Origin of the sequence: Stenotrophomonas sp. (genome assembly GCF_032099025.1) — a bacterium.
Classification (GTDB): Bacteria; Pseudomonadota; Gammaproteobacteria; order Xanthomonadales; family Xanthomonadaceae; genus Stenotrophomonas.
This window is the reverse complement of the sequence record NZ_DAMCID010000001.1, coordinates 184056-357454: the sequence shown is the minus strand read 5'-3', so window position 1 is coordinate 357454 and position 173399 is coordinate 184056. Positions and strand designations below refer to the sequence as shown.

Annotated in this window: 129 protein-coding genes and 4 pseudogenes (1 of these 133 only partly in view); 54 read left to right on the top strand and 79 right to left on the bottom strand. The window is 67.5% G+C overall.

All coding sequences use genetic code 11. The features are described 5' to 3' along the window. The 14 genes from RT456_RS01490 to RT456_RS01425 all read left to right on the top strand — a co-directional run. The coding region (locus RT456_RS01490; protein WP_313341540.1) for a hypothetical protein at window positions 1-210 on the top strand (210 nt) is incomplete at its 5' end. Continuing rightward, window positions 207-455, top strand: coding sequence for a hypothetical protein (locus RT456_RS01485; protein ID WP_313341537.1), 249 nt, complete (start codon window positions 207-209; stop codon window positions 453-455). The genes RT456_RS01490 and RT456_RS01485, both read left to right, overlap by 4 nt. Then, the gene (locus RT456_RS01480; protein WP_313341534.1) at window positions 452-4870 is read left to right on the top strand and encodes a DUF4157 domain-containing protein; all 4419 of its coding nucleotides are present in this window, start codon (window positions 452-454) and stop codon (window positions 4868-4870) included. The genes RT456_RS01485 and RT456_RS01480 overlap by 4 nt, the downstream gene beginning before the upstream one ends. 29 nt (window positions 4871-4899) lie before the next feature. Next, entirely contained in the window at window positions 4900-5328 is a 429-nt protein-coding gene (locus RT456_RS01475) for a hypothetical protein (protein WP_313341532.1), read from the top strand. Window positions 5329-5334: 6 nt separating this feature from the next. Then, window positions 5335-5988 carry a hypothetical protein gene (locus RT456_RS01470; RefSeq protein WP_313341529.1) on the top strand — a complete coding sequence of 218 codons (654 nt, stop codon included), beginning with the start codon at window positions 5335-5337 and terminating at the stop codon, window positions 5986-5988. 10 nt (window positions 5989-5998) lie between these two features. Next, on the top strand, window positions 5999-6322 hold the full coding sequence (locus tag RT456_RS01465) for a LysM domain-containing protein (RefSeq protein ID WP_313341526.1): 324 nt from the start codon (window positions 5999-6001) through the stop codon (window positions 6320-6322). Between the two features lie 3 nt (window positions 6323-6325). Then, complete coding sequence (locus RT456_RS01460) at window positions 6326-7453, top strand: hypothetical protein (protein ID WP_313341524.1); 1128 nt, start codon at window positions 6326-6328, stop codon at window positions 7451-7453. Then, window positions 7450-7989: a phage baseplate assembly protein V gene (locus RT456_RS01455; protein WP_313341522.1), complete on the top strand. Its 540-nt coding sequence runs from the start codon at window positions 7450-7452 to the stop codon at window positions 7987-7989. The genes RT456_RS01460 and RT456_RS01455 overlap by 4 nt, the downstream gene beginning before the upstream one ends. Before the next feature lie 11 nt (window positions 7990-8000). After that, window positions 8001-8363 carry a hypothetical protein gene (locus RT456_RS01450; protein ID WP_313341521.1) on the top strand — a complete coding sequence of 121 codons (363 nt, stop codon included), beginning with the start codon at window positions 8001-8003 and terminating at the stop codon, window positions 8361-8363. Window positions 8364-8380: 17 nt separating this feature from the next. After that, on the top strand, window positions 8381-8743 hold the full coding sequence (locus RT456_RS01445; RefSeq protein WP_313341519.1) for a GPW/gp25 family protein: 363 nt from the start codon (window positions 8381-8383) through the stop codon (window positions 8741-8743). A gap of 22 nt (window positions 8744-8765) precedes the next feature. Continuing rightward, window positions 8766-11267, top strand: a complete 2502-nt coding sequence (locus RT456_RS01440; RefSeq protein ID WP_313341517.1) for a putative baseplate assembly protein — start codon at window positions 8766-8768, stop codon at window positions 11265-11267. Next, window positions 11264-14428 carry a putative baseplate assembly protein gene (locus RT456_RS01435; protein ID WP_313341514.1) on the top strand — a complete coding sequence of 1055 codons (3165 nt, stop codon included), beginning with the start codon at window positions 11264-11266 and terminating at the stop codon, window positions 14426-14428. The genes RT456_RS01440 and RT456_RS01435 overlap by 4 nt, the downstream gene beginning before the upstream one ends. An 8-nt stretch (window positions 14429-14436) precedes the next feature. Then, window positions 14437-16650, top strand: a complete 2214-nt coding sequence (locus tag RT456_RS01430) for a hypothetical protein (protein ID WP_313341511.1) — start codon at window positions 14437-14439, stop codon at window positions 16648-16650. Window positions 16651-16669: 19 nt separating this feature from the next. Beyond that, window positions 16670-18205: a DUF6519 domain-containing protein gene (locus tag RT456_RS01425; protein ID WP_313341508.1), complete on the top strand. Its 1536-nt coding sequence runs from the start codon at window positions 16670-16672 to the stop codon at window positions 18203-18205. Between the two features lie 60 nt (window positions 18206-18265). Here RT456_RS01425 and RT456_RS01420 read toward each other — a convergent pair whose 3' ends face one another. The 4 genes from RT456_RS01420 to RT456_RS01405 form a co-directional block, all read right to left on the bottom strand. Then, complete coding sequence (locus tag RT456_RS01420; protein WP_313341505.1) at window positions 18266-19651, bottom strand: aldehyde dehydrogenase family protein; 1386 nt, start codon at window positions 19649-19651, stop codon at window positions 18266-18268. A gap of 413 nt (window positions 19652-20064) precedes the next feature. Then, entirely contained in the window at window positions 20065-20670 is a 606-nt protein-coding gene (locus RT456_RS01415) for a hypothetical protein (protein ID WP_313341502.1), read from the bottom strand. A 77-nt stretch (window positions 20671-20747) separates the two neighbouring features. Further along, window positions 20748-24572, bottom strand: a complete 3825-nt coding sequence (locus tag RT456_RS01410; RefSeq protein WP_313341499.1) for a M48 family metallopeptidase — start codon at window positions 24570-24572, stop codon at window positions 20748-20750. Window positions 24573-24828: 256 nt separating this feature from the next. Continuing rightward, window positions 24829-26766: a hypothetical protein gene (locus tag RT456_RS01405; protein WP_313341496.1), complete on the bottom strand. Its 1938-nt coding sequence runs from the start codon at window positions 26764-26766 to the stop codon at window positions 24829-24831. A 162-nt stretch (window positions 26767-26928) separates the two neighbouring features. Here RT456_RS01405 and RT456_RS01400 point away from each other — a divergent pair, with 162 nt between their 5' ends. Beyond that, window positions 26929-27456 carry a DUF6622 family protein gene (locus RT456_RS01400; protein WP_313341493.1) on the top strand — a complete coding sequence of 176 codons (528 nt, stop codon included), beginning with the start codon at window positions 26929-26931 and terminating at the stop codon, window positions 27454-27456. A 910-nt stretch (window positions 27457-28366) separates the two neighbouring features. Here the strand turns inward: RT456_RS01400 and RT456_RS01395 are convergent. From RT456_RS01395 to RT456_RS01365, 7 genes and pseudogenes are all read right to left on the bottom strand, one after another. Beyond that, the gene (locus RT456_RS01395) at window positions 28367-29179 is read right to left on the bottom strand and encodes an aldose epimerase (RefSeq protein ID WP_313341491.1); all 813 of its coding nucleotides are present in this window, start codon (window positions 29177-29179) and stop codon (window positions 28367-28369) included. 7 nt (window positions 29180-29186) lie between these two features. After that, entirely contained in the window at window positions 29187-30152 is a 966-nt protein-coding gene (locus tag RT456_RS01390; protein ID WP_313341910.1) for a glycoside hydrolase family 43 protein, read from the bottom strand. A gap of 33 nt (window positions 30153-30185) precedes the next feature. Then, window positions 30186-31649 (bottom strand): annotated as a pseudogene (locus RT456_RS01385) (MFS transporter); the annotation flags it as partial. Between the two features lie 10 nt (window positions 31650-31659). Further along, window positions 31660-34314, bottom strand: coding sequence for a glycoside hydrolase family 3 C-terminal domain-containing protein (locus RT456_RS01380; RefSeq protein WP_313341907.1), 2655 nt, complete (start codon window positions 34312-34314; stop codon window positions 31660-31662). Between the two features lie 29 nt (window positions 34315-34343). Then, window positions 34344-36032 carry a glycoside hydrolase family 43 protein gene (locus tag RT456_RS01375; RefSeq protein WP_313341488.1) on the bottom strand — a complete coding sequence of 563 codons (1689 nt, stop codon included), beginning with the start codon at window positions 36030-36032 and terminating at the stop codon, window positions 34344-34346. Further along, window positions 36032-38053, bottom strand: coding sequence for a sialate O-acetylesterase (locus tag RT456_RS01370; RefSeq protein WP_313341485.1), 2022 nt, complete (start codon window positions 38051-38053; stop codon window positions 36032-36034). The genes RT456_RS01375 and RT456_RS01370 overlap by 1 nt, the downstream gene beginning before the upstream one ends. Beyond that, complete coding sequence (locus tag RT456_RS01365; RefSeq protein ID WP_313341482.1) at window positions 38050-40233, bottom strand: alpha-glucuronidase family glycosyl hydrolase; 2184 nt, start codon at window positions 40231-40233, stop codon at window positions 38050-38052. The genes RT456_RS01370 and RT456_RS01365 overlap by 4 nt, the downstream gene beginning before the upstream one ends. Window positions 40234-40344: 111 nt before the next feature. On the opposite strand from RT456_RS01365, the gene RT456_RS01360 reads away from it, so the two are divergent. Beyond that, complete coding sequence (locus tag RT456_RS01360; protein ID WP_313341905.1) at window positions 40345-41400, top strand: LacI family DNA-binding transcriptional regulator; 1056 nt, start codon at window positions 40345-40347, stop codon at window positions 41398-41400. 17 nt (window positions 41401-41417) lie between these two features. Here the strand turns inward: RT456_RS01360 and RT456_RS01355 are convergent, their stop codons facing one another. From RT456_RS01355 to RT456_RS01325, 7 genes are all read right to left on the bottom strand, one after another. Continuing rightward, entirely contained in the window at window positions 41418-43982 is a 2565-nt protein-coding gene (locus tag RT456_RS01355) for an exo 1,3/1,4-beta-D-glucan glucohydrolase (RefSeq protein ID WP_313341480.1), read from the bottom strand. Window positions 43983-44005: 23 nt separating this feature from the next. Then, window positions 44006-45340, bottom strand: a complete 1335-nt coding sequence (gene xylA, locus RT456_RS01350; RefSeq protein WP_313341478.1) for a xylose isomerase — start codon at window positions 45338-45340, stop codon at window positions 44006-44008. A 44-nt stretch (window positions 45341-45384) separates the two neighbouring features. Next, window positions 45385-46878 carry a xylulokinase gene (gene xylB / locus RT456_RS01345; protein ID WP_313341476.1) on the bottom strand — a complete coding sequence of 498 codons (1494 nt, stop codon included), beginning with the start codon at window positions 46876-46878 and terminating at the stop codon, window positions 45385-45387. 64 nt (window positions 46879-46942) lie between these two features. After that, entirely contained in the window at window positions 46943-48472 is a 1530-nt protein-coding gene (locus RT456_RS01340) for a tryptophan halogenase family protein (RefSeq protein ID WP_313341473.1), read from the bottom strand. 13 nt (window positions 48473-48485) lie between these two features. Then, window positions 48486-49505, bottom strand: coding sequence for a cupin-like domain-containing protein (locus tag RT456_RS01335; RefSeq protein WP_313341470.1), 1020 nt, complete (start codon window positions 49503-49505; stop codon window positions 48486-48488). A gap of 3 nt (window positions 49506-49508) precedes the next feature. Then, window positions 49509-50267, bottom strand: coding sequence for a SapC family protein (locus tag RT456_RS01330; protein WP_313341468.1), 759 nt, complete (start codon window positions 50265-50267; stop codon window positions 49509-49511). Between the two features lie 67 nt (window positions 50268-50334). Beyond that, window positions 50335-53466 (bottom strand): TonB-dependent receptor, encoded by a 3132-nt coding sequence (locus RT456_RS01325; protein ID WP_313341465.1) that lies wholly within the window; start codon window positions 53464-53466, stop codon window positions 50335-50337. Between the two features lie 408 nt (window positions 53467-53874). On the opposite strand from RT456_RS01325, the gene RT456_RS01320 reads away from it, so the two are divergent. Continuing rightward, window positions 53875-54852, top strand: a complete 978-nt coding sequence (locus RT456_RS01320) for a LacI family DNA-binding transcriptional regulator (RefSeq protein WP_313341903.1) — start codon at window positions 53875-53877, stop codon at window positions 54850-54852. Window positions 54853-54924: 72 nt separating this feature from the next. Here RT456_RS01320 and RT456_RS01315 read toward each other — a convergent pair whose 3' ends face one another. From RT456_RS01315 to RT456_RS01300, 4 genes are all read right to left on the bottom strand, one after another. Continuing rightward, on the bottom strand, window positions 54925-55959 hold the full coding sequence (locus tag RT456_RS01315; RefSeq protein ID WP_313341463.1) for an aldo/keto reductase: 1035 nt from the start codon (window positions 55957-55959) through the stop codon (window positions 54925-54927). Window positions 55960-56169: 210 nt separating this feature from the next. Continuing rightward, the gene (locus RT456_RS01310) at window positions 56170-56856 is read right to left on the bottom strand and encodes a hypothetical protein (protein ID WP_313341901.1); all 687 of its coding nucleotides are present in this window, start codon (window positions 56854-56856) and stop codon (window positions 56170-56172) included. Between the two features lie 159 nt (window positions 56857-57015). Beyond that, window positions 57016-57288, bottom strand: a complete 273-nt coding sequence (locus tag RT456_RS01305) for a hypothetical protein (protein ID WP_313341460.1) — start codon at window positions 57286-57288, stop codon at window positions 57016-57018. Window positions 57289-57398: 110 nt separating this feature from the next. Further along, window positions 57399-57986 carry an ABATE domain-containing protein gene (locus RT456_RS01300; RefSeq protein ID WP_313341458.1) on the bottom strand — a complete coding sequence of 196 codons (588 nt, stop codon included), beginning with the start codon at window positions 57984-57986 and terminating at the stop codon, window positions 57399-57401. An 86-nt stretch (window positions 57987-58072) separates the two neighbouring features. Between RT456_RS01300 and RT456_RS01295 the strand changes: the two genes are divergently transcribed. Next, entirely contained in the window at window positions 58073-59041 is a 969-nt protein-coding gene (locus RT456_RS01295; RefSeq protein ID WP_313341455.1) for an alpha/beta hydrolase, read from the top strand. 253 nt (window positions 59042-59294) lie between these two features. Here the strand turns inward: RT456_RS01295 and RT456_RS01290 are convergent, their stop codons facing one another. The 5 genes from RT456_RS01290 to RT456_RS01270 form a co-directional block, all read right to left on the bottom strand. Then, entirely contained in the window at window positions 59295-59585 is a 291-nt protein-coding gene (locus tag RT456_RS01290) for a hypothetical protein (RefSeq protein ID WP_313341453.1), read from the bottom strand. Window positions 59586-59754: 169 nt separating this feature from the next. Then, entirely contained in the window at window positions 59755-61137 is a 1383-nt protein-coding gene (locus RT456_RS01285; protein ID WP_313341452.1) for an aldehyde dehydrogenase family protein, read from the bottom strand. Between the two features lie 107 nt (window positions 61138-61244). Beyond that, on the bottom strand, window positions 61245-62900 hold the full coding sequence (locus tag RT456_RS01280; RefSeq protein ID WP_313341449.1) for an acetolactate synthase large subunit: 1656 nt from the start codon (window positions 62898-62900) through the stop codon (window positions 61245-61247). Between the two features lie 137 nt (window positions 62901-63037). Continuing rightward, window positions 63038-63637: a hypothetical protein gene (locus RT456_RS01275; RefSeq protein ID WP_313341446.1), complete on the bottom strand. Its 600-nt coding sequence runs from the start codon at window positions 63635-63637 to the stop codon at window positions 63038-63040. 161 nt (window positions 63638-63798) lie between these two features. After that, window positions 63799-64749 carry an alpha/beta hydrolase-fold protein gene (locus RT456_RS01270; protein ID WP_313341444.1) on the bottom strand — a complete coding sequence of 317 codons (951 nt, stop codon included), beginning with the start codon at window positions 64747-64749 and terminating at the stop codon, window positions 63799-63801. Window positions 64750-65070: 321 nt separating this feature from the next. Here RT456_RS01270 and RT456_RS01265 point away from each other — a divergent pair, with 321 nt between their 5' ends. After that, window positions 65071-66456, top strand: a complete 1386-nt coding sequence (locus RT456_RS01265; protein ID WP_313341441.1) for an FAD-containing oxidoreductase — start codon at window positions 65071-65073, stop codon at window positions 66454-66456. Window positions 66457-66466: 10 nt separating this feature from the next. Continuing rightward, a complete protein-coding gene (locus tag RT456_RS01260) occupies window positions 66467-67576 on the top strand; it encodes an alpha/beta hydrolase (RefSeq protein ID WP_313341438.1) in 1110 nt (369 codons plus the stop codon). A gap of 10 nt (window positions 67577-67586) precedes the next feature. Here the strand turns inward: RT456_RS01260 and RT456_RS01255 are convergent. The 4 genes and pseudogenes from RT456_RS01255 to RT456_RS01240 form a co-directional block, all read right to left on the bottom strand. Then, window positions 67587-67865: pseudogene (locus tag RT456_RS01255) on the bottom strand (hypothetical protein); the annotation flags it as partial. A gap of 101 nt (window positions 67866-67966) precedes the next feature. Continuing rightward, window positions 67967-68884: a nucleotidyl transferase AbiEii/AbiGii toxin family protein gene (locus tag RT456_RS01250; protein ID WP_313341435.1), complete on the bottom strand. Its 918-nt coding sequence runs from the start codon at window positions 68882-68884 to the stop codon at window positions 67967-67969. Beyond that, a complete protein-coding gene (locus RT456_RS01245) occupies window positions 68874-69290 on the bottom strand; it encodes a DUF6088 family protein (RefSeq protein ID WP_313341432.1) in 417 nt (138 codons plus the stop codon). The genes RT456_RS01250 and RT456_RS01245 overlap by 11 nt, the downstream gene beginning before the upstream one ends. 113 nt (window positions 69291-69403) lie before the next feature. Next, entirely contained in the window at window positions 69404-69580 is a 177-nt protein-coding gene (locus RT456_RS01240; protein ID WP_313341430.1) for a hypothetical protein, read from the bottom strand. A 130-nt stretch (window positions 69581-69710) separates the two neighbouring features. Between RT456_RS01240 and RT456_RS01235 the strand changes: the two genes are divergently transcribed. Next, a complete protein-coding gene (locus tag RT456_RS01235; protein ID WP_313341428.1) occupies window positions 69711-70841 on the top strand; it encodes a DUF3667 domain-containing protein in 1131 nt (376 codons plus the stop codon). Window positions 70842-70880: 39 nt separating this feature from the next. On the opposite strand, the gene RT456_RS01230 is transcribed toward RT456_RS01235, so the two are convergent. The 16 genes from RT456_RS01230 to RT456_RS01155 all read right to left on the bottom strand — a co-directional run bounded on the left by RT456_RS01230 (window position 70881) and on the right by RT456_RS01155 (window position 97059). Next, on the bottom strand, window positions 70881-72299 hold the full coding sequence (locus tag RT456_RS01230; protein ID WP_313341426.1) for a S41 family peptidase: 1419 nt from the start codon (window positions 72297-72299) through the stop codon (window positions 70881-70883). 89 nt (window positions 72300-72388) lie between these two features. After that, window positions 72389-75217 (bottom strand): TonB-dependent receptor, encoded by a 2829-nt coding sequence (locus RT456_RS01225; RefSeq protein ID WP_313341898.1) that lies wholly within the window; start codon window positions 75215-75217, stop codon window positions 72389-72391. A 359-nt stretch (window positions 75218-75576) separates the two neighbouring features. Further along, on the bottom strand, window positions 75577-77946 hold the full coding sequence (locus tag RT456_RS01220; protein WP_313341423.1) for a glycoside hydrolase family 127 protein: 2370 nt from the start codon (window positions 77944-77946) through the stop codon (window positions 75577-75579). A 19-nt stretch (window positions 77947-77965) separates the two neighbouring features. Then, complete coding sequence (locus RT456_RS01215) at window positions 77966-80329, bottom strand: Tat pathway signal protein (RefSeq protein ID WP_313341420.1); 2364 nt, start codon at window positions 80327-80329, stop codon at window positions 77966-77968. A gap of 114 nt (window positions 80330-80443) precedes the next feature. Further along, window positions 80444-82069: a DUF5597 domain-containing protein gene (locus RT456_RS01210; RefSeq protein WP_313341417.1), complete on the bottom strand. Its 1626-nt coding sequence runs from the start codon at window positions 82067-82069 to the stop codon at window positions 80444-80446. After that, window positions 82066-84381 (bottom strand): DPP IV N-terminal domain-containing protein, encoded by a 2316-nt coding sequence (locus RT456_RS01205; protein ID WP_313341415.1) that lies wholly within the window; start codon window positions 84379-84381, stop codon window positions 82066-82068. Before RT456_RS01205 ends, RT456_RS01210 begins: the two co-directional genes overlap by 4 nt. Further along, window positions 84371-85942 carry an APC family permease gene (locus RT456_RS01200; RefSeq protein WP_313341412.1) on the bottom strand — a complete coding sequence of 524 codons (1572 nt, stop codon included), beginning with the start codon at window positions 85940-85942 and terminating at the stop codon, window positions 84371-84373. Before RT456_RS01200 ends, RT456_RS01205 begins: the two co-directional genes overlap by 11 nt. A gap of 83 nt (window positions 85943-86025) precedes the next feature. After that, window positions 86026-87831 carry a DUF885 family protein gene (locus RT456_RS01195; protein ID WP_313341409.1) on the bottom strand — a complete coding sequence of 602 codons (1806 nt, stop codon included), beginning with the start codon at window positions 87829-87831 and terminating at the stop codon, window positions 86026-86028. Then, complete coding sequence (locus RT456_RS01190; protein WP_313341406.1) at window positions 87828-89666, bottom strand: DUF885 family protein; 1839 nt, start codon at window positions 89664-89666, stop codon at window positions 87828-87830. The genes RT456_RS01195 and RT456_RS01190 overlap by 4 nt, the downstream gene beginning before the upstream one ends. Window positions 89667-89741: 75 nt before the next feature. Beyond that, window positions 89742-90944 (bottom strand): Xaa-Pro peptidase family protein, encoded by a 1203-nt coding sequence (locus RT456_RS01185; RefSeq protein WP_313341403.1) that lies wholly within the window; start codon window positions 90942-90944, stop codon window positions 89742-89744. Beyond that, complete coding sequence (locus RT456_RS01180) at window positions 90941-92533, bottom strand: aldehyde dehydrogenase family protein (protein ID WP_313341399.1); 1593 nt, start codon at window positions 92531-92533, stop codon at window positions 90941-90943. The genes RT456_RS01185 and RT456_RS01180 overlap by 4 nt, the downstream gene beginning before the upstream one ends. 1 nt (window position 92534) lies before the next feature. Continuing rightward, window positions 92535-93437 carry a dihydrodipicolinate synthase family protein gene (locus tag RT456_RS01175; protein ID WP_313341396.1) on the bottom strand — a complete coding sequence of 301 codons (903 nt, stop codon included), beginning with the start codon at window positions 93435-93437 and terminating at the stop codon, window positions 92535-92537. After that, the gene (locus RT456_RS01170; protein WP_313341392.1) at window positions 93434-94759 is read right to left on the bottom strand and encodes an FAD/NAD(P)-binding oxidoreductase; all 1326 of its coding nucleotides are present in this window, start codon (window positions 94757-94759) and stop codon (window positions 93434-93436) included. The genes RT456_RS01175 and RT456_RS01170 overlap by 4 nt, the downstream gene beginning before the upstream one ends. Next, window positions 94752-94997 (bottom strand): 2Fe-2S iron-sulfur cluster-binding protein, encoded by a 246-nt coding sequence (locus tag RT456_RS01165; RefSeq protein WP_313341389.1) that lies wholly within the window; start codon window positions 94995-94997, stop codon window positions 94752-94754. The genes RT456_RS01170 and RT456_RS01165 overlap by 8 nt, the downstream gene beginning before the upstream one ends. Beyond that, window positions 94994-96106, bottom strand: a complete 1113-nt coding sequence (locus RT456_RS01160; protein ID WP_313341386.1) for an FAD-dependent oxidoreductase — start codon at window positions 96104-96106, stop codon at window positions 94994-94996. The genes RT456_RS01165 and RT456_RS01160 overlap by 4 nt, the downstream gene beginning before the upstream one ends. Beyond that, a complete protein-coding gene (locus tag RT456_RS01155; protein ID WP_313341383.1) occupies window positions 96103-97059 on the bottom strand; it encodes a proline racemase family protein in 957 nt (318 codons plus the stop codon). Before RT456_RS01155 ends, RT456_RS01160 begins: the two co-directional genes overlap by 4 nt. Before the next feature lie 141 nt (window positions 97060-97200). Here RT456_RS01155 and RT456_RS01150 point away from each other — a divergent pair, with 141 nt between their 5' ends. The 5 genes from RT456_RS01150 (at window position 97201) to RT456_RS01130 (ending at window position 108914) form a co-directional block, all read left to right on the top strand. Beyond that, entirely contained in the window at window positions 97201-97917 is a 717-nt protein-coding gene (locus tag RT456_RS01150) for an AraC family transcriptional regulator (RefSeq protein WP_313341380.1), read from the top strand. A 287-nt stretch (window positions 97918-98204) separates the two neighbouring features. Beyond that, on the top strand, window positions 98205-99881 hold the full coding sequence (locus RT456_RS01145; protein WP_313341895.1) for a ShlB/FhaC/HecB family hemolysin secretion/activation protein: 1677 nt from the start codon (window positions 98205-98207) through the stop codon (window positions 99879-99881). 10 nt (window positions 99882-99891) lie between these two features. Beyond that, window positions 99892-104805, top strand: coding sequence for a filamentous hemagglutinin N-terminal domain-containing protein (locus RT456_RS01140; RefSeq protein WP_313341377.1), 4914 nt, complete (start codon window positions 99892-99894; stop codon window positions 104803-104805). A 252-nt stretch (window positions 104806-105057) separates the two neighbouring features. Continuing rightward, window positions 105058-106623 (top strand): SDR family oxidoreductase, encoded by a 1566-nt coding sequence (locus RT456_RS01135; protein WP_313341893.1) that lies wholly within the window; start codon window positions 105058-105060, stop codon window positions 106621-106623. Window positions 106624-106865: 242 nt separating this feature from the next. Then, window positions 106866-108914 (top strand): TonB-dependent receptor, encoded by a 2049-nt coding sequence (locus RT456_RS01130; protein WP_313341374.1) that lies wholly within the window; start codon window positions 106866-106868, stop codon window positions 108912-108914. On the opposite strand, the gene RT456_RS01125 is transcribed toward RT456_RS01130, so the two are convergent. Together RT456_RS01125 and RT456_RS01120 are read right to left on the bottom strand one after the other, a co-directional pair. Continuing rightward, on the bottom strand, window positions 108898-109134 hold the full coding sequence (locus tag RT456_RS01125; protein ID WP_313341371.1) for a hypothetical protein: 237 nt from the start codon (window positions 109132-109134) through the stop codon (window positions 108898-108900). The two genes, RT456_RS01130 and RT456_RS01125, sit on opposite strands and share 17 nt — an antisense overlap. A gap of 14 nt (window positions 109135-109148) precedes the next feature. Next, window positions 109149-111194 carry a TonB-dependent receptor gene (locus RT456_RS01120; RefSeq protein WP_313341368.1) on the bottom strand — a complete coding sequence of 682 codons (2046 nt, stop codon included), beginning with the start codon at window positions 111192-111194 and terminating at the stop codon, window positions 109149-109151. A 181-nt stretch (window positions 111195-111375) separates the two neighbouring features. On the opposite strand from RT456_RS01120, the gene RT456_RS01115 reads away from it, so the two are divergent. Both RT456_RS01115 and RT456_RS01110 read left to right on the top strand, forming a co-directional pair. Next, on the top strand, window positions 111376-113085 hold the full coding sequence (locus tag RT456_RS01115) for a diguanylate cyclase (protein WP_313341365.1): 1710 nt from the start codon (window positions 111376-111378) through the stop codon (window positions 113083-113085). Between the two features lie 70 nt (window positions 113086-113155). Beyond that, the gene (locus RT456_RS01110) at window positions 113156-113431 is read left to right on the top strand and encodes a hypothetical protein (RefSeq protein WP_313341362.1); all 276 of its coding nucleotides are present in this window, start codon (window positions 113156-113158) and stop codon (window positions 113429-113431) included. Window positions 113432-113683: 252 nt separating this feature from the next. On the opposite strand, the gene RT456_RS01105 is transcribed toward RT456_RS01110, so the two are convergent. The 9 genes and pseudogenes from RT456_RS01105 to RT456_RS01065 all read right to left on the bottom strand — a co-directional run bounded on the left by RT456_RS01105 (window position 113684) and on the right by RT456_RS01065 (window position 118329). Continuing rightward, window positions 113684-114088, bottom strand: coding sequence for an SMI1/KNR4 family protein (locus RT456_RS01105; protein WP_313341359.1), 405 nt, complete (start codon window positions 114086-114088; stop codon window positions 113684-113686). Between the two features lie 765 nt (window positions 114089-114853). Then, complete coding sequence (locus tag RT456_RS01100) at window positions 114854-115192, bottom strand: hypothetical protein (protein ID WP_313341356.1); 339 nt, start codon at window positions 115190-115192, stop codon at window positions 114854-114856. A gap of 22 nt (window positions 115193-115214) precedes the next feature. After that, window positions 115215-115556: a hypothetical protein gene (locus RT456_RS01095; protein ID WP_313341353.1), complete on the bottom strand. Its 342-nt coding sequence runs from the start codon at window positions 115554-115556 to the stop codon at window positions 115215-115217. Window positions 115557-116061: 505 nt separating this feature from the next. After that, window positions 116062-116373 (bottom strand): hypothetical protein, encoded by a 312-nt coding sequence (locus tag RT456_RS01090; protein WP_313341350.1) that lies wholly within the window; start codon window positions 116371-116373, stop codon window positions 116062-116064. Between the two features lie 71 nt (window positions 116374-116444). After that, entirely contained in the window at window positions 116445-116699 is a 255-nt protein-coding gene (locus tag RT456_RS01085) for a hypothetical protein (RefSeq protein ID WP_313341347.1), read from the bottom strand. A gap of 104 nt (window positions 116700-116803) precedes the next feature. After that, the gene (locus RT456_RS01080; protein ID WP_313341344.1) at window positions 116804-117142 is read right to left on the bottom strand and encodes a hypothetical protein; all 339 of its coding nucleotides are present in this window, start codon (window positions 117140-117142) and stop codon (window positions 116804-116806) included. Between the two features lie 232 nt (window positions 117143-117374). Then, window positions 117375-117590: pseudogene (locus tag RT456_RS01075) on the bottom strand (IS3 family transposase); the annotation flags it as partial. After that, window positions 117539-117796, bottom strand: a complete 258-nt coding sequence (locus tag RT456_RS01070; protein ID WP_313341341.1) for a transposase — start codon at window positions 117794-117796, stop codon at window positions 117539-117541. The gene RT456_RS01070 and the pseudogene RT456_RS01075, both read right to left, overlap by 52 nt. Window positions 117797-117864: 68 nt before the next feature. Continuing rightward, complete coding sequence (locus RT456_RS01065) at window positions 117865-118329, bottom strand: hypothetical protein (protein WP_313341338.1); 465 nt, start codon at window positions 118327-118329, stop codon at window positions 117865-117867. Between the two features lie 288 nt (window positions 118330-118617). Between RT456_RS01065 and RT456_RS01060 the strand changes: the two genes are divergently transcribed. From RT456_RS01060 to RT456_RS01045, 4 genes are all read left to right on the top strand, one after another. Next, window positions 118618-119766 carry an SPFH domain-containing protein gene (locus RT456_RS01060; protein WP_313341335.1) on the top strand — a complete coding sequence of 383 codons (1149 nt, stop codon included), beginning with the start codon at window positions 118618-118620 and terminating at the stop codon, window positions 119764-119766. Window positions 119767-119784: 18 nt separating this feature from the next. After that, the gene (locus RT456_RS01055) at window positions 119785-121119 is read left to right on the top strand and encodes a TFIIB-type zinc ribbon-containing protein (protein WP_313341332.1); all 1335 of its coding nucleotides are present in this window, start codon (window positions 119785-119787) and stop codon (window positions 121117-121119) included. Then, complete coding sequence (locus RT456_RS01050; protein ID WP_313341329.1) at window positions 121116-121367, top strand: hypothetical protein; 252 nt, start codon at window positions 121116-121118, stop codon at window positions 121365-121367. The genes RT456_RS01055 and RT456_RS01050 overlap by 4 nt, the downstream gene beginning before the upstream one ends. Window positions 121368-121440: 73 nt before the next feature. Beyond that, entirely contained in the window at window positions 121441-121851 is a 411-nt protein-coding gene (locus RT456_RS01045) for a hypothetical protein (RefSeq protein ID WP_313341326.1), read from the top strand. A 22-nt stretch (window positions 121852-121873) separates the two neighbouring features. On the opposite strand, the gene RT456_RS01040 is transcribed toward RT456_RS01045, so the two are convergent. Next, a complete protein-coding gene (locus RT456_RS01040; protein WP_313341323.1) occupies window positions 121874-122260 on the bottom strand; it encodes a DUF1622 domain-containing protein in 387 nt (128 codons plus the stop codon). A gap of 248 nt (window positions 122261-122508) precedes the next feature. On the opposite strand from RT456_RS01040, the pseudogene RT456_RS01035 reads away from it, so the two are divergent. From RT456_RS01035 to RT456_RS00970, 14 genes and pseudogenes are all read left to right on the top strand, one after another. Beyond that, window positions 122509-123024: pseudogene (locus RT456_RS01035) on the top strand ((2Fe-2S)-binding protein); the annotation flags it as partial. Further along, window positions 122997-124067, top strand: coding sequence for a xanthine dehydrogenase family protein subunit M (locus tag RT456_RS01030; protein WP_313341320.1), 1071 nt, complete (start codon window positions 122997-122999; stop codon window positions 124065-124067). The pseudogene RT456_RS01035 and the gene RT456_RS01030, both read left to right, overlap by 28 nt. Further along, on the top strand, window positions 124064-126349 hold the full coding sequence (locus RT456_RS01025) for a xanthine dehydrogenase family protein molybdopterin-binding subunit (protein WP_313341317.1): 2286 nt from the start codon (window positions 124064-124066) through the stop codon (window positions 126347-126349). Before RT456_RS01030 ends, RT456_RS01025 begins: the two co-directional genes overlap by 4 nt. 191 nt (window positions 126350-126540) lie before the next feature. Next, window positions 126541-127737, top strand: a complete 1197-nt coding sequence (locus RT456_RS01020; protein ID WP_313341314.1) for a molybdopterin molybdotransferase MoeA — start codon at window positions 126541-126543, stop codon at window positions 127735-127737. Window position 127738: 1 nt separating this feature from the next. Then, the gene (gene moaA / locus RT456_RS01015; protein ID WP_313341311.1) at window positions 127739-128764 is read left to right on the top strand and encodes a GTP 3',8-cyclase MoaA; all 1026 of its coding nucleotides are present in this window, start codon (window positions 127739-127741) and stop codon (window positions 128762-128764) included. Then, window positions 128764-129252 carry a cyclic pyranopterin monophosphate synthase MoaC gene (gene moaC / locus RT456_RS01010; protein WP_313341308.1) on the top strand — a complete coding sequence of 163 codons (489 nt, stop codon included), beginning with the start codon at window positions 128764-128766 and terminating at the stop codon, window positions 129250-129252. Before moaA ends, moaC begins: the two co-directional genes overlap by 1 nt. Beyond that, window positions 129249-129839: an NTP transferase domain-containing protein gene (locus RT456_RS01005; RefSeq protein WP_313341305.1), complete on the top strand. Its 591-nt coding sequence runs from the start codon at window positions 129249-129251 to the stop codon at window positions 129837-129839. Before moaC ends, RT456_RS01005 begins: the two co-directional genes overlap by 4 nt. After that, window positions 129839-130081 carry a MoaD/ThiS family protein gene (locus RT456_RS01000; protein WP_313341302.1) on the top strand — a complete coding sequence of 81 codons (243 nt, stop codon included), beginning with the start codon at window positions 129839-129841 and terminating at the stop codon, window positions 130079-130081. Before RT456_RS01005 ends, RT456_RS01000 begins: the two co-directional genes overlap by 1 nt. Continuing rightward, window positions 130078-130536 carry a molybdenum cofactor biosynthesis protein MoaE gene (locus RT456_RS00995; protein ID WP_313341299.1) on the top strand — a complete coding sequence of 153 codons (459 nt, stop codon included), beginning with the start codon at window positions 130078-130080 and terminating at the stop codon, window positions 130534-130536. Before RT456_RS01000 ends, RT456_RS00995 begins: the two co-directional genes overlap by 4 nt. 146 nt (window positions 130537-130682) lie before the next feature. Next, entirely contained in the window at window positions 130683-131327 is a 645-nt protein-coding gene (gene paoA / locus RT456_RS00990; protein ID WP_313341296.1) for an aldehyde dehydrogenase iron-sulfur subunit PaoA, read from the top strand. Continuing rightward, a complete protein-coding gene (locus RT456_RS00985; protein WP_313341293.1) occupies window positions 131324-132274 on the top strand; it encodes a xanthine dehydrogenase family protein subunit M in 951 nt (316 codons plus the stop codon). The genes paoA and RT456_RS00985 overlap by 4 nt, the downstream gene beginning before the upstream one ends. A 3-nt stretch (window positions 132275-132277) precedes the next feature. Further along, complete coding sequence (gene paoC, locus RT456_RS00980; RefSeq protein ID WP_313341290.1) at window positions 132278-134476, top strand: aldehyde oxidoreductase molybdenum-binding subunit PaoC; 2199 nt, start codon at window positions 132278-132280, stop codon at window positions 134474-134476. After that, a complete protein-coding gene (locus tag RT456_RS00975) occupies window positions 134473-135492 on the top strand; it encodes an XdhC family protein (RefSeq protein WP_313341287.1) in 1020 nt (339 codons plus the stop codon). Before paoC ends, RT456_RS00975 begins: the two co-directional genes overlap by 4 nt. After that, a complete protein-coding gene (locus RT456_RS00970; protein ID WP_313341284.1) occupies window positions 135489-136097 on the top strand; it encodes a nucleotidyltransferase family protein in 609 nt (202 codons plus the stop codon). The genes RT456_RS00975 and RT456_RS00970 overlap by 4 nt, the downstream gene beginning before the upstream one ends. A gap of 10 nt (window positions 136098-136107) precedes the next feature. On the opposite strand, the gene RT456_RS00965 is transcribed toward RT456_RS00970, so the two are convergent. The 5 genes from RT456_RS00965 to RT456_RS00945 all read right to left on the bottom strand — a co-directional run bounded on the left by RT456_RS00965 (window position 136108) and on the right by RT456_RS00945 (window position 144790). Further along, window positions 136108-136788: an ATP-binding cassette domain-containing protein gene (locus RT456_RS00965; RefSeq protein WP_313341281.1), complete on the bottom strand. Its 681-nt coding sequence runs from the start codon at window positions 136786-136788 to the stop codon at window positions 136108-136110. Continuing rightward, window positions 136785-137465 carry a molybdate ABC transporter permease subunit gene (gene modB, locus RT456_RS00960; RefSeq protein ID WP_313341278.1) on the bottom strand — a complete coding sequence of 227 codons (681 nt, stop codon included), beginning with the start codon at window positions 137463-137465 and terminating at the stop codon, window positions 136785-136787. Before modB ends, RT456_RS00965 begins: the two co-directional genes overlap by 4 nt. Next, entirely contained in the window at window positions 137466-138224 is a 759-nt protein-coding gene (gene modA, locus RT456_RS00955) for a molybdate ABC transporter substrate-binding protein (protein WP_313341275.1), read from the bottom strand. Between the two features lie 101 nt (window positions 138225-138325). Then, window positions 138326-143119: an ATP-dependent helicase gene (locus RT456_RS00950; protein ID WP_313341272.1), complete on the bottom strand. Its 4794-nt coding sequence runs from the start codon at window positions 143117-143119 to the stop codon at window positions 138326-138328. A 63-nt stretch (window positions 143120-143182) separates the two neighbouring features. Then, on the bottom strand, window positions 143183-144790 hold the full coding sequence (locus RT456_RS00945; protein WP_313341269.1) for an arylsulfatase: 1608 nt from the start codon (window positions 144788-144790) through the stop codon (window positions 143183-143185). 511 nt (window positions 144791-145301) lie between these two features. Between RT456_RS00945 and RT456_RS00940 the strand changes: the two genes are divergently transcribed. Both RT456_RS00940 and pip read left to right on the top strand, forming a co-directional pair. Next, window positions 145302-145718: a hypothetical protein gene (locus tag RT456_RS00940; protein WP_313341266.1), complete on the top strand. Its 417-nt coding sequence runs from the start codon at window positions 145302-145304 to the stop codon at window positions 145716-145718. 48 nt (window positions 145719-145766) lie between these two features. Further along, window positions 145767-146720 (top strand): prolyl aminopeptidase, encoded by a 954-nt coding sequence (gene pip, locus RT456_RS00935; RefSeq protein WP_313341263.1) that lies wholly within the window; start codon window positions 145767-145769, stop codon window positions 146718-146720. On the opposite strand, the gene RT456_RS00930 is transcribed toward pip, so the two are convergent. Next, on the bottom strand, window positions 146705-147838 hold the full coding sequence (locus RT456_RS00930; protein WP_313341260.1) for an alkene reductase: 1134 nt from the start codon (window positions 147836-147838) through the stop codon (window positions 146705-146707). The genes pip and RT456_RS00930 overlap by 16 nt on opposite strands. A gap of 126 nt (window positions 147839-147964) precedes the next feature. Here RT456_RS00930 and RT456_RS00925 point away from each other — a divergent pair, with 126 nt between their 5' ends. Further along, on the top strand, window positions 147965-148891 hold the full coding sequence (locus RT456_RS00925) for a LysR family transcriptional regulator (protein WP_313341257.1): 927 nt from the start codon (window positions 147965-147967) through the stop codon (window positions 148889-148891). A gap of 442 nt (window positions 148892-149333) precedes the next feature. Here RT456_RS00925 and RT456_RS00920 read toward each other — a convergent pair whose 3' ends face one another. After that, entirely contained in the window at window positions 149334-149543 is a 210-nt protein-coding gene (locus tag RT456_RS00920; RefSeq protein ID WP_313341254.1) for a hypothetical protein, read from the bottom strand. A 300-nt stretch (window positions 149544-149843) separates the two neighbouring features. Between RT456_RS00920 and RT456_RS00915 the strand changes: the two genes are divergently transcribed. Then, window positions 149844-151094: a patatin-like phospholipase family protein gene (locus RT456_RS00915; RefSeq protein WP_313341251.1), complete on the top strand. Its 1251-nt coding sequence runs from the start codon at window positions 149844-149846 to the stop codon at window positions 151092-151094. A gap of 6 nt (window positions 151095-151100) precedes the next feature. Here RT456_RS00915 and glgX read toward each other — a convergent pair whose 3' ends face one another. The 8 genes from glgX to xth all read right to left on the bottom strand — a co-directional run bounded on the left by glgX (window position 151101) and on the right by xth (window position 164493). After that, on the bottom strand, window positions 151101-153221 hold the full coding sequence (gene glgX, locus RT456_RS00910; RefSeq protein WP_313341248.1) for a glycogen debranching protein GlgX: 2121 nt from the start codon (window positions 153219-153221) through the stop codon (window positions 151101-151103). Next, the gene (locus RT456_RS00905; RefSeq protein WP_313341891.1) at window positions 153218-153382 is read right to left on the bottom strand and encodes a DUF2934 domain-containing protein; all 165 of its coding nucleotides are present in this window, start codon (window positions 153380-153382) and stop codon (window positions 153218-153220) included. The genes glgX and RT456_RS00905 overlap by 4 nt, the downstream gene beginning before the upstream one ends. A 10-nt stretch (window positions 153383-153392) precedes the next feature. Continuing rightward, the gene (treY, locus tag RT456_RS00900) at window positions 153393-155906 is read right to left on the bottom strand and encodes a malto-oligosyltrehalose synthase (protein WP_313341245.1); all 2514 of its coding nucleotides are present in this window, start codon (window positions 155904-155906) and stop codon (window positions 153393-153395) included. Beyond that, the gene (locus tag RT456_RS00895) at window positions 155903-157819 is read right to left on the bottom strand and encodes a 4-alpha-glucanotransferase (protein ID WP_313341242.1); all 1917 of its coding nucleotides are present in this window, start codon (window positions 157817-157819) and stop codon (window positions 155903-155905) included. The genes treY and RT456_RS00895 overlap by 4 nt, the downstream gene beginning before the upstream one ends. After that, window positions 157816-159558, bottom strand: coding sequence for a malto-oligosyltrehalose trehalohydrolase (gene treZ / locus RT456_RS00890; RefSeq protein WP_313341239.1), 1743 nt, complete (start codon window positions 159556-159558; stop codon window positions 157816-157818). Before treZ ends, RT456_RS00895 begins: the two co-directional genes overlap by 4 nt. Further along, window positions 159555-161786 carry a 1,4-alpha-glucan branching protein GlgB gene (gene glgB, locus RT456_RS00885; RefSeq protein ID WP_313341236.1) on the bottom strand — a complete coding sequence of 744 codons (2232 nt, stop codon included), beginning with the start codon at window positions 161784-161786 and terminating at the stop codon, window positions 159555-159557. Before glgB ends, treZ begins: the two co-directional genes overlap by 4 nt. Next, complete coding sequence (glgA, locus tag RT456_RS00880) at window positions 161783-163345, bottom strand: glycogen synthase GlgA (RefSeq protein ID WP_313341233.1); 1563 nt, start codon at window positions 163343-163345, stop codon at window positions 161783-161785. The genes glgB and glgA overlap by 4 nt, the downstream gene beginning before the upstream one ends. A gap of 278 nt (window positions 163346-163623) precedes the next feature. Then, the gene (gene xth, locus RT456_RS00875) at window positions 163624-164493 is read right to left on the bottom strand and encodes an exodeoxyribonuclease III (RefSeq protein ID WP_313341230.1); all 870 of its coding nucleotides are present in this window, start codon (window positions 164491-164493) and stop codon (window positions 163624-163626) included. A 140-nt stretch (window positions 164494-164633) separates the two neighbouring features. Between xth and RT456_RS00870 the strand changes: the two genes are divergently transcribed. Both RT456_RS00870 and RT456_RS00865 read left to right on the top strand, forming a co-directional pair. Beyond that, on the top strand, window positions 164634-165131 hold the full coding sequence (locus RT456_RS00870; RefSeq protein ID WP_313341227.1) for a ferritin-like domain-containing protein: 498 nt from the start codon (window positions 164634-164636) through the stop codon (window positions 165129-165131). Window positions 165132-165152: 21 nt separating this feature from the next. After that, complete coding sequence (locus RT456_RS00865) at window positions 165153-165827, top strand: hypothetical protein (RefSeq protein WP_313341224.1); 675 nt, start codon at window positions 165153-165155, stop codon at window positions 165825-165827. A 57-nt stretch (window positions 165828-165884) separates the two neighbouring features. Here RT456_RS00865 and RT456_RS00860 read toward each other — a convergent pair whose 3' ends face one another. The 3 genes from RT456_RS00860 to RT456_RS00850 all read right to left on the bottom strand — a co-directional run bounded on the left by RT456_RS00860 (window position 165885) and on the right by RT456_RS00850 (window position 169084). After that, a complete protein-coding gene (locus tag RT456_RS00860) occupies window positions 165885-167234 on the bottom strand; it encodes a sorbosone dehydrogenase family protein (RefSeq protein WP_313341221.1) in 1350 nt (449 codons plus the stop codon). Then, on the bottom strand, window positions 167231-167653 hold the full coding sequence (locus RT456_RS00855) for a hypothetical protein (protein ID WP_313341218.1): 423 nt from the start codon (window positions 167651-167653) through the stop codon (window positions 167231-167233). Before RT456_RS00855 ends, RT456_RS00860 begins: the two co-directional genes overlap by 4 nt. A 66-nt stretch (window positions 167654-167719) precedes the next feature. After that, window positions 167720-169084, bottom strand: coding sequence for a hypothetical protein (locus tag RT456_RS00850; RefSeq protein ID WP_313341215.1), 1365 nt, complete (start codon window positions 169082-169084; stop codon window positions 167720-167722). Window positions 169085-169262: 178 nt separating this feature from the next. Between RT456_RS00850 and RT456_RS00845 the strand changes: the two genes are divergently transcribed. Beyond that, the gene (locus RT456_RS00845) at window positions 169263-170501 is read left to right on the top strand and encodes an MFS transporter (RefSeq protein ID WP_313341212.1); all 1239 of its coding nucleotides are present in this window, start codon (window positions 169263-169265) and stop codon (window positions 170499-170501) included. Window positions 170502-170633: 132 nt separating this feature from the next. Here RT456_RS00845 and RT456_RS00840 read toward each other — a convergent pair whose 3' ends face one another. Next, window positions 170634-171431, bottom strand: coding sequence for a helix-turn-helix transcriptional regulator (locus RT456_RS00840; protein WP_313341209.1), 798 nt, complete (start codon window positions 171429-171431; stop codon window positions 170634-170636). Window positions 171432-171525: 94 nt separating this feature from the next. On the opposite strand from RT456_RS00840, the gene RT456_RS00835 reads away from it, so the two are divergent. Continuing rightward, on the top strand, window positions 171526-172254 hold the full coding sequence (locus RT456_RS00835; protein WP_313341206.1) for an SOS response-associated peptidase family protein: 729 nt from the start codon (window positions 171526-171528) through the stop codon (window positions 172252-172254). A gap of 6 nt (window positions 172255-172260) precedes the next feature. Here RT456_RS00835 and RT456_RS00830 read toward each other — a convergent pair whose 3' ends face one another. Continuing rightward, a protein-coding gene (locus tag RT456_RS00830) for a GH92 family glycosyl hydrolase (RefSeq protein WP_313341203.1) crosses the window boundary here: on the bottom strand, window positions 172261-173399 show its final stretch. It continues 1204 nt past the right edge of the window; only the last 1139 of its 2343 coding nucleotides appear in the window; its start codon lies off the right edge, out of view; the stop codon is at window positions 172261-172263.

The following is a 173399-nucleotide window of genomic DNA, read 5'->3' as shown; positions in this document are numbered from 1 at the left end:
GAGCGACTGGCGCGCTTCAACCTCAGCGGCGGCAACATCCATTCCATCGCGCTCAATGCGGCCTTCGCCGCGGCGGCCGACGACGATGCAGTGGACATGCCGCGGATGCTGGCGGCGGTGCGCGCGGAACTGCGCAAACTGGGCCGGCCGGTGGACGAGGCGGATTTCCGTGCCGGCGCCCCGCCGTCGGCGGCAAGGGCCACGGCATGAGCGCGCGCCTGCACATCGACCGCGTCGTCCTGCACGGCATCGCGCTCGGTGCCGGGCAGCGCCAGCAGTTCCAGGCGGCACTGGAGGCGCAGCTTGGCGCCCTGCTCGCGCAGCAGCCGCTGTCGCCGCGGCCGGTCACGCAGGAACGCCTCGCGGCCGCACCGGTCGCGCTCGGCCGCGCCACGATGGCCGATGATGGCGCGCGCGCCGTCGCCACATCGCTGCTCGGCTGCCTGCGGCCATGAGCGAAACGCTGCGCCAGCGTGACAGCTGCCTGGCGCCGGCGCCCAGCTCGGGCGTGGCATCGCGCTGCGCCTGCGGCACCCACACGATGGGCGAAGCCAGCTGTGCCGCCTGCACGTCCGCCGCCCATGACGCCGGGTCCATCGCCCTCGGCGATCACGACGACCCACGCGAGCGCGAGGCCGACCGCTTCGCCGATGCCTATGCGGCCGGCCGCGCCGCGCCGTCACTGCCGGGCGCGGCCGCACCGGCGTCAAGGGCCTCGCGCGTCGCCCCGCCGGTCTCGTTGGCGCGCACGCTGGACAGCCCTGGCCAGCCCTTGGACCCCGCACTGCGCGACGACATGGAGGCGCAGACCGGCGCCTCGCTCGGGCACGTCCGCGTGCATCACGATACGGTCGCGGCGCAGTCGGCGCGCGAGCTGGGCGCGCAGGCTTTCAGCGTGGGCGGGCACGTCGCCTTCGGTCCTGGCCGCTACGCGCCGCGCGAGCCGCAAGGCCGACGCCTGATCGCGCACGAACTGGCCCATGTGGCGCAGGACCGTGGCGCTGCCCCCGTGTTGCGGCGCAAGCCGGAGGCCGGCAAGTCCACGCCACCGAAGGCCCCGGATGCCGACAAGAAGAAGGACGACCCGGACTGGACCCGGCTGCAGATCCACAACACCGGCATGGACGCCGCAGCCGCCTACATGGGCGCCAACAAGCTGAATTTCCGCGGCGAAGCGCTGCGCAAGATGGTGTTCGTCGGCCTGCACCCGAAATTCCTGAAGGTGTACGACGACAGCGGCAAGCCGGTAGGCGGCAAGCTGCCGTTCAAGGCCATCAAGGGCCTGAAGTTCACGCCCGGCATCTACGTGCACTACGGCAACGCGATGCGCGCGGTGACGGTGGACCGCGCGGGCAAGAGCATCGACATCGAGTCCAGTGCCAGCCCCGTGGTCTCGCGCGACCTCACCGCCGACGAAAAGAAGCAGGCCGACGAGGAGGCAAAGAACGCGCCCGCCGGCACGCCCGCGCCCAAGACGTTGCCGATCATGGACCTCACCGCGATCCTGCAGGACGCGGGGTCGTTCCGGCAGCGGGTCAATGCCACGCCGAACCCGCTGGTGATCTATTTCGTCCCCACCTACGCGAACAGTGGCGGCGGCAGCAAGGAAGGCACGGGCGGTGCCGGGCTCTACGCCAGCCCGGTCGAAGGCCGTGGCGACGGCCAGCCACCGAACGCGCCGCCATGGCCGGTGAGCATGACCGGGCCGAAACTGGTGCCGGTCGATGCCAACCCCACCTACTCGGCGACGATCGACTGGGGCGCCAACGGCAACTGGAACATGGCCTCGCAGGCGATCTCGCAGATCGGCGAAACCATCCATTACCGCTGGGAATGCTTCGACGTCACCCAGTACGCCGAACAGCAGGGCAAGAAGGACATTGCGCGGATCAAGGGCGAAAAGGTCGACGAAAGCGGCCCCAGCTACGAGGAGAAGCTCGAGGCGCTCACCCATGCCACCAAGGGTGCGGGCAAGGATGTCACCGGCATGGGCGGGGCCAGCCACGAATTCAACCGCGCGTTCAACGACTGGTGGAAAGACAACCGGCGTGCCGCGCGCGGCACGGTCATGCCGCAGGGCGACACCGTGGGCGAACGCCTGTCCAATGCCGCCGCCAACCGGCTGGCGCTGGAGCTGGCCCCCGTTTCGCTGCTGACCACGGCCATCGGCGCGGCATTGAGCTGGGTGGCCGAGCTGTTCGCCGGCCCGCGTACGCAGCAGGAGATCCCCCTCACCAAAAAGGGGATCTACCTGGTGCGCACCATCACCACCCCGGCGATCAACGAAGACAGCGAGGGCAAGCAGATCATCCGCCCGCCCTCGGTCGCGGCCAGGATCACCGAAGTGACGCCGATGAAGAGAGCCGTCGACGAGGCGCTGGATGAGCCGGGCGAACAGCTGGACAAGCTGCGGGGGGAGATCAATGAGGCCGATGCCGCCGGTGAAGTGGCCAAGGCCAGGTACCTGCGCGCGCTCCTGGAGCAGGCAGCGCTGCGCTACGAAGGCTCGGCACTGGCTGTGCTGCGCAAGAGCGAGGCCGAAAAGAAGAAGGCGCTGGACGACTTCCGCAAGGAAGCGCCAAGCCTGTCCGATTACGGCCGCGAGCGCGACCTGGAACTGGTGCAGGGACAGATCAAGCGTCACGAGCGTCACGAAGCCGAGCGCACAGAAGGTGCCACCGACCTCCAGCCGATGCGCCGGCTCAATGCGACGTTGATGTCCGAAGTCACCGGCGAGCAGTACCCCTTGCTCCTGTCGGCCGGGCCGATGGCCAAGAGCGGCGACCGCTTCCGCTGGCTGGTCAGCGACGTGACCAACCGCGATGGCGATGCATATGTGGGCATGGGCGGCACGCCGGCCGAAGCGTTGCGCTCGGCCCTGACCAGGTTCGGCGGCCATGCCGCGTATGGCCGAGGCAGGATCGGCGTGCGCACCGGCAACCTCGGGCTGGAGGTCGGGGCGCCGGAGACCATGTACATCGAAAGTGCCCCGGCCAACTGGGCACTGGCGGAAAAGCGCCTGGACGACCTGGTGATGACGCTGGCTGCGGTGGGCCTGTTCGTCGCCTCGGCGGGCACCGCAGGCGCGGTGATCGGTGCCGGCGTGGCAGCGGCGCGGCTCATCCAGCGCTGGAAGGCTGGTCGCCTGAACCTCGATGCGCAGACGGTCAGTGATGTGCTGGGTGTGCTCGGGGGTGTCGGCGCGCTGGGGCAGACCGTGGCCACCCTGCGCGTACAGCGCTTCGAGAAGGTGTTCGCGATCGTCCAGGACGGAAAGTTCACCCAGGCCCAGGTCACCGCCGCCACCGATGCACTCAAGGCCGCCGAGCGCCTGGCCAAGGGCGTGGAAATCGCCAACGAAGCCCTGAACTACGGCGGCCTGGTCTGGGGCAACCTCAGCTTCCTGGACCAGATGGTGGACATTGCCGCGCAGGAGAACAGCGGCGCGATGACCCATGCCGCCGCACGCCGCGCGCGTGCCCAGGCCATCGGCTCGGCAGTACAGAACAACGGCTTGTTCATTGCCGGCAACGTGATGGAGGCGAAGGCGGCCAGCGATGCGCAAGGCCCGGCGAAGCCCGCCACCAAGGGCGCAGGCGCAAAGGAAACGCTGCCGGCAGAGCACGCCACCACGCCGGCTGAGCCGACGTCCAAGAGCCCGCTCGAGCGGATGCCGGGCGAACCGCAGCTGGGCGAGGCGGCGCCGATCAAGGAGAAATCGAACGCGGCCGACGATGAAGCGCGCCGCAGGGACGCCGAGAAGGAGCTGACGGCAACACCCGAGTCCGCCGAACCCGGCACCCAACCGGCCGCCGAACGCCGCGCTACGCTCGAGGAGATGGTGCGCGAGCTGCCGCCGGACCTGCGCGAGCTTGCCCGCATCGACGACACGCTCGAAGGCAACGACGTCCGCATCGACTACGACATCAACGAGAAGACCGGGCAGATCACCGACATCCGCATCCGCTGCGGCCCCGACGCGCGTCCTGAAACGGTTGGCATGCACGCCGACACGGTACGCGCGATGCAGAAGTACCAGGGCTTCTCGGGTCGGGTGAGGCTGGCCATCGCCGATATCGTGCGGCTGATCGGCATCGACGCGGTCAAGCCGGAACACCGCGCCTCCTACGAGGCCATGCTCGAAGTCCAGAAGCTGCCCAATGCCATCAGGCAGCAGATGGAGTTCATGCGCACGCTCGGCCCGGAAGCGGCCAGCCGGGCCATGGCCGAGCTGGAGAGCCTGCAGGTGCAGCTCGACCAGCACCTGCGCACGCTCGACCTGGGCACCGACTTCGCCGGCGATGGCGAAGGTTTCGTCGCAGCGAAGGGCCTGTCCAAGGCAAAGCAGGTCCAGTACGCCGCGCTCGAGGTCAAGCTGCGCGCTCAGGACGTGGGCAGTGCCGGGCACAAGAAGATCCGCCACGCGATGTACGAACTGGTCAGCGGTGACCTGCCCTACGAAAGCTGGTCGAGAGTCTACGAGTCCAACGTCCACAAGGCCAACAAGGCCAACAAGATCGTTGCCGCCGAGCACGAGCGCCTCGGCTTTGGCACGAAGGAAGAGCCCGTCGATACCGGCAAGGACGAAACGCGCCGGCTCGACATCGTCGACGTCAAGAACAAGATCGGCATCGAGGTGAAGGCCTACGAGACGGGCATCATCTATGCAACCCAAGAGATCGTCTGGGAAGCCATGCGCGACGCCAAGCTGGTCAAGCGTGGCTGGAAGATCAAGTGGATGTTGATCGACACCGAGCCCAGCGGGCCGCTGCTCAAACTGCTGCTGGACAATGGCATCCTCGTCGAGCGGCGTACGTTCGATGGCAAGGGCAGCAGCACCTTCGTCAGCCGCAACCTGCCCAGGCGATGAACCCTCACCCTCTTCCGGAGCCCACCGACATGACCGACGACTTCCACGCCTTCAGATTCCATTCCCGCGAGGACTTCCAGTTCTGGCTCGCCAGCGAATTCGAAGTGCGCGACGAGCTCTACGCACTGATGCCAAACGACCCTGGCCGCGATATGGCGTCACTCGACCAGATCGAAGCCTTCCTGCTCGCCCGCTTCGCCAACCCGGACGAGGCCCTGTCCCTGGAACACCGCGCGGTGCTCGACGCGGTTGCCCGCCACATCGGGCTGGTGATGGTGCTCGCGCTGGACGACGCCTCATGGGACATAGAGCTGGACGATCCGGACAACCTCTACTACCGGCTGCCCATCGTGCGCATGCAGGACGGCGAGGAGGAATGCCCCCTGAGCATGGCCACCGCCTGTCTGGAACGCCGCCACCCCGGCTACCTGCGCGGCGTGGCCGAGAGCTACGAGTGAGATGACATGAGCGGCTATACGCGCACGCCGAAACTGGTCAAGGGTGGCCTGGCCCTGCTGGATCCGCTGTCCGGCAACGTGCTGCGCATCGTCGCGCTGCAGTACAACCCCGACACCCTCACCCGCACCCTGCAGGTGCGCGGGGTCGGCGCCGACCAGGGCGACCGCAGCGAGGCGCTGCGCCTGAAGGGGCCGGCGGTGGAGACCATCAAGCTGGAAGCCGAGATCGATGCCACCGATGCGCTGGAAACCGGGCGCGGCCCGAACGTGGTGCTGGGCCTGCATCCGCAGCTGGCCGCGCTGGAAGCCCTGGTGCAGCCCACCAGCGCCGCGTTGCGCAGCGCCGATGCCGTGGCCTCCACCGGTTCACTGGAGATCGCGCCGGCGATGGCGCCGCTGGCGGTGTTCGTGTTTGGGCCGCAGCGCATCGTGCCGGTGCGGGTGACCGAGCTGAGCATCACCGAAGAGGCCTTCGACACCCAGCTCAATCCGATCCGCGCCAAGGTCACGCTCGGCCTGCGCGTGCTCAACGTCGACGACCTCGGCTTCGACAGCCGCGGCGGTGGCCTGTTCATGGGCTACCTGCAGGCACGCGAGCGCCTGGCTGCGCAGGCGGTCCAGGGCGACTTCCGCGCGCTCGGCATTTCCGGAATTCATTGAGGACTCCGTCATGGCCAACTACGACTTCCCCCCGACCAGCCGCTACCACACCGTGCCGATCACCACGCTGACCCTGCCCGACGGCACGGTCGTGCCCTACCTGCAGCGGCGCTTCCTGCCGGCACTGGACGGCTTCACCGTGCTGCGCGAGCATGCGGTGGTCGAAGGCGAGCGGCCCGACCACATCGCCGCGCGCGAGCTGGGCGATCCGGAAGCGTTCTGGCGGCTATGCGATGCCAACAACGTGATGCACCCGGATGAACTCACCGACGAGATCGGCGAGCGCGTGCGCATCACCCTGCCCGACGGCGTGCCGCCGCCGGCGCGGGAGTGAGCCATGCTGCAGGGCGTCCACCTCACGCTGATGATCGGACCGGCCGTGCCGGTGCCGGCGCCGCGCGCCGTGGTCGAGGCGTTGCAGAGCGTGGAAGTGACCAGTGGCCGCGACCGCGCTGGCTTCCAGCTGACCTTCGCGGTGGGCAAGCAGTCCAGCCTGCTGACCACGCTGCTGCCGGCCGGCTACTTCGATCCGCTGCTGACGCGGGTCATCGTGATGGTCACGCTGGGCGGCATGCCGCACGTGCTGATGGACGGCATGGTGACGCGCCAGGACCTGGCGCCGAGCAATGACCCCGGCCAGTCCACGCTGACGGTGACCGGCGACGACCTCAGTGCGGCAATGGACCTGATCGAACTGGCACTGCCCTACCCCAACATGTCCGACACGGTGCAGGCCTACGCGGTGCTGGCCAAGTACGCGTTCCTTGGCGTGACGCCGATCGTGATCCCCGGCTTCATTCCAACGCAGCCGATCATGACCGAACGCATCGAGTCGCAGAACGGCACCGACCTGACCCACCTGCGGCGCATTGCCGAAGACAACGGGTTCGTCTTCTACGTTGAACCCGGCCCGCTGCCCGGACAGAGCATCGCCTACCTGGGCCCGGACATCCGCATCCCGGTGCCGCAGCCGGCGCTCAACGGGAACATGGATGCGCACACCAATGTCGAGTCGCTGAGCTTCTCGCTGGACGGCCTGGCCAAGGAGAACATGCTGGTCACCGTCTACGATCCGGCCACCGGCCGTGTTCCGATCCCGTTGCCGATTCCGGCGGTGAGCATCTTCCAGCCGCCGCTCGGTGCGCGTCCGCTTGCGCCGCTGCGCCTGGCGCTGTTCCGTGACGCCGGCGGCGACGACACGATGTCCACCGCCAAGAAAGTACTTGGCCGGCTGCTCAAAGGCTCGACCAACGCCGTTACCGCGACCGGCTCGCTCGACGTGCTTCGCTATGGCCGCGTGCTGCGCTCGCGGATGCTGGTGGGCGTGCGCGGCGCCAGCGTGGCCTACGACGGCCTGTACTACGTGGACAGCGTCACCCACAAACTCAAGCGCGGCGAATACAAGCAGAGCTTCCAGCTCAGCCGCGATGGCCTGATCTCGATGACCCCAAAGGTACCGGTATGAGCCAATCGCATCGCAACGGACAGTTCCCCGGCCTCTACCGCGGCACCGTCACCACCAACGCGGACCCCTACTTCCGCGGCCGCCTGCTGCTGTCCATTGCCGACGTCGCCTCGTTCGTGCCCACCACCTGGGCCGAACCGTGCGCGCCGCTGTCCGGCCCGCCGGGCCCGGGCATGGGCATCTACGCGGTGCCGCCGCCGGGTGCCGGGGTGTGGGTGATGTTCGAACAGGGCAACGCCAACAAGCCGGTGTGGCTGGGCTGCCGCTTCGACCTGCCCAGCGATGCGCCGGCGATGGCCAAGCTCGGCAACCCGGCCGATCCCAATATCGTCATCCAGACGCTGCTGCAGAACATGGTGATGGTCAGCGACATGCCACCGACACCGCTCACCGGCGGCATCGTGCTCAAGAGCACCACCGGCGCGATGCTCGTGGTCAACGACAGCGGCATCTACATCGACAACGGCAAGGGTGCCTCGATCTATCTCGTCGGCCCGGCAATCACCTTCAACAAAGTCGCGATGACCATCACCTGAGGAATGCCGCCATGCCTGGTTTCCTGCTCCACGCCAACGCCGCCATGACCTGCCAGCACGCCGGCGGCCAGGCGACGATCGTGCCCGGCCAGGCCCGCGTCCTGGTCAGCGGGCAACCGGTGGCGGTGATCCCGCCCGGCCCGCCCACCATTGCGGTGTTGCCCGGCTGTCCTTTCACGGTGCCGCCGAGCAAGCCACAGCCGTGCGTGACGGTGCGCTGGTCGATGCCGAGCACGCGGGTCAAGGTGATGGGGCTGCCGGTGATGCTGGTGCCGGCACCAGGCCCCGGACCGGGCATCTGCCAGAGCGCCGAACAGATCCCGCAGGGCGCGCCGATCGTCGGCGCGATGCAGTCGCGCGTCAGCGCGATGTGACCGCCAGGAGCATGCAGATGAGCGCCTATCTCGACTTCCCCTTCCACGTCGATGGCCGTGGCCGCAGCGCCGAGGTCGGCCTCGACGGCTACGTGCGCGACCTGATCGAGCAGCTGGTGTTCACCCAGGCCGGCGAGCGCGTCAACCGTCCGGACTTCGGCAGCGGCCTGCTGCAGCTGGTGTTCGCCGGCAACAGTCCGGAACTGGCGGCGACCGTGCAGTTCACCCTGCAGGCCGCGTTGCAGCGCTGGTTGCAGGAGGTGGTCGAGCTGCGCGCCCTGCAGGTCACGGCCGACGATGCCGCGCTGCGGGTACATGTGGAATATCGCGTGCTGCGCACCGGCGAAGAAGCCGTCGCCGATTTTGAACACGACTTGTAGCGCTGCGACCAGGAGCCATGCCATGAGCCTTTCCTGCCTCACTGATCCGCGCCGCCAGGCCGTCCGTGCCTTCCAGGGACGGGTTGGGCTGGACTTCGTCGAGGTCTCCGACGACCAGCGGTCGCTCCATGTGACCTTCCTCGGCAAGCTGCCGCCGGAACTGCGCGAGGACGGCCCCGACCTGCCGCGCCACCTGCGCCTGGAAGGCGGGCGCGTTGGACGGCCTCTCACCATCCTCGATGTCGATCCGCACATCGGCGACGGTCCCGATCGCGACGACTGGCTGATCGTGCGCCTGGACAAGCGTGGCGACCACGGCACCTATCACCTGTACCTGGAGGATGTGGCCGGGCTCGATCCGATGTATGCCAGCGTGGCGTTCTCGTTCAAGGTCGGCTGCCCCGCCGATCTCGACTGCGCCAGTGCGGCGGCCTGTGTCGAACCGGCACCGGCCGAGCCTTCCCTGCCCTACCTGGTGAAGGACTACGCCAGTTTCAAGCGCCTGATCGAAGACCGCCTGGCGCTGATCTCGCCGGCGTGGCAGCCGCGCGGCGTGCCCGACCTGGGCGTCACCCTGACCGAGCTGCTGGCCTACGTCGGCGACTACCTCAGCTACACCCAGGATGCGGTGGCGACCGAGGCCTACCTGGGCACCGCGCGCCAGCGCATTTCGGTACGCCGGCATGCGCGGCTGGTGGACTATCGCCTGCACGAGGGTTGCAACGCACGTGCCTGGGTGGCGCTGGAAACCGACAGCGACCTGGAGCTGGACGCCGCCGGGCTCGCCTTCCTCAGCGGTATTGCCAGTGACGCGCCGTTGCCGACGGTGCTGGATGACGAGCGGATGGCGGGCCTGGTCGATCCGTCCCTGGCGGTGTTCGAGCCGGTCGCCGATGCAGGTGCACGCCTGCGCCTGCGCGCCGCGCACAGTCGCATCGGCTTCTACGACTGGGGCCGCGACGACTGCTGCCTGCACCGTGGCGCCACCACGGCGATGCTGCGCGACGCGTGGGCCGGTGCCGAGGGCGCGGCGCGCGTGCTCGACCTGCGTGTGGGCGACGTGTTGATCCTGCGCGAAGTGCTCGGCGCGCGCAGCGGGCTGGCGTCCGACGCCGATCCGCACCGGGTGTGGCCGGTGCGCGTGGTGAAGCTCACGCCTGCGGAAGACAGCCTGTTCCCCGCGGGTCCGGACGACCCACGACCGACACCGCTGCTGCAGGTTGAATGGCATGCCGACGACGCGCTGCCGTTCCCGCTGTGCCTGTCCGTGCTGGGGCCCGCGCCGAACTGCGCGCGCCTGCGCGATGTATCGATGGTCTTCGCCAACGTGGTGCTGGTCGATCATGGCCGCAGCACCGGCCCGGAAGCGCTGGGCACCGTACCGGAAAGCGAGGTCACACCCGACTGCCTCTGCGAAGGCCGGCCGGCCGATGTCGAGGTCAGCGCCGCGCGCGTCAGCTGGCGCCTGGCAGCGTCACCGCTGACCCACCGCCATGCCGCGCCTGCGTCAAGCGAGGCCGCCAGCGCGAGCACCGGTGGCGATCCACGCGATGCGTTTCCGGCACTGGACGTCAGCGACAGCGACGACGCCCGCTGGACACCGGTGTTCGACCTCCTCGCCAGCCACGGCGACGACCGCCATGTGGTGGCCGAGATCGACAATGACGGCCGCGCCCGGCTGCGATTCGGTGACGGCCGCCTGGGCCAGCGCCCGCGCGCCGGCCTGCAGATGCAGGCACGCTATCGGGCCGGCAACGGCAGCGCCGGCAACGTGGGCGCCGGCAGCATCAACCGTCTGTACGTGCGCGGCCAGCACTTGAGCGGCATCGACCTGCGCCTGGGCAACCCGCTGCCGGCGCGGGGTGGCAGCGATCCGGAATCGCTGGCGCAGGCCCGCCTGCTGGCGCCGTCGGCGTTCCGCACCGACCTGCAGCGCGCCATCGTCGCCGACGACTACGCGCACATTGCCGAGCGCGACCCGCGCCTGCAGCGTGCCGCCGCCGAACTGGTGTGGACCGGCAGCTGGTACGAGGCAGACGTGGCGCTCGATCCGATCGGCCAGGTGCCGGCATCGGCAACGGTGATGGGCCAGGTGCAGGCCGCGCTGGAACGCGTGCGCCGCATGGGCCACGACCTGCATGTGGAAACGGCGATCTACGTGCCGCTGGACCTGGAACTGCAGGTATGCGCGCTGCCCGGCCACGAGCGCGGCGCCATCAAGGCCGCGCTGCTCGATCACTTCAGCGCCGGCTGCCGCCGCGATGGCCGGCCCGGCTACTTCCATCCCGACCGCCTGCAGTTCGGACAGGGCGTGCGCGTCAGCGCGCTGGTGGCCGAGGCAATGTCGGTGCCCGGGGTCGAATGTGCGCAGGTCACCCGGCTGCAGCGCATGTACGAGCCGCCGAACCGCGAGCTCGACGACGGCCTGCTGGCGTTGCGGCGCAATGAAATCGCACGACTGGACGGCGACGCCGCCCAGCCCGGACACGGACGGCTGTCGATCAGTGTGGGGGGTGGACGATGAGCACGCACGATTGCCACTGCGGTGGCGCGGACTGTGGCTGCTGCAGCGGCGTTGCCACGATGACGCCGATGGAGATCTCGCCACGCCCGGCGCTGCCGGCGCTGCCCTGCCGCGTCGGCACCCATGGCCGTTTCCTGGCCAGCATGAAGGCGCGCCTGCCCGGCATGGAGGTGATCGCGCCGGGCGACGACGGCCAGACGATGGTGAGCCATCGACCCTTGCAGGCGCTGACGACCCGCGATCCTGCCGATCCAGCGCTGGCCTTGCTCGATGCCTGGGCCTGTGTTGGCGACGTGCTGACGTTCTACCAGGAGCGCATCGCCAACGAGGGCTACCTGCGCACGGCGGTGCAGCGCCGCTCGCTGGTGGAGCTTGCCCGCCTGGTGGGCTACCAGCCGCGCGCCGGCGTGTCGGCCAGCGTGCACCTGTCCTACAACGTTGATACGCAGCAGGCGGAGGCGGTGGACGTGCCTCTCGGCACGCGTGCGCAGTCGATTCCCGGCCCGGACGAGCTGCCGCAGATGTTCGAGACCGACGAGCCGCTGCAGGCGCGTCGCGAGTGGAACGACCTGGGCATCCGCCGCCAGCGCCCGCAGTGGATCGACGCCGACGCCCTGCCCGCCTTGAACCTGCTGTACGTGGCCGGCGTGGACAGCCAGGCACAGGCCGGTGACCTGCTGCTGTTTGAGTTCGCCGAGGGCGCGATGCGCTACCAGGCGCGCCGCGTGCTGGCGGTGGTGACCGATTTCGAGGCCCAGCGCACCACGCTGCAGCTGCAGCCGCTGGGCGCGCGGGTGCCGCAGGCCCTGCCGCTGCTCCAGCAGCTGGTGCGGGAATTGCAACGCCTGCAGGACAACGACCAAGGCGACGTGCGCGGCCTGCGCAACGCCACCCGGCTGCGTGATGGCCTGTACCTGGGCGTTGAGGCGTGGCCGCTGGTCGAATGGGCGGAGCAGTTGCTGACCGGCGTGCAAGGCAAAGCGCGCGATGCGATCACCGGTTTTGGTGATGCGTTGAAGGCACTGGACGTGCCGGCCAACGGAGCCGTCGTGTCCACGCCGGATGATGCGGTCGCGGCCTTGCTGATGCCGCCCCAGGTCCAGGCGGCCAACCGCCTGCGCCTGCGCCGCGACCTTGGCGACGCTTTTGCGCCCGGCGCCGACCTGCAGCCGCAGCTGATCACCGGCTTCGCGCCGCGCTTGAAGGACGCCTACTACGACGCCTGGCGCGGCTCCAATGCCGGCGCCAAGCCGTCCGCCCTGCAGGCGGTGTACCTGCTTGGCGCCGGCCAGGCCTTGTTCGGTGCCACCTCGGCGCATCCGGTGCCGGCGTCGGATGACCATGGACTGCCATCCCTGCAGAGCTGGCCCGATTGGCGCTACGCCGCCGACGAAACCGCGAGCAATGCCTTCCTTCCCAGCGCCGATCCGCTGTTGGCGTCCGGTGCGCTGATCCTGGTCTCGCGCGCCGGCGAGGACTTCGACGATCCGCCGCGGCTGGACGTGCTGCGCGTGTCACGCACGCGCAACGGTCCGCGCAGCGCCTACGGTCTGTCTGGCGACACCCTGCGGGTCGACTTCGGCGATGGCGATGGCCCGACCGAGTGGCGGGAGGTCGAGGGCGGCAAGGAGTCGCGCGCGCTCATCACCGAACTGCGCGGCACCTGGCTGTATCCGCAGCGGCGCGTGCTGCAGCTGGCCGACGCGCCGATCCTGGACGAGGTCTTCGGCGACACCCTGGAACTGGCGCTGCTGCACGAGCAGCTGGCGTCCGGTCGCTGGGTGGTGGTGGAGGGCGAGCGCAGCGACCTGGCCGGCGTGCGCGGGGTGAACGCGGCCGAGCTGATGATGGTCGCCGGGCTGCGCCACGGCCAGGACCCGGACCTGCCGGGCGACCGTCCGCACACCACCCTGCAGTTGGCCACGCCGCTGGCCTACCGCTACTACCGCGCCAGCGTGGTCGTCCGTGGCAACGTGGTCGCCGCCAGCCACGGCGAGACCCGGCGCGAAGTGCTGGGCAGCAGCGATGCGCGGCGCCCATTGCAGCGCTTCGAGCTGCGCCAGCCACCGCTGACCTGGCGCCCGGCGCCCACCGCGCTGGGTGCCACCAGCACGCTGAAGGTCTACGTCAACGATGTGGCCTGGCCTGAAGCGCCGAGCCTGGCACTGCTCGGTCCGGACGACCGCGCGTTTGTCACCACCACCGATGGCGACGGCGGCACCGCCGTGGTGTTCGGCGACGGCGAGCACGGCCTGCGTCCGCCCAGCGGCGTCGAGAACCTGCGCGCCGAGTACCGCAACGGCATCGGCAAGGGCGGCAATGTGCGCCCCGGCCAGGTCGCGCTGATGGTCACCCGCCCGCTCGGCCTCAAGGACGTGGTCAATCCCCTGCGCGCCTCCGGCGGCGCCGACCGCGAGACCGACGCGCTGATCCGCGAGAACGCGCCGCGCTCGATCATCGCGCTCGACCGCCTGGTTTCGGTCCCGGACTACGCCGACTTCACCCGCATGTTTGCCGGCATTGCCAAGGCAGAGGCGCGGCGGCTTTCCGATCTGGCGGGCGACGTCGTGCAGGTCAGCTACGCCGGCGTCGAGGACATGCCGATCGATATCGATTCGGACCTGTACCGCAACCTGGCCCAGGCGCTGCGCACGCTGGGTGATCCCGGGCTGCCGGTGCGGCTGGTCTGGCGCGAGCGCATCGCGTTGGTGCTGCAGGCGCGGTTGCGGCTGTTGCCGGGCTACCGCTGGGAACCGGTGACCACGGCGGTTCGTGCGCGGCTGCTGGCACGCTTCGGTTTTGATGCGCGGGCGCTGGCGCAGCCCGCCCTGCTGTGCGAGGTGATCGCGGCGATGCAATCGGTCGCCGGGATCGACTTCGTGGACGTGGAGAGCTTCGGCGGCATCACCGATACCGAGATCGATCCGCAGAGCGGGCAGCCACGGTTGGTGAGCCAGGTGCAGATCACCGCGCAGGTGGAGCGGATCCTGCACGGGGACAGCGCCGGCAAGTCGCTATCCGCCGGCGCCACGCTGCAACGGCCACCGCCGCGCGTGGAGGCACGCCCGGGCCGCATTGAACAAGGCGTGGCCCGGCCCGCGCAGATCGCCTGCTTCATGCCGTCGGTCGCCGACACCCTGATCCTCAACCCCGACTCGTGAGCGCAGACATGGACCTTCCTTCACTGCACACGCTTCCCCGCGAAGACCGCCTGTACCGGCTGCTGCCGGCCGTTCACCGCATCCGCGACGCCGAACAGGGGTATCCGCTGCAGGCCCTGTTGCGGGTGATCGCCGAGCAGGTGAACCTGGTCGAGGACGACATCGCGCGGCTGTACGACAACTGGTTCATCGAGACCGCCGAGGACTGGGCCGTGCCCTACCTCGCCGACCTGCTCGGCTATCAGCCGGTGGAGGCGGCGCTGGGCGAAGGCACCGGCACCCAGGCGCTGGAGCGGGTCCGCGTGCCGCGACGCGAGGTCGCGCATCTGATCGCGCAGCGGCGCCGCAAGGGCACGGTGTCATTGCTGGAAGACCTGGCCTTCGATGTGAGCGGATGGCCGGCGCGCGCGCAGGAGTACTTCCGCCTGCTCGACCGGGCACAGCATCTCAACCATCTGCATGCCGAGCGCCTGGGCACGGCGGACCTGCGCGACATGCTCGCGCTGGACCGCTGCGAGAGTCCGTTCGACACCCTGGCCCACAGCGTCGACCTGCGCCGCATCCAGTCGCGCCACCGCCGCGGCCGGTACAACGTGCCCAGCGTCGGCGTGCATGTCTGGCGCATGCGCAGCTATCCGGTCACCCGCACGCCGGCCTACTGCGTGGAGGACGCCGGCGCACAGTGTTTCACCTTCAGCGTGCTTGGCCAGGATGCGCCGCTGTACCGCATGCCGCGGCCGGAGCCGGACGCGTTCCACCAGGCCGACGAGCAGAACCTGCCGCTGCCGCTGCATCGCCGCGATCTGCGCGAACACCTGCACCAGGACTACGGCGCCGACGCCAGCCTGGCGGTCTGGGCAGAGCAATGGGCCGGCCAGGATGGCAGCGTGCCGGTGCCGGTCGACGCGATCGTGGTGGCCGACCTGAGCGGTTGGCGCTACCGGCCGCCGCGCGGCAAGGTCGCGATCGATCCGCAGCGCGGACGGCTGATGTTTCCGCCGGACCAGGTGCCCAAGAAAGGCGTGCGGGTCAGCTACCACTATGGCTTTGCGGCCGATCTGGGTGGCGGCGAGTATCCGCGTCCCGCGCGGCGGCCACCGGCACCGTTCACGCTGTATCGCGTTGGCCAGGGCGGTGTCTCGTCGTTGCCGCGCCTCGGCGATGCCTTGCGCAAGTGGGAGGAAGATGCGCCCGCCCACGCCGTCATCGAGCTGATGCACAGCGGCGTGTGGGTCGAGCCGGTGCACGTGCGCCTGCGTCCCGGCCAGTCGCTGACGCTGTGCGCCGCCACGGGTACGCGGCCGGTCATCCGCCTGATCGACTGGCAGACCGACCTGCCCGACGCGCTCGGCGTGGAACTGGACGTGGGCAGCCGCTTCGCGCTGGAGGGCATCCTGCTTGCCGGGCGGCCGATGCAGGTCAGTGCGCCGCACGACCCGCAGGCGTATGCCGACGAGGCGGCGAAGACCCCTGCCTGCGGCGCCGAGCTGGCGATCCGGCATTGCACGCTGGTACCGGGTTGGGGCATCGGCTGCGATTGTGGGCCCGAGCGCGCGTCCGAACCGAGCCTGGAGTTGCTGGGCGTGCAGGCCCGCGTCCAGATCGAGCACAGCATCGTCGGCTCGATCCAGGTGCGCCAGGATGAGGTGGGCACCGATCCGATCGCGCTGGTCATCACGGACAGCATCATTGATGCCGCCGGCAGCGGCGATGCGATCGGGGCGATGGATGCGGCGGTCGCCCATGTCCGCTTGACCCTGCGCGACAGCACGGTGTTCGGCCAGGTCCAGGTGCACGCCGTCGAGCTGGCAGAGAACAGCGTGTTCGACGCCTGTCTCAACGTGGCGCGACGCCAGATCGGCTGCGTGCGCTACTGCCACATTCCCTGCCACTGCCGCTCGCCGCGGCGCTACCGCTGCCAGCCGGACGCGGTAGTGGCGGCGGTGCGCGCGCGCCATCTGCCAGACGCCATCGAAACGACCCTGATCGACGCCGAACGCCAGCGCGTGCAGCCGCGCTTCGAGTCACGCCGCTACGGCCTGCCCGGCTACGCGCGGCTGACGCCGGACACCGCGCTGGAGATCCGCCGCGGCGCCGACGACGGCTCGGAAATGGGCGCCTATCACGATCTTTACGAACCCCAGCGCGAGGCCAACCTGCGCGCGCGCCTGGACCAACATACGCCGGCCGGCATGACGGTCGGGCTCCTGTTCGCGGACTGAACCATACAAGGAACACCCCATGAAAGGCGATTTCTCGCGGGTCAGCTTCGATCCCCGCCATCACTTCAGCCAGGTACTGCTGCAGCAGGGTCGCGTGACCCTGGACGCCGACCCGAACGAACAGGGCGCCATCCTCCTGCACCACCTGCGCACGCTGGCGCTGGATCTGTTCGGTCCCTACGCCGCGCCCGCCGGCAGTCCGGGCTTCGGCCTGGTGCTGGAGGACGATGACGGCCTGGGACTGCAGATCGGTGCCGGCCGCTACTACGTCCAGGGGCTGCTATGCGAGAGCGACGGCTGCGACTACCTGGCCCAGCCGCATTACACCCCGGCCGATGGCAAGGACGGTCCGATGGACGCGCTACGCCGCTGGCTGGGCAGCGCCAACCGGGACGATTCGCGGTTCTGGGTCTATCTCAAGGTGTGGGAGCGCCACGTCACCAGCATCGAAATGCCGCACCTGCGCGAAGTAGCGCTCGGCGGCCCGGACACCTGCAGCCGCTCGCAGGTGGTGTGGCAGGTGCGCGCGCTCGATCTTGCCGAGGTGGACAAGCGCCTGCAGGGGCGCATCGAAGGCTGGAAGAAGCGCATCGAGCAGACCGACGACGAGGCCGAACGGGCGCAGCTTCAGGCACGGCTGGACGCACTGGTGGCGCAGCGCGACCTGCTTCGCGAAAGCCCGGAGCAGGCCTGCGCGGTGCCGTTGCATCTGTTCGAACGCGACGCCGGGGCAACGATGGCGCTGCGGCTGCAACCGCCCGAGCGCCTGGACGATCCCTGCGTGACCGATCCCGAGGTTGCCTACCGTGGCACCGAGAACCATCTCTATCGCATTGAGATCCATCGCGGCAGCGAAAGCGGCGCGCCAACGTTCAAATGGTCGCGCGACAACGGCAGCGTGGTGACGCGGTGGATATCCGGCGGCGGTAAACGCCTGCGCGTGGCCAGCACGCGCGGGTTCGTCGATGCGCAGTGGGTGGAGCTCAGCGACGAGGGCGATGACCTGGACGGGCTACCGGGCGCGCTGTGCCGCGTCGCCAGTGTCGACGGCGACGAGCTGGTGCTGGCGACGGACGCACCCCGGCAGGCGACCGCGACCAGCAAGGTGCGCCGCTGGGACCAGCAGGCCCGCGGTGACGTCAGCCTCGACGAGGGCGCGGTGCCGCTGCGGCCGTCGTCTGGACGGGAGGACGACTGGATCGACCTGGAAGACGGTCTGCAGGTGCGTTTCGACCCGGACGGGGAGTATGTGAGCGGCGACTACTGGCAGGCCGCGGTACGTACCACCGGAGATACCGGTTGGCCCCACGATGGAGATGGCAACGCCGTGGCGGAAGCACCGCACGGCATCCGCTATTTCCATGCACCGCTGGGTTTCGTCGGGTTGTCGGATACTGGCGCGCCTGGCGTGCTGGCGCCGTGCACCTGCCTGGTCTACCCGGCCAGTACCTGCGCTGCGCCTCGCGATCCGCTGGACAGCAACCCGTCCACGAAACGCGACCCCCTCATCGTGCCCGTGGTGAAAAAGACCCCGCGCAAGCGGAAGGATGGCTGAGAGGTGCAACACTCAGTGCGGGGCGGCGCTGCCGTCACCCCGCGTTCGAGCGGCCAACCGTCAGGCGGCAGCCGGAATCTTGATCGACTTGACGTTGACGAACTCCTTCAACCCCTCCGGACCGTGCTCACGGCCATAGCCCGATGCCTTTACCCCACCGAACGGAAGCGCGGGCGATGCAACGTCGAAGGTGTTGATGAAGACCATGCCGGTGTCGAAGTACTTGCTCGCCAGTTCCCGGGCGCGCTGCACGTTGCGGCTGAAGATGCCGCCGCCCAGCCCGTAGCGGCTGTCATTGGCGATACGGAGCGCGTCTTCATCGTCCTTGGCACGGATGATGGCCGCAGCGGGGCCGAACAACTCGTCTTCATAGGCCACCTGACCCGGCGCCACATCCGCCAGTACCGTGGCCGGGTAGAACCAGCCGGTGCGGTCGGGCAGTTCACCGCCCACCACCAGACGCGCGCCCTGCGAGACGCTCCTGCTCACCTGTTCGTGCAGCTTGTCGCGCTGCGCCTTGGAGACCATGGGGCCGAGCTGGGTATCCGTGGCGTTTGGGTCGCCCATCCGGATCGCCTCGAACTGCTTCGCATACGCGCTGACGAAGGCGTCGTAATTGCTTTCCGTGACGATGAAGCGCTTGGCGTTGACGCATGTCTGGCCGTTGTTGAACAGCCGGCCTTTGACGCAGGTCGCCACGGCCAGGTCGAGGTCCGCGTCGTCCAGGACCAGATAGGCGTCATTGGAGCCCAGCTCCAGCACCGTTTTCTTCAGCGCCGCGCCGGCCTTGGCGGCCACGGTGCGCCCCGCTGCCTCGCTGCCGGTCAGCGTCACGGCGCGGACCAGATCATTCTCCACGATGTCGTTGGACTGGTCGTGGCTGATCAGCAGCACCCCGAACAGCCCCTTGGGCAACCCGGCACTCTCGTAGATGTCACGCAGCAGCAGGCCGCTGCCGGTGCAGCTCTCGGCATGCTTGAGCAGCACGCCATTGCCGGCCATCAGGCTGGCGATGGAGTAGCGGATCGCCTGGTAGGCCGGGAAGTTCCACGGCTGGATGCCGTACACCACGCCGATGGGCGCATGGGTCACGATGCCGGTGGCACCCTCCACACTGCGTTCCTCATCGGCCAGTGCAACAGGACCCTCCTTGGCGGTGTAGTCACAGATGCCGGCACACAGCTCGATTTCGGTACGGCTGTCTTCAATGAGCTTGCCGACCTCACGGGTCATCAGCTGGGCGAACTCTTCCTTGCGATCGCGAAGTGCTTTGGCGATGGCGGAAACCACCTTTGCGCGCTCTTCCAAGGAGCGCAGGCGCCATTCCAGGTAGGCGTTGTGGCTGGATTGGACTACGGCGGCGGCTTCTTCGTCCGACATGTACGAATAGGTGGCAATCACTTCTTCGGTCAGTGGGTTGATCGTGGTGAGCTGTTTCTGGGTCATGGAGAGGCTGCACTTCATGGGGGAGGAAATGGACGGGTGAGCGTTGCACCGTCACGGTTTCCATGCAGTGAAGTGTTGAGTGGTGTGCGTCACGTGGGATTCACTGCGTTGGCTGCTCGCCCGCACGCCATCTCGCTGCGGGGAACAACGCCGCTGGTAGGGTCGGTTCCCAGACGACTGCCCTGAAACCGTCAACACCCGGTAACGCATGACCCTTGAACAGAGCTTTCGCGGTCCGTCAGGCACGTTGGTCGTGGGTTCTTCCAGATGGGGGGTTGGGCACGCAGCGCTTCGTTTAATGTCATGCGTTACCGGGTGTTGATCGTCTGAGGGCAGTCGTCTGGGGACCGACCCTACCGTTGACTTCCCCTGCCCCGAGCATGTAATTGGCCATTGCGTGATGGGGTGACGCACTAGCAGTTGGTTTTCCAGGTCGTTGAGATCGACTTGTACTTTGCCGAGGCCCGGCGCCAGGCCATTTCTTTGTACTGCTCCCGGACCATGGGCGACATGTGTGTCGGTTGAATGTGGGTCAGCAGATTTGCGCGCCTGCCAATCAAGCCCGGTTGCAGGGGCACGACACGCCACGCTTCCCCGCCGACCGAAATGTATTGCACGTACGGCGATGCCGGGCGGCCCATGTCGTACCACTCGCCGCAGAACAGGTAAGTGGCCACAACCGACCACGTCGATGTGGCCCGGTCGTAGTCCATGACGACCGGAATCAGGCTTGATCGCCACACGGGCGGTTTGACATCCCCGTCCGTGTGCGGGATCCGCACCGTGGTCTCCCCGGGCTCCCAGCCCGTTGGGCGCATCGCCATATCGCGCAACATGGTCCCTTTCGCGGTGCGCTTGACCACGATCAGTCGGCCGTCGGATAGCCGCACTTCCTCTTTCCACGACTGACTCATGCGACTGCAGCTGGCGCTCGCCAGCACCAGCGTACACAGCAGCGTCAGACCCAAAACGCGTACCAAGGCGTTTCGAGTGGTGGTGAACGCAAGGACGTTTGTCATGCCATGCCCCTTATGCCGGTTGGGTGAGACAGCGAAATCTGGTCACGGCGGGATCCGCTCCCGCCATGACCAGTACCTCAGATCAGGTGCGGGCGTTCGCTGCCGAACAGCAACCGGTTGGCCCCCTCGCGCCACACCGCCGGGCAAGACTTGCCGCGCAGCACGGCCGCAACGGTATAGGCATAGCCACGATTGCTCGGGCTGACCCGGCCCAGCACTGCCTCTGCCTGCTGCACGCTGGCATTGGCCCGCACGGCGTCAACGAACGCCACCACGCGCGCCGCTTCGTCGGGATTGGTAGACAGCAGCACCGCCTTGCGCCAGGTTGCCTCCTCGCGGCCGTGCCGCAGCGCCAGCGCCCAGGTGGCCCATACCGAATCCGGATCGATCCCCTGCTCCGCCGTCATCGCCATGGCTTTCTCGACGTATTCGCTCGGCGCGCCGTCGGACGCGGCGATCATGCGAATCATGCGCGGCAGCAGCTCGGCGTCAGGCTGAGCCAGCTGCACCGCCTGCTCGTACTCGCCCTGCCCAAGCTTCAGATAGGCTTCGTAGGGCGAACCCACGGCGTCATCGCTGTCGATGGCCAGCATGTTGGCCAGCAGCGAAGACTGGCCCGCCAGCGACTTGAGCTCCGGATTGCTGGCGCCCAGCATGCGCTTGACGCGCGCCAGCTCCAGCGCCACGTACTCCGACGTTGCCGGCGCCGTCGCCGCCTGCGACCAGGCTTCGTTGGCGCCCGCCCAGTCGCTGCGCGAGGCCAGCACGTAGCCGGCCGCCTGGGCAAACCAGGGCTCCTGCGGCCAGCGGCGCTGTCCGGCCAGGAACGCCTCGTCCTGCGCCGGGCCATCGGCCATGCAGCGCACGGCCAGATAGGCCAGTGAGGACGATTCCGGCTTGCTCGCCGCCATCTGCGTCTGGCGTTCGCACGCCGCGGCGGGTGTCTGGCCGATATGCAGGTCCTGCTCCATTCGCAGCGCCGCGACGTCTTCGGGGTAGCGCTTCAGCCGCTCAGCGATGAGGCCTGGCAGGATGTCCGGGTCCCGCGCCGCCATGGCGAGCCAGGTGGTCAGGTTCCGCGAGCCGGGTGCATCCCAGCGCGCATGCGCCAGGATCATGGCCTTCATCTGCTCGTCGTCGCCCACTAGCTCGATCTGCCGGCGCGGCGCCCGATCGCCCATCGCCGTCACTACCGAGCGCGTGCCGCCATTTTCGTAGCTCTGGGTCTGGATGGTGCTGGGCGGTTCCTGCAGCACGAAGTCGGCATCGGTGGCCGACCAGCGCTGCGTACCCAGCATGCGGTCCGGGTTGCCCTTTGCGCCGCCATATTCCGCCCACCACTGGATCAGGGGCGCTGCACCGGCCACGTTGTAGGTGAAGTGCGAGCGGCCGGTCATGCGTTCACTGTCGAAGGACTCGATCAGCTCCCCGTCCGCAGTGTGGGTGACCACCTTGTGGGCGATGCCGGGCTCCACGTCCAGGGTCGCGCTCTGCAGCGGCTCCAGCGCGACGGTGTTACCGTCGAGGGTGACCTGCACGGGGATGCCCAAACCGTTGTACAGCGACACCGTGGCGGTGCCGGTCAGCATGCCGAACACGAGCACACCCACGACAATCGCCGCCGCTGCGGATGCGCGGGCGGCGCTGGCGGCCCAGCCATCGGCCGTCTGGAACCTGTCCCACCAGCCCAGCTTGGTCTGCAGCTTGCGCTCCTGGCCTGGCAGCAGCAGCGGATAGCCCTTGGGGGGCTGCGACGGGGCCGGCGCAGCGGGCGCCACCGCGGTCGAATCCAGGCGTTCCACCACGGCATCTTCGTTGGCCAGCAGGGCTTCCAGCGTGGCGGCGCGCAGTTGTGACAGCGCGCCGCAGGTGTGGTTGACCCAGTCGCCTGCATTGCGGACCCAGTTGTCCATGTTGCCCTGTACGGGCGCGCTCAGGCCCAGCTTGCCCAGCGCCTCCACCAACGGCTTGCCGCCGTGGGCGATCACGGTCTCATCGATCACGCAGCTGCCGGCGGTGTCGTAGAGGTAGACAAGCGCCTGCTGCACGCGGCTGGCGGCCACGATGAGTCGGCGCAGCTCGTTCTCGGAAACGCGCTTGTCCGCGGTGACTACCTGCAGCACGTTGACGAAGAGCCCGTACCCGTCACGCAGGTCGGCCTCGGTGTGCTCACAGAAGTGCAGCAGGGCCACCTGCCCTTCGAGCAGCGCCTCCCACCCAGCCCCACTGCGGCGCGCGGCCAGCCGGTGCAGCGTGCGGCATTCCTGGTCGTGCTGGGTCACGGCCTGCCGCAGTGGCGCGATCTCCGCATCCAGTGTGGTGATGACCGGGCCGAGTCGCGAGGTGTCCAGCACCTGGTCACGCCAATGCACGCGGTTGCCCGATGCGCGCAGGTGCCCGGCGCGGGCGGCCTCCAGCGTGGCGCGCTCGTCCTCCAGCAGTTGCAGCTGCTGCAGTGCCTTGCCGTGCGCCGGCGCATACAGGGCGGCGATGCGGTCGCGCAGCTGGTCGTTGTTCAGCGGTTCGAGTGGGCCGAGGAACAGCTCGGCCGGCGTGGCGACGCCACGCACGAAGGAGCGCCGCAGGTAGGTGCCCTGGTAGCGCTGCTGCAGGGCACGGATATCGAACTCGGCATCGAGCCGGCGCAGCGATTCCTCGCCATCAGCGAACGCCGGCGGGGTTTCGCGCAGCAGGCCGTTGGAGAGCTGGTGCTTGAGCGCGTCGGCGTCACGGAACAGCAGCATGGCCGGGCGTTCGTCGATGACCGCCTCCACATAGCGCCGCTTCAGGTTGTTTTCGCGGTCGATGTTGGCCGGGTGCGTGGACCACATTTCCGGCGCACGCACCATGGCCTGGCGGAACACGCGGTGCTGCTCACGCTCACGCTCGGGTAGCTGCGGCGGCTCGGCATACAGGGGGTCGGGCGACACCCGGCGCAGGTTGGCCAGCATGCGCGTCTGCACGGCGAACAGGTCGGCCACGGCATGGCTGGCAGCGAATTCGCGCGAGGCGAAACTGAGCGTCCTGCCCCAGGCATCGTCGGCCGCGCCAAGGCGGTGCAAGGCATGCACCAGGGCATCGCTGCCGGCCAGCGAGGCGGCCACCAGGTCGGCCTGGTACTCCATCTCGCGCGACAGGGCGCGCTCGGACAGCGCCACCACGCTGAAGGCGGTGTCCACCAGCGAGCGGATGGCCCAGACGATCAGCGACAAGCTCCAGCCAATCCAGGCGATGCGGAAGTCCAGCCGCGACACGGTCGCCAGAATGGTGTCGAGCGCGTCGCGCCGAGCCACCAGCTGGCTGGCGATCTGGTGGGCAACGTATACCCACCGCCCCACCGCCATGGTGCGCTGGGCGAAGTGGCCGAATTCGTGGGCCAGCACGGCCTTGAATTCGCCCAGGTTCAGGGCGTTCACCAGCGGCAGGCCGATGTCCAGGTTCTTGCGCGAGGGCAGCAGCAGGTTGACCAGCGAGAGGTCGTAGAAGACGCCGGCGTTGACCCGCGGCGACAGGTACACCCGCTTCGGGCGCGGCGCGCCGGCCTCGTCGGCCAGGCGGTGCAGGAAGGCGAACAGCTCAGGCTGGTCGGCCGGCTTGAGTTCCATGTCCTTGGAGGTCTGCCCACGCTTCAGGAAGACCAGCCCCTTGGCCATGAACGCGACCAGGAACACGGAGAACCCGCCGACGAGGACATTGGCAAACGCGTTGCCACCCTCCCCGGCCAGCAGGGTGCGGAACACGCGGTAAGCGGTCCAGCCAAACCAGCCCATCAGGGCGAAGTAGGCAAAGGCGAAACTGAGCAGACCGGCCACCGCCAGCCATGCATGGCGGCGATAGGCGGAGCTGGGTGCGGTGAGTTGCGCAGGCACGGCCGACGGCCCCGCCGGATAGAGCGAATCCATTATGTACATCCCCCTGTTGTCCTGCTCCGTGCTGACCCCCGGACATTACACGGAGTTTACCCGGCGTCATGCCCGGTCCCGGGGCGATTGTGCACGTTGTTGAGGCGCCGCGCATCTGCCCGCAAACCGTCGATGGGCGCCGGAACATTCGATGGTAGGGTTGCATCCAAATCAACTGCCGGGGTGGTTATTACCCGTTTGAGGCATGACCTCGAACGCAGGCAGCGCGTTTTGATGTGAGGTCATGCGTTACCGCTCAATCGTTGGTGGTTGCGGCCATTGCGACTCTGATGTCGTCCGGAATCGTGCAATGGGTGCCGTGGCGTCGAGCGGGCCCTGTGAGCGGTTCAATCACGCCGCCTTTGGCCTCGCTTGTTCCGAGTTTGCATTGCATTGAAAGGAACAGGGTTCGGCCGTTGCGGTCCACCCATTGCTGCCCGAAGTACTCTCCATCCGCCCGCTCGAAGGTCGGGCCGATCAGCTCCGTCAGCGACCCTTGATTGGGGAGGCTGCGCAGCACGGGGCTGTCGCTCATGGAGGCATTCAACCAGCTGGCGATGACCGAGCCGTCCATGCGATGCAGGGTTGCGATCCTGCCCGGCGCGTCATCGGCGAGGTAGCGCGACGTCCACAGGCGATCCTCTCCCCAAGGGGTGATCGCAGTGTAACGAGCCGGCAGCCGTTCGATTCCATCTGCATCCATGAAACCGTAATAGCCATCGCGCAGGAACACGACGCCACCTGGCAGCAATGCTTCTGCATATCTGATGGTCTCGCCCACGAAGCGCTGGCGTTTTACGTGATACAGGCGAAGCCCCTCCGCGTCGCTGCGCACGAGGAGCAATGCGCCATCAGCGCTGACCTGGTCGATCCAAGTATCCTTTGGCAGCAGGTGCTCGCCGAGCTTGGCGTCGAGCCACAGCCGTGGCTGTGATTCGCCGTCCAGCGTGCCGAAGAAGCCTGGGGCCTCTGCGCTTAGGCGGCTCAGTGGCGGCGTTTGAACCAGCAGCTTTCCTCTGCAGTCCACCAAGGTCTCCTGCCCGTCTTCCGCAATCGCCTGCCTCAGCTCGGGACGCCCGTCGACTTCTTTCCACGCGTATGCCGAGAATGGCCCGAGCACTTTGCCATCCGCATCAACCAGCTTGTCACCGGCGTCGCCCATGGTCGTGCGCCAGATACCTGGGCAGATCTCCTCGCCTTTGGTCGCGCCGGCGATCGCCATGAAGCGCCCATCCGGGTACATGAGGCCGCCCACGGCGCCGGCTTCGCTTGCAAAAATGCCCTCTGCATCTTCTCGGATGACGCGGTATTCGGTCGCCCAGCGCGGCCAGCTGCCCAGGTCTTCAGAGGCGAGGTTGCGCGACCGCGGCGATGAGTAGCCCACCACGTAGATACGCGTGCGATCACCGGTCAGCTGGCCGCGTGTATCCAGTCTGCGCCACGCCCTGCCCTGCAGCCCAAGCCAGCCCCCGTTGTTGAGCGGCAGAAGGTTGTCGATGCGCTCGGTCCACAGCGTGTTGCCTGCTTCGTCGCGCAATGCGCACGGTGTGCCCGGTTCGAGATCGCAGACCAGATACTGCGGGCGGTCCGGGAACGGGCCGGCTGCCCGGAGTTCACCCTTGGCGAGCTGCATGCGCAGTTGCCCATGCGCATCGAAGATGCGCTCGCCGGCTTCCCGCGAACGCCAGCTGTAACGCTGGGGATGTGCCGTGATGGCCCACTCGCCGCTCCCGGGTTGCCAGCCCACGAAGCTGCTTCCATCGGCCCGCATCAGCCCGGTCCCCGCCTCGGACCATGCGCTGAACAGTGGAGTTGGATCTGGGTCTTCCGGATGGCGCTCAAACGGTGCGTCGGATCGGAGCTCGACATACGGGCCCCGCAGGGAAACCCGGCCCGTTTCATCGAACCACACGCTGCGACTTGTGTCGAAATCCACGGCCACCCACCGACTGGGCGCGATCTGTTGGGGTCGCCCCGGCCACTCCTGGATCAGGCGACCCTGTTCGTTCGCCACCAGGGCAGTTTCGAACCCGCTGGCCTGCAGGACAAATGCCTGGGGTGCCTCAGCCCATGCCGGCGCGATGCCGAGCGCGAGGACCAGCACCGCCGGCTGGGCCATGCGCCTGGCACATCTGGCGGCGCCGGCGCGCCTGGCGTCGAATCGTTGCAAGGCGTCCGTGTCGTGCTTCGTCATCCGTCGATCTTGAGCGTACTGAAAGGACCCTATGGTAGCCGGCAACCTGTACTTCCCGATGGCTGACAGCTGTCACTTGTTCCAATTCAGCGCAACGGGAGAATTACCTCATTCCCGCACGGCCCTGTACGGCCGGCCCCCACCCCAAGCCAAGGACGTTCCATGAACATGCTGCAGCTCTTCGTTTCGCACACCCCCCTGTGGGTCTGGGCGCTTCTGGTCTTCCTGATCACGCGCGGCATCGCCGCCATGAAGCCGGGTGAAGTCTCGCTGGGTAGGCTGGCCGTCGTGCCTGCCCTGTTCACCGCGTGGGGTCTGTGGTCGATCAGTGCCCGTTACGGTGCATCCTGGCAAGCGTGGGCGATCTGGCTGGTCGGAATCGGCGTGGGCGCGGGCATCGGCTGGATGCTGCTGCGTCATTCGACGCTCACCCCCAACCGTGCAACCGGGAGGCTGTGGCGCGGCGCGGACTACAGCCTGCTGCCGCTGTTGCTGGTGACGTTTGCGGTGAAGTACGGGTTTGAATCCGCGCTTGCGATGTCGCCGACGCTTGCTGGGGATATTGGTTTCCGGGCTGCCTATCTGCTGCTGTCCGGCGGCTTCACCGGCACCTTCATCGGCAAGTACCTTCGCTACCTGGCGGCGTGGCGCCGCGCAACGCCGGGCAATGATCTGAAGGTGGCGGGCTGAGGTGCATGGCCGCACCCGGGCGGTTGTGCCTGCCGCACTGCTGCATGCCGGCCGGGCCGCTGAATGCCGGCCGACGGTAGGGTTGCATCCCAATCAACCGCCGGGGTGGTGATTACCCCTTTGGGGCATGAACTCGAACGCAGCCGGCGCGCTTTCGATATGGGGTCATGCGTCACCGTGCCGATCACCGCTATCGGCAGTGGTGCTCCTCCGCGTCCTGCGGCCGCACCACGTGTGCATCCAAGCACGTCGTCGTTTGGGAACCTACCCTACCGTTTCCGAAATGGATGCGGTTGCGCGGCGCCCCGATAGGCCAATGCTACAAATGCCAGGCCCGTGGCTGCGCATACGGCCAACGGTGTAAAGAGGAGTATCGAGTAGGGCCAGTCTTTGACCAATCTGTACAGTCCAGGGAGAAGGGCGATTGCGAACGCTGTCGCCGGACCGGCAAGGCGAAGTTTCAGGGCCAACCAGAGTGCGGGAAGCCCGTACACCAGAAGCGCCAGCACCATGACTACGTAACCCCATAACGAGAAAAGCAACGCACTGGTGATGACGGTCACTGTCTTCGAAAGTGACACGGACCCTACCAGGGAAATCAGGAGCGCGTTCACGAGGTACCCGGCGGGGACGCCAATGAATGCCGCGAAAAACAGGTTTCGATAAGGCTGATTTGGCGGGCGTGAGAACCAGTTCATTGACCTTCCATGAGTCGATTTGGGCCGAGCCTTCCGTCCGACTATAGCCCCGTGTGCCGAGCTCGGCCACCGGTAGGGTTGCATCCCGATCAACGGCCGGGGTGGTGATTACCCCTTTAGGGCATGACATTGGGCGCAGCCTGCGCGCTTTCGATTCGGGTCATGCGTTACCGTGCCGATCACCGTTATCGGCGGTCGTTTGGGAACCGACCCTACCACCTCAATTCGAAGCGTAGCGCCTGGTGTTGACCTGGTTCGAGCCGGTTGGGTGCGAGGGTGAAGCCGTTGGGTGGGCCGGTCTGGGGTTCGACGCAGGTGGCGTGTGGGGCAGCGTTGTACACCACCCAGTGGTTGATGTTGGCGCGCAGCCGGAGGCGCTGGCCTGCGGATACCAGCGTTATGTCCGCGTGGTTGATGAAGCAGTCGTCCCATGGGCCGGGGGATGCGCTTACCAGTGGCAGCCTGGCGATGCCCTCCTCGTCTCGTGGGTACATGGCCTCGGGGGAGAACAGCAGCTGGTCGGGCTTGCGGAACCAGGGATGCCAGCCGAGTACGGCCGGCATGGGTTGGGCGCCGGCCTGCACGGCGAGGCGCAGCGCCAGGCTGTTGGGCGTCAGGTGGATGGCTTGCGTTGCCGTCCCGCCGAAGGGCCAGTAGCGATCCTCAGGCAGCTTGAGAGACAGTGTGGCGCTGTCCGTCTCCACGCTATCGATCTGCCAGGGCAGTGCGAACCCCACACCGTGGATGGCGTGGTCGCCGAAGTTCGTCGGCAGTGCATAGGCCCTGCCGTCGAAATCGAAACGCCCGTGCCGGATTCTCCCGGCCCACGGCACCATCGGGTAGCAGCCCCAGGCGATGGTGGCTGCCCCACCCTCGCGCGCGTCCACCAGCCAGTCCACGCCGTCGTAGCGGATCTGGGCGATCCGTCCGCCTGCCTCCGGTGCCAGCGCGACCTCCAGCCGACCCGCCCGCAGCCAGTGCAGGCGGCCGGCAGGCAGCGGTGCCTCGGCGTCGTCAATCGGCAACCGGCTTTCAGGCGGCATAGGGATCGATGGTCCGGATGCTGCCGTCGGCCTCCATGTGCAGCGGGGTGCACTTCACCGAGCGCAGGTGGGTTACCCCGCCCGACAACAGAGCGTCGTGATAGAACAGATACCACTGCCCCTCGAACGCGCAGATGGAGTGGTGCGTGGTCCAGCCCACTACCGGTTTGAGGATCACACCTGCATAGGTGAACGGGCCATACGGGCTATCGCCGACGGCGTAGCACAGCAGGTGCGTGTTGCCGGTGGAGTACGACAGGTAATACCGGCCCTGGTACTTGTGCAGCCACGGCCCTTCGAAGAACCGGCGCTCGTGGTCGTCGGCGCGCAGCGGCTGCCCGTGCTCGTCCAGGATGACCACCTCCCGGGTGGGCTCCGCCAACTGCGTCATGCCCGCCTCCAGCCGACCGACGCGCGGCCCCAATGCAGGCGCCGCCCCGGTGGGCTCCTCGTGCGCCGCGTCGTAGCGGTTGTCACGATACTTCTGCAGCTGCCCGCCCCAGATGCCGCCGAAGTAGAGGTATTGCGCACCCTCGTCGTCCTCGAACACGGCCGGGTCGATCGAGTAGGTGCCGGTCATCGGCTCCGGTTCGGCCCTGAACGGTCCCTCGGGGCGATCAGCCACCGCGACGCCGATGCGGAACATCCCCTCCCCGTCCTTGGCCGGGAAATACAGGTAGTAGCGTCCGTCACGGTGCGCCGCGTCCGGTGCCCACATCTGCTTCGCCGCCCAGGGCACGTCGCGCACATGCAGCGCCACCCCGCAGTCGGTGGCCTGGCCCGTGGGGCTGTCCATCCGCAATACGTGATAGTCCTCCATGCCGAAGTGCCCGCCGTCATCGTCGAACGGCGTGCCGGCGTCGATGTCGTGGGAGGGATAGATGTACAACCGCCCCTCGAACACGTGCGCCGACGGATCGGCCGTGTAGATGTGGGTCACCAGCGGCTGGGAGATGGCGTGTGCGGCAAGGTGGCCAAGGTCGTTCCCCTGGCGACGCTGCAGCAGGTCCTGCTCGATGCGGTTCTCCATGCGCTTGTCGATCTTGTAGAGGAAGAGCATCGCCACCGCCACCAGGAACGGCAGGGAGCAGTAGACGCTCACGGTCAGCCGGATGCCGTTGACCACGCCCTCGGGCTGTTGGTCCGCGCCGGCCTGGTAGCCGTAGTACGCCAGGATGCCGGCGACCAGTGCACCGCCGATGCTGAGCCCGATCTTCAGGCCGCACAGCATCGCGGAGAAGATGATGGCGGTGGCGCGACGGTTGTTCTTCCATTCCGAGTAGTCAGCGACGTCGGCGATCATCGCCCACAGCAGCGGGATGGTGATGCCGTAGAAGAACCCGTGCAGCATGAAGGAGACAAATGCCACGGCCACTGCGGTGGGCGGGAAGAAGTAGAACACCAGCAGGAACACGGTGGAGACCAGCAGCGCCCCACCAAACACATCGCGCTTGCCGAAGCGGTCGGCCAGCCGGCGTGAGACCCCTATGCCGATGATCATGCAGAGGATGCCGCAGGCGTTGAACAGGCTGAACGCCGAGGTCGCCGGGTCCTCCGGCCACGCGAAGCCCGACAGCCCCATGCCGTTGAGCGCGGCATTCAATCCGCCGATGAAGCGGTTGAAGCCGGTGTTGTCGAGGAAGCCCGCCAGGGCGGACTCACTCATGTAGTACTGGAAGTAATAGATGTAGGTGCCGCCCTTCAGGGCCAGGTTGATGAAGACCAGCACCGTCAGCGCCAGCATCACCTTCCACGGCCGGTTGTGCAGCAGGTCGGTCAGATCCTGCAGCACGCCGCCGGTCTGTTCCTTGGCGGGTACGATGCGCTCGCGCGTGGTGGCGAAGGTGATCAGGAAGAACACCGTTCCCACCACCGCGAACACCGTCATCACCCGCTCGAAGCCCAGCACGCGATCGCCGTCGCCCAGGATCAGCACCAGCGGCAGCAACAGCACCTGGATGATGAACTGCGCGATCATCACCGCCACGAAGCGGTAGGCCGACAGGCTGTTGCGCTGGGCCATGCTGCCGGTGAGCACGCCGCTGAGCGCCGAGTACGGCAGGTTGTTGGCCGCGTACACGAGCATCAGCAGGCCGTAGGTGGTCAGGGCGTAGATGATCTTGCCGCGCGCGCCCAGCTCCGGCGTGCTGAAGGCCAGCAGTGAAAGCACGCCGAACGGCACCGCCGTCCACAGGATCCACGGCCGGAACTTTCCCCACCGGCTGGCGGTGCGGTCGGCGGCAATGCCGATCAGCGGGGTGAACACGAAGGCACCCAGCAGTCCGACGACGAAGATGATCGTCGCGGCCGTGGCGGGCGGCAGCCGGTACACGTCGGTGTAGAAGAACGCCAGGTAGGTGATGAGCGTCTGGAAGATCAGGTTCGCGGCGAGGTCGCCCAGGCTGTAGCCCAGCTTTTCGCGGATCGACAACGTGTGCTCGGCGGTCGGCAGGCGGCCAGGGTCAGTCACGGTTCGCCTCCACGGTGAAGCGGGACTGCACGCGGGCGTCGGCACTGGAGCCGCCTATGCGCACCTCGTACGCCCCCGGCGGCACGACATAGGCGCCGCGCGCCTCGTCGTACTGGCGCAGCGCCTGCTGCGCGTGCAGATCGAATGCCACGGTCCGGCGCTCGCCCGGAGCGAGGTGGAGGCGCTGGAAGCCGCGCAGCGCCTGTTGTGCATCGCCGGGTCCGGCCCCAACCCGCCGCACATACAGCTGCACCACTTCATCGCCCGCGCGCTTGCCCGCGTTGGCCACCTCCACCTGCACCTTGAGGGAGCCGTCTGCGGCAATGCGTGGGGAATCCAGGCGCGGCGTGCCGTAGTCGAACCGGGTGTAGGACAGCCCGTGTCCGAACGGATACAACGGGGTACCGCGGAAGTAGCGGTAGGTGCGGCCTTCCATGGTGTAGTCGTCAAACGCGGGCATGGCCTGGTCCGCCGTGTAGAAGGTCACTGGCAGCCGGCCGCCGGGGTTGACGTCGCCGAACAGCGCCTGGCCCACGGCGGTACCGCCGCGCTGCCCGGGATACCAGCTCATGAGGATGGCGGACAGGTTTGCCTGCGCCCACTCCACCGCCAGTGCCGACCCACCGGTCAACACCATCACCACCGGCTTGCCGGTGGCGTGCAGTGCCTCCAGCAACGCACGCTGGGGCGCGGGCAGGCGCAGGTCGGTACGGTCACCGCCGGCGAAGCCCGGATAGTTGACCTTCATTTCCTCGCCTTCCACGTCACCGGTCAGGCCGCCCACGAACACCACCACGTCCGCGTTGCGGGCGGCGTCGAGTGCCTCTTCGAACGGCGGCTTCGCACCGGGCATGCGCCAGCCCAGCCGCACGCCTGCGTCGCGCTCGGCGTCGTAGTACTCGAGTTTGATGTCGTACGTACGGCCCGCCTGCAGGTCCAGCTCCACGCCATCGCCGTGCAGCCGGTCGGCGTTGGCCCACTGGTCCAGCACGCGCTTGCCGTCCACGTAGAGGCGGAAGCCATCATCTGCGGCGGCCTCGATGCGGTAGCGGCCCGACACCGGCGGCAACAGCTGGCCACTCCAGCGGATGCTGAACCCATCGGCCGGAATGCCCTGCCCCGGTGCCGCCTCGCCACGGGCCAGCAGGTTGTCGGTGGGGGAGCCCCGGTCCCAGCGGAACCCGATCTGGGCGTCGGTGCGCACCAGCGCCGGCGTGCCGGAAAGATCGGTCGTGCGGAAGTACTCACCGCGCAGGCCGCGTTCCGGGGAATCGGCAGAAGGACGCAGGTAGGTCGGTTCGATCAGCGGGGTCGCGCTGGGATCGTCGCGCCCTTCGACCAGGTCCACGCCGCGCGCATAGCGCACCTCCACGCCCTTGGCCGCGTCGCGGATGCCTTGCAGGATCGTCACCGGTGCGGCTGGTGTGCCGAAGTAATTGCCGAGCAGTGCCATGGTGTCGTCGGCGGTCGGGCCGACCACCGCAATGCGCTTGAGAGTGCGTGGCAGCGGAAGCACGCCATCGTTCTTCAGCAGCACCAGCGACTCCTGTGCGGCCTTCAGCGCCAGCGCGTCGTGCGCCGGGGCCTGGTTCACCGAGGCCGGTATCCGCGCCCACTTCACGCGCTCGGGCGGGTCGAACATGCCCAGCCGCATGCGCGCGGTAAACAGGCGCGTGACCGCATCGTCGATCTCCGCTCCGCTGATCAGCCCTTGCTCTACGGCGGTCGGCAGCGTGGCGTATTCCTGGCCGCACTCCAGCTCGGTGCCGTTCTTGACCGCGAGTGCTGCCGCGGCTTCGCGGGTGGGCACGATCTTGTGATGTTTCCAGATATCGACGATGGCCCAGCAGTCGGACACGACGTAGCCCTTGAAGCCCCAGTCACGGCGCAACACGTCGCGCAGCAGGAACTGGCTGGCGCTGGCGGACTCGCCATAGACCCGGTTGTACGCACCCATCACCGCATCGACCTGGCCCTCCTTCACCAGCGCTTCGAACGCCGGCAGGTAGGTGTCGTACAGATCACGCTTGCTGGGCCGTGCATCGAAGTGGTGGCGGTCGGCCTCCGGGCCGCTGTGCACGGCCAGGTGTTTAGCCGTGGCGTCGAGCTTGCGGTACACCGGGTCGTCGCCCTGCAGGCCGTGCACGAAGGCCACGCCCATGCGCGCGGTGAGGTACGGGTCCTCGCCATAGGTTTCCTGGCCCCGGCCCCAGCGCGGATCACGGAAGATGTTGATGTTCGGCGACCAGAAGGTCAGCCCCTGATAGCGCGCATGCGAGCCCTCGCGCAGGAACTGGTGGTGCTTGGCACGCGCCTCGTCGCTGATGGTGGTGGCCACCTGCCCCATCAACGGCACGTCGAAGGTGGCGGCCAGGCCGATGGCCTGCGGAAACACAGTGGCCTGGCCTGCCCGCGCCACGCCGTGCAGGCCTTCGTTCCACCAGTCGTAGGCGGGAACGCCCAGGCGCTCGATGGCGGGCGCGGCGTTCTGCATCTGCGCCGCCTTCTCTTCCAGGGTCATCTGCGCGACCAGCGCCGCCGCCCGCGTTTCGAAGCTGGCGGAGGTGTCCAGCCACGGCTGCGGTTCGGCGGCGTTGGCGACGGTCGCCAGGGTGATCGCGGCGCAAAGCGCCAGCGTGCGGAACATCGGGCTGGAAAGCCGGGGCCTGCGCGTCATCAGTTGCTCCTCAAGGCACGCTCATCGCGCGCGAATGGTCCCAGCAGGGCGCCGACAAAGCCGCCTGCACGATCCGTACTCAATACGGTTCCGTCCACGTCAGCGGCCAGGGTCTGCCAGCCGTGACCGTCGCCGCCGTCGAACGCGAACGCATACTTGTCCTCGTCGCCCGTGATCTTCAGGCGCAAGGACGCGGATGCATCCAGCTCCTTGGTGGCCAGCACCTTGGTCACCCCGCTGCCGTCGCGCGCTTCGAGGAACACCGCCACGCGGTCCTTCCTGGCGCTGCGTACACCAAGGAAGTACCAGTAGGCCTCGTTCTGGAATGCCGCCAACCCGGCCGCCACGCCCGCCGCGGGGCGCGTCATCTGCGTGCTGGCCTCGAAACGCAGGTGTTGCTGGCGCCGCCCGAGGAAAGCGGGATTGCGCAGCGTGTCCAGGTTCTCTGGCAGCGGATGCACCGCAAGGTAGCCCGGACGCTCGCGCAGATCCGCCCACGCCTGTTTCGGGACGCGCACACGCAGCCATTCGTTGCCGAGCGCCGGTGCATCGAAGTTGTCGCGCGCCACGAAGTTGCCGGTGGACGGTACCTGCGCGGCATCGCCCTGCATCCAGGAAGGCGCCTTGGCCACATATGGAATGGGTTGACCGGCGGGCAGGATCACCGGCCAGCCATCACGCCACTGCACCGGCAGCAGGTAGGTTTCGCGCCCGGTGTTGTAGTGGCGCGTGTCGTAGTTCCGGCTGGCCAGGAACACCGCCCACCAGGAACCGTCCGGGCCTTCCACCAGGTCGGCGTGGCCGGCATTGGTGATCGGCAACTGCCTGTCATTGGGCAGGTCGCGTTGGGTCAGAATCGGGTTGCCCGCATACGGAATGTACGGCCCCCATACATCGCGGCTGCGCAGTACGACCTGGGAATGTTGCGGGCCTGTGCCGCCCTCGGCGTCGGAGAGGTAGTACCAGCCATCGCGCTGGTAGAGGTGCGGCCCCTCGATCCAGATCGGGTTCTTGGCCGGCTCCACGCCACCATCGATCAGCACCTTGCGCGGGCCGACCGGCTTGAACGCGGCCAGGTCGATGTGCTGCATCCAGATCGCGCGGTGTCCCTCGTAACGTGGCGGGCCAGGCGGCACGTCGTTGTTGAGCAGGTACACGCGGCCATCGGTGTCGAAGAACAGCGAGGGGTCGATGCCCTCGATGCCCGGCAGCCAGTGCGGGTCGGACCACGGTCCCGCAGGATCACGCGCGGTGGCGATGAAGTTGCCGCCGCTGTCGACGGCCGTGGTGACCACGTAGAAGGTGCCCTCGTGATACGAAATGGCCGGCGCGAAGATGCCGCGCGAGACGCTCAGGCCGTCGAAGTCCAATTGGGTGGGCCGATCGATCACGTTGCCGATCTGCTTCCAGTGCACCAGGTCCACGCTCTCGAACACCGGGATGCCGGGGAAATAGGTGAAGCTGGAATTGACCAGGTAGAACGTGCCGTTGGCGGCGACGATGCTGGGGTCCGCGTGGAACCCGGCCAGGATCGGGTTGCGGTACTGCCCGGCGGGCAGCGGCGGTTCAAACGCCGCATCATTTCCGGCGTATTCGAACCAGTCGAAGTAGACCGGGGGCGCGGGTGTGGCCGCCCGCACCTGCCATGCGGCGGACAGCAGCAGTAACGTGGCAAGCAGCAGTCGCATCACGGGGCACCTGTATCGGTGAGGGAGAGCTCGAACGGTCCTGCGGGGGCACCGCTGCTGTCGCGCAGCGTGCAGACCGGGCCGTCGGCCCAGCAGTAGCGGACACGCACGTGGTCGCTACTGTAGTGCCGGCCGCTGGCCGGCTCCAGGCAATCCAGGCAATCCAGGCAATCCCGGCACGACAGCACAACATCGCGCCCATCCAGCAGGGCATCCGCATACGTGCAGTGCTTCGCCTCGGCATCGCACAGCTCAAAGCCGATAGGACCGTTCGCACCCGTGGTGACCAGCGCACCAGTGACGCCGTCGAAGGTAATCCGCACCTCAACCGACGTGCGGGATACGCTGCCTGGGGTCGGGCCGGAGGCTGCGAGTGCCTGTTCGCCATACACCACATGCCGGGCCACCCGCGCCAGACGCCGGCCGAGTTCCTGTTTGTTCGGCGGATGGATGTCGTAGGCATCGCCGATGTCGATGGCCAGCGCCAGACCCGTGTGCGGGTCTTCCGCCGCGACGCGCCGCTGCGCCTCGCGCACTTGGGCCCAGCCACTTTCCACCGGCGCCACGGGCGGTTGGCCATAGCCTGCAAGCTGCACGACCAGCAGCGGCGTCTGCGTGCCAAACCGGTTGCGCCAGTCATCGCGCAGGCTGCGCAGCTTTGCCGCGTACGCCGAACCGTCCCCGGTGTTGGATTCGCCCTGGTACCAGAGCATGCCGCGCAGGCCATAGTTTCCGAGCGGCGCGATCATGCCGTTGTACAGCGTCGACAGGCCCGTGGCCGCGTGCCACGGCGCCAGCGGCGGTGCCTGGTTGCCGGGTGCTGCCCGGTACTGCCAGGGAGTGTGCAGGACGATCCGCGTGCCATCGTCGAGCCGCACGGCGTGTGCACTTGCGGGGCCGGCCAGTCCGCCGTCGCTCCAGGTGTCCAGCACGTTGACCACCACGGCGTTGGTGCCTGCTTTCAGCAGTCCGGGCGGCAGCGGATACGACCGCGCATCTCCCGGGGCGTTCTGGCTGCCCACGGCCACGCCGTTGGCCCAGGTCACGTCGGTTTCATCGGCAGGTCCCAGCTCAAGGCGTGCGCCCTGCCCTGCCTGTGCGGCGGTCAGTGTCACCTGTGTGCGGTACCAGACCATGCCATTGTAGGCGGACAGCGCCGGTACGCCCCATCGCTCCCAGGCGCCGAGCTGGGCCGGTGCTGCCTGCCATCCTGCGGGGTCTGCGCCGGGCTGCCAGGGTGCATCGCCGGGTGTTGCCCCCTCGCGCTGCATCCACCACTGTTCCCAGTGCTTTCCCCATTGCGCATTTGCCGCAGCAGGATCGCTGGAATAGAGCGCCAATACGTCCAGCGCCTCGTCCATTCCGCCCTGCGCACGCAGCGCATCGGCGCTGGTCCATGCCTCTATCCGTGAGCCGCCCCACGCCGACTGGATGAGCCCCATCGGTACGTTGACGGTCTTCTGCAGTTCGCGCGCGAAGTAGTAGCAGGCGGCGGAGAAGTCGCGCACGGTGTCCGGTGATGCGGGGTTCCATGACACGGGCCCGGAGAAACCGTTCTGTGGCCCGACGGCTGCGGCCTTGGGTACGGTGAGCAGGCGGATGTCCGGGTGCGTGGCCGATGCGATTTCGCTGTCGGCATCGAGCGTGCGGCGCACCGGCAGTTCCATGTTCGATTGGCCGGCGCACAGCCACGCGTCGCCCACCTGCACGTCACTCACGGTCTGGGTGGCCGGCCCTGCCTGCACGTTCAGAACGTAAGGGCCACCCGCCGCGATGGGCAGCAGCGTCGCGCGCCAGCGTCCGTCTGCATCCGCCTCGGTGGTGACGGCCTGGCGTGCGATAGTTACGGAGACGGTGGCGCCGGGCTCGGCACGGCCCCAGACCGGGATCGGCTGGTCGCGCTGCAGGACGGCGTGGTCCTGGAACAGCGGGTGCAACAGGGGCGTCACGGATTGCTGGGCCAGTGAAGGCGAGACCCAGCCCAGTAGAACCGCGACCACTACCCAGCCTGATCTGCTCATCGCCCGTCTCCCGGTGCGGAAGGGAATTGCAGTGCTGCGTAGTACGACAGGGGGTGCGGGGGTGCGGCTTCGCCCGGCGGTAACGGCCGGCCGCTTATCGATTGGAAGTACGCGACGCTGGCGTCGCGCCACCATTGCGCTTCGCGCAGCTGGATTCGGAGGAAGGCCGCGATCTGTTCGTGGCGTTGGGCGTCCACGGCATGCGGCAACGGGGCAGCGCCCCGCGCTACGGCGGTGGGTGGCACGGGCGCAACGGGCGCAACGGGCGCTGCCGGGGCCAGGGTTGCCCAGGTGGCTTGCATCGCCTGTACTTCACGCACGCCGTGCGAGTAGCGGCCTATCAGTTCGTCCCATAACGGACGCCCTGAGGCCATGCGGTGGTCCCAGGGCACGTGGTGGAACCACAGCAGCAGCGGCTCCGGCACCAGCGACAGGTCGCCATACGTCGCGGCCACTACAGGAGCGTACTGGGCCACGGCGTTGCTGCCCTGCGCGGTGCGGTCGAAGCCGATGCCGTTGCGGTCGGCGCGGTGGTAGTAGACCGAGGTCCAGTCCGCGCGTGGGCCGCCGTCCACCCACGGCCCCGGCCCGTAGTGGTGCCCGCGTGCCATGAGGTGATGCAGGCCCAGCGGGGTCATGTAGTTCACCGCCGCCTCGCGCGAAGCCATCATCATGCCGACGATGGGCTGCACCACGGCGGGCTCTGGCGAGAACGTCATCGCCGCCCAGTCCGCCGCGATGTCGCGGGCAGATTGCGATGGATTCCACGCAATGCGCCCGAACGCGTACCAGTTGGCCTGGTCGAAGTGGGAGCCACTCCAGGTGCGGTCCGTGCCGATGTTGGCGACGCCGGCCATGCCGGTCAGCGACTGCGCCACGGTGGCGCCGTGCGGACGCTGTGTAGTCGCCCGCAGCACCTCCTCGTACAGCGGCCCCAGGTAGACCAGATGCGTGGCGAAGCCGAGATACTCCTTGGTGATCTGCACTTCCATCATCAGCGGCGTGCGCGGCATGGCCCCGAACAGCGGGTGGAACGGCTCGCGCGGCTGGAAGTCGATGGGCCCGTTCTTTACCTGCAGCACCACATTGGGACGGAACGCGCCATCCAGTCCGGCGAACTCGGTGTACGCCTGCGTGGCGCGGTCGGCGGGCACGTCGTGCGCGTAGACGAACGCGCGCCACATCACCACGCCACCGTGCGGTGCCAGCGCGTCGGCCAGCAGGTTGGCGCCGTCGGCATGGGTACGGCCGTAGTCCTGCGGGCCGGGCTGGCCTTCCGAATTGGCCTTGACCAGGAAGCCGCCGAAATCCGGAATGCGCGCGTAGATCTCATCGGCCTTGTCGCGCCACCAGCGCTGCACGTTCGCGTCGAGAGGATCGGCGGTCTTCAGTCCACCCAGTTCGATGGGGGCGCTGAAGCGTGCACTCAGGTACACGCGGATGCCGTACGGCCGGAACATGTCCGCCAGCGTGGCCGCCTTGGCCAGGTAGTCCGGCGCGAGGCTCTGCGCGCTGGCATTCACGTTGTTCAGCACGGTGCCGTTGATGCCCAGCGACGCGTTGGCGCGGGCGTAGTCCGTGTAGCGCGGGTCGCGCCATTCCGGCAGCGTCTGCCAATCCCACAGTGAGCGCCCGGCATAGCCGCGCTCGACATGGCCGTCCAGGTTGTCCCAGTGATCAAGCACGCGCAGCCGCAGCGTTGGCGATTCACGCACGTCAAGGCCGTTCAGTGACGCGCCCGTCTGCAACAGGCGCAGCAGATGGAACACGCCGTACAGCACGCCGATGTCGTCGCGCGCGGCCACCAGCAGCACGTTGCGACCGCCGATCCGCGTCACCTTGAGCAGGTAGCCCTCGTCGCCGAGCGATTCGACCGCCCCGCGGAACGGCGCGATCAACGCCGACGACTGCGGGGTACCCAGCACCACGCCGTGCTCACCGGCTGCCGCAGGCTGGAACCGGGGCGCGCGACCCAGCAGCCCGCTCAGGCCACGCGCAAGCTCCTCGCGTGCAACGCGTTGCGAGGGCGTCTGATCGGGCGCCACCACCTCGCCCAGCTGCGTGCGGTAGTCCGCTGCGAGTGCGGGTTCGAGCGGGACGTAGCGCATCCACAGGGCGTATCCATCCTCGGCGCGCACGTTGGGCGAGCAGGCCATCAAGGCGATTGCGGCGGCCAACATCCAATGACACCGCTCGACACCCGTTCGTAGCCGCAGCCGTGGCCGCAAACCTTGTAAGCTCGGGCGGTGCGCTGGATGCAGCAGCGTCACGAAGAAGAACGGGAGCGCGTATTGGACAAACCGAAGAAATCGGTCCGCCGCAAAGCCAGTGGCGTGACGATCGACGAGGTGGCGGCGCTGGCCGGCGTATCGCCGATGACCGTGTCGCGGGCGATCAACCAGGGCAAGGTGCGCGATGACACCCGCGAACGCGTGATGCGCGCGGTGCAGGCGCTGGGCTACACGCCCAACCTGGCCGCGAGCACGCTGGCCGCGGCGCAGCACACGCGCATTGCGCTGATCTACACCAACCCCAGCGGCGCGTACCTGCGCGAACTGCTGGTAGGCCTGCTGCGTGGCGCGTCCAATGCCGCCATCCAGTTGGTCATCCACTACTGGGACAACCTGGACCCGGCGGCCGAACGCAAGGCCGCACGTGCGTTGAACGGCCGCGTGGACGGCGTCATTCTGCCGCCGCCGCTGTGCGAGTCGCCGGTGGCCGTGACCGAGCTGGTCAAGGCCGGCATCCCCGTGGTTGCCATCGCGTCCGGTCACCTGCGCGACGACATTTCCTGCGTGCGCATCGACGACTTCCATGCCGGCAAGGAGATGACCGAACACCTGATCCAACAGGGTCACACCCGCATCGGCTTCATCCGCGGGCGCGACGACCTCAGTGCGAGCGCGCGCCGCTACGACGGCTTTGTCACCGCCCTGAACGACGCCGGTCTTGAGGTCGAACCCGGCCTGGTCCAGCAGGGCGACTACACCTACCGCTCGGGGCTGGCGGCGGCCGAGCTGCTGCTCGCCCACCACCGGCCACCCACCGCGATCTTCGCCAGCAACGACGACATGGCGGCCGCAGCGATCTCGGTCGCGCACCGACGCGGACTCGACGTTCCCCGCGACCTGTCGGTGGTGGGCTTCGACGACACCTCCGCCGCCACCACCGTCTGGCCTGAACTCACCACACTGCACCAGCCGATCGCCGAGATGGCCGACGCGGCCATCGATATCCTGCTGCGTACCATCCGCCACAGAAGCAACGACGCGCGCGTCCTGACGGACCACGTGCTGCCGCATGGGCTGGTGATGCGCGACTCGGTCGCGCACCCGCCCAGGCGGTGAGGGTGCAGAAGGCATCGTCACTTGCCGGGGCACGCGACGGTGGCTTCTGCTTCGTTCAAGGCACCCAGCGCGACGCGTGACACCGAGAGCGTCATCGCGCCTGCGGTACCCAGCGACCAGGGCCGGTCCAGCTTGCCGACATCGGCGCCTGCCGCTGCCAGGCACTTCAACGGCACGCCCACACGCGTCCACTGGCCGACCGGCAGCTTGGCCAGTGCAGGCCCCACCGGAATGCGGGCGGTACAGCCGGTGCCGCAACCCACGGCCAGCCACGCCTCACCCTGCGGTGCAGCGTCCACGCGCAGCGTGGTCAACACCATCAGGTCACCATTGCTTTCGCGCTGCAGGTCCAGCGGCACGTGCGACTGCACCGCGACGGTGGCCTCGCCCTTGCCCGACCACGCCAGCCGGCGGGCATCTTCCTGCACCAGGTGGTCCACGCCGGTGACCTCCAGCAGGTCGCCATTGAGCGCCTCCGGCACGTTGCTGACGGTCACGCCCTGCCCCGTGGCGGCCTCAAGACGCAGGGCCATGCCCGAACCGGCGTCGCCACGTGCGAAGAACACACCGGCCGCGCCTTCGTTGCCGGTCACGCCAGAGATTTCCGGCAGCGCGGCAAGGTCGCCGTTGTCGGCATAGGTCAGGCCGAAGCCGAAGGCGAACTGCGGGTCGTAGTCCTTCTGCCCCACGTTGTTGGCGTACTGCACCGCCGTGCGCGGCCAGCTGAAGCTCAGCTTCCCCTTGAAGTCGTGCTGGACGCTGCCGTCGGGTTTGCGCAGCAGCACGTCGGCGATGCCACCGCCTTCCGAACCCGGCAGCCATGCAGCCACGAACGCATCGGCGGCATTGATCTCGCGATTCACCCACAGCGGACGCCCGCTCAGGAACACGGCCACGACCGGGATGCCGTCGGCCTTCAGCTTTTTGATCAACTGAAGATCGGCGTCGTCACCCGGCTTGTAGGCAAGTGTCGCCAGATCGCCCTGGAATTCGGCATACGGGTTCTCGCCGAACACCACCACCGCCACATCCGGCTTGGTCGTGTATGTGCCGTCCACGGCCAGCACTGCTTCACCGCCCGCGGCCTTGGCCTGCTGCGCGACGCCTTCGAAGATCGTCTCCGCGTTCGGGAAGTCCTTGCGGGTGGTGCCGGTGCCCTGCCAGTTCAGCGTCCAGCCGCCCGCCTGCTTGCCAACATCGTTCGCCCCATCACCGGCCACCAGGATGCGCTGCTTCGGCGCCAGCGGCAGCACGCCGCCCTGGTTCTTCAGCAGCACCAGCGACTCGCGCACGGCCTGCCGTGCCACGGCACGATGTTCCGGTGCACCGATGAGGGCGAACTGCCCACCCACCGCGCGCGACGACGGCTTGCCCGCCTCGAACAGGTTCAGCCGCATCTTGACCCGCAGGATCCGGCGCACCGCATCGTCCAGGCGTTCCTGGGAGAGGGTGCCGGCCTTCGCTGCGGCCAGCGTGGTTTCGTAGAAACCCTTCCAGCTGTCCGACGCCATGGCCATGTCCAGGCCGGCGTTGATGGTGGCCGGGCAGTCGGTGGTGGTGCAGCCCTTGACCTGGCCGTGGCCGTTCCAGTCACCCACCACGAAGCCGCCGAAGTTCATGCGGCCCTTCAGCGCGTCGGTCAGGTAGGCCTTGTGGCCATGCATCTTCTCGCCGTTGACGCTGTTGAAAGACGCCATGACGGTCTGCGCGCCCGCCGCGATCGCGGTCGGGTAGCCGGCCGCATGGATGCGCACCAGCTCCGCTTCGCTGATCCGGGTATCGCCCTGGTCCTTGCCGTCATGCGTGCCGCCATCGCCCAGGAAGTGCTTTACCGAGGCGATCACATGGCGGCCATCGAGGAACGTGGGCGAGCCCACCTTGCCCTGCAGGCCTTCCACCACCGCGCCGGCGTAGCTGGCCACCACCTCAGGCGATTCGGAATAGCCTTCGTAGGTGCGCCCCCAGCGGTCGTCCTGCGGCACCGCCACGGTCGGCGCGAACGCCCACTCCATGCCGGTGGCGCGGGTTTCCAATGCGGTGATCTCCCCGATCCGCCGCACAAGGTCCGGGTTGCGCGCTGCGCCCAGCCCGATGTTGTGCGGGAACAGCGTGGCGCCGACGATATTGCTTTGCCCGTGCACCGCGTCGATACCGAACAGCACCGGGATCGCCTTGCCGCCCTGCGAGGTGTCCATGGACGCTTCGTAGAACGCATCTGCCAGCGCCAGCCATCTGGCCGGCGCGGCGTCGTAGCGGCCGCCCGGGTCGGAGTTGCCGCCGGCAAGGATGGAGCCCAGTCGATACTTGCGCACGTCGTCCGGCGTGATGCTGGCGATGTCGCCCTGCACCAGTTGGCCGACCTTTTCCTCCACCGTCATGGTGGCCATCAGGTCGGTGATGCGCTTTTCAAGCGCCGGATCGTCGGGCAACGGCCAGGTCACCTGGGGCCAGGGGTTGGCGTCGGCCTTGGCTTGCGCCGGGGCCGGCGCGGCCGTCCTGTCCTCGCCCTTGCAGGCCGCAAGTGCAAGCAGCAGCGCGGCCAGCAGATATCCGGTGCGGCGCGTGGCGGAGTGGTTCGTCATGGTGCTCATCCTTGCCGGTGGGCTCAGCGCAGCAGGTACTGGTTGATCAGGTTTTCGTAACGCTCCTGCTTGCCGCTGATCTGCTTCGGTTCGCCGCCCTTCGCGCCGAGTGCCGCCAGGTCGCCCAGGCTCAGTGCGCCCTGTTCGAAGTCCTTGCCCTTGCCGCTGTCGAAGCTGGCGTAGCGCTCCTTGCGCCACTGTTCCCACGGCGACTCGTTGAGCAGGCCGTGGGCCACTTCCAGGCCGCGGGCGAAGGCGTCCATGCCGCCGATGTGGGCAATGAACAGGTCATCCAGGTCGGTGGATTCGCGGCGCACCTTGGCGTCGAAGTTCAGGCCGCCCTCCAGTCCGCCCTGGCGCAGTACCACCAGCATCGCGCCCACGGTGTCGTACAGGTCGGTCGGGAACTGGTCGGTATCCCAGCCGTTTTCCGCATTGCCGCGGTTGGCGTCGATGCTGCCCAACAGGCCGTGATCCGAGGCGACCTGCAGGTCGTGTTCGAAGGTGTGGCCGGCAAGCGTGGCATGGTTTGCTTCGATGTTGAGCTTGAAGTCCTTGTCCAGGCCGTGCTCTTTCAGGAAGCCGGCCACGGTGGCGCTGTCGAAGTCGTACTGGTGCTTCATCGGCTCCATCGGCTTGGGCTCGATCAGGAAGTTGCCCTTCAAGCCGATGCTGCGGCCGTAGTCGCGCGCCATGGTGAGGAAGCGCGCGAAGTGGTCGATCTCACGCTTCATCTGGGTGTTCACCAGCGAAGCGTAGCCTTCACGGCCGCCCCAGAACACGTAGTGTTCGCCGCCCAGTTCCACCGTGGCGTCCAGCGCCGCCTTCACCTGCACGGCGGCACGCGCCACCACCGCGAAATCGGGGTTGGTGGAAGCACCGTTCATGTAGCGCGGGTGCGAGAACAGGTTGGCCGTGCCCCACAACAGCTTCATGCCGGTGGCGTCCTGGCGTTCCTTGGCCAGGCCCACCATGTGCTTGAGGTTCTTCTCGTACACGCCGACATCGTCGGCATCCGGTGCCAGGTCGATGTCGTGGAAGCACCAGTACGGCACGCCCAGCTTGGTGAAGAACTCGAACGCGGCGTCCACCTTGGCTTCGGCCGTGGCCATTGGCGCGCCGGCTTCCCACGGGAAGTGGCGGGTGCCCGGGCCGAACGGGTCGTGCCCGGCGTTGCAGAAGGTGTGCCAGTAACAGACCGCGAAGCGCATGTGCTCCTGCATGGTCTTGCCGCCGATGACCTTGTTCGCGTCATAGACCTTGAACGCGAGCGGGTTGTCCGAACCCCGGCCTTCGAAGGGGATGCGGCCAATGCCGGGGAAGAATTCCTTGGCGCCGATGAAGGGTTGTGTGCTCATGGTGCGGGGTCCTTTCGTTGTGCGGGGTGTTGCGTAGAGGAAAATCAGCCGCGCTGCAGCGGCGTGATGGCATCGAGATAGCGCAGGTAGCGGGCATAGGCTTCGGCATAGGCCGCTGTGCGCGTTGGATCCGGGCGCGCCGACAGCTGCGGGTCGAGCGCAACGTGGTGGTTGGCGATGTCGGCAATGCTGGCGGCGTCGCCGCGGGCATGGCCCAGCGCCCACAGCGCCTGCAGGGCCGCACCGAATGCTGCGCCTTCGGCCTGCGTGGGCACGTCCACTGGCAGCCCGAACACATCAGCGACCAGCTGCCGCCACGCGCCGCTGTTGCTGCCACCGCCGGTCAGCACGATGCGGTCGAACTGCATGCCGGCACGGACGAAGGCGTCGTAGCCGTACTTCAGGCTGTAGGTGGCCCCTTCCATGGCCGCGCGGTAAAGGTGTGCCGGGGTCATGTTGGTGGTGTCCAGCCCGGCCAGCACGCCCTTGCCATGCGGCAGGTCCGGTGTGCGCTCGCCGTTGAGGAACGGCAGCATCACCAGGCCATCCGCACCGGGCGGCGTGGTGCGCAGGTGACCATCGCCGAAGCGGGTGCTGAAGTCGAAGGCGTCGGCCACCTGTTCGGTCACCACGGTGCAGTTCATGGTGCAGATCAGCGGCAGCCAGCCGCCGGTGGAGGAGCAGAACGCGGCCCACGCCCCGTCCGGGTCGACCACGGGGGTGTCGGAGTAGGCAAACAGCGTGCCCGACGTGCCCAGGCTCATCGCCAGACGACCCGGTGCAACACAGCCGGTGCCGATGGCCGCCATCATGTTGTCGCCGCCGCCCACGGCGACCTTCACGGTGGCGGGCAGCCCGAGTGCCGTGGCGGTAGCGAGGTCGATGTCGAACACCTCATCGGGCGCGGCGATGCGCGGCAGGCACTCGGCAAGGTCGCGTTCCGGATCGGTCGCGCGCAGCAGGTCGGTTGACCAGGTGCGGGTGCGCACATCCAGCCAGCCCGTGCCCGATGCATCGCCGTATTCGCAGAAGCGCTGACCTGTGAGTATGAAGTTGAGGTAATCGTGCGGGAGCAGGATCGTAGCCAGCCGCGCGTAGGCATCGGGCCGGTGCGTCTTCGTCCACGGCAGCTTGGAAGCGGTGTAACCGGCCAGGATCGGATTGCCGGCCAGTGCAATGGTGCGCGCCGCGCCGCCGAGTGCGTCCATGATCTGCACGCATTCGGCCGACGTGCTGGTGTCGCACCACAGCTTGGCCGGTGCGAGTACCTCCCCTGCCGCATCGACCGGTACGAAGCCGTGCTGTTGGCCCGACACCGCCAACGCGCCGATGCGGGATCGCACCGACGGATCGATGGCATGGAAGCAGGCGTGCAATGCCGCCACCCAGTCGGCCGGCTGCTGCTCGCGGCTGCCATCGGCGGCCGAGGTCAGGCCCAGCGGCGTGCTGGTGCTGGCAACGAGGCTGCGCACGGCAGGGTCATAGACCACCACCTTGAGGCTCTGCGTACCGGCATCAATTCCTGCAACCAGATCCATTGCGTTCACCCCGTGCGCGCTTGAAGGTAGCGCTACCATTTCTGTCCAACAGCAGGGGCCCCGGCTACGCCAGGGCCACGCTCCGCGGCCATACGTCCGGTGCCGCCTTGCAGTAGCGTTCAATGAAGGCCTCCTGCGATGGCATCGTCGCGACCGCCTGCTGCACCGGCTGCCGTATGCGCGCCAGCAGCGTGTGCAGGTCGGCGTCGCCGATGGCGGCGGCAAGCGGATGCGCAGGGCCCGGCTGGATGCCCTGCCCCATCAACACGCTGGTCCAGGAGTCCACCCGGAACAGCTCGCCGGGGTCCTGCCAGGCATGTGCGCGTTCGCGCCAGGCGCGCAGCCGGATGGCGAGCGACTCGGGCAGCGCCATCTCGCGGCAGGCGGTCCACATCGGCTCGTCGCGCTGGTTGGCGTGGTAGTGCAGGATGACGAAGTCGCGTACGTGCTCCATCTCCTGGCGGCTGACCTCGTTGTACAGGTCCACCAGCGCCGGGCGGATGCCATCGGACGGGAACATCTGGATCAGCCGCACCACCGCGCTGATGGTCAGGTGGATGCTGGTCGATTCCAGCGGCTCGATGAAGCCGCTGGCCAGGCCGAGCGCCACGACGTTTTTGTTCCATGCTTTCAGGCGGCGGCCGCTGCGGAACGGCACCAGCCACGGATCACGCAGGGGCGGGCCGTCCACGTCGCGCAGCAGTTTGGCCTGCGCCTCGTCATCGGACATGTGGCGGCTGGAGAACACCAGCCCGCACCCGACCCGGTGCTGGAGCGCGATATGCCAGCGCCACCCGGCCTCGTGCGCGATGGCGCGGGTATAGGGCACCGGCGGATGGACCGACTCGGTCTGCACGGCAACCGCGCGGTCACTGGGCAACCATTCGTGCCAGTCCTCGTAGCCGGTGTGCAGGGTCTGCTCGGTCAACAGGCCGCGGAAGCCCGTGCAGTCGATGAACAGATCGCCCTCGATGACCTGCCCGTCTTCCAGCACCAGGGATGCAACGGAGCCGTCATGCGCGTGCTGCCGGACCTCGCGGATCTTGCCTTCCACCCGCCGCAGCCCGTGCCCTTCGGCCTTGCGGCGGAGGAATTTTGCGTAGAGCCCCGCGTCGAAGTGATAGGCGTAGTTGACCTGGGGCTGGGTCTGCAGCGAGAACCGGTCTTCCCGCGAGGCCGCGCTTTCCAGGCAGCAATCGCCCAGGTCGGAGGGCATGCCGCGGCGCAGGCTGTCCAGCCAGAAATGGTGGAACGGCGTAGCCCAGGTACCCTGCCCGATCGTGCCGAACGGATGGATGAAACGATCCCCGGGACGACGCCAGTTCTCGAACGAGATCGACAGCTTGAACGTGCCGGCGACGGCCTGCAGGAACTCCTGCTCATCGATCTGCAGAAAACGGTGGAACGTGCGGATGGGGGGCACGGTCGATTCGCCGACACCCACCGTACCGATCTGCTCGGACTCCACCAGGGTGATGTCCAGCTGGTCGCGGAACTGGTGCGCCAGCGCACAGCCGGCCAGCCAGCCTGCGGTGCCGCCCCCGGCGATGACGACCTTGCGGATACGCCCTTCGGTTGTGTTCGCCACGTTCAATGCGGTGCTCCCATCAGCGGTTGAGTCGAGCCAGCAGCTGGGCGCGCATGCGCCGCGCCTGCGTCTCGTCGAACGGTGCCAGATCGCCCCGGGCAGCGTTGGGCAGGTGTTCTCCTGCACGCTCTCCCGGACCGAACACGTAGTACTCGAAGATCTCTGCCCACGCCTGCTTCTCGCGTGCCGGCAGATCGCGCACGGCCCACATCGCGTGATGGAGTGCCGGCAGCGGCGAGGAAAGGAACGCCGGCGAGCTGCGCCACCAGTAGTTCACCAGGACGTTGAACGGCTCGAGGCTGCGCACGTGGTGCCACCACATGCTGGGAATGAAGATCGCATCGCCCGGTTCCAGCTCGGCGCTCTGCGCGCTTGCCAGTGCATCACGGAACCGCGGATGGCGCGCGAAGTCCGGGCGGTCGAAATCCACCACGCTTACCACCTGCCCGCCCGGGGTGGGTTCCAGCGGTCCCGGATACAGGTTGTCGATCTGCTCCGGCGGAAAGAGCGTGAACCGGCGCCGGCCCACGGCGCAGCACGCCAGGTTGTCCGGGGTGTCGAAATGGCAGGAGGCCGTTACGCGGTTGCCGATCCAGATGCTTGCGGACGCCTCGATGCCCTGCGCGGCCAGACCGGCGTCGTTGGCGTGCGCGAAGCCGGGCAGCGCCCGATCGATCAGCAGCGACGCGACATAATAGGTGGGTGGGCGCGGGGCCTCGAGATGGTCGGCAATGCCGTCCAGCACCTGCGTCAGCAGCCCACGCCGGACCTCCACGTTCAACTGCGTGAAGTCCTCGTTGTAGAACGGGCGCCCCTCGATCTCGGGGGCGCCGAAGGAATACGGCACAGGCACGCCCGCATCGAAACCGCGCAGGTACCCCAGCGCCGCCTGCGTGGAACGCAACCCGGCCTGTACCAGCCCCCAGTCGCGTGCGATGCCGCGCAGCACCACCGGTTCACCGGCGGCTACCAGCGCCTCCAGCGGCAACGCGGCGGGGTCCAGGCCTTCCAGTGTCCGCATGGCAACGCCGTCCAGCACCGGTCAGTTCCTGCCCGCCGCAGTGGCGGCATCCTGCAGGCGCAGGCGTCGCTGCTTCTCGGCGATCAGGCGTCGCATGTTGTGCAGCGAGGCCAGCATCAGGTATGCACCTTCCAGGTAGCCGGCGCGGTTGAGTTCGGCCAGCGCAGCGCCGTCCAGCTGGGCCAGCCGGTCGCGGTCAATGGCATGCAGGCCGTTGACGCCCACCCGGTTCTGGAGATCGATCTGTACGTCGAGCGCGACCGGTTGAATCAAGCCCTTCGCGTCAAGAATCGCAAACATCTCCGCGCCAAAGGCATGGCCATCGTGGATGCCGCGCAGCACGTTTGCGATATGGTCCAGGTAGGCGCTGTTGCCGCCCTGCGGCAGGAACACCGGCTCACCCTGCGCCGTATTCACGCGCGGGTGGTCCAGGTCCACGTGCAGCACCGGCTCCACGGTAAGTTCTCCGTCGATGCGGCTTTCCTGGAAGCCGATCAGGAACGGCCCCTTTGCGGCCGCCCCGGGAAGATAGGAGGCATTCCAGCGCCCGTCCTGCAGGTACAGGTTCTCGTGCTGCTCGAAGCCCAGCAGCGCGACGGACTGCCACTCGCCGGTGGCGGTGTCCTTGCGCAGGAAGATCGGGTATTCGCGCTGTAGCTCGGCGTACTCGCTCGGGTAGGCCGGCACCATGCCTACCGCGTCGCCAAATTCGGGCCCGAACCCGGTCGCTACACGCAGCTCCCGGTGGGCGATGTTGTTGAGCATTTCGTAACGCGGCATGTGTAGTCCAATCCCTGCAGGAGCCTGCACGGGTGCCGCTGCCGAGACAGCGGCACCCGTGGCCTGTTCAGAACCTGTAACGAACGCCAAGCATGTAACGCGGATCCTGGTCAGCCAGTTTCACCATCATCTGCGAGGTGCGCGAACGCCAACGCACGTCCTCACCGGTGAGATTGATCGCTTCCAGGCTGAACGACCAGTTGTCATCGAGCGTGTACCCCACGCTGAGATCCCACTGGTCATACTCTTCCACATAGTACGGGTTTCGGCTGGCACCCTGGTTGGCCAGGATCAGGTACTGGTCGCGCCAGTTCCAGGCCAGTCGCACCGACCAGCCATACTTTTCGTACATCAGCATGGCGTTGGCGGTATCGCTCAGGCCGGTGAGCGAGAACTGGTCGACGTTCGGATCACCCGCGTCGTTGAAGCCCACGTCGCCGTTGACGATGGTGTAGTTGGCCAGCACGCCGAACCCGGTGTCACCGAAGAAGTACTGCCCGCCCAGCTCCCAGCCATGCAGCTTGGACTCGTTCTGGTTGATCGGGCGGTTGACGTTGAACTGGTACAGCGGATCGTCCGCCTCCCCGTACAGGTCGTAAGCCGCTTCGGTGGCCAGGACCTGTGCGTCGGTGCCGTTGTAGGCGCCCAGGCCAGCGGGGTTGTTGCGCAGCAACGCCAACGCGGTGAACAGCGAGGTGTCATTGGCCGAGCAAGCCGCCGCGTTGGCCACGCCCACTTGGGCGATACAGGCCCCACTGGTCAGGAAACCCAACGCCGCCTGTGCGTCCGGTCCGGAACTGGGGTCGCGCAGGCCGTACAGGTTCTCCTGCACGATGGTGTTGCCGACGAAGTTGGCGACCTGCTTGTTCCAGTAGGTCACCGACACGTAGCTGGCGTCGGCGAAATACCATTCCAGCGCCAGGTCCAGGTTGTCCGATTCCAGTGGCTTCAGCGCCGGGTTCTGCGCCGTGCCGCTGGCCCGCGAGGACGGATCGATCAGCACCGAGCCGAACGGCTGCTGCGCGGTCGGGCCGGCATACAGGTTGCCGATCGGCGCACGTGCGATGCTCTTGCCGAACGAGATGCGGCCCTTCAGGTCGTCCAACAGGTCGATGCTGAAGTCCAGGTTGGGCAGGATGTAGCTGTAGCTGGTCTTCTCGGTGAAGGGCTGCTGTTCATCGGACAACAGCACGCGGAAATCGTTGTTCGATTGCCACTGGATGGATTCCGGAATGGCGATGATCGAGGTCGACACCACGTCGGTAGTCTCGTAGCGGACGCCCAGGCGCGTATTGGTGCGATGGCCACCCAGATCGCCGTCCAGCTCGACCTGGATGTAGGCCGAATTGGTCTTCTCTTCCACCCGGTTGTCGGCGGCATTCTGCGGGCTGACGCCGAGGTTGGCGCCATAGTGCTGCCCTGCCCACTGCGCCAGCCGGCCCGCGTCGCCGCGCCAGGCGGTGAAGCTGTTGACGTTGAAGTCGTCGAACATGCCGACGATGTTCACCGGCTGCAGCAGGTCCATCAAGCCGTTGGCAACATCGCCGTTTACATTGGCCACGCCCCAGTCGCCCAGGGTGTTGTAGTTCTCCGCGGCCTGGATGCGGTGGGTGGTCTGCTTGCTGGAGTCCACGCCGAACTGGAAGCGCCCCTGGTCGAAGGCCCACTCACCGTCCACACGCCCCTGCTTGATCTCGGTGATCTGGGTCTGCGAGTTGATGCGCAGCACCTGCGAGCCGATCTCGCCCGGCACGAAGCCCGGGTTGACCACGCCGTTGGTCTTGGCGAGGGCATCGGCCGTGCTCGGGTACCAGACCTGGGTGCCCACGGGCAGGCCGTTGTTGAAGTTCATCTCCTGCACCCACGACCCACCGCAATGCGGCCCGGTGGTGCAGTTGTTGGTGCCGGCGATGCTGCTGAAGATGGAGCCGCCGCCGGTGAGGGGATCGTTCGGCCGGCTCTCGTTCTTCGAGTCGTGGCCGTCGAAGCTCAGCTTGAAGCGGTCGGTGATGTTCCAGGTGGCATTGAAGCCGAGCGAACCCAGCTTGTACTTCTGCATGCTGCGCTGCTGTTCGAGCCCGAAGTCCTTGGTGCCGGCGATCTCGCGGATGTAGATCGGCGTGGCCACCGCACCGCTGGTATCGAACGTCACATCAGTGTAGTTGCTGTTCTGCAGCCACATGCCCTGCTCGCCGCGATTCTCTTCGATCTCGTTGGTCGAGTAGGTGTAGTCCAGGGTCAGCGTCACCGCATCGGTCGGTGCGAACTGCAGCACCGCCTGGCCATTGATGCGCTCGCGTTCGAAGTCGGCGAATGCATAGCGCAGGTCGTTCGGGCGCCCGTACAACGCGCCGATCGCCGGTGCGTTGGTCACCGTCGGGTTGCCGGGCATGGTGCCGGTCCACGGCTGGATGTTCCAGTAGTTGTTGGTGGCCTGGACCGAGCCACCCTTGCGCTTCTGGTAGCTCGCGCTTACGCCAACGCCCCAGGTCTTGTCCGGGTTGGTGTAGCTGAAGATGCCGGAAAGTTCAGGGGTCAGGTCGCTGTCGAAGGGCTGGCTCTGGTCGGAGACGATCTTGGCCCCGGCGCTGGCAACAGTGCCCTCATGGTCGAACGGACGCCCGGTGAGGATGTTGATGGTGGCGCCGATACCACCGCTGGGCACGTTGGCCTGGCTGGTCTTGAAGACCTCGATGCCATTGACCGCTTCGGCCGCCAGCTGGGCGAAGTTGAACGCGCGGGTGCCGCCGTCGACACCGCCGATCGCCACCTGCCCTGCCGCACCGAACGCATCGGCACCCGGCATCTGGCGCCCATTGAGCGTCACCATGTTGAACTGCGGGCCAAAGCCGCGTGCGGTTACCTGCGCACCTTCGCCGTCGCGGCGTTCGATGGAGATACCGGTGATGCGCTGCAGGGACTCGGCCAGGTTGGTATCGGGGAACTTGCCGATGTCCTCCGCACTGATGGCATCCACCACGCCGGCCGAGTCGCGCTTGATGTCCATCGCCTGGCTGAGGCTGTTGCGGATGCCGGTGACCTGCACGGTGTCCAGCTGTGTCGGGCTGGACTGGGCCTGCTGCTGGGTGACGGGCGCCGGCGTAGGTGCGTCTTGCGCAAATGCGGGATTGATGACCAGGACACCGCCGACAAACGTAAACATGGCCCTGGACTTGAACTTCGCCAGCGTGCGGCTCATGAACGAGCCCTCAGGTCTGGGGTACGACGAAAAGTAAACGCGCTCATGACTCTCCCCTCTGACATACGATCGAATGGATGTACCGCCCCTCCTGGGGGCACGTACGGGCGATGCCCGTCTTCCACACCGAACATCGCAATGCGCTTTGCGCGCACTGCGACTCAAACTCGCTTTCAGGCTTGCCAGAACAGCCGCGTGGTAAAGGGGGGGCGTATCCGCAGGGCCTTACTCCGACCAAGTGGTAGCGCTACCATCACGTCACGGCGCAGACTAATCATCTGGGGTCGGGCTTGTCATCATGCAGCGCAGCAAAGGAACCCGACCTTGAAGAACAGCCCTAAAGCGGTTCGTCGCAAAGCGAGCGCCATCACCATCGATGATGTGGCCGCGCATGCAGGCGTCTCCGCCATGACGGTGTCGCGTGTCATCAACGGCCATGCCGGAGTACGCGATGACAACCGCGAGCGGGTCATGCGCAGCGTGCTTGAACTGGATTACCGGCCCAACCTGGCCGCCAGCGCCCTGGCCGCAGCCCAGCACACCTGCATCGCGTTGATCTACACCAACCCCAGCTCCAGCTACCTGCGTGAACTACTGGTCGGCGCATTGCGCGGCTCCACGCGCGCGGCGGCGCAGCTGGTGATCGCCACCTGGGATGAACTGGGTGACGAGGCGCGTCGCGATGCGGCACGGCAGCTCGCCGCAAGCGTGGCCGGCGTGATCCTTCCGCCGCCGCTGTGCGAATCGAAGGCCATCGTCGACGAATTCGTGAATGCGGGTATCCCCGTCGTTTCCATCGCGTCCAGCCATTTCAATGACCGGATCGCCTGCGTACGCATCGATGACCGCCAGGCCAGCCACGACATGGTGTCGCACCTGATCGCCCACGGTCACACCCGCATCGGCTACATCACGGGCGACCCGAACCAGACCGCCAGTGGGCACCGCTGGCAGGGCTACCGGGATGCGCTGGCCAACGCCGGCATCGGCTACGACGACGCGCTGGTCCAGCCTGGCTACTTCACCTACCGCTCCGGACTCGAGGCGGCCGAACGGCTGTTGACCCTGCAACCGCCGCCCAGCGCGATCTTCGCCAGCAACGATGACATGGCGTCCGCCGTGGTGTCAGTCGCGCATCGTCGCGGGCTGGAGGTGCCGGGGGATCTTTCGGTGGTGGGGTTCGACGACACCTCGGCATCGACGATGGTGTGGCCGGAACTGACCACGATCCATCAACCGGTGGCGGAAATGGCGGACACCGCCATCGACATCCTGTTGCGGGAGGTCCGGCGCACCGCTTCGTCGGGGCGCGGCACCGTGAACCACGTGCTGCCGCACCAGCTGATCATGCGGGCGTCCGTGTCGCGCCCGTTGCTGGCGCCCTGACCCGCCGCCAACACGTGCGGCAGGCTTGGCCGGTATCGCCAGCGGTATTCGTTGTGTGTGTCGCGGTTACGACTATCTGACCGCCCCTGCCGGGAAATCAATCAACTCCAGCTTTCCGCCGGCCAGGGATCCGGCGCTGGCCGAGACAACCTCGTGCGGGAAGCCAAGTGGGATAGCGCTCGCGGCGTCCAGCCGGTGGATCTGCTCCGGCGTCAGTGCCACCGCGACGGCCCCCAGGTTGTCCTCCAGCTGTTGCAGCGTGCGTGGGCCGATGATGGCCAGCGTCCCCTTGGCCAGCACCCAGGCAATCGCTATCTGGCCGGGAGGTCGACCGGTTTCTTCCGCAATGGCAAGGACTTCATCGACGACCGCGGATTTGCGTTCGCTGCTCTCGCTGTGAATCACAGCGCCGAGACCTTCGGCGCGGCCGGTCTCGCCCTTTCGATACTTCCCGGTCAACAGCCCGCCGCCCAACGGTGACCAGCCCACCACCCCGAGCTTGAACGCAGAGGCCATGGGCAACAGCTCGCGCTCCGCCGTGCGCTCCACCAGGCTGTATTCCAACTGCACGGCGGATACCGGCGCCCAGCCCCTCAACTCCGCCATCGTCGCGGCGGTCGCGATGCGCCACGCCGGAAAGTCTGACAGCCCCGAATACAGGATCTTTCCCGATCGAACCAGGTCGTCCAGGCCGCGCGCAATCTCGTCGACTGGCGTAACCCCATCGGGCATGTGAACCCACAGCAGATCGATACGGTCCGTTCCGAGCCGCTTGAGGCTTGCCTCGACGCACTGGAGCATGGCCTTTCGGCTGTTGCCCGTGCGTTGCAGGCCGCTGGTTGGACTGGCGCCGAGGGAGAATTTGGTCGTGAGGATCACCTCGTCGCGATCATGCGAAATGAATTCGCTGAGCATTTCTTCCGACTGACCGAACTGGTACTGGTCCGCGGTGTCGATGAAGTTGCCGCCCGCCTCCCGATATGCGGCATAGATATTCCGAGCCTCGTCGCGATCCGACGCATACCCCCAGCCCTTGCCGAAGTTGCCCGTGCCAAGCGCAAGCGAGGACACGCGAAGACCGGTCTGCCCAAAGATTCGATAGCGCATAAGGCACCTCATCCAGTTCCTGGAACAGGAAACACATCGAATGATGTCTTCAGGCACACCGCGCCGCCTGCGGAATCAAGGGGCACATTCCCTCCCCCGTTCAGGGGATGAGCCGCCTCGCCTTGTCCAGCTCGGTCCATCTGCCGGCAACAACGGTCGCTACCGCGTGCCGAGCACGTTGAAGCGCTGCGCCGGACCCCTGTACGGCCCTTAGTGTCGGGCAGGACCCGCGCGACCGTCTTCGCCGCCGCCGCCCTGTGACGCCGCACGACTCTGCGCGAAGTCCGGGAAGGTCTCCGCGAGCGACTGGTTGTCCGGCAGGATGTAGAACACGCCGCCCTTTTCGAAGGTCGGCTGGACGATCCGCGCGTAGAAATCCGGATTGACGTTGATGCAGCCATGCGTCACCCGGTTGTCGTCCGGCGACGGCGTCGCGAGGCGTTCGGCACGCTTTTCCGCGGGAACGCCCGTCGCGGTGGGATGTATGGAAATCGCCGTGTCATAGTCCACCCACAGCACGCGCCCGGCGTCGAGTGACGGGCCATAGCCGCCTATGAAGCGGCCAGCAGGGGTAGTACGATCCCGTCCGGGAATTTCCTTGAGCGCCAGACCCGCCACGCCCGGTGCCGAATGATCGCCGACAGCGGAGCCGAAGAGGCCCGGGGCGGCGCCCAGCAGCTTGCCTTTGCCGTCAAACACGAAGATCTGGGCCGCGGCCTTGTCCATTACTGCGAATGGATAGCCTTCGGTGTCCCTGCTTGCCTTTACCCAGCCCGCAAGTTGAATGACCGTCTCGGACACGGCCTGGTCCGGAGGCAGCTGATCGTTGGATACCGCCGGTTCCTCGGTGGGCGCCTGCGCACGCGCCACGCCGGGCGCAGCGAACGCCAGTGCCAGCACCAGTGCGCCACACGTGGCCCGAATAGCGGGATGCATGTAGGTGTTGATGGGGGAATTCCTTGAAGCGACTACGGGGAAATGCAAAGAAGCCGGTGGCCAATCAAGGCCACCGGGTCCCGGGTTTCAAACGTTCCTTACCGCATACGCAGCGTGCGATCAGCCGCGCGGCTGACGCTTTGCGGGGACCGATTCAAGACGCTGAACACGGCTTTCAATCTGATCCAGGCGCTGGTTGGCCTGCTGTGCGGACTGATTGGCCGATTCGGCACTCTGCGCTGCGCCCTGCACCTTCGTATCAAGCGAATCAAGGCGTGAGTTGATGGTCGCAAACTCGTCCTTGTACGTGGCGCAACCGCCAAGGCCCAAGGTGGCGACGAGCGCCACGCCCAGCGTACGCATCAACACCACATTCTTCTTGGTCATCATCATTCGAGTACTCCTTCTTGGGTTCATGTAAATTGCGCCCCCCATGCAGAGAGATGATGACGCTGCAATGCGTACATGGACTGTGAAGGGATGGCGGTTTGTATGAGCCGCGTTCAGGTGCCCTTCCCCACCTGTTTGCGAGAGCGGAACGCCGCCACTTTCATCCGGTTCCCGCATAGCGCCATGCTGCACCAGCGCCGCTTTCGCGACTTGGTCGTGTCATGGAACAGCAGGGTGCAGTCATGCGCTTCACACTCGCGTACATGTTGCAGGTCGCCACCAGCGAGGAGCCGGCTCAGCGCCACCGCGATGGGCTCCAGCAGGCTCTCTGCGCTGTCATCGCGGCGGCGTTCGACCACGCAAGGGCCTGCACCGTCAGTGGTCGACTGCAGTTGAACGATCGGTCGGCCGGCCTCCAGTACCTTGTTCACCACCGTTGCCTGGAAGGGGCGCCCTGCCCGTGCAGCCGCCAGCAGTTCGCGTGCTTCGTCGCGCAGGGCAACGGCCAGCGCCGCCACGCCGTTCGGGACGGCGACCGCGCCCGCCTCGAGGACGCCCGCCGTAGCCAGCCAGTCGATCACCGCCGGGTCGTCCTCAAGCACGTCCACCGGGGCCGTGCCGGGGCCGTAGGCCGAGTTGATGAAGTCGAGCGCCAGATCATTGGCCACGAACAGCGCGGCGGAGGGAGCTGAGTCGATCATTCGTAACCCCTGTAAGTGTTGTTGACAGGTTACCATTGCCGTGCGTAACCTTCAAATCAAATCCAATGCGGTTACAAAAGACACTCATGACCCCTTCGAATACGCTCACCCGACTCGGCGCAACGGCTGCCCTGCTCACCGCCACCGCCACCGCCACCGCGCACGGCCAGGTCCAATACCGCTACGAACAGGTAGGCGAGGTCAAGGTGTTTTACCGGGAGGCCGGCCCCCGTTCGGGCCCGACCGTGCTCCTGCTGCATGGGTTCGCGGCGTCGTCGTACATGTACCGGGACGTCATCGAGGCGCTGTCGGACAAGTACCACGTCATCGCCCCGGACCTGCCCTCCTTCGGTTACACCGAGGCCCCTGCCCGTGGCGCGTATGACTACACCTTCGACACCCTGGCCGCGACCCTGCAGCGCTTCGCCGAGCAGCTGAAGCTGGAGCGCTACGCGCTGGTGGTGCACGACTACGGCGCCCCGGTGGGATGGCGTCTCGCCAGCGCGCATCCGGAGCGGATCACCGCCCTGATCTCGCAGAATGGCAACGCTTACGAGGACGGCCTGGCGAAGGGGTGGGATCCGATCCGCGCCTACTGGAACGATCCCAGTGCGCAGAACCGCGCTGCCCTGGCTGAGTTCCCCACGGCCGCTGCGATCAAGTGGCAGTATCTGGAAGGCGTGCGCGACCCCAGCCTGGTGGCGCCGGATGGCTACACCCTTGAGGGCCTGCATGTATCCAGGCCCGGCAACGCGGATATCCAGCTGGACCTGCTGCTGGACTACGCCTCCAATGTACGGCTATACCCCAAGTTCCAGGCCTACTTCCGGACGCATCAACCGCCGCTGCTTGCCGTGTGGGGGCGGAATGATCCGTACTTCCTGCCCGCGGGTGCAGAGGCGTGGAAGCGCGACATTCCCGATGCCGAAATCCACTTTTTCGATACCGGGCACTTCGCGCTGGAGACGCATGCGGACGAGATCATTCCGGTGATCCGGGAGTTTCTGGATCGGAAGGTTGGCGCGCACGGAAGCGGTGGGCAGTCAGGGCGCTGATAACGTCGGCGCGGGATTGGCCGCGCCTTATGGAGGGGCGTTGCGTTTCGGGGGGGGGCGTGACGCATTGTGCGTTGGGTGCGCGAATGGGTGTTTGGGGTCTTCGCGAAGGGCAGCGGACTAACAGTCCGCTCTACCCAGTCGCTTGTATCGGCCCAGTCGCGTGTATCGGCCCCGTCGCTTGTATCGGCCCGGTCGCTTGTTCGGCCCTGTGGCTTGTGTCGGCGCACGGGTTTGCCGGTTGCCCGCCTGGCTACGCGCGGACGAGCGTCATCCAGCGGTAGCCGATGTAGACGGCACCTGCGGCCGCCGGCAGCAGGCTGATCAGCAGCGGCAGCTTGAGTACGAACAACAGGATGGCGGTGGCCGCCAGCATCAGGATCGACAGCCCGATCACCCAGGCATCGAATAGTGCGACATCCGTGGCGTCCCTTGCCCAGGCATTCTGCGGCCGGTCCTTCGCGGCGCGTTGCCGGCGCAGTACCCACACATCGGTCACGAATGTAGCAATGCCTTCCAGCAGGTCACCGATGAAGCCCGACATGGTCAATCCTTGAGTCGCTTGGCTGAATGCGCCGATCTTCAGGGGGAAGCGAGAGCGCGTCAAGTATTCACGCAGTACCGTAACGGCCTGTAGGGAACCCGAGCCGACAGGGGCGGCACCGCCCGCCGTCGCAGTGCCCCCGCTCGCTCGTCGTTCGCGGTGGCGGTGCCTAACTCCTCCGCATCAGGATCATCTTCTCCTGCGACATGTCCCGCATGGTGTAGGGAATGCCCCCGGTGCCGTAGCCCGACTCCCGGCGGCCCGCGAAGGGCATCCAGTCGGTGCGGAACGCGGTTGGGTCGTTGATCATGACGGCCGAGGCGTCCAGTCGGTTGGCGGCCCTCATGGCAACGTCGATATCCTGGGCAAAGATACTGGCCTGGAAGGCCGTGGGCAGCGCGTTTGCGGTGGCAATCGCCTGGTCGAGGTCGGTGTAGCGATACACCGCGACCACCGGGCCGAACACCTCCTGCGTGGTCACCTTTGCATCGCTGGCAGGATTGAGCAGCACTGTCGGCTGCAGGGTCGTCTCGGAGAGGCGCTTTCCGCCTGTCGCGAGCTGGGCGCCGCCCTTCACCGCCTCGTCGATCCATTCGGCGACCCGGTCGGCCTCACGCGGCTGGATCAGCGGGCCTACTTCGGTATCTTTCAGGGTGGGGTCACCGGTACGCAGTTTTTCGACGCGGGCGATGAGCGACTGGGTGAAATCGTCGGCGATGTCGGTGTGCACGAAGATCCGTTGGGTGGATACGCAGACCTGGCCGGCATGGTAGTAACCGCCTTTGACGATCGGTTCGATGATCTTGCCGAGGTCCGCGCTGCGATCGACGATGGCCGGCGCAACCCCGCCGTGCTCCAGCGCCGAACGTGCGCCGTGCGCAAGCTTGGCATGCAGCGACCACCCTACCCTCGCCGAGCCGATGAAGCTCAGGAAGCCCACGCGCCTGTCGGTGGCCAGCGCTTCGGCCAGGTCGTTGCCTTCGGGGAGGAAGCTCTGGCACCACGGCTCCGGCAGGCCGGCCTCATGGACCATGGCCACGAACTCCAGGCAGGAGAGCGGCGTTGCGGACGCGGGCTTGATGATGACCGGGCAGCCGACCGCGATGGCCGGGGCCACCTGATGGACGATGAGATTCAGCGGGTGGTTGAACGCCGAGATCGCCGCCACGATGCCGATGGGCTCGCGGGTGGTGAATGCCCAGCGTCCTTCCGACGCCGCCGACAGACCCATCGGGATTTCGCGGCCTGCGAAGTTCCGCAGTTCATCGGCGGCATTGTGCACGCCATCGATGGCGCGGGTGGTCTCGACGATGGCATCCGGCAGCGGCTTGCCACCCTCGCGTGCGATCTGCAGGGCCAGGTGGTCGCGCTTGGTGTCCATCAGGGCGGCCAGCCTGCGCAGGATGGTGATGCGCTGGTGCGGCTTGAGCCAGCCATCGCGATCCTTGAATACGCCTTCGGCGGCGCGGAGTTTGCGTTCCAGCGCGGCGGCATCGTCGAACCCGAGCTCTGCAATGGGTGCGCGGTCGAAGGCCTGTACGACAGTCAACATCTTTTGCTCCTTGTTTTGAGCGCTGGAGGCGGGGTTTCTGGCGTGGGTGATCGCTCGGAGCCCGGTTCGCGTGGAGCCGGCCAGCGGCCGGCACTACTGTCGGGTCGCTACGCACAGCCTACGTCGGGGGTGCGGTTGCGCAGTTCGTCGACCAGCACGCGGGTGTTCTCGGAATAGTCGATCGGCACATCCAGCAGGTGTACGCCGCCACCAGCAAAGGCCGCTTCGATCTTGGGCACCAGCTCCTCCACTGCAGACACCCGGCTGCCCTTCGCACCATACGCTTCGGCATAGCGCACGAAATCGGGATTGCCGAAGCGCATGCCGAAATCCGCGAAACCGTCCACCGCCTGCTTCCAGCGGATCATGCCGTAGGCACTGTCATTGAGAACGATGACCACCAGGTTCAGGCCCAGCCGCACGGCGGTCTCCATCTCCTGCGAGTTCATCATGAAACCGCCGTCGCCGCAGACCGCCAGCACGCGCCGCTGTGGATACAGCATGGCCGCCATCATGGCCGACGGCAGGCCCGCCCCCATCGTGGCAAGCGCGTTGTCGAGCAGCAGCGTATTGGCTACATGCGTGCGGTAGTTGCGGGCGAACCATATCTTGTACATGCCGTTGTCGAGGCAGACGACGCCGTCGTCCGGCATGGCCGCGCGCACGTCATGCACCAGCCGTTGTGGCGTGACCGGGAAGCGGTCCTCCTCGGCGCGGTCGTTGAGGCGCGACAGGATCTTCTGACGCAGCTCGATCATGCCCTCGTCTTCAGACAGGCGGCCTTCCAGGCGCTCGGCCAGGGCACTGACGGTCGCACCGATGTCGCCGATCACTTCGATATCGGGGTGGTAGACCTGTTCGACCGTGGCGGACTGGAAGCCGACATGGATGACCTTGGGTCCGCCACTGCTCTTCATCAGGAACGGAGGCTTCTCGATCGTGTCATGGCCGATGGCGATGATCAGGTCGGCGCGTGCGACGGCTTCGTGCACATAGTCGCCCTCCGAGAGCGCAGCCGTTCCCATGTACAGGTTGGAGCCGCCGGTGACGGCACCCTTGCCCATCTGCGTGTTGAAGAACGGCAGGCGCGTGCGGGACACGAACGCGGAGAGGGCCTCGGTCAGCGACGGCCGGCTGCACGCCGCACCAATCATCACCAGCGGCCGCTTGGCGGCGAGGATCGCGGCTTCCGCCCGTTCGAGCGCGGCCGCCGGGGCGACGGGGCGCTCCAACGCGTGGACCGGAATCACCGGTACCGCGTCCACGTCCTCCCCGGCCACATCCTCGGGAAGTTCCAGATGCACCGGACCCGGGCGCTCTTCCATGGCAACACGGAATGCGTCACGCACCACGGCGGGTATCGCTGCGGGGCTGATGATCTGCCGTGTCATCTTGGTTAGTGGCTTCATCGACGCCACGATGTCCACGATCTGGAAACGCGCCTGCTTGGCGCTCATCACCGCTTTCTGGCCCGTGATGAGAATCATCGGCCATGCACCGAGATGCGCGTATGCCGCGCCGGTGGAGAAATTCAGTGCGCCCGGGCCCAGCGTGGCCAGGCAGACGCCGGGCCTGCCGGTGAGCCGCCCGTGGGTGGCGGCCATGAACGCCGCGGCCTGCTCGTGGCGGGTCAGGACCAGTTCGATACGCGAGTTCCGGAGCGATTCCAGGAAATCGAGGTTTTCCTCGCCCGGCACGCCAAAGATGCGGTCCACGCCTTCGTTTTCCAGCGCGCTGACCAGTAGATCCGAGCCCTTGGGCATAGCGTTTATCCTTGGGGAGGTCGTCTGGTCGACTATACCCCCACCGGATGTCACGCATGCTCACACACGAGGTCCCGGCCGCCTGGGTGCGCAGGCGGCACAGGGATGCCACTCACCGTGCAGCGGGGCGTCGACGCTTACGGGGTGTCGCGACGGATGCTGACGGCTACCGCCTCTGTGTAGGTGATGTTGAGCAGGTCACCCCGCTTCACCTTCGGCAGCTTGGCGCGCAGGTCTTCGCGGACGACGGCCACGATCTGCGTGTTGCCGCGCGGCCCTCTGAGCGCGATGGTGTTTCGCTCCGGATTCACCGCCGCCACTTCGGTGACGATGCTGATGGTGTTCGACTGCGAACCACCCGGCTTGGTGCCCGGAATCTGCACGGTGCTCTGCTGCGTCTTGGTCACGCCCACCGGTGCACTGCCGGCCGGCTTGAGCTCGAGGGCGACGGCGCCCGTGTAGTTGAGCGTCACGGTGTCGCCCACCTTGAGCTGGCTGAAGTTGCGCACCTCAGGGCCGGCAATGACGTCCAGCACCCCGCCGTCCTTGCCGGTGATCGAGACGGCGCGGGTTTTCGCGTCCAGCGCGGTGATCTTGCCCTGCAGGGAGAGTTGCGTGGACGCCGCGGTGACGGGGCCAGGCGTGGCGCGGGGTGCGGGCGCCGGCTGGGCTGCGGGTGCGACCTGCACCGCGCCAAGGATGAGTGCGAGAGAGGAAGATAGGGCAAGGATGCGCATGGGAACCTCCAGGAGGACAGGGAGCAACACGTACACCCTGCCGGAGGGTTTGCCCGAACGGCAGATGTCCCCCTATTCCATCAGGTGCCCCACCCCGGCGCGCCCGTACTACTACTTATGGTTGTGCAGAAAACATACTGACCACGGCGGACACCAGGGCATCAGCGGCCCTGCTCCTTCCCCAGCAGGAACTTCAACCCGTGCGTCAGACCACGCGGGGCCACACTCAGGTGGTCCTCGTCGTTCAGGACGTCCAGCTGCAGCCGCAGCGAGGGGTAGTGGCGCGCGCGCAGGGCCGCGTCCATCTGCTTTGCATCCGCCACCATGTCGGCGTCGTTGCCGTAGGCGGGCGTTTCGTATTGTCCCACGTACATGTACACGGACGCCGGCAGGTCGCTGTGCCCTGCCGCGTAGTCCGTCTCGTACCGCGCCGTGACATTGCGGTCGTACCAGAACGACGGGCTTCCCACGATATAGCCGGAGAACATGCCCGGATCGGTGAACAGAATCCGTGTGCCGAGCAATGCGCCGTACGAGTGCCCCAGCAGCAGGCGCCGGGTTTCGTCGGTGCGGTAGTGCCCTGCCACGAAGGGCAGCACCTGCTGGCGAAGGTAGCCAATGTAGGCGTCGGCACCCCCGTGCACGGCGTCGGCCGGTGCGCTGCGGGGTCCGTTGGGGGTGGGCGTGTAGTCGCGGCGGCGGCTGGGCATCCCTTCATCGCCCACCGCGTACGATAGCCCAACCAGGATGAACTCCTCCAGCTTCGGACCCTCGACATTCAACCGCCGGCCGATCTGTCGCGCGAGCGGGAACGCGTAGTCCGCATCGGTCACATAAAGAACCGGATAGGTGCGCTCTGGCGTGTCTGCGTAGGACGGTGGCAATGCGACGAAAACCTGGTACGTCCGTCCGGAAACCGGATCCGGCACGTCCCAGACCTCGCTGCCCACCACCTCGTACGGCATGCCATCGCCCCGCTGCCCGCCCAGCACAGAGGCCTTGGACTGTGCGGGCTGGGGCGCGGCCGGTGCCTCGTTTCCTTGTGGTGGCACCGAAGCCTCAGGTGTCCTGGCGCAACCCACAAGCAACAGCAGAACAACCACACGCATCATCCGATCTTTCAAACGTCCTTCTCCATGTTGTTCCCGAACATCTTACGTTGACATCACTCTATTCCCGATGTGAAAGCGTTTCCCGCATGAGAATGGACTGCATGCCCGCTACTCCAACCAGCCCCGCTCGCGGCATCGAGCGTCACGAAGTCGCGGTAGTGTGGACCGCCAGATGGTGGCACTCCCAGCTGGGCAGCTGCAATTGCCTCAGGCACCCCTCCCTCGCTGCCTCCCCTTGACCGGCTGCAGGCGTACCCTGTCGGATACTGGCGGCCACATCCACGCACCCTGCCGTGACGGGGACACAAGAGGGATCCTCAGATGCCAAACGACACCCCGTTCGACGCCATCATCATCGGTACCGGCCAAGCGGGCCCATCGCTCGCGGGCCGGCTCGACGCCGCCGGCATGCGCGTGGCGATCATCGAGCGGCATCTGGTCGGGGGCACGTGCGTGAATACCGGCTGCAAGCCAACCAAGACCCTGGTCGCCAGCGCCTACGCCGCGCAGATGGCCCGACGTGGGGCGGAGTACGGCTTCTCTGCCGGCCCGGTGAGCGTGGACATGACGGTGGTGGCGGCACGTGCACGCAAGGTCATTCTGGATTCGCGCACAGGCAATGAGGACTGGCTGGCGGGCATGCCCAACGTGACACTGATCCGCGGCCACGCCCGTTTCGATGGGCCCGGCGCGGTGTTGGTCAATGGCGAGCGGCTGGCGGCCCCCAGGATCTTCATCAATGTGGGCGGTCGCGCTGCGGTGCCGGACATGCCGGGCCTGCAGGAGGTGCCGTACCTGACCAACAGCAGCATGGTCGAGCTGGATACCCTGCCCCACCACCTGATCGTCGTGGGCGGAAGCTACATCGGCCTCGAATTCGCGCAGATGTACCGCCGCTTTGGCGCGCAGGTGACGATCCTCGAGCGCGCGGACCGGGTGATTGCCCGCGAGGATCCGGATATTTCCGATGCGGTGCGCGGCATCCTGGAGGACGAGGGGATCGACGTGCGTACCGGTGCCGACCAGATGTCGTTCAAGCAGACCGACGACGGCATCGGCGTGACCTTCCAGACCCGCGCGGGCGAATCGGTCGTGGCAGGGAGCCATCTGCTGATCGCGATCGGCCGCCGCCCCAATACCGACGATCTGGGCCTGGAATCGGCCGGCATCGCGCTCGACGCGCGCGGCTACATCACGGTGGACGACCGCCTGCAGGCTTCGGTTCCCGGCGTCTGGGCGCTGGGCGACTGCAACGGGCGCGGCGCCTTCACCCATACCGCTTACAACGACTTCGAGATCGTGGCGGCCAACCTGCTTGATGGCGAGGACCGGCGGGTCAGCAGCCGCGTGCCGGGGTACGCGCTCTATATCGACCCGCCGCTGGGCCGTGCGGGCATGTCGGAGCTCGAGGCGGCCAAGACGGGTCGCCCGCTCCTGTTTGCCAGGCGCGAGATGACCCGGGTGGGGCGCGCGGTCGAGAAAGGCGAGTCCAAGGGCTTCATGAAGGTGGTCGCCGACGCCGAAACGCGGCGGATCCTCGGCGCGGCGATCCTGGGCACTGGCGGCGATGAAGCCATCCACGGCATCCTCGACATGATGAGCGCGGATCGCCCGCTGGACGAACTGCGCTGGGCCGTGCCGATCCACCCCACGGTCTCGGAGCTGATTCCCACGCTGCTGGTGGACCTTGCACCCGCTGCCAGATAAGGAGGAGTTGATGCGCAACGCCCGACGCTGTTCGCTGTCCATAGGCCTGTGCATCGTCCTGATCATTGGGCCGGCGTGGAGCAGGACACCCGCTTCTGTGGAGCCGCGCAGCGAGACCGGGCAACTGCAGGGCGCGCCTTGGCGCATCGATTACCCGGCCCACTGGAATGGCGAGCTGGTGATGCTTGCGCACGGCTTCGAACCGGTCGGCACGCCCCGCCCGGATCCGTGGCCGGGCAACAAAGGGAGCGAGGCACTGGTCAAGGCGGGCTATGCGGTCGGCCAGAGCGGGTACCGCAGCCAGGGTTGGGCAGTCGCCGACGCCATCGAGGATACCGAGCGGCTACGCCAGCGCTTCGTTGCCCAACATCCGGATACCCGGCGCACCTGGATCCTCGGCTTCTCGATGGGAGGCGCGGTGGCCATCGCCACGCTTGAGCGCCTTCCCCAGCATTACACGGGGGGCATCTCGCTTTGCGGTGCCAATCTGCCGGGCGATGTCCTGGCGGCCGAGATGCTCACCTCGCTGGTGGCGTTTGAATACTTCTTCCCAGCTGCGAAAGGCGTGCCGGAAGCAGGACTGACCTCGCCCGCCGCGGCCCACCTTCCCCAGGCGCAGACGTATGACGCCATCGAGGCGGCCGTGCAGGCCAACCCGGCCGCGGCTGCCACGCTGGCCAAACGGCTGGAATTGCAACCGGACGAGCTGGCCGACACCATCAGCCTGCACACGCTGGTGTTCCAGCAACTGGTGACGCGCAGCGGCGGCATGCCGGTGGGCAACACGCGCACGGTGTACGCAGGCTTCGGCGACGACAAGGCGTTCAATGCCAAGGTGCGGCGCATCACTGCGGATGCCGGTGCGCAGGCCTGGGTCGAGCGCGAGCTGGGTCTGACGGGTGTGCTGCGCAGACCGTTGCTGCTGCAGTACAACCATGACGACCCCTCAGTGACCCCACGTTTCGAGCCGATCTACCCGGCGCTGGCGGCACGGGCGGGCGCCACGCCCCCGCCGACGACGCTGCCCGCGACAGGAGAGGGGCATTGCGATTTCACGCCGGGACAAGTGGTTGAAGCGGTGTCGACCCAGAGCAGGTGGGCGAAGGAGCCGACGCGGTAGACGCGCCGCTCGGTCGCCATTGGCGCAGTGCCGGCCCCTTGAGGGACTGCTCACCGCATCCTGACGGGCAACGCAGCACGCGTGCGACCGACGTGCTGACAAAGCCCTCGCCTTCCTGCGCCTTGAAGATCACTTCGCAGCTCAGGCAACGCGCCACCATCGAGTACAGATGGACGATGCGGCCGGTACACGGATCCTGCAGGGCGCTCACATCCAGCAGTTCGAAGTGGCAACTGTCCGGCAGGGCGCGCCGGGGAAGCGGATGGGCAATCGAGGTCTGCAGGTTCACACGCGGGCGCCGTTGGTTGGATGGACCCAACTGTAGGGAGCGCGATGTGGAGCGGGTGTGCAGCCGGTATGCAGTGCAGGCGAAGGGGCCGCCAGCACGTTTTACATGAGCTCAGCATATTGATCGAGCACCGGGAGGCAATCCGCCAGTGAAGCCTTCACTCCGTACACCATGTCACGCTGGAACTCCGCGAACGCTGCAGCGTATGCCTCGTCCTCCGCAAGTAGACGCAAGGCGTTCCGTGATACGGCCCTTGGATCTTCCGAATAAGCGGACAGCCGCGCTCCCCGGGTCTTACGATCGCTTTCCATGATCGACTGGAGCACTGGCTGCACCAGCTTCAGATCAATGACGGGCGTGATCCGGTGCAGATCATAAATGTGCCGCAGCAACGAGGCGTCGCGCGAGCCTTCCGCTACTTGTTCTTCCGCAATTCTGCGCGTCAGCGCGACGAACTTGTCCGCGGCTGTCTCCGCAACATCCACACACAGGATTTCCGGCAGCTCCGCAGGCCGTTCCCTGGCCTGTGAAACGAACGTCGATACGGCGCAGGGTGCGGGGGCGCATTGCAGTGGCCAAGACGATATCTCGACCTTGACGATTGGCCGCAAGCTGGCGACCGATGCAGATGCGCGGGGGTATGGAAGATTGTAGACAAACGTTCTACCGCCATCGTGCACGGCAAGGTGGTCTCGATTGTCAGGATCGAAGGTGAATCCTGCGGAAAGCAGCGCTTCGGTGACCGCTTTGCGGAATCGCCTGCGTCCACCGTCGCTCAGCGGCGCAGTGGCTACGATGCGAAGGTCGATATCCTCCGACATCCGTTCGATGAGCCGGTACGCCCGACACAGCGACGTGCCGCCGCCGAACACCAGGCGCGCTCCTTCGGCATCAACGCGCTGCAGCGCAGCCAACGCCCGAACGACGTGGAAGTCCTTCTCAACCAACCCTGGGTGCGGAAGCCTCAGCGCGTCGGCTACATCCGCGCACAGCTGCGCTGACGGCCCCTCAGCGTTCAATGACCAACTCGCTCGCGCCGTAGCTCAACTTCCGGGAGAAGCGCCCCTTGACCTTCAGGACAGGATTGACCGGAATCTGAGTGCTTCGATTCTCCGCGAAGGCACGCTGCGCCTGTGTCGACTCCCATCGCACCCCCAGTCGCGCAAGCGCTTGCTGGGCCACCGAAAGGAATCCATCGGGATTGGCCAGCACGGCTTTCCCGGTCAAGCTCGAGGGACGGGCCTTCGCGTATACCCCTTTTCCAAGTCGAACCAGCTTGCGCTCCCCCACCAGACCACGCAGGGCGCGAATGATCTGATCCTCGCCACTGAGCGTGGCGAAATCCCGGGTAAGAAATACATCGCGCTTGCTCTTGGCGACGCGCAGCGCAATACGTTCCTGGAGTGTTGGTTTCTTGGTTGGCATTGGCGTATTCCTGCGAGGCCCCATGGTATGCAAAAACCCGACACCTGTCCATGCAAAAACCCGACACATGATGTCGGTAAACCCTTGTTTTACGGTAGGGCATTGCTATTTGTTCAGGTTTCGCCAAGCTCCGCAAGCGACTTCCTTCCCGCCGGCGTCAGGTCGATATCCGCGTCCTCGGCCTGCACCGCCAGGCCCTCGGTGACCGCCCAGGTGGCGTCGTCGGCCGATACCGGATCGGTCGCCTCAATGGCACGCAGAATGGCGATCTGGGACGTGGTAAGTCGCATGGTGGTCGCCGCGATGGGGGGGCGTTCGACTCTAGCAAGGTGGGCGTGAGCGCCCCCTGCACCAGGGCACTGGCAGCCCGCCACGGCCGCCCTTATCGTATGCGCCTTCCCCGCCCGGGTCCTGGCACAGATGCGTTCAGCCCTTCCCCACCCTGACGCCTGCGAGAACTGCAGCACCGCGCTGCAGGGCGACTTCTGCCACCAGTGCGGGCAGTCCGCGCACAGCCCGGTACGCAGCTTCGGGCATGCGGTGGAAGAGGTCTTCGAGTCGTTCTGGCACCTGGACGGGCGCATCTTCCGCACCCTGCGCCAGCTGCTGCTGCCCGGTCGCCTGGCCGCCGCCTACCTGGGGGGCCACCGTACCCGCTATATCCCGCCGATCCGGCTGTTCGTGATCCTGAGCGTGCTGACCTTCTTCGTGGCGCGGCTGGTGGTTCACGTCGATGCAGGGTCGTTCATCAGCCAGACTCCGACACCGCCCGAGGTGCCGGGTGCGTTCCGTGATGCGACCACCAACGAAGAGGTCGAACAGGTGCGCCGGGCCCTGCTGGCACCGCTGCAGCGATCACGCGACACCCTGCCGGAGGCCCTGCGCAAGCCGATCGATGTGGCAATCGCCAAGGTGGACAAGCAGGCAGCACGACGGCAGAAGGAGCTGCTGGGCCTTCCTCCCGGGACATCCGCGCCGTCCGCGGCGAAGCCCGCAGCCCCGCCACCCCGGGTGGTTCCCGGAAACGGCAAGGATCCGGTCGATATCGGCTTCCTGCCGGGCTTCGCCAACCGCTGGCTGACCGGGCAGGCGGACATCATCCGGCAGAACCTGCCGCGTATCAGCGAACGGCCGCAGCTGCTGGTCAACGCCTTCTTCGCCTCGGTGCCCTCGGCGCTGTTCGTGCTGGTGCCGTTGTTCGCGGGGCTGCTGAAGGTGTTCTACCTGGGCAGTGGCCGGCTTTATCTGGAGCACCTGGTGGTGGCGCTGTACAGCCATGCCTTCCTGTGCGTTGCGCTGCTGGGCATCCTGCTGCTGTCGATGCTGGGCGGGCAGCTGACCACGGTGCCTGCGGCCGGAACGCTGATCGGCATTGCCATTGCGTTGCTGCTGCTATGGATGCCGGTTTACCTGTTGCTGATGCAGCGCCGCGTGTATGGTCAGTCCTGGCTGGTCACCACCATCAAGTTCACCGTGCTGGGCTGGCTCTATTTCACCCTGGTCACCGCGGCCACCGTGGTGCTGGCCATCGCCAGCCTTGCGCGGATCTGATTGCCTTGGCGATGCGGTCGCTGCCGTCGAGGCAGCGGATCACCGCGCACGTCCTCGCGTCCGTTCGGCGCGCAGCCATGCCACCGCCGCGACTTGGCTGCGGTTGGCCACACCCAGGTCGCTGATTGCTTCATCCGGTGTCAGGGGGCCGCCATCGCCCTTCCCCAGCCGGTCGATGAAGCGGGCGCCGGTGAGTAGCAGCAGAGTGCCATCCTGCAAGGTATACGCGGCATTGGCGGTGGGCACGCCGTATGTCGGCGCGCCAAAACTGCGCGTGGCGGACCGACCGCGAAATGCGATGGCCACTGCCTCGCCAGAACTGGCCGTCCGCCCGGAGGTGAGCACCGCCACCGGCACCTGCGCCATGCTCGGCACGGCCGCCGCAGCGGGCGGCGGGTCATTTCGCCACGCGCGCCTGCTGCCATCGCGGCCCTCAAAGAAACCAAGGCTCTGGCCCCGCAGCAGCGGCTCCAGCCCGGCCAGCATCGGCCACATGTTGCCGCCGCCATTGCCGCGCAGGTCCACGACCCACGCACGCACGCCGCGCCGGCTGCCGGCCTGCAACGCCTCGACGAGAGACGTGGCGTAAGCGTTGCGCAGGTCAGGATCGGTGCCGATGAACCCCGGCACCTCCACATAGCCGATGCCTTCTTCCACCACCTCCCATCGGGCTGGCTTGAATGTCGCCTTCGCTACCTGCGGCAGGTCTGCGCGCCGGCTTGGGTCCATCATGAAGCTGTGGCGGTCCCCCAGCGCGTTGAGCACCTGCTTGACGGCCAGCCGCGCCTCTGCGGGCGTCGCCTGCGGCGCGGGCTGCCATTGCGCCCGGTAATCCGGCGGCAACCGGTCCGCATGCAGCGCATGGGCCGCAATGAGGCGCATGGCTTCCTCGTACAGCACTCCCCCGGAAACACTGCCGGTCGAAGGCGGTGCTGTCTCGCGCAGTTGCACCGTGTGGAGGCTGAAATCCGTCCCGGGTCGCCCGCCCACCATGAACTCCACCAGCCTGGCCCGCGCCGGCACCTGCAGATCGAGTCGCAGCCCTCCCAAATCCGCCGGTCCCTGCAGGTGTCGTCGCACGCGATCGAGCCGCTGCCATCCGTCATAGGCAGTCAGCGTCACCACCATGTCCCCGGAGGTGAGGGTGCCTTCCGCGAAGGTGAGGCTGTAATGGCCGGGCGTGCCGGGGACGCGCTGCAAGGCGTAGCCGAAGCGGCTGGGCCCATTGCCAGACGCACGTGCGCTGATCTGGGCGCCGTCTTCAGTAAGCGGGGAGCCTGAAAAAGAGCCGGTAAAGTCTTCACCGCTCTGCACGCCGCTGCGCCAGGGCTTGTCGATCGTCGCGTACAGTTGGCTGACGAGCACCAGCAGCAGTCCAAAGAGGCCTGCTGCCAACCAGAACGCAGCGCGTTTGACACGCGGGCGGCCGGTGCTTTTCTGCGGGTTGGCGTGGCTCACTGCATCTTCCTTGATCGACCGGCTCCGTTGCCGAGTCTACGACGGAAGGTGCACCGCCGGGACACCCTGCCCCGGCGGCACGCACTACATCAGAACTTGACCGACATGCGCGCCCAGTAGAAACGACCGAGCACGTCGTAGGTCGCCACATCGGTGTTGCCGTTGCCACCGTTGTTGGCGTAGTACAGCGGCGCCTGCTTGTTGGTCAGGTTGTCCACGCCCAGCTCGAAGCTGGTGTGCCACGGGGCCACGGTGTAGCCGACCTGCACGTTGTGATACACGAACGAGCCGATCCGGCGCACCACGCCGGCTTCATCGGTATCAGCCGACAGGCCCTGGTCAAGATCGCTGCTGCCGATCTTCGTCTTGCCGATGTAACGCATCCGCCAGGATGCGCTCCAGTCGTCCATGCTCCAGTTCAGCGTGCCCAGCCCGCGCCAGCGCGGGAAGTTGCCGTAGGCATAGGTGTACATGCCGCCGTTGCGGATGGTGACGGTGCTCGGGTCGGTGGTGTCCGGCAGGACGTCGTAGCGCTCCAGGTAGGTGCCGTTGAGGCCGGCGGTGAACTTGCCCCACGCGGTGGCGGGAATACGGTAGGTGGCGTTGAAGTCGACGCCGCGGGTGGCCAGCGTGCCCAGGTTGACGGTGGGTTCGGCCACGTAGTTGATGGTGCCATTGCCGTTGCGATGGATCAGTGCGCAGAACGCACTGGCCGGATTGGCGTAGCACTGGTTGAGTACGGTCTGGGCCGAGACGCCGGTGATGGTGTCTTCCAGGTCGATCCGCCACCAGTCGGCACTGATCGACAGGCCTTCGATCCAGCGCGGATCGTAGACGAAGCCGACGTCATAGGACTTGCCGGTTTCCGGCTTGAGCTGGTAGCCGGCCACTTCCGCGCCCGAGGCCTTGCCCGAGATCTGGCCGTCGGCCTGGTGGTAGCTGCCGTTGGTGGGCACGTTGGCGCAGGCGACGTCGTTGCCGCCGGTGTAGCCATTGCAGGGATCGTTGACCGTGGGCGCATCGCCTACCACGCCGGAGTACAGCTCGTTGATGTTGGGGGCGCGGAATACTTCGGAGACCGTGCCGCGCAGCAGCAGGTCCTGTACGGGGCGGTACTCGATGGAGACCTTGCTGTTGGTCTTGCTGCCCACCGAGCTGTAGTCGGAGAAGCGCGTGCCGATGCTGAGGTTGAGCGATTGCACGCCGGGCAGCTCCTTCAGCAGCGGGAACAACGCTTCGGCATAGGCTTCCTTGACGTCGAAGCTGCCGCTCAGCTGCGAGGCGCAGAATTCGATGACACCGCACAGGCCGTTCTCATCACCGGTCCAGAGGGCGTCGGCCTTGCTGGTGCTGGTCTCCTTGCGATACGAAATGCCGGCCGCCAGGCCTACGGTGCCTGCCGGCAGCTCGAACAGGTCGCCGTTGGCGTTGGCCTCGAACTGCTTGACGGTGTAGACGCTGGTGGCCACCGGGTTGACGATCATCTTCTCCAGCGTGCCCAGGCTGGACGGGTCGTTGATGTTGAAGATGTTGAGCGGCGTACACCCGGCGATGACGTTGCCGGCGGTACCGCACTTGACCGCACCATCGACGTCCAGGAACGACGGACCCACCGCTTGGTTGAACGCGGCGTAGTCGAGGAAGCCATAGTTGGTCGAGGTCTGCTTGACCCGACCGTAGTTCAGGTTGACGTCCCACTGCCAGGAACTGTCGCCGAAGCCACCGCGCAGGCCGGGACTGATCTGGAGGTTGTCGGTCTTGTACTCGTACCGGCGGTTGCCAAGGACGGTAGCGCGGGTATTGAGGTCGTTGTACGACGTGCCAGTGGTGCGGTCGGTGCCGAAGTTGACCCCGAACGGGTTGTAGTAGCTCTGCGCCGACACCAGGAAGTTGTCGCCGTTGGCGAAGATCGGGATCGGGGCGATCACCGAGGCGGATTCGGTTTTGCTGAACCAGGTGTTGACGTACCCTTCGATGTTGTCGGTGAAGCGGAAGGTGGCAAGCGCGAATGCGTTGGTGCGCTCCTGCGGCGTCTGCAGCAGGTTGTAGGGCTGGTAGTTGTACGAATCGTTGGCCGCGGTGTAGCAGTGGAAATCACCGGGGCCCGTGGCACCGGTGACGCCCCCGTTGAGGGTCACGCGCGAGCAGCCGTTGGCCGCCGCCAGGGCGCTGGAGGCGGCCGATCCGTCGTTGAAGTTGATCGACCCGGTCGGCGTGGCCGACGAGCCCTGCTTCACCGCTTCGCCGCTGCTCAGGTACAGCGCGTCCTTGGAGTAGTCGCGGTCGAGTGCGGAGACGGCGTCGAGGTTGTGGTACGAGACACCGGCGACGACGCTGCCACGGTCCCAGGCCTTGCCGCCCGTCAGCGAGAAGTTGCGGCGGTTGCCATCGCCCTCGCCGCTGGTGCCGAAGTCGGCGGTGAACTGCGCGCCCTCGAAGCGGTCACGCAGGATGAAGTTGACCACGCCGCCGATGGCGTCCGAGCCGTAGATTGCCGAGGCACCATCGCTGAGCACTTCGATGCGCTCGATCATGGTGGCCGGAATGGCGTTGACGTCGTTGTAGGCAAGGCGGACACCGTTGACCAGCACCAGGGTGCGCTTGTCGCCCAGGCCGCGCAGCGAGATGGTCGAGGCGCCGGTGCCGCCGCCGTTGTTGGTGTTCGGATTGGTGGAGTTGCCGGCAATGGACGGCAGCTCCTGCAGCAGGTCGCCGACGGTTGCCTTGCCCGTGGCCGCAATCTGCTGCTGGGTGACGGTCACGACGGGGTTGGCGCTTTCGGTGTCCACGCGGCGCAGGCGCGAGCCGGTCACCACGATGCTGTCCAGGTTGGTGGTGCCGCTGCCGGCGGCAGCGGTGGATTCCTGTGCCAGTACCGGCGCGGCAGTCGCCAGCAGCAGCACGGCGGCAACGGCCATGGACAGCGGGCGACGGGCGGCGGTGGCACATCGGGACAACGACGAAGCATGCGGTGCATGGAACGGATGGGGCGTCATGGGCGAACTTCCTCGGTCATGCGCAGGCCGGTGGCGTCGAGGGGCAACAGTCCCCCGCACCGGCATGCGCCAGTGAAACGGTTCGATGGGGCTTGCGAGCTGGCGTTCCACGCCAGGGCGCACATGGGCAGGCGGTGTTCGGATGGAGCGCATGCACGGCGCCACTCGCCCTGCATTCAACTACAACGTTTTCATCTCACGGTCACAATGTGCCGGGTGGCCCGACCTCGCGTCTTGTCGCTTTTATCGCGTCTGGATGCGGAATAGCGCATGGACGCCGCTCATGCGGGAATCAGCCAGCCGCCGAACAGGGGGCCTGCGGTGTCACCGTGCTGCGGTTCGATGCGGAAGGTGAGCGCGTGACCGCTACGGGTGAGCGCATGCGGCAACGGATAGTCGCGGTCGACGAAATCGATCACCTGGCCGCGCTCAACCTCCACTTCCACCGCGAGCGTGCTGTTGACCAGGATGTTGAAGCGGCCCTTGTCGCTGCCCCAGAAGCGCAACCGCAGCGCGAGTGGCTGCGTGCTGCCTTTCATGACGAAGGTGACGAACCCCTTGCCACGCACGTCGCGGCACTCCTGGCGACGGTAGGCGGCGGCAAAGGAGGTGTCGCTGCTGAGCGCGTGCGCCTTCTCGGAGACCTCGTTGCCGAACTGGAGCATGTCCACCGCGCTGGCCTGCAGTTCGGTCTGTTCAGCCCGGGTGCGATCGCGGCGCTGGGCTTCGTCCGCCCATTGCGCGGCGGTCATGCGCCTGAAGTACAGCGCGCTGCGGCGATCATGCTGCGCATGGAACGGCGAGAACTCCAGTGCCTGCGGGCGCGTGGTACTGGCCAGGAAACGGCCGGGTTGCGGCAGTGCGATGAAGCCCGACAGCGGTGACACATCGGCCACCAGCGCCGGATCCGGCGCATCGTACGGGGTGGTTGCCGGGCCAAGATCGGCCGCCAGGGCCAGGGGGCCGCGCATGACCACCACGGTGTCCGGGTCGCCTGCCGCGTGTTCCAGCCGAAGGGCGGTGTCCAGCTCCAGCTCCACCACGTCGCCCGTGCGCCAGCGGCGCTCAAGGCTCACGTAGCCATCGTTGACCGTGGCGGCGACCTTGCGGCCATTGAGCGTCAACGTGTGCCCCCGTTCCGACCACGCAGGAATGCGAAGCAGCAGGCGTTTGGGCGCGGTGGCATCGGCGCGGGTGACCTGCAGGCGGACCCGTCCGTTGTCCGGTATGCCGCTGTCCAGCTCGAGCGCCAGGCCGCCGTCGGTCCAGTCGAGTGTGGACGGGATGTACAGGTTGACATGGAGCGATGTCGCGTCCTGCCAGTAGATGGAGTCGCCGAACTGTGCGTGCGCCTCCATGCCGCTGCCCACGCAGCACCAGAACGAATCGAACTTGTCGGAGTAGCCGCGCTCGCCGCCGGTGATCATCGGCGTCATGTAGGTGAACATGCCGGTCTCGGGATGCTGGGCCGCCATGGTGTGGTTGAGCAGCGTGCGTTCGTAATAGTCGAAGTAGCGCGCCTGCGGGGTCCACTGGTACAGGTGCCGGGTGAGCTTGAGCATGTTGTAGCTGTTGCAGTGCTCGCAGGTCTGCTCGGTCAGGAACGCGGCGATGGTGTCCGGCTGCTGGAAGTACTCGCGATCGGCGTTGCCGCCGATCACGTAGCTGTAGTGCTGGGTAACGGTTTCCCAGAAGAAGCGTGCCGCCGCGGCGCAGTCCGGCTCGCCGGTGACTTCGAACTGACGGGCCTCGCCGATGAACTTGGGCACCTGGGTATTGGCATGGTGGTGCGGCAGATCATCCTTGCCGGCGATGGCCGGGTCGACGATGCCTTCATGGCGCAGGCGCTTGCCGATGGCGATCCAGCGTGGTTCGCCGGTGCGCGCGCCCAGTTCGATGTACGACTCGTTGAGGCCGCCGAACTCGGTGCCCAGCAGCGACTGCATCTGGTCGTGGTCCAGTGTGTCGAACACGCCGGCCAGGTAGCCCGCCAGCGGCAGCAGCACCTGCCGTGCCTGGGGGTTGCCGGCCAGTGCGTCGGCGTCGAGCAGCCCGGCGAACAGCTTGTGCACGGTGTACAGCGGCGACCAGCTGCCGTTGATGTTGAACTTGCTGCCAGTGACGGCGCCGGCGCGGATATCTTCGAAGACGCGCTTGCCACCCACGATCACGCCCGCGTCGGTCTTGCGGGTCAGACCGCCGACATAGCCGTCGGGGTCCTTGGCCTGGGCACGCGCGAGCTCGGCGACGATGTAGTCGATACGCTGCTTCACCTCTGCATCGCCGGTCTGCGCGTAGAGCTTGGACAGCGCGCTCAGGTAGTGGCCCAGGGTGTGCCCGGCGATGGTGTCGCCCTCCCAGCCGCCATAGACCTCACCCTTCGGCGGCAGCCCGGCGTACTGCAGGAAGTTGTGCAGCAGGCGGTCGGGTTCCAGCTCGAACAGGTAGCGGCGGTTGACCTGCAGGGAATCCAGGAACATGGACGGCTTCAGCCTGACTGCCTGCAGCGGCAGCGCGGTGACCTTGCCCGCGGTGGACGCGGCGGCGTCCAACGGGAAGCGCAGCATCCCGGCGGCGACCGCCAGCGCGCTCCATTGCAGGAAGCGGCGGCGCGAGGGATCGATCATGGGGGGCGTGCTGGAAGCAGGCATGGGGACGTCCTCTGTGGCGTTATTCGTAACGGGCCTGCACGCTCAGCGTTGCCCCGGCGGCGAAGGGAAGTGCGATGCGGTCGTTGTGCGGGCCGGTGGCACGCACCGGCCGGCCGTCGACCGTCACCTCGCGCAGTGCGGTGCCTGTGGGCACACGCAGCGTCAGCCAGGTGGTGTCCGGCCGTGAGGCGGGCAGCGTGACCTCGCCATCGATGCGGCGCTGGGTCGTGTCGGCCTGCAGGCGCACGCTGACGTGGCCCCAGGGCGTCGGCGCGTCCCGGAGATCGACCGGCTTGCCGGTGGCCAGCCAGTCGCGCGGCAGCGCCCGGGCCAGGTACAGGTCCTGGCCCTGGTCGAACACCAGCATCCAGCGCAGCAGCAGCGGCACGGTCATCTGTGCGGGCATGCAGAACAGCGGCATGCCGCCGGTGATGCCGGCCACCTCGCCTGCCGTCCAGCTGCCGCGGGTATGGGCCTGGTAACGGTGGGCGTACAGGAACAGCAGGTACTCCTCGACCCGGTCCAGGCGCAGCAGCTGCTGGGCATGTCCGTAGGAGATGAAGCCCAGGATGTCGCGGCCTTCCGGGGTCGGCTTCCAGATGTTGGAGACGATGCCCAGGGTGGTGCCGCCGTGGCCGCGCAGGCAGTCGATGACCAGGTGGGCGATGTCGGCCGGCAGCACGTCGGCCTGCAGCAGTTCGGCGTACGCGCGATGCGACCACAACTGCTCGCTTCGGCTCGGGTCTTCCTGCGACATCGCCTGGCGGAACGTCTCGGTGGTGCCGGGCAACGGGCCCAGGTACGGCGGCACCAGGTCATGGCGGATATCGGCGCGGATGCTGGCCAGCAGACGCGTGCGCAGCTGCAGGGCGCGTTGCTGCCACTGGCGGCTGGGCCCGCGCTCGCCCGCGATGGAGGGCCACGCGGCGGCGATGTCCTCCCAGCCGCGAACGGTGAGTGCGCTGTTGCCGAAGTACGGCTTCCACCACAGTGACGGATCCGGGTACAGGCAGGCATCGGATTCGCTCCAGCCGTGGATCAGGCCATGGCCGCGGTCGCTGCGGGGCAGCGCCAGGCTGACGTCGTGCAGCTCAACCAGCAGCGCGGCGGTGGCCTCGATCTTGCCCTGGTGGCGGCGCAGCAGCGCGACATCGCCGGTGTAGCGCAGGTAACGCGCCAGCAGGGACAGGGTCAGGCCAAACTGGCCGATCTCAGGCCCGCGCATGTTCACCAGGCCGTCGGCCTGGGTGTACTCGCTGAGGTAGTTGTCCAGCACCGCCTTGGCCTGGTCGAAGCGCCCCCATTCCAGATTGGCGTACAGCGAACTGGTGAAGGTGTCCTGGAAACCGTCGTATTCGTTGCCGACATAGTCGCGGTCCACCGCGCCGTACTTCGGGTACACCCCGCCCGGCCGCACCACCAGCTCGCGCGCAAACGCGAAGCGGGCCAGGTCTGCCCAGCTGTCGTCCGGAAGCTGCAGCGTGCTGGCCTGGGCCAGCTGTGCCTGCCAGGTGGCCGCGAAGTCGATCACGCCGCGATAGAAGTCGTCGGCGCTGGCGCCGCTGCGGCGCGTCGGGAAGTCCGGGTAGCTGTAGCCGAAGACGGTGCGCACCGCCTTGCCCTGCTCCACCAGCACCGCGCGGTGCCAGGTCTGCACGATGAAACGGTCCTGCGCGTTCACATCGGCGAACACCAGCACGTCGTACCAGCGGCCCTCGCCGGCGGGAACCACCTTGTGCACGGCCGGCATCCAGCCACCCAGCAGCCCCTCGAGGCGGTGGGCGACCTTGTCTGCATCCGCCAGCTCCGGGAACGACTGCAGTGCACGGTAGGTGCGGCTGCGGCCATCCGGATAGATCTGCATGGTGTCGTTGGCCTGCACGGTCCCCACGAACGTGGTCCACGGCAGGCGGCCATTGTGGTCCTTCGGGTCCAGCCGCGACGCGGGCGGTGGCGCCACGTCGCGTACCTCGTCTTCGCGCGGGTCGCCGTTGCGCAGCAGCGCGTCGGCCAGCAGGTCGGCTTCGGCCATGGCCAGCTTCGCCAGCGGAATGCCCAGGTACGGCGGCGTGTCGCTGCCCCACACCGCCTCGGTGCGCTTGCCGAGGTCGAGTACACCCGCGGCACTGGCCAGGACCAGCGCGCCCTGCGGCGTGCGCAGATCCTCATGCACGGTCCAGGCCACCCCATGGTGCTCAAATGCGCACAGTTCGGTGAAGCCGGCCAGGTCCACCCCTGTGGCGGGCTGCAGTGCCGGCCGGGGCTGCCGTGCCAGCGCAGCCGGCGTGCCGGACGCCGCCGCCGCGCTCCCGGCGACTGCCGGAAGCAGGCTGACCGCCGCCGTTGCTGCTACGCCCTGACGCAGGAAACGTCTGCGATCCATGGTGCCCCTGCTCTGCAATGACCAGGCTCCATGCTGCGTGGCGCGGGCCGCGGCGTCTTGTCCTGCACCCGCGCCGTCGATGCGGTTTTCCGCATACATCGGTGGCAGCGTGGCTCAGTAGGTGCCCACGGTGACCCGCAGCACCGGCGGTGCGTCGCGCACGAAGTTGAGCCCGTAGTCGGTCTGGTCGCCGTTGAGCAGCCGCTCGAACCGCCACTGACCATCCACGTAGCGGCCCTGCTCCACCCGCAGCAGCTGGCCGTGCAGCGCGTCGGAGGCCACGCGGACGAACTCGGCCCGCGCGGCGAAACCGGTCAACAGGAACTGGTCGGCGGCAGTCTGCACCACCAGCAGGCGACCGGCATGGTCGCTGTTGCCTGGCAGGATGGGGTCGGCATCGCCCCAGTACGGCGCGCCGTAGGACACCTGCACCTGCCAGTCGCCAAACGTCAGCGTGCGGCGGGGCTGCCCCGGCTGCTCGGCCACGGCCTGCAGCCGCCCCTCGAAGGCGGCCTTGGCGCTGATCCGCTGCAGCGGTGCCAGCTGGCCGAAGTTGGCCGCATGGGCCGCCGTGGCCGCCTGCTTCTCCGGCGAGTCCAGCCCGTCCATGCCGAACACCGAGAAGCCGATACCGCCCTGCCCCAGCACATGGAACAGGTACGGCGCGGTGGCCGGCTCGAAGCCGGTTTCGGACACCCACGCGGGGTTGTCCGGGCGGGCGTACTGGCCGATGACCTTGGTGTACTCGTTGTAGTCGCTGGTGTAGATGTCGGTGCCGATGAAGTCGATCGACGGGGTGGCCGCACGCCACAGATCGAACACGTTGACGGTGGCCCCGCCCGAGGGGTAGTCCACGCCGGGGAACTTCTTGCCCTTGTAGCGCAGCCAGGTGTTGACATACATCGGCATGTCGTAGGCGCGCTTGCCGGCTGCCGCGACCTGTTCGATGTAGTGCGCCGTGCCGTAGGCATTGAAGGCCTCGTCTGCTTCGGCACCGAATACCTGCTGCCAGCTGCCCGCCGGCTTGCCCAGCCGGGCGGTGATCGCCGCAGGCACCGGTTGGGCGAACGCGGCGTTGGCGGCGGCGCCGTGGTCGCGGACCGCCCCCACCGTGCCCGGTTCGTTCTCGACCTGCACCAGGATGACGGTATGGCGCTGGCCATCGACCTTGCGCAGGTGCTGCATGAGTGCGGTGAACGCGCGCGCATCGGCCTCCACGTTCGCGCTGGCATATGGCGACAGCACGTCCACCGGTTGGCCGCGCTCGTCCAGCGTGCGTGGGTAGGTGCGCGCATCGCGCTTGATCCACTCGGGCACGTAGTGCATCTGGCCGTTCTTCCAGCTGCCGAACCAGAGCAGCGCAACGCGCAGGCCACGCCTGCGCGCCTGCTCAAGCAGCGCATCGACATTGGTGGTGTCGTACTGGCCCGGCACGGGTTCGAACTGCTCCCAGTACACCGGGGCCTCCACGGTATTGGCGTTCAGCGCCACCACCTGGTCCAGCGCGCCCGGCAACACCGCCGGCCATGCGCTGGAGTTGTGCAGCTGCGCGGCGAGCACCGTGTACGGCGCGCCATCGACCAGCAGTGCATGCCGGCCATTTTCTGTGACGAACCGCGGCATCTGTTCGGCCGCCATCAGCGGCGCACTCAGCATGCCCAGCAGGGCGAGGCAGGCAGCGGCGCGTCGGCGCGGACGGGTCGCGGTGGGTCTCCGCGCGATGCGTGGGGGAGCGGTCATGGCAGGGGGTCCGTGCGGGAATTCCAGTGGGGTGTCGGCGCATCCATCAGGTGGCGGACGAAGAAGTCGAACTGGCGGCGTGTCACGTAATCGATGGGTCCGGTGGAGCGGCCCACCGAGTGCTCACCGCCCGGCACGTTGAGCAGGTCGAAGTCCTTGCCGGCCTTGATCAGCGCATCCACCACCTGCGCGGTGGAGGCCGGGTCGACGTTGCTGTCCTGTTCGCCCACCACCAGCAGCAGGTCGCCACGCAGCCCCGCCGCGTTGACCACGCCGGAGGCGCGCGCGTAGCTGTCGTCCACCGGCCAGCCCATCCACTGCTCGTTCCAGCTGATCTTGTCCATGCGGTTGTCGAAGCAGCCGGCCATCGCCACGCCCACGGTGTACAGCTCCGGGTGCTGCTCCAGTGCCCCGAGCGTGCTCTGGCCGCCAGCGGATGCGCCGTAGATGCCGACACCACGGCCGATGTCGTAGGACGGGTCCCTGGCGGCGAGCGCCTTGTGCCAGGCAATGCGATCCGGGAAGCCGGCGTCGCCCAGGTTCTTCCAGGCCACGTCGTGGAAGGCCTTGGAACGGTGGGCCGTGCCCATGCCATCGATCTGCACGACGATGAAGCCGAGGTCGGCCAGCGCCTGCATGCCGATCTGCTTGTCGCCGCCGGCGTGGTAGCCAAACGGCCAGAAGGTCTTGGGAACGAACGCATCATGCGGCCCGGCGTAGATGTTCTCGATGACCGGATAGCGCTTCGACGGATCGTAGTGGCGCGGCCTTACCACCATGCCCCAGATGTCGGTGCGTCCATCGCGGCCCTTGGCCACGAACGTCTCCGGCGCCTTCCAGCCCGCAGCGAGCAGGTGCGAAATGTCGCCCCGCGCCAGCACGCGCACCAGGCGACCGTCGATGGCGCGCAGCTCGGCCACCGGGGCCAGGTCCGGGCGCGAGTACACATCGACGTAGTAGCGACCGTCGTCGGCGATGGAGACATCGTGATCGGCCACGGCGGTGGTCAGCCGGGTCAGATGGCCACCATCGAAATCCACCTGGAACAGATGCCGCTGGTACGGGTCGCCACCTGCATCCATGCCACTGGCGCTGAACCAGATGCGGCGCTGCGCATCGTCCACATGCAGCACGTCGCGCACGACCCAGTCGCCGCGGGTGATCTGCTGCAGCACCTTGCCGGTGGCCCCGTCCACCCGGTACAGGTGCCGCCAGCCGTCACGCTCCGAAATCCACAGCAGTTCCCTGCCCTGCCCGTTCACGTCATGGACGAAGGTGCGGTCGGCGGGAATGAACGTGCTCGAGGTTTCCTCGATCGCCGCGTGCGCCCTGCCACTGTCCGCGTCGACGGCCACCACGCGGACGGTCTGGAAGCCGCGCTGCACATACTGGATGCTGAAACCGCTGCTGTCGGCGCGCCACTGGATCGGCTCCAGCGCATATGGGTTGGCGAGCAGCGGGGTGGTGATGTCCCTGCGGCCGCCGGAGACGTCGAACAGCACGGGCTGTTCGATATCCACCGCATCGCCGGGCTTGGGATAGAGCTGGGTCTGCAGCACCGGGTGCAGCTGTCCCGGTGGCGAGGTCTCGACACGGGTGACCCGGCGCTGCAGGCCGGGCGTGACCCGGTACGCGGCGACGTGGCGTGAATCGGGCGACCAGGCGAGCGTCTCCGGGTCATAGAACGCATCCGCGCGTCCGTCCTGCGTGAGTGGCGTCTCGCTGCCGTCCGCCACCCGGCGCAGCACCAGGTTGTCGCCATCGGCGTAGGCCTCCCACTGGCCGTCCGGCGAGCGCCGTGGCGCGTTGTCGGCCGGCACGCGCAGGTCGCGTACCACGCCGAACCCGCGTGGGCGGCCGGTGGCCGGCTGCGCGGCGCAGACGTAGGTGGTCAGCGTGCAACGCCAGCCCGAATAGTCGCTGTCGAGATGGAAGGCGATGGCGCCATGCGGATCGGTGCCGTCCGCGACGTAGGTGAAGGACGAGAACGGCAGCTTCAGCGGTGCCTGGGAACGCTGGGTGGCCGTGGACAGGCCCTGTGCCAGTCGCGCCGCATCGAACGCCGGCTGCACGGCATCATTGTCGGGCGTTCCTGTCACGAAGGCGAAACCGCCGTCGACGGTGTGGCGGTAGTAGAAGCGGCCATCGCTGCGCCACTGCGCCGGGAACGCCACGTCGCGGGTGAGGCCGCTCCAGGCCTCGCGCAGGCCGAGCGAGCGCTGGTAGTCGGCGGCATCCGGTGCGGCATGGGCGGTGGCCGCAGCCGCTGCGATGCAGGCGACGGCAAGGGACTGCAGCACCCTACTCGCCATCGTCTTCCTCCAGCTTGAGTTCGCCGCTGGTCAGCCCGCTGCGCGCGCCCCAGTGATAGATGAAGAACGCGATCACCGCCACGCACGCGGTATCCCACGGGTGGCTGATCACGCCGATGCCGCCGAACGTGCCCAGCCACGACACCAGCATGACCAGCACGAAGAAGGCGATCAGCCAGGCGGAGCTGCGCACCTGCCGCAGCACGCGGGCGCGACGCGGCGGGTTGAACAGCTGCGACACCACGTAGCCCGCGTAGACCACCACCTGCAGGCCCAGCAGCCACGACACCGTCGTCCAGGTCGACCAGTACACGATCAGCGCGGCGATCATGAACGACAGCGGCCCCAGCACCGCCAGCCCTTTCACCCGGAACGGGCGCTCCAGGTCCGGCGCACTGCGGCGAAGCGCGGCCACCGTGACCGGCGCGATCGCGTAGCTCAGGACCAGCGCCGCCGAGACCACGCCGATCAGCGTTTCCCAGGACGGGAACGGCAGCGTCCAGAACACCGACAGCGCAAAGCTAAGCCACAGTGCCGGGCGCGGAATGCCCGACTTGGCATCCACCCGGGTCAGGATGGACAGGAAGCCGCTGCTGCGGGCCCAGCCGTACACCACGCGCGGGGTGGCGTTCATGTAGATGTTGCCGGTGCCACTGGGCGAGACCACGGCGTCGGCCACCACCAGGGTGGCCAGCCAGCCCATGCCCAGCGCCAGCGCGATGTCGCGATACGGCAGCGAGAACACCTTGTCCATGCCTGCCCAGCCGTTGGCCAGCACGTCGCCCGGCACCGCGCCCAGGAAGGACACCTGCAGCAGCACGTAGATCACGGTGGACAGCGCCACCGAGAGGATCAGCGCGATGGGAATGGTGCGCTGCGGATCCCGCACCTCGCTGGCCACCGACACGATCGGGGTCAACCCCAGGTACGCGAAGATGATGCCGCCGGCCGAGATCGCCGCCTCCACGCCGGCCATGCCGGACGGCGCGAAGCCCTGGCTGGTCAGGTTGTCGGGATTGAAGTGCGACACCAGCAGCACGATCACCAGCAGCGGCACCAGGAACTTGAACACACTGATGATGTTGTTGGCGCGGGCGAACGTCTTGACGCTGAAGTAGTTGAGCAGGAAGAACAGCACCAGCAGGCCGAACTGCAGCAGCCAGCCGAGCAGCGTGGGATGGCTGCTGCCAGGCTTGCTCAGCGACGGGAACCAGGCGGCGGCATATTGCCGGCAGGCCTCCACTTCGATGGCGATCAGGCTGGAGAACGCGATAAGCGTGATGAAGCCGGTCAGCCAGCCCAGCAGCGTGCCATGCGAGTACTCCGGGTAGCGCACCACGCCACCGGCGCGCGGCAATGCCGCCCCCAGTTCGCAGTACACCAGTCCCAGCAGGAACACCGCGATGCCGCCGATGATCCAGGACAGGATGCCCGCCGGCCCGGCAATGGAGGACACGTGGCTGGCCGCGAACAGCCAGCCCGAGCCGAAGATGGAGCCCAGCCCGATGAAGGTCAGGTCGGTCAGGCTGAGGCGTTTGTGGAACTTTCCTGCTGAAGCCATGGAGGTCCTCCGGTGGAACGGTGCGGGCCGGTGCCGTTGCGGCAGCGGCGCCGCAGCGTGCAGGCGAAGGGGTGTTCGATGCTTCAGTGCGGAGCGTCAGCCCAGGGCGATGTACCGCCCTCGGCGATGAAGCGGTCGATCCGTGCGTCCAGTACCGGCAGCGGCACCGAGCCCAGCGAGAGCACCGCATCGTGGAAGTTGCGGATGTCGAACGTGTCTCCCAGCGCGGCTTCGGCCTTCCTGCGCAGGGTCAGGATCTCCAGCTCACCCAGGTAGTACGACAGCGCCTGCCCCGGCCACGCAATGTAGCGGTCCACCTCGGTGGTGATTTCGTGTTCGCTCAACGCGGCGTTGTCACGCAGGTAGGCCAGCGCCTGCTCGCGGCTCCAGCCCTTGCTGTGCACGCCGGTGTCGATCACCAGCCGCGCCGCGCGCCACATCTGGTAGGTCAGGTAGCCGAAGCGCTCGTAGGGCGTGGTGTACATGCCCATCTCCTGGCCCAGGTATTCGCAGTACAGCGCCCAGCCCTCGCCGTAGGCGGAGATGTAGGTGTAGCGGCGGAAGTCCGGCAGGTCCGTATCTTCGGCGGCCAGCGACATCTGCAGCGAATGGCCGGGCGAGGATTCATGCAGGGTCAGCGCGGGCAGCACGTACAGCGGCCGCGACGGCAGGTTGTAGGTGTTGAGCCAGTAGGTGTCCAGGCCGCCCCGGCCACCGGTGTAGAACGGCGCCAGGTCGTCCGGCACCGGCTTGATGGTGAAGCGCTGGCGCGGCACGCGGCCAAAGTACCGGCCCAGGTTGCCGTCCATGGTTTTGGCGATCCACGCCGCATGGTCCAGCAGCTGCTGCGGGGTCTTGGCATAGAACTGCGGATCGGTCCGCAGGAAGGTGAGGAATTCGGCGAAGCTGCCCGTGTAGCCGACCTCGTCCATCACCGCCTGCATCTCACGGCGCAGGCGTGCCACTTCCTGCAGCCCGATCTGGTGGATCTGCGCGGGGTCCATGTCATTGGTGACGAACTCGCGGATCTGCGCGCGGTAATACGCCTTGCCGTCCGGCAGCGCCTCGCCGGCCAGCGTGGTACGCGCCTTGGGCACGTATTCCTCGCGCATGAAACGCAGCAGCCTGTCGTAGGCGGGAATGACGCTGCCGGCGATCGCCGCCAGCGCCTGCTGGCGCAGCGCGGCCTGCTGTGCAGCCGGAATGCTGGCCGGCATCTGCTTGAACGGGGTGTAGAACAGATTGGCCTCGCCCTTGGCCTCCACGACGTCGGCGATTGACTGGTCGCGGCCGGTGAGCGTCACCCGCGGCTGGCTGAAGCCACGCGCAAGACCGGCCCGCATGTTGGCGGTCTGGTCGTTGAAGTAGCGCGGAATATCGGCCAACTGCGCCAGATAGCGTCGATAGTCGTCGGCGCTGCGGAAGGTGCCGCGCGCGGTGAAGCCCAGGTTGGTCCAGAAGGCGGTGTCGCTGTTGAACGGCATCTCCCAGGCACGGTAGTGCTGCTGGTCCAGCAGCACGTCGATCTGCTGGCGGTACACCTGGTAATTCACCTGGTCCTGCGCCGACAGCTGCGCCTGCGGCACCGCATCCAGTTCCCTGCGCACCTGGGTCCAATACGCGGTGCGCATCTCCTGTGTGGCCGGATCGACCTTGGGCAGGTGGTCGGCAGGCCGGCCACCGCCGTTCTCGTCGTCGCCGCCGGCATCCTGCTGCGCGCGCCACGCCCACTCGCGGGTGTACAGCGCCTTGAAGCGTGCGGCGGCATCGTTGGCAGGCGCCGCACCCGCGGTGGCCCCCGCGGGTGCGGCATCGGCGGCGGGTGCCACCAGGGCGGTGGCGCTGATGCCCAACAGCAGGGCCAGGGACAGCGGGGAGCGCAGGTTCATGGGGTCTCCTTGGCGGTGGCGGTAGCGACCGGCGCGGCCTTGGCCTGGGCGATCCACGCATCGATGCGGGCGTCGAGCAGGTCCAGCGGCATTGCGCCGCCGCCGAGGATGGCGTCATGGAACGCGCGGATGTCGAAGCGGTCGCCAAGCGCCTGCTCTGCCTTCGCGCGCAGCGCCAGGATGTCCAGCTGGCCGATCTTGTAGCCCAGCGCCTGGCCCGGCCAGACGATGTAGCGGTCGGTCTCGGCCTGGATGCTGGGTTCGTCGTCGGACGGATGGGCGTGGAAGAAGTCCACCATCTGCTGGCGGGTCCAGCGCTTGTAGTGCACACCGGTATCCAGCACCAGGCGGTTGGCACGCAGCAGCTCGCCGGCCAGGTGGCCGTATTCGCTGTAGGGGTCCTTGAAGAACCCGACCTCCCCGGCCAGCTGCTCGGCATACAGCGCCCAGCCTTCGATGAAGGCGTTGTAGCCGGCCTGCTGGCGGAACGGCGGCAACGGCAGCGTCTGCGCCAGCGATATCTGCAGGTGGTGGCCCGGCACGCCCTCGTGGTAAGCGGTGGTTTCGATGTTGACCAGGGTGCGGTCGGTGGCGTCGTTGGCGTTGACCATCACGATGGCCGGCTTGCTGCCCTGCGGGTTGCTCTGCCAGTACTCCGCACCGGGCGCCTCACGCCGGAACGCCGGCATGCCCTGCACCTCCAGCGGCGTCTTGGGCAGCGTGCCGAACAGCTTGGGCAGCTCCGGTTCCATGTCGGCGATATAGCCGCGGTACAACGCCAGGATCTGCTCGCTGTAGGTGGCGAAGTGGTGCTTGTCCGTGGCGACCGCCTTGCGGAACGCGGCAAGATCCTTGAAGCCCTGCGCCTTCGCGATGCGGGTCATCTCCCCTTCGATCCGCGCGACTTCGTCCAGCCCGATCTGGTGGATCGCGTCGGGTGATTTTTCCGTGGTGGTCTGGGTGCGGATGGCGAACAGGTAGCGCTTGTCGCCGTCGGGCAGCGACCAGATGCCTTCCTGTACCCGCCCCTGCGCCGCGTATTCGTCCTTCACGAAGGCGGCCAGGCGGGTGTAGGCCGGACGCACCTGCGCGTTGATGGCGGCGATGAGCTGTGTGCGAATGGCCTCGCGCTGCGCCGCATCGGGTACGGCCTTGTCGAGCTTCTTCAGCGGCGAGGCAAACGCGCTGTCGGCGCCCGCGGGTGCGGCGATGCTGGCGATCTGCGCCGGCAGCCGTTCAAGCAGGTAGCGCGGCTGCACCAGCCCGTCCTTCGCACCCTGCCGCGAGACCTCCACAATCTGGTCGAGCAGCGCCGGAATGGCCTTCAGGCGCGCGATGTAGTCCTGGTAGTCCTTGGCGTCCTCGAAGGGGAACGCATCGCCCATGCCGGCCAGGCCGAGCTGGATGCCGCCCACCGGTTCGAGCGGCATCTCATGGTTCTTCAGGTCGATGGCGGTCAGCCGGTCACGCAGCTGGCGCAGCATCATCTGCAGGCTGAGCTGGCGTTGTTCGTCCAGTGCCGTGGCATCCACCGCTTCAAAGCGGGTGAGCAGGTCGACCGTGGACGCCCGGTCGGCGGCAACCGCGGCCAGGCTGTAGTCCGTCCAGCGGTCGTTGTAGCGTTTGTCCCCGATGATGCTGGCGAACTCCGGGCTGTGCGCCAGCTGGTACTGCCACTGCTGGTCGAGCAGTGCATCGAAGGCGGCGGACACGTCGGCCTTGGAGGCGGCAGCTGCAGGTGCTTTCGTGCCTTCCGACGGCGCGGTGGTCGGCTGACACGCGGTCACCAGCGCTGCAGCAAGCAGGCCGATGGCGAGAGGACGGAACAGGGCCATGCATCTTCTCCAGTAACAGGAATCACAGAACTCGGCACCTCGCCAACGCGCAGGGCGCCGGCGGGTGCACTGCCCTCAGGCAAACGGCTGATCGATGGCCGGCGACGGTGGCGTGAACCACTGCGCGCCGTGCCCGGTCACGAAAAAGTGGTCTTCCAGCCGCACGCCGAACGCGCCCGGCACCACGATCATGGGTTCATTGCTGCAGCACATCCCGGGCTGCAGTACGGTGTCGTTGCCGCGGACCAGATACGGCGCCTCATGGATGGCCAGGCCGCAGCCATGCCCGGTCCGGTGCGGCAGCCCCGGCAGGCGATAGTCCGGCCCGAGCCCGGCTGCTTCCAGCACCGTGCGCGCGGCGGCGTCAACCGATGCGCAGGTCACGCCCGGCCGCACCGCGTCGAACGCAGCGGCCTGCGCCGCGTGTTCCAGTGCCCAGATACGCCGCTGCTCATCCGTAGGCGTGCCGAAAATCCAGGTGCGGGTGATATCCGAGTGGTAGCCCTGCACGGTGCACCCGGTATCGATCAGCACCAGCTGGCCTTCCTCCAGGTGCTGCACCCCCGGAATGCCGTGCGGGAACGCGGTGGCATGCCCGAACTGCACGATGCAGAAGGTGGAGCCGTTGTCGGCACCGAGCGCACGGTGGGCCTGGTCGATGAAGCGCACCAGTTCATCCGTGCCGATGCCTTCGTGTGCGATCCGCGCCGCCAGCCGGTGCACGTGCAGCGTCATGTCGCAGGCCTGCTGCATCAACGCCAGCTCCGCTGCTGACTTGCACATGCGACAGCCATCGATGATGGCCGTGGCGTCACGGATGGCGCTCGCATCCAGGTGCCTGGCGAGCCCGGTGTGGACACCGAAGGCGATGCCCGGATCGAGCGCAAGTGTCTGCGCCCCGCGTTCGGCCATCAGCTGTACGACGCTCGCATACGGGTCGTCGTGCTCTTCCCACAGCCGTTTGTCGACGGGGATGCGGAGCACGGCATCCAGAGACCCCTCTTCAAACACCGGGCAGACCAGCAGCGGGTCGCCGCTGAGGGTCAGCAAGAGCCCGACCAGGCGTTCGGTCGCGCCCCACGGAACCCCGGTGAAATAGCGCAGCGAGGTGCCTGCGCCGACCAGCAGCGCGTCCACGCCCTGCGCCTGCATCACTGCGCGCGCCTGCGCGATACGGGCCTGGTACTCGTCCGCGCCGATGGCCGGCGCCCGGTGTTCCCACGGGGCCAGCAAGGCCTGCGCCTGGGCCAGGGTCAGCCCGCCGATCTGACCGCTCATGCGCCGCCGCCCACGTCGGCCGTGCTGCCGACGCCGTCGATGGTGCGCTGTACGCCGCCCGGGTTGCGGTCGCGCAACTCCGCCGGCAGCAGCGCATCCGGCACGGCGTCATAGCTGTGCAGGGCCGCGAAACGGTGGATCGCGCCCGGCATGCCCACCGAGGTGAAGCCCGGATGGCCGGTGCTGGGGAACGGACCGCCATGATTCTGCGCGGCGCTGACGGCCACGCCGGTCGGCATCCTGGAATTGATCAGGCGGCCAACGCGGGCGCGCAGCACCGGTGCGATGCGTTGCCACGCCGCGTCGTCGCTGCCATCGGCAGCACGGTACAGCGTGCCGGTCAGGTTGCCGTCGAACGCCGCGGCCACCTTCACCATGGCGTCCACATCGGGCACGCGCACCAGCAGGCTGACCGGGCCGAACGCCTCGGTCTGCAACGCCTGCGGCTGCGCGAGGAACGCATCGTCGTCCACGCTCAGCAGGGTCGGCGCATGCCGGTAGCCGCCCTCGCCCACCGCGCCGCCGGCCAGCAGCGCGGCACCAGCCCCGCGCAGGGTCGCGATGCCCTGCGTGAGGTGATCCAACCCACCCTGCGAGAACAGCACCATCGGTGCGGCCGCTTCAAAGTGCGCGGTGGCCGCCGCAACGAACGCATCGCCGTCGGCGCTGCGCGGCACAACCACCACACCGGGGTTGGTGCAGAACTGCCCGCTGCCCAGCGTGCAGGAGGCGAAGAATTCCTGCGCCAGGGCGTCACCCCGTTCGGCCAGCACGCCGGGCAGCATGAAGACCGGATTGACGCTGGACAGCTCGGCATAGAACGGTACGCCGGCCGCATCCGCCGCCGCCTTCAGGGCCAGGCCGCCGCCCCGGCTGCCGGTGAAGCCGATCGCACCGAGCCGCGCGTCGCCGGCCAATGCCACGCCCAGCGCGTTGTCGAACTGATAGAGCAGCTGCACTGCCGCAGCCGGCAGGCCTGCTGCCAGCAGCGCGGCATGCGCCAGCTGCGCCATGCGCTGGCTGGTGGCCGGGTGCAGCGGGTGCGCCTTGGCGATGACCGGGTTGCGTGCGGCGATCGCCGAGGCGAAGTCGCTGCCGGCGATGGCGTTGAACGCGAACGGGAAGTTGTTGGGGCCGAACACCAGCACCGGCTTGGACAGCGGCGCGAGGTGCGCGCGCAGCCCGGCCGCGGTGTCGATCACCGGCTGGGTCCAGCTGTAGCTGCGTACGGCGGCCGCGGCCTGCCGAAGCTGGCCACTGGTACGCGGCAGTTCGTTGCCGCGCAGGCGCGTAGGGGCCGGCAATGCGGTTTCGGCGTGCGCCAGCGCCACAAGCGTTTCCGCGTCGGCATCCAGCGCATCGGCGTAGGCCTCCAGGAACGCGGCGATGCGTTCGACCGGTGCCGCTGCCAGTTCGGCCGCGACGGCACTGGCCGCCGCGACCGCGGTGTCGATGTCGGCCGCGCCACTGATGGGGAACGCAGGCCCGATGGACTCGCCGGTGGTGGGATCCGCGGCGCGGAAGCTTCCCTGCAGCGACAGGCTCGGTTGCCAGCGTCCCGCCAGCAGGAGCGGTTCGACATGGGTCATATCAGGCCTTCTTGGTTGCGATGGCGTGGTCGATGATGGCAAGGGCCTCGGTGCGTTCCGCGCCTTCCACCACCAGGCGTGGTGCACGCACGGTTTCGCTGCCCAGGCCGACCTTGGCCTGCACCAGCTTGATCAGCTGGACGAACTTGGGCACGGTGTCCAGGCGCAGCAGCGGCAGGAACCAGTTGTAGAGGTCGGCGGACGCCGCGTAGCCGCCGTCGCGGGCGAGTTCGAACAACGTCACCGACTCCACCGGATAGGCGTTGACCAGGCCGGCGATCCAGCCCTCCGCGCCCACGGCGAGGCCTTCGACGATGGCGTCGTCCATGCCCACCAGCAGCACCAAGCGGTCGCCCAGCAGTTCCTTGATGGCGGCGAAGCGGCGGATCTCGCCGGACGATTCCTTGACCGCTTGCAGGTTGGCGAATTCGCCCGCGAGCTGCGCGATCTGTGCCGGCAGGATGTCGGTGCGGTAGGCCACCGGATTGTTGTAGAGAATGCACGGCAGGTCGGTGGCACCGAGCACGGCGCGCGCATGCGCGGCGGCCTCATGCCAGTCGGAGGTGTAGACGTACACCGGCAGCACCATCAGCCCACCGGCACCGACGGCCTTGACCGCCTGCGCCAACTTCACCGCCTCATCGGTGGACAGCGCGGCGATGCCCGGCACCACCGGCACCCGGTCGCCAACGGCCTTGACCAGGGTGGCGACGATGGCGACCTTCTCATCGAAGCTCAGCGTGGCCGCTTCGCCCAGCGACCCCAGCGGGACGATCGCGGTGGAACCCGCATCGACCAGCTGCACCGCGTGCTTGGCAAGGAAGGCGTGGTCGACGCTGCCGTCGGCATGGAACGGGGTGGTGATGGCGGGCAGGACGCCCTTCCAGAAAGAAGCATTGCTCATGGATGTATCCCTTGCGAGTCGTCGGTGAAGGAGTCGGCCAGCGCCGCGAGGCGGACCGGGAACAAGGGCGGCCGGCGGCCGCCATCGGTGGACAGGTCGGCATCGCCCAGGCCCAGTTCGGCCAGTGCGGTGCCACAGATGCGGCCCTGGCAGGCGCCCATGCCGCAGCGAGACGCCAGCTTGGCGTCGCGCGTATCAGTGAACCCGCGCAGTTCACGCAGGGGGACGTCTTCGCAACGACACACCAGGGTGTCGTCCTGCGCCAGTCCGTGGACCCGCGCATCGAGCGCGAAGCTGCGCTGCAGCTGGGTGGCGAAGGCGCGTACACGGCGGCGACGGGGTTGCAGCGCCTCCGCGGCGGCGGTGGCACCGGCCGCCATGTGCCCGGCGATGGCACCTTCGATCCGGGCGCTGTCGCGGCCGCCGATACCCAGTGCCTCGCCGGCGGCAAAGACAGTGGGCACGCTGCTGCGCAGCTGTGCATCGACCGCTACCTGCGGGTGCGCGCCGTGGCGCTCCAGCCGGCAGCCGAGCAGCTGGGCCAGTTCCGTGTTGGGCACCAGCCCGTAGCCAACGGCAAGCTGGTCGCAGGCGATGCGGCGGCGCCCACGCGGGCCGTCAATGTCGATTTCCCGCAGCCGCGCATCCCCATGCGCGGCCACGACCACGCTCCCCGCGTGATAGCCGATCCCGGCCAACTGCAGGCGCAGCGCGGCGGCCTGCACGGCCTTGCCCGGCCAGCGCGGCAGCTGCAGCGCGAACCCGGTGAGCGCACGTCGCGACGCCTGCTCGTGGATGCCAAGCACCTGCGCGCCGTGGTGGCGCAGCGTGGCCGCACTGGCCAGCAGCAACGGTCCACTGCCGGCCACGACCACGCGTCGGCCCGCCAGCGGCCAGCCCTGCTTGGCCAGCGCCTGCGCCCCGCCGGCGCCGGTCACGCCGGGCAGCGTCCACCCGGGGAACGGCAACAGCAGTTCACGCGCACCGGTGGCCAGCACCAACGTGCGGTAGTGCAGTTGCCGGGCGCCACCGGGGCTGTCGGCCAGCAACCAGCCCGGCTGCGCCAACGTCACCTGGGTCTGCGCCAGCCATTCCACCTGGCCGCCGTCCACGATGGCGAGCGCACGCTTCGCCACGGCCGGTACCCCGTGCCGCACATCGTGGCGCCAGACCTGGCCGCCGGCACGCGGCTGCGCATCCACCAGCCCCACTCTCGCCCCATGCGAGGCGGCGGCCCGTGCGGCGGCAAGCCCAGCCGGACCGGCGCCGACCACCAGCACGTCGTAGTGCAGCACCTGCGGTTGGCGCACGGACTCAGCCATCGGTGAGCACCTCCATGCCATCGCGCGCCGGCGTCATGCACGCACGCACCTGGGCAACGCCATCGATGCGCACACGGCACTCGAAGCACACGCCCATGCCGCATACCGGCGCGCGCGGTTCCCCACCGCGCGATATCCGGAACGCGCCACCGGCCAGTGCGACGGCCACGGCCACCGTGGCGCCGTCGGGCACCTGCACCTGCTGCGCGTTGACCGACAGGCACACGGTGGCGCTCATGCGGCCATCCCGGTGACGGCGCGGTCCGGCCGATACGGCGTGGGGTCGATGGCCGGCGTGCTTCCCAGCAGGCCGTCCACGATCAACCGCGCGGTGCCCAGCGCCGTGGTGACGCCCAGCCCCTCATGCCCCGCCGCGACCCAGACGTCGCGGCGGCCCGGCACCTGGCCCACGTAGGGGCGGCCATCGGGCGTGGCCGGGCGCAAGCCGGTCCAGATGCGGATCGCGTGCAGCTCACGCAACACCGGCAGGAACGCGAACGCCTGGTCCAGCATCTGCCGCAGCAGCGGCAATGAGACCTCGCGGTGGGAAACGTTGAACTGCCGCGACGAGCCGATCAGGATCTGCCCGGTCGGTCGCGGCTGCACGTTGAAGGCAACGCTGGTCTCGGCATCGCCGTGCGCGGAATCGGCGTAGTCCAGCGCCAGCAGCTGGTGATGCACCACGCCCGGGTAACGGTCGGTGATGACCAGCTGGCCCTTGCGCGGCCGCACCGGCAGTTCCGGCAGCAGCTGCGGCAGGTCCACGCCGGTGGTGACCAGCACCGGGCCGGACAGGACCTCGCCGTCATCCAGCCGCACCCCGTGGTCAAGCAACGCCACCACGCGGCGCCCGGCATGCAGCCGCGCACCGCGCTGGCAGGCCTGGTCCACCAGGTAGCGCGCCATGCGCGGCGGGTAGACCACCGCCTCGCCCGGTACCCGCATGCCACCGGCCAGCCCGGGCACCAGATTGGGTTCAAGCGCATACAGCTGCGCGGCATCGATGCGCCCGGCAACGATCCCGGCCTGGGCCAACCGGGCGATCTTGGCCGGAACGGCCTCCAGCTCGCGCGCGTTCCGCGCCACCCACAACGTGCCACAGCGGCTGAACTCGGCATCCTTCAGCTGTGCGTAGCGTTCCCACAAGCCCAGCGAATAGGCCGACAGCGCCAGTTCCGCCGGGTCATCATCCATCGCCACCAAGTGCCCCATCGCCGCCGCCGTGGCGCCACCGCCGACCGGGCCCGGCTCGACCAGCGCCACGCGCAGGCCTTCCGCCGCAGCGGCTTCGGCACAGGCTGCGCCGACAATGCCGGCACCGACGATGATGAGGTCGTGGGTGTTCATGGGTGGGCGGAGGTCTCCGCGCCGATGCCCCACGCAAACGGATCGGCCGGGTCGATCACCAGCTGCGCGCGGGCGGTGATGTAGGCGGTGCCGGTGATGCGCGGCGCTATGCCACGGCCGCTGGCACGGTAGCTGCCTTCGAAGGCGGTGCCCAGGATGCCCTGCTGGATCCAGCGCGCCCCTTCGGCAAGCTTGCCGTCGGCGGCCAGGCAGGCCAGCTTGGCACTGGTGCCGGTGCCGCACGGCGAGCGGTCGTAGGCCAGGCCCGGGCACAACACGAAATTGCGCGCCTGCCCGCTGCCGTCCGGCGCGATGCCGTTGACTTCGATATGGTCGATCTCACCGCCCTCGGCGCCGGTAATGCCGGCCGCCTCCAGTGCCTGCCGGATGGCTTCGGTATAAGCGGTCAGCTCACGATGGTGGGCGAGCTCCAGCACGCACGGGCTCTGTTCGGTGATGAAGAACCAGTTGCCGCCCCAGGCGATTTCGCCGCGCACGCGGCCATGGCCGGGCACCTCCACCTCGACCGCGCTGGCATGCCGGTAGCTCTCCACGTTGTCGACCGAGACGTTGCCTGCCTCGTCAAGTTCGACCCCCACGGTGCCGACCGGGGTTTCGATCAGGTGCTGGCCGGGGCCGATCCGGCCGAGCTCGGCCAGGGTGCGGACCACGCCGATGGTGCCGTGGCCGCACATCCCCAGGTAGCCCACGTTGTTGAAGAAGATCACGCCGATGCTGGCGCGCGGATCCCGCGGCGGCAGCAGCAGCGCGCCAACCATGGTGTCCGACCCGCGCGGCTCGCAGGCAATGGCGCTGCGCCAGTGGTCGAAGTCGGTACGGAAGCGCTCGCGGCACTGCGCAAGGTCGCCGTCGCCCAGGCTGGGGAAACCGGAGATCACGACACGGGTCGGTTCGCCGGCGGTGTGGGAGTCGATCACGTCGATGGTGTGCATGGCAACGATGCTCCCATCCGACCGCCGTGGCGACTAGCGCGGAATGGCGTTGGCAAATGCGGAAATCTGCACAATCGCACTGCGTGGCAGGCGGCCCGCTTTGCGCTAGGATCGGAGTCACGTGCCCCCAGCAGAACGCCAGTGGATTCGATGGACGTCAACCTTTCCGGCAACGAAATGCAGTCGTTGTTCGATGAACTCCCCGAAGTCGTGTTCTTCATCAAGGACCAGGACGGGCGCTATACGCACTGCAACCTGACCCTGGTGCGGCGCCTGGGCCGCAAGCAGCGCAGCGACGTGATCGGCAGAACGCCGCTGGAACTGTTTCCCCTGCCGCTCGGCGGCAGCTACACCATCCAGGACCGACGGGTGCTGTGTGGCGAGGTCATCGACAACCAGCTGGAAGTGCACCTGTACCCCAACCGCATGCCGGGCTGGTGCCTGACCTTCAAGCGCCCCGTGTGCCAGGGCGAAGAGGTGTCCGGGGTCATCGGCATCTCACGCGACCTGGGCCAGCCCGACAGCCGGCACTCCGCGTTCGAGCGCTTGAACAAGGTGCTGGAACACATGCAGAACCACTACGACGAGCAGCTGCGCGTGCAGTCGCTGGCCAACCTGGCCGAGCTGTCCGTGGCCCAGCTGGAGCGCCACTTCCGGCGCGTGTTCCAGGTGACACCGCAGCAGCTGCTGACCAAGCTGCGCATCGAAGCGGCGATGCGGCTGCTGCACGGCGACGAGAGCATTGCCAGCATCGGCCAGCAATGCGGGTTCGCGGACCAGAGCGCGTTCGCGCGGCAGTTCAAGGCCACGGTGGGGATGTCGCCGCGTGACTATCGCGGCATAAAGGGACACCTGTAACGCCAGGTTGCTCCGCGCAGGCAGGCGGGGTGTGGCGGTACTGTTTGGTGCCGCGCAGCCACGCAGGGCGTGGCTCTACCGTTTGGTGCCGCGCAGCCACGCAGGGCGTGGCTCTACCGTTTGGTCAGGTCTGGGCGTCAAGCCTTTGACGCCCCTGTTGCTTGTCAAAGCAACGCGTAGCACTTAAATTTGAATAAGGCCAGGACCTTGCTCGCAGTTTGTGTTGCGACTGCTTCATGAAGCAAGTGTCATCAGCGCCATCAGGGGTTCAGGGGAATCAGATGCGTATTACGTGTATCGCGGCGGCCATCGCTGCGTCGCTCGCTGCCGGGCCGGTGTCTGCGTTGGCGCTTGCCGACCGTCCGACGGACAACGTCGCAGCTGATGCGACGCAGCCGACGGCACAGGCGTCGCCCGCCACCGGCACGGTGCAGGTGCGGGGCTTCCGCGTGCTCGATGTCGCGTCGCATCCCGAAGCCGGCATCGACCCCGCCAGCATGCAGGCGGTTGCCGATCGCGCGTTCGCCGAACTTGCCGACGGACAGCCGGTGGCTGCGCTGCGGTTCGACCAGCTGGAGGCTGTCGCCGACGCCGTGACACGCGCGTACCGCCAGGCCGGCTTCATCGTCAGCCAGGCGTACCTGCCCCAGCAGACGGTGGGCGACGAGCAGATCGTCGAGATCCGCGTGCTGGAAGGCCGCGTCGGCCAGGTCATCGTGCAGGGCGCGTCGCGCTACCGCGCCGGCACCGTGTCCGCCGCGCTGCGACCGCTGCAGGCACAGGCGCTGCGCAAGCAGGACGTGGACGCGGCGCTGCTGTATGCGCGCGACCTGCCGGGCGTGTCGGTGCAGGCGGTGCTCAAGCCCGGCGAGAACCCGGGCGAGACCGATGTGGTGCTGGTGGCCAGTGAATCGGCGCGCCCCTACGTGATCAGCCTGGGCGGCAACAACTACGGGACCGAGCAGACCGGCCGCTATCGCGCCGAGGCCGGTATCACCTGGAACAGCCCGCTTGGCGTGGGCGATGTATTCGCGGCCAACTACGCCTACTCGTTGGCGCCCCGGCAGAGCCAGATCGGGGCGCTCTCCTATGGCGTGCCGGTATCGGCCGTGCCGGGGCTGGGCGCGGTGGTGGGGGCCAGCCGCAGCGAACTGGAAGTGCGCAACGGCGTGTTCGCCAGCCTGGGGCTGAAGGGTCCCACCTCGCTGGTCTATGCCGGCACCGACTGGAAGTTCATCAATCGTGAACAGCTGCAGGTGCAGGGTTCCGCGCGCGTCCTGCGTGAGCAGTCCAAGCTCAGTGCACTGGGCCTGGACCTCTCCAACCAGAAGTTCGACGTCGCCGAACTGGGCGTGTCGATGCGCCGCACCGACATGGCATGGCGCGGCGTGGACCTGGTGCAGCTGAGCGTCCGCCAGGCGCTGCGTGACCGCACGGCGCCCGGCGACATGATCACGCCGGACCGCGACAGCCATTTCACGATCGCGCGCCTGTCTTACACGCGCATGCAGTTCCTCAGTCGCAGCCAGCGCCTGTACGTCAAGCTCACTGGTCAATACACCGACGACACCCTGACCCCGATGGAGCAGTTCGCGGTGGGCGGCCCGGACAGCGTGCGGGCCTACCCCGTGTCTGACGCGCTGGGTGACCGCGGCTACTACGCGGCGCTGGAGTATCACGTGGATGCCCCCGGATTCGGTGACGCAGTGTCGCCGTTCGATGGCCGGCCATGGCGCGAGCTGCTGGAGTTCGACGTGTTTGCCGACCACGCGCGCGTCTTTGCCAGCCATCGAAACGTGGCACCCGTGACGCTGGAGGGCGCCGGCGTGGGCCTGACCTTCCGCCTGCCGCAGTACGCCAACTTCGAGTGGCGCATCAGCGCGGCGCTGCCGACCGGACGCCGCAAGGCCACCGACGGCCGCGACGACGCCCGTCTTTACACGCGTTTCGGTTTCACCTTCTGAGGATCTGCGCATGCATGCCACTGTCTCCCCTTCGATGACGTCGCGCAGGTCCCCGTTGCGTCACACACCACTGGTGCTCGCCCTCGCCGCCTGCCTGTGCGGCGCGCCGCTTGCCGCCCACGCGCAGGTGTCGGCCAGCCAGCTGCCCACCGGCGGCAGCATCGCCGGCGGCACCGGCACCATCAACGCGCCCAATGGCGCCAGCCTGACCATCACCCAGACGTCCAACCGGATGGCGCTGACCTGGGGAAGCTTCGATATCGGCTCGGGCGCAACGGTGACGTTCAACCAGCCGTCCAGCAGCGCCGTCAGCCTGAACCAGATCCAGGGCGGCAACCCCACGCAGATTTACGGCAACTTGAACGCCAATGGCCAGGTGTTCCTGATCAACACCAACGGCATGATCTTCGGCAGCACGGCCAACATCAATGTCGGCGGGCTGGTGGCCAGCACGCTGGGTACTGATGCCAGCACCTTCATGAGCGGCAGCAACGTCCTGGATGCGGGTGGCAATACCGTTGCACTGATGTCCAATACCGGCACCATCAACGCCTCTGCCGGTGGCGTCAGCCTCATCGGCGGGAAGGTGACCAACGGTGGCACGATCACCGCCGCCGCGGGCAACCTCAATCTGGTCGGTGCCGATCGGGTCGTGCTGGTCTTCGAGTCCGGTGGCTTCGGGGTGACCGTCGAGAAGCCGCTGCAGTTGCCGCTGGACGCCGTGGCCGTGGAAAATTCCGGCAATCTCCTGGCAGCGGGTGGCCAGGTCCGGCTGGAGGCGCGGTCCCTGCCGGGCCTGTTCAGCCAGCTGATCAACAACAGCAGCGTCATCAGCGCGGCGGGCATCGCCGGCGGCACCGATGGCAGCGTCATGCTGATCGCAGGCGGCGGTTCCAGCAGTGGGACCGCCATCGGCGGGGGCGGCAGCATCAACGTCGGCATCGGTTCGCTCGGGTACGTCGCCGACGGCGGCGTCCAGCAGAGCGGCGTGCTGACCACGGGCGCGCTCAGCCTGGGTGTCGGCGGCAATGCAGCCTTCACCGGGTCCAACAAGATCGCGCAGGTGGGGGGCGACGTGGGCGGCAGCTTGAACCTGCAGAACGCGCGCAACCTTGGACAGAGCGCTGGATTGACCGTGGGCGGATCCGCGCTGTTCGCCACGATCTACACCCTCGCGCTTGACAATGCCGACAATGACTTCGCCGGCCCGGTCAGGATCATCGCCCAGGATGCCACGCTCCGCGACAGAAACGCACTGACGCTCGGCACGCAGAGTGTTGGCTCGCTGACCGTCCGCAGCGGGGGCGCGTTGAACCTGGGCAACGGTGTCATCAACGGCGCGCTGTCGGCCACCAGTGACGCCGGTGGCATCACCCAGACCAATGCGCTGTCGGTTGCCGGCGCCGCCAGCATCGATGCCGGCGCCGGCGCGATCACCCTGGCGCACGAGAACGACTTCTCAGGCAGCCTGGCCCTCGCCGGCCGCGGCATCACCGTGGTCGACACCAACGACCTGACGGTAAGTTCGGTCAACAACGCCGGCGTTGGCGACATCAACCTCACCGCGCGCGGTTCGCTGACGATGCCGGCGGGTGCGATAAGCACCAATGGCGCCCTGCTGCTGAGCGCCGACGGCGGCGCGCTGACACTCGGCGGCGCCCTGACCGGCAATGCCGTTTCGCTCTACAGCCGCACGGCGTTGAATCTCGGCACGTCCATCACGGCCGCCGGCGCACTGGCGGTCGTGACCGGCGACAGCGCCCTCACCCAGACGGCGGGCGCCTTGTCCGTTGGCGGCACGTCCGTCTTCTCTACGGATACGGGTGCCATTTCGCTCGGTGCGGCCGGCAACCACTTCGGCGGCCCCGTGAACCTGTTCGGCGGCTCCACCCTGATCCGTGATGTGGGTGCATTGACGTTGGGCACCCTTGCCACCGGCGCGCTCACTGCCGTCAGCAATGGCGTGCTGAGCCTGGGGACCGGCACCGTCGCTGGCGCGTTGTCGGCGACCAGCAACGGTCATGCCGTCACGCAAAGCGGCGCCTTGGTGGTGAACCAGGCCAGCAGCATCACCGCTGGCACGGGTTCGATCAGCCTGAGCAATACGGGCAACGACTTCCGCGCCGGCCTGGCGCTGGACGGCGGCAACATCACGGTGAACGACCGCGACAACCTCATCATCACGTCGCTTGTCGGCACCGGCAACCGCAACATCGTCCTCACCGCGGGCGGCCAGCTCACGCTTCCGAGCCAGGCCATCGATGCGGGCACCGGCAACATCCGCCTTGCCTCCACCGGTGGCTCACTCAGCACGGCGGGCGCATTGCGCGGCAATCAGGTGACCCTGAGCGCAAGCAGTGGTCTGTTTCTGAATCAAAACATCGGCGCCAACACGTTGGCCCTGGACAGCGCCGATGCCCCGATCCTGCAGTCGGCGGGTGCCTTGACTGTCCAGGGTGCCGCAACCGTCGATGCCGGCGCCGGCTCGGTCTCGCTGCAGGGCGGAAACAACGACTTCAGCACGCTGTCGCTGCGCGGCAACGGCATCAACGTCACCGACCGCAACAACCTGACCATCGCCTCGCTCATCAGCGACGGCAACTCGGCCATCACCCTGACCGCGCTTGGCAACCTGACCCTCCCTGCACAGACGATGTCGACCGGGCTGTCCGATCTCGCGATCGCCGCCGGCGGTACGCTCGGCCTCAACGGTGCATTGAGCGGCCGCAACGTCACTCTGTACGCGAACGACAGTGTCAGCGTTGCCCACGATGTCACCGCCAGCCAGGCGCTGTTTCTGCAGAGCGACGGCGCCATCACCCAGACCGGTGGCGCGATACGCGTGGGCACCACGGCCGGTGTCACCGCCGCCGGCGACGTCACCCTGGACGGCAGCGGCAACCGTTTCGGCACCGGCCTGGCCCTGATCGGCAGCAACCTGTCGGTCACCGACAGCGGCGACCTGACCCTGCTCAACGTGGGCGTCGGGCCCAATGGCAACGTGGCGTTGACCGCGGGTGGCGCGCTGTTCCTGCCGGGACAGACCATCGATGCCGGCACCGGCACGATCGACCTGGTCGCACGCGGCGGCGCCCTGACGACCCACGGCGAACTTCGCGGCCGCGCGATCAGCATGACGGTACGCGATGGCATCGTACTTGCCGACGACGTCACGGCAACCGACACCTTGGCGCTGACCACGCGCGACGCCGCCATCACCCAGACCGCCGGCGCGCTCACGGCAGGCGGCTGGACTCACGTGGATGCCGGTACCGGCAACATCACGTTGGGCAATGCGGCCAATGTGCTGGCGGGACCGGTGAACCTGGCCGGTGCCGACGTGCGGATCGCCGCGACGGCGCTCAGCCTCGGCACGGTGTCCGCCAATGCACTGACCGCCACCAGTGGCGGCGCCCTGAACCTGGGCAGCAGCACCGTGCGCGGCGCGCTGAGCGCCACCAGCGGCAATGCGGCCATCACCCAGTCCGGCGCGTTGTCCGTGGATGCGACCGCCACGTTCACGGCGGGTAGCGGTGCGATCACGCTGACCGATGCCGGCAATGCGTTCGCCGGCGCGGTGTCGTTGAACGGTGGCGATGCCGTGGTGCGTACCGGCGCGGCACTGCGGCTCGGCAACAGCCAGCTCACCTCGCTGCAGGTGAGCACCGCCGGTGACCTGAGCGTGGACGGTCGCGTCAGCGCCACCGCCATCGACCTGTCCACGGGCGGCGTGTTCCGCAACACCCGCGGTGCCGATGCGCTCAGCGCGACGGGCGGACGTTGGCTGGTGCGCCTGCTCGATCCGAATGGCGGGCACGTTTTCAATGGTCTGGACAGCGGCAATACCGCGCTCTGGAGTGTCGGTGCAGCCGATGCCGTGAGCCAGGCCGGCAACCGCTACGCATTCGCGTATCAGCCCGTGCTGACGGTGTCGTCCAGCAATGCGGGCAAGGTCTATGGCACCGTCGCGGATCTGGCAACGCGCTGGACCGCGACCGGGTTGATGGAAGGCGTTGTCGGTGCCTATACCAGCGACTCGCTGGCGCAGGTGTTGAACGGCGCTCCCGAACTGAGCTCGCTCGGTGCGGCGGCAACGGCGGGCGTGGCCGGCGGCCCGTACCGGATCACCACGGGGCTGGGCACCTTGACTACCGGCGGCACCGGCTATGCACTCGCCACGGCCGACAGCGGCCTGCTGACGGTGACACCGGCCAGCCTGGTCATCCAGGCGGGCAACGCAGGCAAGATCTACGGAAGCACCGCCAACCTCGCCGGCTTTACCAGCCGTGGCCTGGTCAACGGCGATACGGTGACCGCCGCCGAGCTGGCCAGCGCCGGCCAGGCGGGGTCGGCCGGCGTGGGCAGCTACGCGATCACGGCCAGCAACGCCTCGGGTGCCGGGCTGTCCAACTACGACATCGCCTATGTCGCCGGGCGGCTCACCGTGGACCCGGCCACGTTGCGGGTGATCGCCCGCGACACGACCCGCGCACCGGACGGCCCTGCCCTGCTCGCCTATTACACTGAAGGCCTGTTCAACGCAGACACGGTCACGTCGGCAATCCTGTCCAGCGAGGGTACGTCGTCGCTGGCCAACCCGGGCGCGTACGCCATCGGCGTCAGCGGCGCGGTGGGAACCGGCCTGTCGAATTACCGCATCGAGTACGTGCCGGGCACGCTGCTGGTGAGCGGGTTCAATCCGGGTCTCATCGCCACTGCCGTGCAGTCGATCAGTGCGCTGCAGACCAGCACGCGCTCGCCATGGGCATCCGCGGCCGCAACGACGATGACGCTGGATGCGCCGCCCTCCACGCCGTCCTGGTCGACAGCGCCGCACAACGCGCCGGCGCTGGAAATGCCCACGGCCAACGCCCCGGCAACCTGCCTGGTCGACAACGTGCTGGGCCAGTGCCGGCTTGACTGAGCCGGCATCGGTACCATGCCAAGGGGGCGCATGACCCGACGGCCGCCCACGGCGGCGAGGATGCTGAATAACGGGGCTGTTCAGCCCCTTCCAGCATGAAACGCCCGGATCAGGGAGAATAGCGGCCCTCTGAACGCCCCCGCCTGCCATGGCAGGGGCGGCTTCCACGCGGTTGACGGCCTTGCCGGCCGCCACCCCGCCGTTACTTCCGGATCCAACGTGAACGCCATTGCCTCTGCTCCCGCCGACGACCTGCCCCAGGACGACCCGCCCCTGACCGACCGCCTGCGTGCCGCGCTGGACCTGCTGGAGGCCATCGAGGCCGACCGCGGCGTGCTGGACACGTTGCCGGAAGACGACCGGGTGCGTTTCCACCAGGTCGTGGCGAAGGTCTACCACCCCGAGCCCAAGGCGCGGCGGCAGAAGCTCAAGCAGCAGGCCAAGGCGCGCCATCACGAAAAGGTGCGCAAGGCCGAGGCGCTGCTCGAGCAGACCGGCATCCGCGCCCTGCGCCGCAAGCCGGTGTTCAGCACCCCGAACTACTTCCCGCCGCATGCCGCCGGGCTGCACGACGCGCACAACGGCGAAGGGGCCGCTGCCGCGCCGGAGCCGGTGCATTCGCCGGAGCTTCGCCACTGCTACGTGTGCAAGCAGAAGTTCACCCAGCTGCATCACTTCTACGACCAGATGTGCCCGGCCTGTGCCGAGCTGAACTTCGTCAAGCGTACCGAGACCGCCGACCTGCGCGGCCGCGTGGCGCTGCTGACCGGCGGCCGGGTCAAGATCGGCTACCAGGCCGGCCTGAAGCTGCTGCGCGCCGGCGCCGAGCTGATCGTGACCACGCGCTTCCCGCGCGACTCGGCCGCACGCTATGCCGAAGAGCCGGACTTCGCCGAATGGGGCCACCGCCTGCAGGTGTACGGCCTGGACCTGCGCCACACGCCCAGCGTGGAGGCGTTCTGCAACGAGCTGCTGGCCACGCGCACGCGCCTGGACTTCATCATCAACAACGCCTGCCAGACGGTGCGCCGCCCGCCGCAGTTCTACGCGCACATGATGGCCGGCGAGACCGCCGCGCTGCATGACCTGCCCGAGACGATCCGGAAGCTGGTCGGCGAGTACGAAGGCCTGCGCAGCGCCGAGATGTTGAGCTTGGGCTCGGACGACGCACTGCCGACCCTGCAGGACCGCAGCGCGACCGGTGCCGACGGCCTGACCCGCGCCGCCGAGCTCTCACAGGTGCCGCTGCTGGCCGATGAACTGCTGGGCCAGCAGCATCTGTTCCCCGAAGGTCGGCTGGACCAGGACCTGCAGCAGGTGGACCTGCGCGGTCGCAATTCGTGGCGCCTGCTGATGGCCGAAGTGCCGTCGGTGGAACTGCTGGAAACCCAGCTGGTCAACGCGATCGCGCCGTTCATCATCAACGCGCGCCTCAAGCCGCTGATGCTGCGCACGCCCGATCGCGACAAGCACATCGTCAACGTGTCGGCGATGGAAGGCCAGTTCTACCGCAACTTCAAGACCACCCGTCACCCGCATACCAACATGGCCAAGGCCGCGTTGAACATGATGACGCGCACCTCGGCGGCCGATTACCAGAACGACGGCATCCACATGAACAGCGTGGACACCGGCTGGGTGACCGATGAGGATCCGGCCGACATCGCCGCGCGCAAGGTGGAAGAGGAACGCTTCCACCCGCCGCTGGACATCGTCGATGGCGCGGCACGCATCGTCGACCCGATCATCCACGGCGTGAACACCGGCGAGCACGTGTGGGGCCAGTTCCTGAAGGACTACGCGCCCACCGACTGGTGAGCGCCCCCGTGTAGTGCCGGCCGCTGGCCGGCATCTGAACCGTGCCGACCTGTAGTGCCGGCCGCTGTCCGGCTTCCTGAACCGTGCAGACGTTGCGAACGCCGGCCAGCGACCGGCGCCCCGGCGCATGTCAGCGTATGTCTAATGCGAATGATTCGTGATAGCATTGTGAACGTTTTCAGTTTCCCTACACGGACGTCCCAGCCATCGCCAGCGGACCCTCTTACTCAGGAGTTTGCTCGATGCACCTTTCCTCCCCCACGTTTACCCATTCGATGGCCGCGCTCACGGCCGCCATCACTCTGGCCCTGTCCGCCCAGGCCCACGCCGCCGGCGACGTCGCTGCCGACGCCAAGGACATGAACACGGTCGTGGTCACCGCCACCGGTGCCCAGCAGTGGATCAAGGACGCGCCGGCCAGCATCAGCGTCATTACCCGCGAAGAGATCGAACGCAAGCCGGTCTCCAGCATTGGCCAGCTGCTCAGCACCGTGCCGGGGGTGACCGGTGGTTATGCGCTGTCAGGCGCGCAGTCCAAGATCCGCCTGCGCGGCCTGCCCGAGCAGTACACGCTGATCCTCATCGACGGTCGCCGCCAGGGCAATTCGTCCGGCGTGAACTACCGGGACGACCTGGGCCCGCAGGATCTGAACTGGCTGTCGCCGGACATGATCGAGCGCATCGAAGTGGTGCGCGGCCCGATGTCATCGCTGTACGGTTCGGATGCGATGGGCGGGGTGATCAACATCATCACCCGCAAGATCGCCCCGGAATGGGGTGGCTCGGTGACCTTCAACTACAGCCGGCCCGATGCGGACGACCGCGGCAACACCACCCAGATGGGCGCGCAGTTCAGTGGTCCGTTGACCGACCGCCTGGGCCTGCGCGTGGGCGCCAACGTGACCGACCGCGAGTCGGACCGTGCGCGCGGACAGACGCCGGGCAGCAAGGCCGAGAACGCCAATGCCCTGCTCAACTGGGCGATCAACGACGACCACACGGTCGGGTTCGAGGCCACGCACGGTGTGCAGCGCAACCGCGGTGACGGCGACGTGGGCGCATGGGGCCTGTCCAAGCTGGTGCACACCGGCTACGTGGTCACCCATGACGGGCGCTACGGCGATGCCAGCACGTCCAAGTCCACGCTGACCCAGAACGACTACGAGGACAAGGGCAGCCAGGTGGGCAACCACTCCAAGGAAACCGTGTTCGACACCGCGTTCGCCACCGGCTTCCACTTTGGGTTCGAGCATCGCTTGAACGTGGGTGGCCAGTGGAAGCGGGAAGAGCTGCAGAACACCGACACCATCGGCACCGTGCCGGTCACCTGGAGTGGCAGTGGCCGGATCAGCCCGACCAATGAGGCCGATTCCTGGGCGCTGTTCGCCGAAGACCACATCACCCTGCATGAGCGCTTCACCCTGACCCTCGGCCTGCGCTGGGACAACACCGAAAACTACGACGACAACCTGAGTCCGCGCATCTACGGCGTGTGGCATCCGTCGGATGACTGGACGGTGCGTGGCGGCGTGTCGCAGGGCTTCCGCGCGCCGAACCTCAAGCAGGGCAGCGCCGGTGCGGCCACCCAGTCGGGCGGCAATGGCTGCCGCAGCCTGACCGTGGAAGGCTGGACCAACCGTTCGGTCAGTGCCGATGGCACCACCGGCTGCTACATGGCGGGCAACCCGAACCTGGAGCCGGAGACCAGCACCAACTACGAGCTGGGCGCGGGCTTCGACCGCAACGGCTGGTCGGTCTCGGCCACCTACTTCCTGACCAACTTCGACGACAAGATCGAGCAGGTACCGCTGCGCGATATCGCCGGGTACGACGCCAGCTTCGTCAACGGCTTCTGGTGGACGGTGGCGCAGAACATCCAGAAGGCGCGCACGCGCGGCGTGGAGGCCAGCGTCACCGTTCCGCTGCACGAGCGCCTGAGCTGGACCACCAATGCCACCCGCATGCTGGAATCGAAGAACCGCACGACCGGTGCGACGCTGCTGGTGGTGCCGGAGCTGACGGCCAACACGGCGCTGGACTGGCAGGTCACCGATGCGTGGTCGTTGAACGTCAGCGCCCAGCACATCGGCAAGCAGCTGGTCTCCAGCACCAGCCCGACCTTCGCCAAGGCCTACACCACGTGGGACCTGGTGAGCGGGTTCGACGTCAACGAGCACCTGACCCTGCGCGCGGGCGTGTCGAACGTGGGCGATGTGTCCACCGTGGATGAAGGCAACAATTACGACGGCGGTGCGCGCACCTTCTTCGTGGGCGCTACGGCGCGGTTCTGATCCCGCGCCGGGGACGTGGCCACCCGCTGAGGTGGCCCGTCTTCCATCGCCACAGGGCAAAGGCCAGGAAGGCAAATACCCGTGCAACGCTTATCAGGTCCATGCGGCCACTGGTTCCGTACGCAACCAGATATTGGATGAGGTAGGCAGCGAAGAACACGGCGGAGAGCTTGCGCCCGAACGCCAGGAAGATGAAGCCCAGCGCCAGTGAGAACGGCATGACCAGCTTGCCGCTCAGAGCTTCATGTTCAACGCGACAAAGAACGAACGCCCCGCTGCCGGCGAGAACATCGGCTGCGGTTGTTCCCAGAAGAAGCTGTCATACCATGCATAGTCGTATTGGCGGTCGGTGGCGTTCTTCAGCTGCACATCCACACTCCAACGTGGGCTGATGTCATAGCGGGCACTGAGGTCCAGCACCGCGAAGCCGCCGTACTTGCCGGCAACGTTGCGCTCTTCCAGATAGTAGTCGCCCTGCGCCCTGCCCTGCAGGCCCAGCTGCAGCGCCTCGGTGGCCTGGTAGTCCAAACCGATGTTGCTGATGTAACGCGGGGTGGCGGCAACTTCGCGTCCCTCCAGCGACAGGCTGGCATCGCGACCATCGCGCTCGATCTTCGCTTCCTGGTAGGCATGGGACGCCCACACCGTCCACTTCTCGCCAACCTGCGCGCTGATCTGCGCATCCACACCGCGACGGCGCGTCTTGCCCAGCGTCACCGTGGTGCCGGTGGCCGGCATGTTGGAGATCTCGTTGGCCGCATCCTGCTGCCACACCGCGATGCGCGCCTGGCTGCCCGCGAACGGGCTGAACTTCATGCCCAGCTCCATGCCTGTATTCGTCGACGGGCTCATGGGGCCTTGGCCCGGCGTCAGATACGCAGGCGCCGTCGAGCCGGTGAGCACCTGGAAGGTACGGCCCCAGTTGGCGTACACATTGGTGCTGTCGGTGAACGCATAGACCACGCTCAGCTTGGGCTGCTCGATGCTGCCGTAGCGCTGCAGCTGCCCGGTGATGCCGCCCGGCAGCCGGGTGTCGCCGTCGAAACGGTCCACGCGGTAGGCCGGCACGATCTTCAACGCATCGATGGGCTGGTAGATCGCCTGCACGTAGGCGCCCCAGTTGTCGAAGGTGTGGCGGTCGTTGTTCTGCACGCGTGCCGGGGCGGCGCTGAAGTCGGTGGGCTCGGCGTAGCTGAAGCGCTCGCGGATGTAGCCGTTGTCCTGGTGCTCGACATTCACCCCGCCCTCCAGCCTCAGGGCGGCGCCCGGCTGCCAGGTCAGCGTGGTGAGCATGCCGGTCTGTTTCTCATCCCACACCCGGCGCTGGCGCGGCGCATTGCCGGTGGGCAGGTCGCTGAAGGTCACCCGGCGGTCGTCTTCGTAGCGGTTGTAGTAAAGCCTGCTGCCCAGGAACAGCGCGTCGGCCAGCTTCAGGTCCATGTGGATGCCGATCTGGCGCATGTCGCGGTCATCGCCGTCATTGGCATTGCGCAACTGCGAGCCGCGGCGGTCGGTGCGCAGCTCTTCGGCCGTCATGAACCCGGGTTCGTCCGCTTCGTGGTGGTAGGCGCGTGCGCTCAGGCCGATCCGCATGCCTTCGTCGAGCGAGCCGTAGAACCACTTGCCGCCCAGCGCATACTTTCGCGAGGTGTCGTGGTCGCGGTAGCCGTCCGACGCCTGGCTGCCGATGAAGTAGTTCTGTGCGAAGCCGTTGCTCTCTCGGCCGATGGCCAGCTGCGCATCGCGGGTGTTGTAGCTGCCGTAACTGAGCCGTCCGTCCGTATAGCTCCCGCCCTGGCGGGTACCGAAGTTCACGTTGCCGCCGATGTTGTGCAGGCCATAGCGCGGGTCGTTGGTGCCGCGCACCACCTCGATATAGCTGATCTCCAGCGGGAACAGCATGTCGATGAAGCGCTGGTTGCCGCTGTTGACGTTGCTGGGGATCCCGTCGATCAGGGTCTTGATGGCGTTGAGGTAGCCCTCGCCGTTGAAGGCGCGGAAGCTGACCTTGCCGGACTCGGCGCCCTGGCGGGTTTCGGTCAGCTGGATGCCCGGCATCTGGCCGAGCAGCTCCCAGCTGTGCGACACGTTCTTGTCTTCAATCTGGTCGGCGCCCAGCACATCCACCGAGGTCAGCACCTGGTGGGCGGTGAGCTGGCCTTCGGTGTGCTGGTGCACGTCCACCTTGCCAAGCGTGAGGGCCGAGTCGGACGACTGGGCACGGGATTCGGGGGCGAACAGGACGGCGGCAACGGCCGTCACCAGAGCGTGGATCTTCATGTCAGGGGCAGCATCACGAATGGAAGTCAGGGGGCAGCCTTGGATCATGGCTGCGATAGTTACACTATAACATTACATGCACGGGACGAGTCCGGGTTTTCACCAGCCGCTGCCGCGCCGCTACCTAGGATGGTCACAGGCGCGACGGAGGGTCGCGCCCAACACGCTGTGGAGGGATCGGATGACCGAACGCGCCCGTCAAGCTGCCCTGGAGTCCCTGCGGATACTGGATTCGGATCCAGAACCGTTCTTCGATGCCCTGACCCGCGCCGCGCATGCGATGACCGGCATGCCGGTGGCGATGATTTCGCTGATCGACGGCGACCGCCAATGGTTCAAGGCGCATGTGGGCCTGGAGGCCGTCACCGAAACCGCACGCGACATCTCGTTCTGCACGTGGACCATCCAGTCGGACAGCGTCCTGGAGGTGCACGACGCACGCGAGGATGCGCGCTTCGCCACCAATCCCACCGTGATCGGCCCGCCTTACGTGCGCCATTACCTGGGCGCGCCCATCCGGCTGGAGGGCGGCAGCCGGATCGGCACGTTGTGCCTGCTCAACCCCGAGCCCGGCGTGGCCACCGCGGAACAGCGCGAGGCCTTGGCGTGGCTGGCGCGGGTCGCAGCGATCGGCATGGAACAGCGCGCCAGCCTGCTCAACCGCATTGCCGAGAGCAACCGCCTGCACCGCCAGCTGCAGCGCAGCCAGGCCTTCCTGGAGCGCACCAACACGCTGGCCAAGGTGGGCGGCTGGGAGCTGGCGCTGGAGAGCAACGCACTGGATTGGACCCGGGAAACCCGCCTGATCCATGGCGTACCAGAGGACTTTGACCCCAACCTTGGCGCGGCACTCTCGTTCTACCCGGACACGAGCCGGGTTGAACTCGAGGACGCGATCGCCGCCTGCGCCCGCGACGGCACCGCCATCGACCTGACCGTGCGCGCCACCACACTGGGCGGCGAGCGCAGCTGGCTGCATATCGTCGGCCAACGCGTGGACGACGCGGCCGGCGCACGCTTGATCGGCGCCATCCAGGACGTGACCGAGCAACGCTCGGCCACCGACGCACTGGCGCAGAGCGAGGCGCGCTACCGACGCTTGTTCCAGCACAGCCTTGGCCTGATCTGCACGCACACGCTGGACGGCGTGATCACCTCGGTCAACCCTGCCGCCTCGCTGTCGCTGGGCCGGCCGGAAGCGGAGCTGCTGGGGCGCTCGCTGACCGAGATCATTCCTGGCGAGAAGCAGGGTCAGCTGCAGGCCTACCTGCAGCGTGTGCGGGAGAACCAGAGCGATTCGGGGCTGATGGAGCTGGTGGCCGAAGATGGGTCACGCCGCTACTGGGCCTACCACAACGTGCTCGATACCGAGGCGGATCCGCCGTATGTGCTCGGCCACGCCCAAGACATCACCACCCAGCACCTGCAGGAGCGGCAACTGCTGGAGATGGCCATCCGCGATCCCCTCACCCGCGCGTTCAATCGCCGCTACCTGGCCGAGCTCGCACAGCAGCAGCTGGAAGCATGGGGCTGCCCCGTGTTCGACCTGGACCACTTCAAGGAGATCAACGACTCCCTGGGCCATGCGCATGGCGATGCGGTGCTGGTCGAGTTCGCCGCGTTCCTGTCCGCGCCGTTGGACGAAAACGAGGTGGTCGTGCGACTGGGCGGCGATGAGTTCCTGGTGTTCGTGCCGGGCGCCACACTCGGCAGGTTGCAGGCGCTGGAGGCGGACTATCAGGCGCGCGCCCATACGGCACCGGTGCGGTTCTCCGGCGGCTGCGCGATCAGCCGACCGCCGGAGACGGTGGCCGACACCATCAACCGCGCCGACATGAAGTTGTATGAGCGCCGTCGCAGGGAGCGGCGATCCACGCCCACGGGGCCTTAACCTGACTTCCTTATGCTGACAACGCGCCGACGGCACTGCGCCCGGCGTTTGACACTGCAAAGGAGTCGCAATGAAGAAGCTGCACACTGCCGTTCTCGTCGGATGCCTGCTCGGCATGAGTTCCCTCGCCTACGCCGAGGTTGCCAACCTGACCAACAGCGCCGATGGCGCCAACCGTGACGCGGGCATTGCCGCGGTCAAGAAGAAGCTGCAGGAGGCCTGCACAGACCGCAAGGGCACGCCGGATGCGGACTCGTTTGAGGTGGTGTTCGAGAAGACCAGCGAGAACCCGAATGTGCCGAAACCGTATTACGTGGACGGCAAGATGAAGTGCGATCTGCCGTAAGTCACGTGCGGCAAGCGCGGCGCACATTTTGCGGCACGCTGGCATGGCCGCTATCGGCCGAAGTATGAACCCGGATCTCTCGATGCCCTGTACGCCAGCGCATCGAGAAATTTCTTGCCGTGTTCCGCATATCCGGATTGCTCGCTGGCCGAGAGCGGGAAAGCAATCTCGTACAGCGCAAAGCCGCCCGTCATGACGCAAAGGCAGAGAAGGCCCTGACCATCGCGGAAGAGGCGATACGATCGCCCGACCTTACTGCCACGACGCAATCTCACTGAGCTTTCGCGCAATGAATGTCGCGAAGTCAGGTGCTACGTCGACTGATGTCAGATGTTCCGTGTCAACCTCAACAACCCGCCAAGTCTGGGAATCGAAGCCAGCAGCAAAGCCACAGAGGTCATCTCCAAACAGCAGTACGCCTCTAACCTGCTTGCTCTCACCGTATATCTCTTCAGCCGGAATCAGCCCCGTATAGATCATGTAGTTTTCGCTTCCAACCTCGCCGGCACCGATGCGCAAAAGGAACCCAATATAGTCTTCTGGCAGTCCGGGATACTGTTTCCGCAACGACGTTGCCTTCTCGCTCGAAACGGCGGCAAGCTTCTTCAATAGATCGCCTACGCCTTGAATACCGTTCAACTGCCCGTAATCAGTCACTATCGCCTCACCTTACGAATAGATTTCTACCAGGCGACCCTGCCCCGCGGATGCCCATCTGGTGTTGATCAGGGTGCCTCGCCGGATGAATATTCCACCATTCATTTGGACCGCCATAGCCCAGCTCTATGACGTGATGGGCTTCATAGTGCTGGCCAACCCTTCTGCTGACTTCCCCCGACTTGCTGTACACAGGCTGCAAATACGTTGGCCATACCTGACCGGTGTTGCGCTCCCTCTCTGCGATGAGGTCGCCCTTAATTCGACCGAGCTGAGATCGACTCTTTGCCCCTTAGGTCAAATGCCTACATTCACTCCAGGATCAAATCAATGCGATCGATGGTCGGCTCGCAGGTTCTGTACTGACTCTCAGAGCGGATCACGAATGCTGAGTCGGGAAGTCTGATGCGAGATACATTGATGCCAGACCAGCAAGTCTCACACCAGACTATCTTCCAGCCGAACTGTCCTGAATCCGGGCCAAAGTACTGAAACATCAGGCCGACATTGCCACACGATGGACACGCTGCCGACGACAAATCACTATCCGCTTCGGGCAGTTGTTTTATCCAATAAAGGTACGTTTTACCGCTCGCCATCACCTGTAGCCCTCAAGTTGGCCCGAATTCTCTCCAAAGCAGTGCTGCAAGAGCCAGGCCACTTTGGCGTGGCCGTCGTGGATCAAGTACCGAGCCAAGAACCCGGGCTTCGAAGAAACCTATCAGAACTACTGAGCCGGAGATCCGTCGAGAGCGACTGGAAAATTCAATCAAGTGAATAGCACTGAACTCTGCCGTCAGCGGTGATTCTTGAGATGATTCCTTCAGCTACATCTACGTTCATCTCGCCCTCGACATAAGAAACCGGTTCCAGTTTCAGCTGAAAATACGCACTCGGCTCGCTCCTCACATCGTCCTCGGGAGCAGGCGGACCCAGTAGCGAGTACTGATGGTCGCCCCCCACTGCTACATATGCTGGGTACTCATCAAAAATACCGTCAACATCCTCAACAAAAGCAAAACAACCAAGCACCTCCCCAAGCAGCTCGGCAGTCTGCTGCAGGCCACCTACGGGAACAATACCAACATCCGCATGCTTCATCATGGGCGATCTCGACTATCCGGAGTCACAAAGAACACTTGACCGTCACCTGCGTCAGCGCCACCCTCTCTCCCGCCAGCGCCGCGCGCCCGACCTTGGGGGCAGCGGCTGGCGGCGATTTCCCGCACTTCATGGATTGCGTCAACAGATACCCCGAGCTGCCTACCGGATCTCCGCAGAGTCCGCGCAAATTATCGTTATAGGCGCCGCAACTGCATCTCACAATCATCCCGGATTGATTCGGCGCAGCGATCTCAATCATCACTTCGCACCGTTCGCAACGAACCGCAGATACAGAGCCATCCTTCATAAATTCAGCGAGCGCCGCTTCAAACGTCTCGAACAAAGGAACGTTTACGTCGGTCATCTTACTGTTTCTCCATCTTGCCCATCACGCCCCCCCAGAGAGTGAGCTTCCAACGCAGTCCGCCTTACCAAACCTCTCAAGACATGGTTGATCGCCTGAAACCTCTGCGAGTTCCCATCACATGCACCTGGCGGCACAGTACCCACTTGACTGAACGCCATTCGAGCGCAGCCAATGGACGGACAGTCAACGGGCGCACCCTCGGCATCACCCGACCAAGTCGGATCTGGTGGCACTCTCGACATTGAGGATGTTCTGTTCAACAAACTCTCGGGCAGCACTTTTCGAGTCGAACCATTCGATGTGAGCGTCATCATCCCAAAGTGCACATTTCGGCCAGAAGTACAGCGCGGATTCCTCATGTCAGTCGCAAGTGCGGGAATCGACTGCGGAAGTGAGACGCCATGGTCCAGCTCACGAATCGCTTCGTCGATACGGCCTGCACCACCGGCCTGTAGCGCGGGCTTGATCTGCTGCCAGTGAGCCTTCTCTTCAAGCATATTTTCTATGCGCATCGAAGCTTGCGAACTTTGACTAGCTCTTCCAGGTAAACCTTTTTTACATAGCATAAAAGGAAGTGTGCGGAGTTCACGTCAATCGCGCCATATCCACTCTTGTTGATGGCCGGAAGCATTTCAACACTACCCTGTTCCGCAAGACCAATAGCAACGTCAAGCGCACCAATCACCTCTTCGTGGTAGGACGGATCAATTACAGTCAACTCCGCGACTTGGTTCAACGCCACATCCAGCGGCTCTTGATTGATAGCGCCTGCAAAAAGATCTTCCAATGCTTCCTGCCATGGAGTGGCATTCATTCTCGCGATTTCCGGTAAGGAACATGGGTGCCAGCACCCGCGCGCCGCAGGCTGGAATCCTTCATCAAATCCTACGCCTTTGACAGCCCGGACACATCCACTGACGCTGCTCCAGTTATTGCATTCACAGTGGTGCGAGCAATGACGCGGGCGTCTTTTCTAAGCTCACCTGGCACATAGAGCACAAAGACACGATCATCACCTTCAAAGAGAGTTGTCAACACCAGCGAACCGCGAATCTCATCAGGAATAACGTATCCCTCAAGCTCTTTCTGCGTCAGACGTCGCGCGATCTCACGCAGCTCATCGACATGAATGGTCTTCATCTACCTTTGCCCTGGGGTCGTAGCCACGTTCTTCCAATCAGCCTGCCAAGAAGGCTCACGACGCTTCAGACGTCAGCAAGGCGTTTCGATGAAGCTCTGCAACGTTAGACCTGGGCGGTACTCAACCAATCACCCTGCAGAACAATATCATCGCCTTTACCGGCAAGCCTAACTATTGCCGTGATTCCATGGTTGAGCTGCTGGAGCTTCTGCCTCATGACCTCGATGCTCTCAACTGACAAGCAAACGCTTCTGACGTTTACCGGGGAAGACAGCGGCCTTTCCATACGAACGTCTTCAATTGTACGCGGAATCACATAAGCAACATGAAAAACGTCACCAAGCGAAATAGATCCACCCGAGTTCACATATCCGACGTAATTTCTCCCACCATCTCTAGCCAGCAAAATTGTATCTACAAAAAACACGACACCTCTGTCCACGTCAATCTTCCTGCTTTGCACGTCGCATGAACTCGGCAATCTGCTGAGCTGTCATCTTGGGCGCGGCCTCATTAAGCACGGTGGAGTCACTCCTGAGTACGACACTGTGTGGCAGCGGGTGCACTCCCATGTCCGCAAGTATAAGTCTCGCGCGGTCAACCGGCGCAAATCCGCTTGCCCCATTGATGAACCCCGCAGCATCGCCCTGGACCGGCCAGACTTCCGTAGACATTCATGAGCCGCTTTGCGCGTAGCGCCGTTCAAACTCTACAGGGGCCAGGTTGCCATCGGAACCATGGCGTCGGATTGAGTTGTGAAACATCTCGATGTATTTGAATACATCCGAGCGTGCCTCGGCCCGCGTCGGGTAGATCCGTCGCTTGATCCGCTCTTTCTTCAGTGCACTGAAAAAGCTCTCAGCCACCACGTTGTCATGGCAATTTCCGCGCACCTCGGCTGAGTCCTTGTGCGTGCGCAACATCGACCCCTCGGGTGTGCCCGCCAAGGTTTCGCTCTTGGCCTTGTAGACCAATGGTAAAGGCTGTGGGATGAAACCCCCAGCCGCTTGGCAACCTCGGCTACAGCAAAGCCCCTTTGGGCAACCTGCTTGGCCGCTTCGGCCTTGAACTCATCCGTGTACTGCTTGCTCGCCATAGACCCCTCTCTCGCTACCGTTGATTAGGGCTCTGAGATGTCTACGAAATCCTGGCCGGTCCACAACATCAAGCACGAACGTCATCATTGAGCGCAACCTCAAACTTCCTTCCAGACATTGCCTCCATGCCGTGCGCGGAAATCTCTGCCTTGAAGAAGTTCCAGTGATTCAAAATGGTGGAAAGTTGCGCGTGAGAATACTGCGGCGGCTCTCCGCCTACGTCGAGCTCGGGGTAGATGTCATTGGTAAAGCAAGCAAATCCTGGCTTGGCTACTGGCGGGTCAAGCCAGATCGCGACCACGTTGTAGCCCCAGTTCGCTTGCCCACTGTCCGACACTTCGCGCCCAGGATCGTCCATCGTGTCGAGCAACCGGGCCACAACCTCCAACAGTTCCTGGTCAAGTTCTGAGATAAGCAGGAGAACCGTAAGGCTCATTGCGCGACAATAATTTTCATCCGCCCCTACGCAACCGTAGTAGCTACGGTAGACCCCCGGGGCAGTCTCCTGGACTGAAGCGATCAACGTAGTCATGGTTTGTTCTCAGGATAGCCACGCCATTTCAGAACACTGCTGTCATCCAGCTCGAAGAACCGGAAGCTTACGCCGTCAGACAACCCGACGAGAATGATGGGCTGGCCGGCAACGCGCCGGACAAGGTCAGCCCCCCTTCAGGGGGACATCCCAGGTACCGGCAACGGTTTAGCCCCTCATCCGTCCTTCCCCCTGCCGGAAACGTCCATCCCCGGGTCGTGGCGCGCTGCTATAGTTCTACCATCGTGGCGGGCGTGGTGCCCGTCCTTGGATCACAGGGAGCGGGTCATGGGTCTTATTCAAGCGGTGAAGGGTGCAGTCGGCGGCGTGCTGGCCGACCAGTGGAAGGACTTCTACACCGTGCCGGCCGGGCTGCCGTCCACCGCGGCGCTGTTCGCGGCCGTGCCGCAGGGCACCAACGCCGGGCGCGGGTCCAACACCAGCGGCTCGTCCAACATCATCACCAACGGCTCGAAGATCGTCGTGCCGGAAGGCTATGGCCTGCTGCTGTTCCAGGACGGCGCGATCACCAGCTTCGTGGCCGAACCGGGCGGTTACGAGTGGCGCTCGGATGACCTCAACTCGCAGTCGATCTTTGCCGGCGACGGCATCGTCACCCCGCTGATCAAGCAGAGCTGGGAGCGTTTCAAGTTCGGCGGCCAGCCGGGTGGGCAGCAGGCGGCCTTCTTCGTCTCGCTGAAGGAACTGCCGGACAACCGCTTCGGTACGCAGTCCGAAATCTACTGGGACGATGGCTTCCTCAATACGCAGGTCGGCGCGATCACGCGCGGCTCGTACACGCTGAAGATCGTCGACCCGATCCTGTTCGTGAAGAACTTCGTGCCAGCAGCGTACCTGCAGCCGGGCAAGGTGTTCGACTTCACCGACATGGACAACGCCGCGGCCAGCCAGCTGTTCAACGAAGTGGTAGGTTCGCTGGCGCCGGCCTTCAGCCTGTATACCAACGATCCGGGCAAGGGCAACCGCATCACCAAGCTGCAGCAGGATTCGCTGGGCTTCGCCCAGAGTCTTTCCGCGGCGGTTGAGCAGGGTTACCAGTGGAAGTCGGACCGTGGCCTGGCCATCGTCAAGACTGCCATCGTCTCGATCGAGTACGACGCCAACACCCGCGAACTGCTCAAGACCGTGCAGCGCGCCGATGCGCTGTCCGGCGGCCGTGGCAACTCCAACCTGCAGGCCAGCGTGGCCCAGGGCATCCAGTCCGCCGGCGAGAACGGCGGTGCGGCGGGCCTGGTCGGCGTGGGCATGGCGTCGGGCATGTTCGGTGCCGGCAACCTGCAGCAGCCGGTCGCCCCGGCGGCGCCTGCGGCGGACGATACGGTGGCCAAGCTGACCAAGGCCAAGGAGATGCTGGACCTCGGCCTGATCACCCAGGACGACTACAACGCGCTCAAGGCCAAGGCGCTGGGTCTGTAAGGCGGACGCACGATAACCATGTCCGACCCCAGAACCCCGCCCCCGCTGCCCGGGGGTCCGCCGCCGTTGCCGGGCGCCGTTACCGGCCCCGGCTCGCCGCGCGATGTCCCGCCCCTGCCGGGCAGCTTTCCGCTGGATCCGGCCACCCTGCCCGACCCGATCCGTGCCGAGATCGAGGCGCCCGATCCGGTCGCCCTCGATACCAGTGCCGAGGAACTCAAGGACGGCCTGAACCGCTGTCCGAAATGCGGCTCCACGGACGTGCGCCTGAAGATCGGCACCGATGTGCTGGTCTGCCAGTTCTGCCGTCACGAATGGCATGGCGCGCTGGTCGAGGACGAATTCGGCCTGGGCGCCGGTATCGACCAGCTGCGCGGCACGGTCATCGCCTCCGGCGCACGCGACATCCAGGCCGACACCGCCAGCCTGATGAGCTTCAAGTGCACCGGCTGCGGCGCGGAAGTCACCATCAACACCGAAACCACCATGACCGCACGCTGCCATTGGTGCCGCCATGTGTTCGGGGTCAACGAGCAGGTCGCCAACGGCGCCGTGCCCGATGCGGTGCTGCCGTTCCGGATCGCCAAGGATGACGCCGTTGCGCGCATCCGCCAGTTTGTGGACAAGCGCCGGATGTTCGCGCTGAAGGCGTTCAAGGACCAGTTCACGCCCGAGAACGTCGTGGGCGTCTACATGCCGTACATGATCGTGGACAGCAACGTCAGCGCCAGTGTGTCCGGCAAGGGCGAGATCAAGACGGGCGAGTACACGCGCGGAGAGGGCGACAAGAAGAAGACCTACTACGACGCCGATGTGTACCAGGTGGAGCGCGGGGTGGACTTCACGGTGGACGACCTGCCGCTGGAATCGTCCGCCGAGCGTGGCAATCTCGATACGAAGACCAACACCAACAACATCATCAACACGATCCTGCCGTTTGATACCAAGAACGCGCTGAAGTGGAACGCGTCGTACCTGCTGGGCTTCACCTCGGAGAAGCGCACGCTGGACGTGGAGAAGATGCGGCCGCGCCTGGAAGACCAGCTGCTGTCCATCGCCCGCGCCCAGGTCGAGGGCTCGGTGCGCCGCTACGACCGTGGCGTGCGCTGGGAGCAGGAGCGCGTGGACGTGCACGGCACGCGCTGGGTGTCCATGTACCTGCCGGTATGGCTGTACTCGTACCACCAGCCCGGCCGCAACGGCGGCATGCTGCATTACATCGCGGTCAACGGCCGCACCGGTGAAACCATGGGCAGCGTGCCGGTGCAGCAGTGGAAGCTGCTGCTGGCCGCGCTCACCACCGGCACGATCGTTGAAGCCCTCACCCTCTGGTTCCTGGTAGCGGCCTCATGAGCGACGAAAGTGGACTCTGGTTGCTGTTGGCTGGCCCTGCCAGCGCAACGGCCTTGTACTGGGCGCTGTACCGGTACTACCGCAATACCGACAAGTCTCACGCCTTCGAGCGTGAGACCACCGTCGAGGCCAAGCCCATCACCGGCTCGGACCACCTCGTGGATACCAACAACGGCACGCAGGAGACGCGGATCCGCGGGGACAACGTGCGCGAGTATCGGCGCCGGGTGACACGAAACAGCGGATGAGCCCGCGCCCTCCGATCCGGCCACGCGACGTGGCCCACCGACACCGCCCCTTCCCTACCTTGTGTGATCCCTCATGAAGAAGCTTGTTTTTCTCGCCGTTCTGCTCGGCTCCCTGTCCCTGATGACGGCCTGCTCCGGCGGGGTCGGCGGTGTCGGCGGTGCCGCTGCCACAGACGAAACCGCACAATTGAACGATCCGAGGGTCGGCGACCTGTACGCCGCGGAGCTGTCCGAACTGGCAGAGTTCCAGGTCCCGGGCGAGAAGGCCTACGGACTGCTGAAGGTCATCAAGGTCGAGGCGGACACCGTCACCATCGTCACCGACAGCAGCGCCTGGGATGACACGATCTCCGCCAAGCGCGAGCTGCGTGGCGACCTCAAGGAAGTCGTCTGGGATACCGACGACGAGATCGTGCTGGCCCGTTCCCAGCTGCTGGACATGCGTCGCAAGGACGTCATCTTCGGCGTTCGACGCGGCGGCTGACCGCCTGCCCGGCACGTGGCGGTTACTCTTCGCGGCGTATGCCGCCACGTTCCGGCGGCCGTTTCCACGGCCAGAATCCTTCCACCTCAAGCACCACCGACCAGCTCAGGAAGGTGCGGATGATGACCAGCAGCCCCAGCGAGAGAATCGCATTCAGGGTGCTGTCCAGCGCCACCGTGCGGACGATGTCGGCCGCCACCAGGATCTCCAGACCGAGCAGCAGGGCGCGCCCCAGCCGCCGCCGGTAGCGTTCGTAGCTGTCGGCACGGTCCTGGTGATGTACCGCCAGCGCCACGACGTAGACCGCAGTGGACACGAGGATCGTGGCCACGATCAGAGCGATCGCCAGCAGTTCGATGCCCAGGGCCGACCATTCGACCCATTGGATGGCGGAGGCTTGGCTGGGCATGACGCGGGTCCCACGAGCGCTGCTCGGGCAGCAGTAAGAACAGGGTGGTGGCGTGCTGTCGGCGCAGCCAGCGTTGAACTACTCACCCCGACTCAGTAAATCTACGTGACCGCGCTTGAAGGGGTCTTCGCGCGCACTGCACCGGGTCTCCACCCTGATTGGACGTGCAATGGCGCACGGTGGGCGCAATCGCCCCAGCCGGAACTGCCATGAGCGAGTCTGTTGCACCCCCACGCCCACGCGTGCTCTACCCGCTCAGCCTGGGCATCAATGGCGTCGATCACGCATTGCAGGTGGAATCCACGGTCAGCCTGCTCGACCTGCTGCGTGAACGCCTTCAGCTGACGGGTACCAAGAAGGGCTGCGATCACGGCCAATGCGGTGCCTGCACGGTGCTGGTGGACGGGCGGCGCATCAACAGCTGCCTCACCTTGGCGGTCATGCAGGACGGTGCGCAGGTGCAGACCATCGAGGGATTCGCGGACGGCGATGCCCTGCATCCCCTGCAACAGGCCTTCATCGCCTGCGACGCATTGCAGTGCGGCTACTGCACGCCGGGACAGATCTGTTCGGCACAGGGCCTGATCAACGAGGGCAAGGCCTGCAGCCGCGACCAGGTACGCGAGCTGATGAGCGGCAACGTGTGCCGCTGCGGCGCCTATCCCCAGATCACCGACGCGGTGATGTCCGTGCTGGCCACCGACCACGACCTGCGCGGCGATGCCGCCACCGATGATTGGGTGCCAGGCACGGTGCCCGCATGATTCCCGCCACCTACCAGCGCCCGGACGCCATTGCCCACGCGCTGCAGGCACTTGCCGGCGCCACGGGCAGCAACGCCACCCGCCCCATCGCAGGCGGCACCAACCTGCTGGACCTGATGAAGCTGCAGCTGATGACGCCCACTGCCTTGGTGGACGTCAGCCGGCTGCCACTGGACGCGATCGAGGTGCGTGAGGACGGCGGGTTGCGCCTGGGCGCGACCGCGCGTAATGCCGATACCGCCTGGCACCCCCGCGTGGAACGGGACTATCCGCTGCTCTCGGCGGCCATGCTGGCGGCCGCCTCGCCGCAGATCCGCAACATGGCGACCAACGGCGGCAACCTGATGCAGCGCACGCGCTGCACGTATTTCTACGACCGTGCCACGCCGTGCAACAAGCGCGAACCGGGCAGCGGCTGCTCGGCCATTGGCGGCCTCACCCGCCACCACGCCATCCTGGGCGCCAGCGAGCACTGCATCGCCACGCATCCGTCCGACATGTGCGTGGCGCTGGCCGCGCTGGACGCGGTGGTGCACGTGGCCAGTGTGCGCGGCGAACGCGCGATTCCGTTGGCGGACTTCCATCGCCTGCCAGGCGACGCGCCGGAGGTGGATACGACGCTGGCGGCCGATGAACTGATCCTGCGGATCGAACTGCCGCCTGCCACGCACTTTGCCGCGCACAGCGCGTACCTCAAGGTGCGCGAGCGTCTGTCCTACGCCTTCGCGCTGGTGTCGGTCGCCGCCGCGCTGGACATCGGGCCGGACGGGGTCATCCGCGCTGCCCGTCTGGCGCTGGGCAGCGTGGCGCACAAACCCTGGCGACGCCCCGCTGCCGAAGCGCTGCTGGTGGGCGCACGCCCGGGGGCGGTGGCATTCGAAGCGGCCGCGGACGCGCTGCTGCAGGGTGCCGTCCCGCAGGGAGAGAACGCCTTCAAGATCCCCCTGGCCCGGCGCACGCTGATCCGCGCGCTTGAGGTGGCAACGCAAGGCACCGTGGACAACCAGGGCAGCACGCGCCCGCATCCGGAGACGCTGGCATGAACCTTCCCACGGCCCTGCAGCCGCCCGTCGCTCCGGCCGGTACCGGGCACGTCCCGACCGGCACCGGCACCCCGCGCATTGATGGCCATGCCAAGGTCACCGGCCAGGCCCGCTATGCCGCCGAATGGCCGGCGCCGGACCTGGCCTATGGCGTGGCCGTCAACAGCACGATCGGCAAGGGTCGCATCCTCGGCTTCAGCCTGGAGGCGGCGCATGCGGTGCCCGGCGTGCTGCGCATCATCACCCATCTCAACCGACCGCACATGCGCCGCGCCGGTCTGTTCTACAAGGACATGACGGCACCGGCCGGCAGTCCGTTCCGGCCCCTGTACGACGACACCGTGCTGTACAGCGGCCAGCCGGTGGCGCTGGTGCTGGCCGAGACCTTCGAGGCCGCGCGCGAGGCGGCCGGGCGCGTCGAGGTCCACTATGCAGTGGAGGAACACGACACGAATCTGCTGGCGGCGATGGCGCGCGCCCGCCCACCGAAGAAGATGAAGGCCGGCTTTTCATCCCCTCCCAAGGACAAAGGACATCCTGAGCAGGCCTTCGCGCAGGCCCCCGTCCAGATCACGGCCGACTTCCACCATGGCGTCGAGCATCACAACCCGATGGAGCTGTTCGCCAGCACGGTGATCCGGGGCGAGGATGGCCATCTCACCATTTATGACAAGACCCAGGGCTCGCAAAACAGCCGCTGGTACGTCTCGCATGTGTTCGGCCTGCCCAAGCGCAGGGTCACGGTGCGCAACCCCTACGTCGGCGGCGCATTCGGCGCGGGCCTGCGCCCGCAGTACCAGTTGCCGCTGGCCGTGATGGGCACGCTGGCACTCGATCGCTCGGTCCGGGTGGTGATGACACGGCAGCAGATGTTCACCTTCGGCCACCGCGCCGAGACCGCGCAGCGGGTGAAGCTGGCCGCCGACGCCGACGGCACCCTGCGTGCGATCTGGCACGAGGCGGTGGCCGAAACATCGCGCATCGAGGACTACGTGGAAGTGGTGGTCAACTGGAGCGGGCAGCTGTACACCTGCGACAACGTCCACCTGGGCTACAAGGTGGTGGACCTGGACCAGTACACCCCCATCGACATGCGTGCCCCGGGCGCCGCGCACGGCGTGCACGCGCTGGAAGTGGCCATGGACGAGCTGGCCGCCGAGCTCGGCATGGATCCGCTCGCGTTGCGGCTGAAGAACTACGCCGAGGTCAATCCCGCCGATGGCAAGCCCTACTCGAGCAAGGCGCTGCGCGACTGCTACGCGCAGGGTGCCGAGCGCTTCGGCTGGGCCCGCCGCCCGCTGCAGCCGCGGGCGCGTCGCGAAGGTACCGAATGGGTGGGCTGGGGCATGGCCACCGGGCAGTGGGACGCCATGCAGATGTTCGCCCGGGCGCGGGCCGTGCTGCATGCCGACGGTCGGCTGGTGGTGAGCAGCGCCGCCAGCGATATCGGCACCGGCACCTATACCGTGATGAGCATGATCGCGGCCGAGGCGCTGGGCCTGCCGCTGGAACAGGTGAGCTTCCAGCTCGGCGATTCCACCCTGCCGGTGGCCCCGATCGAAGGCGGCTCGTCGCATGTGAGCACCGTCGGGTCGGCGGTGGACGGCGCCTGCACCAAGCTGCGGCGTCGCCTGCTGGCGCTGGCCCGCCTCGCGCCCGGCACCGCGTTCTCGCGGGCGCGGCTGGAGGACGTAGTCTTCCGTGATGGCACCCTCGCGCTGCGCGGCGATCCTGCCAGCGCGGTGGCCTTGACCACGCTGCTCGGCACGGCCGGGCACGACAGCGTCGAGGCCAGCTACCTGCTGCTGCCGAACGTGCTGGAGCAGCGCCGCTACACCCGCGCCACCCACAGCGCGGTGTTCGTCGAAGTACGCGTGGACGAGGAACTCGGCACGGTGCGGGTGATGCGGGTGGTCAGCGCGATCGCCGCCGGGCGCATCCTCAACCCGACCACCGCGCGCAGCCAGATCATCGGCGGCGTGGTGTGGGGCATCGGTGCGGCCCTGCATGAGCACACCGAAGCGGACCATCGTTTCGGTCGCTTCATGAACCGCGATCTGGCCCAGTACCACGTGTCCGTGAATGCCGACATCCATGACGTGGACGTGCTGTTCGTCGAGGAAGACGACCGGGTGGTCAGCAGCCTGGGCGCGAAAGGCGTCGGCGAGATCGGCCTGGTGGGCGTCTCGGCGGCGATCAGCAATGCGATCTTCCATGCCACCGGCAAGCGCGTCCGCAGTACGCCGATCACACCGGACAAGGTGATGCGCGACGCGTCGTGAAATGACGATCACATCCAGATCGCCAGACTGTCGTATCTGAAGCCTCCAGCCCGCACGCCCACCGCGCACCCGCGCGGTGGGAGGCCAGCCCCACTCAGATCGAGTCTTGCCGTGCCCGTGATGTTCCCTCGCCTGCCGTCGTTTTCCCCGCAGCTGCGCGCCTGCAACGGCGCCCCGAAAAGGGGTGTGCGATGCGGCCGCTGATCAGCGTCGATGCGGCGGCGGCGGCGATCCAGGCCACGACGGTGGCCGCTGCCACCGAGCAGGTGGCCCTGCACGACGCGGTCGGGCGCGTCCTCGCGCAACCCGTGCTGGCCGAAGGTCCCCAGCCGCCGTTCGACCGGGTGATGATGGATGGCGTGGCCATGCAGTGGCAGCCGGTAATGCCCGCCCTGCTGCGGGTGGCCGGGATGCAGATGGCCGGCATGCAGGGCGGCGCGCTCACCGACCCGGACACCTGCATCGAGATCGCCACCGGCGCCGTACTGCCCGACGGCTGCGACTGCATCCTTCCCATCGAACAGCTGCGCCGTACGCCGGACGGCTACGCGCTGAAGGAAACAGCGACGCCTGCCCCGGGCCAGTTCATCCACCGCCGCGGCAGCGACTGCGCCGCCGGCAGCCCGGTACTGGCGCCGGGCGTACGCATCGGTGCGCCGCAGATGGCCTTGCTGGCGGCCAATGGCGTAGCCCACGTAACGGTGGCGCGGCGACCGGCCGTGGCCGTTGTCGCCACCGGCGATGAGCTGGTGGACGTGGGCGCAACGCTGCCGCCGGGGCGCATCCGCCGCTCCAACGACCTGGCGCTGATGGCGGCACTGCAGACGGCCGGACTGGGCCAGGCCAGCCTGCACCACCTGGCCGACGAGCCGACCGTGCTCGCGGCGGCGCTCGCGGCGCTGCTGGCGTCGCACGACACGCTGGTGCTGTCCGGGGGCGTCTCGATGGGCCAACGCGATTACCTGCCCGATGCACTCCAGGCACTGGGGGTGCGCTGCCAGTTCCACGGCATCGCGCAGCGTCCGGGCAAGCCGATGTGGTTTGGCGTCGGGCCGGCGGGCCAGCGTGTCTTCGCGCTGCCCGGCAATCCGGTGTCGTCGCTGGTCTGCCTGGTCCGCTACGTGCGGCCCGCGCTGCTGGCGGGCATGGGCCTCGCGCCCGAGCCGCCGGAGCAGCTGCCACTGGCCAGCGCCCTGCCCGCCTTCCCGCTCGCGCAGTTCATACCGGTGCGACTGGGCCGTGACGCGCAGGGCAACGCCGTTGCGGAACCGGTCGGGTCACGCAACTCCGGCGATTTCACCGCCCTGGCCGGCACCGCCGGCGTGGTCGAACTGGCCGCCGGCGCCGGTGCCGACGCGGGGCAGCGCCTGCCGCTGCATCGGTGGTGACATGAACGCACCGACGCCCGTGCTGGACCGCCGCGGCCGACCGCTGCGCGACCTGCGCATTTCGGTCATGGACCGCTGCAACTTCCGCTGCACGTACTGCATGCCCGCCGCCACCTACGGTGACGACTACGCGTTCCTCAGCAATGCCCAGCGGCTGGACTTCGACGAGATCGAACGGGTCTGCCGCCAGGCCGCGCCGCTGGGGGTGAGCAAGCTGCGCCTGACCGGTGGAGAGCCGCTGCTGCGCCACGGCCTGCCGGACCTGGTACGGCGGCTGCGTGCCATCGATGGCATCGACGACATCGCGCTGACCACCAACGGCGTGCTGCTGGACCGCCAGGCCAGCGCGCTGGCCGACGCCGGGCTGGACCGCGTCACGGTCAGCCTGGACACGCTCGACCCCGCCTTGTTCCGCACGCTCAGTGGTGGCCGCGGCGAGGTCGACGCGGTGCTGCGCGGCATCGAGGTGGCCCGCCACGCCGGCTTCCGCGACGGGGTCAAGGTGAACGCGGTGGTGCAGCGCGACCTCAACGATGCCGGTGCGCTGGACCTGGTCGACCACTTCCGCGGCACCGGCGTGGTGCTGCGCTTCATCGAATTCATGGACGTGGGCAACCGCAATGCCTGGTCCGCCGGCGCGGTGGTGCCTTCCGCCGAACTGCAGGCGCGCATTCACGCACGCTGGCCACTGATGGCCCTGCCGCCGCGCCACCCGGGCGAGGTGGCCACGCGTTACCGCTTCCTGGATGGCGGCGGTGAGCTCGGGCTGATCTCCTCGATTTCCAAGCCGTTCTGCGGCGACTGCACGCGCGCGCGCCTGTCCTCGGAAGGGCTGCTGTACACGTGCCTGTTCGCCACCCAGGGCACCGACCTGCGCGGGCTGCTGCGCGCCGGCCAGGATGACACCGCCCTGCGTGCGGTCCTGGCCGGCGTGTGGTCCGCGCGCAACGACCGCTACAGCGAACTGCGCGGCAGACCGGCCACCCCGCCGGGCCGCCGCATCGAAATGCACTACATAGGTGGATGATGGAACCCAACCCCTCCCTGCTCTCGCACCTGGATGCCGACGCCCGGCCACGCATGGTGGACGTGGGCGGCAAGACCGCCAGCGACCGCGTCGCCCACGCACAGGCCCGCGTTCGTTTTCCGCCCGAGGTGGCGGCCCAGCTGCGCGAGGCCGGGTTCGTGCTGCCGAAGGGCGCGGTGCTGACAGTGGCGCACATTGCCGGAGTGATGGGCGCCAAGGCCACGTCCCAGCTCATTCCGCTGTGCCATCCGCTGGCCCTGCAGCGATGCGACATCGCCATCGCGATGGACGGCGACAGCGCCGTCATCGACTGCACCGTGGCCTGCCACGGCGTCACCGGGGTGGAGATGGAGGCATTGACCGGTGCCAGCGTCGCGGCGCTGACGCTCTACGACATGTGCAAGGCACTCTCGCACGCCATCGTGATCGAGCAGGTGCGGCTGGTGTCCAAGCGCGGTGGCAAATCCGACCTGGCGCTGCCGGCATGAGTGCACCGCTCTCTGCCCTGCTGCTCAGTGGCGGCGCCAGCCGGCGCATGCAGGCCGACAAGGCGCTGCTGGACTACGGCGGCCGGCCGCAGCTGCTGCGCGCGTGGGAACTGTTGCAGCGCGTCGGCGTTGCCCACGCGCATGTGTCGATCAATCCCGGCCAGCAGGGCGACGCACTGCGTGCCGGCCTGCCTACCCTGGCCGATACGGTGCCCAGCGTAGGGCCGGTTGCGGGCATCGTGACCGCGCAGCAGGCGTTCCCCGCCCACGCATGGCTGGTGCTCGCCTGCGACCTGCCGCTGCTGGACGCAGCCACGCTGCAGTCGCTTCTCGACGCGCGCGATCCGGATCGGGATGCCACGGCCTTCAGCAGCCGCCATGACGGCCTGCCCGAACCCCTCTGTGCCATCTGGGAACCCAGCGCCGCCCCCCTGCTTCGGCAGCGGCTGGCGTCCGGCCACCATTGCCCGCGCAAGGCGCTGCTGCAGTTGCAGATCCACACACTGCCCGCGCCGGGCAACACCCTGGACAACGTCAACACCCCGGACGAGCTGCTGAGAGCACGCCGGCAACTGGAGCTGCGCTGATGCCCCACATCGAACTGGCCTATTTCGCATTGCTGCGCGAACAGGCCCACACCGATTCCGAACGCCTCGATACCGATGCAACGTCGCTGAGCGCGCTGTACGGGCAATTGCAGGACCGGCACGGTTTCACCCTGCCCGCCTCCGTGCTCAGGGTGGCGGTGAACGACCGCTTCTGCAGCTGGGACCAGCCCCTGCACGACGGGGACAGCGTGGTGTTCATTCCACCGGTCAACGGCGGATGAGCGGGTTCTCGGTGAGCGCGGTCGCCCTGGACGTACCGGCGCTGCGGGCGGCGCTGCAGAATCCTGCCCACGGCGGCTTCTGCGCCTTCGAAGGCTGGGTGCGCAACCGCAACGACGGCCGCCAGGTGGACGGCCTGGAGTATGAGGTCTACACCACGCTGGCGGAGGTCGAAGGCGCCGCGATCCTGGCCGAAGCGCGCGCGCGGTTTGGCGACATCGACGCGGTCGGTGTGCACCGCAGCGGCACGCTCGCGGTGGGTGAACTGGCCGTCTGGGTCGGTGTGTCGTCTCCGCATCGCGATGCCGCGTTTGGCGCGTGCCGCTACATCATCGATGCCTTCAAGCACCGGTTGCCGGTGTGGAAGAAGGAACGCTACGTGGAGGGCGATTCGGAATGGGTGGTCTGCTCGCATGGCAGCGCCCCCCATTCACATGACCGCGCCGATGCGCGGTAACCCGCCCATGCCCCACCCGCTTCACCGTGCGCCGACCGCGCCTCGGCCATCCTGTTTCTCTCGGCACGCCGTTGGCGCTGCCGTTCCTGATCCCGTGAGTCCTGATCCCGTGAGCCAGGCCTTTGCAGCCAACGAGGAGCAAGCCGATGAGTACCCCTCCGCACCTTTCCCTTTCACGACGCGACCTGCTCAAGCTCGGCGCCGGCTCGGCCACCAGCATGGTGCTGCCTGCCGTGGTCGCTGACGCACAGGGCAACCCGGCCGGTGCGCGCGCCCCGGTCCTCGCGGACGTGGCGTTCCAGGTCAATGGCAAGGCGCGTACGCTGCAGCTCGACACGCGGGTGACCCTGCTCGACGCGCTGCGCGAGCACCTGCACCTCACCGGCACCAAGAAGGGCTGCGACCACGGTCAGTGCGGTGCGTGCACGGTGCTGGTGGATGGCCGCCGCATCAACGCCTGCCTCACCCTGGCGGTGATGCACCAGGGCGCGAAGATCACCACCATCGAGGGCCTCGGGTCGCCGGACGCGCTGCACCCGATGCAGGCCGCGTTCGTCAAGCACGACGGCTACCAGTGCGGCTACTGCACGCCCGGGCAGATCTGTTCGGCGGTGGCGGTACTGCAGGAGGTCCGCGACAACATCCCCAGCCATGTGACCGGCGACCTCGACCAACGCGCGACGCTCTCCGTCGAGGAGATCCGCGAACGCATGAGCGGCAATCTGTGTCGCTGTGGCGCCTACTCCAACATCGTGGACGCGATTGAAGACGTGGGGGGAACGCGCGCATGAGAGCCTTCACCTACGAACGCGCCACCAGCCCCGCCCAGGCTGCCGCCGCCGCCGCCCGCACGCAGGGCGCACGCTTCATTGCCGGCGGCACCAACCTGCTTGACCTGATGAAGCTGGAGATCGAGACGCCGGCACACCTCATCGATGTCAACGGGCTGTCGCTGGACACCATCGAGGCCACCGACGCCGGGGGCCTGCGCATTGGCGCGCTGGTCCGCAACACCGACCTGGCGGCGGACCGGCGCATTCGCCGCGACTACGCACTGCTTACCCGTGCGCTGGTGGCCGGTGCGTCCGGCCAGCTGCGCAACAAGGCCACCACGGCCGGCAACCTGCTGCAGCGCACCCGCTGCCCGTACTTCTACGACACCGCGCAGCCCTGCAACAAGCGGCTGCCAGGCAGCGGCTGTGGGGCCATCGGTGGCGTCAGCCGGCAGCTGGCGGTGGTCGCGACCAGCCCGGCATGCATCGCCACGCACCCCAGCGACATGGCGGTGGCGATGATGGCACTGGATGCGGTGGTGGAAACCATCCGGCCGGACGGCAGTGGCCGCCGCATCCCGCTGAACGAGCTGTACCGCGCGCCGGGGACCACGCCGCACATTGAAACCGTGCTGGACAAGGGCGAACTGATCGCCGCCGCCCACCTGCCCGCGCCGCTGGGCGGCACCCACATCTACCGCAAGGTGCGCGACCGCGCGTCGTATGCGTTCGCGCTGGTGTCGGTGGCGGCGGTCGTGCAGCGCGACGGCAGCGGCCGGGTCGCACTGGGCGGCGTGGCGTACAAACCGTGGCGCACGCCGGAGGCCGATGCGCTGCTGCCCCAGGGTGCCGCGGCCGTGATGGCCAAGCTGCTGGAAGGCGCCGCACCCTCGTCGCAGAACGCCTTCAAGGTGCAGCTGGCCGAACGCACGCTCGCCGCCGTCCTCCAGGAAGCGAAGGGGTAAGCCATGAAATTCGACACACCCGCCGGCACCAACCCCATCGACCAGCTGAAGGTGGTGGGCCAGCCACTGGACCGCATCGACGGTCCACTCAAGACCACCGGCCATGCGCCCTATGCGTATGAGCGCCACGATGCCATCGCCGCACCCGCGTATGGGTATGTGGTGACCGCCGGCATTGCCAAGGGCCGGGTCACCGCGATGGAGCTCGATGCCGCGCGCCGCTCACCGGGCGTGCTGGCGATCGTCACCGCCGACAACGCCGGTCCGCTGCAGACGTCCAAACGCAACACCGCCGCCCTGCTCGGTGGGCCCGAGATCGCCCACTACCACCAGGCGCTGGCGCTGGTGGTGGCCGAGACCTTCGAACAGGCACGCGCTGCAGCCGGGCTGGTCAAGCTGCACTACGCCACGCAGAAAGGCGCCTACGATCTGGCGGCGGCGAAGAAGGCAGGCACCCATTTCCAGAAGACCGACCCCGACGCGCGGGTGGGTGATTTCGAGAAGGCGTTCGGCAACGCGCCCGTCACCCTGGATGCGACCTACCACACGCCCGACCAGTCGCACGCCATGATGGAGCCGCACGCCACGCTCGCCGCGTGGGAAGGCGAAAAGCTCACGGTGTGGACCTCCAACCAGATGATCGACTGGGGCAGGACCGACCTGGCCAAGACCCTGGGCCTGCCCAAGGACAACGTACGGCTGATCTCGCCGTTTATCGGCGGCGGGTTCGGCGGCAAGCTGTTCGTGCGCTCGGACGTGGTGCTGGCCGCGCTCGGCGCGCGCGCCGCCAAACGCCCGGTCAAGGTCGCGCTGTCGCGCCCACAGATCGCCAACAACACCACCCACCGTCCCGCCACGCTGCAGCGCATCCGCCTGGGCGCCACGGCCGAAGGCACCCTCACGGCCATCGGGCATGAGTCCTGGTCGGGCAACCTGCCCGGCGGTTCGCCCGAGGAAGCCGTGCAGCAGACCAAGCTGCTCTATGCCGGCGCCAACCGCCTGGCCGGCCTGCGCCTGGCGCACCTGGACCTGCCCGAGGGCAATGCCATGCGCGCACCCGGCGAGACGCCGGGGTTGATGGCGCTGGAGATCGCGATGGATGAAATGGCCGACAAGCTCGGCCTGGACCCGATCGAATTCCGCATCCGCAATGACACCCAGGTCGACCCGGCCAACCCGCAGCGGCCCTTCTCCAAGCGCCAGCTGGTGCAGTGCCTGCGCACCGGTGCCGAACGCTTCGGCTGGGACAGGCGCAACGCGCGCCCGGGCATGCAGCGCGACGGACGCTGGCTGGTCGGCATGGGCGTGGCGGCGGGCTTCCGCAACAACCTGGTGATGACGTCCGGCGCGCGCGTGCGGCTCGACGCCAAGGGCCAGGTGACGGTAGAGACCGACATGACCGACATCGGCACCGGCAGCTACACCATCCTCGGGCAGACCGCGGGGGAGATGCTCGGCGTGCCGCTGCAGCAGGTCACGGTGAAGCTCGGCGATTCCAGCTTCCCTGCGTCGGCCGGTTCCGGTGGGCAATGGGGTGCGAACAGTTCAACGGCGGGCGTGTTCGCCGCCTGCACCAAGCTGCGCGACGCGGTGGCGGCCAGGCTCGGGGTCGACCCGGCCACGGCCACGTTCGCCAACGGCACGGTCAGCGACGCGGGCAGGACCTTCGCGCTGGGCACGGCGGCCGCGCAGGGCGACCTGGTGGTGGAAGACACCATCGAATTCGCCGAACTGGAAGAGAAATTCCAGCAGTCCACCTTCGCTGCCCACTTCGTCGAAGTCGGCGTGGACGTCGCCACCGGCGAAAGCCGGATCCGGCGCATGCTCGCGGTGTGCGCGGCGGGCCGCATCCTCAACCCGAAGACGGCACGCAGCCAGGTGATCGGTGCGATGACCATGGGGGTAGGCGCGGCATTGTCCGAAGAACTCGCGGTGGACACCCGGCTGGGCTTCTTCGTCAACCACGACCTGGCAGGTTACGAGGTGCCGGTGCACGCCGACATCCCGCACCAGGAGGTGGTGTTCCTGGACGAGACCGATCCCGTGTCCTCGCCGATGAAGGCCAAGGGGGTGGGCGAACTCGGGCTGTGCGGGGTCAGCGCGGCGGTGGCCAATGCGATCTACAACGCCACCGGCACCCGCGTCCGCGAATATCCCATCACGCTGGACAAGCTGTTGGCCGGGCTGCCTGCGCTGGGATGAGTGCAGGCCGGTCCATCGCTCCGCTGGACGTGGAGGACGGCAACCCCGCCCAGGTGCTGCGCGCGGCCGCGGACGCCCTGCGTGATGGGCGGCGCGCGGCGCTGGCCATCGTGCTGGAAACGGACGGCTCGACGTACACGCGCGCGGGCACCGTGGTGCTGTTCGCCGAGACCGGCCATGTGGGCTGGCTGAGCGGGGGGTGCCTGGAGCCGGAGCTTGAGCGCCGCGCGATGCAGGCCGTCGACGAGGGCGTGCTGACCTGGATGGAGATCGACACCCGCGAAGACGATGCACTGTTCGCCGGCAATGCGGTCGGGTGCCGTGGCCGCCAGCGCGTGGTGCTCGTGCCGCTGCCAGCGTTGGCCGCGCTGGCACCGCTGCTGTCGGCATGGTTGCAGGGGGATCACACACTCTCGCTGGCACTGCATGCGGAGGGACAGCTCGACTGGCGCTGTGGCGACGCACACCTCGCGGTTGCCCTGCCCAGCCTTCCCCTCGCGTGGGACGCCGACCGCACGCACTGGCAGCTTCAGTGGCGGCGCGCACCCCGCGTGCTGATCTTCGGCGCGGGCCCGGAGGCGGTGCCGTTGCTGCCCTTGCTGGCGGGGCTGGGCTGGCGCGTGGAGCTCCGCGAGCCGCGTGAGGCGTGGCGGCGCCGCGTGGTGGGCGTCGCGTCCCCCGACCCGCGGTCGGACGCTACCGGTGCCAACGCGGCGCACGCCGGCATGGAGCGCTTCGATGCGGCCCTGGTGATGCACCACAACTTCGAACTGGATCGGGAGGCGCTGGAGCATCTTGCCGCCTCGACCATGGCCTTCATCGGCCTGCTGGGTCCCGAGCGCCGTCGGGAGGACCTGTTCAAGCTGCTGCGCGCCGAGTTGCGCGAGACCCTGCTGCCGCGACTGCGGTCGCCGATCGGCCTGCCACTCGGCGGTCGCGGACCCGAGGCGATCGCACTGAGCATCGCGGCGCAGTTGCAGGCGTGGCGCCACGGCATCACGGCGGAGCACCCGTGAGCGACACCCGTGGCGCGCATGCCGTCGTGGTGCTCGCCGCCGGCGCGAGCACACGGCTGGGCCAGCCCAAGCAGCTGCTGCGGCGGGACGATGAAACGCTGCTTCATCGCGTGGTGCGCCTGGCCGAGGGCACCGCACCCACCGTCGTGGTGGTGGTGCTGCCGCCCGCCTCCGCCGTCTTCGCCGAGGCACTGGTGGGCCTGGACCACGCAACCGCGATCAATCCCGATCCCCGGCGCGGCATAGCAAGCAGCCTGCAGGCCGCCGCACCGTGGGTGCATGCTCAAGCACGCGTGCTGGTACTCGGCTGCGATCAACCCGCACTGGAGGCCGCGCATCTGCATGCCCTGCTGACCGCCGCGCGGCACGCCGCGTCCGGCTGCGCGGCGACCGCGCTGGAGGGCACGCTGGGCGTTCCTGCAGTGGTGCCCGGCCACTGGTTCGCGGATCCCGCTGCCGGTACGGCGGACAGCGGCTTCCGTGCGCGCCTGCGCGCCCTCGCCAAGGCGACCGTCGGTGTCGTGGAGGCGCCGGGCCTTGCGCTGGACATCGACACCCCCGACGACCTGCGCACAGCCCGCAGGCTGGGCCTGATCGACCCCTGAGCCACGCGCCTCAACCCGGCGCGGCGCCCACAGTGCGGCCGTCGCGCAGGTGCAGCACGGCGCCACCAAACACCTCCACATCGGCGGGGTCATGGGTGATCAACACCACCGGGATGCCCAGCGCGTGGAGCAGCCGCTCCAGTCCGAGGCGGGTCGCCTGGCGGCTGGCATGGTCGAGGGCAGCGAACGGCTCATCCAGCAGCAAGGCGCGCGGCTGCGCCACCAGTGCACGGGCCACGGCGGTGCGCTGGCGCTGGCCGCCCGAGATGTCGCGCGGGTACTGGTCGGCCACGTGACCAAGCTGGAGCTGGTCCAGCCACTGCTCGACCGCCGGCAGGCGTCCGCGCGCACGCGGATTGAACAGGCCCGTGGCCAACGGAAAGGCGATGTTCTGGCGCACGGTGAGGTGCGGAAACAGGGCGTAGTCCTGGAACACATACCCCAGCCGCCGCGCCTGCGGTGACAGGTTGATGCCCTGCGCGGCATCGAACAGCGGCGTGCCGTCCACGCGTATCCAGCCGCGGTCCGGGCGAAGCAGCCCGGCGATGGCCTTGAGGGTCAGGCTCTTGCCCGCGCCGGATTCGCCGAAGATCACCACGCGGCGCTGCGTGGTCTGCAGCGCAACGTCCAGATCGAAGCGCCGGCCCGGCGAGACGAGGTGGCGCTGGATGCACAGGTCGACGCTGCTCATCGGCGCGGACTCCCTTCGCGCGGACCGGCGGCGAAGTGACCGGCGAGCAGCAGCGCCGCCATGCAGATCACCGAGGTCACCACCACCAGGAACAGGGCGCGGTCGTCCTGCCCGGCCTGCACCGCTTCCCATACGGCGATGGACAGGGTCTGGGTCTTGCCGGGAATGCTGCCGGCCACCATCAAGGTGGCCCCGAACTCCCCCATCGACCGGGCGAACGCCAGCAGCACCCCGGGCAGGATGCCGCGCCACGCCAACGGCAGCGTCACCCTCAGGAACAGGCTCGACTCGCGCGCGCCCAGCACGCGGGCGGCCTGCTCCAGCTGCGTATCCACGCCTTCGAACGCCGCGCGTGCCGGCTTGAACACCAGGGGGAACGACACGATGGCCGCAGCCAGCACCGCGCCCTGCCAGGTGAAGATGAGCTGGATGCCCAGCGTACTGTCGAGCCAGTGGCCGATGGGCCCGTTGCGCCCGACCAGAACCAGCAGGTAATAGCCCAGCACCGTGGGGGGCATCACCATCGGCAGGGTGAGCAGCGTATCCAGCGTCTCGCGACCCGGAAAGCGCCAGCGGGCGAACGCCGCGCCCAGCCCCACGCCCACGAACAGGTTGATCAGCGTCGCGCAGCCGGCGACCTTCAGCGACAGCAGGACCGCCGTCCAGTCCATCCCCATCTAGGGCGTTTCCACTCCGCTGAAGCCGTACCGGCGCAGGATGGCCTGTGCCGCCGATGCGCGCACGTAGGTAATGAACGCGCTGGCCTCCGCCGCGTTGGCACTGCGCGCCACCGGTGCGATCGGATAGTCGATCGGCTGCGTCAGCGGCACACGGAACGCGGTGCGCACGCGTTGCTTCAGCGTGCTGGCATCGCTGCCGTAGACGAAACCGGCATCCACTTCGCCACGCGCGACGTAGTCCAGGGCCTGGCGCACGTTCTGGGTGGTGATCAACTTGGGCGACAGCGCCGTCCACAGCGTGGCCGCGTCCAGCGCCGACTTCGCATAGCGGCCGGCCGGCACCGTCTGCGGGTTGCCGATGGCAATCCGCTTCACGGTCGCGCCCGTGAGGTCCTGCATGTTCTTCGGCGGTGCCGACGCCGCAGGCGGCACCACCACGACCAGCGTGTTGCGGGCGAACACATGGCGCTGCGCAGGATCGATCAGCCCCGCCTTGGCCGCCTCGTCCATGGTGAACGCATCGGCCGAGGCGAACACGTCCACCGGCGCACCGTTGCGGATCTGCTGCAGCAACACCCCGGACGCGGCGGTGTTGAGGTGCACCGTGGTGCCGGGGTGTTCGCGTTCGTACGCCGTGGTGATCTCACCGAACGCATCCACCAGGCTCGCCGCCGCCGACACCGTCAGTTCCCCTGCGCGTGCGCTGCCCATGCCCAGCACCAGTGCCACGCCCATTGCCAGACTGATACCGCGCATGCATTTTCCTCTTGTCGTCATGGTGAACTGCCGCCGCGCTGCGGGCCGGCATGCCGTGGAGTGTGGAAGCATGCCCATCGACAGGGCGTGATGCGCGGCACTCAGCCGTTCCAGTCCAGCCCCTTCGGCGCGCTGGAGAACCCGGCCGCGCGCAGCGCGTCGGTGAGTGCATCGCGCTTCACCGGCGCGTCGTCAATCAGTTCCAGCGTGAACGTGAGCCGCCGGCCGCGTCGCAGTGCGATGCCCAGCGCCTGCGCCGCCGCAGCGAGGGTCTGTTCCGCCGCCGGGGCCGCAGGATCCAACCACGTCAGCAACTGCCGCCCCCCCTGCGCCAGGTACATGCGCAGCCGCCCACCACCGATGACGACCAGCGCGCCCGCGCGGCGCACCGGCCGCAGCGTGGCGCGATGCACCGGCCATGGCAGCACCGGACCAAACGCATTGGCCGGATCGACCGCCGACAGCGCCACCGTCACGCCACGGTCGGCCGCGTCCTGTGCCTCGGCCACCTGCCGCAGCGCATCGACCAGCCCGCGTTCGGCGAACTGCGCGCCGCCCAGGCCCTCCACGAAGCGTCCCCGCAGGACACGGCCGGCGTCCTCCATGCCGCGATACACCTGCACCAGTGCAGGGAATCCGCCGGCAATACCTTCGGCGATGGCTGCACCGCGCGTCACGATACCGTGCCGCTCCAGCAGGCCTTCGGCGAGCGCCACGGCGCGCACCGTGTCGCTGACCGGTACGCGCTGCAGCAGCGACCAGCGACCCGCCAGGGTGGCGGTGTCGAGCGTGGTGGCCATGGCGGGCAACCCGCCGCCGGCACCGAGCGGGTCCATCATCGCCCTGCCCCGCGCATACCGGCCCTGCCGCGCCGAAGTGCTCACGCGCGGGCGCGCCGGTCGTGACCCGGACAGGTGGCGCAGCGGCGTCCACAGGTCGGTGGTCACGAAACCGTCCCACGCCAGCGTCCACAACGCATCATGCAGCGCCTCCGCATCCACTGCGTCGGCGGTACCGGACCGGGCCAGCCGCGCCTGTACCGCCACCATCAACTGGCGTGCGAAGAAGGCGCCGCCATCGGCCAGCACCGCCAGGATCGCGTTCTGCAACGGCGACAGCGCTGGCGCTGGCAATGCCGACAACGTCTCACCGGACAGCGCCTGCACGTGCAGCGACACCAGCCCATCGTCATCGCCGAGCCGCCCATGTCCGGCCCAGACCACCGCCCCGGTGGCGAGCAGCGCATCGAGCATGGCAGGCGCATAGTCGCCGACCCGCGCGGGCAGGATCTGGTGTTCCCATGCCGAGGCCGGCATCGGTACACCGGCCAATAGTTCGATCACGCGCAGCACGCCGTCGCTGCCTTCCAGCGCGCCCTGCGCGGGCACCGCGGCCGCGCGGGTGGCGACCGTGGCATCGGCGACCAGCCCCTGCCGCTCGAGCAGCAGCGTGGCATACGCTTCGCGGCTGGCCGGGCGGGTGGCCTCGCGTGCGGCCTGCAGCGAGCGCAGGCGCAGACGCTGGAACACTGCCTCCCCTACCCACTCGCGTCGCGCCAACGGGTTTGGATCGGGCGCCCCGGCGCCGAAATGACCGCTGAGCACTTTGCCCTGCGCGGCCAGGCGCTCCAATGCGGCATCGGCCACGGCCACGCCCAGGCCCGCGTAAGCGGCGGCGTCGGCCGTGGTGAATGGTGCATGGGTGCGTGCGAACCGGGCCAGCACCTCACCCAGCGGGTCTGCCCCTGACTGCAGGAAGACCTCGGGCAGTCCGTCCGGCAGCACCACACCCAGCGCATCGCGCAGGCGCGCGGCATCTTCCACCGCGGCCCAACGGCTGCGTCCCGCCAAGGTCAGCGGGACGGCGCGGTGTTCGCGTTGCAGCGCCTGCAGGTGCATCGCCGCAGCGTCGGCGTCCGTGAGGCGTGCGCCCACGTCCGCCTCGCCCAGCGGCCCCAGCTCGCGCAGCAGATCGGCCACGCCTTCCTTGCCCGATGCACGCCGGTCTGGTGCCAGCCGCTGCAGTTCCAGACCGACCTGCTCCACCACCCCGGCATCCAGCAGCTCGCCCAGGTCGACCTGCCCCAGCAGGTCCCCGAGCAGACCGGCATCCAGCGACAGCACCGACGCGCGACGCTCGGCCAGCGGCACGTCGGTGCCGTACATGAACTCGGCCACATAGCCGAACAGCAGGTTGGCGGCGAAGGGCGACGGCACCTCGGTGGTGACCTCGGCGATCTCGATATTGCCCCTGGCCAGGCGCTGCATCAGCGTGTCCAGCGCATCGAGATCGTAGACATCCTGCAGGCACTCCCGGGCAGCCTCGATCAGGATCGGGAAGTCGGGGTAACGCTGCGCGATGGCCAGCAGTTCGGCCGCTCGCAGGCGCTGCTGCCACAGCGGTGAGCGACGCCCTGGCGTGCGCCGCGGCAGCAGCAACGCGCGCGCGGCGCACTCGCGGAAGCGCGCGGCGAACAACGCCGAACCCCCCACCGCCTGGGTCACCTCGCGACGCAGCCGTTCCGGATCGAACAGGAACAGTTCGGCACCCGGCAGCCGCCCGGCGGAATCGGGAATGCGCACGATGATGCCGTCGTCGCTGGCCACCACGGCCGGGTCCACGCCCCAGCGTTCCTGGATGCGCCCGGCCAAGGCCAGCGCCCACGGATCGTGCACGCGCCGCCCGTAGGGCGAATGCAGCATCACCCGCCAATCGCCTGATTCGTCGCGGCAGCGTTCCACCACCAGCCGCCGGTCGGTGGGCAGCACGCCGGTGGCCTGGCGCTGCTCGTCGAGCAGGCCAACGATGTTGGCAATCGCGTTGGGCTGCAGCCCCGACGCCTGCAACCGCGCCAGGTGCGCGGGCGCGATATCGCCCGCCGCCGCGTCGGCGTCCATCGCGGCCAGGAACGCGCCCACCGCCTCACCGAGCTCGGCCGGCCGACCCACGCCTTCGCCGCGCCAGAACGGCAACCGCGCCGAGCGTCCCGGCGCCGGCGTGACGACGACCTGGTCATGGGTGATCTGCTCGATCCGCCACGAGGTGGCGCCCAGGGTGATGACGTCGTTGACCCGCGACTCGTGCACCATCTCCTCGTCCAGCTCGCCCACCCGCCGCGAGCCGGCGCGTTCTTCGCCCTCTGGCAGCATCACGCTGTACATGCCACGGTCCGGAATGGTGCCGGCACTGGTCACCGCCAGCTGTTTCGCACCCGGCCGTGCGCTCAGTTGACCGGTCTGCCGGTTCCAGACCAGTCGCGGCCGGAAGCCGGCGAAATCATCGGAGGGATAGCGACCGGCCAGCATGTCCAGCGTCGCGTCGAAGGCACTGCGCGGCAGGCTGCGGTACGGCGCCGCGCGGCGCACGCACGCGTACCATGCCTCCACGTCCAGCGGCTCCACGGACACCGCGGCCACGGTCTGCTGGGCCAGCACGTCCAGCGGGTTGCGTGGCGGGTCCACCGCCTCGATCTGCCCAGCCAGCATGCGCTCGATCGCCACGGTGGCATCGATCAGGTCACGGCGGGTACGCGGGTAGACCAGGCCGGTGGACGTGCCACCCACCTGGTGGCTGGCGCGGCCGATCCGCTGCAGCGCGCTGGCCACCGAGGGCGGCGCGGCCACCTGGATGACCAGGTCCACCATGCCCATGTCGATGCCCAGCTCCAGGCTGGAGGTGGCCACCACGCAGCGCAGCGTGCCGTCCTTGAGCGACTGTTCGATATCGCGCCGCTGCTCCTTGGACACCGAGCCATGATGCGAGCGCGCGATCAGCGGCGGGCCACCGGCAGTGCGCGACGACGTGCCGCCGTTGGAGGACGCATACTGTTCCGGCGTGAGTGCGATGGGTGCCGTGCCTGCCTCACGCGCGATGCGTTCGGCGTACAGCTCGTTGAGGCGTGCGGTCAGCTTCTCGGCCACTCCGCGCGAGTTGGCGAACACGATGGTCGAGCGCCGCGCCAGCACCTGGTCGAGAATGCTGGCTTCCACATGCGGCCAGATGGAGCCGACCCGACCGGGCAGCGCGTTCCCGCCCGCCGGCCCCGCAGCGGGTGGCAGGTCGGCCATGTCCTCCACCGGCACCACGATGCGCACATCCAGTGCGCGCGGGCTGGCCGGATCGACCACCGTCACCGGCCGGTCGCCGCCGAGGAACGCGGCCACCTGCTCCACCGGTCGCACCGTGGCCGACAGCCCGATCCGCTGCGCGGGCGCGGACAGCAGCGCATCCAGCCGCTCCAGGCTGAGCGCCAGGTGGCTGCCGCGCTTGCCGCCCGCCACCGCGTGGATTTCATCGATGATCACCGTATCCACGTCACGCAGGGTGTCGCGCGCCTTCGAGGTCAGCATCAGGAACAGCGACTCGGGCGTGGTGATCAGGATGTCCGGCGGGCGGCGGACCATGCGGGCACGCTCGGCCGGCGGGGTGTCGCCGGTCCGCACGGCGACGCTGAGCGCCACGCTCGGATCACCGCGGCGGGCGCGCTCGGCGTCCACACCCTGCAGCGGCACCTGCAGGTTGCGCTGGATATCCGCGCCGAGCGCCTTGATCGGCGAGATGTACACCACGCGCGTGCGTGGCGTTGGCGCGGCACGCCGCTCGGCCGACGTCGCGTCGTTTTCCCGCTGGCGCACGCGGTAAAGCTGGTCGATGGCATGCAGGAAGGCGGCCAGGGTCTTGCCGGACCCGGTGGGTGCAATGACCAGCGTGTGCTGCCCGGCGCCGATGGCATTCCAGGCCTGCGCCTGTACGGGTGTCGGTGCCGGAAACGCCGACGCAAACCATTCGCGCGTGGCGGGTTGGAACGCGTGCAGGGCGTGTGGTGCGGAGGACTGCGTGCGGGGCATGGCGCCGAGGCGACGGAAGCGGGTCTCCACCATACCCCGGCCGGGCATGAGCACACCATGATGGGGCCAGGCCACAACCGGGCACACGCCATGCGTGCGCCCGGCCGGTACTCAGTTGCTGCTGGCGGCAGGGTTTTCCATCTTGGCCTGCGCCTTCTCCAGCGACTTCTTCAAGCTGAGCGTGTCCGCGCCCTGCGACGGAGGGAACGCCATCAACGACTTCAGGTGCTCGGCGATGATGGGACCGCCGGCAGCCGGCGCCCACATCTTGGCGGCGAAGAACTTGCGGCCGATGTAGCCCCACTCCGGAGACTGCGGGTCCATCTTTTCCATCGGGTCCATGCGCAGGTTGAAGATGTACGGAACGGAGGGATAGTACTTCTCGTCCCACCAGCTGCCCTCGCGCTTGACCCCGATGTGCATCTTCCAGTTGTTCACGCGCACCGCCATCAGGTCGGTTTCGTCGTAGTAGAAGATCTCCCTGCGCGCGGAGGTCTTCGAGTCGCCGGTCCAGTGGTCCAGGTTGTTGTAGCCGTCAAGGTGCACCTTGAACTTCGTCCCGTTGAGGGAATGCCCTTTGAGCAGGTCCTCCTTCAGATCGGGCAGCCCCGCCGCGGCCGCCAGCGTCGCAAACACGTCCTCGTGGTTCTGGATCTCGTTGGACACGCTGCCGGCCGGGATCCTGGCCGGCCACTTGACCAGGTGCGGGACACGCACGCCACCTTCCCAGGTGGTGCCCTTCTCGCCACGGAACGGCGCATATCCGCCGTCGGGCCACAACATCATCTCGTTGCCGTTGTCGGTGCTGTAGATGACGATGGTGTTGTCTTCGATGCCCAGCTCACGCAGCTTGTCGAGCAGCTGCCCGACCTGCTCGTCGTGCTCGAGCATCTTGGCACGGACCACGTCCTCTTCCGCCCTGCCCTCATCCACCGCCTTCTGGATCCACTTCTGTGGCGAATGCGAGTGGATGTGGATGGCCGTGGTGTTGAACCAGCAGAAGAACGGCTTGTCACCTTTACCGACGCGATCGAGCCAGTCCAGCGTCTTCTCCACGACCTCGCCGTCGAAGGTTTCCATGCGCTTGCGGGTCAACGGACCGGTGTCTTCGATCTTCTGCTTGCCCACACGGCCGAACTTGGCGTCGGTGGCGGGATCGTCCTTGTCGGTCGCGAACGCATGCAGCACACCGCGCGGCCCGTAGGTCTTCCTGTATTCCGGGTTCTTCTGGCCCGGGTAGTCCAGTTCTTCCGGTTCTTCCTCGGCATTGAGGTGGTAGAGGTTGCCGAACCATTCGTCGAAGCCGTGGACGGTGGGCAGGAACTCATTGCGGTCGCCAAGATGGTTCTTGCCGAACTGCGCGGTGGCGTAGCCGACCGACTTCAACACTTCGGCCAGGGTCGGGTCACTGGCCTGGATGCCGCGGGTCGAGCCCGGAATGCCGATGGTGGTCATGCCGGTGCGGATGGGCAGCTGGCCCATGATGAACGCGGCGCGGCCCGCCGTGCAGCTGGGCTGCCCGTAGTGGTCGGTGAACAGCATGCCTTCGTAGGCGATGCTGTCGATGTTGGGCGTGTGGCCCATGAGACCGTGGGTGTAGGCACCGACATTCCACATGCCGATGTCGTCGCCCCAGATCACCAGAATGTTGGGTCGGTCGCCTGCGTTGCCGGTGTTGCCCTTTTTCTTCGCGGACGTGGTGTTGGCTGCCTTGGTCACTGCACTTCTCCCGTTGCACACGATGGGGTGAGTACGCAGTCTCCAGCACCGCCCAGGCGCGCTCCTCAGTACTTGTACCGGGATGCGCTGCGAAAATGACGCAAATTCCTGCACCGGCACGGCTAGTGCTCTGTGATGCGGCTGTTCAGGCGCAGCACCGGGATCGCCACCAGAACGCCGACCACCACCTATTCCATGACCTGCTCGCAATACGTGCTGACCGAATGGGTGCGCTCACGACCGTCTGGATCATGTGCCCGGAAGAATCACTGTTGTCGCCGCTTTCGAACGAGTCTCATCGTGCCCATGCCATAGGCGCTGACGTACGGTAGTTCTACCGATTCCAGTACCTTTACTTACGCTTTGGGGCACGGCGATGGCGCAGGTGCGTAGAAATACCGTCTCCCGTCGCGCAGATTTGCCGATGCAGTGAGGCCCGGCGCCTGTCAGTGTTGCGGTAGTCGGTGGCGAGACTCACGGCATGACACACGCATCTGCCAGCATGCGCCGGATGGCCGCACTGGTCATGGCTTGCCTGCTGCTGTCCTTCGGCATGCCGGCCCGTGGCCAGTTCGCCCCTTTGTTGGGTCCGACGATCAGCGACGTCCCCCGCCCAGAACCCGCATCGAGCTGGCGCGTGGCATTCGACGACGGCGCCGCGTCGAACGGGACCATCAGCTTCCGGATCTGGCCGGGCGACGATTCGCCGATCCATGTGGACGTGCCGGTGCTCGACGGCGAAACAGAGGTGCAGATGGCCGAGACCGCCCGGGACGTCCTGGCCGCGCGCCTGGGTGTGCGCTACCTGGTCGTCGTTGTCGATGGCACGGACGTGGTGGTCAGGGCGCGCCGCGGCACCCCGGCCTTCACCGTGGAGCTGCTCCGCGATACCGCGCGCGATGTCGACGTGGCGGTGCAGCGGGACTGATCCGGCCGCTGGGCTATCCTTGTCAGGCATTCCGCCCAAGGTTTCTTCATGCGCACGCTCTACCCGCCCATCACGCCCTTCCGTGAACACCAGATCGCGGTCGATGACCTGCACACGCTGTTCGTGGAGGAATGCGGCACGCCCGACGGCATCCCGGTGGTGTTCCTGCATGGCGGCCCCGGCGCGGGCGTGTCCCCGACCCATCGGCGCTTCTTCGATCCGGCGCGTTACCGGATCGTGCTCATCGACCAGCGCGGCAGCGGCCGGTCCACGCCATTCGGCGAACTGCGCGACAACACGACCGCACACCTGGTGGCCGATATCGAACGGGTACGCACCCAGCTGGGCGTCGAACGCTGGCTGGTGTTCGGCGGTTCCTGGGGCTCCACACTGGCCTTGGCCTATGCGCAGGCCCACCCCGAGCGCGCCACCGGGATCATCGTGCGCGGCGTCTACCTGGGGCGGGCGGAAGAAAACCGCTGGTTCAACGAAGCCGACGGCGGGGCGCGCTGGCTGTTTCCCGAGCGCTGGGCGCGCTACGCCGCACACATTCCGGCGGACGAACACGGCAGCCTGATCGAGGCGTACTGGCAGCGCATGGACAGCGATGACAGCGCGACCCGCATCGCCGCCGCGCAGGCGTGGCTGGGCTGGGAAGATTTCGCCGCCACACTGGTGCACCAGGTCGACGCCGTCTCCTACGCCGACCCGCTGGACACCCTGGCCAAGGCGCGGATCGAGGCGCACTACTTCCGCCACCACGCGTTTCTGGCACATGGGCAGCTGCTGCGCGACATCGACCGCATCCGCCACCTGCCCGGGGTGATCGTGCAGGGGCGCTACGACATCATCTGTCCGCCGCGCAGCGCCTGGGACCTGGCCCAGGCCTGGCCGGAAGCCCGGCTGGAGATGGTCCTGGCCGGGCACAGCGCGAACGAGGCGGCCACCACCGATGCACTGGTGCGGGCCACCGACGCGTTCGCCGATCAGGCCGCCTTGTAGCTCGGGTAGTCGATGTAGCCCTTCGCACCGCCGCCGTAGAACGTGGCGCGGTCCGGGGTGTTCAACGGCCAGCCGTGCTGCAGGCGCGCCACCAGGTCCGGGTTGCTGATGAAGGGCGTACCGAAGGCCGCCAGGTCGATCAGTCCCGCATCGATCAGCTGCTCGGCACTCTCGCGCTCCAGGCCGCCGGCGAGGATGACGGCCGTGTTGGGCAGGTTGCCCTTGATGGTGCGCAGCAGCCCCTGGAAGCCGGTTTCGGTGCCGGTGGCGACCACCTTCTGGCCGACCTGGAAGCCCGACTGGTTCATCAGGTGCACATAGGCCAGGTTGCGCGCGCCGATCTCCTTGCTGAGCGCTGCGTACGTGCTGTCGATCGCGTCGTACAGCGGCATGTCGAACAGCTGGCCATACGGTGACAGGCGGATGCCGGTGCGGTCGGCACCGATGCGGGCCACCACCGCGTCGATCACCTCCAGGGTGAAGCGCAGCCGGTTCTCCACGCTGTCGGCCGAGTAACGGTCGGTACGATCGTTGACCAGCGGGTTGAGGAACTGCTCGTGCAGGTATCCGTTCGCGCCATGGATTTCCACGCCATCGAAACCCGCCTCGATGGCATTCGCGGCGGCCTGGGCGAACTCGCCCACGATGCGCGCGATCTCGTCGGTCTGCAGCTGGCGCGGCACCGGCGGCGCGATCAGGCCCGGGGTGCCGGTCTCGTCATAGCCGTATGCCTGCGCGCCGACCGGCTGCTTCGAGCTGGCGCTGACCGGCAGCTTCCCGTCGGCCTGGATGGTCGGGTGCGACACCCGGCCCACGTGCCACAGCTGCGCCACGATCCGGCCGCCCACGGCATGCACCGAATCGGTGGTCAGCCGCCAGCCCGCGATCTGTTCCGGGCGGAAGATGCCCGGATTGAACAGGTAGCCCTGCCCTTCCTGCGAGATCGGCGTGCCTTCGCTGACGATCAGGCCGGCGGTGGCGCGCTGGGCGTAGTACAGGGCGATGCGCTCGTCGGCGATGTCATTGGGCGCGCGGGCGCGGGTCAGCGGCGCCATCACCACGCGGTTGCGCAGCGGCGTGCCGGCGAGGTCGAACGGGGCGAACAGGGGGGAAGTCATTGCAGATGTCCTGGGGAGGGGCCCGCGCTTGCGGGCAGGCGACCATGCTAGGCAGATGCCGATAGAGCTACAATCCGGCCAACGAGCAAATCACAATTGCTTGATTCGCATTTATGGAGCCACCCCATGCAGCTCAAGGCCCTGCGCTACTTCCTGATGGTGGCCAGCACGCGCAGCTTCCTGGCCACCGCCCGCCATTTCCGGGTGCCGGCGTCGTCGGTGTCGCGGTTCATCGCGGCGCTGGAGAAGGATCTGGGCCGGCAGTTGTTCTACCGCAGCACCCGCGCCGTACGCCTGACCGAGGATGGCGAGCGCTTCCACCAGCAGGCCCGCGAGGCCATCGACCTGCTGGATGCGGCCGTGGACGATCTTGGGCGCAACGACGGCCTGCTCAGCGGGCGGCTGCGGATCAATGCACCGGAGGCTTTCGGGCGTCTGCATGTCGCCCGGGCGATCAACGCCCTGCAGACCGCGCATCCGGGCCTGGATGTCGAACTGCAGCTCACCGATGCCTACATCGACCCGGTGCAGGAAGGCGTGGACATCACGGTCCGGATCGGACCGCAGGTGGACTCGGGCCTCATTGGGCGGACCGTCGCCGCCCAGCGCCAGATCCTGGCGGCCAGCCCGGCCTATCTCGCCACACACGGCACGCCGCAGACCCCCGCCGACCTGCTGGAACATCGCTGCCTGCTCTACAAGGGCCAGTTCGGCACGCAGCGCTGGTATTTCCGGCAGGCGCTGGCCCAGCCGTTCGAGGGTGTCAATGTGAGCGGTCCGCTGTGCAGCAACAATGCCGAGGTCCTGCTCGCGGCCGCACTGGAAGGCCACGGCGCGGTGCTGTTTCCCAGCTGGCTGTTCAACCGTGACAGCTTCGCGCGCCACGAACTGGTGCCGCTGCTCGAGGAATGGGAGAGCTCGGTCACCACCGAGGTCTCCTACATCCAGCTGCTCTCACCGGAGAACAAACTCCGTTCGCGCAAGGTCCGCGAGGTAACGGCGTTCCTGCTGGAGGCCTTCGGCACCCCACCGCACTGGGACGCCACCGCCTGACGCGAACCTCCGGATCATCCAGGGCAAGGGTCCGTAGTGCCAGGCCGCGCGTGGCAACCGCGCGCAGCACGGAACAAACTTCCGAAGCCGACGCAACGCCGATGGCAATCATCGAACCGACCTTCAGACCCGCCGAAGCCGCCCATCAGGCGTTCATGACCGCTCAACGAAGACCAGCCACGCAGGGCGTGGCACTACGGAGTACGACCGCGAGCGCACCCGTAGTGCCACGCCCTGCGTGGCAACCGCGCACAGCGCGGAACAAACTTCCGAAACCGTCGCAACGCCGATGGCAATCATCGAACCGACGTTCAGACCCGCCGAAGCCGCCCATCAGGCGTTCATGACCGCTGAACGAAGACCAGCCACGCAGGGCGTGGCTCTACGGCGCACGACCGCGAGCGCACCCGTCGCGCGCAACGCGGCACCATCCCCAGCGAACCTAAGGCGCGGGCCGCTTTCCTTCGGTGACCAGCCGGTATGCCCCCACTGCCATCGGCAGGATGGACAGCGCCGACAGCAGGTGCGCAACCGCCGAGAGGCTTGGCCGGGTGTTGGTCGCGTCCAGGTGGGCAGCCCATTGGCTTGCGGCCTGGTAGATCGCTATGCCGATGATGATGAGCACTATGGCCCAGAGCTTTCTCGAATCCATGTCATTCCCCTGTCGATTGAATGGATGCGCGGCACGCTCCCCGTGCCGGGCGTGGGCGACTTTGACAGGTTGTGGTGGTGGGTGCACGCAGCCACCCATGGGGGTGGCTCTACGGTGCGGGATGCCTTTGGGTGCAGCCACCCCGTGGGTCTGGCGCTACGGGTTTGCCTTCAGCCCCCCATGGGGTGGCTCTACCGGGTTGGTGGGCGGTTTGGCTGCGGGTTTTACTGTAGACCGGGCTGGGCGGAGCTGGCACGCTCGGGCCGTTCGTGCCGTGCTCCCTCCGCGCCGAGGCCCTTGGTGGATGCGATCAACGCCCGCTGCCGCGCCGTTCTCGTGCCCCGGCACGCGCAGGCGCTCGCGCGGGGCCTGGTCCTGCTGGGCTGCCTGATGCTGGGAGGGTGCGTCACCCTGCCCCGTAATCCGGTGCCTGCCGATCAGATCGCCTGGGCGACGGTGCCCGGCATGCCGGATGTGCGTGGCTGGGCCGGACGGCCGAACCGGGACATGCAGGTCGATTTCGAACGCTCGATGCACGACGAGCGCCCGGACGACTTTCCCGTCGCCAGCGATGGACGCATCCACTACCCGCATCTGGCCCTGTCCGGCGGGGGTGCCAATGGTGCCTTCGGTGCCGGCTTCCTCAACGGCTGGACAGCGACCGGCACCCGCCCCACCTTCAAGATCGTCACAGGGGTATCCACCGGCGCGCTCATGGCGCCCTACGCGTTCCTCGGCGCGGAGTACGACGAGGCGCTCAAGCGCTTCTACACCACCACCTCCGACGCCGACGTGTTCACTGCCGGCAACCCGGTCATGGCGCTGCTGCGGCGCGATTCCCTCGCCCACACCGCGCCGTTGGAAGCCTTGATCGCCCGCGCCATCGATGCGCCGCTGCTGGCCCGGATCGCCGCGGAACACCGCGCCGGCCGCCGCCTGTACATCGGCACCGCCGACCTGGATTCCCGCCAGTTCGCAGTGTGGAACATGGGGCTGATCGCCACGCGGGAGTCGCCGGAGGCGCTGGCACTGTTCCGGCGTGTGATGCTGGCGTCGGCGTCGATACCGATCGCGTTTCCGCCGGTGCTGATCGAGGTGGACGTGCATGGGCAGCGCTACGACGAGATGCACGTCGACGGCTTCGTCGCCGCCAACATCTTCCTGCACGCCGGCATCATCGATCCGCAGCGCATCTACACGCGACTGTCGCGCGCGCCGGCCACCTACGACACCTTCATGATCCACAACGGCCAGCTCAACGCCGCCTCCGATCCGGCGGAGCGTTCGCTGCGGGGCATCGCGTTCCGCACCATCGAAGTTGCCGGCCGCGCCGGCATGATCGGCGATCTTTTCCGCGAGTACGCCTACGCACGCCGCGACCGCGCGCGGTTCGCCTGGGTCACCATCGATTCCACGCTGGCGTTGCCCGAGGCGACCAGCTTCGACCCGGAACGCATGAAAGTGCTGTACGAGGTCGGCTATGATCGCGCCCGCGCCGGCCCCGAGTGGCTGACGCGGCCACCCGGGATGACGCCCGGCGACGATCCGTGACGCGGGTCAGTGCGGCCCACCGCCACGACTGGCCAGCAGGGCGATCGCGCGGTCCGGCAACCGCCACGTGCCCTGCTCGTCGGCCTGCACCGGGGTGTCGTCCACCGACGTGATCAGCAGCCGCCACGGGGTGTTGTCGGCCGTGGGTGGGACGAACACCTGTGGTTCGGCAGCAGCATTGATCAGCAACAGCAGCTGCGTGCTTTCTGCAGCGTGTGCCTCGCCTTCCTGTGGCATGGCCGGCAACTGCAGCATCAGAGCGCGCTGCTGTGGGGCGTGCCAATCGGCTTCCTGCATCGGCTGCCCATCCGGACGGATCCAGTGCGCGGCATCGGCCTCGTGGCCATCGCGCGCGTCGAGGAAGCGGCTGCGTCGAAGCTGCGGATAGCGGCGGCGCAGTGCCAACAGGCGGCGGACGAACTGCGACTGCTGCTGGCCGTCCTCGCTGGCCGCGCGCTCCCAGTCGATCCAGTTGATCGGGTTGTCCTGGCAATACGCATTGTTGTTGCCGTTCTGGGTGCGGCCGAACTCGTCGCCGGCGAGCAGCATCGGCGTGCCCTGGGCCAGCAGCAGGCTGGCCAGCAGGTTGCGCATCTGCCGGCGGCGCAGCGCCAGGATGGCCGGGTCGTCCGTGGGCCCCTCCGCACCGTGGTTCCAGGAGATGTTGTGGTCGCTGCCGTCGCGGCCTTCCTCGCCGTTGTCGATGTTGTGCTTGTCGTTGTAGCTGACCAGGTCGTGCAGGGTGAAACCGTCGTGGGCGGTCACGAAGTTGACCGAGGCCGGCGGACGGCGGCCGTTATGGTCGAACAGATCGGCCGACCCCATCAGGCGCGTGGCGAATTCGGAGAGCTGCCCTTCGTCGCCTTTCCAGAAGGCGCGCAGGTTGTCACGGAAACGGTCGTTCCACTCGGCCCAGCCTGGCGCGAAGTTGCCCAGCTGGTAACCACCGGGGCCGATATCCCACGGCTCTGCAATCAGTTTGACCTGGCTCAGCACCGGGTCCTGGCGCACCGCGTCGAGGAAGCTGCCGGAGGAATCGAAGCCGGCGCGCTCGCGGCCGAGGATGGTGGCGAGGTCGAAGCGGAACCCGTCCACATGCATGTCCTGCACCCAGTAGCGCAGCGAATCCATCACCATGCGCAACGCGCCGGCATTGGTCAGGTCGAAGGTGTTGCCGGTGCCGGTGTCGTTGATGTAGTAGCGGCGGTCATCGGCCAGGCGATAGTAGCTGGCGTTGTCGATGCCCTTGAACGACAACGTCGGGCCCAGCTCGTTTCCCTCGGCCGTGTGGTTGTAGACCACATCGAGAATCAGCTCCAGGCCGGCATGGTGCAGGCTCGCCACCATCTGCTTGAACTCGGCGATGGTCGTGGTGGACAGATACGCCGGGTCCGGCGCGAAAAATCCCAGCGTGTTGTATCCCCAATAGTTCTTGAGACCGCGCTCCACCAGGTACTGGTCATCCACGTGCGCATGCACCGGCAGCAGTTCCAGCGCGGTCACCCCCAGGTGACGCAGATGGTCGGTGATCGCGTCGGCGCGCAAGGCCGAGAACGTGCCGCGCGAGGCTTCCGGCACCTCCGGGTGCTGCATCGACAGTCCCCGCAGGTGTGCTTCGTAGATCACGGTGTGGTCCCACGGTACCGAAGGACGGCGGTCGTCGCCCCAGGTGAACGCCGGGTCGACCACCACGCAGCGCGGCACGTAGGCGGCGCTGTCACGCCGGTCGAAACTCAGGTCCTTGTCCTTGTGGCCGATGGTGTAGCCAAACAGGTGCGGCGCCCATTTGATCTGCCCGACCAGCTGCTTGGCGTAGGGGTCCATCACCAGCTTGTTGGGATTGAATCGGTGGCCGGCATCGGGCGCATATGGCCCATGCACACGATACCCATAGCGCTGTCCCGGGCGCGCATCGGGCAGGTAGCCGTGCCAGATCTCGTCGGTGTACTCGGGCAGGCGGATCCGCTCCACCTCGCGGCCCCGCTCGTTGAACAGGCATAGCTCCACCTGGGTCGCATGCCGGGAATACAGGGCGAAGTTGACGCCCAGCCCGTCCCAGGTCGCGCCCAGCGGATATGGCCGTCCGGCCTTCACCCGCGAATGGCTGGCGCTGGTGGCACGGCTCATCGGCTGGCCTCCTGGTCATGCAGGGCCGCTTCGATCTCGGCGGCCACCAGCCGCTCGGCCATCTGCCAGTGACGCGCCGAGTGCCCATCCGGGCGCCCCTCGGCTTCCCAGATCTGCCGGGCCAGTTCCCGGGTGCGTTCGGCCTTCTCTTGTTCATCCATCATCGTCGTCTCAGCAGGTGGAATAGATCGCAACCGGGCTGCCGTTGAACAGCTGCCGCAATCGCATGGGAGCGCCGTCGCTCACGAGGGTGGCGCCGGTCAACGTGTTGCGGTACGTCCCCGGCGGAACTGCCACAGAGGCGCCGGACACATGCGAGTCGCCCAGGCCTGCGCCCCGACGGGCCGGTTGCAGTGCGGTGTGCCTTACCACCGCGACCAGCAGGCCGTCGTGCGCGTCTTGGCGCAGGAAGGCCAACATCGGCACCTCGCGGTCGGCGTGCAGCGGCTGGTAGTCTGCGGCCGCGAACAGCGCGGGCCGGGCCTGTCGCAGCGCCAGCAGGCGCTGCACCAGACGCGCCTTGACCGCACCGTCCTGCCACTGTGAAAGCAGCTGTGGCCAGGAGCGCCGGTCTTCCAGCCAGGCGCGGCGCTGCGCATGGTCCACGGCCGTGCGATTGTCCGGATCGACCAGGGACAGATCCCAACCCTCCGTGCCCTGGTACAGATCCGGAACACCCGGCAAGGTCAGTCGCAACGCAACCTGGGCGAGCGAATTTCGCGCGCCAGCCGCCCCCACATGGATGGCCGCCTGCTCCAGCACGTTGCGCAGCGCCACCGTGGCCGGGTGCAGCAGGAGCGTTTCAATGAAGGCCTGCACCCGCTGCTCCATCACCGCATCGGGGTCGGTCCACGACGAGAACAAGTCGGCTTCGCGCAGTGCCTTGCGCTGCCACGCCACGATGCGCGCGGCGAAGCCTGCGGGATCGTCGAGACCCTGCGTCGGCCACGCGCCGAGCAGGGTCTGCCAGAGCATCTGGCGCACTGCCGGCGGCGGCAGGGCGAGACCCAGGCGGGCCGCGCGGCGGTCCAGCGAGCGGGTCTGCCGCGCCCACCACTGCGGGCATTCGGACAGCACCGCCAGCCGGGCGCGGGTGTCCTCGCCACGCTTGTGATCGTGGGTGGCGGTCGCCAGCATCGCCTGCGGGTGGCGGCTGGCGCGCATCTGCGTCCGCGTGTGCAGGGCGCGGCTGGACAGCGCGAAATGGTCGGGGTGACTGCCCACTTCATTGCGGGACAGCAACACCCCGTGCCGGTAGAACGCCCGGTCTTCGACCGCTTTCGCATTGAGCGGTGCGCTGAGCTGCTGGAATCGCCGACGCAGCGTCTCGCGCGCCTGTAAACCGGCTTCCGTGGTGGTGTCCTGCCAGAACCGTGTGGCGATCCAGCGTGCGGCCAGTACCGTGTCCTCCGCCTCTTCACCTGCCACCACGTCCAGCACGCCATCCCAGCGCCGGCGATCGGTGTCATCGGCCGTTGTGGCCGTCGCGTAGGTGCGGTACACCGGGAAGCGGACCAGCAGCGCGGCAAGCCCCCGCGACAGGACCGCGCGACCCAGCCGCGCGCCTGGCTGCACCGCACCACGCTCGTGTTTCACCAGCAACCGCAGCAGCGCATCGAATTCGCTGCGCAGGCCGCGCCCCAGCACTTCGCGGCGCGCCAGGCGCTCCTCGCTGCTGAAACCTGCGGTCCGGGCCGTGGACTGGCGCCAATGCCGTGCCAGTGGCGCTTCACCCGACGCCTGGTGCAGCCACGCCCCGACCTGGTCCATGAAGTCGTAGCCGGTGGTACCGTCGCAGTCCCACGCCGGCTTCAGCTCCTCGTCCGCAGCCAGGATCTTCTCCACCCACAGCAGCGGGCGGCCGGCGCGTTCGCCCCAGGCCCGGTCCATTGCCGCGCGCAGTCGTTGCAGGTAGGCCTGCGGATCGGCCAACCCATCCACGTGGTCCACGCGCAGCCCATCAACCAGCCCCTCGGCCAGCAGCGCCAACGGCAACCCATGCACGGTTTCGAACACATCGTCGTGCTGTACCTGCAGCCCGACCAGCGTGGAGATGGTGAAGAAGCGCCGGTAGTTGAGGCGGTCATCGCCCAACCGCCACCACAGCGGCAGGTACGCCTGTGCATCCACCACCGCGCGCAGGTCAGCCGTGGTCGTGTCCTGCCCGCTGCCCGGCGCCAGCGGCAGCCGCGTGTCGTGGTGGCGCAGCACCGGTTCGCTGCCGCTGCTATCGATGCGCAGCGCGCCTTCGTCCAGCGCGGCGTCCAGCGGCCGGTCCAGCACAGGCAGCTGCAGGCGGCCCCGCGACAGGGGCGCGCGCCAGTCGATGTCGAACCAGTGTGCGTACGCGCTTTGCCGCCCGTGCCGAAGCACGTCCCACCACCAACGGTTGTCCGCGTGCGCGGCCATGTGGTTGGGCACGATGTCGAGGACCAGGCCCATGCCGTGCGCGCGCGCCTGCACGGCCAGGGCGCGCAGGGCCTCCTCGCCGCCCAAGGCGGGGTTGATCGCACCTGGATCAACCACGTCGTACCCGTGCGTGGAGCCTGGCACGGCGTGCCAGACTGGAGACAGGTAGAGGTGGCTGATGCCAAGCGCGGCGTAATAGTCGAGCTCGCGTGCGGCGTCGTAGAGGGTGAAGCCAGCATGCAGCTGAAGCCGGACGGTCGCGCGGACGATGCTCATGCCTCTGCCCTGCGGCGCGCGGCGGCGAAACGGACCATCGAATCCTCCAGTATCTGTTCAACGCCCGATACGGGCAGGCGTTGCCGCCAATTGGGATGGGTGGCCACGGTGCCCGGCAGGTTCACCTGTTCGGCCATGCCAAGCGCGTCTTCCACCGGCAGCAGCGCCAGCGCGGCCGGACTGGACCCCACATGCTCCAGCGCGGCCATGCGTGCGTCTGTTTCATCCCCGCCGGGCTGGCCCAGCACGAGATCGAGGCGCTCGACATCGGCCGCGCGTTCGGCGGCCTGCGCCTGCAGGGCGACGTCATCCATCTCGCCCAGACGATACCGCCAGCCCAGGTCGAGTCCACGCCGCCATCCGACCAGGGTGGGAAGATCATGGGTGCCGGTCATGGCCACCGCGTCCGCGCGCCAGGCGTCGGGGGACAGGAAACTGCCTGCCTCGTCGCGGGCGAACGCGAGCACGTCCATGCCCAGCACACCGCGCGTGGCCAGCGTCTGGCGGATGCCGGGCGGCACCACGCCGAGGTCTTCGCCGATGACGATGCAGCGCTGCCGCCAGGACTCGATCGCCGCGATGTTGAGCAGATCCTGAAGCGGGTAGCGCAGGTAGGCACCCTGCCCTGCATCCGCCCCTTCCGGCACCACCCACAAGCGTTGCCAGCCCAGGATGTGATCGATGCGAAGCCCGCCTCGGTCGCGCATGACTGCGCGCAGCAGCGCGATGAAAGGCGCGAAACCCAGTTCATGCAGGCCTTGCGGGGAATAGCTGCTCACTCCCCATACCTGGCCACCCGCGCAGAATGCGTCGGGCGGCGCTCCCAGCACCAGGCCCTGCAGGCGGGTGCTGCCGGCGGCGTCGGCTTCGGCACCACGCGGGTCGAAACCCACGGCCAGATCGGCGATCAGACCGATGCCCATGCCGGTGCTTCGCGCCAGCTCCTGCGCGCGTCGCCAACCACGGCTTACCAGCCATTGGCCGAACAGGTACAGCGGTGCAGATACGCCCGCACGCGGGTGCGAGAAGGCGACGTGCCGCGCCAGCGCCTGCCCGCCCTCTTCCACGAAGCGCTGCAGGTCTTCGGCTGCTGCTTCATCTGCGGAGACGGCAGCCCGAACAGCGGCCAGCCATGCCCACTTTGCGGCGGCGACAGCGGGCCAGTCGATCAGCGCCATATCCTCCAGCGCGGCGAGCTGCTCGCGCAGTGCAGGATGCGGGTCCAGCGCGTGCAGTGCGACGTTGCCAAAGGTGTCCACGGGCGCGGCATGGATCGCCTCGAGATAGCGTCGGTCGCCCGGCGAGTAGGGACTGTAGGTGGCGTCGATGCCGTTGGCGGCATGCACCGGCCCCAGGGCCAGAGCGTCCGCGCCGGCAATCGCGGCGCGCTGCGCCCACCCCGAACACGCCGCGGTATCGCCCACGCCACCATCATGCGGGCCACGCGCCGCGTAAGGCTGCAGTACCAGTCCCCATGGGTGCGATCGTCCCTTCACCGCATCCTGCACCCCGAAGCACCGCGCCGGTGCGACGGCGACGCGCTGGGTGCGCGCCCCGCAGGCCAGGGTCCAGTAGCCCGGTCGCGCCGGTGCCGGCGTACTGCCGTGGGCGTCCGTGCGTCCTTCCTCTCGACCCCCGTCCTCATGCTCCCACAGGCAGGGCGCGTCGGCGGGACCCGCCTCCACGCGCTCACCCGCCAGGGTGGTGCAAAGTACCGGCAGATGCCGCGCCGAGCGCAGTGCCAACAAGGCTTCGCGTCGTTGTGCGGGGTTGGCGGCGGGCACGCCAAGCGCCTCCAGCAGCGGCACCAGGGCTGCGTCGCGCACCCGCTGCGGCCGCCCGGCGACGTCGGTCCAGTCGACACTCAGACCAACCGCGCAGGCCAGGGCGCTCAAAGACGCGGTGCCGCTCATGCTGCATCGACCAGAACGGCATACAGGCCGTTCGGCTCCAACCGGCCGTCATCGCGCGCCGCACCCAGGCGAAAGACTTCACGACCGGACGGGAGGCTCACCGGCTCGGCTGTATCGCCGGCATTGAATGCGATCCACCATTGTCCACCTGGCAATTGCCACCCGGCACGCAGCACCCCCGGCGCCAGCACCTCGGCACCCAGCGGACGCGCATCGCCAGCGGCGCCGAGACAGGCCGCACGCACCGCCAGCAGCGTGCCGAACCACGCCAGCCAACGCGCTGCCTCCGCATCGCCCGGATCGGGCCAAGGGCAGCGCGAGGCCTCGAACGTGCCGGGCGCATTCGGGTCGGGAATGTGGGCGCGCAGGGCGTCGTCCCGGAAGCTGCTGAAATGGGCAAACTCGGCGCGTCGCCCTTCGCGTACCAGCGCGTCCAACGGCGGACGGTGGTCGGTGAAAAACAGGAATGGCGTCGTGGCCCCCCAGGGTTCGCCCATGAAGAACAGCGGAATCATCGGGGTCAGCGCGGTCAGGGCCATCGCCAGCGCGTTCCGGCGCGGGCCGATCAGCTGCAGCAGGCGCTCGCCCTGCGCACGGTTGCCGATCTGGTCATGGTTCTGGGCAAACACCACGAACTGGCGGGGCGCAATGGCGGTACTCGGCTCACCGCGCGCCCGGCCGGATGCATTGACCTCGCCCTGCCACGCGAAGCCTTCGGCCAGTACCCGGCGCAGGCGGCGGTTAGGGTCATCGGCGAAATCGCGGTAATACCCTTCGTGCTCGCCGGTCAGCAGCGCGTGCAGGGCGTTGTGGAAGTCATCGTTCCACTGTGCAGTGAAGCCAGCGGCGAGGAGCGAAGCCTGGTTGTGCTCATTCTCCAGCACGAGCGCGACCTCGCGGCCGGGCAGCGCCGCATGGATGCGCGCGCGCAGGGTCTCCAGGAACGACGTGGGCTGGATCGCATGCACTGCGTCAAGGCGCAGCCCATCGATGCGGTAGTCGCGCAGCCACATCAGCGCGTTGTCGATGAAATAGCGTTGCACCTCGGGCCGGCGGAAGTCGATGGCTGCCCCCCACGGCGTATGCACGTCCTCCCGGAAGAAGGCCGGGGCGAGCGCCGGCAGCGGATTACCGTCCGGCCCGAAATGGTTGTAGACCACATCCAGCAGCACCATCAGGCCCAGCCCGTGGGCGGTATCGACCAGTGCTCTCAGTTGATCCGGGGTGCCGTACGCTGCCGTCGGCGCGTACTGCAGCACGCCGTCATAGCCCCAGTTGCGGCCGCCCGGGAACGTGGCCAGCGGCATCAGTTCGATAGCGGTGAACCCCAGCGCCGCCAGCTGCGGCAGTTGTGCGCGCACGGCATCGTAGGAGCCCCCAGCGGCGCCAACATGGACTTCGTAGATCACCGCCTCATGCCAGGGGCGCCCGCGCCAGGACCGGTGCTGCCAGGCAAAGGTGTCGTCGACGGCAAGCGCACTGGGGCCGAACAGGCCCTGCGGCTGCTCGCGCGAGGCCGGGTCCGGAACCACACGTTCGCCATCCATGCGGTAGCGATAGTGCATGCCTGCCTGCGCCGGGGTGCGTAACGTGAACCATCCGCTGTCGCTGCCCTGCATCGGCAGCTCGGCGCCTTCCAACAGCAGATCCATGCGCTGCGCGGCAGGCGCCCAGAGGGAGAAGTTCCAATAACCGTCCGTGCCCGGCCAGGCACCCCAGCGCCCCGCCTGAACGCTCATTCCGCCGCCTGCAGGTAAAGCACCGACAGGGGTGGCAGGGTCAGCGGCAGCGACTGGGCGTGGCCATGCATCGGCCGGGCAAGCGTGGAGACACGACCGGCATTACCGATGTTGCTGCCGCCGTAGAACGCGCTGTCGGTGTTGAGCAGCTCGGACCACTCCCCCGCCGACGGCACCCCAAGCAGATAGCCATGACGGGTCACCGGGGTGAAGTTGCACACCACAAGCGTGGAGCGTCCTTCGCCACCCGGCGCGTGGCGCACGAAGGCGATCACGCTGTTACGCTGGTCATCACTGACACTCCACTCGAAACCTGCTTCCACATCGTTGGCAAGGCGCAGGCTCGGTTCCTGCTGCAACAGGCGGTTGAGATCGCCGATCAGCCGGGCCATGCCGGCGTGTGCTGGATGGGCGGCGCTGTCCCAATCCAGGCTGGCGTCATGGTTCCATTCGTCCGGCTGGGCGAACTCGCCGCCCATGAACAGCAGTTTGCTGCCTGGGTGCGCCCACATGAAGCCGTAGCACGCACGCAGGTTGGCCAGCTGCTCGTCGCGGTTGCCGGGCATTTTGGCCAGCAGCGAGCCCTTGCCGTGCACCACTTCGTCGTGCGACAGCGGCAGGATGAAGCGCTCACTGAAGGCATAGATCGCACTGAAGGTCATCTCGCCGTGGTGATGGCAGCGGTGGATGGGGTCGCGGTGCAGGTAGGTCAGGGTGTCGTGCATCCAGCCCATGTTCCATTTATGGGTGAATCCCAGCCCGTGCGCAGCGGTCGGTGCGGTCACGCCGGGCCAGGCCGTCGATTCCTCGGCCATGACCAGAACATCCGGGAATCGGGCGCGAATGGCGTCGTTGAACCGGCGCAGGAACGCCACCGCCTCCAGGTTCTCGCGCCCGCCGTTGGCGTTGGGCAGCCACTCCCCTTCAGCGCGGCTGTAGTCGCGGTAGAGCATGGACGCAACCGCGTCCACGCGCAGGCCGTCGACATGGAAGCGATCGATCCATTCCAATGCGCTGCCAATCAGGAAGGCGGCCACTTCGGCGCGACCGTAGTTGTAGATCAGCGTGTTCCAGTCCGGGTGAAGCCCCAGGCGGGGGTCTTCGTGCTCATACAGCGCGGTGCCATCGAACCGCCGCATGCCATGGGCATCGGTCGGGAAATGTGCGCCCACCCAATCCACGATCACCCCGATCCCTGCCTGGTGGCAGCGGTCCACGAAGGCGGCGAAATCATCCGGGCTGCCATGCCGCGCGGTGGGTGCGAACAGCCCCAGTGGCTGATAACCCCACGAGCCGCCGAACGGGTGCTCGCTCACCGGCAACAGCTCCACGTGGGTGAACCCCAGCGCCTTCACGTACGGGATCAACTGTCCGGCAAGCGCATTCCAGTCCAGAGCGTTGCCCTCGGCGTCGCGCCGCCAGGAGCCGGCGTGCACCTCATAAACCGAGATCGCCTGCCCCGGCGCGATGGACCGGTCGTCCATCCAGCCACTGTCATTCCATTCATGACGGGACGCTGCCCGCACACGCGAGGCGGTATCCGGCGGCAGTTCGCAGGCGCGCGCCATCGGATCAGCCTTCAACATCACGGCAGTGCCGTCGGCGGCGGTCAGCGCGAATTTATAACGGGCACCCTCCTCCACCCGCGGCAGGAACAGCTCCCAGACGCCTGCGTCGTGACGCAGCCGCATCGGATGGCGGCGGTTGTCCCAGTCGTTGAAATCGCCCACCACGGCCACGCGACGGGCGTTCGGCGCCCAGACCGCGAAGCGGACCCCGGGCACACCGTCGCAGAGGGTCGCCACCGCACCGAGCCAACCACGCGCGGCGTCGGGATCACCGGCACGCAATGCATCCAGGTCCGATTCGGCCAGCTGGATGCCGAAGGCATAGGCGTCTTCGATCTCCTGCACATTGTCAGGCCACTGGATGCGCAGCAGGCCCGTACCCCGTTCTGCGAGGTGGGCCTGGAACAGGCCAGCGGGCTCCACCCGCGCCAGCGCCACCCAGCTGCCGGACGACAGCCGTGCGCTGACGGCACGTGCCCCCGGCAGCCAGACCGTCCATTGCCAGCCTGCCGCCTGCTGGTGCGGACCGAGCAGCGCGAACGCATCGCAGGGCCGGCCGGCAACCAGATCGGCGTAGGCAGCGGGCAACGGCGCGCCTGCTTCCTCCCCCAGCTCGGGGTCCACAGGGTCTTCGCACAGCACACGCACATGCTCACTCATGCCTGACGCTCCAGCACGCGGTCGTACAATCGCAGGTAATGCGAGCCGGCCAGGTCCCAGCTGCCCGGCCGCAACATCGCGGCGCGGCGCATCGCAGAGAGCAGGCCCGGCATCCGATACGTACGGAAGGCACGCTGCACACAGCGACGCAGGGCATCGGCATCGGCGGAGTCGAACAGCAGCCCGGTCACGCCGTCCTCGATCGTATCGATCAGGCCGCCGGTGGCATGGGCGATGGGCAGGCAGCCGAATCGCTGCGCGTACATCTGGCTCAGTCCGCACGGCTCGAAGCGCGACGGCATCAACAGGAAGTCCGCACCGGCGAACATCTTGCGGGCCAGTCCTTCATCGAACCCCGGGTACACGCCCACGGAGGACGGAAAGCGTCGCGACAGCGCGGCTACGTCGGCTTCGATGCGCGGCTCGCCGCCACCGATGATGGCCAGCTGCCCACCGGCCGCGGCAATCTGATGGGCTACCGCGCAGCTCAGGTCCAGCCCCTTCTGGTGCACCAGCCGCGACACCACCGCGAACAGCGGGCCCTCGCCGTGTGGCAGGCCCAGCGCACGCTGCACGCGACGCTTGTTCGCCACACGGCCCTCCCAGCGGTGCAGGTCGAAGTGCTCGGTAAGATGGCGATCGGTGCGGGGATCCCAGCTGCTGTCGATGCCGTTGACGATGCCACTCAGGCGGCCGCCCGCGGCGTGCCGCGACAACAGCGCGTCGAGCCCGCAGCCCTGCTCCGGGCCAGTGATCTGGCGGGCATAGCTTTCGCTGACCGTGTTCACCTGGTCGGCATGGACGATCCCGGCCTGCAGGAACGAAAGCCGCCCGTGGAAGGTGATGCTGTCCAGCTGGTCGGAGGACACACCCAGTGCCGCCGCCTGGTCCAACGGGAACAGCCCCTGATAGGCAAGGTTATGGATGGTCAGCAGCGCCGGCACGTCCGAGCCGTACCAGCGCAGGTAGGCGGCTGCCAGCGCGCACGGCCAGTCGTTCAGGTGCAGCAGCTCCGGCTGCCATTCCAGCCCTGCATTGCCGCAGGCGATCACCGCAGCGGCGCGCGAGAGCGCGGCAAAGCGCACCGCGTTGTCGCTCCAGTCCTGGCCGCTGCCATCAACGTAAGGACTGCCGCCACGCTGGTACAGCGCCGGGCACACGAGCACCAGCACCGGCAAACCGTCCGGCAACGTGGCTTCGCCGATGTCGCAGGCCGGAATGCCCGCGCGCGCCGGGACGCGGCCGACCAGGCGCAGGTCGGGCGAACCGGCAATCACCTCGTCATAGCCGGGAATGAGCACGCGCACGTCGGAGCGCCCGCGCACGGCGCGCGGCAGCGATGCGGCCACGTCTCCCAGCCCGCCGGCCTTGATGTAGTCGGCCATTTCCGATGTCACGAACAGTACCCGACGTGCACGCGCCGTGCTGGCGGTGGGCGCGGGGGCGCTTTCCACCGCCCGCAGGCGGGGCGCACGGCGCACACGGTTGCCGCGGACAACGCCCTCTGCAGCGGGAACAGGCAAAGGAACAGGAACAGCAGAGACGCGCGGAGGCGACATGGGGGTTATCTCAAAGGTGGAACTGCTGTGGGGGTGCCCGTGGCATTGCGCCACCAGCGGAGGTTTTTTCTGCCGCGCCGTAGCCGTCGCGCGCAAACCTTGATGGGAATCTACCTGTGGTGCGAATAAACAACTCGTGAACTCGATGCGACAACTTCGTGACCACGGTCTGCGTCAACGCCAGAGTGCACCTCGAACTGGCGCCCGCGGTCGAACGTTTTCGTTCCAAATCGCATATGCAGATGCGCAGCTGGCATGAATCCATGAGGCTTAAGCGTTCACATTTTTTCCGGCGCCGGCGCAAGAACCTCTATCCAGGTGGGCGCATGGTCGCTCGCCTTTTCCAGCCCCCTTACCCAGCGATCGACACCGGCGTCCCTGAGCCCATCCGCAAGCACGGGGTTGAGCAGCAGGTGGTCGATCCGCAGGCCCCGGTCACGTTCGTAGTGCTGGCGGAAGTAATCCCAGAAGGTGAATATCTGCGCTTTGCCGTGCACCTGGCGAAGGCTGTCGGTCCATCCCTGCGCCAGCAGGTCCGCATAGGCCTCGCGTACCTCCGGCTGCAGCAGTGCATCGCGTCGCCAGGACTTGGGGTCGTAGATGTCTGCATCGGTAGGCACTACGTTGAAATCCCCGATCAAGGCGACCGGATGCGGCAGCTCGACCAGTCCCAGTGCATGGCTGTGCAGCCGCTGCATCCACTTCAGCTTGTAATCGAACTTCGGCCCGGGCTGCGGATTGCCGTTTGGCAGGTACAGCCCGCCCACCAGCACACCGTGCGCCGCCGCCTCCAGATACCGGCTCTGGTCATCGGCACGGTCGCCAGGCAGCCCGCGCCGGCTCTCGATCGGATCCTGTCCGCGCGCCAGCAGCGCCACCCCGTTCCAGGCACGTTGCCCGTGCCACAGGCAGCCATAGCCTGCGTCACGTATCTCGGTGTCGGGAAACGCGTCCTGGCTGGCTTTGAGCTCCTGCAGCGCCACGATGTCCGGTTTCTCTTTCTCCAGCCACGCCAACAGGTGCGGAAGCCGCGTCTTGATACCGTTGACGTTGAAGGTGGCAATGCGGAGGCGTCTGCGAGGACCCATGCCGTGCTCCTGCAGGAGGGAGTCACCAGTATTCCCGTCGCTGCGCTGCGTGCGCGTCAAGATCAGCTGCTGCGGTCGTTGGGCGCTGTCTGCGTCAACACCGAGCTCACGCCGCGCTCGCGCGCACCCTCACGCGAACAGACCGGCGAATAACATCAGCCGGCCCATGCTGCTGCTTCACTCACCGCAGGAGCTGCACCATGCCGATCAAAACGATGGAAGACCTGTTCATCCACGAACTCTCCGATATCTACAGCGCGGAGAAGCAGCTGACCAAGGCCCTTCCCCGCCTTGCGCGCGCCGCCACCCATCCGGAACTCGTGGCAGCCTTCGAGACGCACCTGGAGGAAACCGTGGGCCAGGTCGAGCGGATCGACAAAGTGGTCGAACTGTTGGGGATCAAACTGAAGCGCATCAAGTGCGCGGCAATGGAAGGCCTGGTCGAGGAAGGCAAGGAGATCATCGATGGCGTGGAGGAAGGCCCGGTCCGCGATGCCGCACTGATCGGCGGCGCCCAGAAGGTGGAGCATTATGAGATCGCCTCCTACGGCACCATCGCGGCGCTGGCCAAGCAGCTTGGCTACAAGGACGCGTTGCCGCTGCTGCTGGAAACCCTGGCGGAGGAAAAGGCCACCGATGAGAAGCTGACCTTGATTGCAAAATCCAGCAGCAGTGCCCAGCCCGCGAAGGCCGCCTGATCGATCGGAGTGGAAACAGCGATGCGTATTGTTCCTCGCGCCTCCATGTTCCTGTTGGTGCTGACCGCCCTGGGTGGCTGCACCGAGCAGGCGGGCAACTCCACCTCCACCCCTGCTGCGGCAGCGACGCCGCCCAGCGGCGCCGACCCCGGCGCGGCCAAGGCCACCGCCCTGGCCGCGACGGCCGCCCCGGCCTTTGCTGAAACAGCGCCTGGCATCGCCATCAACGCCGTGCCCGGCATGACGCTGCGTCATGACTTCAAACGCACGTACCTCACCTCCGATGGCTGGGCCGTGTTCGCCCCGCCCGACACTGCGGGCACGCCCTTGGTGGCGCTGGTGCTGGACGGCTCCAACGAGGTCACCGCCGCCGAACTGCGACTGGGGCGCAATGACGCCTCCGCGGCGATGGCGGCCTGCCTCACCCCGTCCGCCGAGGCGACCGGTCCGACCCGCATCATCGATATCGACGGCATCCCGTTTACGCATTTCAGCGCAGGCGACGCGGCAATGAGCCACTACATGTCAGTGGAAAGCTACCGCGCGGTGCAGCATGACCGCTGCTACGCCATCGATCTGCTCGTAACCGGCACGCGCCCGGAGGTCTACGATCCACCGCGCACGCCGCCCTTCAGCACTGAAGAGGCGAAACAACGGCTCGCCGAGGCACTGAAGGCCGTGCGTTGGGTGGAGTGAGCGTCTACGCCTGCGGCGATCGGCCGCAGGCGCACTTCAGCCACGCAGGGCGTGGCTCTACGGGGTGGGCGCTACGGGTGCCGCAGGCGCTGCAGCGGGCGTTGTCGGCACCGCGGTCGGCGTGATCCGCCAGATGGTGTTGGCCAGGTCGTCGGCCACGATCACCGCGCCCTTGGGATCGACGGTCACACCCACCGGACGGCCGCGGGTCTTGCCGTCATCGGTGCGGAAGCCGGTGGCGAAATCGATGGCCTCCCCGGCCGGCTTGCCGTCACGGAACGGAACGAACACCACCTTGTAGCCGACCGGCGGATTGCGGTTCCAGCTGCCGTGCTGGCCAACGAATACACCGTCGGTGAAGGTGCCACCCACGGCAGCGTTGGCGAACGACACGCCCAGCGCGGCCACGTGCGAGCCCAACGCATAGTCGGGTGCCAACGCGGAGGCAACCTTGTCCGGGTTCTGCGGCATCACCCGCCGGTCCACGTTCTTGCCCCAATAGCTGTAGGGCCAGCCGTAAAAGCCGCCGTCCTTCACCGAGGTGAGGTAATCCGGCACCAGGTTGGGCCCGATCTCGTCGCGCTCGTTGACCACCGCCCACAGCACCCCGGTGCCCGGCTGCACCGCCAGCGCGGTCGGATTGCGGATGCCGCTGGCGTAGGTGCGGTGCGCGCCGGTCTGCGCATCGATCTCCCAGACCTGGGCGCGGTCGATCTCGGCCGCCATGCCGCGTTCGGTGATGTTGCTGTTGGAGCCGATGCCCACGTACAGGCGCTGGCCATCGGCGCTGGCGGCCAGCGACTTGGTCCAGTGATGGTTGATGGCCGACGGCAGGTCGGTGACCTTGGTGGGCGCACCACTGGCCCTGGTCTGGCCGTCGGCGTAGTCGAAGCGCACCAGCGCGTCCTGGTTGGCGACATACAGCGCGTTGCCCACCAGCGCCAGGCCATAAGGGGCGTTGAGTTTGTCGGCGAAGACCGTCTTCAGCTCATACACACCGTCGCCGTCTGCGTCGCGCAACAGGGTGAGGCGATTGCCGCTCTTCACCTGGGTATTGCCCTTGGCCTTGATCTTGCCCGCAATCACGTCTTTGGGCTTGAGGTTGGGCGCACTGCCGCCGCGCCCTTCGGCCACCAGGATGTCGCCGTTGGGCAGCACCAGGGTCTGGCGCGGAATGGCCAGGTCGGTGGCGATCGCCGAGACCTTGTAGCCGGCCGGCACGGTCGGCACCTGGTCGCCCCAGGCGGTGGGCTGGGCAATGGTCATGTCCGGCATCACGCCGCGGTGGGGCTTCGGCAGTTCCGGAGTGGCCCCCAGCTGGTTCATGTCAGGCGCCTTGCCGCTGCAGGCAGCCAATGCCAGGGCGAGTGTGGAGACCGCCAGTACCTTCGATGTCGACCGGTTCACAGGGCACCTCCCACGCGCACGCGCAGACTGGCAAAGCCCAGCCAGGTCGCCAGCAACGCAAGCACCGTGGCAATCACCGACCACATCAACGCCGCCGGCATGATCGCCCAGGCGTCGCGCGCGTGCTGCAGCGAATTGACAAAGCCCACGATCCAGGTCGCCGCCAGCACCACCACATAGAACACTTGCCGGCTGCCGCGCACCAGGCCCACCAGGCCACCCAGCAGGGCCAGCGTGGTCATGACCATCGCCCCCACCAGCAACCAGGAGGCGAAGTTGCTCCACTGGATTTCGTAGGTGTTCCAGTAGGCGTAGTCGGCCAGCAGCGCGCCAAGGAACAGCGGCAGCACGCCACCGAGCACGGCGGCGGGGAACGGATGGATGACCCAGTGGCGGGTCACGACGACGGTTGAGTACACGGCGGTCTCCTGAGGGGAATGCAACCGGTATCCTGCCACCGCCGACGTGACGGGGGGTTGATGCGCTCAGGGCCGGTTGGCGGGCAGCTTCCGCGTGCGGGTGTTGTACTTCATCGTGCCGTCGCGCAGCGTGCCCACCGTGGTCTGCAGGTGTTCGCCATCGGCCGACAGCGATTCTTCCCAGCTGGCAATCTGCTGCAGCTGCCCGTCAACATAGCGATACGTCTCGCTTGCATGCGAGCAGCAGCTGCCGCGTGAGGCGGAGGTGAGGGTGCGCGTCGCCGGGTCGATGTCCAACTGCGACAGGCTCGACAGCATCGGATCGAACACGAAGACGTTGGCCGCTGGATCGAACAGGTAGAGGTTTCGCGTGGCATTGGGGCCCGCCCCGCCGGAGTAGGCCGGCACACTGAGGTCGGGCCAGCCGTCGAAATTGGCGTCCACCAGCTGCAGCACCTCCGGGCCGGCCGCCATCGGCTCGGCATCGATGTCGCGCAGGATCTGCCGGCGCCGGCCGGTCGCGGCGTCCAGGATATCGATGGCCTGCAGCACCGCTTGATCGTCGTCGGCGGGCGCAACGACCAGCACGAAGCGCAGCGTGGCGGTCGCGGCCTGCTGGGGAATGCGCATCGCCGCACCGTCGAGATCATCCCGGCGGATCCAACCGGGCGTCGGCACGCCGTCCGCCGCCACGTCCTCGATGCCGATCCACTCCGCTCCCCTGCTCAGCACACCGGCGTAGCGTCCTGCCGCAAGCGTGCCCGACGGCGTACTGTCCTCGGCGCGCGGGTAGACCGGCGTATCCACCGTCGCCGCGAACACGTCGATATAGGGCCGTGACGCCTGCAGCTCGAACCCATCGCGAAAGTGGCTGACCTGGTAGTGCTGGAGATGGCCGCCGTAGGATTCGGGCGCACACACACCACTGACCGCGCAGGCGCCGATCTCATCCGGCGTCGGCTTGCGGGTGGCGGGAATCTGCTCGGTCCGGAGCAGCGTCTTCTGATCGGCCCAGCGCAGCGTGAACCCGCGTTCGGTCCAGGCAAGCGCCGCTTCGTGGTCGGCGCTGCCGATGTTGGTCCGGCAGAATGGCTGTGCCTCCGAACGCTCGTTCCAGCCGGGAAACGCGTAGGCCGGGCACAACCGGTTGGCGCCGTTGATGTCGTAGCGGTAGGCCGCATCGGTAACGAATACCAGCTTGTTCAAGGCATCGCCCGGATCGCGCGACACGAAGGCGTAGCGCACCTTCGCCGTGGCTGGAATCGCCGCGGACAGCGTGTCGTGATGGATCTCGCCGGCCGCCGGGGATGCCGACCGATCCGCATCGGACGCCTGCGGCGTGCGCTGGTAGATGCCCGGCTGCAGCAGCGGTGACGCTTCGACGCGGGAGAGCAGGGTGGCAAGCAGCAAGGCGGCGTAGCGGATCTTCATGCCGCCATGATGCGCGATGTCCCTAACGCGACGATAGTGGCCCCTATCGCGCGAGACGGCACCGTGCGTCCGGCGTACCCTCGTGCCCCACCTGTCCCCCACCCGGTCCAGGCTGGAGCACGCGCCGGCGCCTTGGCCGCGTGGCCGGCCGGTGCCGCTGCTGTTGTCGAATGGTCCCATGCGCATAGAAACCCCGCCGTCCGCTTCGCCCGCCGTCCCTGTTTCGCCGGTAGTGCCCACCGCGTCCGACCCCGCCCACCAGGGGTTTGCGATCCGCATCGTCGGCGCCGCTGCGTTCGCGCACCTGCTCAACGACATGATCCAGGCCGTGCTGCCGGCCGTGTACCCGATGTTCAAGAGCCAGTTCGCGCTGAGTTTCGGCCAGATCGGCACCATCGCGCTGGTGTACCAGTTCACCGCGTCGCTGCTGCAACCCTGGGTGGGCATGTACACCGACAAGCGGCCGCTGCCCTACCTGCTGCCCTCCGGCATGATGGCCACCTTCGTCGGCATCGGCATGATGGCGATGGCAAGCAGTTACGAGATGCTGCTGCTGGCCGCCGCCGTGGTGGGCGTGGGTTCGGCCACGTTCCATCCTGAAGCATCGCGCGTTGCCCGCATGGCCTCCGGCGGGCGTTTCGGCACCGCGCAGTCCACCTTCCAGGTCGGCGGCAATACCGGCTCGGCCATCGGTCCGCTGCTGGCGGCGGCCGTGGTGATACCGCATGGCCAGCGCGCCATCGGCTGGTTCCTGCTGATCGCCGCCGTGGCCATCTTCGTGCTGTTCCGGCTGACCGGCTGGACCGTCCGCCACGGGCAGGCCAAGATGAACAGCCTGTCGCGCTCGCACGGGGTCGGCCTCAGCCGCGGCAAGGTGGTGCAGGCCATCGCCGTGGTCGCGGTGCTGATGTTCGCCAAGTTCGTGTACATCGCCTCGATCACCAACTACTTCACGTTCTACCTGATCGAGCGCTTCCACCTGAGCGTGCAGCAGAGCCAGATGTACCTGTTCGTGTTCCTTGCCTCCATCGCGCTGGGCACCTTCATCGGCGGCCCCGTTGGCGACCGGATCGGGCGCAAGGCGGTGATCTGGATTTCGTTCCTGGGCGTGGCACCGTTCGCGCTCGCCCTGCCCTATGCCAACCTCATGGGGACGGCGGTGCTTGCGGTGGCCGTTGGGCTGGTGATGTCTTCGGCGTTTGCCGCGCTGGTGGTGTATGCGCAGGAGGCCGTGCCCGGCCGCGTGGGGATGGTGTCAGGGCTGATGTTCGGCCTGATGTTCGGCATTGGCGGCATCGGTGCTGCCGGGCTGGGCAAGCTGGCTGACATCCACGGCATCGTGTGGGTGTACCACCTGACCTCGTTCCTGCCGTTGCTGGGGTTGGCTACGGCGTTTTTGCCGAAGACGAAGCCGTAGGTTGCGGTTCAAAGGGGAGCCGGCCAGCGGCCGGCGATATGTCGGCCTTGTTGCGGTGTGAGGGGAGCCGGCCAGCGGCCGGCGATGCGTCGGCCTTGTTGTGGTGTGACGAGAGCCGGCCAGCGGCCGGCACTACGCGAAGAACTGGCTGGGGAGCCGGCCGAAGCGTTTCTTGAACATGGCGGTGAAGGCGCTGGGGCTGGCGTAGCCCTGGGAGAGTGCGACGTCGATGACCTTGTCGCCGTGGGCGAGGCGCTCCAGGGCGCGGACCAGGCGGATCTGCTGCCGCCATTGGCCGAAGGTCATGCCCAGTTCGCGCGCGCACAGGCGCTGGATGGTCTTCGCGTCCACGCCCAGGCGCTCCGCCCAGTCCTGCAGGGTGGAGGCATCATCGGGTGAGGCCTCCCAGTGCCGGATGATCTGCTGCAGGCGCGGGTCGGCCGGTTGTGGCACGTGCAGCGGAAGCACCGGCAAGGTCTGCAGCTCGTCCAGAATCAGCTGCATCAGGTGGCCATCGCGCGATTGCGCGACATACGGCTGTTCGACGTCGGCGGCGGCACCGATCAGGGCTGCCAGCAACGGGGTGATGGAGACCGTCGCCGCGCCCATCGGTGCATCGGCCATGGCCTTCGGCAGGATGTACAGGCTGCGCATGCGCACCGCGCCAATGCAGCTCACCTTGTGGCCGATGCCCGCCGGCATCCAGATCGCGCGCGTGCTGGGCACTACCCATCGCCCGGCACCGGCCTGCACGACCAGCACGCCGGAGGCGGCGTACACCAGCTGATGGCGATCAGGATGGTGGTGCAGCGGAATCACGGTGCCGGCGGCGTAGTCGCGGGCCCGGCACAGCACGGCGGACTCGGGACCCAGCGGCAGGCGCTGGCCGGCGGCGTCCACCGGCGGCCTGTCTTTTTTTCGATGGGGCATGGGCAGATACCGCGAAACAACCACCCCACGACTCTAGCGCCGGACGCGCCGGCGCTCAACCGCATGCTCACGGCGCACGTCCTACCCTCCGGGCATGCGTCGTTTCGCCCAAGCCATTGCCGAGCCGGAATCGGTCCCCGACGGACTGCCGCGCGCGCTCGCCCACGCCGTCGCCGCTGCGCCGGACCGCTACAACATCGGCAAGGGCTCGCCTGCCGCCGTGCTGGCGCGCAATGCCGATGGCGAGTTGATCGTGACCGACATGGTGTGGGGTCTGGTGCCGCGCTGGTCGAAAGCCCCTGACACGCCCTACACCACCGTGACGGCGCGGCTGGACCGGGCGCCCGGCAGCCGCATCTTCGCCAAGGCCTGGTCCGAACGCCCCTGCGTGATCCCGATGACGGGGTACTACAAGCTCGCTCGTCAGCGACGACCGCCGTGGCCGCTGTTCGTGCAGCGCGGTGATGGCCTGGCCCTGCTGGCGGCAGGCATCTGGGAGCACTGGGAGGATGGCGAGGGGCACGCGATGGACTCCTTCAGCGTGCTCACCGCGCCCAACCGGGCCATCCCGGCACCGCTCACGCCCGATGGGCCGGTGTTCCTGCCGGCCGCGCTGGCGCTGGCCTGGCTGTCAGGTGCCGCCACCACGCCGGCCGAGCTGCGGGTACGCTCGCCCGCGCTGGAAGCCTACCCCGTCGGCCGCGCATTCCGTGACCTCAATCGCGACGACTACACGCTGCTGGAGCCCGTCGACCCGGATCTTGAAACGACATCGCCGCCCCCGATGGACGGGGACGGCGATGGGTGGGACGAGGACGGCTGAGCGGCGTCAGTGCGACATCGAATACGGCTGCTCGGCGCCCTGCCCCGGCCACGCCGTGTTGGGTTCGGCCTGCAGTGTGAAGTGCAGTTCGCCACCGGCCAGGATCTCCGCATGGCGCAGGAAGGTGCGATTCAACGGCTTGCCATTGAGCGTCACGGAACCCACATATTCGTGGCCCTTGCCCATGCCGTCCGTGGTGATGCGGAAGGTCTTGCCGTTCGGCAGGTTCAGCACCGCCTTGGGCAGGAACGGACGGCCGATGATGTACTCGCCGCTGCCCGGCGCGACCGGATAGAAGCCCAGCGCGGTGAACACATACCAGGCCGACATCTGGCCAAGGTCATCGTTGCCGGCCAGGCCATCGGGGCGGTCGGCGTACTGGGTGTCCATGATCTGCTTCAGGCGCGCCTGCGCGCGCCACGGCTGGCCCGCGTACGAATACAGGTAGGCGACGTGGTGGCTCGGTTCGTTGCCGTGCGCGTACCAGCCGATCAGGCCGGTGATGTCTTCCATGTGTTCGAAGATGGACGGATCGACCTTGGCGTCGAATACCGCGTCCAGCCGCGCCAGCAGCGCGTCGGCGCCACCGTGCACGGCGGCCAGGCCTGCGACGTCCTGCGGCACGTACCACGAATACTGCCAGGCATTGCCTTCGGTGTAATCGGTGCCGTAACCGCTGGCACTGGGATCGAACGGGGTGCGGAAGCTGCCGTCGCGCTTGCGGGCGCGCATGAAGCCGGTCTCGGCATCGAACGCATTGCGCCAGTTGCCGGCGCGCTTGTTGAACTCGGCGGCCACCTCGGTCCTGCCCATGGCCGTGGCCATGCGGGCGATGGTCCAGTCGTCGAACGCATATTCCAGCGTCTTGCTGGCGGCCTCGCCTTCCTCGTCGATCGGCACCCAGCCCAGCTCGCGGTACTGCGCGATGCCATCGTAAGGACCGTAGTTGGCGGTGGCGACCATGGCCTGCAGCGCCTTGTCGGCGTCAAAGCCGCGGATGCCCTTGACGTAGGCATCGGCGATCACCGGCACGGCGTGGTAGCCGATCATGCACCACGTTTCCTGGCCGTGGAACGCCCACACCGGCAGCATGCCGTACGGGCTGTTGTGCTGGTGCGCCAGCAGCGAATTGATCATGTCGCTGT

Excerpts from the sequence above, each read along its gene's own strand:
- RT456_RS01485 (WP_313341537.1), top strand. The coding sequence starts at position 207 with ATGAGCGCGCGCCTGCACATCGACCGCGTCGTCCTGCACGGCATCGCG.
- RT456_RS01480 (WP_313341534.1), top strand. The coding sequence starts at position 452 with ATGAGCGAAACGCTGCGCCAGCGTGACAGCTGCCTGGCGCCGGCGCCC.
- RT456_RS01475 (WP_313341532.1), top strand. The coding sequence starts at position 4,900 with ATGACCGACGACTTCCACGCCTTCAGATTCCATTCCCGCGAGGACTTC.
- RT456_RS01470 (WP_313341529.1), top strand. The coding sequence starts at position 5,335 with ATGAGCGGCTATACGCGCACGCCGAAACTGGTCAAGGGTGGCCTGGCC.
- RT456_RS01465 (WP_313341526.1), top strand. The coding sequence starts at position 5,999 with ATGGCCAACTACGACTTCCCCCCGACCAGCCGCTACCACACCGTGCCG.
- RT456_RS01460 (WP_313341524.1), top strand. The coding sequence starts at position 6,326 with ATGCTGCAGGGCGTCCACCTCACGCTGATGATCGGACCGGCCGTGCCG.
- RT456_RS01455 (WP_313341522.1), top strand. The coding sequence starts at position 7,450 with ATGAGCCAATCGCATCGCAACGGACAGTTCCCCGGCCTCTACCGCGGC.
- RT456_RS01450 (WP_313341521.1), top strand. The coding sequence starts at position 8,001 with ATGCCTGGTTTCCTGCTCCACGCCAACGCCGCCATGACCTGCCAGCAC.
- RT456_RS01445 (WP_313341519.1), top strand. The coding sequence starts at position 8,381 with ATGAGCGCCTATCTCGACTTCCCCTTCCACGTCGATGGCCGTGGCCGC.
- RT456_RS01440 (WP_313341517.1), top strand. The coding sequence starts at position 8,766 with ATGAGCCTTTCCTGCCTCACTGATCCGCGCCGCCAGGCCGTCCGTGCC.
- RT456_RS01435 (WP_313341514.1), top strand. The coding sequence starts at position 11,264 with ATGAGCACGCACGATTGCCACTGCGGTGGCGCGGACTGTGGCTGCTGC.
- RT456_RS01430 (WP_313341511.1), top strand. The coding sequence starts at position 14,437 with ATGGACCTTCCTTCACTGCACACGCTTCCCCGCGAAGACCGCCTGTAC.
- RT456_RS01425 (WP_313341508.1), top strand. The coding sequence starts at position 16,670 with ATGAAAGGCGATTTCTCGCGGGTCAGCTTCGATCCCCGCCATCACTTC.
- RT456_RS01420 (WP_313341505.1), bottom strand. The coding sequence starts at position 19,651 with ATGACCCAGAAACAGCTCACCACGATCAACCCACTGACCGAAGAAGTG.
- RT456_RS01415 (WP_313341502.1), bottom strand. The coding sequence starts at position 20,670 with ATGACAAACGTCCTTGCGTTCACCACCACTCGAAACGCCTTGGTACGC.
- RT456_RS01410 (WP_313341499.1), bottom strand. The coding sequence starts at position 24,572 with ATGGATTCGCTCTATCCGGCGGGGCCGTCGGCCGTGCCTGCGCAACTC.
- RT456_RS01405 (WP_313341496.1), bottom strand. The coding sequence starts at position 26,766 with ATGACGAAGCACGACACGGACGCCTTGCAACGATTCGACGCCAGGCGC.
- RT456_RS01400 (WP_313341493.1), top strand. The coding sequence starts at position 26,929 with ATGAACATGCTGCAGCTCTTCGTTTCGCACACCCCCCTGTGGGTCTGG.
- RT456_RS01380 (WP_313341907.1), bottom strand. The coding sequence starts at position 34,314 with ATGTTCCGCACGCTGGCGCTTTGCGCCGCGATCACCCTGGCGACCGTC.
- RT456_RS01375 (WP_313341488.1), bottom strand. The coding sequence starts at position 36,032 with ATGCGACTGCTGCTTGCCACGTTACTGCTGCTGTCCGCCGCATGGCAG.
- RT456_RS01370 (WP_313341485.1), bottom strand. The coding sequence starts at position 38,053 with ATGAGCAGATCAGGCTGGGTAGTGGTCGCGGTTCTACTGGGCTGGGTC.
- RT456_RS01365 (WP_313341482.1), bottom strand. The coding sequence starts at position 40,233 with ATGTTGGCCGCCGCAATCGCCTTGATGGCCTGCTCGCCCAACGTGCGC.
- RT456_RS01355 (WP_313341480.1), bottom strand. The coding sequence starts at position 43,982 with ATGACGAACCACTCCGCCACGCGCCGCACCGGATATCTGCTGGCCGCG.
- xylA (WP_313341478.1), bottom strand. The coding sequence starts at position 45,340 with ATGAGCACACAACCCTTCATCGGCGCCAAGGAATTCTTCCCCGGCATT.
- xylB (WP_313341476.1), bottom strand. The coding sequence starts at position 46,878 with ATGGATCTGGTTGCAGGAATTGATGCCGGTACGCAGAGCCTCAAGGTG.
- RT456_RS01330 (WP_313341468.1), bottom strand. The coding sequence starts at position 50,267 with ATGCCGCGTTACGAAATGCTCAACAACATCGCCCACCGGGAGCTGCGT.
- RT456_RS01325 (WP_313341465.1), bottom strand. The coding sequence starts at position 53,466 with ATGAGCCGCACGCTGGCGAAGTTCAAGTCCAGGGCCATGTTTACGTTT.
- RT456_RS01320 (WP_313341903.1), top strand. The coding sequence starts at position 53,875 with ATGACGGTGTCGCGTGTCATCAACGGCCATGCCGGAGTACGCGATGAC.
- RT456_RS01315 (WP_313341463.1), bottom strand. The coding sequence starts at position 55,959 with ATGCGCTATCGAATCTTTGGGCAGACCGGTCTTCGCGTGTCCTCGCTT.
- RT456_RS01305 (WP_313341460.1), bottom strand. The coding sequence starts at position 57,288 with ATGATGATGACCAAGAAGAATGTGGTGTTGATGCGTACGCTGGGCGTG.
- RT456_RS01300 (WP_313341458.1), bottom strand. The coding sequence starts at position 57,986 with ATGATCGACTCAGCTCCCTCCGCCGCGCTGTTCGTGGCCAATGATCTG.
- RT456_RS01295 (WP_313341455.1), top strand. The coding sequence starts at position 58,073 with ATGACCCCTTCGAATACGCTCACCCGACTCGGCGCAACGGCTGCCCTG.
- RT456_RS01290 (WP_313341453.1), bottom strand. The coding sequence starts at position 59,585 with ATGTCGGGCTTCATCGGTGACCTGCTGGAAGGCATTGCTACATTCGTG.
- RT456_RS01285 (WP_313341452.1), bottom strand. The coding sequence starts at position 61,137 with ATGTTGACTGTCGTACAGGCCTTCGACCGCGCACCCATTGCAGAGCTC.
- RT456_RS01280 (WP_313341449.1), bottom strand. The coding sequence starts at position 62,900 with ATGCCCAAGGGCTCGGATCTACTGGTCAGCGCGCTGGAAAACGAAGGC.
- RT456_RS01275 (WP_313341446.1), bottom strand. The coding sequence starts at position 63,637 with ATGCGCATCCTTGCCCTATCTTCCTCTCTCGCACTCATCCTTGGCGCG.
- RT456_RS01270 (WP_313341444.1), bottom strand. The coding sequence starts at position 64,749 with ATGATGCGTGTGGTTGTTCTGCTGTTGCTTGTGGGTTGCGCCAGGACA.
- RT456_RS01265 (WP_313341441.1), top strand. The coding sequence starts at position 65,071 with ATGCCAAACGACACCCCGTTCGACGCCATCATCATCGGTACCGGCCAA.
- RT456_RS01260 (WP_313341438.1), top strand. The coding sequence starts at position 66,467 with ATGCGCAACGCCCGACGCTGTTCGCTGTCCATAGGCCTGTGCATCGTC.
- RT456_RS01245 (WP_313341432.1), bottom strand. The coding sequence starts at position 69,290 with ATGCCAACCAAGAAACCAACACTCCAGGAACGTATTGCGCTGCGCGTC.
- RT456_RS01240 (WP_313341430.1), bottom strand. The coding sequence starts at position 69,580 with ATGCGACTTACCACGTCCCAGATCGCCATTCTGCGTGCCATTGAGGCG.
- RT456_RS01235 (WP_313341428.1), top strand. The coding sequence starts at position 69,711 with ATGCGTTCAGCCCTTCCCCACCCTGACGCCTGCGAGAACTGCAGCACC.
- RT456_RS01225 (WP_313341898.1), bottom strand. The coding sequence starts at position 75,217 with ATGGCCGTTGCCGCCGTGCTGCTGCTGGCGACTGCCGCGCCGGTACTG.
- RT456_RS01220 (WP_313341423.1), bottom strand. The coding sequence starts at position 77,946 with ATGCCTGCTTCCAGCACGCCCCCCATGATCGATCCCTCGCGCCGCCGC.
- RT456_RS01215 (WP_313341420.1), bottom strand. The coding sequence starts at position 80,329 with ATGGATCGCAGACGTTTCCTGCGTCAGGGCGTAGCAGCAACGGCGGCG.
- RT456_RS01210 (WP_313341417.1), bottom strand. The coding sequence starts at position 82,069 with ATGACCGCTCCCCCACGCATCGCGCGGAGACCCACCGCGACCCGTCCG.
- RT456_RS01205 (WP_313341415.1), bottom strand. The coding sequence starts at position 84,381 with ATGGCGAGTAGGGTGCTGCAGTCCCTTGCCGTCGCCTGCATCGCAGCG.
- RT456_RS01200 (WP_313341412.1), bottom strand. The coding sequence starts at position 85,942 with ATGGCTTCAGCAGGAAAGTTCCACAAACGCCTCAGCCTGACCGACCTG.
- RT456_RS01195 (WP_313341409.1), bottom strand. The coding sequence starts at position 87,831 with ATGAACCTGCGCTCCCCGCTGTCCCTGGCCCTGCTGTTGGGCATCAGC.
- RT456_RS01190 (WP_313341406.1), bottom strand. The coding sequence starts at position 89,666 with ATGGCCCTGTTCCGTCCTCTCGCCATCGGCCTGCTTGCTGCAGCGCTG.
- RT456_RS01185 (WP_313341403.1), bottom strand. The coding sequence starts at position 90,944 with ATGAGCGGTCAGATCGGCGGGCTGACCCTGGCCCAGGCGCAGGCCTTG.
- RT456_RS01180 (WP_313341399.1), bottom strand. The coding sequence starts at position 92,533 with ATGACCCATGTCGAACCGCTCCTGCTGGCGGGACGCTGGCAACCGAGC.
- RT456_RS01175 (WP_313341396.1), bottom strand. The coding sequence starts at position 93,437 with ATGAGCAATGCTTCTTTCTGGAAGGGCGTCCTGCCCGCCATCACCACC.
- RT456_RS01170 (WP_313341392.1), bottom strand. The coding sequence starts at position 94,759 with ATGGCTGAGTCCGTGCGCCAACCGCAGGTGCTGCACTACGACGTGCTG.
- RT456_RS01165 (WP_313341389.1), bottom strand. The coding sequence starts at position 94,997 with ATGAGCGCCACCGTGTGCCTGTCGGTCAACGCGCAGCAGGTGCAGGTG.
- RT456_RS01160 (WP_313341386.1), bottom strand. The coding sequence starts at position 96,106 with ATGAACACCCACGACCTCATCATCGTCGGTGCCGGCATTGTCGGCGCA.
- RT456_RS01155 (WP_313341383.1), bottom strand. The coding sequence starts at position 97,059 with ATGCACACCATCGACGTGATCGACTCCCACACCGCCGGCGAACCGACC.
- RT456_RS01140 (WP_313341377.1), top strand. The coding sequence starts at position 99,892 with ATGCATGCCACTGTCTCCCCTTCGATGACGTCGCGCAGGTCCCCGTTG.
- RT456_RS01130 (WP_313341374.1), top strand. The coding sequence starts at position 106,866 with ATGCACCTTTCCTCCCCCACGTTTACCCATTCGATGGCCGCGCTCACG.
- RT456_RS01125 (WP_313341371.1), bottom strand. The coding sequence starts at position 109,134 with ATGCCGTTCTCACTGGCGCTGGGCTTCATCTTCCTGGCGTTCGGGCGC.
- RT456_RS01120 (WP_313341368.1), bottom strand. The coding sequence starts at position 111,194 with ATGAAGATCCACGCTCTGGTGACGGCCGTTGCCGCCGTCCTGTTCGCC.
- RT456_RS01115 (WP_313341365.1), top strand. The coding sequence starts at position 111,376 with ATGACCGAACGCGCCCGTCAAGCTGCCCTGGAGTCCCTGCGGATACTG.
- RT456_RS01110 (WP_313341362.1), top strand. The coding sequence starts at position 113,156 with ATGAAGAAGCTGCACACTGCCGTTCTCGTCGGATGCCTGCTCGGCATG.
- RT456_RS01100 (WP_313341356.1), bottom strand. The coding sequence starts at position 115,192 with ATGATGAAGCATGCGGATGTTGGTATTGTTCCCGTAGGTGGCCTGCAG.
- RT456_RS01095 (WP_313341353.1), bottom strand. The coding sequence starts at position 115,556 with ATGACCGACGTAAACGTTCCTTTGTTCGAGACGTTTGAAGCGGCGCTC.
- RT456_RS01090 (WP_313341350.1), bottom strand. The coding sequence starts at position 116,373 with ATGAATGCCACTCCATGGCAGGAAGCATTGGAAGATCTTTTTGCAGGC.
- RT456_RS01085 (WP_313341347.1), bottom strand. The coding sequence starts at position 116,699 with ATGAAGACCATTCATGTCGATGAGCTGCGTGAGATCGCGCGACGTCTG.
- RT456_RS01070 (WP_313341341.1), bottom strand. The coding sequence starts at position 117,796 with ATGGCGAGCAAGCAGTACACGGATGAGTTCAAGGCCGAAGCGGCCAAG.
- RT456_RS01065 (WP_313341338.1), bottom strand. The coding sequence starts at position 118,329 with ATGACTACGTTGATCGCTTCAGTCCAGGAGACTGCCCCGGGGGTCTAC.
- RT456_RS01060 (WP_313341335.1), top strand. The coding sequence starts at position 118,618 with ATGGGTCTTATTCAAGCGGTGAAGGGTGCAGTCGGCGGCGTGCTGGCC.
- RT456_RS01055 (WP_313341332.1), top strand. The coding sequence starts at position 119,785 with ATGTCCGACCCCAGAACCCCGCCCCCGCTGCCCGGGGGTCCGCCGCCG.
- RT456_RS01050 (WP_313341329.1), top strand. The coding sequence starts at position 121,116 with ATGAGCGACGAAAGTGGACTCTGGTTGCTGTTGGCTGGCCCTGCCAGC.
- RT456_RS01045 (WP_313341326.1), top strand. The coding sequence starts at position 121,441 with ATGAAGAAGCTTGTTTTTCTCGCCGTTCTGCTCGGCTCCCTGTCCCTG.
- RT456_RS01040 (WP_313341323.1), bottom strand. The coding sequence starts at position 122,260 with ATGCCCAGCCAAGCCTCCGCCATCCAATGGGTCGAATGGTCGGCCCTG.
- RT456_RS01025 (WP_313341317.1), top strand. The coding sequence starts at position 124,064 with ATGAACCTTCCCACGGCCCTGCAGCCGCCCGTCGCTCCGGCCGGTACC.
- RT456_RS01020 (WP_313341314.1), top strand. The coding sequence starts at position 126,541 with ATGCGGCCGCTGATCAGCGTCGATGCGGCGGCGGCGGCGATCCAGGCC.
- moaA (WP_313341311.1), top strand. The coding sequence starts at position 127,739 with ATGAACGCACCGACGCCCGTGCTGGACCGCCGCGGCCGACCGCTGCGC.
- moaC (WP_313341308.1), top strand. The coding sequence starts at position 128,764 with ATGGAACCCAACCCCTCCCTGCTCTCGCACCTGGATGCCGACGCCCGG.
- RT456_RS01005 (WP_313341305.1), top strand. The coding sequence starts at position 129,249 with ATGAGTGCACCGCTCTCTGCCCTGCTGCTCAGTGGCGGCGCCAGCCGG.
- RT456_RS01000 (WP_313341302.1), top strand. The coding sequence starts at position 129,839 with ATGCCCCACATCGAACTGGCCTATTTCGCATTGCTGCGCGAACAGGCC.
- RT456_RS00995 (WP_313341299.1), top strand. The coding sequence starts at position 130,078 with ATGAGCGGGTTCTCGGTGAGCGCGGTCGCCCTGGACGTACCGGCGCTG.
- paoA (WP_313341296.1), top strand. The coding sequence starts at position 130,683 with ATGAGTACCCCTCCGCACCTTTCCCTTTCACGACGCGACCTGCTCAAG.
- RT456_RS00985 (WP_313341293.1), top strand. The coding sequence starts at position 131,324 with ATGAGAGCCTTCACCTACGAACGCGCCACCAGCCCCGCCCAGGCTGCC.
- paoC (WP_313341290.1), top strand. The coding sequence starts at position 132,278 with ATGAAATTCGACACACCCGCCGGCACCAACCCCATCGACCAGCTGAAG.
- RT456_RS00975 (WP_313341287.1), top strand. The coding sequence starts at position 134,473 with ATGAGTGCAGGCCGGTCCATCGCTCCGCTGGACGTGGAGGACGGCAAC.
- RT456_RS00965 (WP_313341281.1), bottom strand. The coding sequence starts at position 136,788 with ATGAGCAGCGTCGACCTGTGCATCCAGCGCCACCTCGTCTCGCCGGGC.
- modB (WP_313341278.1), bottom strand. The coding sequence starts at position 137,465 with ATGGGGATGGACTGGACGGCGGTCCTGCTGTCGCTGAAGGTCGCCGGC.
- modA (WP_313341275.1), bottom strand. The coding sequence starts at position 138,224 with ATGCGCGGTATCAGTCTGGCAATGGGCGTGGCACTGGTGCTGGGCATG.
- RT456_RS00950 (WP_313341272.1), bottom strand. The coding sequence starts at position 143,119 with ATGCCCGGCCGGGGTATGGTGGAGACCCGCTTCCGTCGCCTCGGCGCC.
- RT456_RS00940 (WP_313341266.1), top strand. The coding sequence starts at position 145,302 with ATGGCCGCACTGGTCATGGCTTGCCTGCTGCTGTCCTTCGGCATGCCG.
- pip (WP_313341263.1), top strand. The coding sequence starts at position 145,767 with ATGCGCACGCTCTACCCGCCCATCACGCCCTTCCGTGAACACCAGATC.
- RT456_RS00930 (WP_313341260.1), bottom strand. The coding sequence starts at position 147,838 with ATGACTTCCCCCCTGTTCGCCCCGTTCGACCTCGCCGGCACGCCGCTG.
- RT456_RS00925 (WP_313341257.1), top strand. The coding sequence starts at position 147,965 with ATGCAGCTCAAGGCCCTGCGCTACTTCCTGATGGTGGCCAGCACGCGC.
- RT456_RS00920 (WP_313341254.1), bottom strand. The coding sequence starts at position 149,543 with ATGGATTCGAGAAAGCTCTGGGCCATAGTGCTCATCATCATCGGCATA.
- glgX (WP_313341248.1), bottom strand. The coding sequence starts at position 153,221 with ATGAGCCGTGCCACCAGCGCCAGCCATTCGCGGGTGAAGGCCGGACGG.
- RT456_RS00905 (WP_313341891.1), bottom strand. The coding sequence starts at position 153,382 with ATGGATGAACAAGAGAAGGCCGAACGCACCCGGGAACTGGCCCGGCAG.
- treY (WP_313341245.1), bottom strand. The coding sequence starts at position 155,906 with ATGAGCATCGTCCGCGCGACCGTCCGGCTTCAGCTGCATGCTGGCTTC.
- RT456_RS00895 (WP_313341242.1), bottom strand. The coding sequence starts at position 157,819 with ATGAGCGGCACCGCGTCTTTGAGCGCCCTGGCCTGCGCGGTTGGTCTG.
- treZ (WP_313341239.1), bottom strand. The coding sequence starts at position 159,558 with ATGAGCGTTCAGGCGGGGCGCTGGGGTGCCTGGCCGGGCACGGACGGT.
- glgB (WP_313341236.1), bottom strand. The coding sequence starts at position 161,786 with ATGAGTGAGCATGTGCGTGTGCTGTGCGAAGACCCTGTGGACCCCGAG.
- glgA (WP_313341233.1), bottom strand. The coding sequence starts at position 163,345 with ATGTCGCCTCCGCGCGTCTCTGCTGTTCCTGTTCCTTTGCCTGTTCCC.
- RT456_RS00870 (WP_313341227.1), top strand. The coding sequence starts at position 164,634 with ATGCCGATCAAAACGATGGAAGACCTGTTCATCCACGAACTCTCCGAT.
- RT456_RS00865 (WP_313341224.1), top strand. The coding sequence starts at position 165,153 with ATGCGTATTGTTCCTCGCGCCTCCATGTTCCTGTTGGTGCTGACCGCC.
- RT456_RS00850 (WP_313341215.1), bottom strand. The coding sequence starts at position 169,084 with ATGAAGATCCGCTACGCCGCCTTGCTGCTTGCCACCCTGCTCTCCCGC.
- RT456_RS00845 (WP_313341212.1), top strand. The coding sequence starts at position 169,263 with ATGCGCATAGAAACCCCGCCGTCCGCTTCGCCCGCCGTCCCTGTTTCG.
- RT456_RS00840 (WP_313341209.1), bottom strand. The coding sequence starts at position 171,431 with ATGCCCCATCGAAAAAAAGACAGGCCGCCGGTGGACGCCGCCGGCCAG.
- RT456_RS00835 (WP_313341206.1), top strand. The coding sequence starts at position 171,526 with ATGCGTCGTTTCGCCCAAGCCATTGCCGAGCCGGAATCGGTCCCCGAC.